Origin of the sequence: Paenibacillus sp. FSL R5-0341, assembly GCF_037975235.1 — a bacterium.
Classification (GTDB): Bacteria; Bacillota; Bacilli; order Paenibacillales; family Paenibacillaceae; genus Paenibacillus; species Paenibacillus amylolyticus_A.
Map to the genome: position 1 here is coordinate 5,878,557 of NZ_CP150241.1, position 230,686 is coordinate 6,109,242.

Annotated in this window: 185 protein-coding genes and 2 riboswitches (2 of these 187 only partly in view); of the genes, 57 read left to right on the forward strand and 128 right to left on the reverse strand. The window is 48.1% G+C overall.

Translation table 11 applies throughout. The annotated features are described in order from the left end of the window. The 15 genes from atpB to prfA all read right to left on the reverse strand — a co-directional run. Positions 1–755 carry the 5' portion of a F0F1 ATP synthase subunit A gene (gene atpB, locus MKX75_RS26495; protein ID WP_062836962.1) on the reverse strand. Its footprint begins 64 nt before the window's first position, so only the first 755 of its 819 coding nucleotides appear in the window; its start codon is at positions 753–755; its stop codon lies beyond the left edge, outside the window. Positions 756–800: 45 nt separating this feature from the next. Next, positions 801–1,178, reverse strand: a complete 378-nt coding sequence (locus MKX75_RS26500; RefSeq protein ID WP_062836961.1) for an ATP synthase subunit I — start codon at positions 1,176–1,178, stop codon at positions 801–803. Beyond that, positions 1,171–1,425 carry an AtpZ/AtpI family protein gene (locus tag MKX75_RS26505; RefSeq protein ID WP_024632723.1) on the reverse strand — a complete coding sequence of 85 codons (255 nt, stop codon included), beginning with the start codon at positions 1,423–1,425 and terminating at the stop codon, positions 1,171–1,173. Before MKX75_RS26505 ends, MKX75_RS26500 begins: the two co-directional genes overlap by 8 nt. Before the next feature lie 186 nt (positions 1,426–1,611). Further along, positions 1,612–2,769 carry a UDP-N-acetylglucosamine 2-epimerase (non-hydrolyzing) gene (gene wecB / locus MKX75_RS26510; RefSeq protein ID WP_062836960.1) on the reverse strand — a complete coding sequence of 386 codons (1,158 nt, stop codon included), beginning with the start codon at positions 2,767–2,769 and terminating at the stop codon, positions 1,612–1,614. Positions 2,770–2,819: 50 nt separating this feature from the next. Then, positions 2,820–3,449 (reverse strand): uracil phosphoribosyltransferase, encoded by a 630-nt coding sequence (upp, locus tag MKX75_RS26515; RefSeq protein WP_017691929.1) that lies wholly within the window; start codon positions 3,447–3,449, stop codon positions 2,820–2,822. 428 nt (positions 3,450–3,877) lie between these two features. Beyond that, complete coding sequence (gene glyA / locus MKX75_RS26520) at positions 3,878–5,125, reverse strand: serine hydroxymethyltransferase (RefSeq protein WP_167350929.1); 1,248 nt, start codon at positions 5,123–5,125, stop codon at positions 3,878–3,880. A gap of 41 nt (positions 5,126–5,166) precedes the next feature. Beyond that, positions 5,167–5,760: a TIGR01440 family protein gene (locus tag MKX75_RS26525; RefSeq protein ID WP_062836958.1), complete on the reverse strand. Its 594-nt coding sequence runs from the start codon at positions 5,758–5,760 to the stop codon at positions 5,167–5,169. Between the two features lie 141 nt (positions 5,761–5,901). After that, a riboswitch (ZMP/ZTP riboswitch) is annotated at positions 5,902–5,983 on the reverse strand. Between the two features lie 96 nt (positions 5,984–6,079). Then, on the reverse strand, positions 6,080–6,652 hold the full coding sequence (locus tag MKX75_RS26530; protein ID WP_062836957.1) for a low molecular weight protein arginine phosphatase: 573 nt from the start codon (positions 6,650–6,652) through the stop codon (positions 6,080–6,082). A gap of 58 nt (positions 6,653–6,710) precedes the next feature. Next, entirely contained in the window at positions 6,711–7,271 is a 561-nt protein-coding gene (locus MKX75_RS26535; protein WP_076332549.1) for a manganese efflux pump MntP family protein, read from the reverse strand. Positions 7,272–7,446: 175 nt separating this feature from the next. After that, complete coding sequence (locus MKX75_RS26540; RefSeq protein ID WP_339167452.1) at positions 7,447–8,544, reverse strand: L-threonylcarbamoyladenylate synthase; 1,098 nt, start codon at positions 8,542–8,544, stop codon at positions 7,447–7,449. A gap of 339 nt (positions 8,545–8,883) precedes the next feature. Continuing rightward, positions 8,884–9,543, reverse strand: coding sequence for a stage II sporulation protein R (spoIIR, locus tag MKX75_RS26545; RefSeq protein WP_339167454.1), 660 nt, complete (start codon positions 9,541–9,543; stop codon positions 8,884–8,886). A 256-nt stretch (positions 9,544–9,799) separates the two neighbouring features. After that, entirely contained in the window at positions 9,800–11,020 is a 1,221-nt protein-coding gene (locus tag MKX75_RS26550) for an FtsW/RodA/SpoVE family cell cycle protein (protein ID WP_339167456.1), read from the reverse strand. A gap of 270 nt (positions 11,021–11,290) precedes the next feature. Continuing rightward, positions 11,291–12,511: an FtsW/RodA/SpoVE family cell cycle protein gene (locus tag MKX75_RS26555; RefSeq protein ID WP_062836952.1), complete on the reverse strand. Its 1,221-nt coding sequence runs from the start codon at positions 12,509–12,511 to the stop codon at positions 11,291–11,293. A gap of 85 nt (positions 12,512–12,596) precedes the next feature. Then, complete coding sequence (gene prmC, locus MKX75_RS26560) at positions 12,597–13,481, reverse strand: peptide chain release factor N(5)-glutamine methyltransferase (protein ID WP_082218880.1); 885 nt, start codon at positions 13,479–13,481, stop codon at positions 12,597–12,599. 24 nt (positions 13,482–13,505) lie between these two features. Beyond that, positions 13,506–14,573, reverse strand: coding sequence for a peptide chain release factor 1 (prfA, locus tag MKX75_RS26565; protein WP_062836950.1), 1,068 nt, complete (start codon positions 14,571–14,573; stop codon positions 13,506–13,508). Positions 14,574–15,095: 522 nt separating this feature from the next. Here prfA and MKX75_RS26570 point away from each other — a divergent pair. Continuing rightward, complete coding sequence (locus tag MKX75_RS26570; protein WP_339167457.1) at positions 15,096–15,950, forward strand: carbon-nitrogen hydrolase family protein; 855 nt, start codon at positions 15,096–15,098, stop codon at positions 15,948–15,950. 140 nt (positions 15,951–16,090) lie between these two features. Here MKX75_RS26570 and ychF read toward each other — a convergent pair whose 3' ends face one another. Both ychF and MKX75_RS26580 read right to left on the reverse strand, forming a co-directional pair. Further along, entirely contained in the window at positions 16,091–17,191 is a 1,101-nt protein-coding gene (gene ychF / locus MKX75_RS26575; RefSeq protein WP_076332544.1) for a redox-regulated ATPase YchF, read from the reverse strand. Positions 17,192–17,383: 192 nt separating this feature from the next. Further along, positions 17,384–17,854 carry a GNAT family N-acetyltransferase gene (locus tag MKX75_RS26580; protein ID WP_076332543.1) on the reverse strand — a complete coding sequence of 157 codons (471 nt, stop codon included), beginning with the start codon at positions 17,852–17,854 and terminating at the stop codon, positions 17,384–17,386. A 206-nt stretch (positions 17,855–18,060) separates the two neighbouring features. Here MKX75_RS26580 and MKX75_RS26585 point away from each other — a divergent pair, with 206 nt between their 5' ends. Together MKX75_RS26585 and MKX75_RS26590 are read left to right on the forward strand one after the other, a co-directional pair. After that, on the forward strand, positions 18,061–18,501 hold the full coding sequence (locus tag MKX75_RS26585) for a hypothetical protein (RefSeq protein ID WP_076332542.1): 441 nt from the start codon (positions 18,061–18,063) through the stop codon (positions 18,499–18,501). A gap of 24 nt (positions 18,502–18,525) precedes the next feature. Beyond that, entirely contained in the window at positions 18,526–18,978 is a 453-nt protein-coding gene (locus tag MKX75_RS26590; RefSeq protein WP_339167458.1) for a hypothetical protein, read from the forward strand. 91 nt (positions 18,979–19,069) lie between these two features. On the opposite strand, the gene fni is transcribed toward MKX75_RS26590, so the two are convergent. The 9 genes from fni to MKX75_RS26635 form a co-directional block, all read right to left on the reverse strand. Next, positions 19,070–20,137, reverse strand: coding sequence for a type 2 isopentenyl-diphosphate Delta-isomerase (fni, locus tag MKX75_RS26595; protein WP_339167459.1), 1,068 nt, complete (start codon positions 20,135–20,137; stop codon positions 19,070–19,072). 325 nt (positions 20,138–20,462) lie between these two features. Further along, on the reverse strand, positions 20,463–21,944 hold the full coding sequence (gene crtI / locus MKX75_RS26600) for a phytoene desaturase family protein (protein WP_339167460.1): 1,482 nt from the start codon (positions 21,942–21,944) through the stop codon (positions 20,463–20,465). After that, entirely contained in the window at positions 21,941–23,089 is a 1,149-nt protein-coding gene (locus MKX75_RS26605; RefSeq protein WP_339167461.1) for a glycosyltransferase family 2 protein, read from the reverse strand. The genes crtI (MKX75_RS26600) and MKX75_RS26605 overlap by 4 nt, the downstream gene beginning before the upstream one ends. Before the next feature lies 1 nt (position 23,090). Next, positions 23,091–23,852, reverse strand: a complete 762-nt coding sequence (locus tag MKX75_RS26610) for a lysophospholipid acyltransferase family protein (RefSeq protein ID WP_339167462.1) — start codon at positions 23,850–23,852, stop codon at positions 23,091–23,093. Then, positions 23,821–24,588, reverse strand: a complete 768-nt coding sequence (locus tag MKX75_RS26615) for a carotenoid biosynthesis protein (RefSeq protein ID WP_339167464.1) — start codon at positions 24,586–24,588, stop codon at positions 23,821–23,823. Before MKX75_RS26615 ends, MKX75_RS26610 begins: the two co-directional genes overlap by 32 nt. Then, the gene (locus MKX75_RS26620) at positions 24,588–25,460 is read right to left on the reverse strand and encodes a phytoene/squalene synthase family protein (protein WP_062836939.1); all 873 of its coding nucleotides are present in this window, start codon (positions 25,458–25,460) and stop codon (positions 24,588–24,590) included. The genes MKX75_RS26615 and MKX75_RS26620 overlap by 1 nt, the downstream gene beginning before the upstream one ends. Continuing rightward, positions 25,457–26,920, reverse strand: coding sequence for a phytoene desaturase family protein (crtI, locus tag MKX75_RS26625; protein WP_339167465.1), 1,464 nt, complete (start codon positions 26,918–26,920; stop codon positions 25,457–25,459). Before crtI (MKX75_RS26625) ends, MKX75_RS26620 begins: the two co-directional genes overlap by 4 nt. After that, positions 26,917–28,467, reverse strand: a complete 1,551-nt coding sequence (crtI, locus tag MKX75_RS26630) for a phytoene desaturase family protein (protein ID WP_076332533.1) — start codon at positions 28,465–28,467, stop codon at positions 26,917–26,919. Before crtI (MKX75_RS26630) ends, crtI (MKX75_RS26625) begins: the two co-directional genes overlap by 4 nt. 267 nt (positions 28,468–28,734) lie before the next feature. Further along, the gene (locus tag MKX75_RS26635) at positions 28,735–29,691 is read right to left on the reverse strand and encodes a MerR family transcriptional regulator (RefSeq protein ID WP_339167466.1); all 957 of its coding nucleotides are present in this window, start codon (positions 29,689–29,691) and stop codon (positions 28,735–28,737) included. A 362-nt stretch (positions 29,692–30,053) separates the two neighbouring features. On the opposite strand from MKX75_RS26635, the gene MKX75_RS26640 reads away from it, so the two are divergent. The 8 genes from MKX75_RS26640 to MKX75_RS26675 all read left to right on the forward strand — a co-directional run bounded on the left by MKX75_RS26640 (position 30,054) and on the right by MKX75_RS26675 (position 39,635). Then, positions 30,054–31,424, forward strand: coding sequence for a phospholipase D family protein (locus tag MKX75_RS26640; protein ID WP_339170604.1), 1,371 nt, complete (start codon positions 30,054–30,056; stop codon positions 31,422–31,424). A 125-nt stretch (positions 31,425–31,549) separates the two neighbouring features. After that, complete coding sequence (locus MKX75_RS26645) at positions 31,550–32,173, forward strand: TetR/AcrR family transcriptional regulator (protein WP_339167468.1); 624 nt, start codon at positions 31,550–31,552, stop codon at positions 32,171–32,173. Further along, positions 32,170–32,511 (forward strand): multidrug efflux SMR transporter, encoded by a 342-nt coding sequence (locus MKX75_RS26650; RefSeq protein WP_339167470.1) that lies wholly within the window; start codon positions 32,170–32,172, stop codon positions 32,509–32,511. The genes MKX75_RS26645 and MKX75_RS26650 overlap by 4 nt, the downstream gene beginning before the upstream one ends. Continuing rightward, complete coding sequence (locus tag MKX75_RS26655) at positions 32,511–32,825, forward strand: multidrug efflux SMR transporter (protein WP_062836933.1); 315 nt, start codon at positions 32,511–32,513, stop codon at positions 32,823–32,825. Before MKX75_RS26650 ends, MKX75_RS26655 begins: the two co-directional genes overlap by 1 nt. Positions 32,826–33,034: 209 nt before the next feature. Next, positions 33,035–33,166: a hypothetical protein gene (locus MKX75_RS26660; RefSeq protein ID WP_260986597.1), complete on the forward strand. Its 132-nt coding sequence runs from the start codon at positions 33,035–33,037 to the stop codon at positions 33,164–33,166. A 253-nt stretch (positions 33,167–33,419) separates the two neighbouring features. Next, positions 33,420–34,349, forward strand: coding sequence for a TetR/AcrR family transcriptional regulator (locus MKX75_RS26665; protein WP_175623750.1), 930 nt, complete (start codon positions 33,420–33,422; stop codon positions 34,347–34,349). Positions 34,350–34,382: 33 nt separating this feature from the next. Beyond that, entirely contained in the window at positions 34,383–37,619 is a 3,237-nt protein-coding gene (locus MKX75_RS26670) for an efflux RND transporter permease subunit (RefSeq protein WP_076332528.1), read from the forward strand. A gap of 351 nt (positions 37,620–37,970) precedes the next feature. Beyond that, positions 37,971–39,635: a PucR family transcriptional regulator ligand-binding domain-containing protein gene (locus MKX75_RS26675; protein WP_339167474.1), complete on the forward strand. Its 1,665-nt coding sequence runs from the start codon at positions 37,971–37,973 to the stop codon at positions 39,633–39,635. A 15-nt stretch (positions 39,636–39,650) separates the two neighbouring features. On the opposite strand, the gene MKX75_RS26680 is transcribed toward MKX75_RS26675, so the two are convergent. The 11 genes from MKX75_RS26680 to MKX75_RS26730 all read right to left on the reverse strand — a co-directional run bounded on the left by MKX75_RS26680 (position 39,651) and on the right by MKX75_RS26730 (position 52,303). Continuing rightward, the gene (locus MKX75_RS26680) at positions 39,651–39,878 is read right to left on the reverse strand and encodes a hypothetical protein (RefSeq protein ID WP_062836929.1); all 228 of its coding nucleotides are present in this window, start codon (positions 39,876–39,878) and stop codon (positions 39,651–39,653) included. Further along, positions 39,878–41,323, reverse strand: coding sequence for a dihydropyrimidinase (gene hydA, locus MKX75_RS26685; RefSeq protein WP_339167475.1), 1,446 nt, complete (start codon positions 41,321–41,323; stop codon positions 39,878–39,880). Before hydA ends, MKX75_RS26680 begins: the two co-directional genes overlap by 1 nt. Next, positions 41,320–42,615 (reverse strand): NAD-dependent dihydropyrimidine dehydrogenase subunit PreA, encoded by a 1,296-nt coding sequence (gene preA, locus MKX75_RS26690; RefSeq protein ID WP_062836927.1) that lies wholly within the window; start codon positions 42,613–42,615, stop codon positions 41,320–41,322. The genes hydA and preA overlap by 4 nt, the downstream gene beginning before the upstream one ends. A gap of 648 nt (positions 42,616–43,263) precedes the next feature. Further along, positions 43,264–44,631 (reverse strand): NAD(P)-dependent oxidoreductase, encoded by a 1,368-nt coding sequence (locus MKX75_RS26695; RefSeq protein WP_339170606.1) that lies wholly within the window; start codon positions 44,629–44,631, stop codon positions 43,264–43,266. Between the two features lie 50 nt (positions 44,632–44,681). Continuing rightward, positions 44,682–45,563 (reverse strand): nitrilase-related carbon-nitrogen hydrolase, encoded by an 882-nt coding sequence (locus tag MKX75_RS26700; RefSeq protein WP_076332522.1) that lies wholly within the window; start codon positions 45,561–45,563, stop codon positions 44,682–44,684. A 4-nt stretch (positions 45,564–45,567) separates the two neighbouring features. Beyond that, the gene (locus MKX75_RS26705; RefSeq protein ID WP_339167478.1) at positions 45,568–46,857 is read right to left on the reverse strand and encodes a M20 family metallo-hydrolase; all 1,290 of its coding nucleotides are present in this window, start codon (positions 46,855–46,857) and stop codon (positions 45,568–45,570) included. Positions 46,858–46,955: 98 nt separating this feature from the next. Further along, positions 46,956–48,329, reverse strand: a complete 1,374-nt coding sequence (locus tag MKX75_RS26710; RefSeq protein ID WP_339167480.1) for an aspartate aminotransferase family protein — start codon at positions 48,327–48,329, stop codon at positions 46,956–46,958. 245 nt (positions 48,330–48,574) lie between these two features. After that, the gene (locus MKX75_RS26715; protein WP_339170609.1) at positions 48,575–49,597 is read right to left on the reverse strand and encodes an ABC transporter substrate-binding protein; all 1,023 of its coding nucleotides are present in this window, start codon (positions 49,595–49,597) and stop codon (positions 48,575–48,577) included. 153 nt (positions 49,598–49,750) lie between these two features. Further along, entirely contained in the window at positions 49,751–50,689 is a 939-nt protein-coding gene (locus tag MKX75_RS26720) for an ABC transporter permease (protein WP_339167482.1), read from the reverse strand. After that, positions 50,686–51,498 (reverse strand): ABC transporter permease subunit, encoded by an 813-nt coding sequence (locus tag MKX75_RS26725; protein WP_339167484.1) that lies wholly within the window; start codon positions 51,496–51,498, stop codon positions 50,686–50,688. The genes MKX75_RS26720 and MKX75_RS26725 overlap by 4 nt, the downstream gene beginning before the upstream one ends. Beyond that, positions 51,479–52,303 (reverse strand): ABC transporter ATP-binding protein, encoded by an 825-nt coding sequence (locus MKX75_RS26730; RefSeq protein ID WP_339167485.1) that lies wholly within the window; start codon positions 52,301–52,303, stop codon positions 51,479–51,481. The genes MKX75_RS26725 and MKX75_RS26730 overlap by 20 nt, the downstream gene beginning before the upstream one ends. A 480-nt stretch (positions 52,304–52,783) precedes the next feature. On the opposite strand from MKX75_RS26730, the gene MKX75_RS26735 reads away from it, so the two are divergent. From MKX75_RS26735 to MKX75_RS26745, 3 genes are all read left to right on the forward strand, one after another. After that, complete coding sequence (locus tag MKX75_RS26735) at positions 52,784–55,009, forward strand: methyl-accepting chemotaxis protein (protein WP_339167486.1); 2,226 nt, start codon at positions 52,784–52,786, stop codon at positions 55,007–55,009. Positions 55,010–55,128: 119 nt separating this feature from the next. Continuing rightward, positions 55,129–56,130 carry a GTP 3',8-cyclase MoaA gene (moaA, locus tag MKX75_RS26740; RefSeq protein ID WP_076332515.1) on the forward strand — a complete coding sequence of 334 codons (1,002 nt, stop codon included), beginning with the start codon at positions 55,129–55,131 and terminating at the stop codon, positions 56,128–56,130. Between the two features lie 365 nt (positions 56,131–56,495). Then, on the forward strand, positions 56,496–57,341 hold the full coding sequence (locus tag MKX75_RS26745) for a methyl-accepting chemotaxis protein (RefSeq protein ID WP_313960028.1): 846 nt from the start codon (positions 56,496–56,498) through the stop codon (positions 57,339–57,341). A 209-nt stretch (positions 57,342–57,550) separates the two neighbouring features. Here MKX75_RS26745 and MKX75_RS26750 read toward each other — a convergent pair whose 3' ends face one another. Beyond that, a complete protein-coding gene (locus MKX75_RS26750; protein ID WP_339170611.1) occupies positions 57,551–58,162 on the reverse strand; it encodes a LysE/ArgO family amino acid transporter in 612 nt (203 codons plus the stop codon). A gap of 159 nt (positions 58,163–58,321) precedes the next feature. On the opposite strand from MKX75_RS26750, the gene MKX75_RS26755 reads away from it, so the two are divergent. Continuing rightward, positions 58,322–59,788 (forward strand): PLP-dependent aminotransferase family protein, encoded by a 1,467-nt coding sequence (locus MKX75_RS26755; RefSeq protein ID WP_339167487.1) that lies wholly within the window; start codon positions 58,322–58,324, stop codon positions 59,786–59,788. A gap of 159 nt (positions 59,789–59,947) precedes the next feature. Here the strand turns inward: MKX75_RS26755 and MKX75_RS26760 are convergent, their stop codons facing one another. From MKX75_RS26760 to MKX75_RS26785, 6 genes are all read right to left on the reverse strand, one after another. Next, positions 59,948–60,775: a carbohydrate ABC transporter permease gene (locus tag MKX75_RS26760; RefSeq protein ID WP_062836914.1), complete on the reverse strand. Its 828-nt coding sequence runs from the start codon at positions 60,773–60,775 to the stop codon at positions 59,948–59,950. Then, a complete protein-coding gene (locus tag MKX75_RS26765; RefSeq protein ID WP_062836913.1) occupies positions 60,772–61,656 on the reverse strand; it encodes a sugar ABC transporter permease in 885 nt (294 codons plus the stop codon). Before MKX75_RS26765 ends, MKX75_RS26760 begins: the two co-directional genes overlap by 4 nt. A gap of 181 nt (positions 61,657–61,837) precedes the next feature. Further along, the gene (locus tag MKX75_RS26770; RefSeq protein WP_145149425.1) at positions 61,838–63,118 is read right to left on the reverse strand and encodes an extracellular solute-binding protein; all 1,281 of its coding nucleotides are present in this window, start codon (positions 63,116–63,118) and stop codon (positions 61,838–61,840) included. A gap of 147 nt (positions 63,119–63,265) precedes the next feature. Continuing rightward, on the reverse strand, positions 63,266–64,375 hold the full coding sequence (locus MKX75_RS26775; protein WP_339167490.1) for a response regulator: 1,110 nt from the start codon (positions 64,373–64,375) through the stop codon (positions 63,266–63,268). Next, a complete protein-coding gene (locus MKX75_RS26780; RefSeq protein WP_339167491.1) occupies positions 64,372–66,162 on the reverse strand; it encodes a sensor histidine kinase in 1,791 nt (596 codons plus the stop codon). The genes MKX75_RS26775 and MKX75_RS26780 overlap by 4 nt, the downstream gene beginning before the upstream one ends. Positions 66,163–66,509: 347 nt before the next feature. Beyond that, complete coding sequence (locus MKX75_RS26785; RefSeq protein WP_339167492.1) at positions 66,510–68,513, reverse strand: beta-galactosidase; 2,004 nt, start codon at positions 68,511–68,513, stop codon at positions 66,510–66,512. A 248-nt stretch (positions 68,514–68,761) separates the two neighbouring features. On the opposite strand from MKX75_RS26785, the gene MKX75_RS26790 reads away from it, so the two are divergent. Then, positions 68,762–69,733: an AraC family transcriptional regulator gene (locus MKX75_RS26790; RefSeq protein WP_062836908.1), complete on the forward strand. Its 972-nt coding sequence runs from the start codon at positions 68,762–68,764 to the stop codon at positions 69,731–69,733. On the opposite strand, the gene MKX75_RS26795 is transcribed toward MKX75_RS26790, so the two are convergent. Beyond that, positions 69,703–70,332, reverse strand: a complete 630-nt coding sequence (locus MKX75_RS26795) for a molybdenum cofactor guanylyltransferase (protein WP_339167493.1) — start codon at positions 70,330–70,332, stop codon at positions 69,703–69,705. The two genes, MKX75_RS26790 and MKX75_RS26795, sit on opposite strands and share 31 nt — an antisense overlap. A 162-nt stretch (positions 70,333–70,494) precedes the next feature. On the opposite strand from MKX75_RS26795, the gene MKX75_RS26800 reads away from it, so the two are divergent. Beyond that, positions 70,495–71,688 carry an MFS transporter gene (locus MKX75_RS26800; protein ID WP_062836906.1) on the forward strand — a complete coding sequence of 398 codons (1,194 nt, stop codon included), beginning with the start codon at positions 70,495–70,497 and terminating at the stop codon, positions 71,686–71,688. Positions 71,689–72,354: 666 nt separating this feature from the next. Here the strand turns inward: MKX75_RS26800 and MKX75_RS26805 are convergent. Further along, positions 72,355–74,088 (reverse strand): glutamine--tRNA ligase/YqeY domain fusion protein, encoded by a 1,734-nt coding sequence (locus MKX75_RS26805; protein WP_062836905.1) that lies wholly within the window; start codon positions 74,086–74,088, stop codon positions 72,355–72,357. Positions 74,089–74,368: 280 nt separating this feature from the next. On the opposite strand from MKX75_RS26805, the gene MKX75_RS26810 reads away from it, so the two are divergent. Continuing rightward, entirely contained in the window at positions 74,369–74,611 is a 243-nt protein-coding gene (locus MKX75_RS26810; RefSeq protein ID WP_244988428.1) for a DUF2164 domain-containing protein, read from the forward strand. 47 nt (positions 74,612–74,658) lie between these two features. Next, positions 74,659–75,207: a GNAT family protein gene (locus MKX75_RS26815; RefSeq protein WP_036612698.1), complete on the forward strand. Its 549-nt coding sequence runs from the start codon at positions 74,659–74,661 to the stop codon at positions 75,205–75,207. A 116-nt stretch (positions 75,208–75,323) separates the two neighbouring features. Here MKX75_RS26815 and MKX75_RS26820 read toward each other — a convergent pair whose 3' ends face one another. Continuing rightward, the gene (locus MKX75_RS26820) at positions 75,324–76,112 is read right to left on the reverse strand and encodes an SDR family oxidoreductase (RefSeq protein ID WP_339167495.1); all 789 of its coding nucleotides are present in this window, start codon (positions 76,110–76,112) and stop codon (positions 75,324–75,326) included. A 27-nt stretch (positions 76,113–76,139) separates the two neighbouring features. After that, entirely contained in the window at positions 76,140–76,640 is a 501-nt protein-coding gene (locus MKX75_RS26825; RefSeq protein ID WP_076332504.1) for a GNAT family N-acetyltransferase, read from the reverse strand. 259 nt (positions 76,641–76,899) lie between these two features. On the opposite strand from MKX75_RS26825, the gene MKX75_RS26830 reads away from it, so the two are divergent. The 9 genes from MKX75_RS26830 (at position 76,900) to MKX75_RS26870 (ending at position 85,188) form a co-directional block, all read left to right on the forward strand. Beyond that, positions 76,900–78,105: a methyltransferase domain-containing protein gene (locus MKX75_RS26830; RefSeq protein ID WP_076332503.1), complete on the forward strand. Its 1,206-nt coding sequence runs from the start codon at positions 76,900–76,902 to the stop codon at positions 78,103–78,105. A 522-nt stretch (positions 78,106–78,627) separates the two neighbouring features. Then, positions 78,628–79,143 (forward strand): hypothetical protein, encoded by a 516-nt coding sequence (locus MKX75_RS26835; RefSeq protein ID WP_076332502.1) that lies wholly within the window; start codon positions 78,628–78,630, stop codon positions 79,141–79,143. Next, a complete protein-coding gene (locus MKX75_RS26840; protein ID WP_339167497.1) occupies positions 79,118–80,008 on the forward strand; it encodes a formylglycine-generating enzyme family protein in 891 nt (296 codons plus the stop codon). Before MKX75_RS26835 ends, MKX75_RS26840 begins: the two co-directional genes overlap by 26 nt. Continuing rightward, the gene (locus MKX75_RS26845) at positions 80,005–80,277 is read left to right on the forward strand and encodes a MoaD/ThiS family protein (RefSeq protein ID WP_076332500.1); all 273 of its coding nucleotides are present in this window, start codon (positions 80,005–80,007) and stop codon (positions 80,275–80,277) included. Before MKX75_RS26840 ends, MKX75_RS26845 begins: the two co-directional genes overlap by 4 nt. A gap of 1 nt (position 80,278) precedes the next feature. Continuing rightward, the gene (locus tag MKX75_RS26850) at positions 80,279–81,310 is read left to right on the forward strand and encodes a hypothetical protein (RefSeq protein ID WP_076332499.1); all 1,032 of its coding nucleotides are present in this window, start codon (positions 80,279–80,281) and stop codon (positions 81,308–81,310) included. Continuing rightward, positions 81,300–81,575 carry an acyl carrier protein gene (locus MKX75_RS26855; protein WP_076332498.1) on the forward strand — a complete coding sequence of 92 codons (276 nt, stop codon included), beginning with the start codon at positions 81,300–81,302 and terminating at the stop codon, positions 81,573–81,575. Before MKX75_RS26850 ends, MKX75_RS26855 begins: the two co-directional genes overlap by 11 nt. A gap of 26 nt (positions 81,576–81,601) precedes the next feature. Then, positions 81,602–82,357 (forward strand): HesA/MoeB/ThiF family protein, encoded by a 756-nt coding sequence (locus MKX75_RS26860; protein ID WP_076332497.1) that lies wholly within the window; start codon positions 81,602–81,604, stop codon positions 82,355–82,357. A 24-nt stretch (positions 82,358–82,381) separates the two neighbouring features. Next, on the forward strand, positions 82,382–83,869 hold the full coding sequence (locus MKX75_RS26865; protein WP_339167499.1) for an amino acid adenylation domain-containing protein: 1,488 nt from the start codon (positions 82,382–82,384) through the stop codon (positions 83,867–83,869). A gap of 92 nt (positions 83,870–83,961) precedes the next feature. Beyond that, positions 83,962–85,188 (forward strand): MFS transporter, encoded by a 1,227-nt coding sequence (locus MKX75_RS26870; RefSeq protein ID WP_076332495.1) that lies wholly within the window; start codon positions 83,962–83,964, stop codon positions 85,186–85,188. Positions 85,189–85,265: 77 nt separating this feature from the next. On the opposite strand, the gene MKX75_RS26875 is transcribed toward MKX75_RS26870, so the two are convergent. The 3 genes from MKX75_RS26875 to MKX75_RS26885 all read right to left on the reverse strand — a co-directional run bounded on the left by MKX75_RS26875 (position 85,266) and on the right by MKX75_RS26885 (position 90,664). Continuing rightward, entirely contained in the window at positions 85,266–85,889 is a 624-nt protein-coding gene (locus MKX75_RS26875; protein WP_339167500.1) for a class I SAM-dependent methyltransferase, read from the reverse strand. A gap of 231 nt (positions 85,890–86,120) precedes the next feature. Further along, entirely contained in the window at positions 86,121–89,513 is a 3,393-nt protein-coding gene (locus MKX75_RS26880; protein ID WP_076332493.1) for a cellobiose phosphorylase, read from the reverse strand. Between the two features lie 161 nt (positions 89,514–89,674). Next, entirely contained in the window at positions 89,675–90,664 is a 990-nt protein-coding gene (locus MKX75_RS26885; protein WP_062836900.1) for a LacI family DNA-binding transcriptional regulator, read from the reverse strand. Positions 90,665–91,425: 761 nt separating this feature from the next. On the opposite strand from MKX75_RS26885, the gene MKX75_RS26890 reads away from it, so the two are divergent. The 3 genes from MKX75_RS26890 (at position 91,426) to MKX75_RS26900 (ending at position 96,002) form a co-directional block, all read left to right on the forward strand. Next, a complete protein-coding gene (locus tag MKX75_RS26890; RefSeq protein WP_339167501.1) occupies positions 91,426–93,072 on the forward strand; it encodes an AraC family transcriptional regulator in 1,647 nt (548 codons plus the stop codon). Positions 93,073–93,182: 110 nt separating this feature from the next. Next, positions 93,183–94,211 (forward strand): iron-hydroxamate ABC transporter substrate-binding protein, encoded by a 1,029-nt coding sequence (locus MKX75_RS26895; RefSeq protein ID WP_339167503.1) that lies wholly within the window; start codon positions 93,183–93,185, stop codon positions 94,209–94,211. Between the two features lie 78 nt (positions 94,212–94,289). Continuing rightward, positions 94,290–96,002, forward strand: a complete 1,713-nt coding sequence (locus MKX75_RS26900) for an ABC transporter ATP-binding protein (RefSeq protein WP_339167505.1) — start codon at positions 94,290–94,292, stop codon at positions 96,000–96,002. A gap of 52 nt (positions 96,003–96,054) precedes the next feature. Here the strand turns inward: MKX75_RS26900 and MKX75_RS26905 are convergent, their stop codons facing one another. The 10 genes from MKX75_RS26905 to MKX75_RS26950 form a co-directional block, all read right to left on the reverse strand. Next, entirely contained in the window at positions 96,055–97,635 is a 1,581-nt protein-coding gene (locus tag MKX75_RS26905) for a hypothetical protein (RefSeq protein ID WP_076332489.1), read from the reverse strand. Between the two features lie 196 nt (positions 97,636–97,831). After that, on the reverse strand, positions 97,832–99,124 hold the full coding sequence (locus tag MKX75_RS26910) for an ABC transporter substrate-binding protein (RefSeq protein ID WP_339167507.1): 1,293 nt from the start codon (positions 99,122–99,124) through the stop codon (positions 97,832–97,834). Beyond that, positions 99,121–100,878, reverse strand: a complete 1,758-nt coding sequence (locus tag MKX75_RS26915) for a sensor histidine kinase (protein ID WP_076332487.1) — start codon at positions 100,876–100,878, stop codon at positions 99,121–99,123. The genes MKX75_RS26910 and MKX75_RS26915 overlap by 4 nt, the downstream gene beginning before the upstream one ends. 92 nt (positions 100,879–100,970) lie before the next feature. Then, positions 100,971–102,620 carry an ABC transporter substrate-binding protein gene (locus MKX75_RS26920; protein ID WP_339167509.1) on the reverse strand — a complete coding sequence of 550 codons (1,650 nt, stop codon included), beginning with the start codon at positions 102,618–102,620 and terminating at the stop codon, positions 100,971–100,973. A gap of 27 nt (positions 102,621–102,647) precedes the next feature. Further along, positions 102,648–103,517: a carbohydrate ABC transporter permease gene (locus MKX75_RS26925; protein WP_339167510.1), complete on the reverse strand. Its 870-nt coding sequence runs from the start codon at positions 103,515–103,517 to the stop codon at positions 102,648–102,650. Positions 103,518–103,532: 15 nt separating this feature from the next. Beyond that, positions 103,533–104,498: an ABC transporter permease subunit gene (locus MKX75_RS26930; protein ID WP_062836891.1), complete on the reverse strand. Its 966-nt coding sequence runs from the start codon at positions 104,496–104,498 to the stop codon at positions 103,533–103,535. 228 nt (positions 104,499–104,726) lie between these two features. Beyond that, the gene (locus tag MKX75_RS26935; RefSeq protein WP_339167511.1) at positions 104,727–106,274 is read right to left on the reverse strand and encodes a response regulator; all 1,548 of its coding nucleotides are present in this window, start codon (positions 106,272–106,274) and stop codon (positions 104,727–104,729) included. Positions 106,275–106,551: 277 nt separating this feature from the next. Next, on the reverse strand, positions 106,552–107,775 hold the full coding sequence (locus MKX75_RS26940) for an MFS transporter (protein WP_339170614.1): 1,224 nt from the start codon (positions 107,773–107,775) through the stop codon (positions 106,552–106,554). Positions 107,776–107,960: 185 nt separating this feature from the next. Continuing rightward, positions 107,961–110,024 (reverse strand): molybdopterin oxidoreductase family protein, encoded by a 2,064-nt coding sequence (locus tag MKX75_RS26945; protein ID WP_339167513.1) that lies wholly within the window; start codon positions 110,022–110,024, stop codon positions 107,961–107,963. A gap of 426 nt (positions 110,025–110,450) precedes the next feature. After that, a complete protein-coding gene (locus tag MKX75_RS26950; protein WP_339167514.1) occupies positions 110,451–111,302 on the reverse strand; it encodes a formate/nitrite transporter family protein in 852 nt (283 codons plus the stop codon). Between the two features lie 377 nt (positions 111,303–111,679). Here MKX75_RS26950 and MKX75_RS26955 point away from each other — a divergent pair, with 377 nt between their 5' ends. Then, on the forward strand, positions 111,680–117,262 hold the full coding sequence (locus tag MKX75_RS26955; protein WP_339167515.1) for an S-layer homology domain-containing protein: 5,583 nt from the start codon (positions 111,680–111,682) through the stop codon (positions 117,260–117,262). A 263-nt stretch (positions 117,263–117,525) separates the two neighbouring features. Here the strand turns inward: MKX75_RS26955 and MKX75_RS26960 are convergent, their stop codons facing one another. Continuing rightward, the gene (locus MKX75_RS26960) at positions 117,526–118,887 is read right to left on the reverse strand and encodes an FAD-dependent oxidoreductase (protein ID WP_339167516.1); all 1,362 of its coding nucleotides are present in this window, start codon (positions 118,885–118,887) and stop codon (positions 117,526–117,528) included. Between the two features lie 461 nt (positions 118,888–119,348). On the opposite strand from MKX75_RS26960, the gene pelA reads away from it, so the two are divergent. Next, positions 119,349–120,524, forward strand: coding sequence for a pectate lyase (gene pelA, locus MKX75_RS26965; RefSeq protein ID WP_339167517.1), 1,176 nt, complete (start codon positions 119,349–119,351; stop codon positions 120,522–120,524). A 109-nt stretch (positions 120,525–120,633) separates the two neighbouring features. On the opposite strand, the gene MKX75_RS26970 is transcribed toward pelA, so the two are convergent. The 10 genes from MKX75_RS26970 to MKX75_RS27015 form a co-directional block, all read right to left on the reverse strand. Then, a complete protein-coding gene (locus MKX75_RS26970) occupies positions 120,634–121,113 on the reverse strand; it encodes a glutathione peroxidase (protein ID WP_062836886.1) in 480 nt (159 codons plus the stop codon). 151 nt (positions 121,114–121,264) lie between these two features. Beyond that, entirely contained in the window at positions 121,265–122,077 is an 813-nt protein-coding gene (locus tag MKX75_RS26975; protein WP_339167518.1) for a (2Fe-2S)-binding protein, read from the reverse strand. A 93-nt stretch (positions 122,078–122,170) separates the two neighbouring features. Beyond that, positions 122,171–123,055, reverse strand: coding sequence for an ABC transporter ATP-binding protein (locus tag MKX75_RS26980; RefSeq protein WP_339167520.1), 885 nt, complete (start codon positions 123,053–123,055; stop codon positions 122,171–122,173). 495 nt (positions 123,056–123,550) lie between these two features. Continuing rightward, complete coding sequence (locus tag MKX75_RS26985; RefSeq protein WP_339167521.1) at positions 123,551–126,742, reverse strand: hypothetical protein; 3,192 nt, start codon at positions 126,740–126,742, stop codon at positions 123,551–123,553. Beyond that, positions 126,739–127,998, reverse strand: a complete 1,260-nt coding sequence (locus MKX75_RS26990; RefSeq protein ID WP_024632789.1) for a hypothetical protein — start codon at positions 127,996–127,998, stop codon at positions 126,739–126,741. The genes MKX75_RS26985 and MKX75_RS26990 overlap by 4 nt, the downstream gene beginning before the upstream one ends. A gap of 90 nt (positions 127,999–128,088) precedes the next feature. Then, positions 128,089–128,736 carry a hypothetical protein gene (locus MKX75_RS26995; RefSeq protein ID WP_062836882.1) on the reverse strand — a complete coding sequence of 216 codons (648 nt, stop codon included), beginning with the start codon at positions 128,734–128,736 and terminating at the stop codon, positions 128,089–128,091. A gap of 19 nt (positions 128,737–128,755) precedes the next feature. Next, positions 128,756–130,039 carry a vWA domain-containing protein gene (locus MKX75_RS27000; RefSeq protein ID WP_339167522.1) on the reverse strand — a complete coding sequence of 428 codons (1,284 nt, stop codon included), beginning with the start codon at positions 130,037–130,039 and terminating at the stop codon, positions 128,756–128,758. 190 nt (positions 130,040–130,229) lie between these two features. Beyond that, the gene (locus MKX75_RS27005; protein ID WP_339167523.1) at positions 130,230–132,677 is read right to left on the reverse strand and encodes a transcription initiation factor TFIID; all 2,448 of its coding nucleotides are present in this window, start codon (positions 132,675–132,677) and stop codon (positions 130,230–130,232) included. A 1-nt stretch (position 132,678) separates the two neighbouring features. After that, positions 132,679–136,068 carry a tubulin-like doman-containing protein gene (locus MKX75_RS27010; protein ID WP_339167525.1) on the reverse strand — a complete coding sequence of 1,130 codons (3,390 nt, stop codon included), beginning with the start codon at positions 136,066–136,068 and terminating at the stop codon, positions 132,679–132,681. A 259-nt stretch (positions 136,069–136,327) separates the two neighbouring features. After that, a complete protein-coding gene (locus MKX75_RS27015; protein ID WP_339167526.1) occupies positions 136,328–138,121 on the reverse strand; it encodes a VWA domain-containing protein in 1,794 nt (597 codons plus the stop codon). A 546-nt stretch (positions 138,122–138,667) separates the two neighbouring features. Between MKX75_RS27015 and MKX75_RS27020 the strand changes: the two genes are divergently transcribed. Further along, positions 138,668–139,462, forward strand: coding sequence for a hypothetical protein (locus MKX75_RS27020; RefSeq protein ID WP_339167527.1), 795 nt, complete (start codon positions 138,668–138,670; stop codon positions 139,460–139,462). A 491-nt stretch (positions 139,463–139,953) separates the two neighbouring features. On the opposite strand, the gene MKX75_RS27025 is transcribed toward MKX75_RS27020, so the two are convergent. The 30 genes from MKX75_RS27025 to MKX75_RS27170 all read right to left on the reverse strand — a co-directional run bounded on the left by MKX75_RS27025 (position 139,954) and on the right by MKX75_RS27170 (position 173,780). Then, positions 139,954–141,537 (reverse strand): DEAD/DEAH box helicase, encoded by a 1,584-nt coding sequence (locus MKX75_RS27025; RefSeq protein WP_339167528.1) that lies wholly within the window; start codon positions 141,535–141,537, stop codon positions 139,954–139,956. Between the two features lie 816 nt (positions 141,538–142,353). Continuing rightward, the gene (locus MKX75_RS27030; protein ID WP_339167529.1) at positions 142,354–142,569 is read right to left on the reverse strand and encodes a hypothetical protein; all 216 of its coding nucleotides are present in this window, start codon (positions 142,567–142,569) and stop codon (positions 142,354–142,356) included. Between the two features lie 54 nt (positions 142,570–142,623). Further along, on the reverse strand, positions 142,624–144,075 hold the full coding sequence (locus MKX75_RS27035) for a SulP family inorganic anion transporter (protein ID WP_339167531.1): 1,452 nt from the start codon (positions 144,073–144,075) through the stop codon (positions 142,624–142,626). Between the two features lie 514 nt (positions 144,076–144,589). Further along, on the reverse strand, positions 144,590–146,260 hold the full coding sequence (locus MKX75_RS27040; RefSeq protein ID WP_237177321.1) for an AarF/ABC1/UbiB kinase family protein: 1,671 nt from the start codon (positions 146,258–146,260) through the stop codon (positions 144,590–144,592). Continuing rightward, positions 146,261–146,641, reverse strand: a complete 381-nt coding sequence (locus MKX75_RS27045) for a phasin family protein (RefSeq protein ID WP_339167532.1) — start codon at positions 146,639–146,641, stop codon at positions 146,261–146,263. It abuts the gene before it with no gap. Positions 146,642–146,713: 72 nt separating this feature from the next. Further along, positions 146,714–147,352, reverse strand: a complete 639-nt coding sequence (locus tag MKX75_RS27050; RefSeq protein WP_339167534.1) for a ThuA domain-containing protein — start codon at positions 147,350–147,352, stop codon at positions 146,714–146,716. A 43-nt stretch (positions 147,353–147,395) separates the two neighbouring features. Beyond that, positions 147,396–148,115 (reverse strand): SDR family oxidoreductase, encoded by a 720-nt coding sequence (locus MKX75_RS27055; protein ID WP_062836872.1) that lies wholly within the window; start codon positions 148,113–148,115, stop codon positions 147,396–147,398. A 182-nt stretch (positions 148,116–148,297) separates the two neighbouring features. After that, the gene (locus MKX75_RS27060; protein WP_339167535.1) at positions 148,298–149,797 is read right to left on the reverse strand and encodes a cobyrinate a,c-diamide synthase; all 1,500 of its coding nucleotides are present in this window, start codon (positions 149,795–149,797) and stop codon (positions 148,298–148,300) included. Between the two features lie 384 nt (positions 149,798–150,181). Next, entirely contained in the window at positions 150,182–151,270 is a 1,089-nt protein-coding gene (locus MKX75_RS27065; RefSeq protein ID WP_339167537.1) for a cobalamin biosynthesis protein, read from the reverse strand. Then, a complete protein-coding gene (gene cobM, locus MKX75_RS27070; protein WP_076332461.1) occupies positions 151,263–152,060 on the reverse strand; it encodes a precorrin-4 C(11)-methyltransferase in 798 nt (265 codons plus the stop codon). The genes MKX75_RS27065 and cobM overlap by 8 nt, the downstream gene beginning before the upstream one ends. Next, positions 152,057–152,773, reverse strand: coding sequence for a precorrin-2 C(20)-methyltransferase (gene cobI / locus MKX75_RS27075; protein WP_339167538.1), 717 nt, complete (start codon positions 152,771–152,773; stop codon positions 152,057–152,059). Before cobI ends, cobM begins: the two co-directional genes overlap by 4 nt. A 32-nt stretch (positions 152,774–152,805) precedes the next feature. Beyond that, positions 152,806–154,086, reverse strand: coding sequence for a precorrin-6y C5,15-methyltransferase (decarboxylating) subunit CbiE (gene cbiE, locus MKX75_RS27080; RefSeq protein WP_339167539.1), 1,281 nt, complete (start codon positions 154,084–154,086; stop codon positions 152,806–152,808). Next, positions 154,049–155,185 carry a cobalt-precorrin-5B (C(1))-methyltransferase gene (locus MKX75_RS27085; RefSeq protein ID WP_339167540.1) on the reverse strand — a complete coding sequence of 379 codons (1,137 nt, stop codon included), beginning with the start codon at positions 155,183–155,185 and terminating at the stop codon, positions 154,049–154,051. Before MKX75_RS27085 ends, cbiE begins: the two co-directional genes overlap by 38 nt. A 1,165-nt stretch (positions 155,186–156,350) precedes the next feature. Continuing rightward, positions 156,351–156,998, reverse strand: a complete 648-nt coding sequence (locus MKX75_RS27090; RefSeq protein WP_062836865.1) for a precorrin-8X methylmutase — start codon at positions 156,996–156,998, stop codon at positions 156,351–156,353. A gap of 71 nt (positions 156,999–157,069) precedes the next feature. Next, positions 157,070–157,840 carry a precorrin-6A reductase gene (gene cobK, locus MKX75_RS27095; RefSeq protein WP_076332457.1) on the reverse strand — a complete coding sequence of 257 codons (771 nt, stop codon included), beginning with the start codon at positions 157,838–157,840 and terminating at the stop codon, positions 157,070–157,072. Further along, positions 157,837–159,108 carry a sirohydrochlorin chelatase gene (locus tag MKX75_RS27100; protein ID WP_339167542.1) on the reverse strand — a complete coding sequence of 424 codons (1,272 nt, stop codon included), beginning with the start codon at positions 159,106–159,108 and terminating at the stop codon, positions 157,837–157,839. Before MKX75_RS27100 ends, cobK begins: the two co-directional genes overlap by 4 nt. Positions 159,109–159,375: 267 nt before the next feature. Beyond that, positions 159,376–161,307 (reverse strand): precorrin-3B C(17)-methyltransferase, encoded by a 1,932-nt coding sequence (gene cobJ / locus MKX75_RS27105; RefSeq protein WP_339167543.1) that lies wholly within the window; start codon positions 161,305–161,307, stop codon positions 159,376–159,378. Positions 161,308–161,709: 402 nt separating this feature from the next. Beyond that, positions 161,710–161,902, reverse strand: a riboswitch (cobalamin riboswitch). Positions 161,903–162,104: 202 nt separating this feature from the next. Next, positions 162,105–162,941, reverse strand: a complete 837-nt coding sequence (locus tag MKX75_RS27110; RefSeq protein ID WP_062836861.1) for a uroporphyrinogen-III synthase — start codon at positions 162,939–162,941, stop codon at positions 162,105–162,107. A gap of 132 nt (positions 162,942–163,073) precedes the next feature. Continuing rightward, positions 163,074–164,216 carry an endospore germination permease gene (locus tag MKX75_RS27115; RefSeq protein WP_339167544.1) on the reverse strand — a complete coding sequence of 381 codons (1,143 nt, stop codon included), beginning with the start codon at positions 164,214–164,216 and terminating at the stop codon, positions 163,074–163,076. A 62-nt stretch (positions 164,217–164,278) separates the two neighbouring features. Further along, positions 164,279–164,500, reverse strand: coding sequence for a hypothetical protein (locus MKX75_RS27120; protein ID WP_062836859.1), 222 nt, complete (start codon positions 164,498–164,500; stop codon positions 164,279–164,281). Further along, on the reverse strand, positions 164,493–165,692 hold the full coding sequence (locus tag MKX75_RS27125) for a Ger(x)C family spore germination protein (RefSeq protein ID WP_339167545.1): 1,200 nt from the start codon (positions 165,690–165,692) through the stop codon (positions 164,493–164,495). The genes MKX75_RS27120 and MKX75_RS27125 overlap by 8 nt, the downstream gene beginning before the upstream one ends. A gap of 4 nt (positions 165,693–165,696) precedes the next feature. Continuing rightward, positions 165,697–167,286 carry a spore germination protein gene (locus MKX75_RS27130; protein WP_145149514.1) on the reverse strand — a complete coding sequence of 530 codons (1,590 nt, stop codon included), beginning with the start codon at positions 167,284–167,286 and terminating at the stop codon, positions 165,697–165,699. A gap of 187 nt (positions 167,287–167,473) precedes the next feature. Then, entirely contained in the window at positions 167,474–167,809 is a 336-nt protein-coding gene (locus MKX75_RS27135; protein WP_062836857.1) for a hypothetical protein, read from the reverse strand. A gap of 44 nt (positions 167,810–167,853) precedes the next feature. Then, entirely contained in the window at positions 167,854–168,555 is a 702-nt protein-coding gene (locus MKX75_RS27140) for a pirin family protein (protein ID WP_339167546.1), read from the reverse strand. A 338-nt stretch (positions 168,556–168,893) separates the two neighbouring features. Continuing rightward, positions 168,894–169,307 carry a DoxX family protein gene (locus MKX75_RS27145; RefSeq protein WP_062836855.1) on the reverse strand — a complete coding sequence of 138 codons (414 nt, stop codon included), beginning with the start codon at positions 169,305–169,307 and terminating at the stop codon, positions 168,894–168,896. 51 nt (positions 169,308–169,358) lie between these two features. Then, complete coding sequence (locus tag MKX75_RS27150; RefSeq protein WP_339167547.1) at positions 169,359–170,219, reverse strand: M56 family metallopeptidase; 861 nt, start codon at positions 170,217–170,219, stop codon at positions 169,359–169,361. 1 nt (position 170,220) lies between these two features. Beyond that, positions 170,221–170,637, reverse strand: a complete 417-nt coding sequence (locus tag MKX75_RS27155) for a BlaI/MecI/CopY family transcriptional regulator (RefSeq protein WP_062836853.1) — start codon at positions 170,635–170,637, stop codon at positions 170,221–170,223. Positions 170,638–170,846: 209 nt separating this feature from the next. After that, on the reverse strand, positions 170,847–172,310 hold the full coding sequence (locus MKX75_RS27160; protein WP_339170616.1) for a catalase: 1,464 nt from the start codon (positions 172,308–172,310) through the stop codon (positions 170,847–170,849). 292 nt (positions 172,311–172,602) lie between these two features. Next, a complete protein-coding gene (locus MKX75_RS27165; protein WP_076332450.1) occupies positions 172,603–173,409 on the reverse strand; it encodes a winged-helix domain-containing protein in 807 nt (268 codons plus the stop codon). Next, positions 173,385–173,780, reverse strand: a complete 396-nt coding sequence (locus tag MKX75_RS27170) for a transcriptional repressor (protein ID WP_036612807.1) — start codon at positions 173,778–173,780, stop codon at positions 173,385–173,387. Before MKX75_RS27170 ends, MKX75_RS27165 begins: the two co-directional genes overlap by 25 nt. A 275-nt stretch (positions 173,781–174,055) precedes the next feature. Here MKX75_RS27170 and MKX75_RS27175 point away from each other — a divergent pair, with 275 nt between their 5' ends. Further along, positions 174,056–175,168 (forward strand): diguanylate cyclase, encoded by a 1,113-nt coding sequence (locus tag MKX75_RS27175; protein WP_339167548.1) that lies wholly within the window; start codon positions 174,056–174,058, stop codon positions 175,166–175,168. A 125-nt stretch (positions 175,169–175,293) separates the two neighbouring features. Here MKX75_RS27175 and MKX75_RS27180 read toward each other — a convergent pair whose 3' ends face one another. Together MKX75_RS27180 and MKX75_RS27185 are read right to left on the reverse strand one after the other, a co-directional pair. After that, positions 175,294–176,232 (reverse strand): aldo/keto reductase family protein, encoded by a 939-nt coding sequence (locus tag MKX75_RS27180; protein WP_339167550.1) that lies wholly within the window; start codon positions 176,230–176,232, stop codon positions 175,294–175,296. Between the two features lie 162 nt (positions 176,233–176,394). Continuing rightward, complete coding sequence (locus MKX75_RS27185; RefSeq protein WP_339167551.1) at positions 176,395–177,990, reverse strand: histidine kinase dimerization/phospho-acceptor domain-containing protein; 1,596 nt, start codon at positions 177,988–177,990, stop codon at positions 176,395–176,397. 481 nt (positions 177,991–178,471) lie between these two features. Between MKX75_RS27185 and MKX75_RS27190 the strand changes: the two genes are divergently transcribed. From MKX75_RS27190 to MKX75_RS27200, 3 genes are all read left to right on the forward strand, one after another. Further along, complete coding sequence (locus MKX75_RS27190; protein WP_339167552.1) at positions 178,472–180,433, forward strand: anaerobic ribonucleoside triphosphate reductase; 1,962 nt, start codon at positions 178,472–178,474, stop codon at positions 180,431–180,433. Beyond that, positions 180,430–180,939, forward strand: a complete 510-nt coding sequence (gene nrdG, locus MKX75_RS27195; RefSeq protein WP_339167553.1) for an anaerobic ribonucleoside-triphosphate reductase activating protein — start codon at positions 180,430–180,432, stop codon at positions 180,937–180,939. Before MKX75_RS27190 ends, nrdG begins: the two co-directional genes overlap by 4 nt. 216 nt (positions 180,940–181,155) lie before the next feature. Beyond that, a complete protein-coding gene (locus MKX75_RS27200; RefSeq protein WP_339167554.1) occupies positions 181,156–181,995 on the forward strand; it encodes a methyl-accepting chemotaxis protein in 840 nt (279 codons plus the stop codon). 95 nt (positions 181,996–182,090) lie between these two features. Here the strand turns inward: MKX75_RS27200 and MKX75_RS27205 are convergent, their stop codons facing one another. Then, positions 182,091–184,913, reverse strand: coding sequence for a glycoside hydrolase family 3 C-terminal domain-containing protein (locus tag MKX75_RS27205; RefSeq protein ID WP_339167555.1), 2,823 nt, complete (start codon positions 184,911–184,913; stop codon positions 182,091–182,093). A 369-nt stretch (positions 184,914–185,282) separates the two neighbouring features. Here MKX75_RS27205 and MKX75_RS27210 point away from each other — a divergent pair, with 369 nt between their 5' ends. The 5 genes from MKX75_RS27210 (at position 185,283) to MKX75_RS27230 (ending at position 189,899) form a co-directional block, all read left to right on the forward strand. Continuing rightward, positions 185,283–186,827 carry an FAD-dependent oxidoreductase gene (locus MKX75_RS27210; RefSeq protein WP_339167557.1) on the forward strand — a complete coding sequence of 515 codons (1,545 nt, stop codon included), beginning with the start codon at positions 185,283–185,285 and terminating at the stop codon, positions 186,825–186,827. Positions 186,828–187,123: 296 nt separating this feature from the next. Then, complete coding sequence (locus MKX75_RS27215; protein WP_076332443.1) at positions 187,124–187,453, forward strand: PadR family transcriptional regulator; 330 nt, start codon at positions 187,124–187,126, stop codon at positions 187,451–187,453. Further along, positions 187,446–188,039, forward strand: coding sequence for a DUF1700 domain-containing protein (locus MKX75_RS27220; RefSeq protein ID WP_339167558.1), 594 nt, complete (start codon positions 187,446–187,448; stop codon positions 188,037–188,039). The genes MKX75_RS27215 and MKX75_RS27220 overlap by 8 nt, the downstream gene beginning before the upstream one ends. Beyond that, positions 188,036–188,935 carry a DUF4097 family beta strand repeat-containing protein gene (locus MKX75_RS27225; RefSeq protein WP_339167559.1) on the forward strand — a complete coding sequence of 300 codons (900 nt, stop codon included), beginning with the start codon at positions 188,036–188,038 and terminating at the stop codon, positions 188,933–188,935. The genes MKX75_RS27220 and MKX75_RS27225 overlap by 4 nt, the downstream gene beginning before the upstream one ends. Before the next feature lie 244 nt (positions 188,936–189,179). Then, a complete protein-coding gene (locus MKX75_RS27230; RefSeq protein WP_076332439.1) occupies positions 189,180–189,899 on the forward strand; it encodes a 3-ketoacyl-ACP reductase in 720 nt (239 codons plus the stop codon). Positions 189,900–190,031: 132 nt separating this feature from the next. Here MKX75_RS27230 and MKX75_RS27235 read toward each other — a convergent pair whose 3' ends face one another. Together MKX75_RS27235 and MKX75_RS27240 are read right to left on the reverse strand one after the other, a co-directional pair. Further along, entirely contained in the window at positions 190,032–190,571 is a 540-nt protein-coding gene (locus MKX75_RS27235) for an XRE family transcriptional regulator (protein ID WP_076332438.1), read from the reverse strand. A 64-nt stretch (positions 190,572–190,635) separates the two neighbouring features. Next, on the reverse strand, positions 190,636–191,001 hold the full coding sequence (locus MKX75_RS27240) for a glyoxalase superfamily protein (RefSeq protein ID WP_339167560.1): 366 nt from the start codon (positions 190,999–191,001) through the stop codon (positions 190,636–190,638). Positions 191,002–191,229: 228 nt separating this feature from the next. On the opposite strand from MKX75_RS27240, the gene MKX75_RS27245 reads away from it, so the two are divergent. The 5 genes from MKX75_RS27245 (at position 191,230) to MKX75_RS27265 (ending at position 195,479) form a co-directional block, all read left to right on the forward strand. Further along, positions 191,230–191,904 (forward strand): alpha/beta hydrolase-fold protein, encoded by a 675-nt coding sequence (locus MKX75_RS27245; RefSeq protein ID WP_339167561.1) that lies wholly within the window; start codon positions 191,230–191,232, stop codon positions 191,902–191,904. Continuing rightward, positions 191,904–192,674 carry a class III extradiol ring-cleavage dioxygenase gene (locus tag MKX75_RS27250; protein WP_339167563.1) on the forward strand — a complete coding sequence of 257 codons (771 nt, stop codon included), beginning with the start codon at positions 191,904–191,906 and terminating at the stop codon, positions 192,672–192,674. The genes MKX75_RS27245 and MKX75_RS27250 overlap by 1 nt, the downstream gene beginning before the upstream one ends. Before the next feature lie 258 nt (positions 192,675–192,932). Next, a complete protein-coding gene (locus tag MKX75_RS27255) occupies positions 192,933–193,529 on the forward strand; it encodes an SMI1/KNR4 family protein (RefSeq protein WP_076332434.1) in 597 nt (198 codons plus the stop codon). 194 nt (positions 193,530–193,723) lie between these two features. After that, a complete protein-coding gene (locus tag MKX75_RS27260; RefSeq protein ID WP_339167564.1) occupies positions 193,724–194,725 on the forward strand; it encodes a cation diffusion facilitator family transporter in 1,002 nt (333 codons plus the stop codon). Between the two features lie 253 nt (positions 194,726–194,978). Then, positions 194,979–195,479, forward strand: coding sequence for a hypothetical protein (locus MKX75_RS27265; protein ID WP_017691802.1), 501 nt, complete (start codon positions 194,979–194,981; stop codon positions 195,477–195,479). Between the two features lie 373 nt (positions 195,480–195,852). On the opposite strand, the gene MKX75_RS27270 is transcribed toward MKX75_RS27265, so the two are convergent. The 4 genes from MKX75_RS27270 to MKX75_RS27285 are packed head-to-tail and all read right to left on the reverse strand — an operon-like array spanning position 195,853 to position 199,639. Then, complete coding sequence (locus MKX75_RS27270; RefSeq protein ID WP_339167566.1) at positions 195,853–196,926, reverse strand: ABC transporter substrate-binding protein; 1,074 nt, start codon at positions 196,924–196,926, stop codon at positions 195,853–195,855. Then, entirely contained in the window at positions 196,923–197,732 is an 810-nt protein-coding gene (locus MKX75_RS27275; protein WP_062836831.1) for an ABC transporter permease, read from the reverse strand. The genes MKX75_RS27270 and MKX75_RS27275 overlap by 4 nt, the downstream gene beginning before the upstream one ends. Next, entirely contained in the window at positions 197,707–198,540 is an 834-nt protein-coding gene (locus MKX75_RS27280) for an ABC transporter permease (RefSeq protein ID WP_017691799.1), read from the reverse strand. Before MKX75_RS27280 ends, MKX75_RS27275 begins: the two co-directional genes overlap by 26 nt. Further along, positions 198,530–199,639, reverse strand: coding sequence for an ABC transporter ATP-binding protein (locus MKX75_RS27285; protein ID WP_076332432.1), 1,110 nt, complete (start codon positions 199,637–199,639; stop codon positions 198,530–198,532). The genes MKX75_RS27280 and MKX75_RS27285 overlap by 11 nt, the downstream gene beginning before the upstream one ends. Before the next feature lie 257 nt (positions 199,640–199,896). Here MKX75_RS27285 and MKX75_RS27290 point away from each other — a divergent pair, with 257 nt between their 5' ends. After that, the gene (locus MKX75_RS27290; protein ID WP_339167568.1) at positions 199,897–201,180 is read left to right on the forward strand and encodes an MFS transporter; all 1,284 of its coding nucleotides are present in this window, start codon (positions 199,897–199,899) and stop codon (positions 201,178–201,180) included. Positions 201,181–201,229: 49 nt separating this feature from the next. On the opposite strand, the gene MKX75_RS27295 is transcribed toward MKX75_RS27290, so the two are convergent. The 3 genes from MKX75_RS27295 to MKX75_RS27305 all read right to left on the reverse strand — a co-directional run bounded on the left by MKX75_RS27295 (position 201,230) and on the right by MKX75_RS27305 (position 204,171). After that, entirely contained in the window at positions 201,230–202,441 is a 1,212-nt protein-coding gene (locus MKX75_RS27295) for a nitric oxide synthase oxygenase (RefSeq protein WP_339170617.1), read from the reverse strand. A gap of 127 nt (positions 202,442–202,568) precedes the next feature. Then, positions 202,569–203,048 carry a DNA starvation/stationary phase protection protein gene (locus tag MKX75_RS27300; RefSeq protein ID WP_339167569.1) on the reverse strand — a complete coding sequence of 160 codons (480 nt, stop codon included), beginning with the start codon at positions 203,046–203,048 and terminating at the stop codon, positions 202,569–202,571. Between the two features lie 385 nt (positions 203,049–203,433). Further along, positions 203,434–204,171 (reverse strand): HAD family hydrolase, encoded by a 738-nt coding sequence (locus MKX75_RS27305; RefSeq protein ID WP_339167570.1) that lies wholly within the window; start codon positions 204,169–204,171, stop codon positions 203,434–203,436. A gap of 287 nt (positions 204,172–204,458) precedes the next feature. On the opposite strand from MKX75_RS27305, the gene MKX75_RS27310 reads away from it, so the two are divergent. Then, entirely contained in the window at positions 204,459–204,722 is a 264-nt protein-coding gene (locus MKX75_RS27310; RefSeq protein ID WP_260986603.1) for a hypothetical protein, read from the forward strand. A 577-nt stretch (positions 204,723–205,299) separates the two neighbouring features. Here the strand turns inward: MKX75_RS27310 and MKX75_RS27315 are convergent. The 7 genes from MKX75_RS27315 to MKX75_RS27345 form a co-directional block, all read right to left on the reverse strand. Next, positions 205,300–207,039, reverse strand: coding sequence for an adenine deaminase C-terminal domain-containing protein (locus tag MKX75_RS27315; protein ID WP_339167572.1), 1,740 nt, complete (start codon positions 207,037–207,039; stop codon positions 205,300–205,302). A gap of 174 nt (positions 207,040–207,213) precedes the next feature. Then, complete coding sequence (locus MKX75_RS27320; protein WP_339167574.1) at positions 207,214–208,272, reverse strand: ABC transporter ATP-binding protein; 1,059 nt, start codon at positions 208,270–208,272, stop codon at positions 207,214–207,216. A gap of 18 nt (positions 208,273–208,290) precedes the next feature. Next, positions 208,291–209,082 carry an ABC transporter permease gene (locus tag MKX75_RS27325; RefSeq protein WP_062836822.1) on the reverse strand — a complete coding sequence of 264 codons (792 nt, stop codon included), beginning with the start codon at positions 209,080–209,082 and terminating at the stop codon, positions 208,291–208,293. Between the two features lie 4 nt (positions 209,083–209,086). Continuing rightward, the gene (locus MKX75_RS27330) at positions 209,087–209,908 is read right to left on the reverse strand and encodes an ABC transporter permease (protein WP_036612869.1); all 822 of its coding nucleotides are present in this window, start codon (positions 209,906–209,908) and stop codon (positions 209,087–209,089) included. 204 nt (positions 209,909–210,112) lie between these two features. Then, on the reverse strand, positions 210,113–211,039 hold the full coding sequence (locus MKX75_RS27335) for a nucleoside hydrolase (protein ID WP_339170618.1): 927 nt from the start codon (positions 211,037–211,039) through the stop codon (positions 210,113–210,115). A 108-nt stretch (positions 211,040–211,147) separates the two neighbouring features. Next, entirely contained in the window at positions 211,148–212,215 is a 1,068-nt protein-coding gene (locus MKX75_RS27340) for an ABC transporter substrate-binding protein (protein ID WP_145149710.1), read from the reverse strand. Between the two features lie 250 nt (positions 212,216–212,465). Continuing rightward, the gene (locus MKX75_RS27345) at positions 212,466–212,810 is read right to left on the reverse strand and encodes a Na-translocating system protein MpsC family protein (RefSeq protein ID WP_017691786.1); all 345 of its coding nucleotides are present in this window, start codon (positions 212,808–212,810) and stop codon (positions 212,466–212,468) included. Between the two features lie 376 nt (positions 212,811–213,186). Between MKX75_RS27345 and MKX75_RS27350 the strand changes: the two genes are divergently transcribed. The 3 genes from MKX75_RS27350 (at position 213,187) to MKX75_RS27360 (ending at position 217,232) form a co-directional block, all read left to right on the forward strand. Next, positions 213,187–214,104 carry a hypothetical protein gene (locus MKX75_RS27350; protein WP_339167576.1) on the forward strand — a complete coding sequence of 306 codons (918 nt, stop codon included), beginning with the start codon at positions 213,187–213,189 and terminating at the stop codon, positions 214,102–214,104. Positions 214,105–214,575: 471 nt separating this feature from the next. Further along, positions 214,576–215,307, forward strand: coding sequence for a DUF3105 domain-containing protein (locus MKX75_RS27355; RefSeq protein WP_339167577.1), 732 nt, complete (start codon positions 214,576–214,578; stop codon positions 215,305–215,307). A gap of 206 nt (positions 215,308–215,513) precedes the next feature. Beyond that, positions 215,514–217,232 (forward strand): methyl-accepting chemotaxis protein, encoded by a 1,719-nt coding sequence (locus MKX75_RS27360; RefSeq protein WP_339167579.1) that lies wholly within the window; start codon positions 215,514–215,516, stop codon positions 217,230–217,232. 337 nt (positions 217,233–217,569) lie between these two features. On the opposite strand, the gene MKX75_RS27365 is transcribed toward MKX75_RS27360, so the two are convergent. Next, positions 217,570–218,523, reverse strand: coding sequence for a nucleoside hydrolase (locus tag MKX75_RS27365; RefSeq protein WP_339167580.1), 954 nt, complete (start codon positions 218,521–218,523; stop codon positions 217,570–217,572). Between the two features lie 269 nt (positions 218,524–218,792). Beyond that, positions 218,793–221,024, reverse strand: a complete 2,232-nt coding sequence (locus MKX75_RS27370; protein WP_339167582.1) for an MMPL family transporter — start codon at positions 221,022–221,024, stop codon at positions 218,793–218,795. A 177-nt stretch (positions 221,025–221,201) separates the two neighbouring features. Between MKX75_RS27370 and MKX75_RS27375 the strand changes: the two genes are divergently transcribed. Together MKX75_RS27375 and MKX75_RS27380 are read left to right on the forward strand one after the other, a co-directional pair. Continuing rightward, the gene (locus tag MKX75_RS27375; RefSeq protein ID WP_145149580.1) at positions 221,202–221,828 is read left to right on the forward strand and encodes a TetR/AcrR family transcriptional regulator; all 627 of its coding nucleotides are present in this window, start codon (positions 221,202–221,204) and stop codon (positions 221,826–221,828) included. A gap of 92 nt (positions 221,829–221,920) precedes the next feature. Beyond that, positions 221,921–222,511 carry a GNAT family protein gene (locus MKX75_RS27380; RefSeq protein WP_339167583.1) on the forward strand — a complete coding sequence of 197 codons (591 nt, stop codon included), beginning with the start codon at positions 221,921–221,923 and terminating at the stop codon, positions 222,509–222,511. A gap of 39 nt (positions 222,512–222,550) precedes the next feature. On the opposite strand, the gene MKX75_RS27385 is transcribed toward MKX75_RS27380, so the two are convergent. Beyond that, the gene (locus MKX75_RS27385) at positions 222,551–223,447 is read right to left on the reverse strand and encodes a diacylglycerol kinase family protein (RefSeq protein WP_339167584.1); all 897 of its coding nucleotides are present in this window, start codon (positions 223,445–223,447) and stop codon (positions 222,551–222,553) included. A gap of 269 nt (positions 223,448–223,716) precedes the next feature. On the opposite strand from MKX75_RS27385, the gene MKX75_RS27390 reads away from it, so the two are divergent. Next, a complete protein-coding gene (locus MKX75_RS27390) occupies positions 223,717–224,310 on the forward strand; it encodes a hypothetical protein (RefSeq protein WP_339167586.1) in 594 nt (197 codons plus the stop codon). Positions 224,311–224,412: 102 nt separating this feature from the next. Here MKX75_RS27390 and MKX75_RS27395 read toward each other — a convergent pair whose 3' ends face one another. The 4 genes from MKX75_RS27395 to uxaC form a co-directional block, all read right to left on the reverse strand. Beyond that, positions 224,413–226,290, reverse strand: a complete 1,878-nt coding sequence (locus tag MKX75_RS27395; RefSeq protein ID WP_076332415.1) for an ABC transporter ATP-binding protein — start codon at positions 226,288–226,290, stop codon at positions 224,413–224,415. Beyond that, entirely contained in the window at positions 226,287–228,014 is a 1,728-nt protein-coding gene (locus tag MKX75_RS27400; protein WP_062836812.1) for an ABC transporter ATP-binding protein, read from the reverse strand. The genes MKX75_RS27395 and MKX75_RS27400 overlap by 4 nt, the downstream gene beginning before the upstream one ends. Then, positions 228,011–228,553, reverse strand: coding sequence for a MarR family transcriptional regulator (locus tag MKX75_RS27405; protein WP_062836811.1), 543 nt, complete (start codon positions 228,551–228,553; stop codon positions 228,011–228,013). The genes MKX75_RS27400 and MKX75_RS27405 overlap by 4 nt, the downstream gene beginning before the upstream one ends. A gap of 397 nt (positions 228,554–228,950) precedes the next feature. Beyond that, on the reverse strand, positions 228,951–230,393 hold the full coding sequence (gene uxaC / locus MKX75_RS27410; RefSeq protein ID WP_339167588.1) for a glucuronate isomerase: 1,443 nt from the start codon (positions 230,391–230,393) through the stop codon (positions 228,951–228,953). 203 nt (positions 230,394–230,596) lie between these two features. Between uxaC and MKX75_RS27415 the strand changes: the two genes are divergently transcribed. Further along, on the forward strand, positions 230,597–230,686 hold the 5' end (the start) of the coding sequence (locus tag MKX75_RS27415) for an MBL fold metallo-hydrolase (protein WP_339167589.1). It continues 654 nt past the right edge of the window; the window shows 90 of its 744 coding nt (coding positions 1–90); it begins with the start codon at positions 230,597–230,599; the stop codon falls past the right edge of the window.

Below are 230,686 nucleotides of genomic sequence, written 5' to 3' on the forward strand. Positions count from 1 at the left end.
AATGCCTGGATCGCGCCGATAAAGATACTAAAGCCTTGCCACACCATTAGTAGCGGAATCGCTGCAATAGCACCAAACACTTTGAATGTGGTCAGTTTCAGGATCGTTGCGATCAGTACCTCACCTGCGAAGATATTCGCGAATAGACGCATACCGTGTGTCAACAGCTTGGATGCCGTCTCAATCAGGTTGATTGGCAAGAACAAAGCGAATGGCTTCAGGTAATGCTGGAGATATCCTCTGGTGTTGCGGAACAATCCGAGTCCATGCGATACAAGGAACGCTACGAGAGCGAGTCCCATCGTTACAGACAAATCGGCTGTCGGTGATTTCCACCAGGCCAGTTCAACGTGTGGATGTGCTTCCGGATCCTTGGCATGCGCTTCTTCAAACGCCTCCACCGCTGTAACAATCGGCTGACCGAACACTTGCGCATGTTCTGCGCTGTCCACTGCAGTTACCGCTTGGAACGGAAGTCCGAGCATGTTTCCTACAAAAATGAACATGATCATGGAAAGAGCGAGAGAGATAAAATGTTTACCTTTCTTCATATCCATTGTACTGGAAATCAGATTGCGGACGAATTCTACTGCCCACTCCATAAAATTTTGCAGCTTGCCGGGGTTTTCAACGGATAGTCTTCGTGTGGCCAGTACAGCAAAAATAAAAACAAGGGCACCTGTAACTACCAGCATCAACACAACCGATAGATCCAGTCGAAATCCGCCAAGCATAATAATTGGAGCTTCATGCATATTTTTCTCACCCCTTTCTCGACTTGAAAGCTGCAGCACCTAACATCATTCTGCTCTGCGGGAATGGACAATCCCTATAATCAGTAAGGAAAATTGTGCAATGACGAGACCGCCTGCAACCGCATATGTATTGAAGTACTGCGGGAAGCGCATCGATATGAATATACCGAGCACAGCGAGTGCCGCTCTTGTCAAAAATCCCAGGTTCACACGCTTCAAGTTACCTTCTGCCGCATCATCAGACATTTTCCTTACTTTGTAGCCCAAGTAAAATGCATTGATCCAGCTAATTCCTGTACCCAGGGCTAGTCCCAAAGCAATTGTCTCCACACGTGGCATAAAGGCCGCTGCGAGAAAACAAATCATAAGAAAGTACATGATGAAAACAGTCATCGATCTGCGGTATCTGGTTAGTTCACTCATCACTTTCCCCCATGAATTTTTTCGCGATAAAGTAGATGCTTACACCGCCTGCCGCAAGAAAAAAGAGAACGCTTACGGCGATCCATATTCCGTTACCTCCAATGGTCTTGTCCAACCAGGAGCCAGCGTAATATCCGGCAACAGCGAGAATGGCAATCTCGATCCCAAAAGCTGTCACGAGTCCCATCGCTTTCCATACATTATCGTCATGGTTACGGGATGAATTTGGTTTGTTCGAATCGGCCATTTTCCACGCCACCCTTGCAATCCCAGTTAATTTTACTGAATGATGAGAGCCTTTGTCAATTGAATGATTTTAGCGTTTTAAAGGGGAAAACGACGGGAATATAGACCCTCAAAGCCCATAAACCCGCGTAAACCGTACAGTTTAACTGTATGCTATGCCCTTTATAAATCCGTCAGAAAAAATGTATTATTTTTTGAATTTTCTGTGAAATGATTCCGGACGGTCACTATTTACACCGAAATGGTGCAAAATCGCATTGACAATTCTTTCCGAAGCATGTCCATCACCGTATGGATTAGCAGCCTGACTCATGCTTGCATACAGTGTTTCGTCTGTAAGCAGAGCTTTGGTCCGTTCATATACACGTTCCTCTTCCGTACCAACCAGTTCCAGCGTTCCAGCTTCAATACCTTCCGGGCGCTCTGTTGTATCGCGCAATACGAGTACAGGCACACCAAACGAAGGCGCTTCTTCCTGCAAACCGCCTGAATCGGTCAAAATCAAGTGAGTATGCGGGTAAAAGTTATGCAAATCCACCACGTCTAGTGGATCAATTAATTGAATACGGGGATGATTCCCCAAGATCGCGTGAGCCGGCTCCTTCACAGCAGGACTTGGATGCACCGGGTACACGATGGCAATATCTTCAAATTCGTCGGCAATCCGTTTGACGGCCTGGAAAATGTTGCGGTGAGGCTCGCCCTGAGATTCACGGCGATGAGCTGTCATCAGCACAAGGCGTTTGCCTTGGGCCCAATCAAGTACCGGGTGCTTGTAGTCCTCCCGTACTGTATATTGAAACACATCTGTTACCGTGTTGCCTGTGACGTACGTACTAGACTCCGATTTATTTTCTTTGGCAAGATTGGAAGAAGACCAATCCGTAGGCGCAAAGTGTAGATCAGCCAGTACTCCCGTCAACTGACGGTTCATCTCTTCCGGATATGGAGACAACTTGTTCCACGTCCGCAGTCCCGCTTCCACATGCCCTACCTGAATCTGTTGCAGGAATGCTGCATAGCTCGCTACAAAGGTAGTCAATGTATCCCCGTGAACCAGTACAATATCCGGTTTAGCTTCGGCTAACACTGGCTCCAAACCGCCAAGCACACGAATTGTAATTTCATTCAATGTCTGGCGGTCTTTCATTACATCCAGATCATAATCGGGATGAATGTCGAAAACTTCAAGTACCTGATCCAGCATCTGGCGATGTTGCGCAGTTACGCAAACAATAGATTCAATAGACTCGGGATGTTTTTGCAATTCCAAAATAAGCGGAGCCATCTTGATGGCTTCCGGACGCACCCCGAAAATCGTCATGACTTTAATTTTCTTGGACATTCGAGCAAAGCCCCTTTTCTATAAGTTCCGATTACAAGCATGCAATATGCTTATTTAGTGCCGTATAGACGGTCTCCTGCATCTCCAAGTCCTGGAACGATGTAACCATGATCATCCAGACGGTCGTCCAGTGCTGCTACATAGATATCCACATCGGGATGTGCATCCTGTACAGCTTTAACGCCTTCCGGTGCTGCCACCAGGTTCATCATCTTAATTTGAGTACAGCCACGTTTTTTGAGCACGTCAATGGCTGCAATGGCCGAACCGCCAGTCGCGAGCATCGGATCAATCACAATCAATTGACGCTCTGTTACGTCTGTAGGCAGTTTGGTGTAGTATTCTACCGGTTGCAGTGTTTCCGGGTCACGGAACAGACCAACATGTCCAACTTTTGCCGCTGGCAACAATTTCACAACGCCATCCAGCATCCCAAGTCCTGCACGCAGAATCGGCACCAGTCCGAGCATACGTCCAGAGATAACTTTACCTTGTGTTGCCGCTACAGGTGTCTGTACATCAATCGTTTCCAGTTCCACATCTCTTGTAATCTCATAAGCCATCAACGTTGCTACTTCATCCACCAATTCACGAAAATCTTTCGTATTCGTACGCATGTCGCGTATAAACGTCAGTTTGTGTTGAATCAAAGGGTGATCACATATTACTAATTTTCCCATCTAATTTGTCCCTCCGGTAAGTTCTTCATGTTCAGCATTTCCAAATATACCTAGCCACCATTCATGGGCTCGATAAATCCTGTATATTATATCATCACCAACAACGAATTACACCATCAAAGGGCACCCAATCATTACAGAATACCGAATCCTATAAAAAACAGGACCGGAAAATGATCCATCCGGTCCTGTTTTGCTCATGTTGTTATGTCGTTGAGAAAATGAAAATGATGAATACAATGGCACTCCGCCTACAGAATGATCCTTCGATCGCTGTTATCCCCAGATTTTTTTTATTCTCCTTTTAACAAGGGAAAAATCCGGGGATAAAGGCGAACGCTTCGCTTCTGCGGTCTCATTCTGTCTGCTTCGTTTTTTTGTATCCCATTTTAAGAACATCTCAAATACAAACAGCATGAGCAAAGTTTTTAGTATTTAAGGTCGGTATAGAGCGGGAATTGGTCTGTCAGTGCAGTCACTTCTGCACGAGCTTCATCCAGCTTCGCTGTATCTTTTGGATTTTTCAGCGTTTTAGCAATGATCTTACCAATAGCGACCATCGCTTCTTCGTTCATGCCACGTGAAGTTGCAGCAGGTGTACCAATTCGAATACCGCTCGTTACAAACGGGCTTGTAGGGTCGAATGGGATTGCATTTTTGTTCACGGTAATACCGATGGAATCAAGCACATGCTCAGCTTCCTTACCTGTGATGTTCACACTGCGTGTGTCGATCAGCATCAAGTGGTTATCTGTACCACCGGATACGATGTTCAATCCTTCAGCGATCAGTGTTTCAGCCAGAACCTGTGCGTTTTTCACGACATTCTCTGCATACGTTTTGAACGATGGTTGCAAAGCTTCACCGAATGCTACCGCTTTGGAAGCGATCACGTGCATCAGAGGTCCACCTTGGGAACCAGGGAATACGGCTTTATCAATTGCTGCTGCCCATGCTTTACGGCACAGAATCATACCACCACGAGGTCCACGCAACGTTTTGTGTGTTGTTGTTGTTACGAAATGCGCATGTGGAACTGGGCTTGGATGCAATCCAGCAGCAACCAGTCCTGCGATATGAGCCATGTCCACCATGAACAATGCGCCTACATCATTGGCGATGGAAGCCAGCTTTTCAAAATCAATGGTACGCGGATATGCACTTGCACCTGCAACGATCAGACGAGGGCGGTGTTTGAAAGCCGCTTTGCGCACTTCATCATAATCAATCAGGAATGTGTCTTCTTGTACGCCGTATGCTACGAAGTTGTACAGCAAACCGGATGCGTTAACCGGGCTACCGTGTGTGAGGTGACCACCATGGGCAAGGTTCATACCGAGTACAGTATCACCAGGCTTCAACGCTGCAAGATATACTGCCATGTTTGCTTGTGCGCCGGAGTGAGGTTGAACATTCACGTGTTCTGCTCCGAACAATTCTTTTGCACGATCACGCGCGATGTCTTCAACGATGTCCACATGTTCACAACCGCCATAGTAACGTTTGCCTGGATATCCTTCAGCATACTTGTTGGTCAGAACAGATCCCAATGCTTCGATTACTGCTTCACTTACGATGTTCTCGGATGCAATCAGTTCGATGTTGTTCTGTTGACGTTTCAGTTCAAGATTCATCGCTTCCAGTACTGCCGGGTCATTCTTGCGCAATTGTTCCATGATTAAATTCCTCCCAAGTATAGTGAAGTAGGTTGAATATGTTAGTCACAAAATGTCGAATCTGGTTGTTCTTCCATACGATACACCGCGCGTTCGCCGCCAATCAACTTCGGACGAGTCAACGCTGTGGTCACACGTGCATCTCCAACATAACGGAGCGCTGTACGAAAGGGTACGGCTACATGCCTTAGATGCATTCCAATCATCGTCTCCCCAATGTCCAGTCCCGCATGGGCCTGCACATGTTCGGCCAGGCATGGATCGGTCAGCGAACGATATGCTGCGGATGCCATTGAACCTCCGGCCTTGGGCACGGGTACTGCACCAACCTCAGTCAATCCAAGACGAGTAAGCACAGAACGTTCCATTACCAGCGCACGGTTCAGATGCTCACAACATTGGAATACTGTGTCAAAACCGAACTCCTCCTGCACCTCGCGTATACCCGCAAGAAGCTGCTGCGCCACCTCAATGGCACCACTCGTACCAATCCGCTGGCCTGCAACTTCACTTGTGCTTGTACCGATCACAACGATCTGTCCAGGCCCAAGCTGTCCGGCAAGCGCCAGTTCATGCAGAATGGATGCGGTCTGTTCCTGCAATCCGGGTTGTTCCGAATCTAACTCAATAGTCATCCTATCATCGCCTCCCGATAAAATCATGCCCGCTTTAACTTGGTTATCCTTCGTATTCTTGCACGGCATCTCAGGTACTATTATAGCGAATAATCAGATGAAAGACGAAAAAAAGAGCAGTCTGCGGGTAACGCAGAATTGCTCTTTTGCCCAGGCGACCGGCCGTTTGTTCCGGTGCTCCATCGTGGTTATGCCCACTTCGTCGCCAGTTACACCGGATCCCTGTTTTCCCCTTCATCATAAAACAACCCGCGGCTAAAATCAACGGTTAATTTACATCATGTGTCCTGTTTTTATAACCTGCCCCGCAGGATCAGAATTATCCCAGCTTATCCAAAAGCCGGTCCAATGCGGTCCGAATCTCGGCCGCAGCGATATTGTAATCATCACGGCTGCCACCAAACGGATCAGAGATGTCGAAACTTGGAATTCGTTGTCTGATCTCGATGGCTCGCTCACGCTCCGATGCCAGGATCTCTTGCCCAAGGGCACGTTTCATCTCCAGCGTCGCAAACAGGCTGTCCAATTCCTGAACATCATTCAATACCTGTTCATCATCCTCCACATATTCTTTCAATGTATAGGTTTTGTGGACCGAGTCGGGAAATACCTGCATGACATGCTGCTTATGACTGCGTGTTAAGGTAAGAACCAGATCAGCCCAACCCACCAAGTTGGAGCTAAGCTGTGTGGAATGCGGTGGACCTTCAACGTTATGATCTCTCAAAACCGCTTCAGCATGACGCGAAATCGGCATACCCGACGTTGCTGCCACACCTGCGGAGCGAACCTCTACCTGAATGCCGCGCTCCGATGCCAATTTTCGCAAAAGCCCCTCTGCCATGGGGCTGCGGCACGTATTTCCTGTACATACGAATAAAATATGTTTCATTGTGTTAGCCTCCCCATTTTACATATGATGCGAATGATATGATTTCTCAAGTTTTATTCTAAAATATAAACAAAAGTCCAAACGCAAGCAAGATTGCGCCACCAATGGCTTCGCCGTAATCACCAAGATTCCGGCTCACCCGGCGACCTAATAGCAGACCCATAACCGACATCACCCCGCCACACAGGCCGAAAGCAAGTACGGTCAATACCAGATCACTACTAAACATCCCTAGTGAAACACCCACAGAAAACGAATCTACACTTACACTGAGGGAGAACAAAACGACGCCGAGCAGGGAACGGTGGTCCACCAGCTTCGTATCGCCTTCTCGGAATGCATTCAGAATCATATGACCGCCCAGCAGGATAAGCAATCCACCTGCCGCATAGGTCGTAATGTCACCCAGCAGCGAGCTGACGTATTTGCCCATGTACATGCCGATCAGCGGCATGATGATATGAAACAGCGCTGTTACTGTACTGATCCGCAATACATCCCGCAGCCGAATACCCTTCATGCCAATTCCGATTCCGAGCGAGAACGCATCGAGGCCAAGCGCAACAGCCATGATCAAAATGGTTACCAACTGCCCTACATGGGCAGACACATCCCACATCCCCATACCCCCAAGTCACGTAAAGGTTCTTGTACACGTTATGCGGACAAGGACTCAAACATGACCGATGAAAGGTAAACGGCGACGGATCTATGGATTTTGATGTAGGCTTTATAGGTATATTGATGTTGTTTAAAAAAAGTTGAGCACTCTCCTGAAATATGATCAGGAGAGGTTACGAGGGCTGCTGGTTGCCAACTTGTATGAGTTGGTTCCCCGCAGCCTTGAGCAGCCGATTCATGACGGCTGCTCCCAGCCCTTCGCGTGAGCAGGCTTCAGCCACAATATATGTGGCGCCCTGCTCATCGCAGCTGCGCAGCGCGGCGTATAGCCGGCGCGCTGCTTCTTCCAGCTCGCTGGCGTCGCCCAGCGAGAACACGGCATCGGCGCGGTACTGCTCCGCGTGCTCGGCGAACGCCAGCACCGCGGTGCGCTCTCCGCGCTGCGCCGCCTCTGCGAGGGCGGCGCTGATCCAGGCCGCCACCGCTGCGGGCGGCCCCTCCACCACGCACAGCGCCCCTGCGGGTGCGTAGTGCGTGTACTTCATGCCCGGCGAGCGCGGCGCCGGGCTGCCCACGCCATCGGACCCCTCCGCGAGTAGCGCGGGGTCCGTGGCGACACGGGCGGCAACGGCGGACAGCTGTTCCGCCGTAATGCCGCCAGGGCGCAGGATGGTGACGGTACCGTCGTCACCGACCTGCACAACCGTGGACTCGACGCCCACCCCGGTGGGGCCGCCGTCCACGATGCCGCCGATGCGGCCATCCAGATCCTCGCGCACATGAGACGCGAGTGTCGGGCTTGGCCGCCCGGAGCGGTTGGCGCTTGGCGCAGCCACAGGGCACGCCGCCGCCGCGATCAACTGCAAGGCCACCGGATGGTCCGGCATGCGCACGGCCACCGTGTCCAGACCGGCGGTGACACGTGGGGACACCGCCCCCGGCCTAACCGGCAACACGAGCGTCAGTGGTCCCGGCCAGAAGGCCGCCATCAGCGCTTCGGCTGTTTCGTTCACTTTCGTGACCAGAGCGTCCAACTGGTCACGGTGCGCAATATGCACGATCAGTGGATTGTCAGAAGGTCGGCCTTTGGCGACAAATACAGCCTCCACGGCTGCCGTGCTACGCGCATCAGCACCCAAGCCATAGACCGTCTCGGTCGGGAAGGCCACCGTCTGACCTTGACGAATGCAGGCTGCGGCAGCCTGCAAGTCGGCGAGCGCCTGTTGATCGGCGCTCCCCTTTTTCACAGCCACCGTTTCAATATTACCCATTCCATGATCATTCTCAGCGCTCACCAAGACGCGTACATCCCACATCTCGGTAACCAGCTCTCCCGGAGTTTTCGTCTCACGGTCTTCTCTACTATTCCTCAACTCAGAGGTGTGTTGCACAGGTTCGTTTTCTCTGCTCATATATCATCATTCCTAAGTTTCAAGTAGGTTAGTTCATATCCATATTCACTATAAGTAATTATAACATACCTGTCCCGCCTCGGATGCCCTTCACACTTCACTCCACATATGGGTCTCAATGTAACTTCACCACCATTTCATATCAAAAGGGCTGCTTCATGAATCGAAGTCGCCCTTACCTGTAGTATAAATTCGTTGTTATGAGAATAAACTAGTCACCCAACTCCACAGTTTCACAGCCATATCCCACAGAAAGAATCTCGCCTCCGGTGTATCTCCCTGTACGGTTGCCTCTGCATCTCCAGATTCAGCTGCTGTAGCCGATACCGTTGAAGGTTTCGCCAGGGCATCACCAGTCCCTGCATCAATGAAGCACAGCGGCGGGAACAACACACACCACCAGTTCTGACCTTTGCCTTCGCCCAGCGTGATCCGAACCGCTTCATAATCGCCAGCAGGATAGACAGTACCACCATATAGTTTGGTCGGGAACGGAACAGATCCCAGCTCCACCTGATATGCATAATGCAAGCCACGACTGGTCAGCTCTTCCCCGACTTTATTCTCAATCTCGGACAAATGCTCACGAATGACCTGGCGCGCTTCATCCAGACTTTGCGGATTCTCCAACTCGGCTACCCACTCGCCCATCTGAGCAACGACAGCATCCCGAATCTCGCGTTTCACCAATTGATCTCCCGGTGCATCCGAGTTTGCTAGAATACGCAAGCGAATCGATTGTTCCGGAATCGCTGCGGCTGCCACAGCTGCATCCGTTTTCTGACCTTCCCACATCATGATAATCATCATAAGACATACAATAATAAGTCCAATTTGCTTTACGATTCGTCTGTTCATTCCGCTCTCCCCCTCGGCTCTCTGATCACGTTGGCTGCAACTCTCTCATGTCTATCAGTATGCCCCGGAGAATCGGAAGTAAACCTAGCATTTGCAATAAATCTACTAAATCGATCCTATGATTTACATTCGCTCACCAGTCATAATAAAAAGGCTGATCTGCACTTGGTTACAGGGCAAATCAACCTCTTTATTTCTAAGTACGATCACGTTATACGCTTCATCGCTTAACTTTTCACCTATACCGATTCAACAGTTACACCGCACTTTTCTCTTTCTTGAGCATATTCCATAAACGTTCCGATAACCGGGGTTGCTGCTCCCCCATCAGAAGTTCATCCTCCTCTTCTTGCCCGTACAACTTAATGCTCATGACTACACCAATACAAGCCATATTAATAAGCAAAGAGGTTCCCCCATAACTGATGAACGGCAAGGTAATACCTGTGAGCGGCATCAGTCCGAGGAACGCGCCCACGTTCTCGAACACCTGATACAACAACATCCCGATAATGCCTACAATGATGACAGGTCCCGCGCGATCTCTGCATTTCAGAGCAATCAGCACCATGCGGTGGATCAGAATAAAGTACAACAGAATCAGTATGGATGCACCGACAAACCCAAACTCCTCTGCGATCACGACAAAAATGGAATCAGAATACGTATAGGGGACTCGTCCACTTTGAACGGATGTTCCTTGTAAATACCCTTTGCCGATGATGCCCCCTGAACCAATAGCTAAACCTGCATTCTTCGTATGCCAAGAAGCCTTGGAGGTAGCCTTTTCCGGTACAAGCCATGGGTCAATCCGTTCCGCCCAATGCTCACGTTTTATCTTTTCAAGAAAAGTGAATACTTCATCATGATAGAAGGTGTAAGCCTTAACAAAGCCAAAGAACGCCACTCCCACAATCGCCAGCGCAATCAATGCGTGCTTCAGTCTCATATTCCCGATCCATAACACTGCAGCCAGAATAACCACATATCCCAGCGCATTACCCAAGTCATTCTGAGCCATAACCAGGGCAAACGGAATAAACGCCCAGCAGCCAATCGGCACAATGTCTTTCCAGAACTCCAGCGTACCTCGTTGTCTCTTCACGATCAAATGGGCGAGAAACAGAATCAGAATCATCTTGAACAGCTCTGCCGGTTGAAAAGAAAAATTGTCGCTCAGCTTCAGCCAGCCGTTGGCATTATTGATCGAACTGCCTAGGACATTGGCCAGGATCAGTAGTATAATTCCCAGCCCATACAAATAAAACGCATATTTCACGTATAACTTGTAATTCACAAGCCCGATCATAAGCACCGCAATAAACCCGGCTATATAGAAATAAATCGTTTTGACATGATGATTCGCCAGGTTGGAATCCGTCTGCGTCCCGCTGTAAATCGCAAATATACTTATAATCATGAGCAACAGCATTACAAAAAGAATCACACCGTCCATCTTTTTCAGCATTCTCAACATGACTCCGTCCAGCCCCCTGAAATCTAACATTCTATCATTTCCAATTAAACTCAATATTACCATTGTATATAATTGGATAATGAAATGGAAATCTGGATCGCTTCAGGTTAAAAGTGAACTATTCAATGGGCTTGAATTACACCTTAAAACAATAAAAACCCTGCAACATCCATCCCAATGTAAATTAGGCTGATCTGTTCCAGGGTTTTATAGTTAACGGACTCATATGCGAATACCTGACGTGTTATTTCACGGTTTAATTCGAGAGATTTATTGCTCTTGCTGGGATGGCTTGCGTCTTAGCAATTTCATGACCAAATCTGTAATACTTGGTTGTTCCGCAGAGCCGAGAATATCCTCGTTTTCTTCCGTGTGAACCTTGATACTCATCACAATCCCCATACTGATCATGTTGATCATAATGGAGGTACCACCCGAACTTATGAACGGTAAGGTAATCCCTGTCAATGGCATCAGACCAATGAACGGACCAATATTGACAAAGATTTGGTAAAGCAACATCGCTATAATACCTACAATTAGATAAGGCCCCGCGCGATCCTTACATTCCAGTGCAATCAGCACCAGCCTGTGAATCAGGATAAAGTACAGGAGAAGCAACACCGAGGCACCGATGAAGCCGAATTCCTCCCCAATCTGTACGAAGATGGAGTCAGCATAGGCCAGCGGCACCCGATTTGACTGAATCGTCGTGCCTTCCATATACCCTTTGCCCGTGATACCGCCAGAACCAATCGCAAGCTTCGCATTATACGTCTGCCAGAGCACATCTCTTGAGGTCAGCTCTGGTACGAGCCAAGGGTCAAAACGATCCGCCCAGTGCGAACGTCCAATGTCATTCAGAAATTTAACAATCTCATCATGGTAATGAATATACGCCTGTGTACCACCGATAAAAGCAGCCACTGCGATCATAAAGCCAATGAGGGCATGCGTAAATTTAATGTTACCAATCCATAGTAGACCCACAAGAATGACTACATAGCTTAACGCATTTCCCAAGTCATTTTGTAGCAATACAAGTAATAACGGAGGCAGAACACAGAGAGAAATCGGAATAACATCACGCCCAAAATAGAGCGGGCGATTCTTCTTTCGGGCCAAAAAGGCCGATAAAAACACAATCAGGCATAACTTGAACAATTCAGCAGGCTGCAAACTGACCCCGAAGATGGACAGCCAACCTTTTGCCCCGTAATACTCCTTACCAAAGAACATAACGAATATGAGGAGGAGCATACCCACGCCATAGATATATAAATAATTTTTGATTATGAATTTATAGTTGATCATCGACATCCCAAAAAAGACCACGAACCCCAAAATATAAAAGATCACTGCGCTTTTCGGGAGTCCCTCCAGCTTTGGACGACCAAACGTTGTACTGTAAATCGACAAAATACTGATACCCATCAGAATAACGAGTATAAAGACAATAGAATAGTCTATCTTTTTAAATTTGTGTAGCATGTAATTATGTTCCCCCAAGCATTCAGAAATCTTCGGTATATCTCATTGTAGAGGATTTCACGGCAAAAAGAAAACCCGCGGAACCTTACATTTTCGTCACCTGTTCCGAAGTACGAACACCCAGGACATGCCGCTCGATTCCGGCAAGGTCCGGTACAATGATAATTTCCGGCCAATGTCCCGCCGATTCAAGCAAAGCTGCGATGTCGCGAGCCTGCCCCTGGCCAAGTTCAAAACCAATGATCTGCGGCGGCGCAGGCAGCAGCGCCAGTTGCTCCAGCATGATACGGTACGGTGCAAGCCCATCCGGACCGCCGTCCAATGCCATGCGCGGCTCATGATCGCGCACCTCTTGCTGTAACCCGGCGATATCTGCCGCCGGGATGTAAGGCGGGTTGGACACCAGGATGTCCACCCGAGCCCCGGCGAACGGGGCCAGCAGATCGCCTTCACGGAAGTCGATCTGTACGCCGTTCGCGGCCGCGTTCCTCGCGGCCACTTGCAGGGCAGCCGCCGAGAGATCCCCGGCACCTACCTGCCAGCGCGGGCGTAGTGAAGCCATCGTCACCGCGATGGCACCACTGCCCGTGCCAATATCGACGGCGAGCGGAGCGCCGTCAGGAAACACGCGGTCGGCTTCGCGCAGCACAGCCTCGACCAACAGCTCGGTCTCCGGCCGCGGAATTAGCACGGCCGGCGTGACCTCGAACGGCAGCCCATAGAATTCCTGGCTGCCGATAATGTATTGCGCCGGCTCACCCGCAGCCTTACGCGTGACGGCGTCCTCCCAGCGGCTGCGATGCTCGCTGGGAAAAGGCTCCGGCTGCATCATGTAGTACGCGGCGCCATAGACGCCGAGTACATGTTCCAGCAGCAGCCGAGCATTGTTTTGCGGCTCGTACACGCCGCACTTCTCCAAAAAAGAGGAAGCCTCCACGAAGGCTTCCCGACAGCTCTGTTCCGGCGTCATGACAAACTGCGCGCGGGTCACAGATTATTCTCCTCTATCCATCAACTCGGTCTGCTGAGCAATCGTCAGTGCAGACAAGATATCTTCAATCTCCCCGTTCATGATCTGATCCAGCTTGTGCATCGTCAGACCGATACGGTGATCCGTCACACGGCTTTGCGGGAAGTTGTACGTACGAATCCGCTCACTGCGGTCGCCCGTTCCGACTTTACTCTTCCGCTCAACGGAGATCTTCGCTTCCTCTTCCATACGTTTCATATCGAAGATACGTGTACGCAGAACCTGCAACGCTTTTTCCTTGTTGGAGTTCTGTGATTTTCCATCCTGACATGTCGCCACAATTCCCGTTGGAACGTGCGTTACCCGTACTGCGGATTTCGTGGTATTAACCGATTGTCCACCGGCGCCACTGGAACAGAACGTATCAACACGGATGTCTTTATCATGAATTTCGATATCAAAATCTTCGGCTTCAGGCATAACCGCAACCGTTGAAGTTGACGTATGAATACGTCCGCCAGACTCCGTTGTTGGAATACGCTGCACACGGTGTGCGCCGCTTTCGTATTTCATTTTGCTGTACGCGCCGCGTCCGTTGATCAGGAAAACAACCTCTTTGAATCCACCGAGATCATTTGTGTTCACGTCCATCAGCTCTACACGCCAGCCTTGTGCATCTGCATAACGTGTGTACATACGGTACAGATCTGCTGCAAACAACGCTGCTTCATCTCCACCAGCTGCTCCGCGAATCTCAACAATAACGTTCTTGTCGTCATTCGGATCTTTCGGCAACATGAGTACACGAATCAATTCGTCCAGCTCTTTCTGGCGAGTGCTCAGTTCGTCAATTTCCATTTTGACCATTTCGCGCATCTCATCGTCCAGTTTTTCGCCCTGCATTTCTTTAGCAGCCTCAAGATCCTCACTTACCTGTTTGTACTCATTGTACGCTTCATAAGTCGGTTGCAGATCGGATTGTTCTTTGGAATATTCCCGCAGCTTTTTGTTGTCACTTGCAACATCCGGGTCACACAGCAACTCACTTAACTTGTCATAACGGTCGGCTAACGCCTGTAATTTATCCAACATGTATAGTCACCTCACGCATTATTTTGTCCATGCAAATATCGTTTACAATAATTATTTCGGTTTCATTGTTCTTATCATCTATAATCTATATTCCACAACGCACAGGATTCTCACCGAATCCCCTGACCGCAGCATGTATTCACATTCATGTATGATCGACGTATAACATCGCTACAACGTCATCAAATCCTTTACTTTTAAAGTGATATCAAGAAATCGTGTACCCTGTGTGAAGCCCGCTTCAGCTCATCCGTTCGAGCGCGAAATTCAACGTGGTATACGACTCTTAATTATAGCATATTCTTATGGTTCTGAATAGTAACTGTTCCGCAGGCGGATGAACTAATTTTTATAATGCAACTTTCTCACCCTTCACTCGCGACCATCCTACTCATGAATTAGCCTACCGGAAATGATTGTAACAAACAGATCATTCACGTTTCTTTCTGATGTTGTAAAATATATACAAGGGATTCTATAATTCATGGTTTTGATATTTTATTTTAGGAGGGAATGAATGATATGAACTTAACATCAGATGCTTTTCCAACAGAAAAATTAAAGATTGCTTTAGCACAGTGTTCTTCGATCGACGGAAATATTGAAGAAAACGTTAATAGGGCTTATGAAATGATTGAAGAAGCTGGAATAGAGCATGCCGATATTATTATGTTTCCAGAAAAATATCTGACGGGATATGTGCCAGAAATCGTAGAATCCAATTTAACTGAATATACACTCTCCATTAATGATGCGAGGATTGAAAAGTTGCGTCAAGCATGCAAAAAGTACGGCATTTGGTCAATCATCGGGACCCCTGTAAGAAGAGGCGAGGATGTGTTCATCTCTTCAATTATAATAGATTCCAATGGAAACGAAGTAGGCGTTTATGACAAGTCTCATTTGTTTCAAACGGAGAAGGAAATGTTTTCAACCAATAATGAGCAGGTCATCATCAAATTAAAGGGCTGGAACATTGGGCTGGCCATCTGTTATGACGCAGGTTTCCCTGAACATTCTCGTCGTTTAGCACAACATGGCTGTCATTTATATATGGGTAGCTCTCTTTTTAGTAAAGGAATGGGGTATAAAGAGTCACGAGTATGGTTCCCTGCACGTGCTCTGGATAATACGATATTTACGGCGATGTGTAATCACGTTGGAAAAACCGGAGTTTGGGATACGTGTGGACATAGCGGTGTATGGAACCCTTTAGGTGATAATATAATTGATGCGTCGCAAGACAACGTTGAATTGCTGTTAGCTGAGTTAGACCCCGATCTTCTTAATCAAGCTAGAAATGGCGAAAGAATGCTTGCGGATTCGTTTGATATAAATAAAGAACACTATTCTTTCAAGACTATTGTTGGGAACTAAGCAAACCTCATATGAACTGAAGAGTACATAAGTGCATCACGATTGAAGTGACCCCATACATCGATACTAAAAACCCTACCATCTTCACGAGAAGATCGTAGGGTTTTGGTTATTGAATCTACATATCAAGGTATGACAACTTATACGTTGAAACGGAAGTGCATAACGTCGCCGTCATTTACAACGTACTCTTTACCTTCAAGACGAAGTTGTCCGCGCTCTTTGGCACCGTTCATGGAACCCGCTGCAACCAGATCGTCGTAGGAAACAACTTCTGCACGGATGAATCCGCGTTCGAAGTCGGTGTGAATGACACCCGCTGCGCCTGGTGCTTTCGTTCCTTTACGGATCGTCCATGCACGAACTTCCTGTACGCCTGCTGTGAAGTATGTGTACAGACCGAGCAATTTGTAAGCCGCTTTGATCAACAGGTTCAGACCGGAATCCTCTATACCGAGTTCTTCCAGGAACATTTGTTTATCTTCGCCTTCCAGCTCAGAAATTTCTTCTTCCACCTTCGCGCTAATTGGCACCACTTCTGCGTTTTCAGCTGCTGCGAATTCTCTTACTTTTTGTACGTATGCATTGTTCGCCACGTCGCCGATTTCGTCCTCAGCTACATTGGCTGCGTACAGAACAGGCTTCAGGGTAAGCAAGTGCAGATCACGTATGATCAGAAGCTCGTCATCCGTAAGTTCCATGCTGCGTGCCGGCTTATCATCGTACAGAACAGCCTTCACTCTCTCCAACACTTCTACTTCTTGAGAGGCAGACTTGTTGCCGCCCTTCATGTTTTTCTTGGAGCGATCGATTTTCTTCTCAACACTCTCGATATCGGCCAGGATCAGCTCCAGATTGATCGTCTGGATGTCGCTCACCGGATCAATTTTACCATCGACGTGTGTGATGTTCTCATCTACAAAGCAACGTACCACGTGTACAATTGCATCTACTTCACGAATGTGGGCAAGGAACTTGTTACCCAGACCTTCGCCTTTGCTCGCACCGCGAACCAAACCTGCGATATCTACAAACTCAAACGCCGTTGGTACGGTTTTCTTAGGTACAACGAGTTCTGTCAGTTTGTCCAAACGCTCATCGGGTACTTCAACGATCCCCACGTTAGGGTCAATCGTACAGAACGGATAGTTTGCCGATTCGGCACCTGCTTGTGTAATTGCATTAAACAACGTAGATTTTCCGACGTTCGGAAGCCCTACAATTCCAGCTTTCAAAGCCATGTATATGACAACTCCTCATTGATTACTTGTTCGGTATGGATAATCCTATACATTATATATGACAAACCTCAAGGCATCAAGGAACTTCGCCAATTCGACTAGAGTCCCATACGCTTCCCGAAATCCTCGGTTACTGCGGATAATTCGTTTTTCGCAGATCTTAAGTTTAGCCTAGATTATCCGCTATTAGGTTTACCCTTTGATTTCCTTGTACATGGTTAGATCCGTTACCTCATATCCCATCTTGCGATACAGGCTGCTCGCCCGCACATTATGTCCAAACACATGCAAACCAATGCGATCCACGCCAAGAATCAAGGCCGTCTGTTCGAGCGCCTGCATTGTCTCTGTTCCGTATCCCTTACCACGGTGTGCTTCTTCAACCACAATGTCGAGCAAAAAAGCATCCTTCCCACGGCGATTATCCGTGATGTTAAACCAGATATACCCCACATTGCCGTCCGCAGGATGCACCAGATTGTAAAGATACGCTCCAGGTGTGTTCAAACCTTCTGGAAGATAACGTTCATAAGATTCCTCGGCCAGTTGCTGCGCCTCTTCCTCCGCCCAGGTACCTGCTTCTACTTTTTCTTCTGCAAAATCCTTAATGGAGCGAATGCAAAAACTCGCATAATCTTCCTGATTCATTGGGGATAGTTCCATGTTCTTTCCCTCCTCATTTGAGTGTTCTATGTAAGATCACTGTTCACTCTTCTATGTACTACTATATCGTATTGTATCCTGTTCTCCCGCTTAGCGCATGAAGTTATTCTGACGATTCAGTTTTCAATTTTCATATTTCCATTTTAATCAAAACTTTTGATCTCTTCCCATCGTTTATACCTAATGAAGGAAAGGAGTGGATCATATTGAACACACGTCGCCGATTCTCCAAAAAGAAAATGATTATCTTATCCGCTATCGTAATCATAATCGTGATCGGCATCGTCGCTTTTAGAAGCTTTCTGAATGCAATCGATCCCTTTCGCCACCTGAGGATCACGATCCACAATCAGTCTGACTATGACCTCACCAATATTCAGGCTAGCCTGGCCCAAGGCGACAGCTCGTTAAACACCAATGAGAGTGGCTCCCTACATTTGTTGGAGGAGAATATCCCCAGCGGTGAGAATCTAAAATTCTTCCCGCAGCTGCAAGTTTCAGGAGAATCGTCTGTTTACCTTACGTTTACGGACAGTCGTGGAAAAACATATAACGAGGTGGTATGCGGTTATACGGAATACTTATCCGGCAATTCGTACGTTACTGTAACCAATGAGAATGTCACCGTGAAAGAAGAATGTATGTAATAATTTAGAGAGGAGGAAATCAGATTGATATTTAACGTAATTTTAGGTGCAGGGTTAGCTCTATCTATATTACTTTCTGCACATCCAGCTAGTGCTACTGAATTAGAGGATAGAGTGCAAGATGCTCTTACCACCTCTCCAATCACTGTGGAGAACACTGAGGATCCGATTGTTACTCCAATGGAAATACAGCTTATCAGACCATTCAATTACAGCAGTTACAATGCATACGAAAAATCCTTCACATTGGATCCTGACAATGGAGAGACTTCTAATCTTTGGATTAACAATACTAGTACGGATACTGTTTATGCCAAAATTACCGTGGGTAGTCTCTCCCCAATTGATATTCCAATCAAAAAAGGGACTCAAAAAACAACAAGAATAGGTGTCATAGGCACAACAAACGTCAAAGTATATATCTATAGTTCAACAGGGCATAAAATGGATGTGAATATCAGTGCCCGACAATTTTAATATAATAAATAGTGTAGAGGATATTTCTTAATGAAGTATCCTCTACACTATTTTTGTTGAAGCTTATATCACCTTCATTTTCACCCTCGGCCTAACGCCGTTTCACCAGACGCTCCGTCTGCTTCAAATCCTCAATTCGCCCTGCACCAATACCAAACATCACGGTACGCAGCTCGAATTCGACCTGTTCCAAACGCTCATTCAGCGCATCATCGGAAGCTACTGCGGATTCGAGTAGAGATCGGCCGAAGCCAGCGAGATCCGCGCCGAGTGCGAGGGCTTTAGCCGCATCCACGCCCGTATACAATCCACCACTGCCAATCAGGGCTCTGACAGGATTCAGCGCACGTACTTCCTGAATACACTCCGCTGTGGGAATGCCCCAGTCGGCAAAAGCTTCAGCTGCCGCTCGGCGTACCGGGTTATTGTTGCGGTACTTCTCCACCTGCACCCAGCTTGTACCTCCAGCGCCGGCTACATCGATGAACGACACACCCGCTTCATACAAGGCTTTCGCCGTCACGCCATCGATGCCAAAACCTACTTCTTTCACGCCAACAGGTACGTCTAGCTCACGACACAAGTTCTCAATCCGTTGAAATAATCCGCTGAAGTTAGTATTGCCTTCCGGCTGGAAGACTTCCTGCAACGTGTTCAAGTGAAGCACGAGCATGTCCGCACCCGCAATATCTACGGCGCGCTGGAAGTCAGCCGTGGTGAAGCCATAGTTCAACTGCACTGCACCCAGGTTGGCAATGACCGGGATGTCCGGTGCCCAGCGCCGCACATCGAAGGTACTCGCCAGTTCCGGCTGTTCCACGGCAGCCCGGATCGAACCTACGCCGAGCGCCCAACCTCTGGCGTTCGCTACTCGGGCGAGGCGCTCATTGATGGCGCCTGTTGTTTTGCTTCCACCCGTCATCGAACTGATGAGCAAGGGTGTGCGCACTTTTTTGCCAATAAACGAAGTCTCCAGATGCACCTCTTCAAAATCCAGTTCCGGCAGTGGGTGATGACGAAACGCATACCGCTCCATGCCGCTGGTTACCCCTTCTCCTGCCACATTCTCCTCAAGACAGAGGCGCACGTGTTCCAGCTTCCGTTCTCCCGTAGCCACTTCGGGAAGCAGCCGTTCGCCGGCTCGCTCTTGTTCATTCATGATGAGACCTCCTATGTGAGAATCGTGCGGATCGACAGGATAACCTGCCTGTTCCTAGCTTTTATGTATATAAGTCTTTTGCAAAAGACAAAAACATTAATCCTATTAGCATTACCACTTAACTCTATCCAGTATAACGTTCCAATCCACCTATTGAAAGGATGCCCTGCTACCACATGTCTCACTTGATCCTCAGGGCACCGCTATTCATGCCTACTCAAAAGCACGGATCATCCGTCGCACCTTCAAAGCTGGTTAGCACAGACGATGCACACGCATATTGATTAACACAACACATTTCACTCCATCATCCTGCACAACGATCTTATTTCAAGATTTCTGATGCTAACTGCTCACCAACAAGCTGTCCGGACAACGTCACAATCGGGGTTCCGCCGCCTGGATGCGTGGTTCCGCCAACGTACCAGAGTCCTTGTACATCTTTGCTTCGGTTGCCTGGTCGCATGAAGGTCTGCTTCACCGAGTTGGACGAGATGCCGTAGATCGATCCTTGATGCGCCAAAGTATCCCGTTCGATATCTCGCGGCGTGTACCGGATCAGCACATCAGATTGGTTCAACCCGGTGATTCCCCGCGATGCCAACTGTTCCAGCACAAACGCCCCGTAACGTTCCCTTTGTTCCTCCCAATTCCATGAATCCGACAAATAGGGGGCATTGACCAGAATGAACAGGTTACTTGCTCCCGCCGGAGCCATACCTGCTTCCGAATAACCGGAGTAACAGATGTAGATCGTCGGATCTTCGGGCATTTTACGGTCACGGAAAATATGGTCGAACTCCGGTTCATACCGTTCCGGGAAGAAGACCGTATGGTGCAGCAGTGCATCATATTGTCTTCGCACACCTGCCAGCGTCACAAATCCCGAAATGGATGGCTCATACTTCCGTATGCGGGCATCGCTCATCTCTTTCCGATGTTCCGGTGCGAGCAGCAGTCGATTCACACTAAGCACATCGCCATTGGCAACCACCTGATCGGCTTCCCGGAAGCCTTGATCCGTATCCACGCCTGCCACTTTGCCATTCCGGACAACAATCTGCCGGACCTCTATGCCGGTCATGATTTGTACACCTTTTTCCTGTGCCAGGCGAGTCATGCCTTCGATCAGTTGATAGGTTCCACCTTTGACCCCGTAGATGCCCACCTCTGCTTCCACATGACCCATCATGGCAAAGATGGAAGGCGACTGATACGGCGATGATCCCACATAGGTCGCGTACCGTCCGAACATAGCGAGCGTATGTGGATGCTGGAAATACGAACGCAGCAACTTATCCAGCTTCACCGTTGGCCGCACGCGGAGCAGGCTGCGCAGCATCTGAAGATTGTATTTGTCAGAAGGAGACAGCAGCAACTTACCGAGAAAATGACGATTGGCTTCCGCATACAGTGCAGCAGACTCATCCATAAACGCATCATAACGAGCTGCATCCTCCGGACTGTACGCTGCGATCTGCTCCTTCATCCACCCACGGTTGCCTGACAAATCTACCACTGTGCCATCTGCGAATATATTACGCGTGCGCGGTTCTATCTCATATAGCTGTACGTAGTCTTCCATCGCTACACCCGCGTGATCAAACACTGAACGAAAGGTGGATGGCATCGTGATCGTGCTCGGTCCCCGGTCAAAATGATACCCGTCCCACTCAATCTGTTGCAGCTTGCCACCTACGTGTTGTTGCCGTTCCAGAATGGTCACCTGCACACCTTGTGAAGCCAGTCTTATCGCACACGACAGACCTCCAAATCCTGCACCGATAATAATGACGTTACCTCTCAACTGTACCGCCTACCTTTCCATACATACCCCTTGCCGGAGCGACCTGCCTGCCAGGAAGCGAGTCCGATGGCAATGACACAGGCCATGCTGACCGGTTGCAGAAGGGCGAGCCACCAGGGTTGTCCGCCAGCATGATCCGCTACTCTTTTCACAGCCATACCTAATAAAGTTCCTATCAATCCATACAGAATGAACATCGAACTGCCCGTCATGAGTCCAATAATCAAGCCCAGCGGAGGCACAATATACATCAGTGTATAGATCATCATCGTGCCAAGCAGCAGTACGTCTTTGCGTCCCATACCTTCGTACATATTCTTCTTATATCCGTTCCATACTTCTGCCCCGTTCTGATACATGCGGGTATTCGTTACGTCATGCACGTCTGTCAGCATCACCGGATGACCCGCACGCTTGACTGCTTTGGCAAGACTCATGTCATCCACCAGATGCGCCTGAATGGCAGCATGACCGCCGGATGCTTCGTAACTGGAGCGATGAATCAGCAAAAAAGCCCCCGTAGCGGCCACAAACATCGGACTGGATGATCTGCGTATCATGAAAATGGGCAGATGACTGATGATGGTGAAGACCATCATCGGCACGACAAGCTTCTCCATCCACGTCTTCGTTACCTGATACGGAAAACCGGTTACCAGCCCCCCGCTCTGCTCACACCCTGCTGCCAGAGTCTGCCGAATGGCACTTGGCTCCAGACGCACATCCGCATCCACAAACATAAACCATTCTCCCTCGGCCTCCTGAACCAGCCTGTGACACGCATGGGATTTCCCCATCCAGCCTTCGGGAAGATCGACGCCATGCAGCAGACGCACACGTGCATCGCGATCCGCAATCGCTTGTACCATGGCCGCTGTCTCATCTTCAGAGCGATCATCCAGCACCAATACTTCCATCCGGAATCCCGACGTATCGCTCGCGAGCACACTTTCCAGACATCCTTCGATATGTAGTCTTTCATTTCTGGCTGGAATCAGCACCGAGACCAACAGATCGGGCGGTTGTATTTGGTCTGCTCGAAATGAACGCACTTTGGGCAGACAGGAGACATTCCATAGAGCGAACAGCAACTGTATGCCCAGTATGCAGGTAAGCACAATCCAGAATATTTCAGATGCATTCATCCTAACGGTTCACCCGCTTTCGTGCCGCATCGTATTTTTCACTTGTCGAACGTACATGACGAATCAGCGGAAGCGCATCTGGCAAACTTCCCTGCCCCATCCGTATAAGCTCTGATCTATGATCGTCTAGTTGCTTTTCCAACAAACTGCCGAGTCTGGAGGCAATCTCTTCACTCTTCCACATCTTCCAGTCTTCTACCACAGGAGAGCCCGCCCACATCGATATTTCCGGTAAATCATGCTGGACCATCCCATGGCACAAGGTTACCGGTACGGCGATGGCATTCGGGGAGCGTCGAAGCAGCAATCCGATGCCTGGACGGAACTGAATCGGTCTGGCCTCCTGATGCAGAATTTCTCCTTGTGGAAAAATCCAGACCCTTTTGCCCGAATTCAACAGCTCACTGGTGTACTGTAGAGAGGTCCGAATACCGGACGCACTCTCCTTATTAATCGAATATGCACCCAATTTACGAAAAAAAGCATATTGCTGAAGCTGCTGCTCCTCCATCATCACATAATGATCTCCTCGCGATGTCTGCCTGGCCGCATGATAAAGCAGCAGACCATCCCACCAGGAGCTGTGGTTCATGAAGTAGATCACCGGGCGAGTGGAATCAATCGGGGAGTTGTCCCGGATATCCACCTGCGGGTCGAGTGACCCCGATAGAGTGAAGGAGCGGAAGCGCCGACGCAGCAGATAATAGTGATTGTATAAGGAAAAAATCTGATTAAACGGTTTTGATTTTACGGCGCGAATCATAGAGCCAGCTCCCTTCGGCAAGAAGCACACCAGCAATGGCGATGATAAAGCTGCCTGTAATCCCTTCCTTGAGAGCAAGTAGGCCGAACAGAAGAATAAACAGCTGATACAACCATTTGGCACGCAGCAATGAGCTACGGTCATTGGGCATGGCCGGAAGGAAAAGGGATAGGAATGCGCCCATGATAAACCAGCTTATGTAATTGGTCCACGGAACACCGTAGAAACCACCTGGAGCCTGCCATTCCCAGAATCCTCTCGCATGTGCAACAGGGTCGAGTACCAGATCGAGGACAATTGCCCAGAACCCGGTCTTCACTGCTCGAAGCAGTTTGCCAGTCCAGGTTGAACCGCCACCACTTAACAGCGCCGAGTTACCCACCACTGCGATCCATGCGAAACCCAGCGTAACTGGCACACTGAACAGATGAATCCCGAAGAAGTCAGAGTAGGCATACTCACCAAAAGGCCAGTGGGTATGAACCCCTACCCACTCCACGCCCATGCCTCCCAGCCAGATGATCACAGACGCTATCCAGAGTCCGGGTTTCAGCCAGATGACTGACTGGTCGGACAGACCTGTCCGATTACGCCCTTGGTAGATCAGATCCAGCACATACAACGCGTAGAAGATTAGAAATAAACCATTCGAAAAGGATAATACGTCAGGCACGCCGATCGTCAGCATCAAGATGGCTCCAATGACATACCACGCCCAGTAAAGCCACTGGACCATCAGGATACCGCCGTTCGGGAAGCTTGGAAGGCCAGCATCGGGTAACGTTTCACAATCGCACCCAGCATCTCCAGTTTCAATTCATCGCTAACATAGGCCCGCTTGGTATATACGTCATAGTCGTTGCGTTCAACCGCGTGTAGAATAGTGGAGTAAAAGGCTGCTGCCAGCTCGATCGAAAACGCACTTTCCGTTGGATACGTATCCAGACGATCCATGCCAATACGGAACCAGTTCAATGCTGCCGCTTTTAATTCGTGAACAATGGCAATAAAGCGTTCGTCCACGATCCCGTCTTCGAAGTCCTGCTCGGTGTAACCATGCTTCTCCATGATCTCCAGCGGAACATACCGGCGCACTCTGGCCCGATCTTCACCAACATCCCGAATAATATTGACGATCTGCATTCCTTTACCCAAAGCAATCCCGTTCATGGCTACTTCCGCACCGTTATCATCCCGCAATACAGGTAACAACATCTCACCTACGGTTCCGGCTACCAGATAACAATAATGCTCCAGTTCCTGCATTGTTGTATAATGCGTTACTTTAAGATCCGTGAGCTGCCCTTCCATCTGACGGAAGAATGGCCCCTTATCCAGATGAGGGAAACTGCTGAACAACCATCTCAGTGCTGGCCAGATAAAATGTCCTTCCGCGTCATCCAACTGATCAAACAGATCATGGATTTCGTGAATCGTATATGGCGAATGCTCCGGCTCATCTACACTGTCATCAATCATGCGGCAGAAGGCATAAATGACATATACCGCTTCCCGACGTGGACTAGGCAGCCCTCTAAAGGCCTGATAAAAAGAGGAAGAACCCTTTTGCATCAACTCTTCACACCTGCTCAAAATCGCTTCATTCATGTTCCCATCTCCTTCATGAGTTGATTGACGGCCATACGTGCACTTTGCATCACAATCGGCACTCCGCCTCCAGGATGTACAGATGCTCCTGCGGCATATAATCCCTGTATATTGGGAAATGGTTTGGGTTGTGGTCGGTATACACCGGACTGGAACAACACTGGCGCAATGCCGAAGCTTCCGCCCCCATAGAGCCCGTCTCGCTCTGCGTCAGCGGGTGTACGCACCTTTTTCCACTTGATCGCTGCACGAAGTCCCGGGAATCCCCGTTGTTCCGCTTCTTCCAGTACACGTTCTGCCAATGCTTCGCTCTCCTGATCCCAGTCGACACCTTCGGCATCGGGTACGGGAATGAGGAAATACAATACACTCTGTCCTTGAGGCGCTGCAGTTTCATCCAATGCGACCGGATTAAATACGTAAAATGAGGACTTTGCCGGAATGCGTCGCTGATTGAAGACTTCCTGTAAACTACCTTCTAGACTCGGTGGCAGGAAGAACTGGTGTGTCGTAGCATCTTCCCAGGTTTTGTCCACGCCAACGTAGAGCAATACACATCCTGAAGAGGGACGATACGGCTTTCTTTTCCGCGCCACCTCTGGGGACTGACCAAGCAAACCCGAAAGATGGGGGAAATCGCCATTGTAGATAACTGCATCCACATTTTCTGCGCCTGCTGCCGTTTCTATACCTTCACACACACCATTTATAATGGTGAGCCCTGTAACTTCCGAATTTAGCACGACACGTCCACCACGCGATATCAGTTCCTGTTCCAGAATAGCCGGTAATGCTGCATATCCGCCTTTGACCATCCAGATGCCATATTCATGCTCAGCGTAAGGCAAAAGAGAATAGATACCTGGCGTCCCAAACGGTGATCCACCGATGTATAGACTTTGCAGAGAGTACGCATCAAGCAATTCTTCATGTTGAAAATAATCGCCTACCGCTTTGCGGACACTTTTGTGGGCACGCAATCTGCCCATGAGTGACATGAGAGAAGGTGTGAAGAAATCCCTTTTGCGTGGAAAAGCCCTTTCCAGAAAAGCTGCCCGTCCTGCCGGAAACAACGTGTCCATATCTTTCATGAACCGTGTGAATCCCCGGCTCTCTCCCGGGAACAAACGTTCAATCTCCGCCGTCTGCTCCTCACGTGACGTCATCTTGGTCATGACACGACCACTATGGTAATGCACTCTATATAGCGGATCACAGCGAAGTAGCTCAATCTTCGATCGATCTACGCCTGCCTCCTCCAAGATACCAAGTAACATCTCAGGCAGAAGTACAATGGTCGGACCCTGATCGATCCTGTACTCCCCGTCCTGCTCATATCCAATGCGTCCGCCAACGCGGGAACCCCGTTCATACACGGTGACATCCCACCCTTGACGGTTCAACAATAGTGCCGAAGTGAGTCCGCCAATCCCTGCACCTACAATAGCGGCCCGCTTCATGAATGCCCCCCGGCTTCCACCGTCTTCACATAAGAGGATGGTTTAGAGCGTGTGCGCGCGTCCTCTTCCTGGATCAATCTGACACTGATCCGTGCCGATTCGAAGATCGTTGGCAACCCGCTGCCTGGATGTGTCCCTCCGCCTACCAGCCATACACTTTTCAACTCTTCAAACTGGTTATGGGGACGCAGATACATCATCTGACCCAGGTTATGCGCCATGTTAAACGTTGCTCCGCGGTACACATCCAGTTCATTTTCCCAATCGAGTGGAGTGAACAACATGCATTCTTCAATGCGGCTGCGAATGTCGGCCAGCTCAGGAATGCCTTCCATACGTTTCATCATGGCCTCCTGCACATTCTCACGTTCTGCCTCCCAATCGATGTCTGCGGTAAGGTTAGGCGTAGGCATAAGAACATATAATGCAGATTTTCCTTCCGGTGCCAGCGTCGAATCGAGTCTGGAAGGGTTATGAATATATAGAGATGGATCGGCAGACAGCATTTTGTGCTTCGTAATCTCGTCGACGTTCAACCGGTAGTCCTCGGGAAAATAGATTGAGTGATGCGGCAGGTCCACTTCACCATCCACGCCCAGATACAACATTGCTGTCGAGCAGGAGTACTTTTTGCGTTTCATTTTCTCCGGAGTATATTTCTTAAGCACACCCGGTTCGAACAGATGATTCACCGCATGTGCGAAGTCGGCGTTCACAACCACATGGTCCGCTTCGATGCGTTCACCGCTCTCAAGCAAGACACCTTCTGCACGACCATTGCGAACGATGACCTGTTTCACTGGAGTGGAAGTATGTATGCGTCCTCCGTGTTCTTCCACGACATCAGCCATGGCTTGGAAGATCCGATTCACACCGCCGATGGGGTGGAACAATCCGTAGTGATGCTCAATGAACGATAGTATGGTAAAGGTGCCCGGACAATCCCAGGCAGACATGCCGAGATATTTGGATTGGAATGTAAATGCCCAGCGTAGACGCTCATCTGTAAAATAGCGGGACAAGATTCCATATACCGTATTGTGGACATCAAGCTTGGGCAGAGCTGTTACCGCGTCCTTGCGCAAATAGTCAGTCAGCTTGCCAAAAGGACGACGGAGCAAAGGCATGACTTTGCCAAATTTCACTTCTTCTTCTTGCATGAACCGAAGGTAATTGTCTTCATTGCCCGGAAACAATTGCTTAATCTGTGCAGCTGTATCTTCTCGATTACGAGAAGGCTTGAACACCTTGTCACCAAAGTTCAGTGCGTACAGCGGGGTTAGCTCTTTCATATCCACATAATCGGATAATTTGCGTCCCACCACATCGAACATCTCTTCGATCAGCTGTGGCATCATCAAAAACGTTGCACCCCGGTCGAATCGATATTCGCCCAGCTCCAGTCTGGCAGAACGTCCCCCGATGACTGGCTGTTTCTCATACACATCTACTTCGTATCCCTGACCGGACAATAGCATCGCTGCTGCAAGCCCACCTGGACCTGCGCCAATGACAGCTGCACGTTTGCGTTGTTGATTCGGTATCATGCCACTCACCTTTCTATGTAGGGAATTCCTATAGTTCTCTAGCCCCTAACCTATTATTAAACCGCTCAAGAACACTTTAAGCGGGTAACTAGCAAAAACATTATACAAATATAATACAAATATTATACGGGCTTGTAAACCAAAAAATGACCCGTCGGTCAAAATACTCTACTATTCCATTTATAAACACAAAAAACACCCTTTGATCACTTTCGTCAAAGGATGTCCCTTATACACTAACCTATTCATATCATTATGAGATTATGTTTAATTGTTAGCCTGTCCGAACCGTGCACCAGGTGGTCGCTCTGCAAGATATTCCCGCTCCATCCATGACTGCCAATCTGCTGAATTCTCAGGCATGATCCATTGGGGATAACGCGCATGCTCTGCACGCTCATAGCCTTTGCCTCCAAGTACGAAGCGAATATGCGGGAACTCGTTCATAATCCGCTCGACGAGCTGATCACATTTTTCAAGAAGCCCTGGACTTGTGATCGACAGGCAGACCAACTTGATCTTTTGCTCCCGGATAATCGGGAAGATGCCTTCCTCTGGCGTGTTGGCACCGAGATACAGTACTTCCGCTCCATTTTTGCGCATAAAGAGAGAGAACAGCAGCAACCCGACCTGATGATGCTCCCCTTCCGGACACAACGCCAGAACTTTGGGCAGATGCGGATAGATCGGGAACAGATGGAAAAACTGATAAAAGCGCTGTGATATCAGCTGTGTCATGAAGTGCTCCTGCGCCACCGAAGCCCTGCCTTGCTCCCATGCATCTCCAACCCGAACCAGAATGGGCACCAGCACATGATAGAACATCGAGTCGTACCCGTACATGGTAAAACCAAAATCGATCAGACCATTGGCACGTTCACCCTGAAAGTTGTAGAGCGAGTCATAGATCTGATCTGCCATGCGTGCATAGGCTTCTTCCATCGTAGGCACCGGAGCCATGATCGGCGTGGGCACAGCCTCGGGCGAATTTAATTTGTTTACCTTCAACATCCGTACCGCTTCCGAGATATTGGTCTGATGCAGCTCTACCTGCTCTTTCAACCAGCGCAGATCCGCAACATTCTCTTCGGTGTACATTCGATAACCCGATTCTGTCCGCTCAGGGGTGACCGCACTATACCGATTCTCCCAAGCCCGTAGCGTTACCGTCGGGATACCGAGCATGGCAGCGACTTGTTTGATGGAATACACTTTATTACCCACTTTCTTTCCTATATATGTCCGTAATACACAGGTTATATCATTGGTTCCCCGTCCTTGTCAGGCATATGAAAACCCCAACATTCTACAAAAATAATACACTCATTATACACAACGGTCACAAACCTGTCGATTGCATCCTGCCAATTTTATGATCTGCATTTTACGGATATATTTGCTCTCCTTCCGGTCTATACTGCGTCAACGTTAACATCCGTGTGGTAATAGAAGTCAGCAAGCACAGAAGGGGGAGTACACCGTTGGTCTCATTACGCCGCCATACATCAGACCGCAAGTCTTCACGCGGCAAATTTCCATACATACGAACAGGTCTCGTCCTATTGGCACTATGGCTCATCGCCGTCATGCTCTATCAGACCTACAAACCATTACCAGCAGGCATTTCCTATGAAAGTCCAGAGTACCGTGTGGATCAAGTCGAGTTCCTGCATGACCTTACTTATCCTTCCTCTGACGGACAGATGCAGCATGAACAGCAGATCTTTCAGCGCATGATGCAGATTGTGGAGGAAGCAGAGCAGTTTGTCCTGGTCGATATGTTCTTGTTCAATAATTATCAGCATAAGGGCCAGAACTTCCCACCTGTAAGTACAGAATTCACCGAAGCGCTGGTCGCCAAAAAAAATCAGCACCCGGACATGGACATTTGGTTCATTACAGATGAAGTAAATACCAACTATAACTCAGCACCCAATCCGTTGCTGGAACAAATGACACAAGCAGGCATTCACGTGGTCATTACCGATGTGGACCCTCTGCGTGATTCAACTCCAGTATACTCTGCGGTCTGGCGGACCTTCTTCCAATGGTTTGGTCAATCCGGAGATGGCTGGATCAAAAACCTGATGGCCACGGATGGTCCGGATGTCACTGTTCGGTCCTATCTCAAGCTACTCAATGTGAAGGCGAATCATCGCAAAGTTGTCGTTAGTGAGAAGACGGCGATTGTTTCTTCTGGCAATATCCATGATGCGAGTGCCTACCACTCGAACATTGCTTTTGAAGTAACAGGCCCAATCATTGAGAATATCCTTCAGTCAGAGCAAGCTGTACTTGATATCTCAGGCGGAGGCCAGGTTCCGACATACACGGCCCCTTCCACGGATTCAAACACGGGAGACTTACGCATTCGCTATTTAACTGAAGGCAAAGTGAATGACGCTGTACTCCATGAGATCAACCAAGCAGGCAAAGGTGACACCTTATGGATGGGCATGTTCTATGTGGCCTCTCCGAAAGTGTTGGAAGCCTTGCTGGAAGCCTCAAAACGAGGAACCGAGATCCGACTTGTACTTGATCCGAATGAAAATGCCTTTGGTCAGGAAAAGATCGGCATTCCGAACCGTCCTGTCGCCGCCGAATTGCATGATAAATCCGACGGTAAAATTCAGATCCGCTGGTATAACACCACCAAGGAGCAGTATCATACCAAGATGATTTATATTGCCAAAGCAACCGGGGATCATATTGTCCTTGGCGGTTCAACCAACTTCACACCCCGAAACATGAATGACTACAATCTGGAAAATGATCTATGGGTTGCTGCACCTCCAGACAATAAGTTCACGCTTGATATCGCGAATTATTTTGAACGGATTTGGAATAATAATGATGCCGAGTTCACGTTAGACCTGGATGAGTTTCAGGAGAAGACCACGTTTTTGAAAGGTGTCCTATATAAGCTGCAACTGATTCTGGGTCTTACGACCTTTTGATCAGAAACCACATTCAACCTGTTATATCCGCCTGTACTCTACTGTGCAGGCGGATATTTTCATCTTGACAGGCGATGTGAAGTGTGAAAATATAATTACCTAACGACCGTTAGGAAGGTGAACTAATGACTGCACAATCCATTCGGGATGCGGCCCTGTTCCATTTTGCGAGAGATGGCTATGAGGGGGCTTCTCTGAGAGCTATTGCTGATGAAGTCGGGATTAAAAAACCGTCCATATATGCACATTTTAGCTGTAAGGATGACTTATTTTTACACACACTGGCCTTTGCATTTCAAGAAGTGCAGCGGCACACACTGGAATATTTCCGTGATCATGCAGACATGCCATTGGAGCACAGGCTGAAGGGTTTACTGGTCTGGTTTGAACAAGAGTACAATGCCCACGCCTCTGCTCGCTTGATGCTGCGCAATTGTTTCTACCCACCACTTTCCCTGTATAGCGAAGTGATGGATCTGGTATATCCGTTTATCGACGGAATGGAACGCGCGCTAACTCGTCTACTGCAACGGGCAATGCGTCATGGAGATATTCCGACCATTCCCACGGAACAGGCTGCCATTGCCTTCATGACGTTTCTCGACGGTATTACCGTGGAGATTATCTATGGAAGTTCACGTCGGTACAAGAGACGGTTGGAAGCATCCTGGCCTGTATTTTGGCATGGCATTCATCATTTGAACGAAGAGGCACAAAGCGTTGTGCCGGAAGGAGATTCAACAACATGAACCGCAACTGGTTATATGTATTTATCGGTGGAATTATTGAGATTGTCTGGGTAAGCGGGCTGAAACATGCCTCGAATGCCTGGGAGTGGACTTTGACGGGGATTGCTATCGTGATTAGCTTTGGACTGATCATTGCCGCTTCCAAAAGATTACCTGTGGGTACGGTGTATGCCGTCTTTACGGGAATTGGTACGGCGGGTACCGTCCTGACGGAAATGGTACTGTTCGGCGAGCCGTTCCGCTTGGCCAAAGTATTGCTCATCGGGCTGCTGCTCTGCGGCGTAATCGGACTGAAGCTGGTTACGGATCAGCAAGAAGACAAAGGAGGTGCAGTATAATGGCTTGGATGGCAATTGTAGGTGCAGGGATATGTGAAATTTTCGGCGTAATCGGTATTAATGGTGCTTCTACTCGCAAAGGATGGCCTTATATCGTACTGATGCTGGTGTCGTTTGTGTTCAGCTTCTCGCTGTTGTCCTACGCCATGACGTCCATTCCGATGGGCACAGCATATGCGGTGTGGACAGGAATCGGGACAGTCGGTAGTACGTTAACAGGCATGTTCCTGTTCGGTGAACGGAAAGAAGCGAAGCGTATCCTGTTCATCGCGATGATTTTGGTGGCGGCGGTTGGTCTGAAACTGATCACGTAAAGAAAACAAAACGAAGTTACACTTTATAACTCCGATTGCAGTACCACTTTCCGATCGCTGTATCGTGTAATTCTTAGCTTCCATTATGATATCTATTAAATCTTGTAATATAAATTAGACGACTTCGATCAGGAAGTCGTCTTTTTTGGGATATGATATAAATAGGGAACCTCTCTAAACTCTGATACGTAAGAAAGGATGTCGTAATTATGAAAAAGTTATTGGCACGGATAGGTTCATATACAGGGTATACCCTCCTGATCGCCATGGCTATCTTCTATCTCATTGCACTTATCGTCATTATTATACTCGCTTTGTACGCCTTCACTGGAGAAAACTAGCTTATCCATTCTTGATAGCTTATCAATATCGTACATACAGACTGCAACTTCTTACTGGTTATACCGACTTTCTTGATTCACCCTCATGTCACTATACAGATATCCCTTCTTAACCCGCTCACATTTTCCAATTTACTCCCATTTGAATTCCTTCAACCAGATCGTTTATACTTGGTTTGACCTTAAAGTCAATTTAAGAACTCACAAGTTCCCTGATGAGGTGAATGTATCGTTAATGAACCCTATACATGAGATGAATGAGAAGAAAAAGCTCATCATTACTACAGCACTCAAGTTATTCTCATCCAAAGGCAGTGCTGCAACATCCATGCAAGAGATTGCAGAATTATGCGGGATGTCCAAAGGCAGTCTCTACATCATGTTTAAATCCAAAGAGGAATTAGAAGCCAGTACTCTAGAGTATTGCATGTACACACTAATGGACGAGATGACACAGATTGAGCATGAAACCAGCCTTTCCTCGCGAGAGCGTCTGCAAAAGCAGATTGAGACACTGCTCATCCATGTATCCGAGCTCAAGGAATTTTTGCGAGTACAGATGCGCAGCATGATGATGGATGATGAACAGCAACGCAAGGAACAATGCCATCCGCTGCAAAGAGATCTGGAGGTCCGTACCTTACATTGGTTTAAGGATAAGCTGGAGGAGCAGTATGGAGCGGAGATTGAACCTTATACGATTGACCTTATTTTGCTGACACAGGGGCTGTTCCTCTCCTACGTCAAGATCTGGTTTACGGAGATGCCGTCCCTTACTGTTACCAAAATGGCAACAAATTTACTGCAAATGATGGACTATGCAGCGCACGGATTCCTTAAGCAGCGACCTTTGCCTTTGATTCCTTTGGAAGAATGGCCTGCCTGGATTACCGAACCCCATCCGGATTCCACAGTGATGCGGCATCCTATTCATATTATTAAGCAAATGCAGGATATCGCTGCCTCCGAATTGCCTGCTGGACAACCAAAGAATGATGCACTTGAAACCATTGCCATTCTTAGGCAGGAGATGATGGAATTCACGCCGCGACGTGCCATTATTCTGGGCATGATGCACAATCTGGAAAACGTAACTGCCATTCAACCTTTGCACTCCGAGCTTCAGCATATTCTGGATGCCATGTATAGCCGGTTCATCCAAGCTGACTCGTCACACACATAAACAGGAGAAACAGAGAGGAGAAGAAACCATCGTATGAAAGGTATTATTAATTTTTCACTGAACAACAAGTTTGCGATCTGGATTCTGACGATTATCATCTCTTTCGCAGGTTTGTACAGCGGATTGACGATGAAACAAGAGACAATCCCGAACATCAACGTACCGTTTCTGAATGTCACTGCCATTGATCCGGGGGCTGCACCGGAGGGAATTGTTGAAGATGTCACGAAGCCGCTGGAAGTAAAACTACGCAATGTAGATGGCGTGAAGACAGTGACCTCCACCTCCATGGAGAACGCAGCATCGATCACACTCGAATTTGATTATGGAACAGATCTAACCAACGCGACTGCAACTGTTCGTGAGGCACTGAATGAAGTACAACTGCCGGACAGCGTACAGAAGCCGACCATTTCCAAGTTCAGCATTAACTCTTTCCCGGTTGTATCTCTGAGCCTGTCCGATAAAGACGGCGGTGACCTGGAACAATTGACACGACTGGTTGAATCGGATATTCAGCCTGCACTCGAAGATATTGACGGTGTAGCTCAGGTTCAGGTGTCCGGTCAATATGTGAAAGAAGTTCAATTGAAGTTTGACCAAGCCAAAATGGCCGAGCTGGGCCTAACGGAAGATACGGTAAACGGCATCGTTCAAGGATCATCCATTCGTGTGCCCCTTGGACTGTTCGAACTGGATAAATCCCAGAAGGCCGTTGTCGTAGATGGAAACATCATCGACATCGATGATCTGAAAAACCTCGCCATCCCAGTAGTTCCCGGCGGTGCCGGAGCTTCCGCAGGCAATGGTGCAAGCGCAGCCCCACAAGGCTCTGGAGCACCAAATGGTGAAGCTGGTCAAGGTACCACTCCTGGCTCTGCACAAGGAACAGACCAGGCTGCAGGGCAAGCTGCCGGCGGTAATGCCAGTGTAGGTAGTCCTTCAGGCGCTGCCAACGCGCCTGGCATTCCAACTGTAAAACTAAGTGAAATTGCCAAGATCGAAGTCATCGGTCAAGCGGAATCCATTTCCCGGACAGACGGCAAGGAATCGATCGGTATTTCCGTTGTAAAATCCAACGATGCCAACACGGTTGATGTCGTTAACGCAGTCAAAGATAAAGCGGAAGAATTGCAAACGCAGTTCAAAAACGCAGATTTGACTGTACTGCTTGACCAAGGTAAGCCGATTCAGGACTCGGTGAACACGATGCTGGGCAAAGCCGTATTTGGCGCCTTGTTTGCCATCCTGATCATCCTACTGTTCCTGCGTAATATTCGTTCAACCATTATCTCCATTATCTCGATCCCGCTCTCCTTGCTGATGGCATTGACTGCGCTCAATATGATGGATATTACCTTGAACATGATGACGCTGGGTGCCATGACGGTTGCCATCGGACGGGTTGTCGATGACTCCATCGTTGTTATCGAGAACATCTACCGCAGGTTAACACTCAAAGGTGAGAAGCTGAAAGGCCGTGAACTGGTTCGCGAAGCAACGCGCGAGATGTTTGTGCCAATCCTTTCTTCCACCATCGTAACGATTGCAGTATTCCTGCCGCTGGCATTGGTAAGTGGTATGGTAGGCGAGCTATTCCTGCCATTTGCACTGACCATGGTATTCGCCTTGCTGGCATCCCTGATCGTTGCCATTACTATCGTGCCAATGCTTGCGCACACCCTGTTCCGTAAAGGGTTGAAGAACAAGCAAAATCACGAAGAAAAACCAGGCAAGATGGCGGAAGGTTACAAACGCCTGCTGAACTGGACCCTGTCACACAAACTCATCACAGTCAGTATTGCAGTGATCTTGCTGGTCGGCAGTTTGTTCCTGTACCCGTTCATCGGTGCAAGCTTCTTGCCAGAACAACAGGATAAATACGTGACTATTACGTACAGCCCACAAACCGGAGCTTTGCGTGAAGATGTCGAAAAAGAAGCACTCGTTGCCGAGAAGTGGTTGCTGGAGCAACCAGGTCTGGAGAAAATGCAATATTCCATCGGCGGCACGAACCCACTGAGCAGTATGGGTGGCGGTGGCGGAAACTCGGCTCTCTTCTATATTGAATATAACGAAGATACGAAAGACTTTACCAAAGTGAAGGAACAGCTTGTCGAAGGTCTGAAGAAAGAAGTTACCGTAGGAACCTGGAATGAGCTCGACATGTCCGGCGGTCTGGGTGGCAGTGGCCTGAGCCTATCCATCTATGGCGATAATGTAGAGCAACTCAAACCTGTATCGGACGAAATTCTGAAACTGGTTGAAGCGGATACGGATAATTTTGAAAAAGCAGACACCACACTCGCTGACACCTACGGGCAGTATACGCTCGTGGCAGATCAGGAGAAATTAAGTTCTCTGGGTCTGACTGCAGGCCAACTGGCTATGACGCTGAGCCCGGCACGTGAACGTCCTGTGCTCACGGAAGTCGATATTGATAACAAAACGTATAAAGTATATGTAGAAACAGACAACAAAACATTCAGCAGTATTGATGAAATTGAGGATGAAACCATCACTTCACCGCTTGGTATCGAAGTACCGATCAAAGATGTTGCCAAAGTGGAAGAAGGTACGTCCCCGAACTCCATCATGCAAATTGATGGTAAGGTTGTCGTGCAAGTTACAGCCAACATCTTGGCTTCGGATGTAACGAAAGCTTCGAGTAACTTACAGGCTGAGATCGACAAACTGGATCTGCCTGATGGCGTTGAAGTGAAGTTCGGCGGTACAACCGAACAGATTAATGATACCTTCACTCAACTTGGTCTTGCCATGCTGGCGGCCATCGCCATTGTATACTTCGTGCTCGTTGTTACATTTGGCGGCGGATTGGCACCATTCGCAATCCTGTTCTCCCTGCCATTTACGGTTATTGGTATTATGGTAGGTCTGTTCATCGCTGGTGGTACGCTTGACGTCTCCGCCATGATGGGTGGACTGATGCTCATCGGGATCGTGGTCACCAACGCTATCGTATTGATCGACCGTGTTATTCACAAGGAAAAAGAGGGTATGCCTACCCGTGAAGCCTTGCTGGAAGCCGGTGCAACACGTCTGCGTCCAATTCTGATGACCGCTCTCGCGACCATCGGTGCCCTGTTGCCACTGGTAACGGGTCTCGAAGAGAGTGCCGGTATCATCTCGAAAGGACTCGGAATCACTGTAATCGGCGGTCTGATCAGCTCCACGCTGCTCACACTGGTTATCGTACCGATTGTGTATGAGTTCCTGATGAAATTTAAAAAGAAAAGAATCGAAGATTAAGAAGTAGAGAGTCGTTTTCATGTAACGGTTCGAGTACAACTCAAAAGTAGACTATACTATCTAACTTCTCACCCCTTAGCGCATATTGGAATGATTGAATTCCGATGTGATGCTAAGGGGCATTTTCATGTAAATTTACACGATACATAGACTGACATATAAATACTGCATTTTAATCAAAATCACAAAAAGAATAGATCCGTTTGTCATTTGAAACAAATGAACGTGAGATTTTAGCCCATCTGCTGTAAATCAACTTATAATATGGATTAATTATGTAAGTTGACAGATTCCAGACTTCAGATAGATCACATGTGATTGGGGAAGGATGGTGGTTGTGTGGGGGAGACAATGCTTCATATTCAGATCAGAGACATGCTAAAACGTCCCGTATTTCGCAAGGCGGAAGTTCTGGCCAGTGATCGCGCGCTGGAGCGGTATGTTCGCTGGGTTCATATCATGGAGGTTCCTGAGGTAGGGGACTTGCTCAATGGCGGGGAATTGGTACTTACGACAGGCATTGGCTGGCAGGAAGGTGAACAGCACGGCCTGTCTTTTTTGCGTCAGTTAATTGCACGTGGGGCTGCCGGTCTCTGTATGGAACTGGGGGATCACACGAAATCACAGCTCGGTGCGATGAAAGAAATTGCAGTCGCCGCGGATTTCCCGCTGATCTGGTTCCACGAACAAGTCCGTTATATTGATATTACGCAAGACTTGCATTTCACCTTGATTCGCAGTCATCAGCGGATGATTGCCGAACTCGATAGTCTCACCACCTCCTTTAACCAACTTCTTCTGAATGGAGATGGCGTACAACCTCTGCTTCGATTATTGTCACGCACAACCGGATGTGCCGTGGCGTTATATCCACTTGAAGGGGAAGCAAGTGCCGTTCCCTACTGCCCTCCAGAGGAGTTGGAGACTCGTCGGCAGGATTGGTTTTTGCAGCGGGAACATTTGGCGGGGGAGGGTATTACAGCGTTAAAAGCATACACGGAGAGCGCATTGGATGTGATCAGCATGCCTGTTCAGGCGTTGGACTACACCTTTGCCGACCTTGTGCTGATGCATCAAAAGCTGCCGAATCACGAGTCAAGCATACCGATCAAACCTTCGGATGAATTCATCATTCAAGCACTGGAACGTTGCGCAGCCGCGATTGCCCAGGACTGGATGCGAACCAAGTACATGGAAGAGAAACGTCGGTACAAAGAAGATATGTGGGTCATTGACTGGCTTAACGGACACCACTCCACGAAGGAAATTCATGAATATGTATCTGCCGTTAATCCCCTTCTCGCAACGAGCAAAGCCACCATTATCTTATTCGACAGCAACCCCACATACACAGACAGCCTCAGACTTCAGAAATTATTGATCCAACGCAACATCGTCGCCCGTTCCGTGTTCACTCGGGAGAACTTCACCCTCTACAGTACCGTTCTGAACCACCAGATCATTCTTATCATACTCGACCCACTGCCTGGATCTCAGCGCAAAAGCAGTCTATGGCGCTGCATCGAACAGCTGCAGCAGCACGAGCAGGAACAGACCCACCGCCTCTTCTCAGGCCTTTTCGGTATCGGTCATAGCTGTGCGGACCTCTCCCGTCTTAAGGATAGCCTGGATTCCGCGAAGGAGACACTTCGAATTCAGAAGGACATCGGCGAGATGCAGCAGCCCTTTTACAGTAACCTTCATTGTTATCGCATCATTGCCAGCATGAAACAAAGCGGTAATCTGGATGATTTTATCGAAGAATACCTGGGGCCGCTCATTCGTTACGATGACGAGAAAGGAGGTCAGCTGCTGCGGACCCTCAAGCAATATTTGGTCCTGTGCTGCTCCAAGCAAGAGACGGCCACCGCTCTATACATCGTTAGACAGACGCTTTATCATCGTTTGGACAAAATCGAAGCCCTTCTGGGAGAAGACTACATCCTCCCCGAGAAAAGGGTTGCGATCGAACTTGCCATCTACGCCTATGAATATGTTCATGGGCCAATCGCGTGAAGAGCTGGGCATTGCCTACGCCCCCCGCTGCTCCTGAAGCTGACGAATCAGGATGTGACTGAACCACTTCCGCCCAGACGCCGTGCCCACGTATTGCTCTTGTTTCTCTTCGGGAAGATCCGGGTGCCCCCATATGACGTGAGCACCCTCCAGATGTTCCCGTACCGCATAGATCCGATAACCTTGTGCAACCATTCGCTCTATGGCAATCCTCTCCGCTTCGAACACATCATGATCCGACATCAGCTTCTCCCTCCATTCACTGCCGTCACAGGCTGTTTCATCGGTATAGGTGCACCTGCATCATATTTGTCACGCTTCACATATTGGCCTGACCCTGCTGTTCCAGCATACTGCCGATCTCGAATGACATACTCCCCGCGGCACAACACCGTCACTGGACATCCCTGTACCTGCATACCTTCAAATGCACTGTAATCCACGTTCATATGATGAGTTTCTGCCGAAATCACCCTGTTTACAGATGGGTCAAAAATAACGATATCTGCATCTGTCCCGACAGCCAGAGTACCTTTCTGCGGAAATAATCCAAATAACTTGCTCGCTCTTGTCGAACATAGATCGACCCACTGATTGAGTGTGATCCTTCCCTTGACTACACCTTCCGAATACAGAATGCTGAGGCGATCTTCGATAACAGGCCCCCCGTTCGGAATTTTGCTAAAATCATCCTTGCCCAAGTCCTTCTGCCCTTTGAAATTAAATGAGCAATGATCGGAGCCAATTGTCTGTAACTGACCGCTTTTCAATGCATTCCACAGTACTTCCTGATGGGCTGATTCCCGCAGCGGTGGGGACCAGACATACTTTGCACCCTCGAAGTCCGGCTGATCCATCATCGACTGATCCAACGTCAAATACTGAGGACAGGTCTCCCCCCAGATTCGGTATCCCATTTCACGCATACGCGCAATCTGCTCCACCGCTTCCGCACAGGTCACATGTACGACATACAGCTGTGAATCCGCAAGCGCAGCCAACCGGGCCGCCCTGCCTGTTGCTTCTCCCTCCAGCATGGATGGACGAGTCAATGCATGATGAATTGGCTCCGTGCGCCCTTCGGCGAGCGCCTGTCGAACCAGCAGGTCAATGACATCCCCGTTCTCGGCATGAACCATAACGAGTGCGCCGTACTCTTTTGCCTTTTGCAACGTCTGGAAGAGAATCCCGTCATCGGCCTGAAACTGATTTTTATACGCCATGAACACCTTGAAGGATGACACACCCTCTTCTTCAATGATCTGCGGCAGCTCTTCCAGCACCTGATCATTCATCTCGCCGATCATGAGATGGAAACCGTAGTCGATGGTGGCTTTACCCTCGGCTTTGGCATGCCATTCCTGGAGAGATTCGATTAATGGACGACCTTTTTGTGTCAGACAGAAATCAATGATCGTCGTTGTACCGCCAAAGGCTGCTGCTGTCGTTCCCGTCGCAAAATCATCCGCCGTTACGGTTCCACCGAATGGCATATCCAGATGGGTATGTGGATCGATCCCGCCCGGAATGACATAACAGCCGGAAGCGTCCACGACTTCCGTTCGTTCGTCCGGTATAAGCCCAATGCCAATCTGCGTGATTTTACCCTTTTCGATCAAAATATCTGCTTCAAAGGTATCTGACGCTGTGACCAAAACACCGTTACGAATCAATTTGCGGGTACTCATGATATCGCCTCCTTGGTTGATTGATCTCTAACCGATTGCAGCATCGCAATTGCAGACTGACGTTCATTCCAGGTTACAGGTTCCTGCTCTGGCACAAGTTCAACCATCTCAATCGCCCCATCCACCGGGCAAACGATCGAGCACAGATTGCAGCCAACACAGTCCTCTTCCACCACTTCCAGATAGGAGCCGGACGGGTCGGTCAACATATCAATACATTGATGCGAGGTGTCCTCACAAGCAATATGGCATTTGTTGCAATTGATGCAGACATCGCGGTTGATGCGAGCGACCACTTTGTAGTTCAGATCGAGATTGCCCCAATCCGAATAACGCGGAACGGTCTGACCTACCAGTTCTGCAACGCTGCTCAGACCCTTTTCATCCAAATAATCGTTCAGCCCATCAATCATGTCCTCCACAATGCGGAATCCATGATGCATGGCTGCGGTACATACTTGGACCCCTGTAGCGCCCATGAGCAGAAACTCTGCGGTATCCCGCCAGTCGGATATGCCACCAATCCCTGAGATCGGTACACCTACTTCAGGATTACGCGCACACTCGGCAACCATGTTCAGTGCGATGGGCTTCACCGCTGGGCCACAGTATCCGCCGTGTGCTCCTTTGCCGCCCACATGCGGCACGGTATTCCACGAATCCAAATCAACACCAGCTAGAGAGTTAATCGTATTGATCAGGGAGATCGCATCCGCGCCACCTCGTACAGCTGCACGGGCGGTCGCCGTAATATCCGTGATATTCGGCGTGAGCTTCACGATCACTGGTGTGGTCGCCACTTCCTTCACCCACATCGTCTGTAGCTCGACCAGGTCAGGTTGCTGACCGGAGGCTGCTCCCATGCCACGTTCGGCCATGCCATGCGGGCAGCCAAAGTTCAGCTCCAGGCCATCGACGCCGACGGCCTCCACCTTTTTGACAATCTCATGCCACTTCTCTCGCGTAGGTTCCACCATGAGTGAAGCGACAACCGCGCGATCCGGGAATCGCTTCTTGGTCTCGGCAATCTCTCGCAGGTTCACTTCCAGCGGACGATCGGATATCAATTCAATATTGTTAAACCCCGCCACCCGCTGTCCGCCAAAATGGACCGCCGCGAAACGCGAGGATGTATTGATAATGGGCTCACCCAGCGTCTTCCACACCGCCCCACCCCAGCCCGCTTCGAATGCACGCTGAACCTGATATCCCGTATTGGTCGGTGGTGCAGATGCCAACCAGAATGGATTGGGTGATCGAATACCTGCCAGATTAATGGATAAGTCCGCCATAACGATCCCTCCTTGGTGTTGTTTGAACCTACTAGTTACACTGAACACTCCGATGACAGAACAACCTTCCGATCGCTGTTATCCCCAGATTTTTTTGATACCCTTTTCCGAAAGGGAAAATCCGGGGATAGCGTATGCTTCCGATGTAGCTTTCTTGCAGAAAGCTTGTAGGCGAACGCTTTGCTTTTTCAGGTTTTTTCTGTCCTCTCCGTTTCGTGTAAATGTTTAGTTCAACTTATATAGTTACACTGAAATATTTGGTCATGCTCAGGACTTCTGCGTAGTAATAGGTTCTAGATAGCACGTAACTAAATTCTAACGAACCGTACAGCTCTTATTCGGCCCATATGCGGTGAATTCAAAATCTAACGAATCGTAGAAGTCTTATTGTGCTGTATTCGCTCATTTCGGCTTCATCTCAACGGTTCTTCATCAACATAAGACGTGTGAGATTCGTTAGATTTTCCAACTCTTCATAATTGCCACTATAAGGTGCGTAAGGTTCGTTAGCGCGTCAGGGACACCGCACCAGACCTCTCGCTCAGATCTACACCTTCAACACTCTAGCAGTCCCTTGCGCCCTCCCACCCGCGCATCTCCTTCCACACTTTCCGTGCACTCTCCACTTTTCTTTGTCTCCCTCACTGCTCACGCCGTCTCTTCCACCTGTCCAGGCAACGCCTTCATGACTGCGGCAGCGGCCAGCTTACCCTGCTGTGCAGCCGAGACAACCATCGCCTCACCCTGACCCTGACCAAAAATCACATCTCCTGCCGCATAGATCTGAGGGTGTGAGGTACGATACGTATGCGGCTCGATCTCGACGACGCCCCAGTGGTGACGCAGCCCGAACGCTTCGATTAATGGTAGTAGCCGATGCTGCCCAATCGCCCGGATGACGGTATCACATTCAATCATGAACTCCGATCCCTCCACGGGCACAGGCAACGCGCGCCCACCACCAGGTGGGGTAATCAGCTCCATTTTCACGCATTCCACAGCCTGAACCCGACCGTTCTCGTCTCCAATAATACGCTGCGGCATCGTAAACCAGCGGAACTCCACACCCTCCTGCTTGGCAAAAGTATATTCAAACGCATACGCCGTCATCTGGCTTTCCCCGCGTCGATATAACATCTGCACCCGCTCGGCACCAAGACGTACCGAACAGGTCGCTGCATCTACCGCCGTATTACCCGCGCCTATAACGGCGACCTTCAGACCATTTAATGCAGGCGGAACACCCTGCTTAGTGGACTCCACCAGTTCAATCGCATCATAGACACCTTCTAGTGTCTCCCCTTCGATGTCCAGCATAGGTACTGAACCCATGCCACAGGCCAGAATGACCGCTTCATGTTGCTCCAGCAACTGCGAAGCAGGGATATCTACACCAATACGCACTCCATAACGGATCTGCACACCAAGCGCTTCCACCTGCTCCACTTCCCACAGTGCAACCGATTCGGGCAAACGGAAAGATACAATGCCATACGTATTCAGCCCGCCGCCTTTGGGTTTGGCTTCATAGATCGTCACCTCATACCCTGCGCGCCCCAGTTCACGTGCCGCCGACAATCCCGCAGGCCCTGCTCCCACAACTGCGACGGTTCTCCCATTGGCGGGCGCTGCCTGGAATAACGGCTCATTCTTCGCCCGTGCCCAATCGGTGGCATAACGCTGCAAGTCACCAATTCGAATCGGCTTCGACGATTCTTTAAGCACACATGCGCCTTCACACAGTTCCTCTGTGGGACAGACACGTGCACAGCTGGCTCCAACCGGATTCGCATCCATGATGGTGCGGGCCGAACCTTTCAGGTGCCCTGTGGATATTTTGCTAATAAAAGAAGGGATATTGATGTCGGTCGGACAGGCCTTGATACAAGGTGCATCGTAACAGTACAGACAGCGGTTTGACTCCTCCATCGCTTCCTTGCCTGTCATGGCGGGTTTCATCTCGGCAAACCGACTCTCCCACCCATAATCGGATAACGTTGTTCCTGAGCTGTTCATCAATGTCATGCACCTCCTGAAGTTTGATCCGGGCTAGTTTCCAGCTACTTTTACAGACTAACCAGATGTTCGTACGTTTCCGGCCTGCGATCGCGATAGAACTGCCACACATTACGCACCTCACGAATCATCTCCGTATCCATCTCGCCAATAACGACCTCATCCTGATCCCGACTGCCGATCGCTACCATCCTGCCTCGCGGGTCGACCAGGTACGACTGTCCATAAAATTCACCCATATTCCATGGCGCTTCCACACCAACTCGGTTGATGGCCGCTACATAATACCCATTAGCTACCGCGTGAGCAGGCTGTTCCAGTTTCCACAGATATTCCGATGTCCCCGCAACCGTAGCGGACGGATTGAACACAATCTCTGCCCCCGCTAGCCCGAGCAATCGAGCCCCTTCCGGAAAATGACGATCATAACAGATGTACACGCCGACTCTGGCGTAGGCCGTATCAAATACCGGGAACCCGAGGTTACCTGGTTTGAAATAATACTTTTCCCAAAACCCATTCGTACCCTCACCTGCTTCCACATGCGGGATATGATGTTTGCGATATTTCCCCAGATATGAACCATCTGCATCAATGACAGCCGCCGTATTGTAATACGAAGCAATGCCCTCCACCTCGTACACGGGTAAAATAATCACCACCGCAAGCTCCTTTGCCAGCTCCTGAAAACGTCTGGTCGTCGGTCCTTCCGGTACCGGTTCAGCGGATGCATACCATTTGGGACTTTGCTCTGTACAAAAGTACGGTCCATAGAATACTTCCTGCAACCCGATGATCTTGGCCCCTCTTGCAGCAGCTTCACGGACCAGCGCAATGTGCTTCTGAACCGCAGCTTCTTTGTGCACCTCAACGGGAGCCGAACCTTCAATCTCATGAGAAGCCTGGATTAATCCGATGCTGATTTTTCCCATAACGTCACAACGCCTCCTCAGGTAAAATGGATGGTTGTTTCATTCCACTGCACATCCTCCGAATGGTGCGATACAACACTTCCGTGCCCAGTCCAATATCCTCTGGCGAGGAATATTCGCTAGGATGATGACTGATACCGTCCTTGCTACGGACAAAGATCATGCCATAATCACACACAAGTGAAAGGGCCAATGCATCATGGAACGGACCACTCATCAGTTCTGGCAAAGTAATCCCGATCTCTTCCGCGGATGTACGAATCACCGACATGATCGGCTCTGCACAATACCGCGGCTCACTATTCGTATCCTCTGTCAGCGAGTAGGTTAGACCATATCGGGAACTCACGTCATCCAACATGTTCATCAATCGGGCTTCAAGCCGGTTCCTGCGCTCCATCTCCATGTCTCGTAAATCAACCGTGAAGCTGACTTCCTCCGGGATGATGTTACGCGAGTCTGGAAACACCCTCAGACTTCCCACCGTACCTACGGTTGGAGCTTCCGGGTCTTCTCTCACCATGTCGTCAAAAGCCGCAATGACTTTGGCGCTGCCTACCAAAGCATCATGCCGCATCCCCATCGGAACGGAGCCAGCATGACCGGCCATGCCTTTCATCGTCACCGTAAGCCACAGCGGGCCCGAGATGCCCGTCACCAGACCTACTGGTGCATTCAGCGCTTCCAGCACCGGCCCCTGCTCAATGTGCAGCTCCAGATAACTGCCTATGGAACCTGGCGGATAGGTCGCCTCTTCAAAATCCGAAGGAGAACAGCCAAAGGCTTCCAGCGCCTCCCGACGAGTCACTCCGTTTTTATCCTGCCGCTCCAGTTCGCCTTCTTCCAACTGACCGGTTATGCCACGTGAGCCGAACAGGCCTTTGTTAAAACGGGAACCCTCTTCATCGCAAAAGGCAACTACCTCAATCGGCATTAGAGGCTGAATGCCATTTTCAATCAGGCATTGCACCGCTTCAAGTGCACCGAGCACACCAATTGCTCCATCATAGCGACCGCCATACGGCTGAGAGTCGATGTGGGAACCAATCATGAGGATCGGCAGGGCCTGATCCGCCCCTTCCAGACGACCAATCAGATTGCCGAAGGCATCAAGTCGCGTCGTCAGACCGGCCTTTTCCATCCAGAGACGAACCTGTATGATGCCGTCCATATCTTCCGGGGTCAGGGCAAGTCGGCAGACACCCGTTTCCGCGATTCGGCCAATCTGTGACAACTGCTCAATTCGCTCATTCAAGCGAAGCTGATTAATGAGTCTGCCTGTCGTGGTCTGCATCCTCCCTCACCTCCTTGCGCTTATTTATCGCGTTATGATGTGGAAATCTCCATTTTGCTTGCTAAACCGTAAACGTCTGTCGTACCTGTGTATGGCAACTACCCTGCGTCCAGACTACGTAGCGCAACGAGCAAACTTCCAGCGATCAGATCCAGCTCTTCCTCGGTGGTGACAAACGGTGGGGAGATCGTCAAAATGTTTGCAAACCCCGGTACGGTATCGCCGTTCTTGCCAATCAGGATACCGTCCCTTTTACAACTGGTGAGCACCTTCATTACTTTATCCGCCTCCGCAGGAGATCCGTCTGCTTCAATCAACTCCACCCCACAGGCGAATCCGAACGAACGGATGTCCCCCACAACGGACAGCTCCAGCAGTGGCTCCAGCTTCTCACGAAGCAGGTATCCCAATTCTTCCGCCCGGCTGACCAGATTCTCTCGTTCCAGAATCGCCAGATTCGCCAGTGCCACCCGGCAGGAAACGGGATTCCCGCCAAAGGTATTCACATGGCGAAAATGGGCATCCGGTCCGGTTTCCCGGAACGTGTCATACAGATCGGCTCGCACGGCCGTTGCTGATAATGGCGAATAGGCGCTGGTCATGCCTTTTGCCATCGTCACAATGTCTGGCTGTACGCCATAGTTCTGATGACCAAACTTCTGCCCAGAGCGGCCAAAACCGCAGATTACCTCATCTACAATGAGTAGCACGCCATAGCGCTGACAGATTTCTTGTACGGTACGCATATAATCCGGCGGGGGCACAATCATGCCGCCTCCTGTGATTACCGGCTCCATAATTACTGCGGCAACCGTCTCAGGACCTTCCCAACGAATCACCTCTTCATAGATGGTTGCACATTCGAGTCCGCATCCATCCTTGTTTCGTCCAAACGGACAGCGGTAGCAATACGGTGGCGGAACATGAGAGAAACCTACGCCGAGCGGCTCGTATTTGATCTTGCGGGCGGCTTGCCCGGTAGCGCCCAGTGCGCCCATGGAGTTGCCGTGATAGGCACGGTGACGGGAGATGAATTTGTGCCGAGTAGGCTCACCATTCTGATGGTGGTACTGACGGGCTATTTTGAAAGCAACTTCATTCGCATCTGAACCCGAGTTGGAGAAGAATATCCGATACTCCCCCTCAAGCCATTCATTCAGCTTCTCCGCCAGCAAAATCGCCGGTTCGTGACTCTGCGTCATCGGTACATAAGCGAGTGTTTTCATCTGTTCGTAGGCACTCCGCGCAATCTCTTCACGGCCATGCCCCACATTCACACACCACAGTCCAGACATCGCATCCAGATAACGTGTACCATCCTGATCGGTGATCCAGCTGCCCTCCCCACTTACTGCAATCATCGGATGATCGTTATGAGGCGAGATGTGATGCCACACGTATTTGCGATCCTTCTCCAGCCACTCTTCCTTCGTACTGCCTAGCGGCTGAGGTTGCTGATCCACAGAACTCATTCGTCATCCTCCTCTCTTTAAGCTGGACCTACAGACTTTACACTCGCCGACTCCGATTGCAGTACCATCTTCCGATCGCTGTTATCCCCTGATTTTCTAGATTCATTTTTCCTTAAGGAAAAATCTGGGGATAAGCGTATGCTTCCGATGCAGCTTTCTTTCAGAAAGCTTTTAGGCGCACGCTTCGCTTCTTCAGATTGGTTCTGCACTCTTCGTTCTCGTGTAAATGCTTGTTCCCAGCCTAATTACTTCGTCATATCAATTACCGCTTCTTCATAGATGCTTTTCTCCAGCGCTTCATCCAGATTTGCGGCTTTTTTGATCAAACCATAGTTCAGTGCAATATCTGCAGTTCGGGTAAATGACTCATCCACAAAGCTGCCGACTTGCTGCTCTGTAAATCCTTCCGGGCGAATCAGCTTCGCAATCTCTTCCAGCATCGTTACCTGATGCTCGCGGGTGGTGCTGCCCTCCGTCACATTACTCATCACGATATCCACCGTCTCATCCTGATTGTCGATGGCGTAATTCCAGCCTTTCAGAATGGCACGGGTCACTTTAACCGCAAGCTCACGGTTGCTGTCTACCCAATCCTTCTTGGCAATTAGCGTATCCTCCAGCATGCCAACACCGACATCTTCAATGTTGAACACATCCAGATCGGATTCTTTCGTTCCACTTTCCAGTACCACGTGATATTCGTTATAGATCGTCGCCGTCGCCACATCAACCTGATCATTGAAAAACTGATCCATCGTGAATCCCTGCTTCACCAATTCAATATCTTTCTTCGGATCTAGGCCATTCTTCTCCATGAACGCGAGCACCTGAAACTGCTGACTGCCGAACCAGGTACTGACCTTCTTGCCTTTCATCTGAGCCGGATCAGTAATGCCTAGAGACTTCTTGGCGATCAAGCGATAGCTACTCTTCTGTGAGATTTGGGCGAGCGAGACAAGCGGCAGACCGTTGTCCCGGCTGACCAGCAGACTATCTACTCCTGTGATCCCGACATCAGCCGCGCCATTGACCACCTGCTGCTCAATCACGATATCCGGACCACCCGGAATAATCTCGGCATCAATGCCTTCATCTGTAAAAAAACCTTTTTCCTTCGCTGCGTAGATCCCGGCAAACTGCGCCTGCGGCACCCATTTCAGTTGAATCTTCACTTTGGTTAAGGGTTTATCAGCTTCTCCTGACCCTCCTGAACTTGCAGTGACAGGCTCAGTAGCCGGCTCGGACTTCGTAGAACATGCACCCAGCATCGTAACAACCAACAGGACCAACACCAGCAAACCCGGCTTCAACGTTTTGTACATGTACAGAACAACCCCCTGTTTATATACGATTTTTCAATCAGGTAGTGTGAGGCTCTACTCACCAGCCCTATCAGTCCATGGTTGATATCCTGATGTACGTTATGGATCTGTGCGTGCACGATTCCACGGAATGAGTCGCTTTTCTGCCAGAACAACCGCTTCATACAGCACAATACCGAGCGCAGCGGCGATGACAATGCAGGACCAGGCCAAGGGCATGTTCGCCAGTCGAATCTGATCTGAGAGCAGGTAACCTAGACCCTGGGAGGCGATGAAAAATTCACCCACAATGGCCCCGATAATACTAGTCGACATATTGATTTTCAGACCGGCAAAGAGGGAAGGCAGGGCATGAGGCAGTCTCAGCTTCCAAAAAAACTGCATCCTACTCGCGGCAAGGCCACTCAACAGATCACTGTACTGCGGCTGGATGGAAGTCAGCCCTTTGAAGAGGCTGACAGCCATCGCTGCCATCGTAATCACCGTAACGACTGCAATACGCGACCAGATCCCGTCACCAAACCAATTGTTCATAATCGGGGCAAGGGCCACAATCGGAACGGCGTTCAGTGCCGACAAAACCGTAACCGCCGCCCTGCCGCTTGTTGGGAAGAATGATGCGCCCGCTGCCGCTAGAGCACCCAACAGGGAACCGAGCAGGAAGCCACCCAGCATTTCGGTTCCGCTGTACATCGCATATCGAAAGAGCATATTGGCATTTTCCTGAATGGATATCGCAATCGCAGAAGGCACAGGCAGTTGGTAGCTTTCCAGCGAGAATATCCAATGAAACAACCTGAGCTGCCAGAGAGCGAGAAACATCACGCCTGCACCCCAAGGAAGCATGCTCAGTACAATCGAGCGCCCGCGAACGCCGGTGCCCGATCTGGCCTTTTCGGCTTGTCCCTGTTGTCCATGAATTTCCGATCCGGAAGCAGATGTCATCTGTGAACCCGTGAGGGGCGCAGCTGTTCCAGTTACAGCAGCAATTGCCACACCTTCATCACGCTTCCGTTGCAAAACTCTACCTTCACTCATGTGGCATCACCTCCTTTGGCCCTGAATTCAGGCTGCCAGGGGGTCAGCCAACGCTCAGCCAGGCTGATGACCAGATATGAGATCAATCCAATGCCAATACTAAGCATGATGGTGGCCCAGAACATGCCAACTTGGGCATGACCGTAATATAACGAACTGACCATCAGGACGCCGAGTCCGTCGGGAGCGCCCATCAATTCCACAACGATGGAGGAAGTCACTGCGAGCGGAGCAGCTATTTTCATACCAGAAAATAGTCCCGGTAGTGCTGAGGGAAGCAGACATTTGATATATCGCGCAGTCAGTGAAGCACCACAGGAACGCATCAACTCCAGGTGCTCTGGTGCTGCACTTTTCAATCCTTTTAACGTATGGATAATGATCGGGAAGAAAGTGACATACGCGGCCATAACAATCCGCGCCCACTCCGCGTTGTGGATGATGCCATACACAATTGGTGCAAGACCAATAACCGGAACCATCTGTGAGGACACTACATATGGCGATAACGTGCGCTCCAGCCAGACGGCACCGCTCATGAGTAGAGCCAGACCCAGACCTAGCATCGTTCCCCCTGCAAAACCAATGGCGGCATTGCCAAACGTGACAGCCCCCTGTTCTGCGAGCGTACCCGAGTACCGAAAAAGGGCAGCAAGGACTTCGTGCAGATAAGGAAGGCGAGACGCCGCCTGCTGGGGTGACAAGAATAGTTGGAGTATCCACGCGATTCCTTCCCACAGCACCAATATGGCCATAATCCAGATGATGACCCAGGATCGATATCCCGGTTTAAAGAACCGCAGGGACATGAGATTCATCACGCTCCTCGTAGAAGCAGTTGCGAATGGTTGTAATCATGTGATAGAAGTCTTCCGTTTCTCTCAGTTCACTATGACGTTCGGAAGGCAGATTGACGGAATGAATGGAATGCAACTGTCCCGGATGCGCCGAGAGCACGATGATTCGGTCGGACAGAAATACGGCTTCAGGGATGCTATGTGTGACAAAGAGGAAGGTCTTGCCTGTTGAGCGCTTGATCTCAAGCAGCTCCAATTGAAGTTTTTCTTTGGTGAATTCGTCCAGGGCGGAGAAGGGTTCATCCATGAGCAGCAATGGCGGATCAAGCGCAAGGGCACGTGCAATGGATACCCGTTGCTGCATCCCTCCACTGAGCTGCCATGGATAATGGTCGGCGAAGCGGGTGAGCCCCACCATTTCAAGCAGTTCACTGCTAATGCGATGGCACTCCTTACGGCGGGTACCCAGCAGCTCCAAGGGCAATTCCACATTGTGACGAACGGTGCGCCAATCGAATAAGGCAGGTGTCTGGAAGACGATGCCGAACTGCCGCTGTAGCCGAGCCCGCTCAGGCTCTTGGCCTGCAATGCGAACGGTGCCTGAGGTGGGCTGAAGTAGATCACCTACCAGCCGGAGCAAGGTCGACTTGCCACATCCGGAAGGACCTAGCAGAGAGACAAACTCATTAGACTGGATCTGGAATGTAACATCCGACAAGGCAGTGACTTGTTGTGACCCTGTACCAAAGACAACGGACACATGATCAACATCAATATGACAGGCTTCGGGGACTGTAGCTGAGGATATGGAGGACATGGGCATTCTCCTTTGTGGGAAGTTGTTTTCATTGCACACCAAGGCTGAATGGGAGGTTTATATACACGAACGTAACAGGTTTTGCTTGTTAGATAATACTATATCGCTTTGGGCGGGGATTACATTATACAGTGTGTTTTGAGTATGGGCCTGTTCATGTTACACAATGTAAAATGAGATGCATTCTCAGAGACATCTATGTAAGTTTCCTTGATAGATAGCTAACATGAATTTCACCTAACAACAAACGCACGATCATTTGTATTTATTGAATAAATATTCGGAAAATATGACATATGCCCTCGTATTCTTGTTCGTTTTCTTGTATAAAGATTGAATAGACGTACAAGGACTTCCACCACTACGTGAGTCACGGCTCTTGAATGATGAAGGCGGTACCATTATTCCGGATCAACCACTACGCAGGATTGTCCAAAGATCAGTAGAACAAAGCTTTCAAATCCAGAAATCGGGGTGGTCATGATGTTTGATTGGCTGGGATGGAGAAAAGGATTGCCGCTGTGGCGATCGTATCGGTTGAACGCACATATGAAGGAAGATGTGGAACAGATTTTTGAGGGGATTGCCGAAACGAGACGGCAGCTCATGATGAACTGGGCAGATGAACAATGGAATCACCTGGATCGTTTGCTTCATCAAATACAGTCCGTTCGACCACAAGATGTACTGCCAGGTTCATCTCATATAAGTAAACTAGATGCATGGTTTCAATCCAGTTATATCCGAGCCGTTGATAGTACGGAGCTATTTATGCTGAACGAACAGAATCAGGTGGTATTCTCTACATATAAGAAACATATTGGACAGATCTATGCAGATTACGAAGCTTTGATTGGACCAGGATTGAATTACTCCCGAGCAGATATTCATGGGAAAAAGTGTTTGTATGGCCCTTATTCCGATCCACTGACGTTGGATATTGGACCACGCTCGTCCGCTTTTCACGATGATGTCACCTTGCTGTTTATCAATCCCATTCTACAGGAAGGTCGATATGTTGGTTCATTATGCAGCCGTGTTCCCGGAGATGTCCTGGGTGACCTGATTCAACGTGAATCAGGCCATATCTATCCCGATTCTGGTGACAACTATCTCTTTATGGCTGAGTCAAAATTACGGCCCCATCTGCAGCCCGGCACCGCCTTGTCCCGAAGCCGCTTCGAGGATCGTACTTTTACACATGGGGAAAATTTGAAAGATGGTGTCACCACCGAATGGGGTATCGTTTCCGTTAAGGAGCATACGGAGCTGGAGCTCATGTTCACCGATCCATCGACTGGCCAGCTACACCCCGGAGTAGCGAACACCATTCAGAATGGCTCTAATCTGTTCGTTGCCTTTCCCGGCTACTCGGATTACCGCCATATCTCTGTCATTGGCAAAGGCATTACCTTTCAGTTGCCACACTGTCCTGATCGTTGGGGCATGATGTGTGAAGGGGATCTGGAGGAAGTATACCGGATACGGAGCATCGGCTGGCGTCAGTTCAAGCAGCACAGTCTCTTCACGCTTTTGTCAGGCGTTGCAGGAGCGGCCCTTGTCTATGCCCTTACTGGCAGTGGATGGAGTGCGGCAGCAATGGCAGCTTTTAATGTGCTGTTTGGATTCTTCACTGCATTACAGCTGCATCGCAGCCACTATCGACGGGTTCATGATGACTTGCGCCGCATCAGCCGATTTATTCGAATCAACGCTGAAGGCAAAGGTGATCTTACTCAGCGCCTGAACACGTCTGATTTTGCCCAAGACGAATCAGGTGAACTGGCGAAGTGGATCAATAACATGATTGATTCTCTGGAAGGCATTATGCTGAAGGTACAACTTGCCACGGTAGACGTTATGGACAACCAGTATCAGATGCGAACCTCAACAGAGACAACCCAGGGTACGACTGAGCGTGTGAACTACAAGCTGGGTTCGATGATTCAGGCCATTCGCACCCAACTGGAAGATCTCGATCAGGCCAAGATCGCTGCCGATCACATGCGCATAACGCTGCAACAACTGGAGAGCTCTGCTACCGAACAGATCAGCGTGGCTCAACAGGAAGTGGAACGAATCGGCGACAAAATGATCCAAATCTCCGGAGCGGTGTCCGATACCAACCGTACCATCCTGTCCTTCATGGACACGATGAAAGAGATTTACCGTGCACTGGCTGTCATTGATGAAATTTCAGCTCAGACCAACCTGCTCGCTCTGAATGCTACCATTGAAGCTGCACGCGTGGGCGAACATGGCCAAGGGTTCTCGGTCGTGGCGGGTGAAATCCGTAAGCTGGCCGACTTATCCCGCTCTTCCACCGAAAATATCCATCAGATTCTGGACCGAATCTCAACTGCAGCAGGAGCGGCGTCCCAATTAATCACAGAGGGAGATCAGGTGCTGGCTGAAGGAACGACACTGGTTCAGGCCGCTTCGCAACTTCTGCAAAATGCTACCGCTGAAGAACCTGAGCGCACGCAAGTCGTGGATCAAGTGGTCATGCTGATGGAGAATATTGCTGCAATCAGCCATCAAAATCGGTCGACTTCCGCTGAGGTAGAAGCAGAGATGATGGAGCTGATCCGTGATATGTTGCAGGTTCAGCATTCTTCGCATAATGTGGAAGCCATTACGGTCTTCCTGCAACAACTTGTGGGACAATTCCATCTGAATCACCCCGCCAAAAATGCTGTCATCTGACGTCATCGTTGACGTGGATTGGAGAAATAGCTAAAATTTGATGCAACTGTTCCTTTTGAAATTGTCGTATCATTTATAATAGAAGATTTCCAATCTGAACCGATGAAAGGGTGGTCTGCATGGAACTGCTTCAGGATTCATTTGGCCGGATACATGACTACATCCGTATTTCTGTTACGGACCGCTGTAATTTACGCTGTGTGTATTGCATGCCTGCAGAGGGTATGGAGTTTGCTCCACATGATGAGATTATGAGCTACGAAGAGATCGCACAGGTGCTGAAGGTGCTTGCTCCGATGGGTATGCGTAAAGTTCGGCTCACTGGAGGCGAACCGCTGGTGCGCAAGGATCTGCACAAGCTCGTCGGCATGATCTCGGCGATCGACGGGATTGACGATATTGCACTCACAACCAACGCTCTTCTACTAGATAAGCAAGCTCAGGCATTGAAAGACGCGGGATTGAACCGAATTAACATCAGTCTGGATTCACTGCGGGCTGATCGCTTCTCCATGATTACTCGCGGCGGAGATGTGAACAAGGTACTGAAAGGCATTGAAGCTGCAACTGCCGCTGGCCTTGCTCCAATCAAACTGAATGTCGTGCTGATGAAGGGTATCAACGATGATGAGATCAAGGATTTTATTGCAATGACCATCGATCAGCCTCTTCATGTGCGTTTCATTGAATATATGCCGATTGGACAGGCATCGGATTCGTGGCGCAAATCCTATTTGCCACTGGAAGCCGTCACAGATGTATGCGCTGAAGCGGGTTGGGCGGTTGAGAATACAACAGGCCCTGCGGGGAATGGCCCCTCACGTAATATGAAAATTGTAGGCTCCGAAGGCACTTTCGGATTGATTCATCCCGTGAGCGATCACTTCTGTGACAATTGCAATCGACTTCGGCTGACCGCTGACGGACATATCAAAGCCTGCCTGTACTGGTCGGATGAGTATAATGTTCGCCGCTTCGTGGATGACCCAAATGCCATGGCTGCGCTTTTCCTTAAAGCGCTGGGTACGAAACCAAAGAACCATGAGATGGCTCTGGCTCTGGAACAAAAAATGCAATCCCACACGCCGACGGTACGGCGCATGTCCCAGATTGGCGGATAGCAACCGCACGCAATATAACTCAACAGTGTATTTCTGGGTACGGATATATATCTCTACTGTCAGGATCATCCCTGCACACAACGGATGAGGTAATACTGGCGCGATGAACCCTTACGTCAATCAGCATTCATAACGTGAAGTGGAGCGTGTCACAAGGAATAGGTGAATACCCGAAGCAGACAAGAACATCACGTTCTCGTCTGCTTTTTCGTTATTTTTTCATATTTTTCTGAAAATTATCAATTCTGCTGTTTCATTTGTTAAAAATGAAAGTAATATACGTTATGCCCTTGTTGGGTCTTCAAGATTCTCATAATTCTGACGATGTATATACAATACATCTAGATGATATGCACACATAGGAGATGACCTTATTGAACATTGTTGAAGCACTCGTTGCAGCAAGCCCGTATTTTAAAATTATGCTGAAAGAACACGATATCATGATTGCAGTAACCGATACCGAGAAGTTCTGGTATTATGTTCCGAGCAACGAGCTTGATCTGGGCATCAAAGCGGGAGATATCATCTCGCCTGATGACCCCACACTCCGCCGAGCCCTGATACATGGCGAGACTTCAGCCAATCGCATTGATGCTAAATTTTATGGCACCTCCATTGTCTCGGCAGCTACTCCGCTTCGGGATGAGCAAGGAAATATCGCGGGCGCACTTGCCATCGGCTTCTCCCTTCAGAATGAGGAAAAACTGGAGCACTTCACCGAGCTGATCGGCGGAATCAGCGGCAGACTGACTGATATGGTACAGACAGTAGCTGCTCAATCTGAGCAATTGACGGCCTCCTCCACGCAAATCTTGGACAATACGCGCATGGCTGTGCAGAACTCAGGTGAAGTGAACAAGGTCGCCGCATTCATCCGTGAAATCTCAGAACAAACCAATCTGCTCGGCCTGAATGCGGCCATCGAAGCAGCCCGAGCCGGCGAAGCAGGCGCAGGGTTCAGCGTCGTTGCATCCGAAGTGCGTAAACTTTCTACAGGTACCAAAGAAGCTACGGTAAATATCGAACGTTCCTTGAAGGATGTTCAGCATTCCATCCAACAGATGGAGCAAGAGATCACATCGATCTCACAGTCGAGCAACCAACAGGCTGTGATGGTAACCGAGTTCAGCGAGGTCATTGATCAGTTGAATAGCGTAAGCCGTGATCTGAAAGTGTTCATTGAATCCATGCTGCTGAAGGCAGAATAGATCCGATTACGCTGACCTTCATTCAGATGACCAACCATATATAAGTGATGCAATACCGATGCAATATCGAGCACTACATGTTCCAACTCAATAACTAGATCAGCAAGCTATGCTGCTCACCAAATTCAGCACTCACATTGAACTCTCCGTGCGATTAACGTCACGGGGAGTTTTTTTATTTTAAACAAGATGAGCCACATTAGGGCCTTCTATGAATAGATGAGCTTCCACAGCATCATACACGCCAGACCGACCATGATCAGAGCAGACAACCGATTGAACACCAGACTGATGCGTCCAGTACGATCCGTTCTGCCAATTAACCTGCCCGCACCTGCAAGTCCCATGAACCATATCCACGATACAGCCGCGGCTGTCAGGGCAAAATACATGCGCTCCACCCCTTCATACTGAAGTGAACTGGTGCCAATCACGGCAACCGTGTCTAGCAGAGCATGGGGATTGAGTAAAGATACCGATGCGGCGAACGCAATCTGTCGCCCTGCTGACATTACCGTCTGCGAACCTTCCACAGATTCGGACGACCTCCAGATACTCCATGCCATATATAGCAGAAACAGGCTTCCTACTGCATACAACACATTCGCCAGAACTGGCCATTGCAGTAAAATGAGCGACACCCCTCCGACCGCTGCCCCAATCAAGAACGTATCACTGACCCCTGCCGTTATTACAGCAGGTAGGGCATCAATATAACGCCTTTGTCTCATGCCTTGGTTAAAAATAAATACATTCTGCACACCCAGTGGCAAGATCAGGCCAAAGGCCAGAACCACTGCGTGAATAACAACCTCCATTATGCTTCCCCCTTATCTCTGTATTCCATAGTAGAGCAGATGAGGGCTGACGTAACCAACCACTTGGATGGCATCATACCCAACCGAATGATATAGTGTTCGTTACAAAGACAAACGGAGGTGATTCTGCCAGTTATGGAACGTTCTGATTCTCGGCTAAACATGGGGTGGAAGCCGAACCCCTCTCTCGACTTGCCCTTGTATCGGCAGATTGAAGCCTATGTTCGGCAGAAAATCACAACGGGCGAATGGTCAGCAGGACACCGTCTCCCCTCACAGCGAATATGGGCTGAGTCCATGGGGATAAACCGCAGTACATTGGTCACTGCTCTGGATAACCTAGCCGCCGCGGGTCTCATTGAGGGCAGACATGGCGGGGGAACATATATCTCCGGCTCTGGTTGGCATGGTATGGCTCATAGAGCAATGCCCAACTGGAATGAAGCCATCGAGGAGGGCTGGTATTATCCCAACCTGCCCGAGATCCAGCAGATTAATCAGGCTGAATTCCGGCCTGGCATCATACGTCTTGGTACAGGGGAGCTTGCCCCGGAGCTGATGCCTCAGGATGCTTTTAACGACATTCTGTATGCCCTGTCCCATCGTTCTCGTACACTCAACTACCTGGAACCTCAAGGAAGCCTGGAGCTTCGTGAGGCTTTATCCGTCCATTTGCAGACGACTGGCATTCAAGCCTCTCCAGATTCCATACTGATCGTATCCGGCTCTCTTCAGGCGCTGCACTTGATTTCGGTCGGACTGCTCCCTCGCGGATCAGCGGTTCTGCTGGAAAAACCGTCGTATCTCTATTCCATTCACGCCTTTCAGTCAGCAGGGTTGAAAATGAGTGGTATCCCGATGGATAACGAAGGCCTACACATTGCACGCCTGGAGGATGCTGCGCAGCATGTCAAAGATCAAGATCATATCTCGCTTCTCTACACGATCCCGAGCTTTCACAATCCCACCAGCTCTGTCATGAGTGATCACCGCCGGGAAGAACTCATGACCACCGCTCGGACATTAGGCATCTCCATACTGGAGGATGCCGCCTACGGTGATCTATGGCTGGATACACCTCCTCCGTCATCACTGAAGGCGCGTGATCAGGAAGGACGGGTGCTGTATATGGGTACCCTGTCAAAGGCAGTCAGTCCCGGTCTGCGCCTCGGATGGCTAGTTGGGCCAGAGCCGGTCATTCGCCGTCTCGCAGATATCAAGATGCAGACCGATTATGGCACCAGTTCACTCGCCCAAGAAGCTGCTGCCCTGTGGTTCGCCGAAGGACATCATGCAGGACATATGGAACGCCTTCGCCCTGAGTTACGCAAACGAAGAGACTTCATGCTGGATCTGTTGCAACAGCACTTTCATGGCATAGCGAAGTGGGAAATACCCGCTGGGGGCTTTTATATCTGGTTGCAATTCACTGTCTCCCCTCTCTCCATCCGCCAATTGTTCCATACCTGTCTGGAGCAAAATGTACTTATCCACCCGGGCTATCTGTATGACAGGCTGGACGCGAGTCACATTCGGCTCTCATACGCGTATGCTTCACCTGATGAGATGGAACGTGGACTACAATGCCTGGCAGAGGCCGTCCACAGACTTATAGACTCTAGCTCCTGACTTCGACGAATACTGTTTCCTGATTTCACCACAAAAAAACAGCCTTGACCTGGAAGGACCATGTCCTTCAGATCAAGGCTATTCGCGTAAGTTTCGTAAGTTTGTCCGAATACCAGTACGGGCAAATACCAGCTGCGCTGCGGGATACCTTTGAATGTTTTACCCTTTGACCGCACCCTCCGCAATCCCCTCCATAATGAACTTCTGGAAGAACGCATAGATCAGAATAACCGGAATCGCAGTCAGTACCAGGGAGGACAGAATCAACGGCCATTCCTTGTTATATTCACCAAACAGCATGTTCGTTGACAGAATCAGCGTATAACGATTCACATCGGTCAACATGAGCAGTGGCAGCAAGAAGTCATTCCAGATCCACAGGAAGTCCAGAATCGCGATGGTGACTGTGATCGGAAGCAGCAGCGGGAAAATAATCTGGAAGAACGTCTGGAACTCATTACATCCGTCAATCTGAGCCGACTCCTCCAATTCACGCGGAATGGACTTCACAAACCCGTGATAGAGGAAGATTGCCATATTCACACCAAGTCCGATATAGATCAGGGCCAATCCGTACGTGCTTCCTTGTACGCCCATGCCTTTGGCTACCCGTGTCAGCGGAATCATGATTGAGTGGAACGGCACCAGCATGGATGCAACAAACAGGAAGAAGATCAGATTGCTCAAGCGGCCTGAGGTACGTGACAGCTTGTATCCCGCCAGTGAGGCACAGAAGACAATTCCCCCGATCCCCAGAAAAGATACAATTGCCGAGTTCATCGAACTGCCTAACAGATTGATTTTGTTAAACGCGTCCGAATAATTTTCCCAGTGCAACGTTGTTGGCAGCGCGATAAAGGATTGGAACATCTCACCTTGTGTTTTGAAAGAGTTCACCACCGCCATATAGATCGGCAGCATAGCGACGAGAGAGCCCAGAATCAGCAGCAGTCGAATCAGATAACTGTTCAGTCGTTGCATCCTCATGCTTCCACCTCTTTCTTCTTCATGACGGTGATCTGGATGAGTGTAAAGATAAGTACAATGATGAACAGCACAACCGATTTGGCACTCGCATAGCCATATCTGAAGTTGTTGGAGAACGCTTCTTCATAGATGTTCATCGTGATCACCTGCGTGGCTCGGCCCGGTCCACCACCAGTTAGTCCATAGACCACTTCGAACACTTTGAATGCTCCGTTCAGCGTCAGGAAGAAACAGATGGTCACGGCATGAGTAATCATCGGCAACACCACATTGCGCAGCACCTGGAATGCGTTGGCTCCATCAATAACAGCCGCTTCCTTGAGACTTTTCGGCACACCCTGGAGAGCGGCCAGATAGATGATCATCATATACCCTACACCGTTCCAGAGCGATACGATTAGAATGGAGTAAAATGAAAACTTCGGATCACCCAGCCATTGCTGGTCGAGGAACGAAATAGCCAGTTTCTCAGCAAGCTGTGGCAGCACCTGAGAGAAGATGAAGGTCCACATGAAAGCACTGATGATCGTACTGATCATGTTAGGCATGAAGAACAGGGTCCGGAAGAGCCCTTTGCTGCGCGTCCGTGACTCAATTAATACGGCGAGCAGCAAGGCAATTCCATTTTGCAGAATCAGCATAAATATTACATATTTCATCGTGAACCACAGGGAGTTCAGAAAGTCGGGATCTTCTTTGAACAATTCCACGAAGTTGCCCAGACCAATAAAGCTGTAATCCCGATTAAGTCCGTTCCAATCCGTGAGGCTATAGAACATGCCACTAAACGTAGGGTACAGCAGGAAAATCGCATAGATGACAAAGGCAGGCGCAGTGAACGCGAGCAGTGACAGATACTTCTTGAACACATTCGTAGCCATTGGTTCTCCCCCTTTTCACTCGAAGCGGATGATTGTAAACGAGGGAACGAAGAACGTTCTGCCTGCCGGATCATCTGCTTGGAGACTGCGACGGAATAAAGTACCGCTAATTGGTTGGCAAAACCCCCAACACTGTAGAGATCTTGCCAACAGAAGCGGGTACTACATTCCTCGCAACTCCTTACTTGTTGACTTTGTTGTAGGATTTCCACGCCTTGTCGAGCGCATCGATAACCTGCTGTTGATTTAATTGCCCAGAGTAGTAACCTTGCAACGCTTTGCCTGACTCGTCTTTCACCGCTTGAGGGATGGATGGGTCCTGATAGGCTTTACCTTCACTCACATATTTCTGGGCATCATCTACCCACGGGAAGCTCTTGAAGTCATGGATCTTGGCAACCGGATTGAACTTGAGTGCTTCAAAGAATGCGCTTGAATCCTTGTCATCGAGAATGTAGTTCACAAAATCGAGTGCCACTTCTTTATTCTTGCTTGTTGACGATACCGCCAGTGAAGTAGAGGTACTCAGATTGATTTTGGTATCATCCGGATTGTCATTGATCGGCATTGGTGCTACACCAAAGTTCAAGTCCGGATTGGACTTCAGGATCGTTTCGGCAAACCATGGTCCCTGAATCCACATTGCGGCGCTTCCTGAAGCGAAGGCTGCTGAACCATCATCTCCGCCCACTTCCAAAGCTTTGTCCGTTCCATTGGCATTGACCAGATCGAAGATATCGAACAATGCTTTCATATCTGAGAAGGAGCCTTGATCCTGATTCATCTTGTCGACGAAATCTTTGTGCTCCGACTGCGTTAATGCACCCACAGTGAGTGGCAGGAATAATTGCGGAATCCAGGATTCTTTGTAGGACAGTTCAAACGGTGTGATGTTGGCTGCTTTGAGTTTCTCCACGACCGCTTTCATTTCCGTTAACGTCGTTGGTACTTCCAGCCCCTGCTCTTCGAAAATATCTTTATTGTACAGATAGCCCCATGATAACGTTTCCAATGGAACAGCCACGACTTTACCCTCCGCATCCGTTACGGAAGGTTTGACTGAATCCAGCAACTTATCTACAAAAGGTTGGCCCGACAGATCTTCCAGATACCCAGCTTTGCTGAATGGTGGAATCTCGTTGACCGCATGAAGAGCGAACACATCCGGTGCATCATTGGAGGCGAGTCGTGTCTTCAGAATCTGAGGTGCATTGTCCGCTGGCGGCATTTCCAGTTGCACGTTCACCTCAATGTTTTTCTCTGCTTTCTCCTTGGCTTTGAACTGTTCTATATATTTATCGTAATGTTCTTTCAGCCGAGGTTGTGCAACGAATACTTTGAGTGATACCGTGCTGCCTGATGCCGATTCTTCCTGCCCATTGTCCGTTCCTGCATTGGAGCCGCAACCTGCGAGCAGAACACTGACCAGTACCGCACTTGCTACGCTTTTCCATACTTTCATCTCTTATGACCTCCCGGTGTGTAACTGGTTTGTCTTTCATAGGCTCATTATATATCAGAAAATGAAAGCGCTTCATTGGACAAAATTAGACTCGTGTATTGGATTATTTTAAACCTTAATCCTGCCGTAGATGTCCTATCGAACGACTCATTCCGTGATACTGCTTGAATTGCCTGATATACGAGGTTGTCCCTTCCGCATCTCCCCCGGTGAAACTCCGAAATGCTTCTTGAATACCCGATAGAAGTAGGACACGTCCTCATAACCCGCCATCTCGGCAATATGCTTGAATGGAATCTGTTCATCCATCACCCATTCCTTCGCTCGCGTCATACGTAACTGGACTACATAGTCCGTCACATTCACCTCATACTCTTTCTTGAATACCTTGCTGAGATATTCCTTACTGACAAAAAAGATCTGGGCGAGCTGCTCCAGTGTAATCATCTCCATGCAGTGCTGCTCAATGTATTGCTTCACCTCGTCCAGGTTCAGTTTGTTCTTGAATTTACGCCGTCCAATCAGCTGCTCTAAAGCCTGGTAGTACGGCGCGGATATCCAATCGATTGTGGATTCGATGGAAGCCAGCGCTGTCGAAGGAGGTAGCGCCGTTGCCACTGGCCGCTCGTACAAGCCATTGGAGACGCACAGTTCATCCAGTAGAGCCTGTAATTCATAGGCTACGCGCCCAAGTTGCCGGGGCCTATGAATCTCGCATCGTTCCAGCTTCTGCTGCAATTGCTGGAACCATTCCCCCAAACTCTGAATGTTCAGGTCATTAAACCGCAAGCGAGCCTGCTGCTGAAACAAAGAGAAATCACCCGCAAACGCAGAGGGATAGGATTCCCATGATTCAGGCGCTGATTCAACCTTTTCCAATTCTTTTGCACATTTGGCAAGTACACCATTCAGTTCATCCGGATTCACCGGTTTGAGCAGATAATCCGCAGCCCGATGCCGGATCGCGTGTTTTGCATAATTGAAGTCGTCATATCCACTCACCACGATCACCTTGATTTGTGGGTATTCTCCGCTCAGCGTCTGTAAAAGCTCCACACCGTCGGTGCCTGGCATCCGCATGTCCGTAATGATAATGTGAGGCTGATGCTGCTTGACCAGTTGTATAGCCTGCTCGCCATCCTCTGCCTCACCTGCAACAGTCATGCCGAGTTCATCCCAATCCCCGAGGTTGCGCAAAATATCCCGGTTCCACGGTTCATCGTCCACCAGCAGTACTCTGTACAGTTCCTTGTTCACAAGGCTTCGCCTCCTGTATTGCAGGGAATTCGTACCGTAACGCTCGTCCCCTGTCCGTATTCACTTTCCATGCTCATCCCATATTCAGGTCCAAAATGCATTATAATTCGTGAGGCCGCATTGACCAGTCCAATACTTGTACCTGAACTCCATACTCGATCTGCCTGCCGGGTAAGCCGCTCCAGTCTGGACTGCATTTCCCCTAGTTTCTCAGCATCCATACCCACACCGTTATCACGAATTCGAATGGTTACATCTTTGGGTTCACAGACGACCTCAATGCCCAGTTTCCACTCACCCTGCTTCTTCTCCAATCCATGTAAAAATGCGTTCTCCACAATCGGTTGCAGAGACAACTTGGGAATATAACACGCCCCAAGTTCCCCGGTAATCTCCAGGGTATATTCAAGCCTGCCGGCAAAACGTTGCTTCTGAATCAGCATATAATGCTCCAGCTGGTCCAGTTCAGATTGTAGGGGCACCAGTCCATCCGGTGCTCGCACAATATAACGAAACATCTCGCTCAAGGCTCGAATGACTTTGTAACTGTCTGCCGGTTTTTGCGAGTAGACCATGCCGCCAATCATCTGCAACGTGTTTTGCAGAAAATGCGGATGGATCTGGGACTGCAATGCTTTGAGCTCAGCCGTCTGCTTCTCCAGATTCATGAGGTAATTGTCCCTTATATGTTCCCGAATACGACTAGCCATGCCGTGCAGATTTTTCTCCAGCAGACCAATCTCATCTACCCGACCGCTTCGTACCACTTCCCTGTCCTTGATCAGCTGGATACCCTTCATGGAATTTGCCAGTCTGATAATAGGCTTCGATGTACGCCAGGCCACGAACCCAGCTATTCCTACAGAAATGACGGTTGCCAGGCCCCCCACAACTAATCCGTATTTCATCGTCTCCAAAGCACTTTCGTTAATAACATGGTCAGGTACAATCTTGATCACACGTAGTCCTGACGGCTCAATGGAATGAAAGAATACGTATTCCTTGGCTGTACGAATGAAGCCCGAACTTTCTTTGGTGCTTGCTAATTTCTCCAGTGCTTCGGCAGACGGCTGAATCTCTTGATTTGGCTGATAGACCGGACTTCCCGTGTTGTCCGCAATGTACACCGCATAGTCTCCCCGGCTATCCAGCAGCTCCAGGGTCTGGTTGAACTCAGCCCACTTGACCTCCAGACTGATGGCCCCAATCTGTGCCTGATCCTCGAAGCGGTTCATGCTGCGGGTCATGTGAAACTTTTGCGGATCATCCGGATCATTAATAATCGTAAAATCTTTATGTTGTGCAAAAAGCTCATGATATCCTTCCGGTATTTCCGATACCGCCTTGATGCGGGAATCCATGGAGTTGAAGGTGAACAGGGTGTCCAATTCCTTCAGGTACAGTTCAACGCCAAATACATAATTGCCAGCAGAATAGTATACACTGTTCAGCATATTGAACATGGCCTTCTGCTCATCGAATCGACTGGCTGCTGGTGCTTCCTGGTTCAACGCCAGATATTGATGCAATTCGTCACTGATCTGAATCGAATAGATAATATTGTTCATGCGCGCGAACTGTTCACCCAGATAGATGGAGGCCCAGTTCATGTTCGCCCGGTTGGTCTCCATAATCTCCTCTTCCATGGAAGAGCGGGTATTTTCGGCTGCCATGGCGGTCATGGCAATGACGGGTAGAACAGCCAGCAGCGTCATGGTCAAAATCAATTTATTGCGAATGCTGCGTTTGAAAGGATCTGTCAGCTTCCGATAACATTCGGTAAACACAGCGCATCCACTCCTGAGCTAAAATAGACAAACGCCCCAGCATGGAAGCCGAGGGCGCTTTGGTCTTTATATTCGTTTGGAAATGTTAAAATATCACGTTATACAATAGAATGAATGGTTACACGAGATCACTACGTGGTCAGAACAACCCTCTGATCGCTGTTATCACCGGATTTTTTTGATTCCCTTTTCTAATGGGAAAATCCAGTGATAAAGGCGAGGTGTATGCTTCCGATGCAGCTTTCTTTCAGAAAGCTTTTAGCTCCGCTTCCTCAGGTTTCTTCTGCCCTCTCCGTTAACGTGCACATGTTAAATTCAACTTATATACCTATATTTATTATTTCCTATTATTGTTCAATAATCCGTATGCCCCATGGCTCCAGTTCGATCTTCTCTCCCGCAGCAATCGGGGTTCCAGCCAGAAGTTCCGTTCCTTCCCCATAAGCATTCACGAAGGATGTGGCCTCATCTGCATAATTGAAATAGTAGCGGATCGTGTTCCCTTGATCGTTCACACCTGTCTTCACAATGATAGGAAAATCCATCTCCTGATCAGCTCCCCACACGCCCGCTTCCTTCATAACACGTTCCAACACCTTACGGATCACCGCAGAACTGGTATAACATCCGACATAGGTTGCTTTGCCTTTTCCATAGGCATTCTGGGTAATTGCCGCATATTCACCCCAATGCGGATGATCATACCAAGCGAGTACTTCAGCCGTTGTCGGTGTAATTAGTTCCATCCAGGTGTGAACCTGGTTTTGCTCCTCACCAACCTCGAATGGATCATCGCGCAGCGAGACATGTTTTGGCTCTACAAAAAGGTTATAGCTGATTCCACATGCCTCACTGATCAGGCCGGGCTGGCGAGTAGAGCGTACCTTAATATGCTCATTTGCGAATCCGCTTTTGAACGAGTAGACGATATGTCCGCCATCCTGTACGAATTGATTTAATTTTTCCAACAATGCATCCGAAGCAGCATACAGAGCAGGTACAACGAGCACATCATACCCCGCATAACTCTCAACAGATGGATCGATCAGGTCACAGCCAATGTTCATCTTGTACAATTCATCGTACATCCAGCGCACCACGTCATTGTAGTTCTTGTCACTGGTGAAGTTAAACCCGAACCATTTGATCGATGTCAGCGCCTCATTGCTGAACAGCACGGCCACCCGATTCGTTTTCTTCAGATTCACAAGTTTCGGACTGAGACGGGCAAAATCCCTGCCAATGGTCTTCGCTTCGTTGTACACCGGATTCGGTTCAAAGTCATGACTGAGCAATCCTTTCCAATACGTCTCAAACGAATTGTGCAGCGAATGCCAGTGCCAGTAGGCGACCATGTTTGCTCCTGATGCCAGATGACTGAATGCCTGCAAACGCAGCTGCCCCGGATAGGGAACCCAATGCCAGAACGCCTGCGCTTCAGTCTCCAGTACCAGATAGTTCGATTGTTTGGTGGAACGCGCCACATCCCCGCCGAATGAAATTTCAATGCCGGTCAGATCATCCTGAGAAGGATGGTAGATGTCCACACTGGTGATGTCAAAAGGTTTCGATGCGGCAAAGTGATCCACATCACCTTGAATGCCGTACGAATATCCACGCCAATCGAAGTCAAAGTTCTGGGTAACAAACTGTCCTTCCTGTTTGTATTCATTCACGATCCCCACTTGCCAAGCCAAAAATTGGGTTACCAGCTGTCGCTGGAACTTGGCAAATTCAGCACCCAGACTCCCGTTGATCGTTCCTACAACAGACGGGAAGTCCTCCCAGCTATTGATCCGATTGCTCCAGTAGTCGAGGCCAAATTCCTTGTTAAGCTCATCCAGAGAGTTGAACTTGTTACGCATATATTTGACGAATTGCAGTTGTACATTATCTCCGGCCGTATTGTAATGCTTCGTCTCGTTATCTGTCTGATAACCGATTACTGCTGGATGTGTGCTCACTCGAGAGATCAGCTTGCGGATGATCCGCTCGGCATAGAATAGATAGGTTGGGTGTGTAATATCCATGATCTGTCTTGCGCCGTATTTGCCAGGTCCCTGTGAGGTGGTAGCCAGCACGTCCGGATGTTCCTTCACCATCCATGTAGGAACAGCATACGTTGGTGTCCCAACGATGACCTGAATCCCTGCCTTATGCATGGCATCCAGCACACGATCCACGGAAGAGAAGTCAAATACGCCATTCTGCGGTTCATGGGTACTCCAGGTTGATTCTGCAATGCGGACCACGTTGATCCCTGCATCCTTCATCATCTGAATGTCCTTGTCCAATCTTTCGTAAGGCATATATTCATCATAGTAGGCTACGCCATATAATAATTTGTCCATGATTTAATCTCCTTTTTGTCGGGAAAATGTAATGATCTTGACGTGTGCACGAGTTGACATATTCCAACCCATAATGGTAGCGTTTACATTATTATCGGTTGAGGAACTTGGATTGTTCAGTAACCCCTTCAAATGCTGATTCGTACCATGGATTATCCATGGTTGCGTTAAACTGATTATAATGAAGTATACTAAAGGTGCCGATTGTACAAGGCGAGTTGTTTTTACCCTTTTCCGAGGTGAATGTTATGGATATTCGATCACAGCTCCGAGAAATGCCTCACCATACGTTGGCCCATTGGCTGCCTATTATCGACTGTAACATCAAATTTTATGGCGCGCACAGCCAACAAGTTCCCTATGGATGGGCGATGCCGGAGGAATCACATCCGGGCTTTGAGATTATGTTGATTATCGAAGGCACACAAGAAAGTGTGATTCATGGTTATACCTATACCGTAGAGGAAGGTTCCATTCTTCTCATCCCTCCCGGGTTCAAACATACGAATCAATGTGTATCCACGAAAGGCATGACTTATTTCAGCGCTCATTTTAATGTGGATGATCCGGTCTTCACTCTGAAGCTGATGTCACAGCATAGCCAAATCTACGCAGCAGGTACGACAGATAACAGGAAGATGCGCGTTGTGCTGGAGAGTTGGATGGGCATGATTAACGTATCTGAGGCCTATACATCCACCGACAAAATGATCATGCAGGCACGCATGTTTGAACTGTTCGCCCTGTTGTCCCAAGCCGCTGATAACAAACCGGAGGCCGCTTCTTCCGTTGCTGCTTCACACGCGCCAGCCCCTACCGCCATGCATTATGCAGGAGCTATAGCCGAGGCGATCAAGCAGGCCTTCTATGCCCAGCTTCGAACCAAGGAAGACAGTGTATCCACGGTCAAAGTGGAGCAGATTATCTCCTCGTTTGGCATCAGTCCGGGATATGGTTTGCAGGTCTTTCGAAAGGTATATGGGAGATCGCCCAGGGCATACCTGTCCAGCTTGAAGTTGCAGGAGGCCAAAGTGCTGATCGAACAGCCCGAGCTGTCACTCGGTGAAATTGCGTGGAAGCTCGGCTATACTCACCTGTCTCATTTCAGCAGACAATTCAAACGTTGGACAGGCCAAAGCCCGCTTCAATATCGCAATCATCATGCAGATGCTTCTGGCGATCCTGTATCCTACAGATCTGAATCGAGCCCAGAATCTTGATTACGGATACGTTCGTATTCTTCCGGCGTGTTCATATTACTCAATTGCATCGCAACTTGATGAACGCCCGCTCTCTCAAGCTCTTCGGCTTCGACATAACAGCAACCGATCTCTTCAAGCCATCGCATGACTCGAAGATGATCCTGCATCAGGCGCTGCTCCAGATCAGGGAGCACATGCCTGTGATACGCACCTGCAAGGGGATGGACACGCCCATCCACACGTGGAACGATAGCAGAATAAGAGTCATGCGACCCGGCCAGCTTTTTTATCCCATCAAAAAATGACGTTTGCAGGAGCGGCATATCGCAGGCGCAGACCAGATTCCATTCCGTACCGGAAGCCTCCAAGGCCGCGTGAAGACCCGCGAGTGGTCCCTTCCCCGGATAGTGATCTTGGACGCAGTCGTAGCCCATTTCGCCGTAGGTTGTCACGTTGGGTCCAGCAGCCACGATGATACGGGATACGGCGGGTCTCATGGCCTTTGTGACATGTTGCAGTACAACGGAACCGTTCAGTTCCAGCATGGCCTTGTTGGTCCCCATGCGACTGGATAAACCTCCTGCCAATATGATGCCTGTCCATTCCCTCGCGCTCATGATGTATTGCTCCCTTCTGATAACGATGTGGGCTTGTTATATCAATCGATCAACATTTTCTATAGATTGAATCCCCTTTCAACAAATGATACATTGAACAATATGCATTTGAAAGGAATGGCTTAATTGGACAGACCTGTACCTTCAAGAGGCAATCCCTCATTGGTTTCTCTGAAACTATATAACTTTTTCATATATGGCGCCATTTCTATCTTCGCCGGATTCCTGCAGCTCTACCTGCAAGAGATTGGTATGACCAAACTGGAAATTGGCAGTCTGATGGCGATTGGACCCTTTGTATCCTTGTTCGCCAACCCGTTCTGGGGCTTCTGGAGCGATAAATCTCGCAATATTCGCATCATCCTGATGATTATGATGGGAGGCACATTTGTGCTCGCCCAGGGTGTGTTCTATGCGCCCAGTTATACGTGGATCTATGTAGCCATGATTTTCTTTTATTTTTTTCAGAGTCCATTATTCGCCCAGACGAACAGTCTGATTCTCGGATATATCGATGGTACGAGCCAGAAATTTGGGGCATTCCGGCTCTGGGGTTCACTCGGCTGGGCGCTGACTGCTGTCGCTGCTGGACCGCTCATTGACCGTTTTGGCATCGGCAGTGTATCCATTATCTTTGCGTGCATGATTGCCGCAGCCTTTGTATTATCCGTATTTCTGCCCAGACAGCCGATCGCTTCGGATACCCCCGTGGTTACTTTTCGGCGGTTTGGCAAAGTCATGTTCAATCCGTATTTTATGACATTTATCGGCCTGGGTGTACTCGTATCGGTGCCCAATGCGATGAACAGTACATTTATGTCGCTATATATTGTAGAGATGGGTGGCGACAAACAGATGGTCGGCTGGGCCATTTTCACCTCATCCATTCTCGAAGTCGGTGTATTCCTGCTGCTCGACCGCTTGCTCAAACGCAAAATGAGCATGCTCCTGGCATCGCTCATCCTGATCAGTCTGCTGTTTGCACTGCGCTGGCAGCTCATGGCATTGGCTACCAATCCGATGGAAATTGTATTCATTCAGCTGATGCACTCCATTACATTCGGTGGGTACTTCTATGTGGGTACGCAATTGACCATGTTGTTCATTCCAAGACCCTATCGTTCCTCCGGTCAAGCGGTCTACACGATGGCCTGGGGCGGTCTCTCCGGCGTGATTGCCGGTCTGTTCGGCGGCTGGTTGTTCCAAAGCTTCGGTGCGGAAATCATGTATAGCATCGGCGTATTCTTCTCGCTCATCGGCGCGGTGGGATTCGGCATCATGTGGTTGTCGAATCGCCGCAACGGCTATCAGCCGGTTGTGTTGACGGAGATGGGTAGTATGGATGAGGATAGATAATCATTTGTTTGAAAAAGTTGAAAGAGATTTCCACTGGAGCACTACGAGGACAGAACAATCTTTCGATCGCTGTTATCCCCGGATTTTTTTGATTCCCTTTTCAAAGGGTAAAATCCGGAGATAAAGGCGAACGCTTCGCTTCTTCAGGTTATTTCTGTCCTCTCCGTTAGGGTGTAACATCAGCGTACAAAAAACCGAAACAAAAGATTAAGAATAGGTGCAGTAAAAGAGAATAGGCGTCTAAGGTTTGTTGCCCCTAACGAACCTTAGACGCCTTATTTGCACTAATTTCACGTAATTCTAAAGCTAAGGAATCTCAGCCACGTTATTTCGCATAAAAGACGCTGAAAATCAAAAAAAGACAAGCCAAATGAGGAAATAAGGTGTCTACGATTCGTTACGTTGCTGGAATGCCCGAATACACTTAAATAGCGTGTCCTAGTTCGTTTGATTCTTATCCCATACGTACATTCATCCTTCTGCACACGCTCATGTTCATGTTCGTGCGAAATTGTATTACTAAGTCTAAAACTGGACCTGACTATACCCAGAAAAACAAAAGGGCATCTTTCGCCATGATCGTGACGAAGGATGCCCTTTCTTTAACTTTTAACTCGGCTGCTTACCACAACTCTGGTGAACAGATCTTCAGTTCATCCAGCGACCTTATGCTTTTGGCAGTTGGAACGAGCTCTTCAGGGATACGACCCGGTTAAATACCGGACGACCTGGCTCGGAGTGTTTTGGATCTACACTAAAGTAACCGTGACGGAAGAATTGGAATTTATCCTGAGCGTTTGCTTCCTTCATCTCTTGTTCCACAAACCCGTTAACAATCTCAAGGGAGTTCGGGTTCAATTGATCCAGGAACGTTTTCTCCGGTTGCTCTTCCACAACCTCAGCTTCAGCCCCAGCTACTGCCACTTCTACCTCTGCTTCCGGTGCTTCATCCAGGATCAAAGGCTCATACAGACGGAATTCAGCAGGTACCGCTTGAGTCGCTTCTACCCAGTGGATTGTTCCTTTGACTTTACGGCCAGTGAAGCCACTGCCGCTCTTCGTCTCTACATCATAGGTACAATGAATCTCGGTTACATTACCTTCTGCATCCTTGATCACATCATTACATTTGATGAAGTATGCATGTTTCAGACGAACTTCGTTGCCAGGGAACAAACGGAAGTATTTGTTCGGCGGATTTTCCATGAAATCGTCTTGTTCAATATAAATCTCACGGGAGAACGGAATTTGGCGATTGCCCATCTCTGGGTTCTCCACATTGTTCTCTGCTTCAAGCCATTCGACTTGCCCTTCAGGGTAGTTGGTAATGACCACTTTGAGCGGGTGCAGGACAGCCATTGTGCGCGGAGCTTTCAGTTTCAAGTCTTCACGTACAAAATGCTCCAGCGTTTGCAGGTCGATAACCCCTTGGCTCTTCGAAATGCCTGTCTCGAATACGAAATCACGAATGGCTTCCGGTGTATATCCCCGACGGCGCAGACCCGAAATCGTTGGCATGCGTGGATCATCCCATCCATCCACATGTCCTTCGTCCACGAGCAGTTTCAGCTTCCGCTTGCTTGTCACCATCTGGGACAGGTTCAGGCGGCCAAATTCGTATTGACGTGGTTGGCTCTCCATCTCACATTCCGCAATAACCCAATCGTAGAACGGGCGTTGATCCTCGAATTCCAGGGAGCAGAGGGAATGTGTTACACCTTCAATGGCATCTTCGAGCGGGTGAGCAAAGGCGTACATTGGATAGATACACCATTTGTCGCCGGTGTTATGATGATGTGCATGTGAAATCCGGTAAATAACCGGATCGCGCAGGTTGATATTCGGTGCAGACATATCGATCTTGGCACGCAGCACTTTCTCTCCGTTCTTGAATTCGCCTGCACGCATGCGTGTGAACAGGTCGAGATTCTCTTCCACCGAACGATCACGGTACGGGCTGTTCTTGCCCGGCTCCGTCAGCGTTCCGCGCATTTGACGGATTTCATCGGCGCTTTGGTCGTCGATGTAGGCTTTTCCTTTTTCAATCAACAAGACAGCACGCTTGTACATCTCATCAAAATAATCCGAGGCAAAACGTTTCTCGTTCCACTCGTATCCGAGCCATTTCACGTCTTCCTGAATTGATTGAACGTACTCTACATCTTCCTTGACCGGATTCGTGTCATCAAAGCGCAGATTCGTTTTGCCGCCAAATTCGCCGCCCAGCGTAAAGTTAATCCAGATCGCCTTGGCATGGCCGATATGCAGATAACCGTTCGGTTCCGGAGGAAAACGGGTAATAACTTCCTGGACTTTCCCTGACCGGAGATCTTCGGTAATAATATTTTTGATAAAGTTAGGTGGGGTTGTACGATTGTCCACAGGTATCAAACCTTTCATGAATTGATTGGAGCTTTCGGGAATTGCAGCAATTCCGGCTATAATTCCTTTATAACGAAGTCATTTCCTGAAAAAAACTGTTTTCTTGGAAAGTTTCGTACGCGTTTCATTTAAATATACCTTTAACGGGGGAGGAGTTCAATAAAGAACGGCACCAAAGTCAGGATCAGCCGTGCATAAATAGGCCCAAAACCATTTTGACGGGTTCGCTCGAATCATGTAGCATGATAGTAAAAACAAATTTAAGGGAGGGTTTCCCATTCCAACGAGCTCGCTTAAACTGACCAAAGAACAGCAGGATGAAGCCATTCGCACCATTCAGTCGTATTTCGAAGAGGAACGTGGCGAAGAACTGGGTGATCTGGCCGCTTGGGGTGTCCTCGACCTGTTCATGACACAGCTCGCTCCCTACATATATAATCAGGCACTCCGTGACGCACGCACAACGGTCAATCAACGCATGGCCTCAATGGAAGAAGACCTGTTTGCACTGGAGCAAAAGTTGCCTAAGACTTCCCGTTAATCCACCAAAAATAAACCTATACTATACAAAGAAAGAAGGTTGCATTCATGTTTACCTATTCATTGGATGAATATACCGAACTCCGGCCACTGGCCATGGAACATACCAAACCGCTGTTCGAACTGACGGATCGTTCGCGGGATCAACTAAGACATTGGTTGCCGTGGGTAGATCATGTGACAGAAGTGGAACACACCTCAAACTTCATTACCAACGCGTTAAAACAAGGTGCCGAGAATGGCGGCTTCACCGCCGGAGTATGGTCAAAAGGGGATCTAGCCGGCGTCATCGGATTCCACGAGATTAACTGGACCAACCGCTCGGTGAGCATCGGATACTGGCTTGGCAAAGGCTTTGAGGGTCAGGGCTTGATGACAAGCGCTTGTCGCGTTCTGGTAGACTATGCACTGGTGACCCTGGATCTGAATCGCGTCGAGATTCGCTCGGCAACGAACAACAAACGGAGTCGTGCCATCCCTGAAAGACTCGGATTCGTTCTCGAAGGTGTCATTCGTCAGGCAGAGAAGCTGCCTAAAGGATACGTGAACCATGCAGTATACGGCATGCTTCAGCATGAATGGGAACTTTTGCGCTAATTCGCCTACATAATGAATCGGGAGTGATCTCTCCCAACATATCAGAATAACAGGAATACCCTCTTCTCCACGGAATGTGGTGACAGAGGGTATTTATGTTATTGTATTAATAACTTTTATAGGGCTCGGACCATGCCACCATCCACGATTAATGAGGTGCCTGTAATGTACGTATTGGCCCCGGATAACAGGAATACCACCGCTTTGGCAAACTCCTCCGGTTGACCGTAACGTCCGAGTGGAATCTCTTTACGGAATTGGTCAGAGACCTCTTCCTCACTGATTCCATTCTGCTCTGCCCGTGCTGCATCCAGCTCACGAATACGGTCTGTTGCAATACGCCCTGGCGCGACAGTGTTGATCAAAATACCGTATGGAGCCAGCTCTTGAGACAAGGTCTTCGCCAATCCGAAAACGCCGGTACGGAACGTGTTGGACAGCACCAGACCCGGAATCGGCTGTTTCACCGAAGTTGAAGCGATATTGACAATGTGTCCTCCGCTTTCTTTCATATAGGGAAGAGCACCACGAATCAGCCTGACATAACTGAGCACATTTAATTCGAATGCACGTTCCCAATCCTCATCCGTCAGTGACTCAAATGAACCCGATGGAGGTCCACCCGAATTGTTCACCAGAATATCAATCTGTCCGAACATTTCTGCTGTCTTGTGAATCAGAGCCTCAATATCTTCCTTGCGTGTCACATCGGTTGCACAATATTCCACACGTCCTCCACCACCAAGCTCCAGAAGCTCCTGCTTCACTGCTGCGAGCTTTTCTTCGCTTCGGCTGGCGAGCATGACATCAGCACCTTCTGCTGCCAATTGAGCGGCTACCGCTTTGCCCAGCCCTCGACTGGAAGCCAGCACCAGTGCTTTTTTACCTTGAAGTCCCATGTCCATCGTTGTTCCTCCTCCTCTGCTACATCTCTATTTGGTCTGGATAAAATAACCCATAAGAATATCATCCACATACTTGCCGCCGATATAAAACTCGGATACCAACCTGCCTTCTGTCACGAATCCACACTGTGTATAAAACGTAATCGCTCCCGGATTACTGGAAAGTACGCGCAGCCTGAGCTTGCGAACGCCTTGTTCGATCGCATGCTGCTTGATGGCATCCATCAACGCTGTAGCAATGCCACAACGCCGATCATGAGGATGAACCGCAATATGAATCTCGTAGACATGACGGTTGACGGGCATACCTGTGGCTGGTTGAAAGCCCACATAACCACATACCCGCTCTCCCTGCACCGCAATCAATTGGCTGCCTGGCGGACAATGCTGCAGATATTGCTGTCTGGAGCGCCAATGCATCGGTGCAGGAGAGGTATATTGGTCCCATACCAGGGTGTCCAACTCCATTAGCTGGGCGGCATCTTTAATTTCGGATGGACGAATCGTAAATATATGGCTGGTAAGCATAATGATTCAACCTTTCGTGCTATAGTCGACAACGCTGTACGTTACAACGTCGGGAAAGTTTAGAAAATGAAGATTATTAAAAACTTAAAATATATCGTTCGTTCGCTTCACTGATTATAATTCTTTGCTCTATATATTGTAGCATAGCCTCAGCTTCGACTAAAATTCCACTCGATATTGAACCTTTTCGCAAAATGAAATAAACGCTTAACCTTGCCGTAACGTCATGGTTTATACTGGTTCGATAAGGAGGGGATGCATGATGAATATCAAAGAGGCCGCAAGCAGGCTTGGTATATCGGCGAGAGCCATTCGTTTTTATGAGGAAAAAGGATTAATTCTACCCGCCAAACAGTCCAATAACGGGTATCGTACCTATACCGAAAATGATATCTGGCGGCTTCAGACCATTGCTGCGCTGCGTGAGATTGGCATGTCCCTGCAGGATATCACACACGCGCTAGGAGAGATTGATCAGGGGAACCAGCAGCGGCTGGAAGAATATCTGGAGCTGCAACAGGCCGTCATGTATGCCCAGTGGATAGAGCTGAAACGGATGATGGATACAACCCAGCGCATGATAGACCTGAATCGTCAGGACGGTCCGCTGGATGTCAGCCATCTGCACGACCTTGCAGACAGTGCGCGTCGCCTGCGTGAAGCACGGCAGAACTGGCATGATCGGTGGAATTATGATACGCAGGCAGCCATCCATGATCAGCGAGTGCAAGCAGCAAGCAGAGTCAGTACTGGACAAGCCAATTCAGAGGGCAGACATCATTCAGACACCCCCTCGCCTATAAGCGATGAGATTGAAGTTTCACATCCACACCATAATGCAGATAGAGATCATTCCACGCCAGACGATTCCAATGATACGGTACAGTCTTCCTTTTATCTATATCACAACTATGACGAAGCGCTCGAACAGACAGCTCATTGGATCTCTCCCGCTCTTGGTGAGAAAGGACTCGATATTGGTACAGGCACAGGTAATCTGGCTGGGAAACTGCTACAGCACGGCGCAGACATGACCGCAATCGACCAATCCCGGGAGATGCTGCGCAGATGTCGTACCAAATATCCTGAGATGCATGTGAAACTTGGTAATTTCCTGGCGCTGCCTTTTGCTGATCATTCCTTCGACTTTGTTGTATCCAGCTTCGCCTTCCATCATCTGAGTCCAGACCAGCAACTACTGGCATTACAGGAGATGCAGCGGGTTTTAACCTCACGCGGGCGTATCGGTCTAACTGATCTAATGTTTGTTGATGCGACTCACCGTGATTCCTATATTCAGCAGGCAGAAACCACAGGACACGAGGAACAGCTGAGTGCCTTGCGCGAACGTCACTTCCCTCTGCTAGGTGAGCTATGCGGCTGGCTGGAGCAACAGGGCTACGTAACCAAGCATGTGCGGCATAATGAGCTGTTGCATACGTTGCTGGCAGTTCCGCTGCGGTGAACATCGAAACACCAAGAGCGTACAAATGAAATAAATAGATTTACATTAGGACAATGTGTTCTCCCTCACAAAACGCTTCAAAGTACGTCTCCTTCATATGTATAAAAAAAGACTCCACAATGATGAAAATAGTGGAGTTTTTTGAGTTTTTTTTGAGTTTTCCCGCGGTGTCTTCCGTGATTTTTATGCTGAAATAAATATCGTCGTGGAACAACCTTTCTATGAATACATAGTGTGTTTCTAAAGCATTGTTATCCTGTAATCAAGTAACACTTACCTTTTTAATAGATACTCATTGGTTTAAGCAGAATTTGAATGTAAAACCCGAGTAAGAGATCCATGTATTAACATCAAATAATCATTATACCATTTTTTAAAATTGTAAGATATATACAATCACATAGAAGTTTTTTTGAATACGACTGTATAATAATGGAAATATTAACGAATTTGTAAAACCTACGTAAATTCTGCGTAAATATTTATTCCTAAATTTATAAGTAAAGGTGGTGTGCTCCTTTAATGACCGAAAATCATCGGAAAATTAAGTTTGAGAAACAGCTGTTATTGAATTTTATAAGAGATGTAAAAAAACAATTCCCTAAAAAAGCATATGGCTACTTTTTATCAACAGAGCCAGCTGGTGAGCCTTCTGAGTACATAATTATGCAAGAAGATGTACGAGGTTCTTTCTTAGACTATTTCTCATCTTATGGAAATTACTACAAAGATCATGATGATGCCGGATTTTTAACTTCTCCAGAAGAAACTATTAAGATCGAAAAGTATATTCGACAAAATAAGTTTTTCAAAGTGGGGGTATTCCACAGTCATCAACGACACCCCGCTATATTAGCAAGGGTAGATGTCGATCTACATCCCTCATCTAGTGTTTGGCATCTTCTAATCTCTTTACGGACATTAGAATATCCCCAAATCAGAGTTTTTGAAGTAAGCCCTGATAAACAAGTAAAAGAAATTAAAATTGAGTTGGCAGAACAGGAGGACCAAAATGAAGCAAGCTATACATTTTACTGAGATGAGTAAATCGTATAATGAAGATGAGCTTGTCCAATTCCTTAGAACAATCTTCTCTGTTAATCGATTTGGAAAACCTGTAGTAACAAATAATCATGTTCTTTATGAAGCTTACCAATTGCTTAGAGACTTACCTTTACACATTAAAGAAGAAATTCTATATACAAGATTTTATAAGGATAATGAAAAACGCTATAAAGAATTGATAGCTAAATGGATGATTGAATTACCTGGGGGCACATTTAATATGGGGAATCACAAAGAGGCTGAATACTTATATTGTGGAGAAGAGCCTTTACATGAGGTATACCTCTCACCCTATAAAATGATGTCAATTCCAGTTTCAACTAGTTTGTATAAAGAGTTTGATCCTGATTATCAAGACGCCCCTCAAAATTATCCTGCAACTAGTATAACTTGGTACGACAGTTTTATGTTTGCAATTTGGTGTAATACTGATCTACCAACCGAAGCAGAGTGGGAATATGCAGCAAAAGGAGGGAAAAATCATCACTATCCAACTGACGAACATTCTCTAATTGATTACGCATGGTTTAGTGATAATTCTGGAGGTAAATTGCATGTAATCGGCCAAAAGAAGCAGAACAATTATGGCTTATATGATATTAACGGTAATGTTTGGGAATGGTGTTTGGACACTTATAACTCTAATTATTATTCAAAAACTGCCTCTCATAACCCCGTAAATATAAATGATGGAGAAAACAGAGTCTGTCGAGGAGGAAGTTTTCATTCATTTATAGATATGTGCAGAAATAATTTCAGGCATCATGAACCTGCATCATTTCATGCTTATGATCTTGGTTTTAGGTTAGTTAAACATGAAGGAGGACAAATTCAATGATTACAGTAATCTTGCCGCAATTCTTAACATCTTTAGCTAGAAATCAACAAGAAATACAAGTAGAAGTAACGGATTTGGCAGAACTCGAAAATTATTTGGCATCTAGCTTTCCAGCATTAAAGGAAAAGTTATGGGAATCAAATGGCACTACTAAAAGAAATGTATTGTTTGTTTTAAACGATAATTTAATTAAATTTGAAGATTACAAAGTAATTCAGTTTAAGCAAGATGATGAATTAAATATCATTTTACAGTTTGCTGGTGGTTAATATGAGCAATTCAAAAAAATTAAATTCGAGAGTTCTTCCTCAAGAATATGTTGAAGAAGCTCTAGGCTATGTATGTTATGAGCGAACGTATCACTATCTATTTACACAAGTATATCAATTAGAGAGCTACCCACTTCTTTACTTGGATAGGTTTGTAGGGTGGACTTTTAATACTTCAGGCGAGCCGTTTTTGCCTTTGGTTAATGGGCTAGAGGAGTTTCTAAACAATTATATTAGACAAGTACATTTAGTAGAAGTAACGGAAGTAATAGAACTTCTCTATAAACTATTCGCCCAGAATAACTTTGTATCATTGACTATGGAAATGAAACATCTGGATAAGTCCACTTACTATACCACCGTACTCATCGAAGATATTAATGATGAACAAATTGTTTATACTCATATCAACGAAGCTAATCAAACTACTAGGAGATGTATGAATTTAGAAACTTTCAAAACAAAGCTTTATATTGATAACAACCTAGTAGAACTATCAGCATATGAGTATTCTGAAGTACTGAATAGATTGAAAAATAATAATATAATTGAGAATATAAAGTTTATCTTTCTCAATCTTTATGGGTTGAAGATTAATGAGGAGGGTATAGAAAAAAACTCAATAAGGATTCCATGCTCGCAGTCTGGACTACATGATCTAAAAAAATTCATTGAAGAACACACTTCTCGGTTTCTAACTGCATCTATCACAAAAATTGACCAACAAATTTTGAGTAAGCAGATAAAAAGTAAAATTCATCCTCTTGTACAACTAGTCAAGTATATAATACACTCGAAAATTCATATAACAAAAGAAATAAGTAGTATTCTTGAATTTCAAGTTTACAATATCAATGATTGTCTTAATAAACTTCAATTTTTTTCAAGTGTAGTTGTAAAAAAGCCCGGCCAAAAATCGCTTGATTTGTACCTTAAGTCCCTAGACAAATTAATTTTGAATATTAGTCATTTACAAGAATCGTTATTAGTGGTCTTAAGAGCATTGATAGAGGGAGATAATTATGAAAAATAATGTGATGAACCTTCTTCACGGGCTTATTCCAGAGGATGTACTGAAAGAAGTTGAGAATAATTTCGAACAGTATATATGTACTCCTCTAAATCAGTTGGGGTTTGATTCTATGTCCACAATATCACTTGTAATGAAACTTGAGGAGCAACTACAAATTGAGTTTGATTACGAGCAATTCGATCCTGCTTCAATTAGTAGTATAGAAGGTCTTTTAAAATTACTAAGAGAGAATGAAAGTAATTTTGTTGGATTTTATGAAATATAATAAACGCCGAAGGGGCCTAGATTTAAATGACAACAATTAACTCACTAACAGAAAAAGAGAAACTGCGTTATAGAAGACAATTAATTTTGCCGGAAATTGGAGAAGAAGGCCAAAAAATTCTTAAAAAATCAAAAGTATTAGTCATTGGAGCAGGAGGTATTGGTTCTCCCTTACTCCTATACTTGGCAGCCGCAGGTATTGGTCACATTAAAGTTTATGATAATGACAATGTTGAACTAACTAATTTGAATAGACAAGTCCTTCATGGGTACACAAATATCAATCAAAACAAGGCAGAATCAGCTAAACAAACGTTGAGCGAACTTAACCCAAATATTTCAATCGATATCTCAAGAGATAGACTTGTAAGAGAAAATGCTCTCCATATTGTCTCAGAATTCGATATTGTTGTTAACGCTGTAGATAATTTAGAAACTAGATATATGTTAAATGATATATGCGTAGAGCATGGGACACCATTAATTGAAGGAAGTATCTTTCATTTCGAAGGACAGATCATGCTCATTGAACCTGGAAAAGGACCTTGTTATCGATGCCTATATCCCGAATCACCCGTTGACGTAAAAAAGCAAGAGTTTGGTGTTATCGGCATGACTCCAGGCTTGGTCGGAGTTCTTCAAGCTACAGAAACAATTAAGTATCTACTGAAAATTGGTGAACCTCTTACTAACAAATTGATCTATTTCGATCTATTGTCTACAACAATAAGAAAAATTGATATTAAAAAGAATCCCGATTGTCCTATATGTTCTCATAAATAATACATCAAAGAAAGGAAACTATAAGTGAAAGAAATTCATACCCCAGCTACTTCCAATGTTAATCTTTTGTTTCAGGAAACATCAAAAAATAATTCAAGTAAATTGGCAATTAAAGATGAAAATAATTTCTTAACTTATAATGATCTTGATAGAACTGTGAATAATCTGGCACATTGGCTAAAAACACAACATCATTTTAAAAAGAATGAAGTGATCGCCATTATTCATGAGCGCTCTGTAGAAACTGTTACTGCAATGCTGGCTATTCTCAGAATTGGTGGGGTCTTTTTACCGATCGACCCTTCTCTTCCAATTGCAAGAATCGAATATATGCTTAAAGACAGTGAAGCAGTGCATATTTTAACATCCCGAAAATTAGAGGTTAATTATAAGAATAGAACAAATAGCTTGATTGTTATTGATGATATATTAAAACTCCCCCAATATAATGATTTATCTTTAGTGGATATAAAAAAATCTGATCCCGCTTATATTATCTATACTTCTGGTTCAACAGGAAAACCTAAGGGGGTAGTAACAAAACATGAAGGTTTAAGTAATTTAACATCTGTATTTACAAATGATTTAGATATACAGCAGCATGATAGAGTACTGCAATTTGCGAGTATATCTTTTGATGCTTCAATCTGGGAGATATTTATGGCCTTTTTTACAGGAGCTAGCCTGCACATTGTCCCACAAAATATTATTATGAATCCTAGACATTTTGAAAATTATCTGAATATCAATAAAATATCCATATTAACCCTTGGACCTGCTTATCTCGCATACCTTAATCCTTCTAACATAGAACACATAAAAACGGTAATTACGGCTGGTTCGCAAATTTCTTCAGACCTAGTAAAAAAATGGTCTAAATTTGAGTACGTGAATGCTTATGGACCTACAGAAACCACGATATGTGCTACTTTATGGAAGAGAACTAATATGGAAGAAATCGAATCCATACCTATCGGCAAGGCTATACAAAACTGTGAAACTTATGTCATGGATGCAAACCTGAATGAGTTACCAGCTGGGCAGACTGGTGAATTATGTATTGCTGGAATTAACTTAGCAATCGGATACTTAAATAACGACGAAATGACCAATAAAAAGTTTATATTCTGCGAAGCTTTAGGTAAACGTTTGTATAGAACAGGCGATCAGGCCAAGCTAACTAACAACAATGATTTAATCTATTTAGGTAGAATTGATGATCAGATAAAAATTAGAGGTTATCGTATTGAAATAGGTGAAATTGAGTATTATCTAAAAACATATCCTGAAATATTAGATGCGTGTGTAAAAGTAGTTAAGGACTCTCAAAATCAAGATCATCTATGCGCTTATTACTTGTCTGATGAAGCCATTAATAATATTCATATAAAGGAATTTCTATGCTCATACCTGCCTAGTTATATGGTTCCCAATCATCTAATCAGACTTTATAAATTCCCATTAAATTTCAGTGGGAAAGTTGATAAATCTAAATTACACTCACCCTTTTAAAAGGAACCCTTCTGCCTAACCACCACACTATAGTTTCCTACAAATGCGAACACATTAACATAAAAAGTTTACTAAGAAGGTGGATCGACTTGATGACTTCTATTAAGAAAAGCTTGCTTGATTTAAGAGGATTCCACCCTATGATCTATATACTATTGATTGGTACAGCACTTGCTAGAGCAGCTAATGCTATGAGTATTCCATTTTTAGCCATTTATCTAAGTAAAGAAACCGATTTAAACCCAATTTTGATTGGTCTCATTGTTGGTGCAGGAGCATTATCAAGTGCTTTTGGTGGCTTTTTTGGTGGTGTATTGTCTGATCAGTTTGGACGTAAAAGGATCATGTTACTGGCTCTTTATATATGGGGACTTGTCTTTATTGGTTTTTTCTACACGCATGCTACTTTAATTTTCTTAATCCTAAATATTCTTAATGGACTATGTCGCACTTTTTTTGAGCCGGTGGCTCAAGCGTTGATGTCTGATCTTGCGCCAAGTGAAAAAAGAATTCGTATTTTTTCTATGAGGTATCTCGCTATAAATGTAGGGGTAACAATTGGACCATTATTGGGAGCTTACATAGCTCTTGAGGAAAGTTCAGTAGCGTTCTTATTTACTGGATTGTTTTATATTCTGTATGCCGTTTCATTATCTCTCCTATTACGCTTATTTAATATAAGTGAGATCAATAAGACGAAGAAAGAAATTGTTACGATTGTATCAGCTGCGAAAGTTATAATGAGAGATTCGTATTTTCGCAGATTGTTGATCGGTGGTATTATTGTGACTATTGCTTACTCTCAATTAGATTCAACTCTTCCACAATACTTAAATCAAAGTTTCGTGAATGGTATTGAGTTTTATGCAATCATGCTGAGCCTTAATGCACTATTAGTAGTAATTTTCCAAATACCTTTAACTTCATGGATTGAAAGCAAAGGTTCTCTGTTTGCGATTATTTTAGGTAATATATTCATATCAATCGGATATATTGGCTTTTGCTTTTCCCCTAATTTAGTATTTCTTCTTATATCTATATTTGTGTTCACAGTAGGAGAAATTCTATATTTCCCTGCTGCCAGTGCTATGGTAGACAGAATAGCACCAGATCATCTAAGAGGTACATACTACGGTGCTCAATCATTTTTGTATTTCGGAAAATTCATAGGACCAATTCTAGGTGGTTTTTTATTGAATCAGCTTGGTGGATCGGGGCTTTTCGTTACCATGGTTTTTTTAACTTTGATCGGTACTGTATTTTATCGTATTAAATTCGAAAGAAATACAACCAAAATCGAGCACAATAATTCTTTTTGATTACTTTAAGAGGATAGCACTGTATTATAATGCCATCCTCTTAGCTATTATTTTTCAAGTGATAGCCACATCTTAAATTATTTCTTGAGAGTACTAATATATCTTAAGCTAATCCATGTGCTACTCTGATGTGTATAAAAAAGTTGCTCTTTGAGATGGCCAGTCTCCAAAATGGTAAAGTGTTTGAAGTGCTCCATTAAATCATCCTCCGTAAAAAAATGAGCATACTTCCCTTTTTTATATTCGTATGTACAGGGTTCAATCTGATTTCCTTTTCCATTGTTGCTATCCTCGTCTGAAAATACAGAAAAAAAGCTTACTCCATTTTCATTAAGAAGTTCAATACATTTGTTTATGATTAAATCTCGTTCGTTCTGCTTGAATAAATGAAGAAGATTGTAACAGAATATAGCGTCATATCTCTCTTCTAATTCAATATCAAATATGGAAGCATGAATAAAGTTAGATTTAGTATCAAATTCCCGTGCAAGTTTGATGGCAGTTGACGAAATTTCAATTCCATCTACATCAAAAAAGTTAGATAGTTCCTTGGTATTCCGCCCATATCCCGCCCCTAAAACGAGTACTTTTTTTATATTAAACTGCTTATAAAGTGATATTGCCTTAAATGCCATTTCACTAGGTAGTTCTCCCCAAATTCTTCCTTCCATTTCAAATCTATCTTCCCAATAAGACCCCATTAACGCTCCCCCCCTTGTGATGGAATTTTACAACCATGAACTAAACTAGAATAGATTAATACTAAAATATAATTCTACAAAAAGAATTGTTTACCTTTGTTATTTAATACAAAAAATATAAAATGCACCCCCAGTATCTCATTGGATAAAGAAGAATCCAATGAGCATTCTAAAGGATGCATTTTAAGATAGATCGTATAGGGATAGATCACCTTTACAACTTACATAGCATTACATATAAATATCAACAACCGTGCGCTCAGTTGCACTACGTGCTTGTCTGAACTCATCCAGTGAGATGCAGACCCCGCCCTGACGGTAACGGTTCGCTGTACGCTCGGTACGAATATCCTTGCCATTCACCGCTACACGGCTCACAGCACCTTCATTCAAATGATAAATGAACGTCACTGGCTCACCCGCATACTCGAATTCGAATTGCATGCCATTCAGCTCAGCTGGCAATACCGGGTCAATGACCAGATCGCCACCTTCTTGACGAATGCCAAGCGCGTTGGAGATCAGCTGGTTCATGTAGATTCCAGGGCCGCTGGAGTAGATTCTCCATCCGCCTTTCACCTGTACAGTCCCTTTACGAAGCTGGTCAAAATGCTCCTGTGCCTCGTAACGTGTATTGAACTTACCGTCCGAACTACTGAAGTACGAGTTCGCTTGGCGAATCTCCGCGTTAGGCACAACCTCGCCGATACCAACCGGGTTGATCATCGCGAGACCATTCCACACCTGATCTGTCTTGCCGAGCTTCGCCATCGCTTCCACGTAACGAATATGGGCGTGTACATATTGCAAACCAATCTCACGTCCGAAATTGGATGCTTGCTCTGCACGTTTGAAGTGTGTGCTTACTCCGCCAGCATATTGAGCCGGACGATTCATCAGACGCACGCCATCAGGGCACAGGAACTGTTCACGGATCAATGCATAATGTGACTCTGCTTGCTCCGCATTTAGCAATTCACCGATCATACTGCGCGTCATTGGCAACAGACGATATTGAATGCCTGTCTCTGTATCCGTTGGGTGAAGCATCAGCTTCGCTTGGTCAGCTTCTTCCATATACACAAAGCCTGGAATCACATCTGTGCCCAGCATGTAACGGTTAAAGTCCTCACGGATGCCTTGAGCCAGCACGTCAAGCTCCTGTGCAAAGTCCGCATCCTTGAATTTCAACGCTTGCGAGAGCACATTCACGGACTGATACGTCAATGCCACCGTCCAACTGCTCACCATGTATTGCTTCAGCTGTGCATTGGCTGGTTGGAGCGTATCATCCCAGTCGCCGTCTCCGTAGGAAGAGAGGAACGTATCGTGCAGGAAGTGCGAACGGATATATTCGATCTCTTTTTTCGCGTGATCCAGTACAGTTGCCGTCTCTTCCGTGAACCCGAAGCTATGCTTGACGGTATAAGGTACTTTCTCATCCAGGATCGCATAGTCGCGAGTCGCTGTCAGGTAATCCGCCAGAACTTTCAGCGGCCATACGATGATGTCGCCATGACTCTCTTCCTGTTGAATTGCAAAGTATTTATCAAACATGAACCATTGCGGCCAGTTGCCATCATCTTCGTATTGGTGAGTGTAGACCATTTTGATGATATCGCGAACTTGCTCATATTTTTGCGTTGCCATAAAGTACTCCACCGGACCTTGGCACACATCCCGTGTACCCCAAGCCGCGCCGCCGTACTGCTCCAAACCGTGAGGTACGGAGTAGTGAACCAGCATGTTGTGGGTGTACCACCACGCCAGCGCATTAACTTTGAACAGATCCTCTGCACTCTGACCTTCGCCACGGGACAAACGGAACCCGTTCATCACACCTGCGAAGAACTCGCGATATGCCTGTACTTCCTCTTCGAACGTCAGGCTTGATCCTGCTACCACTCCGCTATCCGCTTGACCTTCCAGTACTCCTTGTACCTTCAGCGTCCATTCAGCACTTGCTTCCAGACTAAGCGTTACCAGAGATGCAGACCCACTGCGGATACCACTTGCCAGCAGCGTTTCGTCCCCTACATTTACAGTCGCGCCATCCACCGACATGCGGTATTGCAGATCCGGATACGTTCCGGCACTGATCGCTTGTGGATCAGCCTTGAAGATCAAAGTATCGCCGTCCTGCGTCATATGCAGCGGATACTCGTATTCATTCACATTCATCGTAATCTGGTTCGTTACCAGGTAACGGTATGCCGTGCCACTTGTGGAGCGCACATTCATGCTTACTTCCGTAGTATGTGCCCCTGTATAGTTGGTCACGATGATCGTATCGGATTCCGTTTTGTAGATCCAACGTACATAGTTGAAGCCAATCTCGAACAGGGAAGGCATCGTCAGCAGACGATATTGTCCGTCCATTTCCACATAAATGCGTTGTCCCGCCGTCTTCGGCACGTTCAATGCATTGCGGGCATTACTGATCATTTTATTAAAATTGGTGTTACCAATAACGAGCTGTGAGTTAAAAATACCGTACATATACGATGTCGTCGTAATAACCTTTGCTCCAAGCTGCACGTTGCCACCACTCATCAGAATGTGACCGTGTGGACGCTCCACAAGCAATTCTTTCGCTTTTAGAACGATATGCTCATAGCTGCCTGTGAAGAAGGATAACAGTTCCTCACCACTGTGCTCTTCCTGATGACGATCAGGGAACAGATCATGAATCTCATCTTGTGTCAGATCAAGCGTAACCAGTGGTTCACCCAGGAAGGAGGACAGTTTCACCTGTTCCAACGTATCACCGTTTTCCACAGTCAGAGCCTGTACTTCATTCCATGCTGCGGTAACTTCATCTCCGAATTCCAGTGCAGAGATTCCTTCGGCATGATTAGGCTTCGCCAGTCCATAAAAGACCACCTGAGCTTCTCCGTTCAGATTCAGCAGTTCAGATTGCAATGCCGTGTAGGCAAATTCATACTGATACGTCTCATTCGCAAGCGTCTGGCGATTCAAGCTCTCTGGTTGATTCGTTTCCTTGTACGACAGACCGAAGAATTGGAATCCATCTGTGGAATAACCGATTGCTTTAGTCAAGGATCCTTGTTGCATATACGGAAATGCACCGCCCTGAGGCTGGTTTTGACGGGAACATACCACATAACCTTTCGCTTCATCTTCAAACACCGTATGGTCAATGTATTGTGACAGATAAGCTTCATTGCTGCGTACCGCACCTGGATCAGCAAGACCTACATCCTGTCCGTATACCACGTCTACGTTGTGTTGTTGTCCTGTGAGCTTCACATCCCAGAACCAGACACCTTGTGGTGTAGCCGTAAATACGACTTGGTATCCAATGCCTTGTTCACTGCCCTCCAGCTGAACTGTGCCCTCCCAGATCAACTGGTTGCTGGACTGTGCTTTGCTTGTAATCACCTTGCTATTCGAACGTACACCGAGTAGCGGGAACGAGCTGATGTTCTCTCCCTCGTGTACACGTAGGTACAGGTTATTTAGAGATCCATCAATCTGGTTACTTAGCAACTGGTTCAACATCGTTGTACCAGATGTAGCCTGGTACAGGTCTCCACTGTTCAAAAAGGTAAAGGATAACTCCCCGGCACTCAACCGGATCGGTTCATTAATCATCGTTGTCATAAGGTTCACTCCTTGAATTAGTATAGAATCGAAACGTTTCGATAAATCTGAAAAAGAATAGGGGCCTCTTCAAACCGGCCTTTTACAGCCCGTCCGGACGATAACCCCATCATTGAACTTTTACTTCAGCATGCAGGCAGTCTTTGTTGTTCAGACTCGGTCTAGACCGAACGTACAGAGCTGCGCTCGATCATATTAATCGTTAACGTATACGATGGATCTACCGCTTCGCCATTGAGCATCTGGAATAACAGATGTCCGGCGAGCGACCCAGCTTCATGCTTCGGTTGGCGTATCGTTGTCAGCGGTGGACGAACATATTCGGACAACTGAATATCGTCAAATCCGATTACGGAAATGTCATTCGGCACGGATATGCCACGCTCTTCCAATGCTTTCAGGCCGCCAATCGCCATCTCATCGTTACCGTAAAATACAGCTGAGGGGAGCTCACCCTGCATGATCATCATTTTGGTTGCACTGTATCCGCCATCACGTACGAAGTTACCGTTCAGACGCCATTTGGACTTTTCTTCAAGTCCCGCTTCCCGCATCGCTCGCAGATACCCTTGGTAACGCAGCGCATTGTCATACGAGTTGGCTGGGCCGCTGATATAAGCAATCTTCTGATGTCCTGCCTGAATCAGGTGACTGGTAGCGAGGTAACCACCTTGCTCTCCATCCACCAGCACGTTGACCAGATGGTCACTCGACAGCTGACGATCCATCACGATGATGGGAAAGCGATGACCGGCAGATTCCACCAGAATATCATCTTGAATGTTATGTGCCAGGACAATGGCTCCATCTACTCTTTTTTCACGCAAAAATCGTACTGCCGTTGAATCCCGTCCACCCATGGAGCTGCACGCAATCAGGTCATACCCGTTCGCGAGAGCTACATCCTGTACACTGCGGATCAACTCCGAGTAATACGGGCCCGACAGATCTGTCAGGATCAAAGCGATCGTGTTCGTCCGGCTCCGCTTCAGGTCCATGGCAAAGCCGTTCTTGCGGTAATTCAATTCTCGTGCTGCCTCAAGCACTTTAGCCTTGGTCTTGGCACTAACCTTGCTATCCCCGCTCAGCGCATAGGAAGCAGTCGAGAGTGCTACACCTGCCAGCTTTGCCACATCCTTAATCGTTGCCATTCCACGTTCGCTCCTTCTAAACTATATATAAGTTCAACTAAAGAATATTTACACTTACCACTCCGATGACAGAATAACATTCCGATCGCTGTTATCCCCAGATTTTTTTTAATTCCCTTCTTCAAAGGGAAAATCAGGGGATAGCGTATGCTTCCGATGTAGCTTTCTTGCAGAAAGCTTTTAGGCGAACGCTTCGCTTCTTCACGTTATTTCTGTCCTCTCCGTTCTCGCGTAAAAAGTTTAGTTGAACCTATAAAAAACAAATTCAAGGTTACCCACATTTTATACGATACATGGTTAGAACAACCACTAAATCCTGTATTATCGTTTATTGATCTTTTTACATATCAATGGAGTAGCCATCAATCGAAACGTTTCGAGGTGTTCTCAAAAAAAATCCTTGTTTCCATCCTTATGGCACCAGGGTTGAATGAATCCCGTTCCAGCTCATACATAATTGATGGTTATGACGCGTCTTTCAATCTGGCGCTCTATAAACAGTTCGTGCCTAACACAATGAAACTGGCAGTAAACGCCAGATTGAAACGTTTCGACATTTTCATTATAGTCGGTGTTGATAGCGATTTCAACCACTTTATCTATTTTTCACAGAAAAAGTTGAATTGTTCATTCTGTCCATCCACGTTACTTCGTTTATAGTATATACTGCATAATAATCGAGATTTGAGAATTACACCAGTACACCAAGGGCATGAGACGAAAGATGCCCCTGCTGACTTATGTAAGGAGACAGTTATCCAATGAATATATCCAAGCCCATTTATCATAAAAACTCGCTGTCCCGCCCCGTTTCCTTGCAGAAGATTCAGTCCATCCCCGATGCCCTGTTCAAGCTGCGCCATCTGGTGCAACTTCACGACCGTGAGGCGTTCTCCCGTACAGATGAGATGTGGAGCACCCTTCATGTACTATACGTCATTACTGCTGGACAGGCCAGGCTGATCAGTGCAGAGGGTAAACTGACATTAAATGTGGGCTCCGCAGTGATTCGCCAAGCTGGAAGCCTGCTTCAGCACGAGAACAAGCGAGGTTCCCTGTCGCCAATACAAGGCATTGCTATTGCTTTTGATTCCACTGAAAATGAACAGCTGTTCTGGCCGTTCGGGATACCAGCTCCCATTGCGAGTCGTACTCTCACCGATAGGGCAGTCGAATTAGTTCAAGCCAGTACGGCAGGCCGTGATTCCACCCCCTTCAGGCCACATATGCTTTTCTATGAGTTACTGGAAATTTTGCGGGATCATGTGGCTCATTCTGCTCATGAAGATCACTCCTGGCTTGATGCTGTGCTTAGACATATCCATCAGATGTATACCCATCCGCTGACCCGCGAACAATTGGCACGCGATGCGAATGTGAGTCCTGAGCATTTTTCACGGGAGTTCAAGAAACATACAGGTCTTACGTTTGTTGAATATGTGACCCGTCTCAGAATCAGGATGGCTCAGGAACATCTGTTGTTCGCGAACCCTACTCTACAGGAAATAGCACAACTGACAGGCTACAGGGACACCTTCTATCTGAGCCGCAAATTCAAACAGATGGTTGGAGCAGCACCAACACACTACCGGAAAATGCCCAAAAAAATTGTATCTTTGACTTACAATTATACAGCCTCGCTCCTGGCATTGGGCCACACTCCCCACATGGGCGCCGTAGCCAGCTGGATGGAAGAGAAACTGGGTGAACATGGTCAGGATGGTCATGAACCATTTGAGCAACATTCCGAATATGACCTGGTTAAACATACGGATCTGATTGCAAACACTCAGCCCGATGTCATTGTAGGCTATGCACCGCATCCCGCTTCCGATGAACTACGTCTGATCGCACCGACCATTCTGATGCCTTTTGAGGAACTCGATTGGCAGGAGCAGCTCCTTCATTTGGGCCGAATCACAGGGCTTGAGTCCAATGCACAGACGTTGTTAAATCGATATCATCAACTTGAGCAAGAGGCCAATCATACATTGGATCAATGGATGGAAGGGACACGAGGGTCCGCCGTTTGCATGTTTATGATTGGAGAGGATGGGGCTTATATCTATGGTCATGGCTGGGGCAGGGCTTCTCATGTGCTGTATCAATCGCTGGGCTTCACTCCACCGTCACGGATGGAGCAGGACGGGCAGTTACTCACAGGGTACGTTCATGTTCCATTGTCTGAGATTCACTTGTACGCCGCAGATCACATGTTTGTAGCCTATCCTGAGGAACCTGCCGAACGAGAAATGCTGAACAACTTGCTGAATCAGGAATCCTGGGGCACCCTCTCCGCCGTTCGTGAAGGACATGTATACGAGATTGATGCCGACATGTTCTATGGATTTGATCCCCTGTCCGTTATGGAGCAGTTGCAGCATATCATGCGTCACCTCACATCATAATTGTCCATGCTGTAGTGATCATAGTTGTCCATGTACAAATATCACATCTTCCTCTATGTTATTAATGAGAATAATAATCATTATTGATTATATACAGGGGGAACAAGAATATGTTTGCTGCAAAAAAACGCTTTTCCGGCTTGCTGCTTATACTCGCCATCATTATGATTCTGGCTGCTTGTAGCAGCGGAACAGGCTCGACTGCCACTGAACAGACAACGGCAGCGGGAACCGAAACGACAACAGCCTTTTCCGAGACGAACACAGACACGTCATCTGGTTCAGACAATTCGAATGCTACACGAATCTACAAGTCATTAAGCGGGGATGTTGAGATTCCGGCTGAACCGAAACGGATCGTTACGGATATGTACGTAAGTGATCTGCTTGCACTGGGTGTAAAACCTGTTGGTGCTGTTCAATATTATTTGGAAAACCCGTTCTATGCGGATCAAGTGGCGGGCATAGAGAGTATCGGTGATCGGGCGGCAGTATCCATGGAGAAGGTCATTGCCATGAACCCGGATCTGATCATTACCTACTCCGACCAGGCCAGCGAGATTGAGAGTTATCAAAAAATCGCTCCTACCGTAGTCATCCCTTATGGTACATTCACCAATGTATATGACGAAATCCGGGGATTCGGAGAGCTGATGAACAAATCCGAAGAGGCCGAAGCTTGGCTAAAAACATACGATGAACGGATTGAAGCCGCTCGTGCTAAGGTGCAAACCGTCATCAAACCGGAGGAAACCTTCTCCATCCTTGAAGTATCCGACAAGAGTTATTATGGATATGGAGATAACTTTGGTCGAGGAGGACAGGCGGTATACCGCGCTTTGGGACTTGCTCCACTCGAAATTACCAAAAAAGAACTGATGGGTGATACCCAATGGAAAGAGATTTCGCGTGAAGTCGTTGGTGATTATGCAGGGGATCATATCTTCTTGACCGTTGGGGAAAACAATAAAAATTACCAAGGTGATTCCATCTGGAAATCCCTGCCGGCTGTGAAAAACAATCAGGTGTACGAACTACTGGAGGACCGTTACTGGTACTTCGACCCGATTGCAATTCAAGGTCAGGCTGAAGAATTCGCCGATATGATCGTAGAACGTGCCGAGCAAAACCGTAAATAACATAAGCATGAATACAGGTGTCCGGATAGGCTGATCTGCCTGCTCGGGCATTTGTGTCATATCAAGGAGGACTTACATATGCTTCGCCGTTTTATGTCTTATTATCGCCCTTACAAAAGGCTCTTTATATTGGACTTCTCCTGTGCCATCGCCGCTGCGCTGCTGGAGCTGGCCTTTCCACTCGCCGTAAACCGGGTGGTCGATCAACTGCTTCCGGCTGGCAATTGGTCCATGATCTTGGCGGCGTGTGTCGGATTGCTCGGCATCTACCTGCTCAGTTCCTTTTTCCATTATGCTGTCACCTATTGGGGCCACAAGCTCGGCATTAACATCGAATCCGATATGCGGCGTGAACTGTTCCAGCGTGTTCAGAAGCAATCCTTCCGCTTCTTCGATAACAATAAGACCGGACATCTGGTCTCCCGCATGACCAACGATCTGATGGATATTGGTGAGATCGCGCATCACGGACCCGAGGACTTATTTATCGCCTTTATGACACTCGCCGGAGCTTTCGGGATAATGCTGGGGATTAACTGGCAGCTCGCTGTGATGACGTTCATCATTGTGCCGCTGATGATCTACCTGTCGCTGTATTTCAGTCGCAAAATGTCCAAGGCGTTCAAGCGCATGTTTGCGGATATCGCCGATTATAATGCACGGGTTGAGAACAATGTGAGCGGCATCCGTGTGGTACAGGCTTTTGCCAATGAAAAACATGAAGTAGGACGTTTCGTTGAGAACAACGAACGTTTCAGACTCACCAAACTAATCACCTACCGCATCATGGCCTGGAACTCTTCACTCAGTTTTATCCTGATGAAATTTGTATCCCTGTTTGTACTGGTGTGCGGAACCTGGTTTGTCATTCAAGGCAGTATGACTTACGGGGAATTCATCGCTTTTGTGATGTTATCCAATGTATTCCTCGGACCGATCGAGAAGATTAACTCTGTCATCGAGACGTATCCCAAAGGCATCGCCGGATTCAGACGTTACCTGGAGCTTCTTGAAGCTGTACCTGATGTAGAAGATACACCACAGGCGAAACCCATTCCAGACGTGAAAGGCGATATTGCCTTCCATAACGTTACCTTTTCTTATGGAGAACACAAACCTACGCTGTCTCAGGTCAATCTGGATGTTCAGGCAGGCCAGACGGTGGCTCTGGTTGGACCTTCGGGCGGAGGTAAAACGACGTTATGCAGCCTGATCCCACGCTTCTACGATGTGGATGCGGGACATATCTCCATCGATGGCATTCCGGTGAAGGACATGACGCTGGAATCACTGCGCTCCCATATCGGGATTGTGCAGCAGGATATTTTCCTGTTTGATGGAACGATTCGTGAAAATATTGCATACGGCAAACTGAATGCTTCCGATGAAGAAATCTGGCAAGCCATTCGCCGAGCCCAACTGGAAGAGCTGGTACAATCCCAGCCAGACGGACTGGACACCATGATTGGTGAACGTGGCGTGAAACTGTCCGGCGGACAGAAGCAGCGTCTATCCATCGCAAGAATGATCCTGAAAAATCCGCCCATTCTCATTCTGGATGAAGCCACCTCCGCACTCGATACCGAGACAGAAGCTGCTATTCAACTGGCGTTGTCCGAGCTGGCTCAAGGCCGTACGACATTGGTGATTGCCCATCGACTGGCGACCATTAGACACGCCGATCGTATCGTGGTGGTGGAGAACGGCAGTGTCGCTGAACAAGGAAGCCATGAAGAACTGCTCGCGCGTAAAGGCTCGTACAGCCGACTGCATCAAGCCCAGTTTGGGTAAATACAACGACAAAACAACCTTCCCTCAGAACTAGAGGTGAAGGTTGTTTTATTCATTTCAGGTATCCTTTTGATTTCCAGAATCGCTTCGCAAATGATTCAGCAGCGTACGGCAGCTCCCCATTCAGTAAATCCTCATTTGCTTGAATGAGCACTTGGCGTCCATGTTCGAGCAATTGAACGGCATGTAGTAATTGAGAGCCGCCTATATAATGAAGTTCAAGCAACACCGGTTCTTCTTCCTCATCCTCGTCCTTCTGAGCCGAGTATTCGATCAACACACTTTCCGTGCCGTCCTCATGTTGGTGCAGGGTATAATAGTATTTCTCCACCTGCGTCTCCCCTTGAGTATCCTTATACTCTCTTCCAATACGTAGCATAGCGGGCTGGGGAACACCATCACTCAGCTGACCTGCTTGTCGAAATGCATAATACAAGTCTCCAATCCACAGCCCATGCCGGTCGTCATCATAATAATCGTCATATGGCTCCACGATCGGCAAAGCTAATAAATCACGGATCAGTTGATGCGAAATTAAGGAACGGGCATACTGATAATTCGATACAGACTGCAACAAGGTGCTCCATCCTTGCTCGCTTAACTGCTGAATATCAGCAGGTGAGTTCTCCGAAAATACGTTCCATTCCGAATTCTCATTGTGCAGATAACGATATGCACCTGAGATCATCCAGACAGGTTTACCCGGTTGTAGGATATGTTTATCAGGAGAGTTGGAACCTTGATTTGATGGCTCCATCTTAAGCAACAATGCACAGTTATGGTCATCCTGAAAATAAAGACTGCGGAAATACCCCTCCGTGTGCTCATCTCCATAGACCGATACTCGGCAAAATTGCTCGTTCAACCAAAATTCATAGCTGTTGAGTAACTCATCCTCCTCTCTTACAGGCAACAAAGATGGATGAGTAAGACGCTCTATGTTCTCAGCGGTAATACGATGATCTTCGAACCAATCCGGCACATCTGGCTCTGATTCATCAGCGTGAATGTACTTTCGGTTGATTACAGGTCGTCCTTGCTGCAGCCTCTTTAACATTTCTTCTCGCCAAGGAAACGGCTCTGTATCTTCATCAATCACACATTCAGGAACCAATAACGCCAACATGTCAAAGCCCTGCCATGGTCCGAGATCCTCCCATTCTTCAAGCTGACGCTTCACATTACGCTGTCCTTGAACCTGAATCATATATTGCTCGGTACTTACCAGCAATCCACCTTCTACATTCCCTCTCACTGTCAATTCTCCATGGTTGTAATCCCCCCAGAACATATCCTCCACATAGAGATTACCTGTAATATATATTTCCTGCCCACCCACGATCATATAGGGCGTTATGAGATTCCCAAGTACAACCAGATTTGAACTGGCCGCGTCGGAACTTGTATTTCCAATATAACGATCCACTGTCAGATTTCCTTCAACCAAGATCAAAAAAGGTCCTTCATCCAACAACAGTTCACTGATATGAAGGTCACCAGAATGTAACCATACTTCCTCGGCTTCAAATTCACCGTTGTGCGCTTCATTCTGAGTGTACATCCAACTTTCCTGAGGCAACTTCGTTTTGATATCAGCAAAAGACACCTTGTGACCTATCTGATGTATGGACATGTCCTGACTCTCCTCATCCAATAATATATGGATAGAATCTATCTGATCTACAGATAGACGACTACCCATTTTTATTATACTAGAGGAAATATACACCATTCCATAACAAAAACCCTCACCCGAGTAGAATGAAGGTTGAGCTTGTGAACGACAACAGCCCCAAGCCCATTATATACATATATGATCTAGTCCATTCTTATAACTTCCCATTCAAAATTGTGTTTGCCCGCTCACGAAAATCCTTTGCCGCTTGCTCAGGCGTAATTTTGCCAAACAGCAGAAGATCATACAACTCTCGCAATACCGCAGTGACCTCGGGTGCACCTACAGGATCAGGCGGGTCCATCTGGCTGCTGTTATCTGCAACCCAATCAATATAGTCAAACACCTGCGCCAGCTCCGGTTCAACCACCAGCTTCATACGCTCTTTGACACTGGATGAGACGGGCACACCCCGCTCCCCTTTGAGCAGCAGATTGGCATCCAAATCATTCACGAAAAAGCTGATGAACTTGGCCGCCTCCTCCTTATGTCTGGAATTACCCGCCATGGAGAAAAACATGCCTGGCTTCAAGAACAATCCATCCTGGCGGTTTGGCCCAGGCATCGGGGAGATGGTTAAGGGTTTGCCATAACGCTGAGTGGTGCTGATAAATTGGTTGGAATACCCCCAGCTAAACAAAGCCTCTCCCAGATAAAACGGGTCGTTATCAGGCTGACCAATATCTGAGGTCCAGATATCCGGTGCAAAAATAAGCTTCTTCTCCGCGAGCTGCTGCATCCTGCCAAAGTAATCAACAAACAGCCCATCATCCTCATAGCCTAATCCCTTGCCATCCTCGGCGTACAACTTGGAACCATACTGTCTCAAGTAGTACGCAAAAAACTGTTCGGGCGTAAAATAGGTTCCCAGATAGATGCCTTTCCCCAGCAATTGCTCGCCCATCCGGTCAAAATCCGCCCATGTCCATGTATCCGTTGGCAATTCAATATCATTGGCCTTTAACACTTCCGGATCATAGATGCTGAGCATAGCGTTTACCCCCAAACTGAGGCCATAGGTTTTTCCATTCAGGCTTCCACTTTCCAGCTGTTCCTTCTCAATATCCGTTGTATCAATCAGCCCACTCTGCATGTACGGGGTCATATCCTCCAACAGTTGCAGCGAACTGTACTGGGACAGATAGGAGATATCCATCTGGATAATGTCGGGCAACGCATTACCTGCTGCATGCGGGGCAAGTTTTCTCCAATACTCGTTGAAACTGCTATATTCGTACTCAATGTTCACATGTGGATTCAACTTCTCATACAGGTCGATAACGGCTATCGTTGCATTGTTGCGGAACTCCCCACCCCACCAAGCAATGCGCAGCGTAATCGGCTCTTCGTCCACTATCATACCTGGTCTTTGATTCAACTGGTTCACGCAGCCAGGAAGAGTCAGCATAAGGCAGATCATGCCTATTGTTCGCAATAATCTTCTCACAGCCTCTCCTCCTTACCTGGTGATGGGGGTGGCAGCAGTACCGTTACTCTCGTTCCAAGCCCTGGCTTGCTCTCCAGCAGTACATCATATTCTTCGCCAAAAGCCAGACGCACCCGCTCCCTGATATTCAGCAGGCCAATGCCTGTTCCTCTGGTTTTCACTTCTCCGCGAAGCACTTGCTCCACATATTCGGGCTCCATACCGGGACCGTGATCCTCCACGATAAGGGCCAGCTTGCCACCTGATATCTCGGCAGACACTCGAATCAGACATGATCCAACCTGTGGTTCCAAACCGTATTGAATGGCATTCTCCAGCAGCGGCTGTAGGGTTAACTTTGGAATGGCACAACCCAGATATGAAGCAGGCACATCCATACGGAAATCCAGCCGCTGCCGGAAACGGTAGGTCTGAATGGTGATGTAATGATTGACGATCTCCAGCTCTTCTGCAATGGTAATGATATTTTGTTTGAAGCTGATGGAGGAACGCAGCAAATATCCGAGTGATAGCACCATACTGGAGATTTGCTCCTGCCTGTTCTTTTTGGCAAGCCAATGGATTGAATCCAGCGCATTATACAAAAAGTGAGGATTGATCTGCGCCTGTAATGCCTTGAACTCGGTTTCCTTGATGACCAGTTGGCTTGCATAATTTTCTTTGATCAATGTATTAATATGTGTAATCATCAGTCGATACGTACGCTGTAGTAACCCCAGTTCATCCATGTGCTGGTGTGTGGGAATGGTCAGATTAGCATCTATGTTCTCCAGATCCCCATACTGAACCTCCTTCATCTGACTGATGAGCTGCCTGATCGGCCTCGTCAGACTGCGTGCGAACACCATACCAAGCGCGAGGACAACCAGAATGGCGATAAGATAAACGACAATCAAACTATTTTTCAACCATATAATACGTTCAAAAATTTCATCATATGAGGCCATATTATAATAAACCCAGCCGGTGTGAGCAGATTTCTTCTGGGAAAGAAATATCTCCCTCCCATCCAGATTTTTGATCTCATATCCCCCGCTGCCTGGAAGTGGATTCAGTCCGGCGGACACCGCTTCCGAAAGCTGGCGATATGGATAGACCACATCACTGCCTGCTTTTAAAATAATGTCACTGTCCTGGCTATCAATACCCGCATACTCCTCAACGAGCCGCTCGATATTAATACGCAGAAACAGTATGCCTACCGGCTCCAGAGTCATCGGTTCGTAGGCTCGCACTTGACGCACCATAACCAGCATCGGATCATCATCATCCGGGTATAGCCACCTCACTGCACCATTCGCCTGCTCCGCAGCCTCAATCATCCGATCATATTTTTCCGGGGATACGGTTAGTGTTTCGCCGTACTTATTGACTCTTCCCCTCGAATCAATCAGATGAACGGACTGCACATATCGTGCAGCCCCACTAATATGCTCCCATAGCCGATCCGTGATCTTCTTCCGTTCAATAAAGCTTGAATATGCGCTATCGTCATCCAGCAACGACTTCAAGGCCCTTTGAATTTGAGTATCAGAGATCATGTTTAATGATAACGCTTCCAACTTCTGAAGTTCAACATCCACTGTAGACGAGGAAAGGTTCAGCAGTCGGGACGACTTATCAAACAACTGTTTGTCATACACCGAGTACGTATAGTACAAGGACCCAAACGCCAGGATGATGATAAACGCCATCATGAACAACATCATCAGAAACATTTTCATTTTGATGCTCAGTTTGCGGTAGGCTGTCATGACCAAAGCGCTCCTTTGAACCACGTGATACTACTAGGTATATCACATACAGGAAGGTTTTCCCAAAGATTTAGCGCTCGATTTCTCACGTATTATTTGGACTGATATCGATCATAGGCCGCCTGATGAACCTCGATCGCCCGGTCAATGCCCATGCTCTTGATTGTTTCGGCCATGGTGTCAAATTCGGTGATTGGCTTCTGTCCGCTAATAATGGCCGTCATCGTCTCATTTAAATACGTATTCACCTGGCTCATAATGGATGTACTTGTGCTTACCTCATCTGTTGACAAACGAATTGGTGGAAGTGTTAATGCCGAGCTTGCTTTCATCCATTCCGCATTCGCCGCACGCTGTCCATCGTCAAATAATAATGCATCCAGGTAACGGCTATCCTGATTGATTGGACCGTCCATAATGGATAAGGCATAGGAAGCCAGTGCCTGGTCATACGTCAGACCGTTCGGATTATCAATGATGGTCTCTGTGAATTTGACACCTTCCCCGTCGCGAACGTAGCTGTCATTTTCTATACCAAAGTTGAACAGATCACTACCCTCTTCGCTATAGTTGTAGTCCATCCACTGTACAATATATTTCAGTTTGTCTTCGTCCGCGGAAGCCGTAATCGCCTCACCATAAGTCAACACTTTAGCATCCAGATTAAATGTCGCATAGGACGTTCCATCCTGAGATACAGGCCATGGTACGCCAGTCACGTTAAAGTTCGGATCGGTATCTCTCATCAGATTAAAATATTTCCCCATACCACTGAACACGCCACCCTGATATGCACCTGCGAGATTGCTGGTAACTTTATAGTCAAATGCTTTACCGTCATTAGTCATGATCTCTGGATCAATCAGCCCTTCCTTGTACCACTTAGCCATGGTCTCCAAGAAATCACGGTAGCCCGGCTGAATCGGTCCGAATTCCACCTTGTCCCCATTCATCTGGAAGCCGCCAATTACGCCAAAAGCCGCTGCAAAATCATGGAGCTTGGTCAGGTTACCCGGACCCCAGTTTCCGGTGAAAGGAAGCTCATCAGCCTTGCCGTTGCCGTTCGGGTCCTGTTCCTTGAATGCCTTAAGCACCGTATACCACTCATCAATGTTGGTCGGTACTTTGAGATTTAATTTATCAAGCCAATCCTGGCGCATAATTAAACCGGAAGTGGCGTTCAGCTTCAGTGCATCCAGCTTCAGTAGCGGGAACATATAGATCGTGCCATCGTCGAGTGCAATCTGCTTCTTCACATCTGGATCGGATTCAATAATCCGCTTCAAGTTCGGTGCATAACTGTCGATCAGTTCGTTTAACCGAATGATTCGACCGTCCTTGATCATTTTTTCCGGTCCGCCAACGGCATCCGCCCAGTTATAATAAATGACATCCGGCAGCTCCTTCGTGGAGATCAGCAGATTGAACTGGTCCCGCTGTTGTCCAAGCGGAGGATGTGTGAACTTCACTTGGATACCTGTCAGCTTCTCCTTTTCCTTATAAGCTGCCATATCGCCAAAATTATTCAAGGAAGCTGTCAGTTTGGCATCATTGGCGCGCCAGTAATCAATGGTAAAAGGATCACTTGTAATCGGTAGCGGAATCTCGGTCAACGCCTGAACCGCAGGTTCTGTTCCCTCTGCTGGCTCTGCGCTACCTGGTTCATTATCACCCGTACAGCCCGCCAGTAAAGACATGGTAAGTAGCGATGACAACAGGATAGACCCCATTCTTTTTTTCACGTAATTCGCCTCCATAGGATACATTTTTTATTGTTTCACAGCACCGATTAGGGCACCCTGAACAAAATAACGTTGGATGAACGGATATACCAGCATAATCGGCAGCGTGGAGATAATAATGGTCGCATATTTGATGTTCTCCCCAATGGCAAAGCCGGTATCCGCGCCAGCGCCCATGGCCTCCGTACTGCTGCTGATCAGAATATCACGCATAATAATCTGGATCGGATATAGTTCCTGACTGCGCAGGTAGAGCATCGGTCCGACATAATCATTCCAATGGTCAACCGCATAATACAGCATCATGACCGCCAGGATCGGTTTCGACAAAGGCAGTACAATTCGGAACAAAATCAGAAAGTCATTGGCACCATCAAGCTTCGCCGATTCAATCAGACTGATTGGAATGCCTTCAAAGTTTGTTTTCATAATGAGGAAATAGAACGTACTGATGGCACCCGGAATAATAAGCGCGAAACGGGTATCCACCATGCCCAGATTCTGAATTAGCAGAAAAGTTGGAATCATGCCACCGCCAAAAAACATCGTGAACGTAATTAATTTCATCAACGTTTTTCTGCCCATCAGATCACCGCGTGACAGCCCATATGCAGCCAGTGAAGTCATGAGCAGATTGATGGCCGTACCCACCACAACATAGAACAAGGTGTTCATATATCCCGTGTATATGCGAGTATCCTGAAATACCGACTTGTACGCGCCCAGCTGGAAACCTTCAGGAATGAGCATGAGTGACCGGGAACGAAGCATCTGATCCGGATCACTGATTGAAGAATTGAACACGTACAGCATCGGGTAAAAACATAAAATCATGATCACCACGAGCAGCAGTGTATTAAAAACATCAAAAAGTCGTTCCCCTATAGACTGTTTCATCGCTTCACCTTCCAATTACCAGAGACTGGTTGAGTTAAGCTTTCTGCTGATCGCATTCGCGATAATAAGCAGCGCGAAATTAATGACGCCATTGAAAAGTCCGATGGCCGTTGAGTACGTATAGTTGCCCTCCAAAATACCGGATCGATAAACAAAGGTGGAGATGACATCCGATGTCTCATAGGTCGGTGCCGTTTGCATCAGCAATATTTTCTGAAAATCCGCGTTCATCACCGCCCCCATGCGCAGAATTAACATGATCACAATGGTTGGCATGATGCCCGGCAGTGTAATATGTAGCAGCTGTCTCCAGCGACCTGCACCATCGATCTTGGAAGCCTCGTACAGTTGCGGATCAATCCCGCTGAGCGCTGCCAAAAAGATAATCGAAGCCCAGCCTGCCCCCTGCCATATGTTGGACAGGATGTACATCGGACGGAACATATCCTTCTCCGCCAAGAACATAATCGGCTGCAGATCGAAAAAGTCACGAATGACATTAAATAATCCACCATCCAGAGATGAGAACGTTTTCAACATTCCAACCACGACAACAACCGAGATGAAATGGGGCATGTAACTGATCGTCTGCACCGTGCTTCTGAACCACTTTTTCCGTACTTCATTCAGTAACAAAGCCAGAATAATCGGTGCCGGGAAACCAAACACAATGCTGTAAAAACTCAAAATCAGTGTGTTCTTAATCAGTCGCCAGAAATAATAACTTTCAAAAAACATGGTGAAATTGTCAAACCCGACCCATTCGCCTGCCAAGATTCCTTTGACCGGGCTGTAGGATTCCTGAAATGCCATCAGCAGCCCGTACATCGGCCCATAGCTGAAGATCAGATAATAGGCTACAACAGGTACGAGCATCAGATATACGTATCTGTTGCGGACAAGCTCCTTTTTCACCGAACTCCATTTGCCAGCTGGCTTCAAACGCCCAGGTTCAATCCCCCGGCTTCGATTCAGCTCCATCCACTCGCCCTCCACTCTCGGTATTGATTCACTAACATGACACTTCTAATGATAGAAGCGAGCGCCTTTTCTTCCCATGCTCATTTCCGTTAAATGGATGTTCAAAACCGAGTTCCGTCCGACAAAAAAAGACCCTGCTGCCGATGAATGGCGTACAGGGCCCGATCACAGATTAGATGTAGATCGGATATAAAGATTAGCTATGTAGAAGCAGACAGCAACGCTGTCTTAGGGTACTTTTTTATACTCGGAAGGGGAGAAGCCCGTGTATTTCTTGAACATTTTGCTGAAATACGGCCAGTTGGCACCAAACCCTGTCTGCTCGGCAAGCGAGGATACAGTGCAGTTCCCGTCCTGCTCCAGAAGTTCCAATGCTTTGCGGATGCGGTAGCTTAACACATAGTTCGTAAATTTCTCACCGGTTTCTTTTTTGAACATTTTGCCGATGTAGTCTGGATTCATGTATATTTCCCCAGCGATGGACTGGAGTGTTAATGTCTCGTCCCTGTAGCGCTTCTCTACCAACTGTTTCACACTGCCTACCATCTGCGATTGTCTGGAGCGGTGTTGTTCGTAACGGCGAAGGGTGATTTCCTTGGCGACAGCAAGCAGAAACTGTTGAAAAGAATGCAGCGTGCTGGATTCAATCATGCCCGGCAACTGGTCCATATAGCTTTTCATCTCGGCAGAGCCGCTGAGTCGAATCATCTCCATAAACATCTGAATAAGATAGGACTTTGTTTGGGATATATCGTATCGCAAGCTGGCAAGCATCTGAAACATCCGGTTCAGCTCTGATCCCACTTCCTGCCAGTGTCCCGCCTTGATTGCAGTAACCATCCGCTCCGGATCGTATTCGAATTCAGGAAGAATGCGTTCTCCGGGAGAGTAGACATCCCGCTCCATAATGAGACTGCCCTCACCGAGGTAAAAGCGGTAATTGAGATACACCAGCGTCTGCATGTACAATTGTCGTGCCTGTGGAAGATCCCCTGGTTCGCTCAGCGCAATCGTAAGATCATCATGATAATATCGGGTAAATGTGGCGCGAATCTCATCGATATTATGGAACAACTGTGTTTCAGACAACTTGTCCTCCATCATCAATAACACATGCCCACCAACCGTGGTACTTAAGATCGGATTATGAAAAATATCCTCGGCAATGTTCTTCACCGCGAACAAGTGCAAATACTCATGATCCCCCTCAATCTCTACCAACAGCAATCGCACACGTTGATCCTGAAATTGTACATCGAACAATTCCTCGAAATATTTCCATTCCTTGAGGCCGTACGTTCTGTTGGTGACCAGCTCTTTCAGAAAATATTCCTTGGCATGCGGCAGTACACGCTCCAGATTATATTGGATCGACTGCACAAAGCACTCCTGATCGGTCAACTCTCGCTTCTCACTGACCAATTCACTAATAGCCTGTACGAGATGCTCTTCACTGCAGGGCTTGAGCAAATAATGCTTCACTCCATAATGCATGGCCGTCTTCGCATATTCAAACTCCGTAAAACCCGTGAGCATAATAAACGAGATATCCTGATACTTCTCGGCCACAGCTTCTACCAGCTGTAAACCATCCATTCCCGGCATGCGAATGTCCGAGATGATGATATCCGGGCGTTGCTGCTCGATCTTAGCAAGCGCTTCCAAACCATCTTGAGCAATGCCGATCAGTTCTGTTCCTAATCGAGACCAGTTCACGACGCTGGAGATCCCGTCCGAGATTATAAATTCATCATCGACCAACAAAACCTTGTACATCGTATGCACCCTCCTGCCTTTAACCAGTTCATTCTATTATATGAGCATTATGCACAAATAGAGGAAAGAACGTTGATTGACATGGGATTGAAGCATAACAAGTCGGGTATCTGAACAGTCCTGTCTCACCTCATCGGGAAAATCATTCGTATGTCACCGGCTATTGGAGCGGGTCCTTGCAAAGATAAAAAAACTCCCCCCCTACAGGGGGGAAGGTTTAGGTTGCTTCATATCAATTATCATCAGGGTACGGGAAGATTATTATGCCATTACAACATTACGTATCCATCCCATACTCCTTCACTTCACGATTGCGGTTCAACACCGCATGCAATACAAAACCAAGTACCGCAATCGCCGCTGTGCCTGTTGCCAACCACGCTACAGGAATAAGTCCCTGTTTGTCATACATAACCCCCATCGCATAGGGCCCGATAACCCGTCCAACCGCACCGATCCCACCCGATATCCCGATGTAAAAAGGGGCTGCCCTGCCGGCATGCTCCGAGATAAATGCAGGTGTTGCAGGGGAGATCAACATCTCTCCAAACGTAGCGAGTACCATTGCGAGCACCATGCCTGGATAGCTGTACATGGTAATCATGACAATGTAGGCCATGCCATAGAATACCGCACTCGCGGTCATCTGGGCCGTGGAGGTACGGGCCATGGTCCGTTTCACCCAGCTGGTAAACGGTTGGCCCACAAAGATCAGTACCCCGTTCAGGGTCCAGAGCAGACCGTACATTCTTTTCTCCATACCCTCAGAAATGATATACGGGGACACGCCTGTGTTCCAGATGGAGTTGCCGAATAACAGGAAGAGCACGCCCAAGCTCATAAACAGATATAACCGGGTATTGCCCAGCAATGCCCAAACGCCCGGCCCATCGGGAACGGTTTTGCGTTTCGTCAGATGCACTTCCCCCTGATCCGGTTCAACCCGCGACAGATAATACCAGAAGAACATCGCAAACCCAGCTGAGGTTACCCCGTTCAGTACAAAGCTAAGATGATAGGAAAAGTCAGCCAGAAAACCACTCAACGCCGTACCAATCGCCACCCCGATATTGTTCGCTACATAGATAATATTGAATAATTCACCGCGTCGCTCCGCAAACCGGAAGCCAATAAAGGCCTGAATCGCTGGCAGCGACAATGAACTGAACAGGCCAATCCAGCCCATAGCACATATAAATATGACCCAATACGCGCTAATCCAGGGCAACGCAAACAAACCTAACGCATTAAGCGCCAGTGAGCCAATGATCAGCTTCTTCACGCCCACCCGGTGATACAACGAACCTCCGAGCAATTGTCCGAAGATGCCACCCAGGGACTGAATGAGGATCACAAAACCGGCGTTGGCCATCGTTCTTCCAAGCTCATCAAACACATACATGGTGGTCAGCGGCCACATCAATGCACTGCCGGTTGCGTTAACCAAACTTGCCAGTAAAAATATTCTCACTTCTTTTGGATAGTTATCCAGCCATCTCATCATCTCTAATTCATTCTCCTTAATACGCTACAGAACGTGTTACCATACCAAAAAAAGCCTTTGCCCTGACGGCATAACCAGCCAGAGCGAAGGCCTTTGAAAGTGTTACTTTTATTGCTCTTTAGATCCTGATACAAATTGTTCTTTGTTTATCTTACCTCAAAAAAATCACCCTGCAAGCACACTCATTGACGCTTCACTTCGACAGTGGCCGAGAAGAAGGTAGCCCCGTTGCCCATGTCCGACAATCGGTTGGACGTGAGCGAATTCGCTCGCTGCTTCTTGCCGTCCCCGTCCCACCATAAACCCTGGCTGATGACGGTTCCCGGCAACATGGCTTCACTCACCTTGGCGGTAAGTTCGATGCGCCCACGATCATTCCATACCACTACAGCATCTCCATCCTCCACGTTTCTACGAATGGCGTCCTCGGGGTGCATTTGCAATAGAGGCATCTTCTCCAAACGTTGGTGTTTGGCTGAATTGCCAAAGGTGGAGTTCAGGAAATTATGGTTAGGCGGCGATAGGAACATCAATGGATATGTAGCGGCAGGTCCAGCCGGATTCTCCCCATCATATCCTTCAACCAAAGCACTATAAGTAGGGAGCGGCGGTAGCCCTCTCTGTTCCATTGTCTCGGAATACAATTCGATTTTACCTGAAGGCGTGGGCAGCTGATCCAGAAATGCAGTATGTGGCGACATATCCAGCTTCACGAATCGATGTTGCTTCAATCCCTCCAACGTGACTCCATTCATGTAGGGGTTGCCTGTGCCCTGAAGTGCGTCCTCAATCATCTGTTCCGGCGTTTCTCCGAAGATTGCAGGATCGTACCCCATGGCTTGCCCAAGTAGTGAAAAAAGTTCCACATTGCTCTTGCTCTCCCCAATCGGTGCAATGACCGGCTCTTGCAGATGAACGTACTGATGCCAGTAGGAGGCATACAGGTCCGTCGCTTCAAATGAAGATGTGGCTGGCAATACGATATCTGCATATTTCGCCGTATCCGTGATGAACAGATCATGCACAACCGTGAACAGATCTTCACGTGCAAAACCTCGCTCCACCCGCTCGGTATCCGGTGCCACCACCAGTGGATTGCTGCAGTAAACCATCATAGCCCGAATCGGCTGCTCTGCTTCCAGCAACGCTTCACCAATCCGGTTCATATTCACCACTCGCGGCTCCGGATTCTGCCGCAGCTCCGGACGTTCCAGCACGTCGCTATTCGTGCTCGCGTAGCTGTTGGTGCGAACAGCACCGCCACCTTGCTTCAGCCATTGCCCCGTGATGGCAGGCAGACATGCGACGCTACGCACGTTCATGCCCCCATTATCATGGTGCTGGAGGCCATTGCCAATGTGAATATGAGCTGCCTGTGCGTTGCCGTATAGTTCAGCCAGCTCCACAATGGTTTCCTCCGGCACGCCAGTAATGCGTGCAACACGTTCAGGGGTGTAACTGCGGACATGATCACGCAGTGCCTCATGTCCCACCGTATACTTTTGCATAAACGCTTCATCCGTCAGTCCCCGTTCGAACAGCACATGCATCAATCCCAGCGCCAGTGCGCTGTCCGTGCCCGGATACAAAGGAATAAACCAGTCGCCCCACTGCGCGGTACGATTACGATGAACGTCGATGACGACGATCTTGGCGCCTTTCTTGCGGGCTTTCTCCGCGTAAACAACCTGGTGCATATTCGTACTGACGATATTCCCGCCCCATACCAGGATGAGATCCGCATGCTCCGTATCTTCCGGCACCGTTCCATGGTTGGCGCCCATCGTATATTTCCAGCCGGTATTCCCGGCCGCATTACAAATCGTCTGCTCCAGTACACTCGCACCAAGCGCATTGAAGAAACGTCGGTCCATGCCGTCTACGCCGAGAATGCCCATGTTACCGTAAAAGCTGTAGGGCAGGATGCTCTCCGGGCCGTAAGTCTCGGACAATGCAGTGAATTGGGCCGTAATCTCGCGAATCGCTTCATCCCAACTCATTCGTTCGAACTTACCTTCCCCTTTGGCTCCTACACGTCTCATCGGATATTGTAAACGCTCAGGGTGATACACCCGCTCGGTCATATTTCTGACTTTATTACAAATAGCACCCTTGGTGATCGGATGATCCGGGTTGCCTGCCACCTTCACAATTTTACCGTTCTCTTTATGTAGTAACAGACCACAAGTATCCGGACAATCGAGCGGGCATACCGCTGCGAAAATTCCATTCTCCTGATCGATCATCGTATGGCTCCCCCTCTTTAAAAAACTATCCCTATATCATATCTTCTTCGAGGTTAATACGTAAAGAGAACAGTATATTTTTGCCCAATATTCACCGCTATAGCGGATTAAAATTATTTTCAAAAAAATGTTTTATCGTTTGATTCAACTTTAGAATTCAGGGGTAAATTAAAAATAAGGCATTAGGCTAGTGTTTCCCCACTTCCTCCTCATGCCATATCATGGACCACTCCCGAAATTCGCCATGAACAGGTTTCGTTCCCCCGAACCTTGTCATGGCGAATTTATTTTGCGTTAAACTCCAATCAGTCCCCATACAAAAAACGATCCCGCCCTGCTCCATCACAGCATATTCGCCATGAACCGAGCAAGATCAGAATCGTCTTCACTTCTACTATAAGGTGCATATATACTGCGCTGTGCCCGCTATGCCTGTTTGCTCCACATTGCTCTTGCCTCCGTCTCGACAGCTTCGTTCGACGTCGCTATCTCCCGCTTCACTTTCGGCTCAGCTTGACGCAGGTACACCACCCAATAGGCTGCAGCTACGAACAGAGCTCCCCCAGTCAGATTCCCGAGCCATACTGGAATGAAATTCATGACGTATTGTCCCCATGAATAATACCCTTCGAAGATTGCCGCCGGAATCAGAAACATATTGGCCACAACGTGCTGGAATCCAATGGCCACAAATGCCATCGTTGGAAACCAAATGCCCAGTACCTTGCCACTCATTGTATCTGATGCATAAGATAGCCACACCGCCAGCGCAACCAGCCAGTTACAGCCGATGCCGGAGATAAAAGCTTGCAAGAAGCCGTCATGTAGCTTATGCCCAGCCATATCCACCACTTTCGCCAGATATACACCCTCTCCGGTCAGACCGAGCACATGTCCAAATGCGTATGCGACAAACAAAGCTCCAACAAAGTTACCCATCGTCACTAAGGTTAGATTTTTCAACATATTACCTACGGATAACTTTCGAGCAATCGTCGCGAGTGGAACTGCCATCATGTTACCTGTCAGCAACTCACCACCACCAATGAGTACCATGATTAATCCCACTGGGAACACCGCTGCTCCAATCAGATTGACTAGACTTCCCCACTCTGCCGGAGCAGATGCAATCACCCGAATATCCAGTAGAAATCCTAACGCGATAAAAGCCCCTGCCAGAAAACTGAGCACCAGTACAGAAGATACCGGGTATTGAGCCTTTTTCATGCCTGTTTGCGCCGTATATTGTGCAACCTCAAGAGGTGTTTTTGCTGCCATATCACTCATCCTCTCCTTCATTGTTCATCATTGGATAAAACCACCTGAAATTCATTAGTTTTGCGTTGAATGCCATATCCTAATTGTATCTTGGTCCTATTCAAAACTTTGTGCAAATTATCACAATGTTGTTTATAAAGAAGCTTTTTAAATTATAGTTTTCTGGCAAATGCGACTGTTATAGAAGCTTATACATATGAAGGAAATTGCTCAGAATTTGTTCAGAATCAATTTGTATAATAGGCACACATATTGAATTTATATCTGTTGGGCAGGGTCGGAAGTGGGTCAGAAACAGTTCCATGTTGTGTACGTCATCAAAATGATGTTCTGTAGGTCATTTCATAGGATATCTACGGACAATAGGAGGTTTAAACATGTTCAAACATTCTTTACGCTGGAGAACAGTTATGATGTATGCTTTGATATTCACTCTGGTTCTCCCTAATGTCCTTCTTCCCCAAGATCATGCTTCCGCTAACGGAAATGTGAATATACTGTCCGCAGTCAATAACAACGTTGATCGTAATCTGGTAAACGTCGTTTATGCTAACGGGAAATACACCGCAGTGGGTGAAAAGGGGCGTATTGTTCAGTCCACAGATGGATTAAACTGGGCTGTAGTGAATACAGGAGTTTCTAACGAAAAAACATCATGGAGAAGCCTCGTGTATGCAAACAATGTATATGTCGCAGTCGGGGTGGAATCTACTCCCAATAAAGCAAGATTGATCGTTTCGTCTGATGGCGAAACTTGGGTTGACAAATCATCGGGAATTAATGGTGACATTTTGCAAAAAGTCGTTTATGTTAACAGCAATTTTTATGCTGTTGGTGGAAAATGGCATGCCAGTGACCGAGCGCAAGATGTCGGCATTATCTATTCATCTTCGGATGGGGTGACATGGACGTTATGGAGTACTGTACCAAAAATTTGGCCACCAAGTAACACAACAAGCACCCCCTTTTATTTGATGGACCTGGCCTATATTTCTGGCAGATATGTTGTTGGAGGTAACGTATTAGGCGGATATGCCTACTCCAGTAACGGGACAAGCTGGACGAACGGATTCAAAGGCAACTATGACTTGGGAGGGTTCGCTGTCTACAACGGTAAGCTTCACATGCTTGAAAGCCAAACAAATGGCTACTCCAGTAGTGACGGGATAACGTTTACAGCCGACTCCTCCTATAATGGTACATTCGGCGTACTGAAAGATGGCGGGACACTCTATCGTTTCGGTACATCGGGTAAACTGGATTCATCCACAGATAACGGCGTCAATTGGACCCCAGAACTCAAAGTAACCAATATGATCATCCAATCTGCAGCTTCGAATGGAACGGGTATGGTTCTTGTCACCTCGGCTCCTAACAGCCTTGTCGTCACCGCGGACAAATCCGATTGGAAAAAAATCGCGGGAAATCTGCAGGGCATCGCTTATAACGGTAGCAACTGGGTCGTTGTCGGTGATTCACTCTATGGAAGTGATACAACAGATGGCCTTATGTTGAATTCGGCTAGCGATTGGGAGCATCTAAGTACAAATAGTCAGTTTCTTCCTACAGAGGCTTTTTCCAAAGTTGCTTACGGCAATAACACTTTTGTCGCCATAGGTAAAAAAATTGGGGTATCCGCCGATGGTGAACATTGGACGCTCAGCAATCTTCCCACCGGTGTAACGGGCAGAGTAGTAGCGCTGACCTATGGTGCAAGTGGAGGATTTCTTGCAGTAACTGATACGGGTAATACGCTCAACTCCGTTGACGGATTATCTTGGACGAAGGGCACAAACATCGCACTTCCATATAGAGATATATTTAATGTGAAGTATGTTAACGGTGCATATATCGCAACAGGTTACGGAGTAATCTGGAAGTCTGATGCAAATGGATTGAATTGGAACCAGATCATTGATTCCAATGATGAAGTTCATAAAAAATATTACGCGTTAAATGACATCATCTATGTAGATGGAAAATATGTAATTGTCGGATCAGATGATTATTCGTTTCCTATCATGTTAGAAACGACAGGTGTCTTGAACACCAGCTCAACGTGGACCAAACATAACGTTGATAATGTCAATTCAGTTAATTTAAAATCAATCGCATATGGAGATGGTATCTACGTAGCTGTAGGTACTTTGAATGAATATGATATTGATGGCAGACTTTTTGAACATTATATGATGTATTCATCCTCAGATTTGTTGAACTGGACACCGTACGATGAGAATACACTGGGCATAGTAGGAAACGGTTTAAACACCGTTTATTATCATGATGGTAATTTCTATATTGCAGGTAACGACAACGCAAGGATTGTATTTGGAAGTGCTGCACCGGGTAGCAATAACACGGGTCTAACAAATGTACTTGGACAGACTGACAGTGCTCCAGGAGGCGGAGATGGAACGACATCTGGGACAGCGGTTAGCTGGACCATTAACGTGCCTAACACAACCTCAACACTGGGACTAGCCGATCTTGTACTTGCAGACAATCAAGCTAAGATGGAGTTGTTCAGCAACAGTGACTATTCCACTGGTGGAGTTACAGGAAACTCAACGATCCCGCTCACGGCAGGTGGAGCTACCACTGCATACATTAAGGTGACGGCAGCCGACAACACAACCGTGAAATATTATGCAGTAACGGTGAACCGTACAGCTACACTAGAAACGACACCAGCTGCTGTAATCAGCTATGTAGATGAGAAATTAACAGGACTCGTTCCTAATGCTGTATACTCCGTTAACGGAGCTAATGCTGTCGCAGATGGTTCAGGTCACATCACTATCGACAACAGTTGGATCGGAACCACGTTGTCCATCGTGAAAACGGGAAATGGTACCACAACTACAGATAGTTCAGCTCAAACATTGGTCATACCAGCTCGTCCTGCAGCTCCAACTGGCGTTAGCAAGACGGATGAAACATCGAACGGCGCTCATGATGGAACGATTACAAATGTAACGAATCAGATGGAGTACAAACAAGACATCAACGGTGCATGGACAGCTATCACAAACACAACGGTTACAGGACTTGAGCCAGGTACGTATTATGTTCGTACAAAGGCGACCCCCTCTGCATTTGCTTCTGCAGAAACCCCGGCGACAGTTGGTTCAACGTCCGCAACACAGGAAACGACACCAGCCACTGTCATCAGCTATGTAGATGAGCAACTGACAGGACTCGTTCCTAATGCTGCATATTCAATCAACGGAGCTAATACTGTTGCAGATGGTTCAGGTCACATTACGATCGACAACAGTTGGATCGGAACCACGCTGTCCATTGTGAAGACAGGCAATGGCACCACAACTATAGACAGCTCCGCTCAAACATTGGTCATTCCATCTCGTCCTGCGACTCCATCCGGAATCGGCAAGACGGATGAAACCTTTGATGGAGCGAATGATGGAACAATCACCAATGTCACGGATCAGATGGAGTACAAACAAGACGTCAACGGTTCATGGACATCTATTGATAACACTACGATTACAGCTCTCACACCAGATCTATACTATGTGCGTATCAAAGCAACCTTTTCTGCATTTGCATCGGCCGAAGCGCCCGTGACCATTGGTTCGGCGTCTGCTACACCGGAAACGACACCGGAGGCTGTCATCAGCTATGCAGATGAGCAGCTGACAGGACTCGTGCCTAACGCTCCATATTCCATCAACGGAGCAAGTGCTGTTGCAGATGGTTCAGGTCAGATTACGATCGACAACAGCTGGATCGGAACCACATTGTCTATCGTGAAAACAGGCAATGGCACCACGACTACAGATAGCTCAGTTCAAACACTCGTCATTCCATCGCGCCCTGCGGCTCCAACAGAAGTCGGCAAGACCGATGAAACATCAAACGGCGCTCATGATGGAACCCTTACGAATGTAACTGATCAAATGGAATACAAAAAAGACATCAACGGCGTATGGACAACTATCTATGACACAACAGTTACAGGATTGGAGCCAAATACGTATTATGTTCGTACAAAAGCAACCTCCTCTACGTTTGCATCATCAGAAACACCAGTGACTGTAGGTTCCAGTGCATCGGTCCCTGCTGCACCGAATGTCACTGCGGATGACCAGAACAACACCATTATCGGTTTGGACACTACCATGGAATATCAAATCGACAATGGAGCCTTTGTCCACTTTAACGGCTCTAATACACCGGATCTCAGTGGTGAACACACAGTTAAGGTGCGTGTGGCTGCGAGTGGTTCAGTTCCAGCCGGGACGGAGAAAACACTTCACTTCACAGCGAATCTTGCAACCGACCTGATCGTGGTCGCTGTTGATCCTAGCGGGTCAACAAATGACGGAAAAACACTCATTACAGTAACCCCTACAATTCAGGCTATTGGACATCGTTTCGTTTATAAAAACTTCGGTACCGGAAATATCAACGTGCCAGCTATTGGTGATGTAGCTACAGGCTACGAAAACTGGCCGAACAATGGTCTAATCAACGCAGCAAACGGAGATAAAATCGCTGTTGCCGAAGTAGATGCTGAAGGCAAGATTGTAAAATTCGGATGGACTTCATCTGTAGTAACGAATGAGCCTGCACCAGGGACCAATAATCCTGATGTTCCCGTCGTCTCTCCGCCTTCAGGGGGAAACAGCACGACGAATCCGAATACCAATAACGGTAACAATAGTAATACCAATGCAAGTGACGAAGATGTCATCATTATCGTCAACGGCAAAACTGAAAATGCAGGGAAGATGAAAACAACAGAAGCCAATGGTGTTAAAACCACGGTACTTATCGTTGATCCGGTGAAGTTACAAGCGAAACTGGATGCCGAAGGCCCTCGGGCAATCGTCACCATTCCGGTTAAATCATCCTCCAATGTCATCGTTGGCGAGTTGAACGGCCAGTCGGTGAAAAACATGGAACGTCTGTCTGCAACGCTGGTTCTCCAGACAGATCAGGCGAGTTATACGCTCCCTGCTTCAGAAATTAACATTGATGCTCTTGCCGAAAGTCTCGGCAACGGTCTGAAACTGGAAGATATCGTGGTTCGTATTACGATAGCCAAATCTTCCGATACCATGAATCAGGTTGCAGTGAATGCAGCAGCTCAAGGTGATTTTACACTCGTTGCCTCACCTGTTGATTTCACCGTATCTGGTGAATACAACGGCCAAACAACTGAAATCACGAAGTTCAACGCATACGTTGAACGCAGAATTGCATTGTCAGCCGAGATCGATCCGAATAAGATTACTACCGGGATTGTCGTAGAGCCTGACGGAACAGTACGACATGTACCCACTAAAGTTATCTTGGATAAAGGAACATTTTATGCCGAGATTAACAGTTTAACGAACAGCACGTACGGGATTGTATGGAACCCGCTAACATTTGCGGATGTGGAGAATCATTGGGCGAAAGATGCGGTAAATGATATGGGCTCCCGGATGGTCATCCAGGGTGTCAACGATACTACCTTCAATCCAGACAAAGCGATTACACGGGCTGAGTTTGCAGCCATCATCGTACGTGGTTTGGGTCTCAAGCTGGGTGAAGGTCCACAACCATTCCGGGATGTCACTACGAAGGATTGGTATTCCAGTGCGGTTCAGACCGCGGCTTCCTACGAATTGATTAACGGTTTCGAGGATGGTACGTTCCGTCCGAATGACACAATTACACGGGAACAGGCCATGACATTAATCGCGAGAGCGATGAAGTTGACCGGTCTTGCAGACCAGTATGCTAATCTGGATGCTAACGAGATTCTCTCTGCATTTAAGGATAGCGCTAATGCTGGCAATTGGGCGAAGGGTAACATTGCACTGACGGCTAAGGCAGGCCTCATCAGCGGACGTAGTGATGGTCAGCTTGCAGCAAAAGCCAATGTGACCCGTGCAGAGGTAGCAACTCTGATTCAGCGCCTATTAAGCAAATCCGATCTAATCTAAAGATTATGAGCTAGTTCGAAGATCGGCCCACTTCATAAGAGTGGGCTGGTCTTATTTATTTGGCCAACTTTTGCGTTATGTACACTTTCATATTATTTAGGTAATCTAGCTGCAATACAAACAGCAACAGTCCACACACAAAAGAAGAAGACTGACGATATATTCGCCAGTCTTCTTCACGTCTTGATAATCATCTATTTTGATTCGTAATCCATTCTCTTGACCTGTTATATATCATGCTGCTTAGCTTCGACTTTGCTTCCTTACACCATTGCTGGTGCTTTTACTTCTACTGGTGGCAATGCTTGCAGACCCGCCGTGTTCAGGAAGTTCCACGGTTTGTTGTAATGTGGCTGGAAGAAGAAGTCGATGAAGGCCAGCTCATCTACGGTCATGTTGTTTTGGATGCAGACCGAGATCGTATTAATCGATTGGGTCAGATCAACCTGAGACATCACCTGTGCTCCGACGATCCGACGAGTTGCCTGCTCATATACCACTTTAAGCAACAGTTTCTCAGCCGTTGGCATGAACTCCGGACGGTAACTGTCTTCCAGTACAACAGCTTCCACAATCAGACCTTCTTCAGCAGCAGACATTTCCGTCATGCCTGTACCCGCGATATTTTGCTCATAAATTTTGATACCCGATGTGCCTTGCGTACCCATATACGGTGTCGTAGGACGAACCAGGTTGCGAGCTACCAGTGTACCCATCCGCACAGCGTTAGTCGCCAATGGAATGTACGCGGCTTTACCTGTCGGGTTGTAATGAATAGCACAGCTATCACCCGCAGCGAAAACATCTTTTTGACTGGTTTGCATATATTTATCCACGACGATTGCGCCGTTCGACAGCATATCCACTTGACCTTTGAGTAATTCGGTATTTGGACGGAAACCAATGCACAGAATAACCAGATCGGTTTCAAACTCCCCTTTGGACGTGATTACCTTAGTCACTTTGCCATTCTCTCCAGTAAATTTCTGTACCGTTTGACCGAGAGCCAACTTGATGCCGCGTCCAGTCAACGTTTCTTCGATTGCATCCGTGAATTCAGGGTCCAGGTATTTGTTCAAAATCCGGTCCACACTGTCGATCAGGGTAACTTCCTTGCCGTTCATCTGGAACGCCTCAACCAGTTCAACCCCGATATATCCTGCACCCACAACGGTAACACGTTTGGCATCTTTGGCTTTTTCAATAATTGTGTTGGAATGATTGTAGTTTTTGCAAAGTAAAATGTTGTCCATCTCGATGCCTTCAAGCTTCGGAACGACAGGCCACGAACCCGTTGTCACGATCAGTTTGTCAAACGTATCTTCAAATTCTTCCCCGGTTTGCAGGTTTTTAGCCCGAAGGGTATGACCCTTGGCATCAACTGCTGTAACTTCATGAAGCATCTTGGTTACAACGCCGAGATCTGCCAATTGATTAGGCGAAGAATAGAACAAACCGTCAGGGTCTTTCACAACTCCACCTACGTAGAGCGCAATGCCACAAGATAGGAAGGAGATATTGTCATTGCGCTCATACACCGTGATGGTAGCATCCGGGTACAATTTGGCGGTGTTTACGATGGCTGCGGTCCCTGCGTGTGTACATCCGATAACTGCGATTTTCATTAAAAGTTCCTCCTCGAAATATATAAATGAGTTTGAATATAAGGTTGTTTTAGTTGTGAAATATTTCACTTCTTAATCGACACTGTGTATGTGATTTATTTCACTTTATACACTCATTATAATGTGATCTTTTTCACATTGCAATAGGTTGAGCAAAAAAAGTTTGTCGAAAGAGGTGATTTCCCTGTATTCAAGCCTTTCTTCCCTTCATTTTATTGATTTCATTTTCCCCGGATTCGAGTCAATTTATGCTATGCAAAGGCTTCCGCGTTCCCTGTATGGACATATAAAGTTAGAAGCGTTCCCTGCATTCATGATTTACTTGTACAAAAAATAAATGGCTTCAATTTTAATTACAGGGTTGATTTTTAAATTGGTAAGCGCTTACAATAATATCAATCCTATAAATGGATTTTATGTAAATTAACAACCAAATCCCATTTCATTCAGGAGGCGTTCATTTGAAGAAACGTTCAATGCCTGTCGTATTCCGCATGGTTCCCGTTACGCTTGCCATCACTATGATGACAACTGGATTAGCCACTTCCTCTACTGCAGCTTCTGCCGAATCTCCACCCGTTACGATTAAAACGGAGGTTCTGTCCTCCAAACTCCCAGCAGGTGCCGATGTGTCTTCGCTGCTTCAAAAGTTTAGGGATGTCAGTCATTTTGCAACTGGCGATCTGGTCAAAGATACGGCCTATGCCCTAAATATCGTTTCGTGGCAAATGCCCCACGGTGGATTTTACAAAGACATGGGAGAGCAATATGCAGCCCCTTGGGATGGTGTAACAGCACGATCAGGCTGGAAAGACCCAAATGGCATTGAACTTGGTACGTTTGATAATGATGCAACAACTTCCGAAATCCGCTTCCTGGCAGACATGTATGAGAAAACAGGCAATCTGGCCTTTAAGAACAGTGTTCGTAAAGCGGTGAACTTTATCCTGGTCTCCCAATATCCGTCCGGCGGATGGCCTCAGGTCTATCCCAAACGCAGTAATTACTCCGACGCGGTGACTTACAACGACAATGCCATGGTGCAAACAATGGTTTTGCTAGATGATATGGTTGAGCGAAGAAGTGGCTTTAACAACGATATATTGACCACCAATGACCGCAGCAAGCTCAAGAAAGCTCTGGACAAAGGAATTGATTATACGCTGAAAGCGCAAATTATCAATGATGGTCAGCCCACCGTTTGGGGTGCGCAGCATGATCCTGTGACCTACGCTCCTGTGCCGGGCAGAGCGTATGAACTAGCCTCCAAGTCGGGATCAGAGTCCGTGGCGATTACTGCTTTTCTCATGTCCAGGCCCCAGACTCCCGAGATTGAACGAGCTGCGAAAGGGGCTCTGCGTTGGTTCGATACAGTGCGAGAGATTGGCACCAAGTATAACCGGCAAGGACCCGTGTATTTTGAACCGGATGCGGGAAGTGTGATCTGGTACCGCTTCTATAACGTGGAAGAAGATGTGCCTTTCTACGCGGATCGAGATGGAATGAAGTATATGAACATTCTGGATATCAGTGAGGAACGCAGACACGGCTACTCTTGGGCCGGAAGCTATGCTCGTAACCTGCTTAAGCTGGCCTCTGATCAAGGCTATTACACGCTAAGCAAGCCATTGCCTTGATCCTGGAACCAACCTCTACCTACTGAGAGCTGAAGCCACGTCGTATACGACGACAATTAAAAAAGCCTATCCTCGTGTATGCAAGGATAGGCTTCTCAACATTCATGTATTAACCGAGTAATTTCTCGATGTCTGCGATCATGGTCTCCGGAGATTCTTTCGGTTCAACACGACCTACCACTTCACCTTCACGGTTAACAAGGAACTTGGTAAAGTTCCATTGGATGTCGCTTGTTTCGCCTACGCCGGGTTGTTGCTCCTTCAGGTATTGGAATAGAGGATGTGTTTCCTCACCATTCACATCTACCTTGGCAAACACCGGGAAATTCACACCATAGTTAATCTGGCAAAATGATTCGGCTTCCTCACTTGTACCTGGCTCCTGCCCTCCAAACTGGTTACAAGGGAAACCCAGTACAACCAAGCCTTGATCGCGATAACGATCGTAGAGCTTTTGCAATTCACCGTATTGCGGGGTCAGTCCACACTTGCTGGCTGTATTGGCAATGACCAATACTTTACCTTGATACAGATCCAGTGAGACTTCTTGATTCGCGGTAGTTACCGCCTGATATGAATATACGGACATGACTGATTCCTCCCATGACATATGTTGGTTTGGACTGTTGCGAGCACGTTGGCATAACCAATGAACCTACAGCCTGTCTTATTATTATAAACCTGATCTGATGCGATTACCAAATCTCGGATCTCCCCATATCCCTTTGCCCCGACTCACTTCAACCTGACTTGGCAGCCACAATCGCATCGTACCGCTCTTGCCGTTCGGCCTTGGTCAGTTTGGGACAGCTGTAACAGTAGTTCTGCCCACCGTACACCTGATAGTGCAGGCAGCATGTCGGCTTCATTAGCATGGTCTCTCCCGGTTGATGGGGATTAGCAATCTCGACCGGTTTGAAGGACAGCATATTCTTGCGTAACCCCAGAATCTCCGGTGGCAAGGCAATGACATGCTCATATCCCTGGATTACAGCTTCTCGTTCCGAGTCCGTAATGTCCATCTTTACCACTGTCGTCTTGAACCATCTCAGGATGGATGCAAGCTGTGCCCACATCTGTCCCGTGTTTGCTTCTCCGGCAAGGGCCACTCCTTCAATTATTGGGTGCAGTTGTTCACCGTAATATGCTGTAAGCAACTCATTCCGCCAGTGGGATGCATCTTCAACACCGTTGATGACTGATCCAGGATGGACATGCTCGGTTGCATCTACAAGTTGAAAATGGAGTACAGGACGCCCTTCCTGAACCTCCAACTGCAAATGGATATTCTCCAGCGATATATTCAACGACGCATCACACATGGACGTCATGTAGTGAATACCGAGCACCAAACCGCGAACAGAGTGCATGAAATATACGGCAGCAGAGCGAAGGGAATCTGCACGCAGGTGCTCATTATAGGCTTCGAGCATAAGCTTTGCGTCCTCCGGATGTCTCAACAATGTCAAAGGCATGCCAAAAACCGGTTCGTTAACCGGACCGGTCGTTATACGTCCATATTGCTCTAACCACGTGTAGTTGATTGCTCCCATTGGTTGCAAACCTCCCATGAATGCGAATGAGCCGCGTGCATTATGCACAGCGGCTTCATTCTATAATGTAAGGACCACATATGGCCCATTTCGTTAACTTCCTGTCGCTTGAACACGTGGTTCTGTCCGTCCTCCAGCATGAACCATCGCACTGTTCATGACCATTTGTTCCGGCGGCTTCGCTTGTTGGCGTTCACCTGCAAGCGCGTAAGGCAAGCAGAGTGGTACACCCGAACGCGGATCAATCACGATATCTGCTTCAATGTTGAATACTTCACGAAGCACATCCGAGTTCATAACTTCCACAGGTGAACCATGAGCAATGGCTTTACCTTTTTTGATACCAATCATGTGATGTGCATAACGGGAAGCATGATTCAAGTCATGTACAACCATAACAATGGTACGGTTGGCTGTGGCATTCAACTGCTCAAGCAATTGCAGTACTTCCAGCTGGTGAGCCATATCCAGGAACGTTGTCGGCTCGTCCAGGAAAAGGATGTCCGTTTCTTGAGCAAGTGCCATGGCAATCCAGGCACGTTGACGCTGTCCACCGGACAGTTGATCAATTGGACGATCATGGAATTCGGTCATGGCTGTTACTTCAATAGCCCATTCAATCATGCGTTTATCTTCAGGACGCATGGAACCAAATCCTTTTTGATAAGGAAAACGTCCGTAGGATACCAGTTCAGTAACCGTAAGTCCTTCAGGGGCTGTCGGGTTCTGTGGCAAAATCGCAAGCTGCTTGGCAACTTCACGCGTGGACTGTTTATGGATGGACTTCCCGTCGAGCAATACACTACCTGCTTTTGGAGCCATAATACGTGCCATCGTTTTCAGGATGGTTGACTTCCCTGAACCATTGGCTCCAACAAGTGCTGTAATTTTTCCTTGGGGAATCTGAATATTCAGATCCTCTACAATTAGTCTTTCCTCATAAGCGATATCCAGCTTGGTCGTCTCCAGACGAAACATGCGATCATCCCTCTCTCATTTATCCCGGTTATGTAATCCGGCTATCGACAACGAAAACGAAATTGTAATTCTGAGTATTTCCGGCGCAAAAATCTTATACACTAAAGATACTGATAATCATTATCATTTGTCAACATAAAAAACCAAATCTTCTGCTTTTTTCGAGCTTTATTCGATCTTTTTGAAGCAGAGATGTTGCTCTTTTTCCGATTACATATGAGAGCTTTTCTCATTCATTCCGCGCACTTCACCACTTCTGACATTCTTTCGAGCTCTTGAATCGCAAATTATGTGTCCGAATTGTGAATGACTGAATTATTTTCATGCAATGGCTGTATCCGCCATATCAAATAAAAAAAGATGACCTTGAATCTAGAATTCAAGGTCATCTCACATACGCTCGTTTAATAAGGTATGAAGTCAGCATTTTTCATTATGTGGTCAAAAGGCACTCAATGAATCTATGCAACACGCTCAAATAATATGATTTACAGCTTAATTAGGCTGCGGCATCAATTGGATTAACGTCATCCCGCCCTGAGTGCTCTGCACACTGGCAATGCTCTCGGCATCGATATCCGCTGGAAGATCAATCTGCAATCCATACGGATAGAGGCGATCCACCTCTCCAATAGACATCTGTGCAGAAGTGGTCGCATCCGTATCCTGTTCATTGGATACAGATGTATCAGGCGATGTCGAACCTGCATCTTGGTCGGTACCTTGATCGGTGTCTCCACTCGCAGTATTGGACGATGCATTCGTCCCTGTATCCGTTGTTGCATCAGTAGTAGGATCTGAAGTGGCATCACCCGGCGTGGCTGAATCTGCCTGCTGATCGCCATTCTCCGTCTGCTCTGCGTTCCCCGCGTTTCCCGCTGAGGAACCATCCGTGCTTTCTTCGGAAGTACTTCCTGAACCACCATCGGAGGGTTCTTGGGTATCAGGCTCTTCATTCCGATTAAAGCTCTCCCACTTACCTGTAGCATCCAACTCCTGCGTGCTGCCATCTTTCATCGTCAATTGCAGCGAGCCTTGCTCAAACTCAGTACTTCCCGTTTCATTCCTGAAACGGATCACCAGTTGAGTAGCGGATTCCGTACCCTCCTGTTCAGTCGCAGGAATCATATAAGCAATCTGCTCCGCGAGCTGTACCTCAGGTTCAGCCGGAATGCCAGGCTCTTCGGTAGATGGTGGGGATGCCACTGGCGGCTCCACAGAATTATTCATCCATGCATATGTACCGCCAGCAATACCCAGAACCAGGATCAAGAGAATTAATCCAAACAGATTCTTCCTTTTACCCGTTAGCATCCGCACCAGTGGGGATGACAGTTCTGTCTTGGCACGGTCATAGACCGGCTTCATTGTCTTGCTCGCTCTCGCATAATACGGTTTGAAAGCCGACTTCGACTTGAAAGCTTCACGGTCATGGGCTTTGAAGTACGCCACGATCGCATCCGCATATCCTTTATGCGCATTGGGACCCCGGACAAACATTCGATGATCTCCTGACCACTCGAAGAATGGATACAGCCCTTCAGCACGACTTGCATTGGTGCGGATGAATTCAATCAGGCCAGGATAATCCAACCGATTGCTGCCGCTTCCTCCCCGGTAGAAGGCCATCGGCAAAGCTTCATATGCCGCGATCCCTGGATGAGTCTGCAGCTCTCCGGCAAGCCAGCGACGCGTCCAGCGTTGAAGTTCATTGCGTTCTGCCAGGGAAAGTGCCTCCAATGCCTCTTCTTCATTCCCCTCGCCACTAAGCCATGCTCTCGCAGCCAGCATCATGTTCGTTCGAGCAGATACATCAGAGCCCTGACGTGCTGCCCAATCCCGAACTTCATTGCCATGCTGCAAAATATCAATGCTTAACAGCTGCTCACGGTTAACCCGTTCCAGATCCAGATCCTGAATCATAAACAGGTTAATGACATATGCGAGTTTGTCTGCAAGGCGGGTTAACTCCTCCAGATATGCCGGATCTTGACTGGCAGACGGAGATCCCCCTTTTCGATTAGGGCGGACTGTAGCTTCAGATTGGCCTATTCGTGCCGTAATGCCTGTATCATAGGTATCATCAGCTGATACCCGATCCAATATGCTAACCCGCTGGAGAGCTTCATTCGCAGATTGTACCGGATTAGGCGCAGAACATAACCGTTCACGCAGCTCATTGGCTGTCCGCTCCTGCAAGAAGCTGTAGTGGATCGCAGATGGATGGGACGTAACCCATCTTCGGATCACTTCCACGACGTTCGCTGCCGATTCGGTGCGTTTCAATTGATTGTCCAGATAAGGCTCGAACAACAGCTTGGTGAGCGATTCATTGGCCAGCACTTTATCAAAGAAAGCTCGATTTAGCTGCGGATCTCGATCCAGCACAGCATACAATTCCTGTACAGCACGCATCCGCTTCTGAGCACGGGCATTATTTACACCGTAGATGAAATAGTCAACAATCCAGGATTGCACCACCGGCGCGGCAACACTGAAGTATTCTCCAATACGAGCAGCGACGTCTTCTTCGGGTACGTTCTCGCGTTTCACACTGTCCAGTTCTCGGCTGAGTAAGGTCAGGAACAATTCGTTCAGACGTGAACGCTGCCGCGATCCACCTTCCGGCTTCAGATAGGTCAACAAACCACTTAGGACCTGGCTTTTGTTATCCAGATACAGGTCTTCCATGCCTTGTTCAAGACCATAGAACACCGCAAGTTCGCCATATGCTTCAATGGAAAGATCCCTTCCAGGCTCCATCCCGGATAGCATTTCATCGGCAAACGTATAGAACGCATCCGCCGCCGCAGGTTCCTGCAATAAGGCCCAAGCGAATTCCGCATAAGGTAACTTCGCCACAGATGCATCCGCATGCGTCACTCTGCCGGATACCAGATCAAAGGTGAAATCCTTCTCCGTATTCCGATCTTTCGGACGCAACGTCCCCCGCTCTACAAACTGAACGTGAATGCCTTTCTTGGCCTGCGGCTCCTTGGCAAACGTCATGAATCCCAGCTGCCGCCGGAATGCGTATGGTAAAGCCGTGTACAGCAAACGTAGCAATCCTTTGGCCCCTGCGGTGACTTCCTCTGCGGGAAGGTCCAGCGCAATGTATACTTTTCTGCGTGTCGCCACAGATTGCATTACGGCGTAGAGCAAACGCTTGAACAGCACTTCGTTCATTTTCAAGGTGCTTAGCACTTGGGTTGGTGATGAATCAGGACCACTTCCCGGTGAGATGGGCAATTCAGCAAGCGCCGGCAGGACTGTACCTTGTTCGATGTCATAGGACGTGGCGAACACGGCATCCAGCCAGCCGCCTTGCTTCATCTGCTCTTCCGAGCGTTCGGGAGACAAGACGTAATTATGAGCGAAAAAGGCGCTGCGTAGCCCGGTAAAATCCGCCGACTGGTACACATTTTGCCCAAGGATCGTCTCTCCACTCTCCAGATGAAGCAGGTGAATGGAAGCCGGAAACTTCGTCTCGTCCTTCTCGCTACGGCCTGTCAGCTCCGCTGGAGCGTCGTAGACACAGTAGGGGTGAAGCACTTTTTTGATGAAAGAAGGGTCCAGTCCCGGCGATGCCGCAACCGTATCGAACCCCTCTGTTGTGCGAAACACCCCGCGCCGCTCTCGGGTATACAACTGTTGTTCAATGGGCGGGGTTACGGAAGAACGCATCATCCCACTCTCCCCTCAATGTACTTCAGCTTGTACAGGAGCCACAGGAAAGGTTCATCCACGCGGATCGGGCTAACCACACCCTGCAATTTCATATCCACCGGATTGCTGCCCAGCGCAGATACTGCGAAATAGGCTGTATCCTTGAAGTACACATCCATCGTGCCCTTGAACGGACGGTCCACCTTCTCGATAAAACGTCGAATCTCTCCGTCGATATTCTCGAACTCGGTTAAGTCAAACCAATCGCGGTGCACCATGTTGCGGAACACGTTACTGTTCGATTTGATATAATCGCCCTCTTCATCCTTGAGGGAATGCAGCATGTCGCTTTTCGTGAGCACAACAGCCGTTGGAATATTGGTCTTGGCTTTATCCTGATACGCGATAAAATCTCCAAACATCGTCAGCACCACGTCACGCGGCTCATCGTATCGTGGCGTCCACTCTCCCGGCTCATTGCCGAGGTTAATGCGAATTTTGTCCCGAATCGAACGAATCTGAAGCGGGTCCACCATGAACAGGATACCTGCCGAGTTCTTGATGTGCTGCCCGTGAAGTCCGAGATAATCCTGCTCCACCATACCTTCACCCGCAACGTCAAAGAAGACTAGAGTCAGCGGCGCTTTATCTTCGTCCTTGAACACAAACTGGAAGATAAACGGCTCCTGCAGCTTCTCCTTCTGTGTGGAATCCAGCAGATCGCCCCGTTCGAACAACGGTTCTTCATAATCCGCACGGAACCGGCGGCTAATCTCCGCATTCAGTGGCATACAAGCCGCGTCAAAATGATCGGCCGTATAATGCTGCAATGTATGAATTAATGAAGTCATGTAGACGGATTTACCCACCTGGGACGCACCAATAATGGAAATGATGTTGCTCGGTGCTTTACCTGCCGTAACAGGCAGCTCGTTATGACATTGCGGACACAACCGGCGGCGTGTAACGACACCGTATCGATCGTTCAGACCCATCACGATGTTATCGGAATAAATACGATGTTCCTCTGGTACATCATGCGGAGCCAATACGGCCTCCATATCAAATACCGTGTCGAGTCCGAACCTTTCACGATACCGATTCAACTTCGCATCTTCCCCGAGCGCGTAGTCCTCATCATCATCGCGGTGATGGGCAGCTCGGAACACGACCTCTTCCGGTGAAAACTTGCTGAAACAATAAGGGCATACAATATCGTAAAACAGCGGACGTTCCTCCGGCTGTTGTCTCTTCAAAAACCGACTAAAAAAGCTCATAGCCACTCCCCTCCCCTGATCAGTCAGACTAAGGTGATTTACACTTGCACTACGACGACAGAGTAACCTTCCAATCGCTAGTCCAACTATCTAGTCTGATATAAGCCGATAGGCGGCTCCATATTTCGGTCCGTCCGTGAAGAATAACCGCACATAATCATCCTTGGCGACTTCCACGGGCGGCATCTCATTTCTTCCGGGAGCAAAATCACTCACAAAAGGATACACCGTACCATCTTCCTTATTCAGCGGAACCCCGCCCTGTTTGCGAACATAACAGAGTGCTTCCTTTGGAACAGGTACTTCCGCTGTGACGGTGATCAATACACTTTTTCGTTTCTGAAAAAAACCGCTCTTGTAGCGAATAGAAAAGCGGATGTCCGCCTTCCCTGCGCTTGCAATCACCATGTTGTCCTCGTCTCGTTGACGGATCAGCACAGGCCCATCTTCCTGCATCTGACACACATAAACTGTGTACTTGATGGCACCAAAACCCGTGATCCGATCCGTGTAACCATTGCTCGCCTTATATTCCTCTCTCGTGTACAGCTTCAGCTTTCCCTGTGCAGGCTCTTCCCCGGTACGATCATCGCTCATCATATCCAGCTCCAGCCGTTCCACATACACAGCTTCTACCCGTTCCGGCCAGAGCCAGCGAAGTGTACAACGTCCTTCATCCACCGCAAGTGTCAGTTTTCGAATCAAGGGTGTCGAAGGGTCTGCATCCGTAAACCGCATTTCCATTGACCTCCCGACGTTAGAATCCTTTGCTGCGTGTATCTCTTGGTCTCTGACCAAACCCTTCGGCAGAAGAAGTTCCGCCGCCAGCTTCACGACGACCTCGGCTCTTCCGCGGCGTGTTCTCCTTAATCGGAACAATCCAGGAGAAGAGGGTCAGTACGCCAGACAAAATGAGCATCGCACCCAATCGTACGAATGTATCACCCACGTTAGAACCGTCGAGACCCCATTCCAGCAGAAGCCCTGCCAGTAGACCCGATACCGCACCACCAATACCGAAGCTGAGTGCGAGATGACGGTTATCAAACACGAGTCCGAGTGATACACCCAGCGCCACGCCAATCAGTAACACGGCTGCTACACGGAAAATCGCCAGATAAACGCTATGCTCCATCATTCCTGTACGCTCCGTCACCAGCGTCCGTTCATCAATCGTATCGTAAATCTGCTGGAATGCCAGATTCAGACCACCGGAATCCGGTACATCATAGTACATGCCACCCGTTTGCTGGGCAATATTACGCAGCAGATCCGTACCTGATGGGTCCACCAGGCTGAGGCCGACCGTATTGATCGATATCTGTTCATTGGTATATTGGGACAAAATATCGGCCGTATCCGCTTCACTGAAGCCATCGGATAACAAGATGACGACGGTACCGCGTTTCGGGTCGTCTTTGCCCTGAATCTGTTCCATGCCTTCCCGCAACACGGCATCAAAATTGGTGCCGCCCGAAGTTGTAACAATGCCATCGATTTTGCTATAAACCTCATTTTTGGCCGCTTCACTATCGAGCGCAATAAACGGCTGTAACAAGTGCGGTTGGTCATCAAATGTAATGACAGCTACCTGTTTGTCACTCTCCATTTGGCTGATCAGTGTCTTGGCTGCTTCAAAGCGTCCGTTATCCGGATCTGTCTCGCTCATGCTGCCCGAGTTATCGATCATGAGTACGATGTCCTTCACTTGCTTCACACCGCCCGGATTGATTTGATACAGCAATTGCAGGGCGAGTCCAACAACAAACAACAGAGCGAGTGTTGCCGGAACAAGCAATTTCCACGACAGTCCCAAATACCGGAGCTTCCATGAAGCGCCATTCAGCTTGGGTGAGATCATCTCTGCGATCAAACAGAACAATCCAACGCTCAGCGCCAGTACGCCAAAGTATAATCCCATCAGCAATAGACGCGGCATCTCCCCAAGCCATTGACGCAGCATGATTTCTCCTGCCGCAAAGCCGACTGCTCCGCCAATCAGGCTGAACAGGACCAGGAGAAGATTAATTTTTCGCTGCATGTCTACATGCATCCTTTCCATACCAGCCCTAAGCAGGCTGAGTTAATACAAAATTGATTCGGGTAACTATTCGGTGTCCTGGATGGAAAACAGATCCGCGTCTAATCACGGAGTCACAGACAAACATCGGGTTTGCTCGGCGCAACTTCGCATCAGTAGCCAATCTGTACCTCCCTTCCATCCAGACGTCTTAACGGATGGGTGACAACTTCTCCACAAGACCTGCGGGGTGAAGTTCATAGCCATTCTCCGTGTACGAGTCATAATATACTTTGCCGTTCCGATACACCATGAGATCCTCCAGATGGAAACCTCCCATCAGATTCAGCTTCTCCACACCACTGCTACGTTCTTCGTACACCACACCCAGCTTGTAGATGCGTGACGTCTCTTCGGCACGTGCCGCGTAGTCCATGAAAGCACTATGATGGTCACCAAAGAAATACTTCTCTTCATACCGATGTTCCTGCGTATAATCGAATACCCGTACTCGAACAACCGCCTGATCCTCCAGCGTGTGGTATAACCTGCGGAACAGATCATCCCGGGTCAATACGTCTTTGTCTCCGTAGGCAATCGTTACATTGGCCCGCTGCAACAGCTCTTCTTCAAATGGCAATCGCAACGGCTCGGCCGTAAGCAGCAACGAGTGACATACCTCCATCAGCCGTTTCAGCAGACGATCATCGCCTTCTGTGGCGAGCCGGTTCATGTCTCCCATGTAACGGTCCTCAAACCATACATCCCGTCCGCGTTTGGCTTCCAGGTCGATGATTAGCTCTTCTGTCACTTTGCCGTAGTACTCCATCACGTTCTGGCCGATGTATTCATCCGCAGCAGCGATACTTTGGACAGCCGTTTCTCGCAGTGTGCGTTCCAGCGATTCAAGTGCTTCTGTTACGTGGCGACTGAAACGGTGAAGCTCTTCCATCTCCGTATCGTAGATACGCAGCAGATGTAACTCATTTTCCAGTCGCAGTAATTCCACTTTCGGTACATACAATCGCTCCAGCATACAGTCAATCAGATTGCGTACATTCTGCTTATCACGGAACAAAGCCCGTTTGAACGACTGATCTTCTACGCGCTCTTGCTGACGTTGCTCCAGCAGAGCACGCGCGGATTCAAGCTGCATCGATTTATCCCGAATCAGTCCGAGCAGCGCTTCACGTACACTGCCAGGCTCACTGTCACTCCAGGCAGCCCACTGGAAGTAACCAACCTCTGGATGCTCCGCGCGGGATTGTTCGGCCTGACGGCGCAGAGAGCCGCCAGAGCTGCGCTCGCGCACACGCTCTTCCACAAGACGGACAACGTTATCGCGGAAGTACGCTTCAGCTCCTTGTCCAAACAACGCTCTCTCCGCTTCACGAAGTGAGAGCGGCTTCAGATCGGAAAAACTGACGTTATGCGTCATGATGCCACTCATGCCACTAACCAGATCTTCATCGGGCAGCAGGCCTTCAACTTTGCGTTCCACCGAGGCCGCGTCCAGTCCAAAGAAAGCGAGCTTGTCCTTAATACTCCAGTCCGGCTCCTGCCGCATGCGTGCGAGCAGATACCGATACATGTGATATAACACCGCCAGTGCAATCGGCTTGTTTGGCCGCCTGATCTCGGCAAAACCCGCACTTGCATAACCATGCTGATCAGAGGTGGTACGAATGTTGTTTTTAAAAGATGTATTGTTGTACGTGTTCGCTCCCGTACTTGAAACGCTACCCGAGTGATCTACATCCTGCTTCCTGTTCTTCAGCAGGCAGATGCGGCAGATGATCTCGGCATTTTCGATCCAGCCACCGGGAACGCCGGTTCCACGCTCATTTTTGTCGGACAAGAGATATACAAGATCAAACAACGGGGAAGCGGGATGTGTAACCGGAATGGAGATCCCATCCTCCGTCACCAGCAGTTTACCGCTGAACGTGTAGTCCAGCGACTGCATATAATCCAGTTCCCGCAGAAAAGCAAGGCCTGCTGCGCTGGCATATCCGAAGGAGTCCACCTGCTCCATCTCGCTGACCAACACATGCAGATCCGTCTGCACGGACTTGAAGGCTTGGGACAAAATGGTCTCCGTCAGCTTGGTGAGCTCTGGCAATAATACATTCAACGGATCATCCGCTCTGGTTACCACCGTAACGTAAATCCGATCAAATGACGAGTACAGCCGTCCATATTCGGCAATTCGGTTACTAACCCGCCGAAGCGTACGATTCAGGTCAAAGAGCGCCTGATCCGATTCATGGAAACTGCGGTGGACATCCTTGCGCCGTGTTTTGGACGGTCGCTCCGTCTGCCCAGCGGACAAAGGCAAGCGGTGAAGAGTCACCTGTCCATCATCGGACGAGCCATCATTTCTCGTTTTACCCGGACCCGCTTCCTGATCTTCTGTCCCGATCTGAACGTAAACCACACCGTCTCCGTTATCCCACTTCAGCCGATTGATCTCCTGCACGGCAGACACAGCAGGTGCAACCAGATCACCCACGAAAAGGAACAAAGCCGGGTAATGGATACTGCTGCGTCCATCACCCAGGCTGCCTTGACGTTCCTGCTCGATTGCATACTGTGCTGCATACTTCTCCAGATCACGCTTCAGGGTATTGTTCGAATTGAACTCCATCCCGGCCACCATCTTACTTCAGCCTTCTGCGAATGTCGTTCAGCTTGGAAGACATCGTTCTGTAGAACTGATAGATGTCTTCTCCGTTAGCCAGCTCTACCCGCTCGTATTCGAGACGATCACGCGATTCCATGAACAGCGCGGCCAGATCATCAAGCTTTGTCAGCAGTGGGGTGATATCCTCAGAAGCTGTAAGATCGTTATCGCGGCGGGAGGCTTTGCGCAGCAATGTACTGCGATCCTTCTCCGCCAGACCGCGGAAGTTGCCAAACACTTCATACTCGGCAAAGTTACGGCTCTTCATCAGGTTCGCGAACGGCTCCCATGCGTCTTCTTCCGGGTCACGGTCATAAACGTAGAGTGCACCTTTTTTGACGATGGTGTCGGTATATAGTGCTTCGATGAAGCGGTCATACCATTGCTCTTCGTCCTGGTACTGGGCGAGAATGCCTTCCAGTTCGGCGACTTTGGCAGAGATGGCATTCATCTTCGCCAGTTCCTCACGTACACGTGCGATCAGCTGCGGGGAGCGTACCAGGTTTTCTTTGGCCATATCTTCATTAATACTGCCGAAAATATCCTTAACGCCTACACGCGGCAACCCTTCGGATTGCAGACGTTTCAGCTCAATCACGGCCCGCTTCACTTCTCCGAGGTTCGGCGTTGTGGACGTCAGACGCATGTCGTAGGCTCCCAGTTTGGCAGACAAGTCAAACGCTTCTGTTGTCACAATCGCATACCGATTGCTTGTATTCTCATCAATGGATTTGGCTGTCACAATGCTGTATCCGAGCGCCTGCTCGAATTCGTTACGCACACGGGCATTATACTGCTTCACGCGGGCATTCTCGTACACATCTCCCCATGATTTCTCTGGAATCGGAGACGGCAGATAGGTCCAGTTGTTTTTCTCCGTTTGCACTAAGTGACGACCAATGCCTTCTTTGTCCAAAATGGTACGTTCATAACTTTCCTCATATACTTTGAGCGGTGTATAGACAAAGAGTGGTACCCCGTTGCGGGTGTTCAGCCAGAATATCCGGTTACGCACTTCACTTTCCTTTACGGTAAAATGAGACTTGCCTACCGCATTGTTCTGATAATTGCGAATCCCTTTCAAGATGCCTGGCGCCTGTGCCGGTACCGATACAAATCCCCATGAAGGGAAATGCAGACTGCCCGTACTGTTGCTCAGATTGAACACCGGAACGGCTTCATCATCCAGCTTGCCGGCAATGAAACGTTCCACGAACTTCTCAACCGACTCATCCTGACCGTATTTGATCACCAGGAAATCTTCCATGGAACGCGTAATCAAATCACCAAATTTCTCACTCAGGAAGTCGGAGATGGAGCTGACGATATCAATCTCGTTCTCTTTCACCCACTGGCTGGAGTTTTCCAGCAATTCACGGGAGAAGTCACGAATCAGATCATCTGTATCACGCTTATCCAGCAGCCCGTCCACCACACTGACGATATCCGGTACACTTACAACGTTCCAGTAATATGTTTTGTTGCCTTTGTGATCGGCTTGTTCCTCGCCGCGTGTCAGCAGGTCACCATTCTTGGCGAATATCGAGCTAAGAGCGTTCAGCGTTTCGGTAAATACGTTATAAATGCGGCTGTTTTCCTGGTTCAGCAACTCATACAGATCTTCATAGAACTCGATCATCTGATCGTTGCGTTCCACGTCGGCGTGCAGCCAGTACTCATGAATTTTTGCTTCAATATAAGCATTCTTTTTCTTCTCTTTGGAGACAAAAGCACTCTTCGCATCGCCCAGCTTCTCTTCGGACTGCTCCTGAGCTGCTTCAATATCACGCGGAATGCGGAAGGCATTCTCACGCAACGTTTCGATGTACGACTGGATCATCTTCAGTACACAGAAGCCTTTTTCCGTATAAATCAGACGGGATACATAGAACGGACCTTGTTCGGGATGCAAAAACATACGCCGGATCTGTTCGGTGAACTGACCGGCAATCTCGCCCGGCAGTTGTTTCTTCGCCTTGATATATTCTTCACGAGCACGAGCCAGGAAGTTCTGCTCCAGTTCGGTATCCATATTCACAACCTGTGATTTCACCACGTTGCCATAGGATAAACGCTCGCTGTTCTGATAACCAGGTAGCGGCTCTGGCACGCGCGCTTCAAAAGACTTGACCACACTTTCGAGATCAATGCCCAGCTTGCGGGCAAACTTCTCGGTATCCTCCTGGTTCGGTGCTTTGGAGAACATGGTGTTCATTTTGTCGAACATGCGATACGCCAGATAGGTGGTCATCTCTTCAATCGGCAGGACAGCCGAAGATGCACCGATGATGTTGTAATCATAGTTCGCCGGGTACACCTTGTTCATCTGTGCGATGTTGGTGCGAATGTTGCTGATATAGTCATGGATCGCAAACTCCTCACCCGACTGCTTCTCCTCACTTGCCATGAAGTTGGTAATGTTCTCGGCAGTGACATTCATGCAGTAGTCGTAGGCGTTCTCTAGCAATTTGCCTTCGGTATTCGTCGCAGAGATCAGGTGACACAGGTTAAATGGTGGCAGTGGTGAGTTGACGGTTAAAATATTGCCGTACTTCTGTGTAAATCGCTCACCGCGGCTATCCACGTTCATCCAGTAGTCCAGCTCTTTGAGCGCTGCATATCCGTTCTTGCGAATGTATTCACGCGTGTGTTCGCTCAAGCTTTTGTTGGACAGGTTCACGTCTGGCGTGAACAGATATCCCAGCGTATTGACGCGGTCAATCCCGGCTGAGCCGTGATCACGTTCGATAATGCCGCGTACGATATAGGAAATATCGAGGAAACAGCCGCTGCCTGTACCGCCGGACAGACCTGTCAGCAGGAACACCATCAGTTTTTTGTTAGTGCCTACGGATAAGGTTTTGATCTTTTTGTCGATGGCCTGTACGACCTGATTAATCTTCGTGAACAGCAGCAAACGTCCAGCCTGACGCACCCCTGCGGCGCCGTTCATACCGTCCGTGATGCTCAGTTCCGGAGATAGCCAGTCCGTAATGTAAGGCTCCAGCACGCTGCGGTTTTGAAGAAGTCCGCCGATCTCGGCATTGGACAGCAGCACGAATTCATTAATCGGATCGAGTCCGATTCCTTTATACTTTTTGGCACGATCCTGTTCGTTCGTCTCAAAAGCCAGAAACTCCACATTATCCGGCTTGTCCATTTTTTTCTTGGATACCGGGTCCTGTGGCAGCTTGAAACGACGGTTAATCTGATATTTAAGGCGCAGCAGCGCATCAATTCCTGTTCCCCCCAGACCAATAATCAGAATGGGGTTATCAATCGTATCAACTCTGATCTTCTCACTGACAATACCTCCGCCAAGTGATACATCCAGTTGCTGAATATGTTCTCTAACAATCGGTTTCATTCGTTGTCCTCCTTTGATTAACAAAGTTGGAACTGCAACTTCATTACACTTGCCACTCCGATGACAGAATAACATTCCGATCGCTGTTATCCCCAGATTTTTTCAATTCACTTTTACAAAGTGAAAATCCGGGGATAAAGGCGAACGCTTCCGCTTCTTCACGTTATTTCTGTCCTCTGCGTTCTCGTGTAAACAGTTGGTCCCAAATTTTATTGGCATCCTTTTAAACTAAACAATCAACTTAAACCAAACAATCAACTTACACCAAATACTCAATTAAAATCGTTTTGTCCGCCTGTTGCAGCGGGATGCTCAGTCGGTCACCGTTCTTCAGTTCAACGCCTGAGCTTGCATCGACTGCACGACCGGATTTCTCCAGCGTACCGCCTGCGGTGTTACGGATTATAATTCGATCCCCATTGCTAGGCGTAAATACGTATTTTTCGGTTTCCTTCAGTTCAGGGTCCAGTTGCAACAACTGATGCAGATGGAATCTGCCCCGGAAGGATACCAGCTTTTTATATTGCGGATAGGACTTGTCTCCCGTGTTCTCATCACGAATCTCCACGACCATCTGACCTACAAATCCCCGGTTTTTGCGTTTCAGCCAGCCCATCAGGAACCAGGCACCAACACCGACCACAATCAGGGCTATAACACCCAGGATGACAGGTAACCAAGGAAACGGCTTGTCCTGTTCACCGCCTGACGTTGTTGGTTGAGATCCACTTCCGGCTGCTCCGCTCGCATTAATCGTGATTGGCGCACTTTCACGGTAGAAGCTGTCTTCTTCCGCACGGATGATCAACTCATAATTATGATTGTCCGGTACTTCAAACGTTCCGGCAAAACCAGAACCTGTGTTTTCCAGCGGTTGCTCCTCGCTTTTCCCTGTATCTACATCTTTCACAACCAGCGTGGCCTTCATATCTGTATACAGATCATTATCCTGAAGTGGCTGACCGCCATTCTCCAGTTTGGCTGCTAGATCAACCTTGTCCCCTTTGGTATAGGACTTGGTCTTAATTGGGTCCACAACGAGCTGAAGATCATAGTTGAACAACAGGTTGATATCGATGCTGTCTTTTGGAGCCCCTTTTACCCGAAGTTTCCAGTCTCCCTCTTGGGGTTTTAACAGCTTCACAAGCGAATAACTCTTCGACGTCGAGAGCTTGGCTGCATCCGAGTTCAGATCCACGGCTTGTCCGGAAGGATCCGTCAATTGCACTTCCACTGGCTTCGAGGACATAATCGAGATGTTCGCTTCCAGTACACTATCATTCGGTACGTTCACGGTAACTTCCTGATAACTGCCGTTTCCTGTTACAGAGGGCAGCTTCACCACGTTCAGTTTGGCATGATCGGCGAAGATCTCACTCAGAATCTGTGGCAGATCATCCGGCGTATCGGTAATGAATGACTTGCCTCCGGTCTGCTGCGCCAGGTCTGCGAGTGCATTTTTGTTCAGCTTGCCATCCGCGTTCAGTCCAATCGTATATACCGGAATACCCTGATCCTGTGCTTCCTTCACGGCTTTCGCGAGATCAGCGTCGGATTGTGCCTGTGTACGGCCTTTGGTTTTGTTAAAGTCATTGTTACCATCCGCCAGTAGCACGATCATCGGTGAGTGGGATGGGTCTGCACCATGATTCAGTATATTCACGGCTTCGGCGACACCAACTGAGACATCGGTATATGGCCCCCGGCCGAGCTGATCAATAAAATCCTTTAGGCTGCTCTTGTCCGCATCGGACTGAATCTCCAGCATAGCCTTTTCCCGCTCCACCTGATCGGTATAAGCGACAATCCCTACCTTGTCCCCCTGGACTGGCAGCATATCAATAAACATTTTCATGGCTTCATTACTGATCTTGTCACGGTCACTTGTATTCATCGAGTTACTTACATCGGCTACAAGTACCGCATCAATTCCGCTCGTCTGTGCCTGAGCCGCTGCAGCTTGTGGCAGCAACGCTTGAGGTAGCAGTAGCGTTAGAATTGCCAGCAGAACCATCGTTCCGCTGAGCCAGCGTATTTTGCGTGTCCGCAGCATTGGGTGTACTCCTTCACGTTTGAGATTAAAATGGGAATAGTTTATTATAGGCGTCAAGCCTTAAGGAAATCTTAACAGTCTACTAATAAATTCTGAAAAGCACCCCTATCTTGAGTTACAGTTTTGTAATGACTGACAAAAATCGACGATTTCACGCCTGTAACTGGAACAAAAGTACCAACTATGGAAATATGATATAGTTATTGCCAGCAAACTGCAATATAACAACGCTTGTTCACCAAGCTATAGAAGGGAACGGATTATGGTTACATACGGATGCCTCGCCATATTGTTTCTTTTTGTCATGATAAAGGGTTTTGCACTTCAGCTTCATCGGCGGAAACCGGTCTCCCGTGAAGACACGGATCGTACCCTCTACACTATTCTGAATGGTGAGCGTGATTGAGCATGAGTACTAAACTAGTTGTATCCATACGACCATTTCATCGAACGACCTATGCCTATGAAAAGTTGCAAGTCTGCTCACGTTGTGGGCAGTATACCTGCCTGTGGGAAGATGAATGCACGGCCTGTGGCCGAGGTACCTTGAATTCCGTTCAGGAGAAAGCAACTTCCCGTGTGAAACGCCGGATTGCACGCGACCTGTTCATTACGATTTTGTTCGGTGCAGGGGCCACCTATTTCGGTGAGACCATAGATCAGACCATGGCGGCGGCCAGTGTTTCCTTGCTGCTTCTGGCCTTACTGATCTTCATGCAGAAACGTTCGTTCGAGGTAGAGCAGCAGCGCGAGTTGAAGCGCACGTTGCAACAGGATGAGGAACTCATCCGCCAGGGCATCAACCGCAACTGGGCTCTGGTCGCCGAAGCCCGAAAGCAGGATGAAGCACTTGCCTATGAGATGCTCCGCGAGATCGGCTCACTCGTCTACAATGACCGAATTCGACTGCAACAGGTTGCGTTGCTACAATCCTTTGTCCTGCGCAGTGATATGGATCTTCAGCTCAAGCCCTTGCTGCTACACAGTTTCGAGCGGCTGCTCGCTGAATATATCGGTGAGATTGCACGGCTTAAGCCGGATTTGATCCGTGAAGATGCGATTCGTTATATCGCGACCTATGAAGTGAACATTTTACAGCTCCACAACGGAATTCAGATTCTTACAGCCGTTGCTGCTGCTGCTGTGCGCAAGAGCAAATATATTGAGTTATTCCCTAGTCTTATTACCCGCTACGCCCGCTTTATGCCCAAAGATCGATTCATGCGGCTCTATCACACGATTGAACGGTATCCGAGCAAAGCACGTGGGGGACTGGCAGAGTCGGTAGGCCGGGTGTATAACGAGAAATATCGGGATCAATACGCAGATGTTCATGTGTAGGGATGATATATCGAGATAGAAAAACGTAATTTAGTGCAAACTCACTCCGTGTATATAGACGAATGCAATTTCATCTACCCCTGCATGCGCGTCAGCACCACAGATCGAAGGTTATGCTTCTAATGATATAAGAAATGATCCAAAAACACCCCATCCTTAGGTCTAGGATGAGGTGTTTTGAAGTTTATGGCAGTCTGCCAAGTGCTGTGCGCAGTACACGAAAAAAAGAATAACTAGATGGTTAATACCTAAATGGCATCTTCCATGAACCAAGCAGGCGCGCAAACAGGTACTCGCAGATGACAAAAAGAATAAGCGGAAATGATCATCTGTCCTGGTGAAAAAGGGCCGCGACGTGGTTCCGTCGCGACCCTTGATCTGAGGGTTCGGTACATCTGTACCCGAACCCTCTCATAATGTGCCATGCCCATCACTGTGGCATGGCATGGTGCCTGCGCAATTGCGGCTGTATCGCCGCTTGCGCCAAGGCTTTACCGTCCGCGACGTGAATCGCGACGGTCGCCCTTCGCCGGTCCGCGTCCTGCGGATTCCGGACGGCGAGAGCCTTCGCTACTGCGCCCGGAGGTGCGCTTGTCGGCACTACGGCCAGCCCAGCCGCTGCTAGCTGCACCGCGACTGCTGTCGCTGCTGCGTGCAGAACCACGGCCTGCGCTGCGCTCGTCGCCACTGCGACCTGCACCGCGGCCACCTTGACCCGCTGCACCACGACTGCTGTCGCTGCTGCGGCCACCGCTACGACCACCACTGCGTCCGCCTTCACTGCGGCCACCTTCGCCACCGCGGGAACCACGCCCCCCACGTCCGCCATCTCTGCGATCGTTACGGCCTGCACCGCGACGGGCACTTCCTGTTCCGGAAGAACGTCCGCCTGAACGTTCGTCATCCCCCTGACTGTTGATGGAACGTCTAGCTGCTCCAGTCGAAGCAATTGGACCTTCGCTCGTCCACTGGATACGGGACAGCTTCTGGTCGATCCCTTGTTCAATACGTGCAAGCTCTGGTCTGTCGTGCTCTGTTGCAAACGTCACAGCAAGACCTGTACCGCCAGCACGGCCCGTACGACCGATCCGGTGAATATAACTTTCCGCATCATGCGGCATATCGTAGTTGAATACATGCGTTACGCCTTCAACATCAAGTCCACGTGCAGCTACATCTGTAGCAACGAGCACTTGCAGTTTGGCATCACGGAACGCTTTCATTACGTTCTCACGCTTGGACTGGGACAGATCTCCATGAAGTTCATCACTTGCATAACCTGCTTCACGCAGATCTTGGTTCAGCTTGGATGCACGACGCTTGGTCCGGCAGAAAATGATCGCCAAGTATGGGCGATACGTATCAATCATGCCGCGAAGCGCCTCGAGCTTACCGCGATCCGTGCACTCTAGCACTTGCTGGCGAATCTGCTTGATCGGGATAACAGATTGGGAAGATACTTTTACATCTTCCGGATCTTTCATGTAAGTCTTCGCGAGATTGCGAATACCCTTCGGCATCGTTGCTGAGAACAGCATTGTCTGACGTTTATGTGGCAGCTCGCTAAGAATCGTCTCCACATCGTCCAGGAAGCCCATGTGCAGCATTTGGTCGGCTTCATCCAACACCAGTTTTTTCACATTATCAAGCTTCAACGTGCCCCGACGCAGGTGATCCAGAAGACGCCCTGGTGTACCAATAACGATCTGGGTGCCGTTCTGCAATTTACGCAGCTGCTTGTCCACATCCTGCCCGCCGTATACTGCAAGCACGTGAAGCTTATCGTCGTTTGCCGTGAGCTTCTTCGCTTCTTCCGTAATTTGCAGCGCAAGCTCACGCGTAGGCGCGATAATCAGCGCTTGCGGGGAGCGGTCGGATACGTTAATTTTCTGAATAATCGGCAGCAAAAAAGCTAGCGTTTTCCCTGTTCCTGTCTGTGCCTCAGCGATAATATCACGTCCACCCAGCAGTACCGGAATCGAACGCTCCTGTACCGGAGTCGGCACGGCGATGCCCTGATGTTTCAGGATCTCGCACCATTCCGGGCGAATGCCCAGTTGTTCAAAGTTTGCCAATCGTTACACCTCTGTAAATTCATTTAGATAAGTCCATTTCATAATGACCTTAGTATCAGTATCTGCCATCAAGACTAGTTTTCCTTATATCAATCATGATTATGAAATGAATTTTTTAAAAAGCAATCCACTCGTTGCTCTTCTTCTCCATACCCTGTAGTTTACACGTTAGTCAAGCAAAACAAAAGGGGATACAGCGTTACACCCCCAACTTGTAGCACAAAATTCCAAGATCAGCGTGACATGTATCGACCAAGTGAGTTTGAGGATGGTTTTTGAAGAGTAACTATTGGAGCCCCTTGAACCTGGTAATGAGTGGAATATCCTGAAATTAGTTCGAAGGTTGACTCTGTGAATGGGGTTGAGGATTGAACTGAACGCGGTGGAGCGGTGAGTAGATGGTAGATCGGGGTATACTCTTTGTAAATGGATCGAAAATAGTTTTCACGATGTGAATTACTACCCCACTAATTCTAACGAACCTAGGACACCTTATTCCGTCGATTAGAGCGGTTTGTAATTTCTAACGAACTCCAGCCACCTTATTACTCGTAAATACACGATAAACGGCCTCTATATTGGCGATATTAGCAAAATAAGATGTCTGAGATTCGTTAGATTAACGAAAACAGCAAATAACCCCATATAAGACGTGTCAGGTTCGTTAGGAATTACACGTACTGAAGGGCACAAGCTTCAACACAATAACATCGACTACAGCAATAACAACATCGACTAGAACCAGAACATCAACTGCAAAAACTAGAACTAGGAACAACAACAACAACAACAACAACCAAAAATAATCAACACTGCCTATACTTCTACTAAAAGTACCACTACTACCATTAGAACTGCCACTAGAACTACTACTACTACTACTACTTCTTCTTCTTCTTCTTCTTCTTCTTCGCTGTACATCACATTCTCTAATAAAAACAACGACGCCCTCTCCCCAATTGAAATTAGGGAAAAGTGCGCCGTTGATAAAAAAGCATCTTTTATGTTTTCTTTTTCATAAGGTTGTCGCATGTTCGCTACTACTACGTTAGGACAGTAACCTTCATAACTTCTCGTCCGAACAAGTTACGAACCATGCCCTCCGGCTGTGGCAAATCCACTCCGTTCAAGAATGCGAGTGCTCTCTTCGTTCAACCCGCGCAGGTGCACGGTTTTGCCAAGCTTCGCGTATTTGAACTTCACTTTGCCGATAGCCACAACCGCGGTATTGTCCCAGATATGTGACCCTCCGAAATCAATCGTGATCTCCTTCGGATCAGCTTCCGCATCGAACTCATCCACAAAGCGGGACGAAGAACCGAAGAAGAATGGTCCGTGAACCCGATATACCTTCTGACCTTGTTCCTGGCTTGACTGTACGCGGATCTTGGTCTGTTTCCAGCCGAAATGCAGCACACTGAGCACAACGCCGACCATGACCCCGATCGACAGATCATGGGTATAGACCACAATCGCCACCGTCACGATCATGACAAAGGCTTCCGCTCGCGGCACGCGAGCAATATTTTTGATAGAACTCCAGTCGAATGTTCCGATACACACCATAAACATTACACCGACGAGCGCACCCATCGGTACCTGTTTCACCACACCGCTAAACAGCAGCAACAGGATCGCGAGAAACGCACCCGCAGTAAACGTAGATAATCTTCCACGTCCGCCAGACTTCACATTAATGACCGACTGCCCGATCATCGCACAGCCGCCCATGCCGCCAAACAAACCGTTCACAAAATTCGCGATACCCTGACCCCGCACTTCACGGTTCTTGCTGCTCTTCGTCTCGGTCATCTCATCCACGATGGTTGCGGTCAACAGGGATTCCAGCAATCCAACCAGTGCCATGGTGAATGAGTAAGGCAGCAGAATCATCAGCGTGTCCCAAGTCCATGCAATATTCGGCAAATGGAACATCGGCAGAGTACTCGTTATATTTCCCATGTTTCCTACCGTTCTTACGTCCAGGTGAAACACCACGGTAATAATCGTCATCACGATGATTGCAATCAGTGGAGCTGGAATGCCTTTGAAAAACCGTGGCAAAATATAAACGATCGCCAGCGTGCCCGCTACCATCGCATACATGATCCAGTTCGCTCCCGTGAAGTGGGTTAACTGCGCCATAAAGATCAGGATAGCCAGTGCATTCACGAATCCGGTCAGTACCGAATGAGGCACAAACGTAATAAACCGTCCAACCTTAAATATGCCCAGTATAAACTGGATAATGCCCGTCAATATCGTCGCTGCAAAAAGATATTCCACGCCATAATCCTTGACGAGTCCAACCATCAGTACCGCCATGGCACCTGTTGCCGCCGAGATCATGCCTGGTCTTCCACCAGCAATCGAGATCACAATCGCAATCGTAATCGAAGCGTACAATCCGACCATCGGATCGACACCAGCAATGATGGAGAAAGCGATGGCTTCCGGAATTAACGCCAGCGCTACCGTAATGCCTGCCAGCACGTCTCCGCGAATGTTGCCAAACCATTGTTGTTTTAAAGTATTCATATGTTCTTTGCCGTTCCTCCTACGTGTATTCCTCATAATGGACAATCCTACTGAAGAGTAACGGAAGCCGTTCACACTAACCAACTACCCAGGACAGCACAAAACAACGGATTCCTCTCCGCATGATCTGCCTATGCTCTTGCCTGAGTTGCATCATTCTTCACCATACATATAGTCTTGACGGGTTAATGAGCACTCACGTCTTTTCCGTTCCAGTGTGTACCGCTAGCATTCCATTGCTGCCTCAGTTGACTTACTCGTGCGACAACAGGAGCTGATCCTGAAGCCAATAGGTTTTCCCCTCTCAGAAAAACTGGGTCCGTTAATGTACTGACCTATTATTATAGTCACAGGATTGGATATGTACTAATACAGTTAAGCCAAAAAAATAGAACCTTATCTCCTATTATCTTAATCTTTCTATAATTTACTCGCCCATGCTCTATTCACAAAAAATAACCCGCCAAGATCCTTTGAAGAAAGTCTCTTTAACGGGTATTATCGCATTGCTATGCTAGAATCTTCCTGATTTGAATATCGAATAGAGCAGGAAAGCCACCATCAGAATCGCCACCAGGAAACCAATTTCAATGACCGGAATATCCCACAGCATTGTGGATTGATGACTGATCGACGAACCGATAATCAGGCCCACCATGATGATACAAAAGGCGAGCAGCACGATACTGAAGGACAGCCGATTGCTGATCTGATCCATTCTGCGCATGAGGGCATCCAGTTCAGGGACACTGATCTCCAGCCTCAGCTTGCCTTTGCTAATAATGGATGATAACTGCCTTAACTGCCCTGGCAACCCAATGACACTCTCGGCCATATCAGCCGCACTGCGGAACAACCGATTCTTGATTCTTCCAGCGCTAAAACGTTCCTTGATCAGTTTCCGCCCAAAGGGCTCAGCCATATCTACAATGCTCAGGGAAGGATCGAGATGTTCGATTACACCTTCCATCGTCAGCAACGATTTACCGAGCAGAAGAATATCCGCAGGCATGACAACCCGGTGCCTCTGGGCTACGCCGAACAAATCATTTAACGCCTGACCCACACTAATCTTGGAAAAGGGAATATCGTAATATTTGGTACGCAACTTGTCCAAATCCACATGAAGCCCACGCAGATCCATGTCATCAGGCATCATGCCGAGCTTCTCAATTGCCCGGATCATACTGTCCGTATCTTTGCGCATTAACCCAATAATAAGCGAAGCGAGCTGTTGTTTCATCTCATCGCTCAGACTGCCCACCATACCGAAGTCTATAAAAGCAAGACGGCCATCCTTCAATACCATCAGGTTGCCTGGATGTGGGTCAGCGTGAAAGAATCCCTGGATAAAGATTTGGTTTAATAAGGAATCTACCAACCGCTCTGCAATATTGTTCAGATCATGGCCGCGTCTGACCAGCTCTTCACGATCATTAAGTTTGATACCTTCGATATATTCCATCGTGAGCACACGGGACGAAGTCTGATCCCAGTAAATGGTCGGGATTTTGACCTTGTTGTCCTGTTGATATTGCTGTGCAATCTTTTCCGTATTGCGTCCTTCGACCGTATAATCCAGCTCAGCCATCAATGCCTGAGCATATTCTTCTACCATTTGCGGAATCTGATATTGCTTCACCCAGTCCCAGCGCTTCTCAGCCATGGCTGTCAGCTCACGCAAAATATCCAGGTCACGCTGCACAATACGCGATATGCCCGGCCGCTGAATCTTGATGGCTACCGACTCACCGCTTCGAAGTTTGCCCAGATGCACCTGTCCAATGCTGGCCGCAGCTACAGGGGTATCCTCGAACCGGGAAAAGATCTCCTCCAGCGGTGTATCCAATTCCTGTTCCAAAATACCCCGTGCCGTCTCGGAAGAGAACGGCGGGACTTGGTCCTGCAACTTCACCAGCTCGCGAATGACAGACTCAGGCAATAGATCTGCCCTTGTGCTTGCGAGTTGCCCCAGCTTAACGAAAGCTGGCCCCAGCTCCTGCAGCACAAGCCTGATGCGTTCACTCAACGTTTTGGTGGTGTGTGCTTCACGCGACATCCACCGTCTGGGCAGAGCCAGCAGCTGGAACAAGCCCAGCTCCTCGACCATATAACCGAAGCCATGACGCACTAGCGCCATGGCAATTTCACGGTATCTGCCGACATGTTTGATTCGCACTGCCATCTACTCGATCTCGTTTCCTTTGAGAGGAGGAGGAACTTCAAGCGGAGCCGGGGATTCATCAGGTTGAAGCTGTGGTGTGTGGCCCAGTTCGGCAAGTTTTTTCTCCAGGACAGCAACGCGCTGTTCCAGACTGGTTACATCACTTTCGGATGCCACACCAGCTTCCTGAAGCACTCGTTTAACCTGTTCCTGAATCACCCGTTTGAGCTGACCTTGCTCTTCATCGCCCCGTTCCAGCAGGCGTTCAACCAAAGCTTTGGATTCACCGGGCGCAAGTTCCCCGCGCTTGACCAAATCATCCACGGTTTTCTCAATTTTCTCTTTGCTTACGACAGTAAGACCAAGCCCTAACGAGATCGCCTTTTTGAACAAATCGCTCATATTTGTCATCCTCCTCTTCGTTGATCTCTATATTATACCCCTTACACTCCGCATGCAAAAATGTCAGTCCGATCAGACGTAACGTGCAGCCCATTTGCCTGCTTGCAGAAGTAACTTGCGGTACGTTTCGTTCGCAAAAGATGGCACATGATGACCTGGCATCAGATAAACAATACGCCCAACACCATATCGATGAGCCCAAACCGCAGGCTTTGGTCCTTCTTCGGATTGATATTCAAGCAATATTTTCGTTTCGGCAAAAGAACCAAATTCAAACTGATACGGCTCTTCTTCCATTGTGAAATTCGAAATGCCCTCCGTCACGGGATGACTTTCCGCCGTTACAGTGAATTCAAGCGGTGCATACGCCGGATGATGCAGGAACTTGGCACCGATCATCTGTTTGAGCTCATAACGATTTTGGAGCGAAATGCCGTTATGTATAATGACCAGTCCACCCCCATTACTCACATAGGACAACAAACCTGCTGTCTGCTGTGGAGAGACTTTCCCCTTCCAATCGTCCATGTATGAGATACACACATCAAATCCGGTTATATTTTCTTGCAGCAGCATATTCCGGTTCTCACTGCACTGCACTGTCATAGTATCATGGAAAATTCGGCTAATCTCCGCATCCACCCCCTGAAGCGGGTGCCAGTCCGGATGTGTATAATCGCCAAGTAGCAACGCTTTTTTACGATGATCCATTCAATCAATCTCCTTTCTTGTTCACCTCACTGTATAAAACCAACTACCAGGGAAGCGTGTCTCCCTTGTAGTCCACATATGCGGGCTGATCTCCTTTAAACTGTTCATGGCGGTCGATAAGTACTGCGATATGCTGTGCAGATTGCTCGGGCGTGAGATCCGCAGAAGCATCCAGTTCACCCCGCATATAACTCTGTACCCAACCAGGATGCACAAGCATCACTTGTCCACCTTCATCCTTCAGTCCATTATGTACAAGACGGGCCTGCATGTTCAAAGCAGCTTTGGACATACAATAGGCATACCAGCCATCCCGACTGCATTGCTCTATACTTCCAGCCTCGGAAGAGATATCAACAATCAGCTTGACCTGTCCTTGAAGAAGGAGGGGTAACAGGGAATGAGTCACACGCAGTGTACCTAAGGTGTTCACATTAAATACTTCAGCCATCTCCGCCATATTCAACGGCCCGCGGATATGATCCGTAATACTTCCTAGTATAGCCGCATTATTGATCAGCATATCCAGATGATTCGTATCCAGCTTCAATGTCTCTGTGAACAGAGCTACCGACAGGTCGTCCGCGATATCCAATTCGATCGCACGCAGATGGTCCGGATACCCTTCTGCAAGCACACGAATTCCCTCGGAATCCTCCACGTCCAGACCCGCCGCATACACGAGATAACCTCTCTTGAGCATCTGTGCCGTCAAAGCCAATCCCAAACCCCGGGCAGCTCCCGTTACACATACGGTTCTCATCACGATGTCCCTCCCTCGCATAATGATTCTGTCTTTAACTCATTCCACATATTCATCTGAAAACCTTTAATTGATCATGGGGATCACCAACTTCACGACCAAAGTCTCAGGAAGAAAAAGCGAGATTAGAGCCATTTTGCTTATTGAATTCAGCTATCCATATGAGCTATAAATAGCTGCTATTATCTCTGCCTATATCGCTCCTGCCGATAGGCTAGACAATGCTCCACCCATCTTTGAGCGGCATCCGGGTAAGAGCCCAGATGAACGTGCGTATACCCCGCCACAATGTTGTCTGCGGCATACCCTTCTTGCTTCAAGCCACGCAACCCCTTGGTCTCATATGCATAAGGGATTGTTTCTTCTTCACGATAGGTCATCGTGGAATAATGGAATTCATGACCCCGAAGTACCTCACCCTTTTTCAGCAAAAAAGAATCCTGAACACTACTCGCTTCACGATAACCAAGCGCGGCGCGCTTCTTCTGCATCTGCACCTGTGCGGGGATAATACCCGCCATGTCGAAAGTAGCGCCCTCACGGTCGGTCAACGTTTCCCCGAGCACCATGTAACCTCCACACTCGGCAAATAAAGGCATGTTGGATTGTGCTGCCTCTCGAAGTCCTTCCAGAAACCCTTGGTTACCGGCAATCTCTGCTGCAAATTCCTCTGGAAACCCGCCGCCCAAATAGATGCTATCCACATCTGTTGGAATACCTTCGCCAGCGAGCGGACTGAAGTATTGTAATCGAGCCCCGGCCGCTTCGAGCAATTCCAGATTATCGGGATAATAGAAATTAAATGCCGCATCACGCGCAACGGCAATGACAGGCTGTACCGCATATGATACATGTCGATTATTATCGTTGATCACTGAATTGGAATGTGGATCGTAATTTGGGCCTGATTCAGCATTAGCAGGATCAGTGCTGGCAATAGTCTTAGGACTCACATCTTCTGCATTCAAAGGCGGGGCGCTTGCTGCGAGATCCAGCAGAAGATCCAGATCGGTGCCTTCCATCAGCACATCGGCTGCCCGCTGAAATAATGGTTCCAATTCACCGCGCTCGATGGCAGGCACCAGTCCTAGATGTCTCTCTGGGATGGACATGTCTTCGTCCCGCTTCAGCCAGCCGACCACCGGAATGCCGCACATCTGCTCAATAGCTTTTTTCACAATGGTATAGTGCCCCGCACTTCCACAACGGTTGACGATCACTCCGGCAATATTTAATTCAGGCTCTAACTGTTGAAAACCAAGAACAATCGCAGCCGCACTGCGAGCCATGCTGCGTACATCCACGACTAGGATCACAGGAGTCTGGGTCACTTGAGCAATCTCTGCAGTTGAGCCTGTATTGCTGAGCGGATCTTTGCCATCGTAGAGGCCCATAACGCCTTCGATAATGGAAATATCATGCCCGGCAGATGCTTTCTCGAACGTATGCCTCACGTATTCAGGCGATGTCATCCATGCATCCAGATTACGGGACGGTCTGCCCGTGACGGCGGTATGGTATGTCGGATCAATATAATCCGGGCCGCATTTGAACCCTTGTACACTCAAACCACGCTGGGCGAGTGCTCTCATCAGGCCCAAGGTTACTGTCGTTTTCCCTGCACCACTTCCGGTGCCTGCAATGATTAGTCGGGGTCTGGCGTTACAATCTGAAATGGTCATTGTCAATTCCACCTTTTCTTGCGATATCGAATTCTTCAGCTCCGCTGAAAACGTATAAATTCTATAATCTAAACAAAACCGCATCATATAGCGATGCGGTCAAGATTAATACTCTTTATTCATGAAATTAATGTTTACACAATAACGGAGAGGACAGAAATAACCTGAAGAAGCGGGGCTAAAAGCTTTCTGAAAGTAAGCTACTTCGTAAGCATTATCTCGCCTAAAAGCTTTCTGAAAGAAGGCTACATCGGAAGCATACGCTTAGCACCGGATTTTACCCTTTGAAAAGGGAATCAAAAAAATCCGGGGATAACAGCGATCCGAAGGGTATTCTGTCATCGCAGTGCTATTGTGTAAAGTAGATTCACTTCATGCATATCTCTACTCAAATGAAACCCGGGCAACGGAGATCGTCAGATTGCCGCTCTTTTTCTTCTCAAGCAGCCAATGATCGGCTCCCGAGGAGATCAACGCCGCAGGTTCACTTACGCCATATGCTCCGGTATATTTGAACACCGTCTCGGAAGGATTCGCAAGCTTCACCGTATTCAGCTCCGCAGGGGTGTAGGTCACCAGCTCCCAGCCGTATTTGGCGCAGAGGGCCAACAGGCCCTCTTCATCTTTTTTCAGATCAATCGTGGCAATGTTGCGCACGCTCTTCACGGAGAGGGATAACTCCTCCAAGGTGGCGAGGACTTCCTGCTCTAATTCCTCTACAGATGTACCGCGATTGCACCCCATACCGAGCACGAGGCTTTTCGGGCGATACAGTACGCCATTGGTGAGAAAACGTTCCTCTTCTTCTGCTGAAAGCAGGCGGTCACTGACGACCAGCGCAGCGTTGAACGGGAATGATGCCGTTTCCTCCAGGCTGCTGAAGACACGGATATGATCTGGCACAGGTTTGTTATATTTCCACCAGTTCCGCTCCCCCGTCTCCTGAATGAGAGCTACAGGCTCTTCGTTTACAACAGCCGCACTGACCGGTGTTGCTTTGTCGAAGCTGTCCACGATCCAACCCAACTCCCGGCCGAACATGTCCACCGGAATGGTGCCTTGCACGTCTGAAGCCGTTGTGATCACTGCACGTGCGCCGAGTACTTCAGCGACCTGACGTGTCAACTCATTGGCACCGCCTAGATGACCAGACAGCACGCTGATCACATTCTCGCCGCGGTCATCAATGACCAGCACGGCCGGATCGACTTTTTTGTCCACCAGAATCGGAGCAATCATACGCACAACCGCACCCAAAGAGATGAATAGAATAATGCCGTTATATCGCTTGAACAAATCAGGCAAAATCAGCTTTACCGAGCCTTCGAACAACTGATAACCAAGCTGCTCCTCATCCCCACGTTCAAACTTGCTCATATAAAATACGTCCGTGCCCTGGAACTGCCCTGCCAGATTACGCACCATCTCCACACCATGTTTCGTAATGGCTATAGCTGCAAACGGATTACTCACCAGACTTCACTCCCTTGCGATAGCCATGGGTGAAGGATTTGTCGTACAGCTTGGAACGGTGGGCATCCCGGTTCACGAGGTCAGGATCAAGCGCCCAGCCTGCCAAAATCATCGCATGCATTGTAATGCCTGCGGCACGCAGATCCGCTGCCAGATTGGCAAGTGTGGTCCGTACAATCTTTTGATCAGGCCATGTTGCCCGCTGCACGACTGCTACCGGTGTATCTTCGCTCCAGCCTGCGGCGAGGAATTCAACGACGACTTTTTTCGCCAAAGTCGCACTCAGGAAGAGCGCCACCGTACAGTGATGAGATGCCAGATCACGCAGCTTCTCCCGTTCAGGTACAGGGGTACGACCTTCTGCACGCGTCAGAATTACGGTCTGTGTCAGTTCTGGTACGGTAAGTTCAGCCCCTAATGCAGCTGCCGAAGCAAAGACCGAACTCACACCCGGAATGATCTCATATTCCACACCCTGCTGTTTCAGCAGTACCATTTGTTCCAGAATTGCGCCGTACATCGCCGGATCACCCGTATGTACACGAGCTACGCTGCGACCGGCACGAGTGGCTTCACACATCAGCTCGACCTGACGTTCCAGATCCATACCAGAGCTTTGCAGCACTTCTGCTTCAGGCTTTGCAGTTGCGATCAGTTCATCATTCACGAGGGAATCCGTATACAGCACCAGATCCGCACTTCTCAAAATGTTCGAACCCTTCACCGTAATCAGTTCCGGGTCTCCCGGGCCCGCACCTACGATGTAGACTTTCGCTTCTAATGTCTTCATTTGCTCACCACCATCAGGCTCAGATATTCCAGCTCCTGTCCTTTCAGTTCACGGGCATCGCGCCAGACCAGTTCATATGGAGAAGTGACTTTGGTAACAACCGAAGCTTTGCCGCCCAGTCCCATCTCATCCAGTAATTCAAGCATCGGGTCAAGCACCTTTGCCACCTTGATAAATACAATCGTATCGTGATGCTCAATCGCCTGCCGCATCGCTTCTTTATCTGCCGTAGCCGGAATGATGCCCACCTGTTCGTCTCCGTCTGCCAGATGGATATCCAGTGCTGCCGCTGCACCCAGTACAGAAGAGATGCCTGGAATCGAACTAATGGGCACTTCAGGATGCAACTCTCTCATTAACCGTGCCAAATGAATAAATGTGCTGTACAGGTTTGGGTCACCCTCGGTTACAAAGGCCACATCCTTGCCTTCCTTGAGCGCACCCCAGCATGCTTCAACGGTCTTGCCCCACTCGCGTTCGAGCACAACCGGGTCCTTCGTCATCGGGAAAATCAAGCCGAGCATCTCTTTCTCTTCTGGGTTCACATACAGTTCCACGATCTCATGGGCGTACGATTTACCGCCTTTGCGCTTCTTCGGGTAAGCAACCACGGGACATTCCCGGATCATCCGGTACGCCTTCACGGTAATCAGCTCCGGGTCACCCGGCCCGACACCCACGCCATACAGCGTACCTACTGTTGCCGTACTCATGTTGTTTTCCCCCTTGTCCTGTCCTTGAAAAGTCATTCTGCCGTTCCAGCTTCCGCTTCCTCTGTTACTCCATGCTGTCCTGTGATCACGTAAATTGGGTTCAATCCGTCAAAACGGGTCATGTTCAGAATCGGCTTGCTACGCGCCGTCTGAAGTAACGTCACCGATGGGTCAAGGCCTGCTTCGCGCATGGCCTTCATGCTGTCATGCAGCGTCTCGATGGTCGCTGCATTCACCACGATGCGTCCCTCCGGGCGTAACCGGGACGCACACAAGGCAATCAGCTGCGCGAGTTCACCGCCGCTGCCGCCGATGAACACCGCATCCGGATTCGGTAGTTCGTCCAGCCCTGCTGGTGCTTTGGCATGAAGGACGGTGAAGTCTGTCCGGAATTTGATCCGATTGGCCTCGATGTTCACGAGGTCACCTTCATTTTTTTCGATGGCGAAGACTTGTCCCTGCGGCGCGAGCCGCGTGCATTCTACCGCCACCGAGCCGGAGCCAGCGCCGATATCCCACACAATGCTGTCCACGCCAAGTCGCAGTTCAGCCAAGCTGAATGCGCGGACCTCGCGCTTGGTGATCAGGCCTTTTTCCGGTTTGCGCTGATGGAATTCCTCGTCGGCAAAACCGAATCCCCGGCGCGGCGCCGGCGCATCCTTGCGGCGCAGCAAAATCACGACGTTCAGCGCGCTGCATTCTGCTGCCGCCAGCTCGTCGAGGGTATAATGGCGGGCACGTTCATCTGCCCCGCCCAGGTTCTCGGCAACGTAGGCATCATACTCGGTCATGCCGAACTGTTGCAGATAAGCGCCGATCGCAGCGGGGCTGTTGTGCTCGTCCGTGAGCAGCGCAATTTTGGCTTTGCCATCAATGCGCTGTGCGAGGCCCTTGAGCGGGCGTCCGTGCACGCTTTCGAGCACGGCATCGTGCCAGCTCTCGCCAAGCTGGGCAAATGCCAGCTGCAGCGAGCTGAGATTAGGCCGGATCTCCAGTTGGTCCGGGCCGATTTTGCGCGCTAAATACCCGGCGATGCCGTAGAACAGCGGGTCTCCCGAGGCAAGCACAACAACGTTGTGTGTGGCCTGTAACGCTTTTATTTTCACAACCAGATCGCTTAAACCGCTCTTAATCGCTAACTTCTCACCCGCAAATGCCGGGAAATATTGCAGCTGGCGCTCTCCGCTCACGAGTACATCTGCCTCCTGAATGAGATTCAGGCTATCCGTTGTCAATCCTGCCGCGCCTTCTTCACCCACGCCGATAATGCGGATTTTACGATTCTTTGCTCCAGTTGCTGTCTTCGAGTTCACTGATTTCCGCCCTCCCCAGTTCCATTCCTTTCATCGTTACCAATACCACTTCCACCGTTATGCCGCCTCCCGCATGTTCCAAACAGTGCTGGCAAGCATATGTACATAACTTTTCAAAATAGGGCAAGTACCCGGCCTCAGTCATCATATCTGCCACCTGAGTCGCCGTGTTGGCTTCCTCGATCGCTTGCGCCAGTTCATCTTCGGCTCCGGTCTCGCGGGCCACGGACGCAAGAAATCCAAAATCCACCGGCGCACTCTTGGAGTGCACCATCATGACGCCTTGAGCTACTTTGGCAAATTTGCCAGGCATCCCGACCAGACTAATGCGTTTCATCCCCAGTCGTTTACCGTGTTTAATCGCAAAGCCGACAAAGTCTCCCATTTGAATAAAGGCTTCCTCTGGCAGCTCGGGCATCATTTTCATCGCGTATTTCTCACTACTGCCGCCCGTGGTCAGCACAATATGCTCACAGCCGGATGCCTGAGCAACCGAGATCGCCTGTACCACACTCGCTCTGTAGGCAGAGGTAGAGAACGGAACGACCACGCCGCGTGTACCTAAAATGGAGATGCCGCCCAGAATGCCGAGCCGGGAATTCAGGGTCTTCTTGGCGATTTCTTCGCCATCCGGGACGCTAATCACAACCCGCACTCCTCTGGCTGTGCCATGTTCGGCAAGCACCTGGGTGACGGCCTCGGTAATCATTCGGCGCGGAACGGGATTAATTGCCGCTTCGCCTACAGGCACGGGAAGTCCGGGCTTCGTGACCCGGCCAACGCCGATACCTCCATCCAGCTCCATCCCCGGCTCGTCCCGCCAGGACACATGTGCGATGATCTTCGCCCGATGCGTGGCGTCCGGGTCATCCCCGGCGTCTTTGATCGTGGCACAGGTCGCTACGCCATCGGTCAGTTCCTGCTCGATCAGTTCGAACGAGTGGTCAAAGCCCGCGGGCAATGAAACCACGGCCTGTGCCGGCGTAACACCTGTTAACAGGAGCTGCGTTGCTCCCTTGGCAACGGCTGTGGCGCATGCTCCTGTGGTGAAGCCGGAACGCATTGGTTTGTCGGGGTCTGGTGTATTGCCGCCTATCATGGGGTTTGAACCTCCCGTCCTTTAATTAGCTAGTTTAAATGAGGTGGCATTACGCTGCGTGTGTGGGTGATGGCTTTGGGAGCTTAGGTGGCCGCTACGGGGACGGATCGTTCTTATGATCGCTGTTGTCTCCAGATTTCTTTGATTCCCTTTTGTAAAGGGAGAAATCCGGAGACAAAAGCGACCGCTCCGCTTCTTCAGAATCGATTCCGTCCCCTTCGCTGCTACCTGCTTCTGCATCCACTTGGCACAGTGCGAAATGCCACCTCTTGGGCTAAACAATGCCCTGAGGTAATCTTGGGTAACTGATCATTCCATGCCAGTAGGACTTGGCTTGGAATGTAGTTACACGGTGTTGCGCTTGTGTAGACTTCCGCCTTTGGTGGACCACTCCGGGGCGGATCATTTTTATGATCACGGTTGTCCCCTCGCTGCTACCTGCTTCTGCATCCACCTGGCACAGTGCGAAGTGCCACATCTTGGGCTAAACAATGCCCTGAGGTTTATTTTGGGTAACTGATCATTCCATGCCAGTAGGACTTGGCTTGGAATGTAGTTACGCAGTTTTGTGACTGTTTAGCATTCGGTTGATTATCTACATGGCTTCACTCGAACTCTTGGCGTCAGTGCGCATCAATGGCTAGTGCCACCTCTTGGACTAAACTATGTCCTGAGGTTATCTTGGGTAACTGATCATTCCATGCCAGTAGGACTTGGCATGGAATGTAGTTACGCAGTTTTGCACTTGTACTTCTGCTACTCATTTATGCGAGTGGGTGATGCTTGGGAATTTAAACACCTAATACGCGGCGAAACGAGCTTACCCATAAAATCCGTTTCAGTCATGCCACTATGAATGGATGTCTTTTGATGACATCTACTATTTTTAACGAACTGAGGAGACGCTATTGGGGTCAAATTCCACTAACGAAAATGGTAACGAATCGTAGTGGCGTTATTTCATCAAAAAGACGTTGTTTTCACCACTTTATGTGTCTTTCAGCGGAATAACGTTACTTAGGTTCGTTAAAATATGAAACGGATGATAATCGGCAATATAAGGCCTGTAAGGTTCGTTAAAGTTCGTTATAGTTTCCTGAAATTCGTTAACGGCTCGTTTGCGTCACGATTGCCTTTACTAACCAGTGATCGTTTATCTAAACAACTACGCTTTAACAGCCATCAGGGAGATGGCGTTCAAGGCAGCTACGACGATGGTGCTTCCGCCTTTGCGGCCGATGTTGGTGATAAACGGGATGTCGAGTTTGCGTAGCTCGTCTTTGGACTCGGCTGCAGATACGAATCCGACCGGCATACCGATGATCAGGCCAGGTTTGGCTTCGCCTTCTTTGACCAGACGGATCAGCTCCAGCAGTGCTGTTGGGGCATTACCAATGGCGTAGATTCCGCCTTCGTATAGTTGGTTTGCTTTGCGTGTCGAGATGATTGCCCGAGTGGTGTTCAAGCGTTTGGCTTCCTCCATCACGTCGGGGTCGGAAATATGTACGTGCACATCTCCGCCAAAGCCGCGAATGCGATCCTTGCTCACGCCAGCTTGAATCATCTGTACGTCAGCGATGACGGATTGCCCGGCGCGAAGTGCTGCAATTCCTGCTTGAATGGCATCCGGGTGGAACACCATGCTACGGCCCAGTTCGAAGTCAGCCGAGGCGTGGATGACACGTTGTACCACGGGATATTGCTCATCCGTAAAAGGATGCTCACCCAGTTCCTCCGTGATCATCTCAAAGCTTTTGCCCTCAATCTCCTGTGGTTGTACGGTCAACGGTTTAAATTCCGTTTTGAAATCCATGTGCATTTCACTCCTTCAAGTAGTGGTGTCATTCAAATATTCGTTATTCAAATTAAGACTATTGGGGTGTTCTACTGCACCAATACGCGCTTCAACTCATCCAGGACACCTTCAAAATGATCAAACACTGTCCCAAATTCAGCCTCAGGACGTGAAATCAGTACGACATGAATGCCCAGCTCCAGTGCAGATTGGATTTTCTCATCCACTGCTCCGGTCTTGCCGCTCTCCTTGGTAACCATTACGGTCGTCGCATAGTGCTTGTACAAGGCTTCATTCATTTCACGGGAAAAAGGTCCCTGCATCGCAATAATATTGCGCTGTTCCACGCCAAGCTCACCGCATTTCTCCATATTGTCGAGACGTGGAAGCATGCGAGCTACGAGACGAATGTCCGGATCACCGAGCAGATGCTTGGTGAAGATCTGCAACGTTTTGCTACCTGTCGTCAGCATGACTGAGCCCTTCAGTTCTTTGGCCTTCAGTGCCGCTTCATCATAGGAAGATACGACATGAAGCAACGCATGATCATCGTATGCCAAACCCGTGCGCTCATAACGAATGTATGGAATGCCTGCCTGTTTGGCTGCTTCCATCGCATTGGCATGTGCTTCTTCAGCAAACGGATGACTTGCATCCACAATGGCACGGCTACCTTTTTCACGCACCAGCTCCACCATGGCTTCCACAGTCAAACGGCCTGTCCGAACAGGTAATCCGGCTTCTGTCAGGCTATTCGCCGCACTGTCGGTTACAACAGAAGTCAGCACGTCTGCACCTTGCTGCTGAATCTGTAGAGCCAGTTCCCGTGCATCACTTGTACCACACAACATGAAGATCATGGACGATTCACCTGCTCTGAAGTTGCTGCAATCTCAGCCTGATCGGGAGAAGCATCTTCTTGTGCATTTCCTTCATGCTCGTGATGAGTATGATGCAACTCTCCATCGTGATCATGATGATAATCGAGTGATGCTTCACGATCGACGGCAGTCTGTTTATGCTCATGATCGTGATCATGCTTATGCGAGTGGTCTTCATGTGCATGTACGTGCTGATGGTCATGCTCGTCATGACGATGCGAATGATCATGATCCGAATGATCGTGATGGTGCACATGGCTGTGTTCATGATGGTGATCGTGACTGTGCTCATGTCCATGATCGTGATCATGGTCGTGGTCGTGGTCGTGATCATGGTGATGATCGTGGTCATGGTGATGATCGTGGTCATGCCCATGGTCGTGATCATGATGGTGGTGATGGTGTTTGGCTGCTTCCAGTCTGAATTGGCAGTTGTCACAGTTGGCTGTTACACGTCCGTATAACCCCTCATGGGCCCGCTCCAGTACGAGTTCAACCAGTTTCGGGTGAAATCCAAAGTATCCGCCAACCTCGACCTGAATGTCTGGATGTGCTGCTGCAAATTCTGCGGTCATTTCATCAATGCGCTTGATCAGTACACCTGTGAACAGGAAATAAGGCATAATGATGATTTTCTTCGCACCTAGCAAGAGACAGCGCTCTAATCCATCCGGGAATGAGGGCTGAGTTACGCCAATAAAGCTGCTTTCCGTCCACTTGTACGGCAGTTTCTCCCATAACATCCGGGTCATTTTGAAAAAGTCACTGTTGGCATCCGGGTCACTGCTTCCCCGTCCAAGCACCAGTACTGCGGTCTCTTCATCCGTCACCGGAGCAGGTGGAGCCGCTACCGCTGTTCCGCCTTGGGATGCCACAAGTACAGGTTGAGCTTCTTGCAGACGGGTCTGCATGATTTGAACGACTTTCTCATGAACACCAATGGGGCGACCATATACAAATTCCACCTGTGGATAACGTGCCTTCGCACGGTCAATAGCGTTAGGAATATCAATCTTGGCATGACCGGCAGCAAACAAAATGATCGGCACCAACACGACACGTGTTGCCCCTCGATCCACACAAGCGGTAACGCCTTCAGCAATACTTGGTCTCGTTAACTCCAGAAAACAGGTCTCCACCAGCGTATTTTCCGGTGCCTTTGCTGCTACCTCATTTGCAAATTCCTTCAGTTCCCGGTTCCCCTCAGGATCTCGACTCCCGTGTCCCACCAACAATATTGCATCCATCTTTTGTTATTCCTCCCCCGTCTGACCCGCAGATCAGACTTTTCATATTCATTCGGCACTCCAGTTCATCCGGCAAAAACGAAATCAAACCAATCATTCCATCCATTCGCTACATTACTCGTAATAATCAATCCATCTATGTCAGCTGAAATTCAGCGAATATTGCAAATTATTAGATACGCCTGACAAGTTACACCATCACGTCTTCCCAAAGGAAGCGATTCAGTCAAGGACTTAATCAAGGCTTAGTCAGGATTTAGTAAGGAATTAGTCACCACATATCGGGTTTACTTCCACCGTGACCGGTGCATCCACATGGCGGAAGCCCTGAATTACACCGACTCGTTTGAAGAATTTGTGGAATCGCTCGTTCGGATGGCCTTTTTCCTTGTAATCGGCTACAATCCTTTCCACAATCCCACCAATCTGGTCACCCGGAATTCCCTCCGCTACGGGCTGGGCAGGGTGAGCATTACGTCCGAACTTCTTGCCCCCGAGGAACAGGTCATATGCACCTTTGCGATACACGATGCCGATATCCTCCAGCACTGCCCCGTAACATGCCATACCGCAACCATTCAATGCCACACTCGTTTCTTTGGGTGCACCCAATCCACCTATTACAGCCTGTAAATGGTTAGCCATCGGGACAGCATCGTCCTTCTCCATGTTGCAGAAGTCACAGGCCTTCACCTTGATGACATCGCCGATCGGCACAACGATAAAATTCGCTGCACGCAGCTCTTCAACCAACGAGTCCGGTTCAAACGTCGGCACTCTCAAAATAATCTGGTGCTCTGGCGTGTATTCCAGTTCGCCGTCTTCACTTGCACACTGCGCCAGCAGCGCCATCTGGGTGGCGGTGAATTTTTTGTTGCCCACGCCGGGCGACACGCCGACTTCGAACAGCGGCGCCTTGCGCCCAGGCTCGGGCGCAGTGCGTACCGCCGTTGCGGTCGCGGCCTGCTGCGCACTTGCCGTTCGGCTCGGCGCTGCTGTATCCAGCCAGCGGCTCGCCGATTCGCCCGCGAGCGCTCCGCCTGCCGCGAGCCGCGTCAACGCCTCAGCGGCGAGCGCAGCTGCGCCGGCGCGTGGCGCTTCCGCGACTCGGCCCGGAGCGGCCTCTGCCGCAACGGGCGCAGGTCGCTCGCCGGCAAGCACGGCGGTGCCAGCGCTGCTCGCCGGGCTTGCCGCAGGCGTAGCGGCAGCAGCCCCGGCGCCAGCGGGCGGCTGCCCTTGCGGAGCCATACCCGCTCCGGCGCTTGCGCCGCGCAGGGCTGGCTCCGCCTGTGGCTGCGCGGCCAATGCATCGCTGGCCGCGCTCTCGCCCGCTGCCTCGCCGGAGGCGGCAGCGCGGGCTTCCCTTGCGCCGAGCGACCATGGCTCGGCTTCCGTGCGCAGTCGCTCATGAGGTCTGAGCGACTGTTCCGCGGTGTTCAGCGTGTATTTCCGCTGATACCCGCGCGGTGTGACCATGAGTCCTTCGTACATCATGGTCGAGGAGTTGCCGATAATCACCGTCGTCAGCATGCCGATATCATGATTCAGCATATCCTCGAGTGTGGTCATGACAACGTCCTGACGCTCACGATATGCACTTTTCACCAGACCTACCGGGGTCTGTGGGTCACGATAACGCAGAATCATTTCCTGCGTCTCCACGATCTGACGTGTACGCCGTCCACTGCGTGGATTGTACAGAGCAATGACAAAATCAGCGGACGCTGCGGCTTCGACCCGGCGAATAATGGTCTCCCACGGCGTGAGGTGATCACTGAGGCTGATCGTACATGCATCATGCATGACCGGGGCACCCAACAGTGAAGCACAAGATTGAATGGCCGACACACCCGGAATGACCTCAACGGCAACACCGGTATCCGGCTTCCAGCCTTGCTCCATCAGCACCTCGTATACCAAACCTGCCATACCATAGACGCCTGCGTCACCACTGGAGATTACGGCAACAATTTTGCCCATCTCCGCCTGTCTGACCGCTTCTTGTGCGCGGCTTACTTCCTCCGTCATGCCTGTGCGTACAATCGCTTGCCCGTTCAACAGAGGTCGGATAAGATCCACATAAGTGTTGTATCCGATAATAACCTCGCTCTCCTGAAGTGCCTCGAGTGCCCGCTTCGTGATATGTTCCATCGCTCCCGGACCGAACCCGATAATCAGCAGCTTGCCTTGACCTTGCATTGCTTCTCCTCCTCCATCACACTTGTCCTACGGATTAAACAGTGAAGAAGGGCGGCTATGCCGACCTTCTCCCTAACTGTAAAGCGTGTTCAATTCGTCGTCCTGTCAACGCAAATCATCGAACCCAGCTCTTCTAAACCAACTGCATGATCAAACTAATCTATTCCTCTACCTGCAATTTCCCGACATATGGTTGGGTTTCGCAAGGATGTACATTTATCTAAAAAAACAAAAAAATCCCATCCTTATAACGGATGGGATACGCATGTACGTACACTCAAGAACACAGTCCCAGACTCCCAAAGGGTATTCCTGTGACTATGTGGCCCAAAGGGGCCAGCCGGGCGAACTGCTTGTTCGCCCAATTCCTGATTCTTCGTACACCATTCCTTTCCGCGAAGGGTTCGGTGACACATGCAAGGTAGGTCTCCTGGCTTTGGATCATCAGCTTCCTTTTCTGTCTTCCCCGGCTTTTTGCGAGTGACTTGGATCAAAAAGGGCTTCACCATTACAGTGGCGGGACCGCTCGGGACTTTCACCCGATTCCCTGTTACCTCTTGCTGCACGCAAGAGCACCTTGCTTGTTTTCATTCAATATTGTTTTCATAATAACACCGCTCAGGAAATAATGTCCATGCTTGTGATACTTGTCCATTCTTCTATTTTCAGACAAAACAGAAAAAAGTCCTGATCCAGAAATCGGATCAGAACCAGGAGTAAGCTATGCATATACGATTCGTTTTAAATCATCCAACTACCTTAGGATTGAATACACGTTAATACATATTGATCAACTGTTATTGCAGGCCACGAACTTTGTCCGCATGCCCCGCCGCAAAGTAACGTCCGAGTTCAACGATGAGTGCGCCCATCTTCTCTTCCTCTGGAATGACCAGCGCCTCAATGCCCTCTTCACGCATGGAGTTTGCTGTGACTTTCCCTACAGAGGCAGGGATTACACCTTGTCTGAAGGCTGCGAGCATCGGTTCAAGCTTGTCCTGCGATGCTGCATATTCAGTCAGAAACCGGACCTGCGGTCCACTCGTGAAGGCAACCGCATCAACCTCACGCTGTATAATCTCATTTAAAAGCAGTTCCAGCTCTGCCTCTTCCGGCGGTACATGGCGATAAGGCAGCACTTGACGAACAATTGCCCCTTGTTCTTCCAACCAGGCTACAAGCTTGGGAGCTGTCTCCCCGTGAAGCTGCAACATAACCTTTTTTCCTTTAAGATCATGGGATGCGAATTCACGAATGAGCCCGTCCGTACTACCATCATCATCTCGTACCAGCGGCGTTAACTTGCGCTTTCTGAGTGCATTTACCGTCTTGTACCCTCTGGCTGCAATCGGGGATTCCGACAATGCATCCAGTAATTTTCCCGCCACTTCCATATCCTCGGCCATCTCAAACAAAGCGTCCAATCCCATGCCCGTGGTCAATACCGCCCAGTCCGGCGGGTCCGAGATCCAGGATACCAGCCCGTCCCTGATATTCCGGTCATCCAGAAATACCGTTCCCTGTGCCGGTCGCACAAGCGGGATTCCACCCATTTTTTCAACCAGTAAGGACATTTCTTTCGATTTTCGTGGTCCTGTCAATGCTACACGTACACCTGCCAAATGTTGAGCCATTCATGTTCCCCCCGTTAGTTCAGCCGAATGTTCATCTCAGTCTGACTACAGTATACAGGGTACTTCTGTGAAGGGAAACTGCACTTCCTCTCTTTTTGCCCGTTCATCTATAACGATTTTTGATGGAATGTATCAGGAAGGCTGGAGTTCTCCACCGTGAGAATCCTTCCGTCCTTTCTCTACATCCTTCATGGAATCTTTCGATTCTTGTGCCTTCTTTTTGCGAGGACGAAGGAAAAGAAACAGCACGAGAGGGAACATCACTTCAAATACAATGGCGATCCATGTCCATTCCCGAGTAAATCGATAGAGCTGAATTGCGTTTCTGAAAAACCAGAAGGCACAGACAAAACCCACCAGCGCGACTGGGCCTGTCATGACCTTTCCCGATACGTTCGGGATCATCCGCTTCAATCCCCAGCAGACAAAATACAGATCAAATGCAATTTTCGTAATCATGGTAGGCAAGGTTGCCGCTGCCAGCGCCAGGTCAAACCGGTCCAGAAAGTCACTGATTTGCAACTGCCTTGCCAGTTCATACGAAGGGTATACCAGTCTGGAGGCGATAGGCACACCAATCGACGTGATGGTTTCCACCATAATCAGAATCATCAGCAATCCGGAAATAATCATCCCCCAGAACACAGGTTTGAAGCGAAAATCACTGCCCTTGACGACGAAAGGCAATGCGATCATCTCTCCATAAAAAGAAAATATGTACCAGCTCCCTTTTCCCACACCCGCGGGATCGACATGAAAGTAGGGCATCAGATTATCCATATTCACCTGCTGAATCAGCATGAAAGGCACAATTACAGAATTCAACAGGAACAGGGTAACATACAGTTCTGCCATTCCGATCAACGAGCCAAGCCCACCTCTGACGATAAATACCGCCATAATCATAAGTGACAATACCACAATTGAAATCGGTGTCGTTTCCAGCAACGTTATGCTGACGTAATCACCAATTAATCGGATATCTCTTGCAAATACGAAGAAAAAAAACAGAATGTACATTACGCCTGCGAGCCTTCCCAACAAGGGGAACCTCTCAACTAACGCTTCAAACAGATCCTGGTTCGGAAATCTCCGCTGAACCCGGCTGATCATCCACATGGATACAAGCATCACCAAAACGACTGGTACATACGAGAGGTAAGCGTGCTGTTCCGCATAAAAGATGGCCTGTGCATGGGGCTGAATCAACGTACCCGTAATACTAAGCAGCAGCACGAGCAACACGATCTGTCGATGAGTCACACTCTGATTCATATAGTACCTCCTTTCCATCATTTATTATTTAATCTGTACTCCGCACCATCCTTAGTCTCTATCTATGGTAACGGTAAGAATCGCTGAATCACATGGCTGATCCATACCGCTACAAAAAAGGTTTTGCTCAAATGGGTGATATATAACCAAATGCCTGTTCCCAATGCAATCAGCCCATAGGATAACCAGCGATTAATAACTGCCGCCTGCTTCAGATGTCTGAAATCCATCACAATAACAACGATAACCATCCCCAGATAAGTGAACAAAAGTGGTTTAATCATGTACGATATCCTCCTCAACGACACCGATCGGTTTATTGACTACCCCTACATTTTCAATAATGACATGCGGGATAACGTTCACCTCAACATCAGGATAGATATCATCCCATCGATCCTTCATTTTGTCCCACTCTTTAGGCAAGTGCTGATGGATGGATCGACCGATCCCGAGAATATCGGCATGATATTTTTGCTGAATTAATCGAACGCCTTCAACGATATCCTCTTTTATTTTTTTGTGGATCGCGTCATTTAGTTTCAGTATCTCTTCCTCACGCAGATCACCGTAATTCGATTCGTTATCTACTACGACTCCTTTGGCGTACAATTGAACGGTCACGGTAACCTTGTCATCCTTCACAGTAGGGTGAAGTGAAGAATTGTTCTCGTTCAGCTTGATGAATATATCTCCTTCTCCGCGTGGAGACTTGACCATAATTTCCGGCGCATTGGCTTCCCCCATAGCGAGAATCAGGGCATCGGCGGGGGCCTTGTCGATCATGCCAACCAGCTTGTCTTTCTTAAACACGGCCAATCCATCCAGTTTGATATTTGTTTTGACATCCTTCCAATCTTTTGGAACATTGTCCACTTTCGAAGCAACCGGCAGGAATGGATCTACGCCATCACTAAGAATGGCATCTATAAACGTTTTGAGTGAACGCGGATTCCGCATATTTAGTAAGCATAGCTCTCTCACCATCTCGGATGGGAATTTTTCTATAGGTGCATCCGTATCCATCACAGCGTATGCCTCACCTTTGGTAACGACTGGCAATGCTGAGAATCGGTTAAGTGGGTAACGTGTAAACAAATCGAGCATGGAGGCCACGCCATCCCGGGCAAGATCCTCTCCAATTAGAATGGTTCGGCGGTGCGCATAATAAATCTTGCGAGATAGCGCTTTTTGACCCTCGAGTGAAGTCCCCCGAAGTGTCTTCGCCGTATTGGACAACATGAACCATGATTTGTCCCCGCTTGTACCTCCGCCGCCTCCCGTACTGCCAGAAGCACCGGATTGACCGGGAAGCGCAATCTGCAGACTGGATCTGTAATTTTCCCCCTCCTTATCGACCGCTATGCCAATCACAAAGGCAACATCATTAATCTCCTTACGATCCCAGCATCCTGCTATGAAAAGGGTACATAGCAGCAACATCAATACAGCGCGAATTTTTCGAATAAGAAACATGTGTTCACCATCCTTCCTCAGCTTCAGGCGAACCATTGATCTTTTCATTCATCCGTTTCTGGTTATCCTGAACCGTAGAAGGACGATTAATCATTTTCCACCACGGCACACGAATGAGAATATCTTTGGTATCTGTTTTGCTGTACGGGCTAAGACCTGACAGATATGGCACACCAAACGAAGTCATCTGTGTCAGATGCACCGAGATCAGGACCAAACCAATCACAATACCATACAGTCCGAGCATGCCCGCCAGTAACATGATGGGAAATCGCAGCAAACGCACCGTAATCGCAAAGTTAAACCGCGGAATCGTGAAGGAAGCTATACCTGTCATCGATACAATAATAACCATCGGCGCCGATACAATCCCCGCCTGAACTGCGGCCTGTCCGATCACGAGTGCACCGAGGATACTGACGGCCTGACCCACCGTTTTGGGTAACCTGACCCCGGCTTCCCGGAGGGCTTCGAACGATAGCTCCATGATGAGGGCTTCCACCAGAGCCGGGAAAGGGATGGCTTCCCGAGCACCGGCAATACTCAGAATCAGCGTGGTAGGCAACATATCCTGATGAAAAGTCGTGATCGAGATATACAAGGCGGGTAGGAATAGAGCGATAGCTACGAATAAAAAGCGGATCCAGCGTACCAGATTACTGATGAAGAATCGTTCATAGTAGTCCTCGCTGGCCTGAAGCATCTGCCACATCGTAACTGGAGCAATCAACGCAAAGGGAGTACCGTCTACCATAATGGCAAACCGCCCTTCCAACAGGTTGCCTGCTACCGTATCCGGACGCTCGGAATAGTGCATTTGCGGGAATGGCGAATACGGGTGGTCCTCAATCAATTCCTCGATATAACCTGTCTCCAAAATGCCGTCGATGCTTATTTTTTCCAGACGTTTCTTCACGTCCCGTATCAACTTGGGATCAGCAATATCCTCAATATAGGTCAGAACGATATCCGTCTTGGTTTCTGTACCGAGGGTCATACTAACCATCTTGAGTGAGGGTGTTTTTAGCTTAAACCGTAATAAAGCCGTGTTCACGCGCAGCGTTTCGGTAAATCCCTCTCGCGGTCCCCGAATTACGGATTCCGTCTGAGGTTCCTCTACACCGCGTCTTACGCCGCCTTTTACGTTGAACATCCAGGCTTCGCTACTGCCATCGACCACCAGAAGGGCCGAGGATGCCAGTACCCCTTCTGTCGCAGCTGCCCAGGTTTCAACGCGCTTCACTTGGGTCAGCTCAACGGTTGTATCATCCAGCGGAACATCAGGTTTATCTGTTCTCTGCTGCACCAGCCCTCGGATAATCGGACGCAGCATATGCTCCTGGATATCGGCCGAGTTCACAATGCCTTCAATATAGACCAGAAGTCCTTTGACTTCTGGTGTAATCATAACGTTGCGGAAAACCACATCAGAACAATCGGAGAAGATTTCCTTTACCGCCTGAATCTGAGTTTCATGTATTGTACTGATCGGCTGCCGAATAAAAGGCGGGGACGGCAGTCCCAGAGGGATATGTTTTTTTTCTTCTCGTTCGGGTTGTCGGGACTTGTCTTTCCCGGATGTTTTGTCTGCCATATGCCGCCCCTCCGTTCTTATTTTTATACAAGGTAGCTTGTGCCAGACAGCTGGGAATTATGTGGTCTTTTTTGCAAAATTACGAATGATTCCTCTGAATGCAGACAGCAAAAAGGCCTCTGTATTTAACAGAGACCTCCTTAACTATTCCAAAACCTGTTCAACCTATATTTCAGACACGTCCTAGTTAATCGGCAAAATAATCTTCAGGGACATAACGAATCTCCGACTTCGCATAAATGCTCAGCGTGTGACGCTCCCTGTCGTACTCTACCCGCTCACCCTCTACGTAGTACCAGTGCTTCAAAAGGGGCTGATCCTTGCGTTGAACGAAACGAAATACGTTCAGTTCCTGTCTAAGCTCCATAATCTGTTCCACAGTCTGCTCGTCCAGGCCAGTAACAGTAAATATAAAACCTGTGCCCTCCTGCTGGAACCGATAGGACAGCGCATCTGTTTTGCTATTCGCGAGTCCTCGTCCAGTTACTGCATGTTTAACCATAAACCATTCCTGTTGCGCCATAAGTGTATATCCTCCTTCATCTTGGATTTCACTCCATCAGCCATTTACGGCAGATCAATGATCATATAGAACGTGTCTTCGTTTGCTTGCAGCTCTATTGAATCCCGCTGTTCCACACGAGCCGTGTCTCCTTCATTCAACAGGTGCTCTCCATTCAATTCCAGCTTGCCTTCAATGGAGAAAATGTACATCCGGCGGCCCGTATCCTGATTAAAGGTTAATGTCTCGTCTTTGGTCAAACGGCCAAGGTAGATCGTCATATCCTGATGAATGGTCGCAACTCTTGGACCTCCGTCTGGCGATACAATAGGTACAAGCTTTCCTGCGAGTGCTGCTGGATCAAATGATGTGGTCTCATAGGAGGGTTGCAACCCTTTCGTATGCGGCATGAACCAGAGCTGGAGCAAACGTACCTCTTCGGTATCAGATGCATTATGCTCGGTATGAATCATGCCACTGCCAGCTGACATTCGCTGAATACCGCCAAATGCAGTAACGGCCACGTTGCCCAGGTTATCCTCATGTCGTAGCTTGCCGTTCAGTACGATGGATACAATCTCCATGTCACTATGTGGGTGAGCCCCAAAACCGCGACCTGGCGCAATCACATCGTCGTTCGCTACCCGCATCGGTCCAAACGCCGTATTCTCCCGGTCCTGGTATTCTCCAAAGGAAAAGCTGTGACTGCCACGGAGCCAGCCTCGATCAAAGCTGGAGCGGGCATCGGATGGAATGACGTTAATCATAAAATGCATCCTCCTCATCTTAATTTGATGTACTCAACTTCAAATTTATATTCTAATTTTTATTTAGTAACATACTTATTCTCATTGTATCAGAACAGTGGCATATCGTCCAAACAAGGCGAAACGGCTGTCACCGTCCTCTAGCGACTCAGCGTGTTTCATTCCGAAGAAATATAGAGAAGGATGGTGAAATAATATACTTCCATATATTTAAAAAAAGCTCTCTACTAATCAGCCCGGTTCGCAAATCCATTTCCCGAACCGGCCTGGTCAATAAAGAGCCTCGTTGCAGAACTCATCCTGCAATTCAATATTTTTTTAAGCGATCGTTAGTCAGTTCAAGCACTCACATTCTGGCGAGCGTTCCCCTGTCTGGAGAAAAGATGATCTACAGCCAGGAAGCGGCTTCCTGTGAAAAGCAGTGTCAGGGAACCCGCCAGCAGCAAGTAATCGAACTCGGTACCACTCATGAACGGCTCACCCACTTTGGCTGTAAGCAGAACGCCACCCATAACGATGACAAACAAGGCAGCAAACACACGTGTTCCCAGACCCAGAATCATCGCCGCACCACCCACCAACTCAATAATGGCTACAACCGATGCAAGAAATCCGGGAATACCGATACTTTCGAAGAAACCTACCGTACCGCTGATTCCACCTTCGAATTTACTCCAACCGTGCAATACAAAGATCAAACCGATCATAATCCTTGAGAAAAGTAATCCTATCTCTACACTTTTGTTATTCATGTTCATCTTCCTCCCTAGTGTTATATTCAACTCACATTTAGCCAAGTTGATTTATCCAATGGACCAAACAAACAAGATAGACAGCAACAGGAAAACGGTAGCCGACATCAGAACAGCATAGCGTGGCAATCTCAGCGTTACGTCCTTTTCCGGGTCAAGCAGACGTGAAATCCGCACATTTACGGAGGTATCTGCAAATGAAGATTGAACGGTCAGTTCTTTGGCTCCCCAAGGCTCAGGACAAGCCCGGAGCAGCTTGAGCAAAGCACTGCCAATGCCTGCCACATTGCCTGTACGCTCGATGGCCTCATTGTCCGCCAGAATCTCTCTCACGATATTGTAATGTTTCGACGTATGCTTCAATACGGGAATATAAGGCATCATGATTGCAAACACCGACAACAGCGTCGTCTTCAGTGGGTCACGGTGCCACAGATGATGGACTTCGTGGTACACAACTGCGGTCTCCTCTTCAGCATCCAGCATCGTCAGAAGTCCCGTGGAGAGTACGATGCAAGGTTTCCATAAACCGATTGTAAATGCAACCGGCGATGGCTTGTCCACCACAATGAATCCGGGCTGTCCGAGATGGTGATACCTGGACTCCAGTTCGCGGGATAACGCACGAACCTCCATGGAACGGAGTTTACGCACAGCTGCCCTGGTTTTCATCATACGAACCGTTAGCAACCAACCTGTTCCGGCAAATGTTAGCAACACCAGTGCCAGCAGGAAATGTCCAACGGATAGCCATCCCAGACGACTCATCCAATGATTGCAGAGCCAGAGCAGATTAAACGGGATATCCCAGCCAAAAATTTTGTACATCGCGTACATGAACATCTGCATGAACACGAGTAACGGAATGCCAAACCCGACGGTAAACAAAAGCTTCGAGCGGGCCTTCCACATCTTAATCGCTATCCTTTTTCCATTGTTTGATCTTCTGTTCCAGGCGTTCAATCAGACCCGCATCTGCTTCATCCAGCGCATCCAGCATATGATTCAATGCCAACGCTCCGAATTCATCCACCAACTCATGTGACAGTTCCTTGGATTGGTCGTTCATAAACTCCTCCTTGCTCTGTACCGGTTGGTACATAGATGTTCTGCCCTTTTGTGTCTTGCCAAGCAGTCCTTTGTCCACGAGCCGGTTCATTACGGTCATGACTGTATTAAAATTGACGTCTTTGTCTTGTTCAAGTGCGGTCTGCACTTCACGGATGCTGCTGCCAGGACGAGCCCATAAAATGTCCATGATCTTGGCTTCCAGCGGACCGAAAAATCGGTTGAGCCCACGCTCACCCACTTTAAAATTGTGTATTCTCATGTTCTGACACCCCTCACACTACCCATTGTAGTGCCATCATATGAGAAGTCAACCTCTATGTCAGCTATTTTATGTAAATGATTTGTAAATTTGTTTTCCATTTCAGCAAAAAAAGCGAAAGACCGGGAGTTCCGCACGTTCGCGGTTCTGCCCGATCTTCACCGAAAATCAGCCCATATGATGTTGTAGAACATGGTTAAACTGTATTTTTATTTTCCATCCTGTGACGGCATATGTGCAGAAATATCCACACCGAGTCCATGAGCCAAACGTCCGCCAAGCTGTCCATCCGCCCGGAAGAAATGGCAGAGGGCACGCATTTGAATATCAACAGATACGCCCTTAAGGTCATTGATCAGATTATCCAGTAAATGCTGCTGCTCTACAGGGGTAAATGAACGGAAAAGCTCTCCTGACTGCGTGTAATCATCCGTCTTCTCGATTTTCTCACGTGTAACATGCCCTTGCAACGGAACCTGACTGTCCCGGTATGCCGGATCTTCCTGCGGGCTGTTTCCGGAACTGTTGGGCTCATAGTTCACCGGAGATGGGTCCTGATTCACATTCATGAGTCCATCACGCTGATGATTACGAACAGGTGCGTACGGGCAATTCACTGGAATTTGCAAATAGTTCGGTCCAAGACGGTGCCGCTGTGTATCTGGATAAGAGAATAAGCGTCCTTGCAGCAATTTGTCTTCGGAAGGCTCAATTCCAGGTACAAGCGCACTAGGTGAAAAGGCAGCCTGCTCCACTTCAGCAAAGAAGTTCTGCGGATTCCGATTCAGGGTCATGGTGCCCACCGTATGGAATGGCAGTACATCTTCAGGCCAGGTTTTGGTTGGATCGAGCGGATCAAAAGCAAAATCATCCATCTGCTCAGGCTTCAACAGCTGTACCTGAAGCTTCCACTGCGGGTACTGCCCGTTCTTGATATGTTCATGCAGGTCCCGGGTAGCATGGTTAAAGTCTTGTCCCTGTACTTCGGCAGCTTCCTGACGAGAGAAGCCTCGAACCCCTTGTGCAGACTCCCACTTATATTTTACATAGTGAACCTGCCCCTGTGCATTGATCCATTTGAAAGCATGTACGCCGAATCCATCCATCTCCCGATAATTCGCCGGTGTGCCCAGATCAGAGAACAACCAGGTCATCATATGCGTTGATTCTGGTGAGAGGGTCATAAAGTCCCAATATCGCGCCGGTTCCTGAATATTCGTATCCGGAGCTGGCTTCAGGGAGTGAACCATGTCGGGGAATTTCATGGCATCACGAATGAAGAATACGGGCAGATGGTTACCGACGAGATCATAGTTGCCTTCACGCGTGTAGAATTTGACGGCAAATCCACGTGGATCCCGTGCAGTCTCTGGTGATCCCGTACCGTGAATAACAGTCGAGAAACGAACCAGTACATCGGTCTCCGTACCCGGATCTTGCAGGAAGTCAGCTGTTGTATACTCCTTCATGCTCTGCTCCAGTGTGAATACGCCATGAGCGCCTGCTCCTCTTGCATGTACGACCCGTTCTGGAATACGTTCACGGTCAAAGTGGGCTATTTTTTCAATGAGATGGTAGTCTTCAAGCAGTGTCGGTCCTCTTCTACCTGCTGTGCGGGAATGCTGATTGTCACCTACGGGTGCGCCCTGATTGGTTGTCATACGTTCTGTCATCATGTCGTCCTCCTCTAATGGGTTTCACGGCTGCTATATATCTACTATTAAAATCATATTCGGCTTCGATTTAAATATACATTTAGACTTGATCTAACTGTTAAATTGATTCTAACATGTCCCACTCTACTCTTGCATGAGGTTCACATGAGATTAAGATGAGGTTCTTGCACACTTCATGAATGAAGCATGATTAATGTTTCTAAGGGAATGATTTTGATCTGCCTATCTATTAGTTAGTACCCGAAAAAACATGAAGTGAAAGATTAAATTTGGGCAAAAAAAAGGCGGACTAATCCGCCAGGCGGTAGCCCACTCCTCTTACTGTTACGATATATTGCGGCGAAGACGCGTTATCGCCCAATTTTTTGCGCAAGCTTTTAATATGAACATCGACCACATTACTTCCACCGGTAAAGTCCGTCTCCCAGATATCACTGAGCATTTCCTCACGGGAAATGACTGCACCTTTGGCATCGATCAGCTTGAGCAACAGATCATATTCGGTCTTGGTCAAGTGAATTCGGTTATTATCGCGCTGCACACTCATTCGTTCACGATCGAGCCACAGATCCTTGAATCCGATGCGCTGCCCTTCCTCAGGCAAAAATCCACGTTTGGGCAGAGCAGGACTGTTGCCAATCATACGCTGCACCCGGTACAGAGCTTCCTGCGGGCGTGCAGGCCACACCAGCAATTCCTCCTGAAGCATCGGTCCACTCGCGCTGCCGATCATCTTCTCACCGACCAGATACAGACAAGGCGTGGTATGTTCCGCCTCCCGGTTCAATCGGCTGCTGATCCCAGCGAATGCATCGATGGTTCCTGCAACAGACAGATCATAGATCAACAGGTCGAAGACAAGACGTTCATGCAGATCCGGTTCCCAGCGGTGAAAGACCAGCACATCGAAGCAGCTATCCGTCAAGGCCTTTACCAGTTCATGTACTTGCCCTGGCATCGGGCTGATTAGAATAACACGGCGTGTAACAGGGCAATTGTCCACAAGAGGTGCTGAATCGGACAAGGCTGGTTTAACCCGCAGAGGTAAACGACGGCCAGGCAGCTTTATTTTTACTTGATCCGTTTGTTTCTGCATTCCCCGCAGACACCTCCAAAGACCACATGAGCATGGTCGATTGCATATCCGGTTTCTTCAGCTACCTGTTTCATCCATTGTGGAGGAACCTCCGTCATCACCTCGTCCACTTTGCCGCACACTTCACACATAATGTGCTGATGATCATCCATGCGGGCATCGTACCGGCTTGCTGTCTCCCCAAGCTTAAGCTCCCTGATCAATTCTTTGTCCGTCAGATAACGAAGAGAATTATATACCGTACCATAGGCCAGATTATATCCTTGTTCCACGAGTCGATTCATGACGTCAGCAGCTGTCGGGTGATCCTCCGAATGGCGCACCACATCATACACCGCTTGTCGTTGTATCGTCAGATTTAAAGTTCTCACAACCATTTCTCCTTTATTATTGATCCATTTTATATGAAATCAGACGCTGATCTTCTACTTACGATAGTTTCCCCATAAAAGAAGGAATGAATTTTGATTTAGATTAAGTATAAATCTCATTGTATAATGAAGTCAACATTCATGCCAATAAGCAGGATATGGAATTAAAAATGCCTTTCCCAGCAATCCCCTCAAGAATTTGGGATAATATGGTTCGCTACAGCATCATTTTTCAGATAAAATATAGGGATGTGCGTAAAAAGGGGGAATGTCGGTTGTTTAGCACTTTTTTCATTAATATCTGTGTCATAATTACGTTTATGTACGTGTCCGGAATCATCGCCAAGTTCTATAGTATCCGATTGCCTTTTCCCTCATTACGTGTTCAGTTGATTGGCGGCTTATTATTCGGCATATATGGCACAGTACTCATGAACTATTCCTTCCCTCTGAACGAAAGTACAATTGTAGATCTACGGCATTTGGCCATCGTCACCGCAGCGGTATATCTGGGAGGACTGGCTTCGGTCATTACGGGACTCGTTATCTCGATCCTTCGTATTCTGATGTTTGGCATATCTTCCTCTGCTATTGATGCAGGATTTGTCATGACGCTGATCGGACTGTCCGGTGTATATTTCGCCTATGCTTCCTGGTCCAGATTGACCAAAATTATTACGATGAATCTGCTGGGCATAACGTTGATCTTTATCATCCTTATGCTGAACACGGACAGCATGAATTCATTAATGAAGGTATATCCGTTACAGATGACCATTTCCTTTGTCGGTGGAATCTTTATCTATTTCATCGCAGAATTCATTAATAAATCCAATGAAATGTTATTTCTTTTGGAAAGAAGAGCATCTACCGACCACCTTACCAATCTGAGCAATCGGCGACAGTTCGAAAAATCACTTCAATCGGAGCTTCAGCATGCACGGGATTACCAACAAAAGCTATCCTTGCTGGCCATCGATATTGACCGATTCAAAAAAGTAAATGACACATTCGGCCATTCTGCCGGCGATGCCGTTCTGAAGCAACTCGGCCAACTGCTCGTTGAACATGCGCGTTCCACCGATATCGTATCACGAAACGGTGGTGAAGAATTCGCCATTCTCTTGCTCGACTGTGGACATCGACAGGCCATGGCTATCGCTGAATCGATTCGCCAAGGGGTAGAGAGATATCAATTTGCCCTTCCTGACGGGCACACGATACGTCTGACCATTTCCATTGGTGTAGCTGTGTATCCGGATCATTGTGATGATCATGATGATAACGACTTCTTCGAGCAGGCAGACCGTGCATTATATGAAGCCAAGAACACAGGACGTAATCGAGTGTGTGCCTTACCACTTCGTTCTCTGCCTCTTACGCTTTAAAGCCTGTTATCACGTTTATGTTCCACTTCACAAAAAGGGATGTCTCGTTCGCCATTCAGGCGTACAGGACATCCCTTTGCTTATGGATGATTACATATCATCCGAGCTCATGTGCTGACAGGAGATTACGCAAGGATTCGTTCAATCTCCTCGATAATAGAAGCATCCAGCTTCACGCCAGATGCAGCCGCATTCTCTTTTACCTGCTCGGGACGACTCGCCCCTACAAGTGCACTGGACACATTGTTCTGACGCAGAATCCAGGCCAGGGCCAGTTGGCCAACCTTCAGATCCAGCTTGTCCGCCACTTCAATCAGTTGACGAACTTTCCCGATGCGATCCGCATTGATTTTTCCTTCGTCCCAGCCCAGCTTGGCAGCACGGCTGTTCTCCGGAATATCGGAAACGGATGTGTATTTCCCGGTCAATAGACCTTGAGCAAGCGGAGAGTATACAACTTGTCCGATGCCTTTACGTTCACCCAGCGGAATAATCTCATTTTCGATATATCGGTCAAACATGTTGTACACCGGCTGATTGACCACGATATGATCCAGGAGCAGACGATCTGCTGTACCCAACGCAGCTTCCATCTGAGCCGCAGTCCACTGGCTGACGCCAACATACAACACTTTGCCCTGACGCACCAGATCATCGAGCGCACGAAGTGTTTCTTCAATCGGTGTTTCTGTATGATAACGATGGCAATAATAGATATCCACATATTCAACGCCTAAGCGCTTCAAGCTGGCTTCACATTGCTCCTTGATATGTTTGCGAGACAGGCCCTGGTCATTCGGACCATCACCCATTTTGCCAAATACTTTGGTTGCAAGCACATAGGAGTCACGGGAGTATGCTTTGAGCGTCTGCCCCAGCAGTTCTTCCGCTGCACCCCGTTCGTATACATTGGCTGTATCAAAAAAGTTAATACCTTCATCGAATGCAGTTTCAATTGATTTCACCGCATTTTCACGTTCCACATACCCTCCGTACGTCAGCCAGCTTCCCAGGCTGATCTCGCTCACTTTCAGTCCGCTTCCACCTAATCTGCGATAATCCAATGTGCATCCTCCTCTGTTGGTTATAAAGATGAAGTTCACATTCTATTGTAACGTAACCAGCTCGGAATAAAAGGGCTTCGGCTCAGAAAATGGGAAATTCAAAGAAGCGCACCTATAACAGGTGCGCCAAATTAAGAAATTTATATTCGTCTGTCTGCGTAATTAAGGCAGCGTAATACTTAATGCGTTCAACAGATCCGCCTGTCTGACCGGCTTCGTCAGAACAGCATCAAAGCTTTCGGCTTCATGCAGGGCAATATGCATACCATAGGGAACCAGAGCAAGGACGGGCAGATTCTCCAGCCGCTGTTTCAGTTCATGTACAAAATCGACTGCGCCACCTTCCCGTAATCCCATATCTACAACGGCCACATCCGGCTTGAAGCCTTCCTTGATCCAATCATGCGCTACGGTCGAACCGGAGGTCATATGCACATCCATCTCCCATCTGCGCATCAGGGAAGAAACGCCTTGCAGAATATCAGGGTCTTTGGCAAGCAATACCTTTCTGCCTTTTAACCGCTGCTGAACACTTGCCAGCTGTGGCAACTCCCAGTACCTGCGTAATGGAAGGCTAATCTGAAATTCCGTCTCATTCTCCATCATACGATCCACCTGAATACGGCCATGCATGAGAATAGCAAGATTCTGACTTACCGCCAAACCCAGATTGCTTCCAATCAGTTTTTGGATATCCAATAACATCTGGCCCGTGTACCTCACCTTGAGCACAAGTGTACCGGTCTCCTCAGTCTCTTCTCCGTTCACCACTGCCGTGATCAGAACCGACCCTTCACGCGTTGAATCCATAGCATACTGAATGACATGTGCAAGCAGCTGTCCAATCTTGACTTCATCACCAACGAACACTTGCGACACATTCAGTTTGAGATTTAATCCCAACTCAATGTTCTTGCCCGCCGCAATCCCGGCATAGAGATAGACGGTATTCTCAATAGTGCCGACCAGATCGAACGGATCATCATGTATAACGGTTTTACCTGCCTCATTAATATTGAAATTCATCATATTATTAAGCAAGGAGAGCAGGATATTGCCGCTCGTCTCAATCATGTTCACATATTCCGACTGCTCCTCAGACATATCCGGAGTACGCATCAGATCCGTCAGTCCAAGGATGCCGTTCAACGGATTGCGAATCTCGTGACTCATCAGCTTTAGCATCTGCGCTTTGGTCATGGCCTCCGATTCGGCTCGTTCCTTCTCTGCCTGGAGCTGCTCTTGCATTTGTTCCGAATCACTAAGCTTCCGTTCCTGTACATGCAGCGTGCTCTCCAGATCGACAACATAACCCAGGAACACAGCCATCGCATTCAGTGTCTTCATGTCGGTTTCGCTGATCACGTAATCAGGATTATCCATCAGACAAATAGTACCGAATGTTTCGCCGGATCTTCGCATGATGGGCACGCCAACGAAGAAACGATTCCCGAGCCCACTCGTGACATCCATAGATCGTGTCATCGGATGTTCACATGTATTCTGAATGGTAAGAACACTGCCCTTATCTCTTAATACCAGACTGCAATATGATTCGTTAAATGAAAGTACACTACCTTTAACGATTAACTCTTCCGTACGGTTAAAGGCCTCCAAAATGACATTCGTTACCCCGTCATTCGTGGCAACGAAGATGGTATTGACCTTCAATATACCGCTTAATACGTCTACGATATGGGCCGCAGCTTCCTTTATATCTTCATAGAAGCCTCTCGTAATGCCTTCTGCCGTCCCCATGATTCACCCCTCTTATCTTAGCTGCACTTTCAAATCTGTATATCAGAATGTTTAATCACGTACAGGGGTCATCAAAAATCCGAATAACTGTCACAATCTATACTTATATGATTAACACCGTAGAAGTATAAGAGAATCATACTCCCTGCCCATAGCCCATTTTTGGACAAAAGCAGGTCTTAAACGGATGGCTTAATAACCGAAAAGTCATGTCAAATCTCCTCTTCGTATTGATCAAAACCCATCTTGTCCGACTTCGGATATTATACTTGCAGAATAACTAGAAATTATACGCTTCCGCTCAGACTTTGGGAACCTTTATCCGCAGCAATTAAAGGAACGTCCATATTGCCAAATCAGCTATGTGATCATTATCACACCCAAATAACCACATATAGTTTATAAATGGATAATACGAATCTACATATAGTGTTATGTGGAAATTGAATGATATCCGAAATCATTTTAGGAGGAACCTTACATGAACATGCTTGAGTATGCCACTCCACCGGCATCCGATCTATTATCCGACCTGGGACGACGAATTATTGGCGCAGAAGACGCCGATACGCTGAGGGAAAATGCCAATCTGAACGGAGACTCCTTCAGCGGCAAGATGAGCAGACTCGGTTCGGAGACCGCCAAGTGGCATGCTCTGCGTCATGTATTGCCGGAAGAGCTTGCTCAAGCTGTGGAGAACGGGGATCTGTATGTACACGATCTGGATCAGTATGCACTCGGAACGACCAACTGTATCTTTATCCCGTTTGACCGTCTCCTCGCTGCAGGTTTCAACACAGGCAACGGATCGGTTCGCACACCTCAGACGATCATGTCTGCCATGGCTCTGGTTGCGATCATCTTCCAATCCCAGCAGAACAGTCAATATGGCGGTGTATCAGCTAATAAGATTGACTGGGATCTGGCGCCTTATGTACAGCGATCGTTCCGCAAACATTACCGCAAAGGGCAACGCCTCTTTGGTGAGAATGTCCTGCTTGAGGATGAACAGCTTCATCTGGACAGCATCGAAGCGAAGAATCAATGTCCGCGGGCATATGCCTTCGCCTATGAAGAGACTGAATTGGAGACAGGACAAGCTGCTGAATCGCTGATTCATAACCTGAATACGATGAGCAGTCGGGCAGGTGGACAGATTCCTTTCACTTCACTGAACTATGGATTATGCACATCAGCGGAAGGTCGGTTAGTATCACGCTCATTGCTGGAAGCGACTATACGTGGTCTGGGCAACGGGGAGACACCTGTGTTCCCCCAACATATTTTCCAGTGCAAAAAGGGGATCAATCAAGCTCAGGGTGAGCCAAACTATGACTTATTCCGTCTCGCAGTCACCTGTTCATCCCGGCGGATGTATCCCAACTTTGTCAATGTGGATGCCTCCTTCAACCTGCCCTTCTATCATCCGGAAGATCCGGATACAATCATCGCCACCATGGGATGCCGCACACGTACACTGGCTGACCGGTTTGGGCGTAATCGTCAGAGTGGTAAGGGAAATCTGTCATTCAATACCATCAACCTGGTCAAGCTCGGCATCCGGTTTGGCATCTGCCAGGGCAGTAGAGCCGTTGCCGATCGGGCAGGTTTCTACACCGCCCTCGAATCCGTGATGCATAATGCTGCTGACGGTCTGTTGCACCGCTACCGTATCCAGACTGTGCAACCTGCCAAGGCATCGGACTTCATGATGCGGGAGGGTGTATGGGAAGGTGGCGAACAGCTCGCTCCGAATGAGCCTGTTGCCGATCTGCTGAAACACGGTACGTTATCCCTTGGTTTCATCGGTCTGGCTGAATGTATGACAGCTCTCTATGGGCGCCATCACGGGCAGGACCCTCATGTACATCGGGAAGCGCTGAACATTATTCGAACCATGAGAGAGTTCTGTGACCGGATGAGCGAGCAGCATAACCTGAATATTACCCTGTTTGCCACACCGGCTGAGGGATTGTCCGGCAAATTCACGAAGATCGACAGAGCGCGCTATGGCATCATTCCTGGAGTTAATGATCGGGAGTATTATACGAATTCATTCCATATTCCGGTCTATCACACGCTTCCAGCTTATCGGAAGATTGAGCTGGAGGCTCCGTTCCACACGTTATGTAATGCGGGTGCAATCTCCTATGTGGAGCTTGATGGAAACGTTCGAGCCAACACCGCAGCTTTTCTGCGGATCGTACAGTATGCACTGGCACAAGATATCGGTTATTTCTCCATTAACCATCCGATTGATCGCTGCCCTGCATGTGGTTATGAAGGGGTCATCGGGGATGTATGCCCAGGTTGTGAAGTCCATGAGGACCATGTGCACTTCCAGCGGTTACGCCGCGTAACCGGCTATCTGACCGGAGATTACAAAGTACGCTTCAATGCTGCGAAACAGGCCGAAGTACGGGATCGGGTGAAGCACCGGTGAATCTGTATGGATACATCCCGGAATCGGTGAATGAAGGGACAGGCCTGCGTGCCGTGTTGTTCATCAGCGGATGCCGTCACGCCTGTCCGGGCTGCTTCAGTCCGGATTCGTGGAGCTTTCGAGCGGGTGAGCCCTTTACAGAAGAGCGGCAGCAGCAGATTCTGTATGAAGTGACGAACCATCCGTTGCTGGATGGCGTTACGTTGTGTGGTGGTGATCCCTTTTTCTCGGCAGCAGAATGTACGTCCTGGGTCCAGCAGCTTCGGGCTGCACGTCCTGATATGACGGTATGGGCCTACACAGGATTCGAATATGAAGAGCTGGTCACCGACCCTGCGAGAGCGGAGCTTGCCCGGTTGTGCGATGTCATTATTGACGGTCGATACGTTGAATCGGAGCGTGATGTCTCGCTGCCCTTCCGTGGCAGTCGGAATCAGCGTTTGATTGATGTCAGTGCAACACTAGCCACTCGAACCATCGTTACAATGCAACTCAGTATGCTGTAAACATTGGTTTTATTCCCCTCACCAACTAACAAGGCACGGGTCCCCAGCGGACTCGTGCCTTGTTAGCGTATAGCGGTCTTCTTTAAAGAAATAAGTTTTATCATTCTCTCTACTTTCTTCTCTATTGCATGACGATATATTATATAGGTAGTTAGTAATTTAGCATTTAAAATTTAACCGTTTACATAAGGTAGCCAGGGAGGATTAACCTTTTATATGGATATTGTTCAAGCATTAATTACATGTATGCCTTTCTTTCGAGACACCATCCGTCAGGATGTGACTCTATCCGTTATTGATCACGAGAAATTCCTGTATTTTTCAGCAGGTGAATCGCTAAAGCAACTGAAGTATCAACCCGGAGACCCTTTGTTGGATGTAAATCGAAATTTTGCAGATCTGAACGGCGGTACAGTCAAACGATTCGATCACTACTCCAAGGATATATTCGGTGTTCCTTTTGACGTAGCATTTATCCCCATTAAAAATGAACAAGGTGAAGTCATCGCCCTGTTTAATCTGCTCTACAGTATGGATGACCAGGATCAGCTGCAACAGCTCATGGATGCTACCGAAAATCTGACCAACCAGTTAATTGACAGTGTACAACATGTAGCCGCACACTCCGAGGAGCTCAGTGCCACTACCGAAGAGATCCGGAACAACTCCAAACAAGCTGTACAGAAATCAGGCAATGTCACTCAAGTCGCCAGCTTCATTCGTGAAATCTCTGAAAAAACCAATCTGCTCGGCTTGAATGCAGCTATTGAAGCTGCTCGTGTAGGTGAAGCCGGTGCAGGTTTCGGCGTTGTCGCCAAAGAAATTCGCAAACTGTCTGTGGATACCAAGGAAGCGACGGCCCGCATTGAAGATTCTCTTCTGTCAGTTCGCCAATCCATTCAGGGCATGGAGAATGAACTTGGTGAGATCACCGCAAGCTCCCAAGAGCAGGCTGAACTCGTAAACAATTTTATGAGTACGATTGAGCAGTTAAATGAAACCAACAAGCAATTGAAGCAATTTGTGCAAAAAATGATTTCGTTTGACGGAAAATAAAAATACGTTTAAGGGACAATACAAGCACGGTTCATATCACACAACAAACGAAAGCCTCCGAATACATTCGGAGGCTTTTTCATTAGCTATTCAACTTAGCGAATCTCGAAGTGGCTGATGCGTACGCCTGCGGACAGCACAATGTATACATCCTGTGCACCTGATGCACCCGTGAGTTCTGCCTTAACGGTAGACCACTGCTGGGCTTCGCCTTGCGCAAGTTCCACACGTCCTGCGAGCGTACCCTCCGGTGAACCGAGTCGCACTTCCAACACAGCACCTGCTTGTTCTGCGGATACACGAGCTTCAATTGCTGCTGCCCCACTACCCAGATCCGCATCCTTAAAGGCAATCCATCCTTGCTCTCCAATTACGCGGACAGCACTTCCGCCCTCTTTGCTCTCATCCAGGTCAACACCCAGGTAAGCATCATAATTCTCAGCACGGGTAGCTACGCCCAGATTTCGAGCAGGGATCGTCTCTCCTTCTACCGTCAGGTCTGCAACCAGCTGAACATCGGAGGATGACTTGGCAACCATGATGGAGTATGTTCCGTTTTCCACGACATACCGATCACGAGTTACATCCCAGATTGCCAGTTCCTGAACAGGCAAGGTGAAGCTGACTTTCACTGTAGCTCCGGCTTCGATATGAAGACGACGGAATCCTTTTAACGTTTTGAGTGGACGTTTCACTCGGGATTTGCCTGCACGAACATACAACTGTACAACCTCGTCGCTAGCCACTGAACCGGTATTAGTCACATCCACAGTTACCGTAACGTTGCCCTCTGTACCCACTTGAGTTGGGCTAAGTTCCAAATTGCTGTATTTAAACGTTGCATACGTTAGACCATGTCCAAACGGATACAGTACATTGCCTTCAAAATATTGATACGTGCGACCGGATTGAATAATATCGTAATCTTTGATGTCGGTCAGTTGATCTGCCGATTGTACCCATGTCATGTTCAAACGGCCTGCTGGCGCATAGTCGCCATACAATACGTCAGCCACGGCGTTACCCAGTTCCTGTCCTGCGTGCGAAGTATACAATACCGCCGGGATGTTCTCCTGAACCCAATTCGATGTGAACGGATAACTACCCACGATGACAACTACCGTATTCGGGTTAGCGGCATAGACCGCCTCAACCAGACGTTGCTGGGATTCGGCGAGATCAAGACTTGGACGATCAATCTCTTCTTTACCATTGACAAGCGGATTATTACCGACAAAGACAATCGCCGTTTCCGCAGCCTTGGCAGCTGCTACTGCTTCCTCAAGTCCATTCACAATCACATCCTGCTTGAATGTCTCTGTAGCACCGAAAGACTTCAGTTCTTCGGACACTGCGAATGCATCGTTTCCACCATTAGGTGCAGTCACCGTTTTGCCATTCCAAGTCGTCAGACCTACACTTCCGTCCTGTTGTGGCAACAGGTGGAATACTTCCTTCACGAACCAGCCGTACACTTCATCAGCGGAAGCCGTTACGGTCTCTTCATCTGTGGTCAGATATTTGCCGTTGCTTTCCGCCTGCAAGGTATAACTTCCGAAGCCCCAGTCGGACACCATGAACGTTTCCGCTTCTTCGGAAGCAATCACAGGTGATTTCTCACCATCCGCCAGTCCAATCTTCTTCCCATTGGCTACAGAAGTTAACGTAATGCGATCATTTCCATCCTTGAACGTCACTTTGTCGCTGCCTACTTTGTCACGGATCGCCTCAAGTGGGGATACGTTATACGGCATGGTGCCTGCATACCAGTCACGATAGACGGTTCCACCCAATTGACCAATCACAGCCACTTTACCTGCTTTTGTTTTGTCCAGCGGGAGCGTGCCTTTGTCGTTTTTGAGCAACACTACTTGTTCTCTCGCGGCTCTGAGGGACAATTCTTTTGCTTTCTCCGTCATCATGGACTCTTCACCGATCGCAGCGTACGGGTTGCCTTCTTCCGGATCGAACTCACCCAGGCGGAAACGCACACGGAACGTATTGAACAAAGCCTTGTCGATGTCATCCATCGTGAGTGTACCTTGTTCCAATCCTTCACGCAGTGCCTGTTTGGACAGATCAGCATCATCGGTGATGCTATCAATTCCGGCTTTAACAGACTCTACCGTACCTGGTGTGTGGGAATCATAGTATTTATGATCATTCTTGATGCCCATGACGTCGCCTGCATCACTGACAACGAAACCATCCATGCCCCATTCACCTTTGACAATCTCGTTCACAAATGGATGCAACAACGCTGGCGTACCATTAATGGAGTTGTACGCAGTCATCATGGACTGTGCGCCGCCTTCCTTAAATGGCTTCTCGAACGCTTTCAGATAATATTCACGCATGTTGCGAGGATCAATGCTGGACGAACCGCTTCCGCGATCCACTTCATTATTATTCGCAAGGAAATGCTTCAAGGTAGCGACCGCTTTGTAATACTTTGGATGGTCGCCCTGAATTCCTTTGACCAATGCTGTCGTCAGCTCGGCTGTCAGTTCCGGATCTTCACCATACGCCTCTTCATTCCGTCCCCAGCGCGGGTCACGTTCCATATCCACTGTAGGTGCCCACAGCGTAAGACCGTTCACTGCCGGATTGCGTTTATAAAATACACGCGCCTCGTCTCCGAGTACGGAGCCAATCTCCTTCATCAGATCCGCATCCCATGTGCATGCAAGCCCCACCGGTTGTGGGAAAGATGTTGCTTCTCCAAGCCAAGCCAAGCCGTGTGCCGCTTCTGTTCCGTGTTTGTATGCAGGTACACCCAAGCGATCTACTGCTGGCTGATATTGCAGCATGGATTCAATTTTTTCATCTTCCGTCAAGCGGGATACAAGGTCCTTCACCCGGGTGTCTAACTCTAGTGCTGTATCTTGAAACGGATATTTCGTTTGGTTGGTCGTCATATGGAATCTCCTTTGATAATGGGTAATGGATTGTAATGATAGCGAATACATATCTGAATAAAAAACGGGGGTTAATTCGGATAAATTCGTTCTTCCGATGGATAAATTAATCCTTTTATAATCAAGGTTTACAGGTATAAAACTCTACTTTCACCCCAAAACCTAAAACGGTTTCGGTAATCCTATCATAAAGCATGTTTAGCAAAAAAAACAGAGGTTCTGCGCAGGAAATTGTGAACATCCCCTCTGCAAAATCTCAACAGTACCGTTTTTTCCTGGCACAGTCTGGCAATCATGAATAAGAGTACAACGACGTGCGCTGAACAACATCCCATTCGATAGATTGAAGATGATGAAGGAGGAAGAAAAATGAGTGACAATCAGCAGCCCAAGACAGGTCTGCCCCCCGTTCCGGAATCACTGTGGCGTGCGACGCATGAATTCGATGCTTATCCGAAACTGACCGAAGATATTACTGCCGATGTGGCGATCATTGGTGCCGGTATTGCCGGGATTACTACAGCCTATCTGCTCGCGCAGACGGGTATGCGTGTGGTCGTGCTGGAGGCTGGAAAAGTGTTGGATGGCACGACCGGCCATACCACCGCCAAGGTATCTGCACAGCATGGTGTCATATTCGATGAAATTATGCATCACTTCGGACAAGAACAGGCTCGGATGTACTATGAAGGCAATGCCGATGCCGCCAAGTGGATGCGTAATCTGGTGAAGGAAAAGCAGATTGATTGCCAGTGGGCAGAGGAAGATGCCTACGTCTATATTCAATCGGAGGAAAACATAAAAAAACTGGAGATTGAGCTGACCGCCTATGGCAAACTCCATATTCCTGGTGAGTGGGTCGATCCCCTCCCCATTCCGGTTCCCGCCAGAGCAGGTATTCGCATGCCGGGTCAGGCACGATTTGATCCGCTGGCCTATCTTCACTACTTGCTCAATTCAGCCGTAAAACAAGGGGTACAGATCTACGAGCATACGACTGTTACGGATGTAGAGGAAGACGCTTCACTGCATGTACGAACCTATGGAGATGGACCTTCCGTAACAGCGGAACACGTTGTCGTAGCTTCTCATTTCCCCGTCTATGATCCCGGATTTTATTTCACTCGGTTACACGCAGAACGATCCTACGCCGTATTAGTCGAACCGGAAAAACCGTATGCAGGTGGCATGTACATTTCGGACGATACACCGTACCGCTCCCTGCGTACCGTCTTACATGACGGAAAGGAACTTATCCTCTTCGGCGGCGAAAATCACAAAACCGGACAAGGCATCTGCACCTTCGGTCATTATGAACGCCTCGAGCAGTTCGCAGCGGAGACATTTGGCATTCGCAACATTCCTTTTCGCTGGTCAGCCCAGGATCTGATCTCCATTGACAAGGTGCCGTACATTGGACCGATTACCGGAAGACATGAACGTGTCTATGTGGCGACCGGGTTTGCCAAATGGGGGATGACGACTGGCACGATGGCAGGACACATTCTCGCGGATCGTATCACCGGTCGTGACAATCCACATGCTGCTATATTCGATCCAGCTAGATTCAAGGCCGATCCTGGCATGAAGCATTTTATTGTGGAAAATGTGAATGTAGCCAAGGAATTAATCTCCGGTAAAGTAGGCATTGTGCACAAAAACGTTAGTGATATTGGCGAAGATGAAGGAGCTGTCGTTCGTCATAACGGCAAACGTGCTGGCGCCTACAAGGACACCAGTGGCAAGCTGTTTCTCGTGGATACAACGTGCACCCATTTGGGGTGCGAAGTGGAATGGAACGAGGGCGAGCGTTCATGGGATTGCCCATGCCATGGTTCCCGCTTCGATTATGCAGGCCATGTCATTGAGGGCCCTGCTGTGGAAGACCTTAAAGTTCTCGACGCACAAGAGTAACCGACGTGTAGCGATTAATCTGTAAACCGAAGAACCAAAAGTTCATCTCACAGACCGGATCGGAATCCGCCTCCAGACGGAAGTAACCGATCCGGTTTTTGCGTATGCTGAATTATAGTTATACAGACGGCTTCAGCTACGCATCAGCATCAAACGAATAGATTATCGATCAATCGTGATACGGAACTATATTAAAATCACTACCTTGCATTAAACAGTACTGAATGCTATGATGACTTCACTACTACTGAACAATATACACTAGCGATAAACGAAGCTACTAAGGAGGAACCTGTGTGAATGTGAACATCCAGTTCAAAAAAGGAGTATTGGAGCTGTGCGTCCTGGTATTAATTAACCGCCAGGATCGTTATGGCTACGAACTGGCTCAGGCGGTCTCCAAACATATCGAAGTTGCTGAAGGTGCACTGTATCCCTTGCTTCGCCGACTTGTGAATGACGGTTACTGCACTACCTACCTGCAAGAATCAACTGAAGGACCGCCGCGTAAATATTACCGACTGTCCGATACAGGTCGCATCTACATGACGGCACTGAATACAGAGTGGAATGATTTTGTGCGCAATGTCGCAAATCTGATTGAGGAAGGAACTCCTAATGAATAGACAACAATTTATGCAGGCCATGGAAGTTCATCTACGGCCGATGGACCAACAGGAACGGGCCGAGTTGCTCTCGGACTATGATCAACATTTCGAGCTTGGACTACGAGAAGGCAGACTGGAAGAAGAGATTGCTCGGGAACTCGGACAGCCGGAAGAGATCGCCAAGGAAGCACTGGGTGATCGATATGACGCACATACGCCGGGTTCAGATGCGTTCTATGCACCGACATATCGCGACATGCGGTCACCCATAAACAGCACCAGAGCCACTCGCAACTTCTTCACAGCCGTCGGCCTGTTATTCCTGAATCTGATTCTTGGCATTCCTCTTGGTCTCATGATGTGGTCGGTATGGCTTGTTATTGCCAGCCTTTCCTTGCTGGTATTGGCTCCTGTGGCAGCGGTTGTGGATTTCGTATTCCTGAGCCCACTCGATAAAGCAGAGATCTTCGTTGCGATTGGCGCTTTCGGTGTCGGCATTTGTTTTGCCATTGCATCCAAGTTCGTTTTTAAAGCCTTCAAAAGGGTCACTCTTCAATATATTAGATGGAATAAAAACACGATGAAAGGAGATGTTTCCGCATGAGTACCAAGAAATGGCTTGCTTTGGCCGTGATATGTATCGGAATAGGTTTGCTTGGGACATCCATCTATGGGGTTCAGTTTGGAGATGAACGAGAGCATTACTCCAAACGATGGGATTTCAAAGCAAATGAATTGCAGAACATTGTCATGAATGCGAGTTTCAGTGCGGATATTGAATTTGTCGTAAGCCCGGATTCAAATGGTTATATCGAAGTGGATGGCAAATGGGACCCTGCCGTAGTCAAAAGCTTCGAACAAGCCACCTTATCCAACGGCACATTCCAACTGTCTCAGACAGAACGTGATCGATTGCAATTTTTTACCCTGTATTGGAATGATCAAGACTCCACAATAACGGTTGCCCTGCCTGAAGGACACCAGTTAAATGAGGTTAAGCTGGATTCTTCTTCAAGTGACTGGGATCTGACAGGTCTGAATGCCAATCAGCTTGAGCTGAATAATACCTCAGGTTCCATTCGTCTGGAAAATATCAAGGTACCCAATATTGAATTGGCTCTAACTTCGGGTGACATTAACGCTTCCATGATTGATGGAGATATGACCGTGAAACAGACATCCGGAAGCTTCACTGCTGATCAGATAGTCGGTCAAGTAAACAGTGAGATTAAATCAGGAGATATTGAGATCACTGAATTGAATGGTGCGGCGGATGTACAATTCACCTCGGGTAGCATTCATATTGAACAGTCCCATTCTGCGCCAATCACTGCATCCGGAACATCTGGAGATATTTTCATTCAAGCTGCACCTGATTTTGACGGAATCTATGATGCTAAGGCTACTTCCGGAAGTATAGATGTGCCTGAATCCCCAATGGTGAGCCGGGAAGTGATCAAGGCCCGTACTTCTTCTGGCAGCATCGAGATTACCAAATAGTGATGAAGCCAATTTCCGAACTGTGGGTAATAATAGTATAATTGAGTGCTAGGACGTGTCTCAAAACTCGCTGAAGTGCATCTTTTACCGCCTTTTCGCCCCATGCTGCGTCACTTTCCCTTGACGTGCCCCAGCACGCCTGCAGAAAACTTCCTTGCTTGGAACGAAAATTCAGCAAGCAAACTCTGCTTCCTTCGGAGTTTTTAGACACGCCCTAGTCCATTTCTAAGGAGGAATTACCCACATGGAACTTAAAAATAAAACAGCTATCATCACAGGTGCCGGAAAAGGTATCGGCCGTGCCATCGCTGAAGCACTTGCCAAAGAAGGTGTGCACATTGGACTCATTGCACGTACCGCTTCGGATCTTCAGGCTCTTCAACAATCACTCAGTCAAGAATACGGCGTGAAGGTAACCAGTGCTGTAGCAGACATCTCGGATCGCACACAGGCGGAAGCCGCTGTAGCAGCTATTGAGATGGAACTCGGCGCAGTGGATATCCTGATCAACAATGCGGGTATCGCAAGCTTCGGCACATTGCTGGATATGGACCCAGAAGAGTGGGAACGCATCCTGCATGTCAACGTTATGGGTACATATTACGTTACACGCGCTGTCCTTCCAAGCATGATCAAGGAAAGTAGCGGTAGCATCATCAATATTGCTTCCACTGCAGGTGAGCGCGGATTCGCTACAGGTTCAGCTTACTGTGCATCCAAGTTTGCGCTACTCGGCATGACCGAATCCCTGATGCAGGAAGTGCGTAAGTCCAACATTCGTGTAACGGCGCTGACACCAAGCACAGTCAATACGGAGCTTGCGACCAATGCCGGACTGAAAATTGGTGACGAAGATCGCATGATGCAAGCGGAAGATGTAGCTGAACTTGCACTCGCAACACTCAAGCTGTCGGACCGTGTCTTCGTCAAAGCGGCAGGCATCTGGACGACCAATCCGCAATAAACAGAGTCTCCCTCTGTCTTTTCTAACGAACCTCTCGCACCTTATTGCTCGTTAAACATAAAAAAGGACGTCTCCCATTGTACATGTATGCTTGTTCGCATGTTCATGACTTGGGAGCCGTCCTTTTTTATTCTATAAATGGTCCAAACCTAACTCTTTGGACACCGCAATAAGCACCACCGCAGGCTCCTCACCAATGTTAGTCACTTCATGGGGCACAACTGCATTCCAGGTGAACGAATCACCCACTTCAAGAACTTCCACATCTTCGCATTGCTCCGCACGAATCTTGCCCTGCAACACCAGATGACTTTCCTCCCCGGCATGTTTGCTAACCCCGGTCGAAGCACCTGGCGGTAACTCCACAATGGACATGCGCATTGCACCTTTGGCGGTAAGCTGCTGCACTTTGATCTGTCCACTTCCTGCTGTCGTTTCCTTGCGCTCGTTCTTGCGCACCACGTTCATCCGTTGCTCCGGTGTCAGCAACAAATAGGGAAGTGGCACTTCCAGATAATCCGCAATACTTTCAAGCGTAGCAATGGAAGGTGACGTTTTGTTATTTTCCACGTTGCTGATAAAACCTTTGGACAACCCCGTGCCCTCGCACATCTGCATGATCGTAATCTGTTTCTGCTTGCGGATCGTACGAATAGCCAAGCCGATATCCATATCTCGTCCCTCCCCTTTTATTGATTTTCGAACACTAGACGTACGCTTCGCTTCTTCAGGTTATCTATTCGGCATTTGCCTCAACAAATATAATCCGGTTGCCAAACGGATCTGTCACGGTCATCTCCCTTGAATTCCACGGTGTCTCCTCGATACCGGGCCTCGCATGTTTGTACTCTTTCTGACGAAGTGCACCATGGAATGTATCCAAGTTATCCGTTTCTACGCGCAAGGCAGCTCCAGGTGTACAATCTCCATGATGTTCGGATAGATGAATCACGATGGAATCGAGCGAAACCTGCATATATAAGGGCATATCTTGCTCAAATCGATGTTCCCAATCCAATTGGAAACCCAGGTATTCAAGGTAGAACTCTCTAGCTTTATTTTCATCAAATATTCTTAAAATAGGCACGATACGCTTTAACATCCTGATCACGTCCTCGGGAATAAGATATGAACCACGCACAGCGTCACTTCTTTTAAAACTATTCAGGGTTTCTTATAAACAACATATATTCATCATACAAAAAAAGTATTGACCCTACAATGAAACCATGATAAATTTTGTTCATAAATAAGAATATTTATTTCATATTGGTGAACTTTATTGTCGAAACGATATATGTAACTCAATCCTCATCAGGTGGTGTTTTCAATGAATTCTCCTTATGTACATGAAGTCCGATTACCTTCCCATTACAATGCAGATCAACGTTACCCTGTAATCTTTGCCTTACATGGCATGGGATCGGATGAGCAGGATATGCTTCGTTTGATGGAGCCGCTACAGTCTGATTTTATTATCGTCGCCATCCGTGGACCTATCGTTCAGGGTGGAGGTTATGCATATTTTCAGATCAAAAGCATCGGCAATCCCATCCGCGAATTATATGATGCCTCCGTGCTGGGACTGCAACAGTTGATTGTTGATCTGTCTGCCAAATATGCGATTGATCCCACGCGGCGTTATATCGCCGGATTCAGCCAAGGTGCCATTATGGCCATGACTTTATCGCTAATCATGGGAGATGCCATTAAAGGTATAGTAGCCATGAGTGGGTACATCCCACAATTTGTGAAAGACGAGTACAAGCTACAACCTGATTCGGAGCTGTCTGTGTTCATCTCGCATGGGGATCAGGATCATCTATTCCCGCTGCAACTGGGCGAAGATAACGCCGATTTCTTCCGTCAACATACCAATCACGTCACATATGTACCTTACAACGGTGGACATCAGGTGACCCCCGATCTATATCAACAATTCCAACAATGGCTTCGGACGGATGCGAACCTGACTGCCGAAGACTCGAAAGGACTGAATTCATAATGATGCCATCCCTGTTTATTGCTCACGGTGCCCCATCACTGGCACTGGAGGAGAATGTGTACACCGAATTTCTGCAGAAACTTGGACAAGAACTGCCGAAACCCAAAGCAATTGTATTGTTCTCTGCTCACTGGGAATCCACAACTCAGCTTGTATCCTCGGTAGCCAATTACGAAACCATCTATGATTTTGGCGGTTTCCAGCCTGAATTGTACCAGATTAAATACCCCGCTCAAGGACATGCAGAGACTTCAGCCGAGGTGGAGCGTCTATTCGCAGAAGCCGGGATTCCGGTACAAACGGATGATGTTCGTGGCCTGGATCACGGGGCTTGGGTCGTTTTGCGCCTGCTCTACCCGGATGCAGATATTCCCGTAGTTTCCTTGTCGGTGAACCGCTATCTGACTGGTGAGCAGCAATATCAGGTTGGACAAGCGCTCGCTTCCTTACGTGAGCAAGACATTCTTGTCATTGGCAGCGGAGGAACCGTCCACAATCTACGTCGATTGAACTGGGAAAGTAACGGCGTTGACCCGTGGGCATCAGAGTTCGACAACTGGCTGCACGACAAGCTGGTGAGTTGGGATACGGCGTCTCTCTTCTCCTATGATAAACTGGCACCTTCAGCTCAAGCTGCCGTGCCTACGCCGGAGCATTTTGTACCGCTGTTACTCGCCATGGGTGCGGGAGATCAGAACAAGCGGGCATCGCTCCTGTTCAAAGCCTATCAGTATGGCAACCTTAGTCTGTCCTGTTGGAAGTTTGAATAAAGAGGACTATGTAAAAGATTAGTTTCATTTATAAAGCAGATAAACAATAAGCGTGAGTTACAGGGAATGCCCCTGTTGCTCACGCTTTATTTGTTGTTACCGCCTATAAATAATGAGACCATTGTAGTACGTAAGCAAGGACTCCGGATTCTTGTGTGCTTTTTCGGATTATAACTATAATATGAGGTGAAATCAGGCACAGTTTGCTCACATATCACTCACCCTATTATCTGAATAGCTCATACGGAGGGGAATTGGATGCCAGAACAACGTATATATGAATTGATGGATGAACTGGATGGTTTACTTGAAGAGAAGGTACAGGATGAGGAAAACCGGGAGCTCTTGGAGGCTTATCGCGAGTTTGAAGGCGTGACGGATGAGCAGCTTGACGCATTCGAACGTGAGCACGGTATTCAATTACCTGCTGATTTTCGTGCTTTCTATAAACGTAAAAATGGGAGTGGTTATGGCTTTCATGTCTTGTATCCAAGCCTAGAGGAAGGACGAGAATCCGAGCCATTTTACCTGTTATCCCTGGAAAAGATTCAAAAGGAACAGTCCACGCTGGTGGAGAACCGCATGGATGATTATTTTACCGAAGAAGAGATCCATGAGCTTGATCCCCGAATCAAGCCCTACCTTTTTCAAAAGAAATGGATTACGTTTGGCATGCTTGGAGGTGGCTCACTGTATCTGATGTTCGATTTTGATCCGACAGAGCAAGGAACGGTTGGGCAGATTATTATGTACGTGCATGATCCGGATTTCGTATATTATGTCGCCGGGACGTTTACGGAGCTTTTGGAACAATCCAACCGGAATTTACGTGCCATTGAGGCCATCGAGTACTGAAGAAGTGCAAAGTACCCAAGCTGGAACCAGCCTACTCCCTATGGATCACATGAATAGCATGATGATATGACCTTTTTTGCATAATGCTGGGATATGTCAAAGCGGTTATAATAACATTTAGTGGAAATGCACATGCTATATAGATGAGGACTATCTTTTCTACACATCACATTGATCTGGGAGGAACATACGAAGTGGCTGAACAACCGAAGTCTGAGAGCTTTATGTCTCTCGTCAAAAAAGGAAACACATCCTCCGCCGTAGCGATGGCAGGTAATGCTGTACTTGCTGTGTGCAAGGGCGGAGCCTTCCTATTCAGTGGCAGTGGCGCCATGTTCGCTTCGGCGATGCATTCACTCGCTGATGCCATTAACCAAGGGTTTGTCTTTGTCGGAAGTGTGTTGTCCGAGAAAAAACCTACACGCCGCTTCCCGACCGGATTCGGACGGGTCATTAACATTTTCTGCATGATCGCTGTTATTGTTGTGACGATTATGGCCTATGAGACCATTCATGAGGGGATTCACCTGCTACAACATCCTGCCGGTCATTCCGGGGGTCTCTGGATTAACATCGGTGTGCTCGTCTTGAACATTCTGATCGACGGGGCCATTCTGATCAAAGCCATGAAGGAAATTCTCAAAGAAGCACGCGCACCCAAAGCCGCCGGATTTGCCCTGGTACCTGCTGCCATCAAAAATGTTGGCCGTGCTGCGCCACCAACCCGTCTCGTCTTCTACGAAGATGTTGTCGCTGTACTTGGTGCCCTGCTTGCATTGATCTCTGTCGTGGTCATTGCCTTGACCAATTTTGCATTGCTCGACGGCATTGTGACAACGATTATTGGATGTCTGATGATCGCTGTAGCCTTCCGTGTCGGTTATGATAATATGATCGGATTAATTGGTGTTGCGGCTCCGCAGGATATTGAGGACAAAGTATCCCAGACCATTCTGGCAGACACGCATGTTGCCGATATTCAGATGATGCGTATCATTCAGGAAGGCCGTTATTATCATGTGGAAGGTCTGATTGAACTGACCAAAGGACTCAGCCTTGCCGATGCGGATGACATCAAGTTCCGTATTCAGGAGAAGTTGATGACGAACCCCGACATCGCGGACGCAGTAATCTCCATTATTGAAGATGACGGCGTGAACAGTTGGGGCAAGAAACATTCGGACGTAGTGAAATAACGAGCTTCTCTTTTGATAAAAAGAAAGACAGAACCCACTCTTCAACAGAGTGGGTTTTGAGCATGTTCAACTACTCGCTCATCTAGGGAGTATCGTTTCTCAAATTTACGTACCTAGACTTTGGTCTAGGTTGACTTTAACTCCAAAGACGGAGGATAGACTTTTCCAGTTCATGGTATGCTGTGAGTAACGAAAGTATTGCTCTACATACAACCGTTCGGAAATTAATGTTTGATTGAGAAGGAGAGATATTATGGCTAAACGTACGATCCTAGCGCCTGTTCTCATTTTGCTGGGCGTGTACCTGATTCTGAACCAGGGAGGTTCACTCGGTCCGGGTACGATCTTTGCGACCTTCTGGCCCACGTTATTCGTGATTCCACTCGGACTGTTCTTCCACTGGCTGTACTTCTCCATGATTGGCAGAGGGGTTGGACTGCTGGTTCCCGGTGGCTTGCTGCTCACTGTCGGTATTGTCTGTCAGATCGCGATGCTGTTTAACAACTGGGGTACGATGTGGCCGGGCTTCATTCTGGCTGTAGCTGTTGGTTTATTCGAATTGTACTGGTTCGGTGGTCGAAACAAATGGTTGCTGATCCCCATCAACATTCTAACGGTGATATCGCTGTTGTTTTTCGCCGTAATGTCGATTGGCACGATGCTGAGCAGCTTGAGCTTTATCCAACCATTTGTGGCGATTGTGCTGATTATGGGTGGGGCTTGGATCATGGTAGGTCGCAAAAAGCGCATGTAGTGGCAATTATATAAGATGAACAGGGTGCGATTAACTGAGTCACTGCGGTGACAGAACAACTTCGGATCGCTGTTATCCCCGGATTTTTTTTAATCCCATCTAGAATGGGAAAATCCGTTGATAAAGGCGAGCGCTTCGCTTCTTCAGTTTTTTCTGTCTCCTCCGTTAACGTTTGATCTTTAATGTTCATCTTATATGGCACTTCAAGCGCTATTGCTCTGAAGTAGGTAAAAATAAAGGGGTGCTGCTCGTCATTCAAATGAAATGACGAGCAGCACCCCTTTTTGTTTTTTTCATAATCTAACAAACTGTTCACACGCTATTGACTCTACTTAGTAAGCCACGGTGGATCGTTATCAGATGCTATGACCTCTTATTTGCTGTGCATTTTAAACTCCAGGAACAGGTCGTTATAATGCGAGAGCATTTTTTTGCCCAGATTATCGTAGACCTCCAGCTTACCTGTCAGTGTCTCGTCCGGATAGAAGCGTTCATCCTCCGAGATGTCCTCTGGCAGCAGCTTAAGCGCCTCGGCGTTTGGGGTGGAATACCCGACATACTCGGCATTGCGAGCGGCATGATCCGGGTCCAGCATGAAGTTGATAAACTGGTGTGCCCCTTCAATATTACTCGCTGTCTTCGGAATAACCATGTTGTCGAACCAGAGGTTCGAGCCTTCTTCCGGCACCATGTAATCCAGCTTATCGTTCTCATCCATAATCTCCGATGCATCCCCGGACCACACAAGTCCAACCGCAGCTTCCTCATTCGCAAGCAGCATCTTGATCTCGTCTCCGACAATTGCTCTGACGTTTGGTGTCAATGTAGACAGCTTCTTCAGCGCTTCTTGCAGGTGGTCTTCGTTGGTATCGTTCAGAGAATACCCGAGACTGTTCAATCCCATCCCAATGACTTCACGTGCACCGTCAAGGAGCAGGATTTGATTTTTCAAACGTGGGTCCCACAGGTCATTCCAGCTATCAAACGTCAATCCATCTACCAGCTCAGGATTGTACACAACCCCCACCGTTCCCCAGAAATAAGGGATGGAGTACTTGTTGCCTTCATCAAAGGACAAGTCCATGAACCGCGGATCAATGTTGTCCAGGTGGGTTAATTTGCTATGATCGAGTGGAACGAGCAGGTCTTCTTCTTTCATTTTGCTAATCGCATATTCGGAAGGAATCGCCACATCAAACGTAGTACCCCCCTGCTCAATCTTGGTCAACATCGCTTCATTGGAGTCGAACGTCTGATAGATGACCTTCATGCCAGTCTCATCCTCAAATTCCTTGAGCAGATCGGGGTCGATATAATCGCCCCAGTTATAGATGGTCAGCGTGTTGCCGCCAGAATACCCCTGACTCTTGTTCAGATATGAAGCCAGAATCATCAGGGCAAAGGCGGCCACGAAAACAAGCGCAAATGTCCGTACCAGTTGCTTCATGGTCGCAGCCCCTTTCCTCCGGGAGGTATCCGTGTTGCACGGCGGTTAATGAAGTAATATCCAACCACCAGCAGCACCGTGAGCAGGAATAACAGGGTAGACAGAGCATTGATGGACAACGAAACACCCTGCCTTGCTCTGGAGTATATCTCTACCGAGAGTGTGGAGTATCCATTACCCGTAACAAAGAATGTTACTGCGAAATCATCGAGTGAGTACGTCAACGCCATGAAGAATCCGGCAAAAATACCCGGTTTCACGTATGGCAGCACCACACGCGTCAGAATCTGCCATGAACCAGCGCCCAGATCGCGTGCTGCATCCATCAGTGTTGGACTCATCTCCTGCAGCTTCGGCAGTACCATGATCACAACGATCGGTACACTGAATGCGATATGAGACAGCAGGACCGAAGTGAAGCCCAGTTTGATACCAATCATGGTAAACAGGATCAGGAACGATGCACCAATGATGACATCGGGACTCACGATGAGCACGTTATTGAGTGACAACAGCGTGTTCTTGGTCCGTTTGCGACGCACATGGTAGATCGCCAGTGCTCCTGCAACACCAAGGATCGTTGAGATCGCTGATGACAGGAGCGCAATGATAAATGTATTCAGCACAATGATGAGTAGCCGAGTATCGGCGAACACCTCTCTGTACCATTCAAGTGTGAATCCTTCGAAGCTGCGCATGTGACCGCCGCTGTTGAAGGAGTAGAAGATCAGATACGCAATCGGTGCGTACAATATGGCGAATACAACGGCTAGATAGACGTTAGACAGCTTTCCGTTTCTTCCCATTACGCACCTCCTTCTTGCCTGATCCAGTCAGGAACATAATAATCGCCATCGCAATAATCAAAAAGACGGCAATCGTTGAACCCATCCCCCAGTCCTGGGTAACGAGAAAATGCTGTTCAATCGCTGTACCCAACGTAATTACACGGTTCCCCGCAATGAGGCGGGTAATCATGAACAGAGACAACGCTGGAATAAATACAGCCTGACAGCCTGATTTCACTCCACTAATCGTCAGTGGAAAAATAACCCGGCGGAACGTCAGCCACGATGAGGCCCCCAGATCCCGCGCCGCGTAGATCAACGATGGATTCATCTCTTCCAGCGCATTGAAGATCGGCAGAATCATGAATGGAATGAAGATGTACACCGAGACAAAGATAAAGCTGAAATCGGTGAACAAAATCTGCTGTGTGCCAATACCCACCACTTCAAGCAGGGAGTTGGTCAAGCCGTACGTTCCGAACAGGCCGATGAAGGCGTACGCTTTTAACAAGAGATTGATCCAGCTTGGCAAAATGATCAGCAGCAACCACAGCTGCTTGTGCTTCGTCCGGGTCAGCATATACGCCGTCGGGTAGGAGATTAGCAGCGAGAACGCCGTAATCAGAAATGCATACCAGAACGAACTGAGCGTCATCTGCAAGTACACCGGCGTGAAGAACCGGGCATAGTTGCCAAACGTAAAGTTGCCCTCTACATCGAAGAACGAATAATAGATGACCAGCAGAACCGGCGCCACAACGAACAACACCATCCATAATACATATGGAATCAGATACGCATTGCGTGTGCTGGCCTTAGTCTGCATGAGCGGCCTCTTGGTAGGCTTCGAGTCGCTTGTCGAACTCTTCCTCGGTCTCGTTAAAGCGCATGACGTGCACCGCTTCCGGATCAAAATACAGCCCTATCCGCGCGCCGACAACGGCTTTCTTGGTGGAGTGAACAAGCCACTCATTGCCCGCATCGTCGTACGTGGATATCTCGTAATGCACCCCGCGGAATAACTGGGAGTCCACATTGACCTTCAGCTTGCCTTGGTCTTCGGTTGTAATCTCCAGATCCTCTGGGCGAATGACAATCTCTACCGGCTCGTCCGGCTGGAGACCCTGATCGACGCACTCGTGCTGTGCGCCAGCGAATTCCACCACAAAGTCCTGCTTCATTTTGCCCGACACAATGTTCGATTCCCCAATAAAGTCTGCCACAAAGCGGTTAATTGGCTCATCATAGATATCATTCGGTGTACCACTCTGTTGAATCACGCCGCCATTCAGGACAAAGATCTCGTCGGACATCGCCAAGGCCTCTTCCTGATCATGCGTAACAAAGATAAACGTGATGCCCAACCGCTGTTGCAGCTCCCGTAATTCGTACTGCATTTCGGTCCGCAGCTTCAGATCGAGTGCCGAGAGCGGCTCGTCCAGCAGCAGAATTTCAGGTTCGTTCACAATTGCGCGTGCAATGGCAACACGTTGTCGTTGTCCGCCGGACATTTCGCCAATTTCACGGTTCTCATAACCGGACAGATTGACGAACTTGAGGGCTTCCAACACTTTGCTGCGAATTTCAGCCGTTTTCATCTTTTTGATCCGCAAACCAAAAGCTACGTTCTCAAATACATTCAAATGCGGAAATAACGCGTAATCCTGAAATACGGTATTCACCTGCCGCTGGTGGGCAGGCACCCGGTTGATAAGCGCACCGTTAAAATAAATACTGCCCTGTGTCGGCTCCGCAAAACCGGCAATCAGCCGCAATATCGTTGTTTTCCCGCAGCCCGATGGGCCGAGAAGCGTATAAAATTTACCCCGCTCAATCTCAAAGCTGACCGCCTTCAATACGGCTTCATCCTGATCGTATTGCTGAGTCACCGCTTCGAAGCGGATAATCGGTTGTTGTTCTGACATGCCTTACATCGCCCCCTTATACTTGAGGTACCTCTTCATTCTGTACACTTTCGTTCATACATCCTTATAGATAACCCATCTATTATATATGATTCAGGTATATCCGCAATGGTTTTGATGTAAACGCCACATGTGATTTCTTCTTATTTTCAAAAATTCTGCATACATTACGGGTATATATGTCGATATCTACGCATTCCTTTGGGAAATGAAGTACGTTTGGGATTCCATTTTATGTGTGAGAGGAGTCTTGGCTCTTGGATATTCGTCGAAACTTGCCCTTGCTGATGACCATTTGTTTCCTTAGTCAGATGGGCGGATTCATGATCCTGCCCCTGTTTCCTTTATTTATTGAAGAATTCGGCCTGGCTGGCTGGATGATGGGGGTTATTTTTGCACTCTTTTATGTGGGGAAAGTCCTTGGGGGCATTCCAGCAGCGGCAATTTATAGAAAGCTCGGAGGGAAAAAGGCGCTCATCCTCATGCTGTTACTACTCGCGGTCTGTATGGGTGGATTCGCATTATCTTCTGCTGCCGTATTATTCGGTCTGCTCCGACTGCTCCAAGGGCTGGCTTCCACCGGTCTTACCGTGGTCGTGCGTTCCATCATTGGGGATGGGGGCAGTGTAGACAACCGCGGCCTGTACAATGGATATGTCAGCAGCAGTGAAGGTGGCGGCATGGTGCTCGGTCCGGTGATAAGTGGCTGGCTCGCATTGCATTGGCCACTGTCGGTTCCTTTTTTGCTCGTCACGGTATGTTGTCTGATGGCCGTGGTCGCTGCGATGGGGATGAAGTCGACACAAGAACCTCTGGTCAACTCAGCACACTCCGTGCTCTCCACGGATGACCCCCCTCCTCTACCTTCACCAACAACTGATGCACTGCATACGCAAGCTGCGGACACCTCCTTAACCTCCCTATCCAACCAAGCTCTCGAATCAACAATATCTTGCCCAACTACAGGGCTTACCCGACGTCAACAGCTTCTCGGCTACGGTACGGTTCATTTTTTGGAGATGAGTGCCTACGCCGTATTTCTCACCTACTTCGCACTGTATGCAGCTCACATCATGCACTGGGACCCGTTTGCCACCAGTCTCGCCTTCACCGTCTCCGGAATTTCTACGCTTGCCGCTGCTCCCTTTGTTGGTTATCTCTCTGACCGAATGGGCGATCGTCTGTTACTCTGTATGCTCGGCATGTTCCTAATTGGAATCGAAGTCGTTGTATTTCTAAGCACATCCTTCCATCTATGGGTCTACGTTGGCATGCTGATTGGTGGGGTTGGCGGTGCATGTTATATGGATTCATTCTTTGCTCATATTGGTGATCATATCCCGGACGAGAGTCGAAGTTCTGTCATAGGCAAAATTGTCTCTGCTGCCGAGATCGGCTCCATCGTATCTCCGCTGGTTGCAGCGCTACTTATGGAGGTTGGATCGCTCTACTCTGTGTTCGTGTTCAACCTGGTGCTGATTGCTGCTGCCATTGTAGTTCAGGCTGTGATGCGGAGTCGGTTCCGATTAAAAGAGGGTTAACTCATTATTAGATAAAAAAGGATTACAAAAAATAACCCGCCTGCACAATTTAATGTGCAAACGGGCATTTCATTGGTGAATCCCCTGCCTGTGGCTGGGGATGCTCTACCTGTGCATTCTGCTGCTCGCTGCTTCGCAGCTCTGCGGCAGATGCCACGCCATCTTTCAGGGTATACACCTGATCCTGATGGAAAAAGTTCGGTTTCACGATCTCATTCCGATAGGAGCTGTGGAAAATATGCGTTGTCGCCGGAGATACCGGCGAAATCAGCCACACCCAATCTCCGGTCAGTTCACGCCCGGCCTTCTCTTCCCGCTGTTCAAATAACTCGAACTGCGCTGCCGCCGTGTGGTGATCCACAATGCTCACGCCTGCTTTTTTGAACGAATGCAGCACAGCCACATTCAGCTCGACTAACGCTCGATCCTTCCACAATGTCGTTTCACTCGACGTATTCAATCCAAACGCTTCCGCCACCGCAGGCAGCTTGTTATACCGAAACGTATCCGCCAGATTACGGGCGCCGATCTCGGTACCCATATACCAACCATTGAACGGTGCTGCTGGATAAGATATACCGCCAATCTCCAGTCGCATATCCGCAATCATCGGCACACCGTACCAGCGCATGCCAAGCTCCGCAATCTCTTCCCGCTCCGGGTGTTCGATAAGAACTTCCACAATCTCTTCTTCTGGCACAACATACCACTCTGGGGCTTGTCCTTGTGCCTGAATAATGAGCGGTAACACATCATAAGGGCTACCTGCCCCTTGCCAGCCAAGTGAGATCGCCGCCTTGGTCAGTTCCACCGAAGCAGGATCTCCAATAATACCTTGCTCTGTCTCATATCCGGCATAACGAATGAGCTGATGATTCCAGAGTCGTACTGGAGCTCCATTCGGCCCATCGGGTGGAAGGATAGTAATCATCGGGATTACTTTACCACCGTTGGATGCCACATGGATATGATTCAGCACAGCTTCCGCTGCCGTTCCTGCCGTATCGGCATGACGCGCATCAACGATCCGCAATTTATCCCAGAACAGCCGCCCGATACAGCGGTTGCTGTTCCGCCATGCCATTTTACAACCCTGCTCCAATTCCTGTGTGGTATGCACATAGGTACCCGTTACTTCGATCTCGCCCATAACGGCAACAAGCCGGGCCTGCGCGTCTTCACGCGAATGACCCAGCTCTGCATAACATGTATATATAAACCGTTCAGCTTCTTCCTGCAATTGTTCCAGGTCTGACCGCATCATTCATTCCACCATTCTGTACATCTTGGATGCCATCATTATACGGCAAGCGCACTGGATTTGTAAGCGAACGGACAGTTTGTTCACGGACTCTACATATCGTTGTCAGGATGAAGGGTAACTTTGCTTATTTGCCCAGAAATGCGTTTAACATCCAGACCTCTTTATCCAGCGCAGCGGTAAATCCAATCAGCATGTCTTCTGTTGCGTTATCCTCTGCTTCTCCCGCTTCGTGAATGCCTTGATGAATCACTTCCACCATCGTGCGTAGATCAGCAACCACCGACTCTACCATACGCTCAGCAGGCAACTGTCCCTGTACCTCTTCAATCGGAGACAGACGCAGCTGTTCAGTCATCGTAGCCACCGGACGTCCACCAATAGCCAGCAAACGTTCTGCAACTTCGTCCATATTCGCCGTAGCCAAGTTGTACAGCTCTTCGAATTTGGCATGCAGTGTGAAGAAATGAGGTCCTTGGACATACCAGTGGAAGTTATGCAGTTTCGTGTATAGTACAGACCAGCCTGCGATCTGACGGTTCAGGACCTCTTGAAGTGCTGTGGCGTTGTTAGCAAAAGTATTGTTTCTAGTTTGGATTGTGCTCATTGAATTTATCCCCTCTCGAATATAAATAATAGAATTTGGATTTTATGATGGATTGCTTTGGTTGGCTTATTTTAATTTAGACTTAATCTAAATCTTGTTTTAATTATAACACCGCATATACGGTTTGGGAAGGCTTTTACACTGTCTTGTAAATGAAGATTCCATGAAGCTGAGCTTCATCCTGTAACAGTATAGAAAGCTTAGTTACACTCGCCACACGGCTGATCAATGAGGGTGTGTAGTACTACCTGCACCAGATCTCACTTTTTATTTATACCTCCAATTACGCTCACATACTGCGAATATTCTCACAGTGCACATAACGCAAAAACAGCCCTTCATCTCCGCGAGATGATAGGACTGCATGAACGCACCTGTACAACTTTTATTGACGAACACACTCAAAAGTCAAAATACGACTGATCTCTTCATAGCTGGATGCTACAAAATGAGGTTGATGATCGGACTCCGGTAGCGCCGCCCGATGGTTGAACCAGATGACTGTCCAGCCTGCATCCACTGCACCTACCACATCATTACGCCACGAGTCTCCGATGTAATAGCTGGAACGGGCATCTGTCCCGGACTGCTTACTCACATATTCGAACAACCTGCGATCCGGCTTCGCATACCCAGTTGTACCGGAGATGAAAATCAGATGCTCATCCACGAGACTGAGCACATCCAGTGCTTCAAGCTTGCGCCGCTGGTGCTCTCCTTCTCCATTAGTGATCAGACCAACGGTATGACCTTCTGCCTGAAGCCTTCTGATCAGCTCATACGCTCCTTCAAAAGGTACAATCTCGAACTGTCTGCTCAGATACTGTGCTTGCAGTTTTTCAGCCTGTCCCGATTGTAGAGGGAGTCCAAACTCCTCCATCGTCAACTCAAACCTCCGACGACGCATTCGCTCTACTGCATCCGGTTCTGGTACAGCGGATAGATCTTCTTGTGCAGACAGCCAGTCACTGTAATAACGAAAACGGTGATAGGCCTCAGCATAAGGGAAATCATCCGGTAGGCCGAGAACGTCCTGCAACGCGCCACGAAGCGGCTGCAAGTGATCATATAACGTATCATCCACATCGAAAAATATCGTTTTAACTTCATTTTTTATATTCATAGTTGTTACCGATCCCCCTGCTCCTGTCTCAAGCATGCTCTTCTTACTACTATATATGTAATCCTATGCCTCGTCCAAAAGGGATTTGTTGCGTGATAACTTCTACTCCAGAACAGTGCCCATAATAACGCTTAGACCAGAATTGATCGGACGGCTTTATATGTTAAAATAAGGATGATTAAATCTGAGGTGATGACGATGTTCAATTCAAAATTCTTCTTCTATTAGTTGTGCTCAAGGCACTGGCTACTCAAGCCAGAATTTAGCCCGGTACAACGGGGATGAAGATGTTCACACAGGAAGAGATTCAATCGTGGGAAAATGAAACAGCTTTCGCACAGAGACACAACAAGAAGTTCATTGATCCAAGAAAAGTAAAGCTGAAAGATCACCGTAAAGGAATCAAGAGCACGCATTACAACAAAGAATGTAAATCTGCTCGTAAACATGATTATCGTCTGTATAGAACCAAAATGAAGCGTCTCATGTACCAGGAGCAATATGATCTTCTGCACAACTATAAACGAACGAGCGGTTGGCTAACTTGGTAAATCAAAGATATAAGGAGTAGTCCTTACATCATCGTGTCCTGCTATTTATGATGAATAGCAGGACACGATGATGGGGGACTATTTTTCCATTGGAGTACATAGTCTTGCTCAAATGATAACCGTGGACAATCAATGATTGCCTCATCCCAGTTACTGGAATATAATTTATTAAAGAACACATCCAAAATGATACAAAGGTGGAATGAACATATGAGTACTTCTGTAAAGAAATGCACTGATTGTGGAAGCACGTCTTTCGTACAGGCATCCGACTTCATCAATCTTCGTCCATTGGATAAGAAATTATCAATTGGTTCGGAAAGAGTATATACCGTTTGTTTGGATTGCGGGGAAGTGATCTCCATTAAGGTGAAAAATCCAGAGAAATTAAAATAAGCGGGATTCGGATTATATATAAGTACACGAACATGATAATACGAATATGAATCCGTGAAAAAGAAGCCCCGGCTCACCTGAGTGAACTGGGGCTTCTTTTTCTTATAGAACACACAAACGATATAATAACGAATAATCGAATGGAACATCGCAAGCAGACCACCAGAGGTGTCTATCTCACTTAAACAATCAACGATACAACCTTACCTGCATTCACATCAATCAAGCCATGGTCCGTGATCTTCAGTGCCGGACTTACCGCAAGAGAATGAGTACTGATCGACATGATCGGGTTGTAATGTACATATCCAAGAGACAACATCGCTGCTCTCAGTTCCTTCACTTGATGGGATACCACTGCCAGTGGTTCTTCCGTCAAAATGCCACCTACGGGAAGTTCCAGATGGGATAGCACCTTGCCGTCTTCCACCACACAGAAGCCACCCTGGCTCGAAATTACTGTGTTAGCTGCCAATATCATATCTTCACGATTACGTCCTACAACCAGCAGGTTGTGATTGTCGTGTGAATATGTTGTTGCAATGGCGCCGCGTTTGATGGTGTCTCCACCGATCAGACCGTGTGCATGATTGCCGTTCACGCCATAACGTTCAAAGGTTGCGATCTGCGCATATCCGCTTTCTTCCCATAACAATTCGCCATCCGAAGACTGTATCGGTGCAATATGTTCTTCCACAAAAGTAGAACCATCCTTCACCATCATGACACGGCATTGGTATTCACCTTCACCAGCGAGTTCAACACCAGATCCACTGACTTTCGGGTCTGACAACTGAATTGCAAAATCTGCTACACCCAGCTTATCCAACTGCACACTCTTATAGAAGTGAGGTGGAAATTGCCCGATTACTCGTTCTTGCTTATACGGTTCGGAATTGTCATAAGCTTTGCGGCCGTTTTTGTACACCTGATCAATAGAGAGTTCCTCCAGGTTGGATAGTAACACATAATCGGCCACTTTGCCTGGGGCCACGCTGCCACGATCGGTCATTTTCATCCGCGAAGCAGGGGTAGAGGTTGCTGCATAGATTGCATCTTCAGGACGCATCCCCATCTGAATTGCTTTGCGTACGATATGATTCAGATGACCATGCTCCACCAGTGAATCCGGCATCACATCATCCGTTACAAAGCAGAAATGCTGCGCCACATCATGTTGAATCAGGTACTCCATGACTTCCGGGGTCATCGATTTCTCCTGAATTTCAATAAACATACCTGCCGCAATCCGCGCCTGTAATCCCTCAATGCTCTGATGGGTATGATCGGAATCGATACCTGCGTAGATCAGTCGATGCAGATCGAGTCCAAGCAGTTTCGGTGTGTGACCTTCTATCACAAGATCAGGATAGTTTTTGCGAATATGCTGTAAAATCTGGTTCGTCTTGCACTCTGGATCACGGATGACATCGACATAGTTCATGATCTCGCCCAGACAGATGATCTCGCCAGTCGCGAGCAACACATCCATATCTTCAATCTCAATCGAACCACCTGTTGTCTCCATCGGGGTCGCTGGAACCGAGCTTGGGATCGCATAGAACATGTCCACGGTCGTCTCCCGACTCGCAGCCATCATCTCCTGCACACCTTCCAGCCCGAAGACATTTGCCATCTCATGAGGTTCAGCTACAATGGACGTTACCCCGCAGCCAATCAGACCATGAGAGAAGGTTTCCGGTGTCACCATCGTACTTTCGATATGCAGATGGATATCGATCAAGCCAGGAATCATGTATCTTCCCCGCGCATCGATGACTTCATCTGCCTGAATCAACTCAGGTCCGCCGGGTCCAACATATAGGAATCTGCCGTCCAACACAGCTACGTTGTTCATTTCAAACCGTTTATAATAACTGTTATACACATGTACATTCATAATTAGTTGATCTGCACGCATGGGGCATAATCTCCTTCTTCACAAACATTTCACCGCGATTCGGACTGGACAATGAACCTGTACTTTAATCTGATGCAATGCACTTGATTGCGTACCACTGCCTCGTCCGGAATCATCGTATGAATTGTCTTCTTTACTGCTCTTATTTCCTCAAGCTACTCCCTACATTTACGACTACTCTACCAATACAAGCTTGTCCTGTGGGAAAATCAGGCTAACACGCTGCCCACTAAGGTACGGTGTTTCCATCTCCTGATTTGCTGTGAAATCACCGAGTTCCGTCTCAATTACATACTGATAGCTGCGTCCCAGATACGTGCTGACTTTGATAATCCCCGGCAAAGCATTCACCACATCCGCAGAAGTATCTCCACTAACGATCAGATCATCCGGGCGAATCGCGCCTTTACGAGCACCGGGACGTGCTGTTCCAGGATGAGCTGTTGCCGTAAACGTGCGGCCACCTGCATGCAATGTGATGAGTTCACCTGCATCGCTGCGATCCGCAAATTCAATGAAATTATGGAACCCGATAAACCGTGCGACAAACTCCGTTGCCGGATATTTAAAAATCGTTTCCGGGCGGTCGAGCTGCTCGACCAAGCCTTTGTTCATAATCGCTACCTGATCCGAGATCGAGAAGCACTCTTCCTGGTCATGAGAGACATACAGCGTTGTAATGCCCAGCTCTTGCTGAATGCGGCGAATCTCCACCCGCATGTTGAGGCGCAGGTTGGCATCCAGGTTACTGAGTGGTTCGTCAAAGAGGAGCAGATCAGGCTCAATCACCAATGCGCGGGCAATCGCCACACGCTGACGCTGTCCACCAGACAGTTCTTGTGGAAAACGTTTCTCAAATCCATTCAGGTTAACGACTTCCAGGATTCGCATCACACGGGAAGAGATATCCTTGTCTTTCACCTTGCGCATCCGCAGGCCAAAGGCCACGTTGTCATAGACAGACAGATGCGGGAATAACGCATAACTCTGAAATACAAATCCGAAGTTCCGCTTGTTCGCCGGAACCTTCGTATAATCCTTGCCGCCGAACATAAACTTGCCCTGTGATGCTTCCAGAAATCCGGCGATGAGGCGCAGCGTAGTTGTTTTGCCGCAACCGCTCGGTCCGAGCAGGGAGAGCAGTTTACCTTTTTCCAGCTCCAACTGAAAATCCTTCAGGATTGTCTGCTTATCGTATGCCACGGATACGTGGTCTAATGTCAGCAATGCCATAGCGTTCTGCGCCTCCAATTAACGTTTAGTAAAGTATGAAAATCCGCCCATGATCCGTTCGATCACGAACATTAAGAGTCCGGTCAGTACCATCAAAAGCACGGAAATCGCTGCAATCGTTGGGTCAAAATAATTCTCCACATACGTCAGCATCTGGATCGGTAATGTGCTTACCCCTGGTCCGGTCATAAACACCGAGATGTCCACGTTGTTGAAGGACTCCAAGAAGGCAATCAACACCGCGGCGATAATTCCTGAGCGGATGTTAGGAAGCACGATCGTGAAGAACGTTCTTACCCGTCCCGCACCAAGACTCAGCGCAGCTTCTTCCACTGCAAAGTCAAAGCTCGACAGACTCGACGCGATAACTCGAATGATAAATGGAAGCATGATAATCGTATGACCAATCAACAATCCGAGGTACATCGGCAGATGGTAGATTACGATCAGGTATTTCATCAATGTAAAACCAAGCACGATTCCCGGAATCAGTACCGGGGACAGGAACAGTGCGTTCAGCACGGACTTGCCTTTGAAATCGTAACGACTAAGTGCATACGCAGCCGGAACTCCGAGCACCAGTGCCAACAGGTTCCCCAACAGGGAAATGATAATGGACGTCTGGAATGTGCGGAGGAAACCGCCTGTGTTGAAAATATTCTCATACCAGCGGAGGGAGAACCCTTCCGGCGGAAATTTGAGTACCGTTCCCGGTTCAAACGAAGTGACCGATATGATCAGAAGCGGGCCCAGCAGAAAGATAAAGACCAGCAGACTGAACAGGCCCAGCCCGATATGTTTCTCCCGCATATGTCTACCCCTTCGGATTTAAAGTTTTGGCCATTTTGTTCATGACACCGACGACGACAAATGTAATCACAATCATAATCGCGGCAACAACCGAGGCCAGATACCAGTCGTTGAGGGTCATGGCGTTCTGATACAGGAACGTAGCAATTACACGCTGCTTGCCTCCAAGGAGGGCAGGTGTGGTATACGCCGTTAGGCTTCCGACAAAGACAAGCACGGCTCCGATCACAAGTCCTGGCACAGCCAGTGGGAACACGACCCGGCGGAATGCCGTAATGCGCGATGCACCCAGACTTTGTGCTGCTTTGAGCAGGTCACCGTCAATGTTCTCAAGTACACCGACCAGAGAGATAATCATCAGTGGCAGGAACAGATGCGTCAGACCAATCATCATCGCTGCCGGCGTGTACAGAATATCCAGCGGCTTGTCCACGATGCCCAGGCCAACAAGGGTGTTATTGATCAACCCTTTGCGTCCAAGAATGATCATCCAGCTGAACGAGCGCACGACCGGGCTCGTCAGCAGTGGGAAGATCGCCAGTGCCAGCAAAATGCCTTTGCGGCGCGGTGCTTTCTGCGAAATATAATAAGCTGTCGGGAATCCGAGCACCACACAGACGATGGTGGTGACCACGCTGACTTGCAGCGTCGTAAGCAATATTTTCAAAAAGTATGGGTCTCTGAAAAAATGCATGTATCCTTCAAACGTGAAGGAGTTTTCTTGGAAAAACGTCGACCCGATCGTCAGGACAATCGGAATGATCATAAATGCCGCCAAAAACACGAATCCCGGCAGCAATAGCCAGTAGATTACTGATTTCTTCATCGCGATACTCCTGACTTGTAAATTTAATTCGAGATTGATACTTGAGTACTCCGATTGCAGTACCGTCCTTCGATCCCTGTTATCCCCCGATTTATTGATTCACTTTCATAGGTAAAAATCGGGGGATAAAGGGGAACGCTTCGCTTCTCCAGATCGGTTCTGCACTCTCCGCAATCGTATAAATATCTAATTGGGGCAGAGCAACTACGCGTTTAACGCGTTGATAAACAGTTCAAGGAATGCTTCTGCGTCTACGGTTTCGCAGACGAGGGTATTGGGTTGCTCGCCCAGACGGTTTTGGAAGTCGCATATCATCTGGCCATCGCACAAGCGGCTGGCGGTTTCGACATCGACATAATACGATTTGCGTCCTACCAGTTCCGGGGCAAGGGCTACGCCCACGGCTAATGGATCATGTAACGCGCAAGCGCGGACACCGTTCATTTGTTCATAACGGTTGATGTAAATCTCCGTGCTCTGAGCCACGTACGCGCGCAGTGCAGGATCAGTGAGACGCTCAATCGTTGCTTCATTCAGCAGCGTTTGACGCGTTACATCCAGTCCCACTTGGGTAAGCTTCTCGATGCCTGCATGCAGTACGATGCGTGCGGCCTCTGGATCAGCGTATGTGTTGTACTCGGCGGTTGGTGTAATGTTGCCATGTCCGCGAACCACACCACCCATGAAGATGACTTCCTTCAATAAAGAAGGTAATTCAGGACACTTCATCAGCGCGAGTGCCAGGTTCGTTAAGGGTGCGGTCATAATTAAGGTCAGCTCGCCTGGATACAACTTGGCTTGCTCCACGATAAAGTCTGGCGCAAAACCTTCCTCGGCTTTCTTAGACACGGCCGGATCAGGCAGTGCACCGCCCAATCCGTCTTGTCCATGTACCCGGTGTTCATAATGCGACTTGCGAGTGAGTGGTCCAGCTGCTCCGGCAATCACCGGAATCGCTGGTGCACCCGCGAGTTCAAGAATTTTGCATGTATTCTCTGTTGCCTGCTGGAGTGATACGTTCCCACAGACCGTGGTGATGCCGAGGATGTCCAGCTTCCGGCTTTTAACTGCCAGCAAAATCGCCAGTGCATCGTCAATACCCGTGTCCACATCCAGAATGATGCGATTCAGCGCTTCACTCATCCGTTCTCAACTCCTATGCGGTGATATGGTTGCTTGCTGCAAATGATATAAGTTCAACATGTTGATCAAAGATAACTTTTAAGAAACTCGGTTTTTTTATTGTGCAATTTCACGGTTCCAGCGATCTGTCCAGCCTTTAACCTGTTGATTCACAAATTCCATATCCAGCTTGTTCAGCTTCTCAACAACGTCAGCGCCATATGTTACGCCTTCTGCTTCTTCAGCAGTCAGTTCAACCTTGGTGTTTACCGGGGAATCGACTTTAGCTTTGGCAGATTTCGCTTGTACATCCTGACTCAGCTGCCAGTTGATGAACTCTTCAGCCAGCTCTTTGTTTTTGCTTCCTTTTACCACATTGATCGTGTTCATCACGGCATATGCACCTTCGCTAGGTGTAACAAACTTTGCATTAGGAATAGCTGCTTTCAGATCTTTGAAATACATTTCCATGATCGGTCCGCCTGCAATCTCTTCCTGGGAGAACATGTTCACGAACTCGGACGTTTGACTATAGAATTTCACCACATTGCCGCTCAGTTTTTTCAGTTCAGCAAATGCCGCATCTTCATTAAACGTATCATTTCCAGCTACACGGGAAGCTGCATCCACAACCATTGGGCCAGCCGTTGCCGTAATATTCGGGATCGTCAGGTTACCTTCGAACGCTGGGTCCCACAGGTCACTCCATGAAGTCACTTCTTTGGATACGAGGTCCGGGTTATAAGCGATACCGAGCTGTCCAACCGTGTAGGCCGGGCCGTAATCTTCACCAAGTGGTGCTTTGGCAATATCATAAATGTCATTTACATTTGGAATTTTGGAGCGATCGATTTTCTCAAACAGACCTTCATCAATACCTTGTTGTGCATAGTAGTCAGAAAGGTAGATGACATCGACATTCGATGTACCCTGACGGATTTTGTTCAGACGTTCAGCGTTATTGCCGACTTCGAGCACGATGTCTACATTATGTTCTTTTTCAAAAGGACCAAATACCGATTCATTGAAGAAATCTTCCGAGAATCCCCAAGTGGAGATAACCAATTTGGTAGCTGCTGTTCCCCCACTGCCTGATCCGCCTGTTGCATCCTCTGTGCTGCCACAACCTGCAAGTAATACTGATGTCATTGCCACTGCTGCCAAACCGCTAATCCACTTTTTCATCATGATCCTGATTCCCCCTGATATATGTGATGTGTATGAAAAAACAAAAAGAAAAGTGCTCTTGTATAAACAAGAACACTTTTCTTCGTAAACAAAGGAAAGCGACACCCGCTGCCGGTACATCATCGGTTTCTGCTTCAGAATCAATCCGAAGACAGACGCCATCATATGAAATTGTACGGAACCTGATCATGAATCCGGGCCATAACCACCGTATACATCAACAAGAATCAATCCTGCCGATCCATTCTTAGGCCTGTTCCAGAATCACATTCGTGATCGCCCACTGGGTGGACGCATCATAATCCCGCAATATAGCTTCAATTGGCAAACCCATGTGTTGCTCGAGCTTCTCCCGGAATTTCTTCTTATATAAGACAGACATGCGGAAGTCCACTTCCAGCTTTAAGCCGGGGGCCTCCCCTTCCAGGGCGTCAGAGCGCGGTGAACGTCGGTGCTTCGCGTAGAAGGTCACAATATTCTGGTCAATGGTCACTCTCAGGAGAGTGGTGCCAAATCCGAACAGTTCCTTCGAAATTTCGTTATAATACTGGCACATCTTCTTCTTGCTCTCATTGCTGTCCAGTAGTTCCATGAACTCACCCACATCTCTTACTACCGTACATTCGACGTGTTAACACGATTGATTATACATAAATATACGATCATAGGCAACCCAAAAGATATAGTTAACATGAGAATAACACATAAAAGCGAACGATGAGACATTATCCGCCGAAAACAATTCGTCTTATACTACAGTGAATTTACATTAATATGCCTGCATATCATTCCTATACTATTATTGCTTCTAATCCCCGCTTTAATACACAGCATTCGAGGCTTCGTTTCAACTTTCGCTCTGTAGGGGTATTAATTCCTGCGAAACATAGACAAACTTCGTCATCAACCGTTAAAATGAGACACAATGTTTACCTGTTTTTATTTTCTAGAAATTGGAGGCTTAACCCATGAAATGTCCAGTATGTAATCATGAAAATGGAGATGCCCATTTTTGCGAGAGGTGCGGCTCTAATCTAACTCAAACAACCTCTTCGCCATCTCCTGTACCGAACCCGGAATCTGCTGCTGCTTCAGAACCCGAATACACCCGTTGGTCCAGTACGCAAGCCACATCTTCACAGGCACCCGTTCCATCCAACACACCATCTGTCTCTACTCAGAAGCAACAGTCTACAGATTCAACAGACACCCAGGATCATGCTTCTGCAGGAGACAACAGCTCCAATCAGTGGAATAATATCGTGCAGAATGAGAAAGTTCAGCAAGCCAAAGAAGTAAGCAAACAGTATCTATCCTATTTCCTCAGTGTATTGGCCCGTCCTTATCAGGCAATGAAAACCGTTGGTGATCAGCATTCACTAAACGGATGGCTAACGATGGCGCTGATTGCAGTCCTATCTTCTACATACTTCTTAATTACCTTTAGCCGTATAGGCATGGATGGCTTGTTCATTGGTGGATTTATTCGGCCGCTGTTGTTCACCGCCATTATCCTAATTGCCTCGATTGCACTGATGTACGCTATTCTGAAGATTGAAAAAATAACATTCCGTCCCAAAACGTTGGTTGCCCAGTTCGGTACATTGCTTGTTCCTGCTGTCGTATCCCTTGTTCTGGCGAATCTGTTTATCATCATCTCGTATTCCATCGCGATCTCATTGCTCGCTGTCTCGTATATCATTATCTTTGTCGCTCTGAACTCGGTGCTATTCCAATATCCACTGAATCGTACCAAAGCAGCCATCGACAGCATGTACAGCGTGCTGATCGCCAATGTGGTCGTGTTCTTTATTGTGTATCGCTTGTTGGGTGAAGTTATTATGGGACTGATCGGATTGATGATGTCACCGTTTGGCCGTCTGTAAACGGGTTTAGTTGGAATAAAGCTGATTTACACTTGTTACTTCGATGACAGAACAACCTTCCGATCGCTGTTATCTCCAGATTTTTTTTAATTCACTTTTACAAAGGTTGAAAATCTGGTGATAAAGGCGAACGCTTCTGCTTCTTCAGGTTCTTTCTGTCCTCTACGTTTTCGTGTAAATGGTTATTCCAATAAATATAAATTTTCTGACTCTTTAGATTCATACTAGGCTTTCCCTGCTCACGCCGGGAAGGTCTTTTTTATGTTTTCTAAGACATCGTTGCGCTGGGCATATGTCATACACTATAATGTGTAGTGCAATAGGTATGTTCTTATTTACGTAACAAACCGATTCAGCAACGCCCGTTACGTCATGAGATCATTCAACATTGCCATTAACACTACGACATGTAGTGTATCGATCACTCATTTTACAAAGAAAGCAGAGGAACTCTCTATGGACATGACTCATATGAATCATATGCAAATGGAACACGAGACAGGCACTTCCTACCTGTGGCTTATTATAGGTGCAATCATGTTACTGTTCTCCATCGCCGCCTATATCTGGGCATCACGCACACAAGGCAAAGTCCTGGGCCATATGAAAAAGAAGGAACGGGCAGACATCCAGAAAAAAAGTCGGTCCCTCCGGCTGGTTGCTCATGCATTGATGGCTGTGTCAATTGTTACGCTTGGTCTGTTCTTCCTGCAGGGTGCAGGGGCAAAATATGATGTAGCCGATCTGGACGCCAATGCGACAATTGATGTGACTGACGATAAATACTATGGGGCAGACCATACAGAGGACCCCATCCAGTATGAGATGAAGATCCCGACTTCAGGGCCGCATAACCCGCATGATATCAAGTTTGGATTTTACACCGACTTCCCGGGCTATAATTACCTGGTACACAATCTGGAGCATGGGGATATCATCATCTATTATCGTGAGAATGCAAGCGAGGACTTGAAGGAGCATCTGAAATACCTCGTCAAATTCCGCGAAGCCGGAGCAGGTATACTGGCCGTACCCAACAAAGACATTCCGGAAGGCAGTGAAGTCGTCGTGACTGCTTGGACCAAAACGATGAAGCTCGATCAATTTGATGATGCCAAAGTGGGTACTTTTATCAATAGGTATATTAATCAGGGACCTGAAAAGATCCCTGCCTCCATCCGCCAGGGCGGCGGAACGATGTAATAACGTTGTATAGGATTAAAACGTACTTAGCTCCCGAATCTGATTGACTCGGGGGCTAATTCTTTATCGCCCAGATGCCGATATTCCAATTAGAAAAGTGAACATTGGAAATACCATACATACGAACCAAAGAAGAACGGCCTATACCAATGTAAAGAGACACAGAGACGATTCATCCAACAGATCAAGGGGGAACACTTTTACCAATGAACAGTTTGTTTATGCGGATCTTTTTATTTTTTTCCTGTCTAATGCTGGCCTCGGGTGCGGTTCTTGGCATTACCATGTACCGCTCATCAGCTCAACTGGTCGAGCAGTCCATGGGCATGCAGGCACAGGCTGTGGCCGAACGGGCAGCAGCATTGATTGATACTTCCCTGTACGCACCACTCAGTACCGGACAGGATGAGACAGCGTATTATGGCACATTGCGTGAACAGCTCAGTCAACTGCGTGAAGCCAATGGGCTCAAGTATCTGTACACACTCGGTACACGCGAAGAAAATGGAACGGCTACGTATTTCTACGTTGTGGATGGGGCTGCTGCCAATGTGGCAGAGGATGACTTCTCCCCTTACGGCTCTGCAGAAGAGACCCCTTATGAGGGTATGCTACAGGCTTTTGAGCAGAACGAACCTATTCGAGGCGAACTCACCCAGGATGAATATGGCGCTACCATTACAGCGTATGTACCCATTCATGGGACTGACGGGAAAGTGCTGGGGCTGGTCGGTGCGGATTTGGACTCCACTGCGGTCTATGAACTGATGTCTCGCAACCGTATGACCATGATCTGGACAGCGCTGGCGATTGTGCTGCTCAGTGTCTTGTTGGTGTATGGATTCGCCCACTACTTGACCCGTCCATTGGTGAAGCTGAAGAAGTTAATTGCTCAGGTGGGAAAAGGCGACTTGACCGTCAACGTCGAACTTGGACGAAAGGACGAGGTCGGACAGCTAGCTTCTGAATTCAAACATCTGGTCACAGGTACACGGGATGTCATGACCGGTATCCGTCAAAGCTCCGATTCTCTGCTACAGGCTGCAGAGGGAGTATCCAAACATTCACAAGCGACTGCGGAAGCCAGTCAGCGCATTGCCGAGCATACGAATCATACAGCCAGTGGAGCTGCTGAACAGGTGGCTCGTGCGGGCGAAGTTACAGTAGCCATGGAAGAAATTACGCGTAGCATGCAGCACATTGCGAATTCTTCCTCCATGGTCGCAGATGTCTCGCAGGAAACAACCAATAACGCAGTACAAGGTCAAGCCAACATCAACACAGCGATGGACAGCATGGACAAAATTCATCAGGCGAATGTGCAGATGGTCGCCTCCACCTCCCAACTGGAGCAGTATTCCGATAAAATTGAGTCGGTAGCACATCTAATGAAAGGTATCGCTTCACAGACCAATCTGCTCGCACTTAATGCGAGTATTGAAGCCGCTCGTGCAGGAGAGCATGGCAGCGGGTTTGCGGTGGTTGCCTCAGAGGTTCGCAAGCTTGCGGGGGAATCAGAGCAGTCTTCCCAGCATGTCACCGAACTGATCGCCGAGATGACACGCCAGACTGCCCTGTTGTCGGACCATATGTCGGCCAGCACTTCAGCTGTACAGTCTGGTCTCGCTGTTGTTCAGGAGGCAGGCCGTTCGTTCACATCCATTCATACCGGGATTGAGACGATGAATGAACGTCTGCACGAAGTATCCGCAGCATCCGAGCAACTGTCTGCCAGTGCAGAAGAAGTGTCCGCTTCCGTGGAGGACATGGAGCATATCTCGCGTGAATCCTCTTCGAGTATCCAGAAGGTGTCGCACGCTACCGGAAGCCAACTTCAATCCATGGATGAAATGAGTGCATCCGCAGAATCTCTGCGGGTATTATCCAGTGAGCTGAACGGATTGATTAGTCGATTTAAAATATAGCGAGCAGCTTAGGATGCTATATAGATTGAACTAAAGAATATTCACACATGCCACTTCGATGACAGAACAACCTTCCGATCGCTGTTATCCTCAGAATTTTTTTTTCAATTTTACAATGGTGAAAATCTGAGGATAAAGGCGAACGCTACGCTTCTTCAGATTATTTCTGCCCTCTACGTTCTCGTGTAAAATAATTAGTTCAATCTTTAAAATCAGCCCACAACAAAAAAGCCGCACGGCAGGGACGGGAACATGGGGTCAACCCCATTTCCGGACACTGCCTGCGGCTTTATTTTTGTTGTACCTTTAATGTTGGCAAGCCTTAAGGCTGCCTGAATTAGTAGCGCTGCGGAGCAGCTTTTTTACCCAAATCCGTCATATACGTAAAGAACGCTTCCGGATCGGTATCATACACCAGTTGTACTGGGCGTCCGTCTGCTTGCTCCACCGTGCGGCCCTGGCTAGGACCATCCGGGATGACAATACAGTTTACCGTTTTCTTCTTCACGATGTCCTCGCGTCCAACGGAAGCCGTTGTCAGCACATCCCACAGATAGTATGTGGAATTCGTCTCACTGTACACCAGTGGCGGACAACCTGCGTAACAGTTACCCAAGAAGTCAACGCCTTCAAAGCGACGCTCTGCTGCCCAGCGGTTACGAACGGCTGGAGTCAGAGGTACTTTGTTCGTGCTTTCCAGTGCAACCAGATCGATCTGGATACCGCTCTGCCATACACGGTAAGCCGCTTCCGGGTCCCAGAATACATTCCATTCAGCTGTGCCGTCATGCTCAGGCTCTTCTACGTTACCAAGCTCGAATGTGCCGCCCATCCATACCAGCTTGTCGATTTTCTCTTCAATGTCTGGTGCTTCGTCCAGTGCACGCGCAAGGTCCGTCAGTGGGCCTGTGAACAGAAGCAACGTTTTGCCTTCGGTATTGCGCACTTTCTCGATCAGATGCTGGTGTGCCGGAACAGCAGAAAGTGGCGCTTCCATTTTGCCGGATTCGTTCAGTACAGGAAGTGCATCTACATAGAAGGAGTGCAGTCTCCACGCCGCAGGAAATGGATTTTTCCCTCTGGAGTTGGATTTGGATACCTCTACGGAATATGTACCGAAACGATCGATGATTTTACGGCTGGCATCTGTTGCTGGCTCCAGATATCCGTCTGCCGGAATAACCGATACACCGGTTACATGTACATTGTCCATTTGCAGAAGCATGAACAGCGATACGAGGTCATCCACGCCGCCGTCATGGTTAAAATACACATTAAGTTGGTTCGTCATGCTTGCTTTCATCCTTCCCCTGGTTGTCCCATTGTTGTTAATTCATCCGCCTGCCCTAAGCCGACGCTTCCTCTATTATGTCCCAAAACCCTTGGCTACGTAAACCTTCCCCATGCAAAGAAAACAAGGATCACACCTCATCATGCGGATATTTTACAGTTCCACCATTCCATCTCAGGAGGACATACCGTTCTACTCTCAATGCTATAAAAATAAAGAAATGGACAGCAAGCTTGAAGCCTCGCCGTCCACCTCACCCAATCCATGCATTACACGGACTGGTTCTGTTTCTCCTCATTCTTCTCTGCAATTGGAACATACTTTCCTGGCCAGAAGGCCCATTTACCCAGCAATGCGGTGATCGCCGGTACCATGAACGGACGAACCAGGAAGGTATCCAACATCACACCAACAGCTGTAATTATACCAAACTGCACCAACACCTGAATTGGCAATGTAGCAAGTACTGCAAATGTTCCTGCCAAGATCAGACCCGCAGATGTAATAACAGAGCTTGTCTCGCCAACACCTTCTCTAATCGCTTGACGAAGCGGCATCGTTTTACGTTTCTGCCAGATGCTAGAGATCATAAAGATGTTGTAGTCTTCACCGAGTGCCACGAGGAATACAAAGGAATACAGCGGAATCGCTCCCTGAATGGCATCTGCGCCAAGTCCGTAGTGAATGATGATCCAACCCAGACCCAGTGCAGAGAAATACGATAGAACGACCGTTGCAATCAGATACGCCGTAGCTACAACTGAACGCAAGTATAATAGTAACAACAAAGTAATCATACCGATGACCACTGGAATAATGATCTTGGCATCCCGTTCTCCAGCCACTTCAATGTCATACTGTTCAGCCGTCTGACCATCGAGCCAGACATTACTGTCCGCATTGGTTACTCCGGCATCTTGAAGCGCCTGTTCCGCAGTAGCTCGCAGATCCGGGATATGCTGCATTGCCTCCATGGAATATGGATTCAGATTGAACTCCACATCAAAGGCGGTAATGTTGGCATTCTCGGCACCCTGTTGAGCATCGCCTACTTTGCTAATGTAATCCAGTGATTCGAGACGCTGCTTCAGATCAGTTTCTTTACCTTCGGCATCCACGATCACTTTGACAGGAGCCAGCTCACCTTGAGAGAATTGTTCACCAATGACCGTGAACCCTTCGCGGGAAGGTACATCCTCCGGGAAGGAAGACAACAGATCGTAGGTGAATTTCACCTGAGTAGAGAACGCCGCCAGTCCTCCCAGCAATACCAACGTAATTGCAAGAACGGTCCATGGCTTCGTTACTACAATACGGCCAATCCAGCTTTCCTTCACTTTGCGCGGGGCAGGAGCTGGTTTTCCTTTTTTCTTCGCACGTTCCACTTCCATCTCATGGGTACGCGGTACGAACGGGTAGAATGAACCCCGACCGAAGATCGCAAGAAGGGCTGGAACCAGCGTCAGACTTGCAATAAACATAATAAAGATGGACAGACTGAATGGTACGGCAAAGCGATGATATGCACCATATTCAGCCAGCAACAGCACCAGTAGTGCTGCAACGACCGTGAATCCACTCATGGCAATGGCGCCGGATGATCCGGTAATTGCCTGGAAGATGGCTTTCTTTTTATCCGGCTCATGATAGAGAATTTGGCGGTATCTGGAGATCATGAACAGACAGTAATCCGTTCCTGCTCCAAATAACAATACGGTCATGATTGAGATCGACTGTGCGTCCACCGTGATCCAGCCCTGATCCGCCATGAATCCGAGAATGGGGCTTGTCACCATATACGCGAATCCAACGGCAATGATCGGGATAATCGCCAATACCGGCGAACGATAGATCAACAGCAACAGTACTAATACCAGTACAACCGTTGCGATTAGCAAGGATACATCGGCGGAGGAGAAAAGTCCGCTCGCATCAATGGATATCCCTACTGGCCCTGTCACACGGGCAACCAATGTATTGGTATCATCTATAGCTACATCGAACGGGTTCGCCCCGAAGATGTCTTGTGTTTTTTGCTCAAGCGCTTCAATACCTTCCTTCAATTGTTCCGAATCGGCACCTTCATTGAAGAAAAGTGGCATAACCAAGGTGCTTCCGTCTTCCGAAAGCTGGCCTTTCAATGCCTGTGGCGGCAATTGATAAAGTGGCACAACGGACTGCTGTTGTTCTACCGGATCTTGATCCAGTCGCTCCGTTAATGCCTGAATGTTCTGAATCTGCTCATCCGTCAGACCGCCGGCTTGACGCCATACGATCAGTGCGGGCAGTCCTTCGCCGCCAGGAAATTCCTTCTCAGCAAGTGCAGCTGCCTGAACCGATGGTTTGGACTCACTTAGATCCTGCGCGTTATTAGTTTCACGATCACCTACAGCAGGCCATACCATACCAAGCACAACGGCGATAATGATCCATACCAACAGCGTAATCCATTTGCTTCGTTTGCCAGCAACCCAGCGGCCATAACCCGAACCTTCCTGCATCGTCTCTTCATCTCCCTATATTGTTTCTATGAGGCCCTATTTTTGTGATGTTATAGTAATGAACCACGGGTCATAGTATAATCGAGTTAATTATATATACCGGAAGGTTAATTATGCAATCGTTATTTTTGTGAACACGTCTAACAAGCAATTAAATACGTAAAGAGGTATGTACCCATGAGCAAAAAAACAAACATTCCCCGGTCACCGGGCAGACCCAAAACGGGTGCAGATCAAGCATCTGTGCAATCCAACATATTGATGACTGCCTCACGTCTGTTTATGGAGTACGGGTATGAACCTGTCTCTCTCCAACAGATTGCTTCATTATGCAATGTAACCAAAGCATCGATCTATTATCACTTCTCCAGCAAAGCCGATCTGTTCACCGTTGCCATTACCCGCATGATGGCAATGGGCATGCAGCAGACTTCGCTCCGTCTGGATGAACCTGGTACGCTGCAAGAGCGGCTGATTAAGGTTGCGGAAGCGAAGATGCAACACTCCCATATTGAAACGGAGACCATGATGCGAGAAGCCGAGAAACATCTGGATACGGAGCAACTCGCCCAGATTCGAGAAGCGGAGGTTCGTATCTTTGAAGTGCTAGCCACCCATTTTCAGAAGGAGATGGACAATGGTTATTTGCGTGTCGGGAACCCCATGCTGCTTGCCCATGCGTTTACATCACTGCTGATGCTCGCCAATCGCGAAGATGTACGCAACATGAATGGTGGCAGCATTGAGGAACTTGCGCAGGAACTGGTAGCCCTGTTTCTGGATGGAGCGGTTAAGCGGAACTAAAGACCTTTTTATACGTTGGCCGATAGGCAGCACAAGATGAAATATGGAATGTTGAACCGTTATTCCGTTAATATTTTAGGAGGAAACAACTTATGTCACATTCAAAACCATCCCCACGTATCCCCCGTCTGCTGGAAACGTCGCGCATATATCTGCGTCCTTTCGAGACTACAGATGTGGATGCTTATTTCCCCGGTCTGTTTGACGCCGAGATGCGTAGGTTGACAGGTACACAGAACAGTTTCACACGCACTCAGGTTGAACGTTACGTTGAGAATGCAGCACAGGATGACTCCAGACTCATGCTACTCATTGCTTTGCAGGAAAATGACCAAATCATCGGAGATGTCGTCCTGATGGACATGCATGCCAAGAATCGCAGTGCGCATATCCGGGTTGCCATCGATCAGGCGGAGCAGCAAGGAAAAGGCTACGGTAGCGAGGCGTTACTGCTTATGCTGGACTACGGCTTTGGCATCTGTAACTTGCATCGAATTGAGCTTGAGGTGTACGCCTTCAACGAGCGAGCCATTCGCACGTATGAGAAGCTCGGATTTCAACGCGAGGGTGTGAAGCGGGAAGTCTTGTTCTACAATCATCAATACCATGATGCGATTCAGATGAGCATGTTAGAGGATGAGTTTAGACAACGTCATATGAAAGATCAGACAGGGAATGATTGAGTTTCCGATCAGCTAAAATCAAACTAAAAAACCGGGGATTTAATACCCCTCCCCGGTTAGAAACTTCAGATGACCCGTCAGCACCGACAGCTCGGCGGGTGTCTTCATATATAATTCGCCATCCGTATCGGCTGACATCGGCGTATCTGTCTTCACTTTTAGCGTAGATGCCTTGAAGTATGAAATGCTCTCACTCTGAGGTTGCCAATCTCCCTCCGGCTTGTGCGATAGTATCTCTCGCAGCAGCGGAATGCCTGTCTCATGAATAATGAGTACGTCCAGCTCCCCATCCTGCAACGCATCCGGTGCAAAGGGTAATGCATTGGTTCCCAGAAAACGGCCGTTGGCTGCGTAGATCATCACAGCTTCGCCTTCCATCTCTTTCCCATCAGCCTCCAGTTGATATCGAAACGGCTCTGTATGACTGATTGTCTGTAACGTGCTGATAAAATAACTGAGCTTACCCAGCGCGCCTTTCAGATTCTCGTTAATATTCTGCGATGCATCACTGATTAAGCCAATGCCAAAAAAGTTCGTGAATACCCGATCATTAGCTCGTCCAACATCAATGGATACCACCCGACCTGCCAGTATTTCTTGTGCGGCAGTCTCTGCATCCGGTGAAAGGCCGAGCGAACGCGCAAAATCATTACAGGTGCCTCCAGGCAATACACCAATCAACGGAGGATGTTGCAGATCAGCCAGTCCATTCACACATTCATGCACCGTGCCATCCCCACCCAGGATAAATACCACATCGAATTGTTCCCCGCGCTCACGACACAGCTTCTCTCCCTCACCCGGTTCATCCGTGCGCACAATGACGAGTTCGTGAACAGCAGGAGCCAGCACACCAGCCACCATACCCACCGTATTCTCACGATTGGCCTTGCCCGAATGATGATGATGAATTAACAACGCTTTGTTAAACTCCATCCTTCTCTTCCTCCATTCCAATGCTTGTTACCCTTTACCCACAAAGGTTGAAGCCGTAAACAAGCCCTGCGCTACTCGCTCATCATGATCCAAAATAGGTTTCCCAATTAAGTATGCATCCTAATCGGCATTCATTCGTAATAGTATGCATGAGAAAAAAGGTTTCTCCACACCTTATGTCATAAGGTTGCAAATTTTGCTGGTGAGAACCCATTCAAAATGAGTCAAAACGGTTATATCTATACCATATACGAATGGAGGGATTCCCTATGATTCCGGCAACGTTGGAACAATTGGAGCAAGTTCGCAAGGAATGCCGTACCATGGTTCGCAAAAGAGCTACCGCTTCCGCCGGTACAACACTCGTTCCGCTGCCCGGTACAGACGTACTGGCTGATGTGGGAATGCTGATGCAGCTGTTGCCTGCCATTAACAATAAATTCGGATTATCGCAAAAACAGCTGGACGGCATGGACCCCGAGACCAAATCCATGATCTATGGATTCGTGATGTCCATCGGAAGCAAAGTTATCGGTCGCATGATCACTAAGGAATTGGTGGTACAGGTTCTGCAAAGAGTCGGAGTACGCGTAGCCACCAAATCAGTCGCCAAATTTGTCCCCTTTGCAGGACAGGGATTGGCAGCCGCACTCAGCTTTACGGCCATGCGCTATGTGGGTAACAAACACGTGGATGACTGTTATGAAGTCGTCAAACGCATGATTGAGCAGCGCAAATTGATCCCGGGTGAACCTGCTCCGTCTGCACTGGAGGAAGTGAATAGCGACGACGCGAAGATAGAAGTGAAGTCGATCTCTAGCAACGAGGCAGATGAACCTGCCAAGGAATCTAAGGATCAGTAAATAAATAATTCATATCTCACGTCAATCCTCTGGAGATACGACAAATAGCCGGGAACCCTATTAGGGTGCTCCCGGCTATTCTTTTTAATTACATCTGTAATCTTAGATCGCCTGTGGTTGTTGCTCCGCAAACTGACTATTATACAGATCCGCATAGAAGCCCTGACTTGCCATTAATTCCTCATGATTGCCCTGTTCAATCACGTTACCATGATCCATAACCAGGATCAGATCGGCGCCGCGAATAGTGGACAAACGGTGTGCAATGACAAAGCTTGTGCGATCCTTCATCAGATCATTCATCGCTTTCTGGATAAATACTTCGGTCCGTGTATCCACGCTACTCGTCGCTTCATCCAGAATGAGGATAGCTGGGTTCGCCAGAATCGCTCGTGCAATCGTCAGCAACTGTTTCTGCCCTTGAGAGATGTTCGATGCCTCTTCATTCAGCACTGTGTCATAACCATCAGGCAATGTACGAATAAAGTGATCCGCATGTGCCGCAACGGCTGCCTTGACGACTTCCTCTTCCGTAGAACCTTCTCGACCATAGGCGATATTGTCCCGAATCGTTCCGTTAAACAACCAGGTATCCTGAAGCACCATGCCAAACAGACTGCGCAGCTTGCCACGTTCCATGTCCTCGATATTGGCACCATCAATCGTAATCTGACCATCCTGAATTTCGTAGAAACGCATTAACAGGTTGATCAAGGTGGTTTTACCGGCTCCCGTTGGTCCAACAATGGCTACCGTCTGTCCCGGTTTCACATCAATGTTCATGTTATGAATGAGCAGTTCATTTTCTTTATATCCAAAATTAACACCTTGGAACGTAACCGCACCTTTAGGCTGTTGTAGTTGCACGGGTTGTTTGGACTCTGGAACTTCTTCCTCTTCATCCAGCAACTCGAATACACGTTCCGCCGAAGCAATCGTCGATTGAATAATATTGGAGATATTCGCAATCTGGTTAATCGGCTGTGTGAATTGACGGGAATACTGTGTGAAGGCCAGAATATCCCCGATAGAGATCGATCCGCGTGTAACGAAGATCCCACCGACCACACAGATCAGCACATAACCCAGGTTACCCACAAAACTCATGAGCGGCATAATGATACCTGAGATGAACTGGGCTTTCCAGCCGGATTCATACAGCTCTTCATTGACCTTCTCAAATTGCTGTACGGATTGTTCTTCACGTCCAAATGCTTTGACAACCTTGTGTCCCGTGTACATTTCTTCGACATGACCGTTCAGTTCACCAAGGGATTTCTGTTGACCCGCAAAGTGCTTTTGCGAACGGGATGCAACCAGCATAACAACAACCACACTGAGTGGTAGCGTCAGAATCGTGATCAAGGTCATCCATGGACTAATCGTCAGCATCATGATAATTACGCCGACAATCGTTACGATAGACGTAATGAACTGTGCCAAGCTTTGCTGAAGCGTATTACTGATATTGTCCACGTCATTCGTGGCACGGCTAAGTGTCTCCCCTGTCGTGCGGGAATCAAAATATTTCAAAGGAAGGCGTCCGACCTTCGCACTGATCTGCTCACGCATGTCATACACAACACGCTGGGCCACACCGGCCATCAGGTATTGCTGAACATACATAAATGCAGCACTGAACAGATAGAGTCCACCAAGCAGGTATAATACTTTCATCAATGCAGGAAAATCAATTCCGGCCCCCTGCACACCCTGAAGGATGGCAATGGCGCCTTGGCTGAGAATATCCGTTCCTTCTGCCATGATCTTTGGACTGATGATGCTAAATACGGTACTCAGAATGGCTGCGACCAGTACACCCAATAGACGAGAGCTATGGGGCTGGAGATAACGAATCAATCGCCGCAATGTACCTTTGAAATCTTTCGCTTTCTCAGCGGGAGGTCGCATGCCCATTCCGGGACCAGGACCCGGCCCACCAGGTGGACGAGGCGACTTGCGTTCTGTACGTTCACTCATGCGATCTCCTCCTCTGTCAGCTGGGAGGATACAATCTCGCGATACACTTCATTGTGCTCCAGCAGCTCTTTATGTGTTCCTGAACCGACAATTCGGCCCTCATCCATCACTAGAATGCGATCGGCATCCATTACTGTACTTACTCGTTGGGCTACAATTAGCACAGCCGCTTCTGTCGTTTCGGACTTCAGCGCAGCACGAAGTTTAGCATCCGTTTTGAAATCGAGAGCAGAGAAACTGTCATCAAAGATATAGACTTCCGGACGGCGAACAAGTGCGCGAGCGATGGACAGACGTTGCTTTTGTCCACCAGAGACGTTGTTACCGCCTTGTGCGATAAGGCTGTCATATCCATCTTTCATCTCGGTAATGAAATTCTCTGCCTGAGCCGTACGGGCTGCATGAACAACTTCATCCATTGTGGCATCGTCTTTCCCGTGACGGATATTTTCCGTAATCGTACCCGTGAAGAGGACTGCCTTCTGTGGTACAAAGCCAATTTTGGCACGCAGATCTTCCTGCCGAAGCTCACGTACATCCGTACCATTTACCCGAACACTGCCTTCAGTCACATCGTAGAATCGTGGAATAAGACTAAGCAATGTCGATTTCCCTGAACCCGTACCGCCAATGATGGCTGTTGTCTCACCTGAGCGAGCTGTAAAGGAGATATCGGACAAAGCTGGATTCTCTGCGCCCGGATAACGGAAAGTTACATTGTCAAACTCAATCATACCCTGCATGGATTGCATACCACGAGGCTGCTCGGGGTTGCTAAGATCCGGCTGCATATCAAGCACTTCGTTGATCCGTTCTGCCGATGCTGAAGCTCTTGGAATCATGACAAAGATCATCGAAACCATAATAAGTGAGAACATGATTTGCATTGCATACTGGATGAAGGCAATCAATGCACCGATGTTCATATTGCCGCTGTCGATCCGAAGTCCACCAAAATAAAGGATGGCAATCATCGAAAAGTTCATAACCAGCATCATCACAGGCATGATGGTCGCCATGAGCACATTAACTTTGATCGATGAATCTCTCAGTTCTGTATTGGCCCCGTTAAAGCGCACTTTCTCATGCTCCCCACGGTTAAAGGAACGAACAACCCGAATCCCTGTTAACTGCTCACGCAGCACCAGGTTGAGTCGGTCCAGCTTTTTCTGAATGGTTTTGAACAAAGGTAAACCCTTGGCACCAATCAACGCAATGGCTCCGCCCAGAACAGGAAGCACGACCAGGAAAATCGTAGATAATTTGGCGTCCTGAGATACCGCCATGAAGATACCCCCGATACACATGAGCGGAGCCATAATCATCATGCGCAGCATCATCGTAAGTACGTTCTGTACCTGCGTAATGTCATTTGTCGTACGCGTAATCAGTGAAGCAGTACCCATCTTATCGAACTCCTGGAGAGAGAAGTTCTCCACATGGCGGAATACTCTGCTACGCAGTTGTTTGGCAAACCCACCCGCTGTTCGAGATGAGAGATAACTGGCAATTACCGAACATGCTGTTCCGCCAATCGCAATGACCAGCATCCACCCACCAATCTGCCAGATATACGGGATATCTCCCTTAATAATGCCGTCATTCACGATATCCGCCATTAGTGTAGGCAGGTACAATTCAGCAAGCGACTGAAACAGTACCAAAACCAGAATGAAGATAATCGGAATTCGGTATGGCTTCAGCATGCGAAACAGTTTCATCATGGCGTATCATCTCCTTGTGTCGAATCATCTTTTTCCAGGGAAGGCAGTGTATCGAAAAAGGTATACACCTTGGTTAACAACTCGGCCAATTGAAGGCTATCGTCCTCACCCAGATGCGCAACCAACTTGTTGAATATTTGCATACGCTCTTCGTGAGCAGCCCGAATAATAGCACGGCCTGCTTCCGTAATCGTAATGCGCACTGCACGTCGATCCTCCGGGTCCATGGTCCGTTCGACCAACCCTTCGTCCTCAAGGCCTCGAATCACCGGTGTAATGGTTGGTGATTTCACTCGTAGCAAAGCACTGATTTCCGAGACTTTCATCCCGGGATGATTGGATTGGATCGTGTCATTGAAATCAGGCGGGTTATCCTGCCAATTCAACCGCTCTCCCGGATGCATCCCGTGGAGCAAACAACCGAGCACCATAATTTCATTGTGATTGCGCCCATGAGGTTTATGTTGCCTCCATTTGCCTTTATTAAACTGCATGATGGAGTACAAAAGCTTCTGAGCGACCGGATCAATACCAGTCATAATGGGTTCCTCCTTCTTTCTTTATCATTTCATAGACATCCAACATCATAGGACATCTATTAAATAGTATCACGATTAAATAGATGTACAATTAATTAGGTGTACTAAGTATATTCTCGAAAGAAGCCGATGTCAAACAACTAAAAATAACCAATATAACCCCATAACAAGAGCTTATATGCGCTTGTTATGGGGTTTGTCATTTTGCCGTCATTGAAGCTTTCTATACTTATTATGTGCAATTCCATGAATTCAACTTACAAAAAAAGCTCCTATTCTATACTCCGGTGGATGAAAACCCGAATATATAATGGGAGCTTTTTATTACGATGGAAAAGAAGAAACATGATAGCTCTGTTTTTGCATAACTTACATGCTTAGGTGTGCTTGTTAAGTATCAAGATTGTGAAGCAGAGACCGTTTTAAGCACTGAGGCAAACGGGAAATATTCTTTCGCATTGTTGTAAGCGATGCCCTGTACGATCTGACCGAGCAGCTCCAGATCCTGCGGTGCCTCGCCCTGCTCAGCCCATTCACCGATAAGGTTACAGACCAGACGGCGGAAATACTCATGCCGCGTGTAGGACAGGAAGCTGCGTGAATCGGTCAGCATGCCGACAAATCGGCTGAGCAATCCAACATTCGCCAGTGCTTTCATCTGAGCGAGCATACCGTCCTTTGTATCATTGAACCACCAGGCCGCACCAAGCTGGACTTTGCCAGGAATGCCCCCACCTTGGAAACTGCCAATAATGGCAGCGAGCACTTCATTATCCCTTGGATTCAAGGAATACAGAATCGTTTTGGGCAACGCCTGCTGCTGTTCCAACGCGTCGAGCAATCCAATCATCGCTGACGATAGCGGTGTATCATTTACGGAATCGTAACCGGTATCCGGCCCAAGCTTGGCAAACATGCGCGTGTTGTTGTTGCGGGCTGCATTGATGTGGAACTGCATCACCCAGCCTCGCTCTGCATACAGTTTGCCGAGGAACGTCAGCGTTACCGTCTTGTACTTGTCCTCTTCTTCACGAGTTACTTTCTGGCCTGCAAGTGCCTTTGCAAAAATCGCAGTCGCTTCTTCTCGCGTAGCCACACCGTAAGGAACATAATCCAGTGCATGGTCAGAGACTCTGCCGCCTACGGAATGGAAGAATTCCACTCGGGACTCCAGCGCAGCAAGGAAGGATTCATAATCGGAAATCGCGGTACCGGATGCCTGTGACAGCTTGCCCACCCATTCGGTGAAGGTATCGCGGTTCAACTCCAGCCCTTTATCCGGACGGAAGGATGGCAATACGGCTGTATCAAAGCCTTCGATCTCCTGAATCTTCAGATGATACTCCAGTGAATCGGTAGGATCATCGGTTGTGCATACAACCGTGACATTGGATTTGGTAATCAGATCACGTGCACCGAATCCGTCACTGTTCAGTTTGGCATTTACTTTTTCCCAGATGGCTGGTGCGCTTGTCTCATTAAGAACTTCGTAGACGCCGAAGTAACGCTGTAATTCCAGATGAGACCACGCATACAGCGGATTACCAATCATCATGGGTACCGTTTTGGCGTATGCCAGGAAACGATCGTAATCGGTCACTCCTTCGCCACCTGTCACATATTGCTCTTCAATTCCGTTCGCGCGCATGAGCCGCCATTTGTAGTGATCACCGTATAACCAGGCCTCTGTAAGATTGCCAAAGGTTTTGTTCTCGTAGATCTCCTGAGGACTGAGGTGGCAATGATAGTCAATAATCGGCATGTCTTTGGCATAATCGTCATATAACTTGACCGCCGTTTCATTGTGCAGCAAAAATTGTTCATCCAGAAAAGATTTCATTCGCCTCGCACGCTCCCTTTAGGTGAGTTTACGTTCATATGGGTTCACTTCCCATCTTTACGCTACACTGTTTACCACCAAAGTTCAATATAAAATGATAGCGTTATCAAAAAAGGTTGATTTAGGCATATATTCGGGAACAAGGTATACTGGATTTAACGCAAGGATGCTGATCTGAAGATCACACAAGGAGATGAAATGAATTGAAAATTACTTTTCTCGGCACAGGAGATATGTTCAGCGTGGAACAGCATCACAATAGTATGCTGGCTGAATTCGGAGGCACGCATCTG

Coding starts and splice junctions, on each gene's coding strand:
- MKX75_RS26795 (WP_339167493.1), bottom strand. CDS start 70,332: ATGAGCGCGAGGGAATGGACAGGCATCATATTGGCAGGAGGTTTATCC.
- MKX75_RS26900 (WP_339167505.1), top strand. CDS start 94,290: ATGCTTCGCCGTTTTATGTCTTATTATCGCCCTTACAAAAGGCTCTTT.
- cobM (WP_076332461.1), bottom strand. CDS start 152,060: ATGAAGACATTAGAAGCGAAAGTCTACATCGTAGGTGCGGGCCCGGGA.
- MKX75_RS27395 (WP_076332415.1), bottom strand. CDS start 226,290: ATGAGTGAACGTACAGAACGCAAGTCGCCTCGTCCACCTGGTGGGCCG.
- MKX75_RS26820 (WP_339167495.1), bottom strand. CDS start 76,112: ATGGACATGGGACTTCAAGGTAAAAAAGCACTGGTGCTGGCTTCCAGT.
- fni (WP_339167459.1), bottom strand. CDS start 20,137: ATGAATGAACAAGAGCGAGCCGGCGAACGGCTGCTTCCCGAAGTGGCT.
- MKX75_RS26870 (WP_076332495.1), top strand. CDS start 83,962: ATGACTTCTATTAAGAAAAGCTTGCTTGATTTAAGAGGATTCCACCCT.
- MKX75_RS26970 (WP_062836886.1), bottom strand. CDS start 121,113: ATGTCCGTATATTCATATCAGGCGGTAACTACCGCGAATCAAGAAGTC.
- MKX75_RS26980 (WP_339167520.1), bottom strand. CDS start 123,055: ATGTTTCGTCTGGAGACGACCAAGCTGGATATCGCTTATGAGGAAAGA.
- MKX75_RS26710 (WP_339167480.1), bottom strand. CDS start 48,329: ATGAGTTCTGTGGATCAGCAACCTCAGCCGCTAGGCAGTACGAAGGAA.
- MKX75_RS27380 (WP_339167583.1), top strand. CDS start 221,921: ATGTCACATTCAAAACCATCCCCACGTATCCCCCGTCTGCTGGAAACG.
- MKX75_RS27150 (WP_339167547.1), bottom strand. CDS start 170,219: ATGTGGAAGGCCCGCTCGAAGCTTTTGTTTACCGTCGGGTTTGGCATT.
- MKX75_RS27210 (WP_339167557.1), top strand. CDS start 185,283: ATGAGTGACAATCAGCAGCCCAAGACAGGTCTGCCCCCCGTTCCGGAA.
- upp (WP_017691929.1), bottom strand. CDS start 3,449: ATGGGAAAATTAGTAATATGTGATCACCCTTTGATTCAACACAAACTG.
- MKX75_RS26580 (WP_076332543.1), bottom strand. CDS start 17,854: ATGGAACTATCCCCAATGAATCAGGAAGATTATGCGAGTTTTTGCATT.
- MKX75_RS26885 (WP_062836900.1), bottom strand. CDS start 90,664: ATGGCAACGATTAAGGATGTGGCAAAGCTGGCAGGTGTAGCACTCTCG.
- MKX75_RS26835 (WP_076332502.1), top strand. CDS start 78,628: ATGACCGAAAATCATCGGAAAATTAAGTTTGAGAAACAGCTGTTATTG.
- MKX75_RS26850 (WP_076332499.1), top strand. CDS start 80,279: ATGAGCAATTCAAAAAAATTAAATTCGAGAGTTCTTCCTCAAGAATAT.
- MKX75_RS27295 (WP_339170617.1), bottom strand. CDS start 202,441: ATGCGGTCAGACCTGGAACAATTGCAGGAAGAAGCTGAACGGTTTATA.
- MKX75_RS26705 (WP_339167478.1), bottom strand. CDS start 46,857: ATGCAGACCACGACAGGCAGACTCATTAATCAGCTTCGCTTGAATGAG.
- MKX75_RS27050 (WP_339167534.1), bottom strand. CDS start 147,352: ATGGATCATCGTAAAAAAGCGTTGCTACTTGGCGATTATACACATCCG.
- uxaC (WP_339167588.1), bottom strand. CDS start 230,393: ATGAAATCTTTTCTGGATGAACAATTTTTGCTGCACAATGAAACGGCG.
- MKX75_RS27185 (WP_339167551.1), bottom strand. CDS start 177,990: ATGGGGACGGCAGAAGGCATTACGAGAGGCTTCTATGAAGATATAAAG.
- MKX75_RS27345 (WP_017691786.1), bottom strand. CDS start 212,810: ATGGAACTACTGGACAGCAATGAGAGCAAGAAGAAGATGTGCCAGTAT.
- MKX75_RS27160 (WP_339170616.1), bottom strand. CDS start 172,310: ATGACAGAACGTATGACAACCAATCAGGGCGCACCCGTAGGTGACAAT.
- MKX75_RS27200 (WP_339167554.1), top strand. CDS start 181,156: ATGGATATTGTTCAAGCATTAATTACATGTATGCCTTTCTTTCGAGAC.
- MKX75_RS27225 (WP_339167559.1), top strand. CDS start 188,036: ATGAGTACCAAGAAATGGCTTGCTTTGGCCGTGATATGTATCGGAATA.
- spoIIR (WP_339167454.1), bottom strand. CDS start 9,543: ATGAACAGACGAATCGTAAAGCAAATTGGACTTATTATTGTATGTCTT.
- glyA (WP_167350929.1), bottom strand. CDS start 5,125: ATGGAACAATTGCGCAAGAATGACCCGGCAGTACTGGAAGCGATGAAT.
- MKX75_RS26535 (WP_076332549.1), bottom strand. CDS start 7,271: ATGTGGGATGTGTCTGCCCATGTAGGGCAGTTGGTAACCATTTTGATC.
- MKX75_RS26725 (WP_339167484.1), bottom strand. CDS start 51,498: ATGTCCCTGCGGTTCTTTAAACCGGGATATCGATCCTGGGTCATCATC.
- MKX75_RS27120 (WP_062836859.1), bottom strand. CDS start 164,500: ATGATTAAACCACTTTTGTTCACTTATCTGGGGATGGTTATCGTTGTT.
- MKX75_RS27040 (WP_237177321.1), bottom strand. CDS start 146,260: ATGGCAGTGCGAATCAAACATGTCGGCAGATACCGTGAAATTGCCATG.
- MKX75_RS26720 (WP_339167482.1), bottom strand. CDS start 50,689: ATGAGTGAAGGTAGAGTTTTGCAACGGAAGCGTGATGAAGGTGTGGCA.
- MKX75_RS27270 (WP_339167566.1), bottom strand. CDS start 196,926: ATGAAGCAACTGGTACGGACATTTGCGCTTGTTTTCGTGGCCGCCTTT.
- MKX75_RS26615 (WP_339167464.1), bottom strand. CDS start 24,588: ATGGTCCAGTGGCTTTACTGGGCGTGGTATGTCATTGGAGCCATCTTG.
- MKX75_RS26915 (WP_076332487.1), bottom strand. CDS start 100,878: ATGACAGCCTACCGCAAACTGAGCATCAAAATGAAAATGTTTCTGATG.
- MKX75_RS27350 (WP_339167576.1), top strand. CDS start 213,187: ATGAAATGTCCAGTATGTAATCATGAAAATGGAGATGCCCATTTTTGC.
- MKX75_RS26890 (WP_339167501.1), top strand. CDS start 91,426: ATGAATATATCCAAGCCCATTTATCATAAAAACTCGCTGTCCCGCCCC.
- moaA (WP_076332515.1), top strand. CDS start 55,129: ATGGAACTGCTTCAGGATTCATTTGGCCGGATACATGACTACATCCGT.
- ychF (WP_076332544.1), bottom strand. CDS start 17,191: ATGGCTTTGAAAGCTGGAATTGTAGGGCTTCCGAACGTCGGAAAATCT.
- MKX75_RS26640 (WP_339170604.1), top strand. CDS start 30,054: ATGCTCTATCAGACCTACAAACCATTACCAGCAGGCATTTCCTATGAA.
- MKX75_RS27255 (WP_076332434.1), top strand. CDS start 192,933: ATGCCAGAACAACGTATATATGAATTGATGGATGAACTGGATGGTTTA.
- hydA (WP_339167475.1), bottom strand. CDS start 41,323: ATGAGTACCCGCAAATTGATTCGTAACGGTGTTTTGGTCACAGCGTCA.
- MKX75_RS26760 (WP_062836914.1), bottom strand. CDS start 60,775: ATGAGGATGCAACGACTGAACAGTTATCTGATTCGACTGCTGCTGATT.
- MKX75_RS26895 (WP_339167503.1), top strand. CDS start 93,183: ATGTTTGCTGCAAAAAAACGCTTTTCCGGCTTGCTGCTTATACTCGCC.
- MKX75_RS26930 (WP_062836891.1), bottom strand. CDS start 104,498: ATGGAGCTGAATCGAAGCCGGGGGATTGAACCTGGGCGTTTGAAGCCA.
- MKX75_RS27165 (WP_076332450.1), bottom strand. CDS start 173,409: ATGCAGAAACAAACGGATCAAGTAAAAATAAAGCTGCCTGGCCGTCGT.
- MKX75_RS27085 (WP_339167540.1), bottom strand. CDS start 155,185: ATGATAGGCGGCAATACACCAGACCCCGACAAACCAATGCGTTCCGGC.
- MKX75_RS27055 (WP_062836872.1), bottom strand. CDS start 148,115: ATGAGAACCGTATGTGTAACGGGAGCTGCCCGGGGTTTGGGATTGGCT.
- MKX75_RS27125 (WP_339167545.1), bottom strand. CDS start 165,692: ATGTTTCTTATTCGAAAAATTCGCGCTGTATTGATGTTGCTGCTATGT.
- MKX75_RS27310 (WP_260986603.1), top strand. CDS start 204,459: ATGTTCACACAGGAAGAGATTCAATCGTGGGAAAATGAAACAGCTTTC.
- MKX75_RS26905 (WP_076332489.1), bottom strand. CDS start 97,635: ATGTCCATACATCAGATAGGTCACAAGGTGTCTTTTGCTGATATCAAA.
- MKX75_RS26645 (WP_339167468.1), top strand. CDS start 31,550: ATGACTGCACAATCCATTCGGGATGCGGCCCTGTTCCATTTTGCGAGA.
- MKX75_RS27305 (WP_339167570.1), bottom strand. CDS start 204,171: ATGAATATAAAAAATGAAGTTAAAACGATATTTTTCGATGTGGATGAT.
- MKX75_RS26695 (WP_339170606.1), bottom strand. CDS start 44,631: ATGAACAGCTCAGGAACAACGTTATCCGATTATGGGTGGGAGAGTCGG.
- MKX75_RS27285 (WP_076332432.1), bottom strand. CDS start 199,639: ATGTCAGAACAACAACCGATTATCCGCTTCGAAGCGGTGACTCAGCAA.
- MKX75_RS27140 (WP_339167546.1), bottom strand. CDS start 168,555: ATGATTAACGTCATTCCATCCGATGCCCGCTCCAGCTTTGATCGAGGC.
- prfA (WP_062836950.1), bottom strand. CDS start 14,573: ATGTTGGATAAATTACAGGCGTTAGCCGACCGTTATGACAAGTTAAGT.
- MKX75_RS27060 (WP_339167535.1), bottom strand. CDS start 149,797: ATGACCATTTCAGATTGTAACGCCAGACCCCGACTAATCATTGCAGGC.
- prmC (WP_082218880.1), bottom strand. CDS start 13,481: ATGACGCCGGAACAGAGCTGTCGGGAAGCCTTCGTGGAGGCTTCCTCT.
- MKX75_RS27015 (WP_339167526.1), bottom strand. CDS start 138,121: ATGCTGCGGACACGCAAAATACGCTGGCTCAGCGGAACGATGGTTCTG.
- MKX75_RS26925 (WP_339167510.1), bottom strand. CDS start 103,517: ATGAAACAGTCTATAGGGGAACGACTTTTTGATGTTTTTAATACACTG.
- MKX75_RS26650 (WP_339167470.1), top strand. CDS start 32,170: ATGAACCGCAACTGGTTATATGTATTTATCGGTGGAATTATTGAGATT.
- cobK (WP_076332457.1), bottom strand. CDS start 157,840: ATGATCTTCATGTTGTGTGGTACAAGTGATGCACGGGAACTGGCTCTA.
- MKX75_RS26655 (WP_062836933.1), top strand. CDS start 32,511: ATGGCTTGGATGGCAATTGTAGGTGCAGGGATATGTGAAATTTTCGGC.
- crtI (WP_339167465.1), bottom strand. CDS start 26,920: ATGAAGCGGGCCGCTATTGTAGGTGCAGGGATTGGCGGACTCACTTCG.
- MKX75_RS26935 (WP_339167511.1), bottom strand. CDS start 106,274: ATGTACAAGGTTTTGTTGGTCGATGATGAATTTATAATCTCGGACGGG.
- MKX75_RS26880 (WP_076332493.1), bottom strand. CDS start 89,513: ATGACAACGATGATTAATGAACCGATCCGGTTGAGTGCCGGGGAGTTA.
- MKX75_RS27390 (WP_339167586.1), top strand. CDS start 223,717: ATGATTCCGGCAACGTTGGAACAATTGGAGCAAGTTCGCAAGGAATGC.
- MKX75_RS26825 (WP_076332504.1), bottom strand. CDS start 76,640: ATGCTTACCAGCCATATATTTACGATTCGTCCATCCGAAATTAAAGAT.
- cobI (WP_339167538.1), bottom strand. CDS start 152,773: ATGAGTACGGCAACAGTAGGTACGCTGTATGGCGTGGGTGTCGGGCCG.
- MKX75_RS27220 (WP_339167558.1), top strand. CDS start 187,446: ATGAATAGACAACAATTTATGCAGGCCATGGAAGTTCATCTACGGCCG.
- MKX75_RS27245 (WP_339167561.1), top strand. CDS start 191,230: ATGAATTCTCCTTATGTACATGAAGTCCGATTACCTTCCCATTACAAT.
- MKX75_RS26855 (WP_076332498.1), top strand. CDS start 81,300: ATGAAAAATAATGTGATGAACCTTCTTCACGGGCTTATTCCAGAGGAT.
- MKX75_RS26805 (WP_062836905.1), bottom strand. CDS start 74,088: ATGAAAGGTTTGATACCTGTGGACAATCGTACAACCCCACCTAACTTT.
- MKX75_RS26555 (WP_062836952.1), bottom strand. CDS start 12,511: ATGCTACACAAATTTAAAAAGATAGACTATTCTATTGTCTTTATACTC.
- MKX75_RS26730 (WP_339167485.1), bottom strand. CDS start 52,303: ATGTCCTCCATATCCTCAGCTACAGTCCCCGAAGCCTGTCATATTGAT.
- MKX75_RS27405 (WP_062836811.1), bottom strand. CDS start 228,553: ATGACTGGTATTGATCCGGTCGCTCAGAAGCTTTTGTACTCCATCATG.
- MKX75_RS27135 (WP_062836857.1), bottom strand. CDS start 167,809: ATGGCGCAACAGGAATGGTTTATGGTTAAACATGCAGTAACTGGACGA.
- MKX75_RS26680 (WP_062836929.1), bottom strand. CDS start 39,878: ATGTCGGATCATGATGTGTTCGAAGCGGAGAGGATTGCCATAGAGCGA.
- cobJ (WP_339167543.1), bottom strand. CDS start 161,307: ATGCAAGGTCAAGGCAAGCTGCTGATTATCGGGTTCGGTCCGGGAGCG.
- MKX75_RS26830 (WP_076332503.1), top strand. CDS start 76,900: ATGATGAATATCAAAGAGGCCGCAAGCAGGCTTGGTATATCGGCGAGA.
- MKX75_RS26610 (WP_339167462.1), bottom strand. CDS start 23,852: ATGATTCGCGCCGTAAAATCAAAACCGTTTAATCAGATTTTTTCCTTA.
- MKX75_RS27370 (WP_339167582.1), bottom strand. CDS start 221,024: ATGCAGGAAGGTTCGGGTTATGGCCGCTGGGTTGCTGGCAAACGAAGC.
- MKX75_RS26670 (WP_076332528.1), top strand. CDS start 34,383: ATGAAAGGTATTATTAATTTTTCACTGAACAACAAGTTTGCGATCTGG.
- MKX75_RS27320 (WP_339167574.1), bottom strand. CDS start 208,272: ATGGCATTGCTGACATTAGACCACGTATCCGTGGCATACGATAAGCAG.
- MKX75_RS27240 (WP_339167560.1), bottom strand. CDS start 191,001: ATGTTAAAGCGTATCGTGCCTATTTTAAGAATATTTGATGAAAATAAA.
- MKX75_RS27205 (WP_339167555.1), bottom strand. CDS start 184,913: ATGACGACCAACCAAACGAAATATCCGTTTCAAGATACAGCACTAGAG.
- MKX75_RS26875 (WP_339167500.1), bottom strand. CDS start 85,889: ATGGGGTCTTATTGGGAAGATAGATTTGAAATGGAAGGAAGAATTTGG.
- MKX75_RS27400 (WP_062836812.1), bottom strand. CDS start 228,014: ATGATGAAACTGTTTCGCATGCTGAAGCCATACCGAATTCCGATTATC.
- MKX75_RS27330 (WP_036612869.1), bottom strand. CDS start 209,908: ATGAAGAAATCAGTAATCTACTGGCTATTGCTGCCGGGATTCGTGTTT.
- MKX75_RS27155 (WP_062836853.1), bottom strand. CDS start 170,637: ATGAGAATACACAATTTTAAAGTGGGTGAGCGTGGGCTCAACCGATTT.
- MKX75_RS27045 (WP_339167532.1), bottom strand. CDS start 146,641: ATGAGCGATTTGTTCAAAAAGGCGATCTCGTTAGGGCTTGGTCTTACT.
- MKX75_RS27265 (WP_017691802.1), top strand. CDS start 194,979: ATGGCTAAACGTACGATCCTAGCGCCTGTTCTCATTTTGCTGGGCGTG.
- MKX75_RS27090 (WP_062836865.1), bottom strand. CDS start 156,998: ATGGATTTCAAAACGGAATTTAAACCGTTGACCGTACAACCACAGGAG.
- MKX75_RS27340 (WP_145149710.1), bottom strand. CDS start 212,215: ATGAAAAAGTGGATTAGCGGTTTGGCAGCAGTGGCAATGACATCAGTA.
- MKX75_RS26845 (WP_076332500.1), top strand. CDS start 80,005: ATGATTACAGTAATCTTGCCGCAATTCTTAACATCTTTAGCTAGAAAT.
- MKX75_RS26840 (WP_339167497.1), top strand. CDS start 79,118: ATGAAGCAAGCTATACATTTTACTGAGATGAGTAAATCGTATAATGAA.
- MKX75_RS26665 (WP_175623750.1), top strand. CDS start 33,420: ATGAATGAGAAGAAAAAGCTCATCATTACTACAGCACTCAAGTTATTC.
- MKX75_RS26735 (WP_339167486.1), top strand. CDS start 52,784: ATGATGTTTGATTGGCTGGGATGGAGAAAAGGATTGCCGCTGTGGCGA.
- MKX75_RS26745 (WP_313960028.1), top strand. CDS start 56,496: ATGACCTTATTGAACATTGTTGAAGCACTCGTTGCAGCAAGCCCGTAT.
- wecB (WP_062836960.1), bottom strand. CDS start 2,769: ATGTCCAAGAAAATTAAAGTCATGACGATTTTCGGGGTGCGTCCGGAA.
- MKX75_RS27110 (WP_062836861.1), bottom strand. CDS start 162,941: ATGGCTCAACATTTGGCAGGTGTACGTGTAGCATTGACAGGACCACGA.
- MKX75_RS27235 (WP_076332438.1), bottom strand. CDS start 190,571: ATGGATATCGGCTTGGCTATTCGTACGATCCGCAAGCAGAAACAGATT.
- MKX75_RS26505 (WP_024632723.1), bottom strand. CDS start 1,425: ATGGCCGATTCGAACAAACCAAATTCATCCCGTAACCATGACGATAAT.
- MKX75_RS26550 (WP_339167456.1), bottom strand. CDS start 11,020: ATGTTGAGAATGCTGAAAAAGATGGACGGTGTGATTCTTTTTGTAATG.
- preA (WP_062836927.1), bottom strand. CDS start 42,615: ATGGCGGACTTATCCATTAATCTGGCAGGTATTCGATCACCCAATCCA.
- MKX75_RS27115 (WP_339167544.1), bottom strand. CDS start 164,216: ATGAATCAGAGTGTGACTCATCGACAGATCGTGTTGCTCGTGCTGCTG.
- MKX75_RS27275 (WP_062836831.1), bottom strand. CDS start 197,732: ATGGGAAGAAACGGAAAGCTGTCTAACGTCTATCTAGCCGTTGTATTC.
- MKX75_RS26990 (WP_024632789.1), bottom strand. CDS start 127,998: ATGAGCTTTTTTAGTCGGTTTTTGAAGAGACAACAGCCGGAGGAACGT.
- MKX75_RS26815 (WP_036612698.1), top strand. CDS start 74,659: ATGTTTACCTATTCATTGGATGAATATACCGAACTCCGGCCACTGGCC.
- MKX75_RS26540 (WP_339167452.1), bottom strand. CDS start 8,544: ATGGGTAATATTGAAACGGTGGCTGTGAAAAAGGGGAGCGCCGATCAA.
- MKX75_RS26755 (WP_339167487.1), top strand. CDS start 58,322: ATGGGGTGGAAGCCGAACCCCTCTCTCGACTTGCCCTTGTATCGGCAG.
- MKX75_RS26525 (WP_062836958.1), bottom strand. CDS start 5,760: ATGACTATTGAGTTAGATTCGGAACAACCCGGATTGCAGGAACAGACC.
- MKX75_RS27300 (WP_339167569.1), bottom strand. CDS start 203,048: ATGAGCACAATCCAAACTAGAAACAATACTTTTGCTAACAACGCCACA.
- MKX75_RS27250 (WP_339167563.1), top strand. CDS start 191,904: ATGATGCCATCCCTGTTTATTGCTCACGGTGCCCCATCACTGGCACTG.
- MKX75_RS27005 (WP_339167523.1), bottom strand. CDS start 132,677: ATGGTGGCCGGGATGGAGTTCAATTCGAACAATACCCTGAAGCGTGAT.
- MKX75_RS27230 (WP_076332439.1), top strand. CDS start 189,180: ATGGAACTTAAAAATAAAACAGCTATCATCACAGGTGCCGGAAAAGGT.
- MKX75_RS27130 (WP_145149514.1), bottom strand. CDS start 167,286: ATGGCAGACAAAACATCCGGGAAAGACAAGTCCCGACAACCCGAACGA.
- MKX75_RS26660 (WP_260986597.1), top strand. CDS start 33,035: ATGAAAAAGTTATTGGCACGGATAGGTTCATATACAGGGTATACCCTC.
- MKX75_RS27010 (WP_339167525.1), bottom strand. CDS start 136,068: ATGAAACCGATTGTTAGAGAACATATTCAGCAACTGGATGTATCACTT.
- crtI (WP_076332533.1), bottom strand. CDS start 28,467: ATGATACCGAATCAACAACGCAAACGTGCAGCTGTCATTGGCGCAGGT.
- MKX75_RS27375 (WP_145149580.1), top strand. CDS start 221,202: ATGAGCAAAAAAACAAACATTCCCCGGTCACCGGGCAGACCCAAAACG.
- MKX75_RS26995 (WP_062836882.1), bottom strand. CDS start 128,736: ATGCGGTTTACGGATGCAGACCCTTCGACACCCTTGATTCGAAAACTG.
- MKX75_RS26790 (WP_062836908.1), top strand. CDS start 68,762: ATGGATATTCGATCACAGCTCCGAGAAATGCCTCACCATACGTTGGCC.
- MKX75_RS27365 (WP_339167580.1), bottom strand. CDS start 218,523: ATGACGAACCAACTTAATGTGTATTTTAACCATGACGGCGGCGTGGAT.
- MKX75_RS26715 (WP_339170609.1), bottom strand. CDS start 49,597: ATGCTGGGTGCATGTTCTACGAAGTCCGAGCCGGCTACTGAGCCTGTC.
- MKX75_RS26940 (WP_339170614.1), bottom strand. CDS start 107,775: ATGAGATGGCTGGATAACTATCCAAAAGAAGTGAGAATATTTTTACTG.
- MKX75_RS26860 (WP_076332497.1), top strand. CDS start 81,602: ATGACAACAATTAACTCACTAACAGAAAAAGAGAAACTGCGTTATAGA.
- MKX75_RS26785 (WP_339167492.1), bottom strand. CDS start 68,513: ATGGACAAATTATTATATGGCGTAGCCTACTATGATGAATATATGCCT.
- MKX75_RS26700 (WP_076332522.1), bottom strand. CDS start 45,563: ATGGGAAAAATCAGCATCGGATTAATCCAGGCTTCTCATGAGATTGAA.
- MKX75_RS27145 (WP_062836855.1), bottom strand. CDS start 169,307: ATGAATAACAAAAGTGTAGAGATAGGATTACTTTTCTCAAGGATTATG.
- MKX75_RS26530 (WP_062836957.1), bottom strand. CDS start 6,652: ATGAAACATATTTTATTCGTATGTACAGGAAATACGTGCCGCAGCCCC.
- MKX75_RS27190 (WP_339167552.1), top strand. CDS start 178,472: ATGAACATGCTTGAGTATGCCACTCCACCGGCATCCGATCTATTATCC.
- MKX75_RS27030 (WP_339167529.1), bottom strand. CDS start 142,569: ATGCGACAACCTTATGAAAAAGAAAACATAAAAGATGCTTTTTTATCA.
- MKX75_RS27035 (WP_339167531.1), bottom strand. CDS start 144,075: ATGAATACTTTAAAACAACAATGGTTTGGCAACATTCGCGGAGACGTG.
- MKX75_RS26675 (WP_339167474.1), top strand. CDS start 37,971: ATGCTTCATATTCAGATCAGAGACATGCTAAAACGTCCCGTATTTCGC.
- MKX75_RS26955 (WP_339167515.1), top strand. CDS start 111,680: ATGTTCAAACATTCTTTACGCTGGAGAACAGTTATGATGTATGCTTTG.
- MKX75_RS26960 (WP_339167516.1), bottom strand. CDS start 118,887: ATGAAAATCGCAGTTATCGGATGTACACACGCAGGGACCGCAGCCATC.
- MKX75_RS27100 (WP_339167542.1), bottom strand. CDS start 159,108: ATGGATGCAATATTGTTGGTGGGACACGGGAGTCGAGATCCTGAGGGG.
- MKX75_RS27325 (WP_062836822.1), bottom strand. CDS start 209,082: ATGCGGGAGAAACATATCGGGCTGGGCCTGTTCAGTCTGCTGGTCTTT.
- MKX75_RS27315 (WP_339167572.1), bottom strand. CDS start 207,039: ATGCGTGCAGATCAACTAATTATGAATGTACATGTGTATAACAGTTAT.
- MKX75_RS26975 (WP_339167518.1), bottom strand. CDS start 122,077: ATGGGAGCAATCAACTACACGTGGTTAGAGCAATATGGACGTATAACG.
- MKX75_RS27280 (WP_017691799.1), bottom strand. CDS start 198,540: ATGCAGACTAAGGCCAGCACACGCAATGCGTATCTGATTCCATATGTA.
- MKX75_RS26765 (WP_062836913.1), bottom strand. CDS start 61,656: ATGGCTACGAATGTGTTCAAGAAGTATCTGTCACTGCTCGCGTTCACT.
- MKX75_RS27355 (WP_339167577.1), top strand. CDS start 214,576: ATGAATCATATGCAAATGGAACACGAGACAGGCACTTCCTACCTGTGG.
- MKX75_RS26570 (WP_339167457.1), top strand. CDS start 15,096: ATGAACTTAACATCAGATGCTTTTCCAACAGAAAAATTAAAGATTGCT.
- MKX75_RS26985 (WP_339167521.1), bottom strand. CDS start 126,742: ATGATGCGTTCTTCCGTAACCCCGCCCATTGAACAACAGTTGTATACC.
- MKX75_RS26945 (WP_339167513.1), bottom strand. CDS start 110,024: ATGATCGATCAGGAGAATGGAATTTTCGCAGCGGTATGCCCGCTCGAT.
- MKX75_RS26620 (WP_062836939.1), bottom strand. CDS start 25,460: ATGAATGAAGCGATTTTGAGCAGGTGTGAAGAGTTGATGCAAAAGGGT.
- MKX75_RS26950 (WP_339167514.1), bottom strand. CDS start 111,302: ATGGCAGCAAAAACACCTCTTGAGGTTGCACAATATACGGCGCAAACA.
- MKX75_RS26770 (WP_145149425.1), bottom strand. CDS start 63,118: ATGAAAGTATGGAAAAGCGTAGCAAGTGCGGTACTGGTCAGTGTTCTG.
- MKX75_RS27000 (WP_339167522.1), bottom strand. CDS start 130,039: ATGCAGCGAAAAATTAATCTTCTCCTGGTCCTGTTCAGCCTGATTGGC.
- MKX75_RS27360 (WP_339167579.1), top strand. CDS start 215,514: ATGAACAGTTTGTTTATGCGGATCTTTTTATTTTTTTCCTGTCTAATG.
- MKX75_RS26500 (WP_062836961.1), bottom strand. CDS start 1,178: ATGAGTGAACTAACCAGATACCGCAGATCGATGACTGTTTTCATCATG.
- MKX75_RS26605 (WP_339167461.1), bottom strand. CDS start 23,089: ATGAATGCATCTGAAATATTCTGGATTGTGCTTACCTGCATACTGGGC.
- MKX75_RS27385 (WP_339167584.1), bottom strand. CDS start 223,447: ATGGAGTTTAACAAAGCGTTGTTAATTCATCATCATCATTCGGGCAAG.